Annotated in this window: 202 protein-coding genes and 3 pseudogenes (2 of these 205 running past the window's edge); 87 read left to right on the forward strand and 118 right to left on the reverse strand. The window is 71.7% G+C overall.

Features of this window, described 5'->3' with window-relative positions:
* The 3 genes from BJ982_RS29430 to BJ982_RS29440 form a co-directional block, all read left to right on the forward strand.
* Positions 1-204, forward strand: the end of a protein-coding gene (locus BJ982_RS29430) for a glycoside hydrolase family 113 protein (protein ID WP_184885398.1). Its footprint begins 822 nt before the window's first position; only the last 204 of its 1,026 coding nucleotides appear in the window; its start codon lies beyond the left edge, outside the window; it ends in the stop codon at positions 202-204.
* A gap of 80 nt (positions 205-284) precedes the next feature.
* Positions 285-782 carry a SigE family RNA polymerase sigma factor gene (locus BJ982_RS29435; protein WP_184885400.1) on the forward strand — a complete coding sequence of 166 codons (498 nt, stop codon included), beginning with the start codon at positions 285-287 and terminating at the stop codon, positions 780-782.
* The gene (locus BJ982_RS29440) at positions 779-1,654 is read left to right on the forward strand and encodes a hypothetical protein (protein ID WP_184885402.1); all 876 of its coding nucleotides are present in this window, start codon (positions 779-781) and stop codon (positions 1,652-1,654) included. The genes BJ982_RS29435 and BJ982_RS29440 overlap by 4 nt, the downstream gene beginning before the upstream one ends.
* A 64-nt stretch (positions 1,655-1,718) precedes the next feature.
* Here the strand turns inward: BJ982_RS29440 and BJ982_RS29445 are convergent, their stop codons facing one another.
* Positions 1,719-2,372, reverse strand: coding sequence for a response regulator (locus BJ982_RS29445; RefSeq protein ID WP_184885404.1), 654 nt, complete (start codon positions 2,370-2,372; stop codon positions 1,719-1,721).
* The gene (locus tag BJ982_RS29450) at positions 2,369-3,592 is read right to left on the reverse strand and encodes a sensor histidine kinase (protein ID WP_184885406.1); all 1,224 of its coding nucleotides are present in this window, start codon (positions 3,590-3,592) and stop codon (positions 2,369-2,371) included. The genes BJ982_RS29445 and BJ982_RS29450 overlap by 4 nt, the downstream gene beginning before the upstream one ends.
* A 230-nt stretch (positions 3,593-3,822) precedes the next feature.
* Here BJ982_RS29450 and BJ982_RS29455 point away from each other — a divergent pair, with 230 nt between their 5' ends.
* The 5 genes from BJ982_RS29455 to BJ982_RS29475 all read left to right on the forward strand — a co-directional run bounded on the left by BJ982_RS29455 (position 3,823) and on the right by BJ982_RS29475 (position 14,907).
* Positions 3,823-5,331 carry a serine hydrolase domain-containing protein gene (locus tag BJ982_RS29455; protein ID WP_239122992.1) on the forward strand — a complete coding sequence of 503 codons (1,509 nt, stop codon included), beginning with the start codon at positions 3,823-3,825 and terminating at the stop codon, positions 5,329-5,331.
* 268 nt (positions 5,332-5,599) lie between these two features.
* Positions 5,600-7,024, forward strand: a complete 1,425-nt coding sequence (locus BJ982_RS29460) for an aminobutyraldehyde dehydrogenase (RefSeq protein ID WP_184885410.1) — start codon at positions 5,600-5,602, stop codon at positions 7,022-7,024.
* A gap of 91 nt (positions 7,025-7,115) precedes the next feature.
* On the forward strand, positions 7,116-7,508 hold the full coding sequence (locus tag BJ982_RS29465; RefSeq protein WP_184885412.1) for a nuclear transport factor 2 family protein: 393 nt from the start codon (positions 7,116-7,118) through the stop codon (positions 7,506-7,508).
* Positions 7,509-7,898: 390 nt separating this feature from the next.
* Complete coding sequence (locus BJ982_RS29470) at positions 7,899-14,375, forward strand: RHS repeat-associated core domain-containing protein (RefSeq protein WP_184885414.1); 6,477 nt, start codon at positions 7,899-7,901, stop codon at positions 14,373-14,375.
* 52 nt (positions 14,376-14,427) lie between these two features.
* Positions 14,428-14,907, forward strand: coding sequence for a hypothetical protein (locus BJ982_RS29475; RefSeq protein WP_184885416.1), 480 nt, complete (start codon positions 14,428-14,430; stop codon positions 14,905-14,907).
* Here the strand turns inward: BJ982_RS29475 and BJ982_RS41010 are convergent.
* Positions 14,876-15,472 carry an MmyB family transcriptional regulator gene (locus BJ982_RS41010; RefSeq protein ID WP_376697709.1) on the reverse strand — a complete coding sequence of 199 codons (597 nt, stop codon included), beginning with the start codon at positions 15,470-15,472 and terminating at the stop codon, positions 14,876-14,878. The genes BJ982_RS29475 and BJ982_RS41010 overlap by 32 nt on opposite strands.
* Here BJ982_RS41010 and BJ982_RS39855 point away from each other — a divergent pair.
* Positions 15,354-15,818: pseudogene (locus BJ982_RS39855) on the forward strand (nuclear transport factor 2 family protein); the annotation flags it as partial. The gene BJ982_RS41010 and the pseudogene BJ982_RS39855 overlap by 119 nt on opposite strands.
* A gap of 80 nt (positions 15,819-15,898) precedes the next feature.
* On the opposite strand, the gene BJ982_RS39860 reads toward BJ982_RS39855, so the two are convergent.
* The 7 genes from BJ982_RS39860 to BJ982_RS29520 form a co-directional block, all read right to left on the reverse strand.
* Positions 15,899-17,410 carry an alpha/beta hydrolase gene (locus BJ982_RS39860; protein WP_184885419.1) on the reverse strand — a complete coding sequence of 504 codons (1,512 nt, stop codon included), beginning with the start codon at positions 17,408-17,410 and terminating at the stop codon, positions 15,899-15,901.
* A 27-nt stretch (positions 17,411-17,437) separates the two neighbouring features.
* Positions 17,438-18,157, reverse strand: coding sequence for an SRPBCC domain-containing protein (locus tag BJ982_RS29495; protein ID WP_184885420.1), 720 nt, complete (start codon positions 18,155-18,157; stop codon positions 17,438-17,440).
* A 13-nt stretch (positions 18,158-18,170) separates the two neighbouring features.
* A complete protein-coding gene (locus tag BJ982_RS29500) occupies positions 18,171-19,463 on the reverse strand; it encodes an MFS transporter (RefSeq protein ID WP_184885421.1) in 1,293 nt (430 codons plus the stop codon).
* Entirely contained in the window at positions 19,460-20,791 is a 1,332-nt protein-coding gene (locus BJ982_RS29505; protein WP_184885422.1) for a JmjC domain-containing protein, read from the reverse strand. The genes BJ982_RS29500 and BJ982_RS29505 overlap by 4 nt, the downstream gene beginning before the upstream one ends.
* Positions 20,792-20,793: 2 nt before the next feature.
* The gene (locus BJ982_RS29510; RefSeq protein ID WP_184885423.1) at positions 20,794-22,029 is read right to left on the reverse strand and encodes a hypothetical protein; all 1,236 of its coding nucleotides are present in this window, start codon (positions 22,027-22,029) and stop codon (positions 20,794-20,796) included.
* Between the two features lie 9 nt (positions 22,030-22,038).
* Complete coding sequence (locus BJ982_RS29515; protein WP_184885424.1) at positions 22,039-23,079, reverse strand: YcaO-like family protein; 1,041 nt, start codon at positions 23,077-23,079, stop codon at positions 22,039-22,041.
* Positions 23,080-23,525: 446 nt separating this feature from the next.
* Positions 23,526-24,368, reverse strand: coding sequence for a helix-turn-helix transcriptional regulator (locus tag BJ982_RS29520; RefSeq protein WP_184885426.1), 843 nt, complete (start codon positions 24,366-24,368; stop codon positions 23,526-23,528).
* A gap of 102 nt (positions 24,369-24,470) precedes the next feature.
* Between BJ982_RS29520 and BJ982_RS41120 the strand changes: the two genes are divergently transcribed.
* Positions 24,471-24,800 carry a putative antibiotic biosynthesis monooxygenase gene (locus tag BJ982_RS41120; protein ID WP_507763464.1) on the forward strand — a complete coding sequence of 110 codons (330 nt, stop codon included), beginning with the start codon at positions 24,471-24,473 and terminating at the stop codon, positions 24,798-24,800.
* Positions 24,801-24,907: 107 nt separating this feature from the next.
* Here BJ982_RS41120 and BJ982_RS29530 read toward each other — a convergent pair whose 3' ends face one another.
* Positions 24,908-25,276, reverse strand: a complete 369-nt coding sequence (locus BJ982_RS29530) for a VOC family protein (protein ID WP_184612472.1) — start codon at positions 25,274-25,276, stop codon at positions 24,908-24,910.
* 63 nt (positions 25,277-25,339) lie between these two features.
* Here BJ982_RS29530 and BJ982_RS29535 point away from each other — a divergent pair, with 63 nt between their 5' ends.
* The 4 genes from BJ982_RS29535 to BJ982_RS29545 all read left to right on the forward strand — a co-directional run bounded on the left by BJ982_RS29535 (position 25,340) and on the right by BJ982_RS29545 (position 29,414).
* On the forward strand, positions 25,340-25,798 hold the full coding sequence (locus tag BJ982_RS29535) for a MarR family winged helix-turn-helix transcriptional regulator (protein ID WP_184885430.1): 459 nt from the start codon (positions 25,340-25,342) through the stop codon (positions 25,796-25,798).
* 429 nt (positions 25,799-26,227) lie between these two features.
* On the forward strand, positions 26,228-27,349 hold the full coding sequence (locus BJ982_RS29540) for an ABC transporter transmembrane domain-containing protein (RefSeq protein ID WP_239122978.1): 1,122 nt from the start codon (positions 26,228-26,230) through the stop codon (positions 27,347-27,349).
* On the forward strand, positions 27,346-27,663 hold the full coding sequence (locus tag BJ982_RS39865) for an ATP-binding cassette domain-containing protein (RefSeq protein ID WP_239122977.1): 318 nt from the start codon (positions 27,346-27,348) through the stop codon (positions 27,661-27,663). The genes BJ982_RS29540 and BJ982_RS39865 overlap by 4 nt, the downstream gene beginning before the upstream one ends.
* On the forward strand, positions 27,660-29,414 hold the full coding sequence (locus tag BJ982_RS29545; protein ID WP_184885432.1) for an ABC transporter ATP-binding protein: 1,755 nt from the start codon (positions 27,660-27,662) through the stop codon (positions 29,412-29,414). Before BJ982_RS39865 ends, BJ982_RS29545 begins: the two co-directional genes overlap by 4 nt.
* 839 nt (positions 29,415-30,253) lie before the next feature.
* Here BJ982_RS29545 and BJ982_RS29550 read toward each other — a convergent pair.
* Genes BJ982_RS29550 through BJ982_RS29560 form a run of 3 tightly spaced genes read right to left on the reverse strand, consistent with a single transcriptional unit; the run spans position 30,254 to position 33,481 of the window.
* Positions 30,254-31,099 (reverse strand): fumarylacetoacetate hydrolase family protein, encoded by an 846-nt coding sequence (locus BJ982_RS29550; RefSeq protein WP_184885434.1) that lies wholly within the window; start codon positions 31,097-31,099, stop codon positions 30,254-30,256.
* A gap of 37 nt (positions 31,100-31,136) precedes the next feature.
* On the reverse strand, positions 31,137-32,045 hold the full coding sequence (locus tag BJ982_RS29555; RefSeq protein ID WP_184885436.1) for a DODA-type extradiol aromatic ring-opening family dioxygenase: 909 nt from the start codon (positions 32,043-32,045) through the stop codon (positions 31,137-31,139).
* Positions 32,033-33,481: an aldehyde dehydrogenase gene (locus BJ982_RS29560; RefSeq protein WP_184885438.1), complete on the reverse strand. Its 1,449-nt coding sequence runs from the start codon at positions 33,479-33,481 to the stop codon at positions 32,033-32,035. The genes BJ982_RS29555 and BJ982_RS29560 overlap by 13 nt, the downstream gene beginning before the upstream one ends.
* Before the next feature lie 130 nt (positions 33,482-33,611).
* Between BJ982_RS29560 and BJ982_RS29565 the strand changes: the two genes are divergently transcribed.
* Positions 33,612-34,307 carry a gamma-glutamyl-gamma-aminobutyrate hydrolase family protein gene (locus tag BJ982_RS29565; protein ID WP_184885440.1) on the forward strand — a complete coding sequence of 232 codons (696 nt, stop codon included), beginning with the start codon at positions 33,612-33,614 and terminating at the stop codon, positions 34,305-34,307.
* A gap of 7 nt (positions 34,308-34,314) precedes the next feature.
* Here the strand turns inward: BJ982_RS29565 and BJ982_RS29570 are convergent, their stop codons facing one another.
* The 3 genes from BJ982_RS29570 to BJ982_RS29580 all read right to left on the reverse strand — a co-directional run bounded on the left by BJ982_RS29570 (position 34,315) and on the right by BJ982_RS29580 (position 38,934).
* Positions 34,315-34,887, reverse strand: coding sequence for a MarR family winged helix-turn-helix transcriptional regulator (locus tag BJ982_RS29570; protein WP_184885441.1), 573 nt, complete (start codon positions 34,885-34,887; stop codon positions 34,315-34,317).
* Positions 34,888-35,059: 172 nt separating this feature from the next.
* On the reverse strand, positions 35,060-37,963 hold the full coding sequence (locus tag BJ982_RS29575; protein ID WP_184885442.1) for a CHAT domain-containing protein: 2,904 nt from the start codon (positions 37,961-37,963) through the stop codon (positions 35,060-35,062).
* A 167-nt stretch (positions 37,964-38,130) separates the two neighbouring features.
* Positions 38,131-38,934: an acetoacetate decarboxylase family protein gene (locus BJ982_RS29580; protein ID WP_184885443.1), complete on the reverse strand. Its 804-nt coding sequence runs from the start codon at positions 38,932-38,934 to the stop codon at positions 38,131-38,133.
* A gap of 164 nt (positions 38,935-39,098) precedes the next feature.
* Between BJ982_RS29580 and BJ982_RS29585 the strand changes: the two genes are divergently transcribed.
* Positions 39,099-40,436: a glutamine synthetase family protein gene (locus tag BJ982_RS29585; RefSeq protein WP_184885444.1), complete on the forward strand. Its 1,338-nt coding sequence runs from the start codon at positions 39,099-39,101 to the stop codon at positions 40,434-40,436.
* A gap of 69 nt (positions 40,437-40,505) precedes the next feature.
* Here the strand turns inward: BJ982_RS29585 and BJ982_RS29590 are convergent, their stop codons facing one another.
* Both BJ982_RS29590 and BJ982_RS29595 read right to left on the reverse strand, forming a co-directional pair.
* The gene (locus BJ982_RS29590; RefSeq protein WP_239122976.1) at positions 40,506-41,327 is read right to left on the reverse strand and encodes an SAM-dependent methyltransferase; all 822 of its coding nucleotides are present in this window, start codon (positions 41,325-41,327) and stop codon (positions 40,506-40,508) included.
* A gap of 97 nt (positions 41,328-41,424) precedes the next feature.
* Complete coding sequence (locus tag BJ982_RS29595) at positions 41,425-42,561, reverse strand: aminotransferase class V-fold PLP-dependent enzyme (protein WP_203959070.1); 1,137 nt, start codon at positions 42,559-42,561, stop codon at positions 41,425-41,427.
* A gap of 551 nt (positions 42,562-43,112) precedes the next feature.
* On the opposite strand from BJ982_RS29595, the gene BJ982_RS29600 reads away from it, so the two are divergent.
* Genes BJ982_RS29600 through BJ982_RS29615 form a run of 4 tightly spaced genes read left to right on the forward strand, consistent with a single transcriptional unit; the run spans position 43,113 to position 48,137 of the window.
* Positions 43,113-44,669: an ABC transporter substrate-binding protein gene (locus BJ982_RS29600; RefSeq protein WP_184885447.1), complete on the forward strand. Its 1,557-nt coding sequence runs from the start codon at positions 43,113-43,115 to the stop codon at positions 44,667-44,669.
* A 10-nt stretch (positions 44,670-44,679) separates the two neighbouring features.
* Positions 44,680-45,636, forward strand: coding sequence for an ABC transporter permease (locus tag BJ982_RS29605; protein ID WP_203959069.1), 957 nt, complete (start codon positions 44,680-44,682; stop codon positions 45,634-45,636).
* An 18-nt stretch (positions 45,637-45,654) separates the two neighbouring features.
* Complete coding sequence (locus BJ982_RS29610; RefSeq protein WP_184885448.1) at positions 45,655-47,361, forward strand: dipeptide/oligopeptide/nickel ABC transporter permease/ATP-binding protein; 1,707 nt, start codon at positions 45,655-45,657, stop codon at positions 47,359-47,361.
* Positions 47,355-48,137 carry an ABC transporter ATP-binding protein gene (locus BJ982_RS29615; RefSeq protein ID WP_184885450.1) on the forward strand — a complete coding sequence of 261 codons (783 nt, stop codon included), beginning with the start codon at positions 47,355-47,357 and terminating at the stop codon, positions 48,135-48,137. The genes BJ982_RS29610 and BJ982_RS29615 overlap by 7 nt, the downstream gene beginning before the upstream one ends.
* A gap of 19 nt (positions 48,138-48,156) precedes the next feature.
* Here BJ982_RS29615 and BJ982_RS29620 read toward each other — a convergent pair whose 3' ends face one another.
* The 3 genes from BJ982_RS29620 to BJ982_RS29630 all read right to left on the reverse strand — a co-directional run bounded on the left by BJ982_RS29620 (position 48,157) and on the right by BJ982_RS29630 (position 51,790).
* Positions 48,157-49,404: a cytochrome P450 gene (locus BJ982_RS29620; protein ID WP_184885451.1), complete on the reverse strand. Its 1,248-nt coding sequence runs from the start codon at positions 49,402-49,404 to the stop codon at positions 48,157-48,159.
* Positions 49,405-49,520: 116 nt separating this feature from the next.
* Positions 49,521-50,432: a phosphotransferase enzyme family protein gene (locus tag BJ982_RS29625; RefSeq protein WP_184885452.1), complete on the reverse strand. Its 912-nt coding sequence runs from the start codon at positions 50,430-50,432 to the stop codon at positions 49,521-49,523.
* Positions 50,429-51,790: a helix-turn-helix domain-containing protein gene (locus BJ982_RS29630; RefSeq protein ID WP_203959068.1), complete on the reverse strand. Its 1,362-nt coding sequence runs from the start codon at positions 51,788-51,790 to the stop codon at positions 50,429-50,431. Before BJ982_RS29630 ends, BJ982_RS29625 begins: the two co-directional genes overlap by 4 nt.
* A gap of 258 nt (positions 51,791-52,048) precedes the next feature.
* On the opposite strand from BJ982_RS29630, the gene BJ982_RS29635 reads away from it, so the two are divergent.
* Complete coding sequence (locus tag BJ982_RS29635; RefSeq protein WP_184885453.1) at positions 52,049-52,726, forward strand: ATP-binding protein; 678 nt, start codon at positions 52,049-52,051, stop codon at positions 52,724-52,726.
* Here BJ982_RS29635 and BJ982_RS29640 read toward each other — a convergent pair.
* The 5 genes from BJ982_RS29640 to BJ982_RS29660 form a co-directional block, all read right to left on the reverse strand.
* Complete coding sequence (locus tag BJ982_RS29640) at positions 52,645-54,093, reverse strand: FG-GAP-like repeat-containing protein (protein ID WP_184885454.1); 1,449 nt, start codon at positions 54,091-54,093, stop codon at positions 52,645-52,647. The genes BJ982_RS29635 and BJ982_RS29640 overlap by 82 nt on opposite strands.
* 29 nt (positions 54,094-54,122) lie before the next feature.
* Positions 54,123-55,712 (reverse strand): alkaline phosphatase D family protein, encoded by a 1,590-nt coding sequence (locus BJ982_RS29645; protein WP_184885455.1) that lies wholly within the window; start codon positions 55,710-55,712, stop codon positions 54,123-54,125.
* Between the two features lie 184 nt (positions 55,713-55,896).
* Positions 55,897-56,175 (reverse strand): GlsB/YeaQ/YmgE family stress response membrane protein, encoded by a 279-nt coding sequence (locus BJ982_RS29650; RefSeq protein ID WP_184885457.1) that lies wholly within the window; start codon positions 56,173-56,175, stop codon positions 55,897-55,899.
* An 88-nt stretch (positions 56,176-56,263) separates the two neighbouring features.
* On the reverse strand, positions 56,264-56,869 hold the full coding sequence (locus BJ982_RS29655; RefSeq protein WP_184885459.1) for an HAD family hydrolase: 606 nt from the start codon (positions 56,867-56,869) through the stop codon (positions 56,264-56,266).
* A 20-nt stretch (positions 56,870-56,889) separates the two neighbouring features.
* Entirely contained in the window at positions 56,890-57,741 is an 852-nt protein-coding gene (locus tag BJ982_RS29660; protein ID WP_184885461.1) for a hypothetical protein, read from the reverse strand.
* A 410-nt stretch (positions 57,742-58,151) separates the two neighbouring features.
* On the opposite strand from BJ982_RS29660, the gene arfB reads away from it, so the two are divergent.
* Positions 58,152-58,577 (forward strand): alternative ribosome rescue aminoacyl-tRNA hydrolase ArfB, encoded by a 426-nt coding sequence (gene arfB / locus BJ982_RS29665; RefSeq protein ID WP_184885463.1) that lies wholly within the window; start codon positions 58,152-58,154, stop codon positions 58,575-58,577.
* Positions 58,578-58,607: 30 nt separating this feature from the next.
* Here the strand turns inward: arfB and BJ982_RS29670 are convergent, their stop codons facing one another.
* Positions 58,608-59,246: a hypothetical protein gene (locus BJ982_RS29670; RefSeq protein WP_184885465.1), complete on the reverse strand. Its 639-nt coding sequence runs from the start codon at positions 59,244-59,246 to the stop codon at positions 58,608-58,610.
* Positions 59,247-59,307: 61 nt separating this feature from the next.
* On the reverse strand, positions 59,308-60,090 hold the full coding sequence (locus BJ982_RS29675; RefSeq protein ID WP_239122974.1) for an HAD-IIA family hydrolase: 783 nt from the start codon (positions 60,088-60,090) through the stop codon (positions 59,308-59,310).
* A 141-nt stretch (positions 60,091-60,231) separates the two neighbouring features.
* Here BJ982_RS29675 and BJ982_RS29680 point away from each other — a divergent pair, with 141 nt between their 5' ends.
* Positions 60,232-60,939 carry a hypothetical protein gene (locus tag BJ982_RS29680; RefSeq protein WP_184885467.1) on the forward strand — a complete coding sequence of 236 codons (708 nt, stop codon included), beginning with the start codon at positions 60,232-60,234 and terminating at the stop codon, positions 60,937-60,939.
* 79 nt (positions 60,940-61,018) lie between these two features.
* Entirely contained in the window at positions 61,019-61,804 is a 786-nt protein-coding gene (locus BJ982_RS29685; protein WP_184885469.1) for an aminotransferase class IV, read from the forward strand.
* Between the two features lie 679 nt (positions 61,805-62,483).
* Here the strand turns inward: BJ982_RS29685 and BJ982_RS29690 are convergent.
* The 3 genes from BJ982_RS29690 to BJ982_RS29700 form a co-directional block, all read right to left on the reverse strand.
* A complete protein-coding gene (locus tag BJ982_RS29690) occupies positions 62,484-63,404 on the reverse strand; it encodes an aminoglycoside phosphotransferase/kinase family protein (protein WP_184885471.1) in 921 nt (306 codons plus the stop codon).
* A gap of 187 nt (positions 63,405-63,591) precedes the next feature.
* Positions 63,592-64,404 carry an aminoglycoside 3'-phosphotransferase gene (locus tag BJ982_RS29695; protein WP_184885473.1) on the reverse strand — a complete coding sequence of 271 codons (813 nt, stop codon included), beginning with the start codon at positions 64,402-64,404 and terminating at the stop codon, positions 63,592-63,594.
* 75 nt (positions 64,405-64,479) lie between these two features.
* Positions 64,480-65,757 carry an NsdA family TPR-like regulatory protein gene (locus BJ982_RS29700; protein WP_184885475.1) on the reverse strand — a complete coding sequence of 426 codons (1,278 nt, stop codon included), beginning with the start codon at positions 65,755-65,757 and terminating at the stop codon, positions 64,480-64,482.
* 173 nt (positions 65,758-65,930) lie between these two features.
* Between BJ982_RS29700 and BJ982_RS29705 the strand changes: the two genes are divergently transcribed.
* Positions 65,931-66,395 (forward strand): ATP-binding protein, encoded by a 465-nt coding sequence (locus tag BJ982_RS29705; RefSeq protein ID WP_184885477.1) that lies wholly within the window; start codon positions 65,931-65,933, stop codon positions 66,393-66,395.
* 499 nt (positions 66,396-66,894) lie between these two features.
* Here the strand turns inward: BJ982_RS29705 and BJ982_RS29710 are convergent, their stop codons facing one another.
* Positions 66,895-67,710: a class I SAM-dependent methyltransferase gene (locus BJ982_RS29710; RefSeq protein WP_184885479.1), complete on the reverse strand. Its 816-nt coding sequence runs from the start codon at positions 67,708-67,710 to the stop codon at positions 66,895-66,897.
* A gap of 73 nt (positions 67,711-67,783) precedes the next feature.
* Between BJ982_RS29710 and BJ982_RS29715 the strand changes: the two genes are divergently transcribed.
* The gene (locus BJ982_RS29715) at positions 67,784-68,371 is read left to right on the forward strand and encodes a TetR/AcrR family transcriptional regulator (protein ID WP_184885481.1); all 588 of its coding nucleotides are present in this window, start codon (positions 67,784-67,786) and stop codon (positions 68,369-68,371) included.
* 71 nt (positions 68,372-68,442) lie between these two features.
* Here BJ982_RS29715 and BJ982_RS29720 read toward each other — a convergent pair whose 3' ends face one another.
* Positions 68,443-69,360: a TIGR03619 family F420-dependent LLM class oxidoreductase gene (locus BJ982_RS29720; protein ID WP_311772290.1), complete on the reverse strand. Its 918-nt coding sequence runs from the start codon at positions 69,358-69,360 to the stop codon at positions 68,443-68,445.
* A 24-nt stretch (positions 69,361-69,384) separates the two neighbouring features.
* On the opposite strand from BJ982_RS29720, the gene BJ982_RS29725 reads away from it, so the two are divergent.
* Together BJ982_RS29725 and BJ982_RS29730 are read left to right on the forward strand one after the other, a co-directional pair.
* Complete coding sequence (locus BJ982_RS29725; protein ID WP_239122972.1) at positions 69,385-70,410, forward strand: aminoglycoside phosphotransferase/kinase family protein; 1,026 nt, start codon at positions 69,385-69,387, stop codon at positions 70,408-70,410.
* A gap of 35 nt (positions 70,411-70,445) precedes the next feature.
* Positions 70,446-70,715: a TFIIB-type zinc ribbon-containing protein gene (locus BJ982_RS29730; RefSeq protein ID WP_184885486.1), complete on the forward strand. Its 270-nt coding sequence runs from the start codon at positions 70,446-70,448 to the stop codon at positions 70,713-70,715.
* Between the two features lie 149 nt (positions 70,716-70,864).
* Here BJ982_RS29730 and BJ982_RS29735 read toward each other — a convergent pair whose 3' ends face one another.
* The 9 genes from BJ982_RS29735 to BJ982_RS40685 all read right to left on the reverse strand — a co-directional run bounded on the left by BJ982_RS29735 (position 70,865) and on the right by BJ982_RS40685 (position 80,736).
* Entirely contained in the window at positions 70,865-71,812 is a 948-nt protein-coding gene (locus BJ982_RS29735) for a hypothetical protein (RefSeq protein WP_184885488.1), read from the reverse strand.
* Between the two features lie 84 nt (positions 71,813-71,896).
* On the reverse strand, positions 71,897-73,402 hold the full coding sequence (locus tag BJ982_RS29740; RefSeq protein ID WP_184885489.1) for a bifunctional phosphatase PAP2/diacylglycerol kinase family protein: 1,506 nt from the start codon (positions 73,400-73,402) through the stop codon (positions 71,897-71,899).
* Positions 73,403-73,483: 81 nt separating this feature from the next.
* Positions 73,484-73,849: a DUF2203 domain-containing protein gene (locus tag BJ982_RS29745; protein ID WP_307784632.1), complete on the reverse strand. Its 366-nt coding sequence runs from the start codon at positions 73,847-73,849 to the stop codon at positions 73,484-73,486.
* A complete protein-coding gene (locus BJ982_RS29750) occupies positions 73,843-74,292 on the reverse strand; it encodes a MarR family winged helix-turn-helix transcriptional regulator (RefSeq protein ID WP_203959066.1) in 450 nt (149 codons plus the stop codon). The genes BJ982_RS29745 and BJ982_RS29750 overlap by 7 nt, the downstream gene beginning before the upstream one ends.
* 56 nt (positions 74,293-74,348) lie before the next feature.
* The gene (locus tag BJ982_RS29755; RefSeq protein ID WP_184885490.1) at positions 74,349-74,699 is read right to left on the reverse strand and encodes a hypothetical protein; all 351 of its coding nucleotides are present in this window, start codon (positions 74,697-74,699) and stop codon (positions 74,349-74,351) included.
* Positions 74,700-74,887: 188 nt separating this feature from the next.
* Positions 74,888-75,883 carry a methylmalonyl Co-A mutase-associated GTPase MeaB gene (gene meaB / locus BJ982_RS29760; RefSeq protein WP_184885491.1) on the reverse strand — a complete coding sequence of 332 codons (996 nt, stop codon included), beginning with the start codon at positions 75,881-75,883 and terminating at the stop codon, positions 74,888-74,890.
* Positions 75,870-78,053 carry a methylmalonyl-CoA mutase gene (gene scpA / locus BJ982_RS29765; protein ID WP_184885492.1) on the reverse strand — a complete coding sequence of 728 codons (2,184 nt, stop codon included), beginning with the start codon at positions 78,051-78,053 and terminating at the stop codon, positions 75,870-75,872. The genes meaB and scpA overlap by 14 nt, the downstream gene beginning before the upstream one ends.
* Positions 78,050-79,900 carry a methylmalonyl-CoA mutase family protein gene (locus BJ982_RS29770; RefSeq protein WP_184885493.1) on the reverse strand — a complete coding sequence of 617 codons (1,851 nt, stop codon included), beginning with the start codon at positions 79,898-79,900 and terminating at the stop codon, positions 78,050-78,052. The genes scpA and BJ982_RS29770 overlap by 4 nt, the downstream gene beginning before the upstream one ends.
* Before the next feature lie 56 nt (positions 79,901-79,956).
* Positions 79,957-80,736 (reverse strand): peptidoglycan recognition protein family protein, encoded by a 780-nt coding sequence (locus BJ982_RS40685; protein ID WP_184885495.1) that lies wholly within the window; start codon positions 80,734-80,736, stop codon positions 79,957-79,959.
* A 242-nt stretch (positions 80,737-80,978) separates the two neighbouring features.
* Here BJ982_RS40685 and BJ982_RS29780 point away from each other — a divergent pair, with 242 nt between their 5' ends.
* Complete coding sequence (locus BJ982_RS29780; RefSeq protein ID WP_221482395.1) at positions 80,979-82,088, forward strand: DUF5925 domain-containing protein; 1,110 nt, start codon at positions 80,979-80,981, stop codon at positions 82,086-82,088.
* Between the two features lie 9 nt (positions 82,089-82,097).
* Here the strand turns inward: BJ982_RS29780 and merB are convergent, their stop codons facing one another.
* Positions 82,098-82,874 carry an organomercurial lyase gene (gene merB, locus BJ982_RS29785; protein WP_184885497.1) on the reverse strand — a complete coding sequence of 259 codons (777 nt, stop codon included), beginning with the start codon at positions 82,872-82,874 and terminating at the stop codon, positions 82,098-82,100.
* Positions 82,875-83,030: 156 nt separating this feature from the next.
* On the opposite strand from merB, the gene BJ982_RS29790 reads away from it, so the two are divergent.
* The 3 genes from BJ982_RS29790 to BJ982_RS39880 are packed head-to-tail and all read left to right on the forward strand — an operon-like array spanning position 83,031 to position 87,354.
* Positions 83,031-84,155 (forward strand): C39 family peptidase, encoded by a 1,125-nt coding sequence (locus BJ982_RS29790; protein ID WP_239123111.1) that lies wholly within the window; start codon positions 83,031-83,033, stop codon positions 84,153-84,155.
* Entirely contained in the window at positions 84,152-86,032 is a 1,881-nt protein-coding gene (locus BJ982_RS39875) for a S9 family peptidase (protein ID WP_307784646.1), read from the forward strand. Before BJ982_RS29790 ends, BJ982_RS39875 begins: the two co-directional genes overlap by 4 nt.
* Positions 86,029-87,354, forward strand: coding sequence for a M20/M25/M40 family metallo-hydrolase (locus BJ982_RS39880; RefSeq protein ID WP_239123115.1), 1,326 nt, complete (start codon positions 86,029-86,031; stop codon positions 87,352-87,354). The genes BJ982_RS39875 and BJ982_RS39880 overlap by 4 nt, the downstream gene beginning before the upstream one ends.
* Positions 87,355-87,427: 73 nt before the next feature.
* On the opposite strand, the gene BJ982_RS29800 is transcribed toward BJ982_RS39880, so the two are convergent.
* Positions 87,428-89,116: a hypothetical protein gene (locus BJ982_RS29800; protein ID WP_184885499.1), complete on the reverse strand. Its 1,689-nt coding sequence runs from the start codon at positions 89,114-89,116 to the stop codon at positions 87,428-87,430.
* A gap of 145 nt (positions 89,117-89,261) precedes the next feature.
* Between BJ982_RS29800 and BJ982_RS29805 the strand changes: the two genes are divergently transcribed.
* The 4 genes from BJ982_RS29805 (at position 89,262) to BJ982_RS29820 (ending at position 95,198) form a co-directional block, all read left to right on the forward strand.
* The gene (locus tag BJ982_RS29805) at positions 89,262-89,573 is read left to right on the forward strand and encodes a trypco2 family protein (RefSeq protein WP_184885501.1); all 312 of its coding nucleotides are present in this window, start codon (positions 89,262-89,264) and stop codon (positions 89,571-89,573) included.
* Positions 89,574-89,599: 26 nt separating this feature from the next.
* Entirely contained in the window at positions 89,600-93,871 is a 4,272-nt protein-coding gene (locus tag BJ982_RS29810) for a serine protease (RefSeq protein ID WP_184885503.1), read from the forward strand.
* Positions 93,872-94,033: 162 nt separating this feature from the next.
* On the forward strand, positions 94,034-94,972 hold the full coding sequence (locus BJ982_RS29815; protein WP_260413876.1) for a Clp protease N-terminal domain-containing protein: 939 nt from the start codon (positions 94,034-94,036) through the stop codon (positions 94,970-94,972).
* A 25-nt stretch (positions 94,973-94,997) separates the two neighbouring features.
* Positions 94,998-95,198 carry a hypothetical protein gene (locus BJ982_RS29820; RefSeq protein ID WP_184885505.1) on the forward strand — a complete coding sequence of 67 codons (201 nt, stop codon included), beginning with the start codon at positions 94,998-95,000 and terminating at the stop codon, positions 95,196-95,198.
* Positions 95,199-95,329: 131 nt separating this feature from the next.
* Here the strand turns inward: BJ982_RS29820 and BJ982_RS29825 are convergent, their stop codons facing one another.
* A complete protein-coding gene (locus tag BJ982_RS29825) occupies positions 95,330-95,773 on the reverse strand; it encodes a fasciclin domain-containing protein (protein WP_184885507.1) in 444 nt (147 codons plus the stop codon).
* Between the two features lie 640 nt (positions 95,774-96,413).
* Here BJ982_RS29825 and BJ982_RS29830 point away from each other — a divergent pair.
* Positions 96,414-97,145 (forward strand): DUF899 domain-containing protein, encoded by a 732-nt coding sequence (locus BJ982_RS29830; protein WP_203959194.1) that lies wholly within the window; start codon positions 96,414-96,416, stop codon positions 97,143-97,145.
* A 60-nt stretch (positions 97,146-97,205) separates the two neighbouring features.
* On the opposite strand, the gene BJ982_RS29835 is transcribed toward BJ982_RS29830, so the two are convergent.
* Both BJ982_RS29835 and BJ982_RS29840 read right to left on the reverse strand, forming a co-directional pair.
* Positions 97,206-97,820: a fasciclin domain-containing protein gene (locus BJ982_RS29835; RefSeq protein WP_184885511.1), complete on the reverse strand. Its 615-nt coding sequence runs from the start codon at positions 97,818-97,820 to the stop codon at positions 97,206-97,208.
* A 204-nt stretch (positions 97,821-98,024) separates the two neighbouring features.
* Positions 98,025-98,600, reverse strand: a complete 576-nt coding sequence (locus BJ982_RS29840; RefSeq protein WP_184885513.1) for a DUF4166 domain-containing protein — start codon at positions 98,598-98,600, stop codon at positions 98,025-98,027.
* A 103-nt stretch (positions 98,601-98,703) separates the two neighbouring features.
* Between BJ982_RS29840 and BJ982_RS29845 the strand changes: the two genes are divergently transcribed.
* Positions 98,704-100,077 (forward strand): acyltransferase family protein, encoded by a 1,374-nt coding sequence (locus BJ982_RS29845; protein ID WP_184885514.1) that lies wholly within the window; start codon positions 98,704-98,706, stop codon positions 100,075-100,077.
* 17 nt (positions 100,078-100,094) lie between these two features.
* Here the strand turns inward: BJ982_RS29845 and BJ982_RS29850 are convergent, their stop codons facing one another.
* From BJ982_RS29850 to BJ982_RS29860, 3 genes are all read right to left on the reverse strand, one after another.
* On the reverse strand, positions 100,095-101,012 hold the full coding sequence (locus BJ982_RS29850; protein ID WP_239123117.1) for an ABC transporter permease: 918 nt from the start codon (positions 101,010-101,012) through the stop codon (positions 100,095-100,097).
* Positions 101,005-101,931 (reverse strand): ABC transporter permease, encoded by a 927-nt coding sequence (locus tag BJ982_RS29855; protein WP_184885516.1) that lies wholly within the window; start codon positions 101,929-101,931, stop codon positions 101,005-101,007. Before BJ982_RS29855 ends, BJ982_RS29850 begins: the two co-directional genes overlap by 8 nt.
* 222 nt (positions 101,932-102,153) lie before the next feature.
* On the reverse strand, positions 102,154-103,758 hold the full coding sequence (locus BJ982_RS29860; protein WP_184885519.1) for a peptide ABC transporter substrate-binding protein: 1,605 nt from the start codon (positions 103,756-103,758) through the stop codon (positions 102,154-102,156).
* Positions 103,759-103,886: 128 nt separating this feature from the next.
* Between BJ982_RS29860 and BJ982_RS29865 the strand changes: the two genes are divergently transcribed.
* Positions 103,887-104,867 carry a helix-turn-helix transcriptional regulator gene (locus tag BJ982_RS29865; protein ID WP_184885521.1) on the forward strand — a complete coding sequence of 327 codons (981 nt, stop codon included), beginning with the start codon at positions 103,887-103,889 and terminating at the stop codon, positions 104,865-104,867.
* Between the two features lie 26 nt (positions 104,868-104,893).
* Here BJ982_RS29865 and BJ982_RS29870 read toward each other — a convergent pair whose 3' ends face one another.
* The 5 genes from BJ982_RS29870 to BJ982_RS29890 all read right to left on the reverse strand — a co-directional run bounded on the left by BJ982_RS29870 (position 104,894) and on the right by BJ982_RS29890 (position 109,306).
* Complete coding sequence (locus tag BJ982_RS29870) at positions 104,894-105,325, reverse strand: ATP-binding protein (protein ID WP_239123119.1); 432 nt, start codon at positions 105,323-105,325, stop codon at positions 104,894-104,896.
* Between the two features lie 218 nt (positions 105,326-105,543).
* Complete coding sequence (gene ppk2, locus BJ982_RS29875; protein ID WP_184885525.1) at positions 105,544-106,497, reverse strand: polyphosphate kinase 2; 954 nt, start codon at positions 106,495-106,497, stop codon at positions 105,544-105,546.
* Positions 106,498-106,589: 92 nt separating this feature from the next.
* Positions 106,590-107,333 (reverse strand): metallophosphoesterase family protein, encoded by a 744-nt coding sequence (locus BJ982_RS29880; protein ID WP_184889519.1) that lies wholly within the window; start codon positions 107,331-107,333, stop codon positions 106,590-106,592.
* Positions 107,284-108,477: a YVTN family beta-propeller repeat protein gene (locus BJ982_RS29885; RefSeq protein ID WP_184885527.1), complete on the reverse strand. Its 1,194-nt coding sequence runs from the start codon at positions 108,475-108,477 to the stop codon at positions 107,284-107,286. The genes BJ982_RS29880 and BJ982_RS29885 overlap by 50 nt, the downstream gene beginning before the upstream one ends.
* A gap of 115 nt (positions 108,478-108,592) precedes the next feature.
* Positions 108,593-109,306, reverse strand: coding sequence for a YqjF family protein (locus tag BJ982_RS29890; RefSeq protein ID WP_203959195.1), 714 nt, complete (start codon positions 109,304-109,306; stop codon positions 108,593-108,595).
* Positions 109,307-109,456: 150 nt separating this feature from the next.
* Here BJ982_RS29890 and BJ982_RS29895 point away from each other — a divergent pair, with 150 nt between their 5' ends.
* Positions 109,457-110,431 carry a lytic transglycosylase domain-containing protein gene (locus BJ982_RS29895; RefSeq protein ID WP_184885529.1) on the forward strand — a complete coding sequence of 325 codons (975 nt, stop codon included), beginning with the start codon at positions 109,457-109,459 and terminating at the stop codon, positions 110,429-110,431.
* Here BJ982_RS29895 and BJ982_RS29900 read toward each other — a convergent pair.
* Complete coding sequence (locus BJ982_RS29900) at positions 110,418-110,798, reverse strand: hypothetical protein (RefSeq protein WP_184885531.1); 381 nt, start codon at positions 110,796-110,798, stop codon at positions 110,418-110,420. The two genes, BJ982_RS29895 and BJ982_RS29900, sit on opposite strands and share 14 nt — an antisense overlap.
* On the opposite strand from BJ982_RS29900, the gene BJ982_RS29905 reads away from it, so the two are divergent.
* On the forward strand, positions 110,769-111,209 hold the full coding sequence (locus BJ982_RS29905; protein ID WP_184885533.1) for an ATP-binding cassette domain-containing protein: 441 nt from the start codon (positions 110,769-110,771) through the stop codon (positions 111,207-111,209). The genes BJ982_RS29900 and BJ982_RS29905 overlap by 30 nt on opposite strands.
* Positions 111,206-112,180: pseudogene (locus BJ982_RS29910) on the forward strand (PLP-dependent cysteine synthase family protein); the annotation flags it as partial. The gene BJ982_RS29905 and the pseudogene BJ982_RS29910, both read left to right, overlap by 4 nt.
* Positions 112,181-112,328: 148 nt before the next feature.
* On the opposite strand, the gene BJ982_RS29915 reads toward BJ982_RS29910, so the two are convergent.
* Both BJ982_RS29915 and BJ982_RS29920 read right to left on the reverse strand, forming a co-directional pair.
* The gene (locus BJ982_RS29915; RefSeq protein ID WP_184885537.1) at positions 112,329-113,165 is read right to left on the reverse strand and encodes a class I SAM-dependent methyltransferase; all 837 of its coding nucleotides are present in this window, start codon (positions 113,163-113,165) and stop codon (positions 112,329-112,331) included.
* Positions 113,162-113,653 carry a GbsR/MarR family transcriptional regulator gene (locus tag BJ982_RS29920; protein WP_203959196.1) on the reverse strand — a complete coding sequence of 164 codons (492 nt, stop codon included), beginning with the start codon at positions 113,651-113,653 and terminating at the stop codon, positions 113,162-113,164. Before BJ982_RS29920 ends, BJ982_RS29915 begins: the two co-directional genes overlap by 4 nt.
* Positions 113,654-113,792: 139 nt before the next feature.
* Between BJ982_RS29920 and BJ982_RS29925 the strand changes: the two genes are divergently transcribed.
* On the forward strand, positions 113,793-114,560 hold the full coding sequence (locus BJ982_RS29925; protein ID WP_184885539.1) for a hypothetical protein: 768 nt from the start codon (positions 113,793-113,795) through the stop codon (positions 114,558-114,560).
* Positions 114,561-114,614: 54 nt separating this feature from the next.
* Here BJ982_RS29925 and BJ982_RS29930 read toward each other — a convergent pair whose 3' ends face one another.
* The gene (locus BJ982_RS29930; RefSeq protein WP_184885541.1) at positions 114,615-115,988 is read right to left on the reverse strand and encodes a hypothetical protein; all 1,374 of its coding nucleotides are present in this window, start codon (positions 115,986-115,988) and stop codon (positions 114,615-114,617) included.
* A gap of 533 nt (positions 115,989-116,521) precedes the next feature.
* Between BJ982_RS29930 and BJ982_RS29935 the strand changes: the two genes are divergently transcribed.
* Positions 116,522-118,411 carry a Xaa-Pro dipeptidyl-peptidase gene (locus tag BJ982_RS29935; protein WP_184885543.1) on the forward strand — a complete coding sequence of 630 codons (1,890 nt, stop codon included), beginning with the start codon at positions 116,522-116,524 and terminating at the stop codon, positions 118,409-118,411.
* 67 nt (positions 118,412-118,478) lie between these two features.
* Here BJ982_RS29935 and BJ982_RS29940 read toward each other — a convergent pair whose 3' ends face one another.
* From BJ982_RS29940 to BJ982_RS29970, 7 genes are all read right to left on the reverse strand, one after another.
* Positions 118,479-119,522, reverse strand: a complete 1,044-nt coding sequence (locus BJ982_RS29940) for a nitrilase-related carbon-nitrogen hydrolase (protein WP_184885545.1) — start codon at positions 119,520-119,522, stop codon at positions 118,479-118,481.
* Positions 119,523-119,560: 38 nt separating this feature from the next.
* Positions 119,561-120,502, reverse strand: a complete 942-nt coding sequence (locus tag BJ982_RS29945) for an oligopeptide/dipeptide ABC transporter ATP-binding protein (RefSeq protein ID WP_184885547.1) — start codon at positions 120,500-120,502, stop codon at positions 119,561-119,563.
* Positions 120,499-121,479: an ABC transporter ATP-binding protein gene (locus BJ982_RS29950; protein ID WP_184885549.1), complete on the reverse strand. Its 981-nt coding sequence runs from the start codon at positions 121,477-121,479 to the stop codon at positions 120,499-120,501. Before BJ982_RS29950 ends, BJ982_RS29945 begins: the two co-directional genes overlap by 4 nt.
* Positions 121,479-123,098: an ABC transporter substrate-binding protein gene (locus BJ982_RS29955; RefSeq protein WP_184885551.1), complete on the reverse strand. Its 1,620-nt coding sequence runs from the start codon at positions 123,096-123,098 to the stop codon at positions 121,479-121,481. Before BJ982_RS29955 ends, BJ982_RS29950 begins: the two co-directional genes overlap by 1 nt.
* A 37-nt stretch (positions 123,099-123,135) precedes the next feature.
* Positions 123,136-123,972, reverse strand: a complete 837-nt coding sequence (locus BJ982_RS29960) for an ABC transporter permease (protein ID WP_184885553.1) — start codon at positions 123,970-123,972, stop codon at positions 123,136-123,138.
* A 47-nt stretch (positions 123,973-124,019) separates the two neighbouring features.
* Complete coding sequence (locus tag BJ982_RS29965; RefSeq protein WP_184885555.1) at positions 124,020-124,988, reverse strand: ABC transporter permease; 969 nt, start codon at positions 124,986-124,988, stop codon at positions 124,020-124,022.
* A 169-nt stretch (positions 124,989-125,157) separates the two neighbouring features.
* Complete coding sequence (locus tag BJ982_RS29970) at positions 125,158-125,607, reverse strand: DUF3598 family protein (RefSeq protein ID WP_184885557.1); 450 nt, start codon at positions 125,605-125,607, stop codon at positions 125,158-125,160.
* A 149-nt stretch (positions 125,608-125,756) separates the two neighbouring features.
* On the opposite strand from BJ982_RS29970, the gene BJ982_RS29975 reads away from it, so the two are divergent.
* From BJ982_RS29975 to BJ982_RS29990, 4 genes are all read left to right on the forward strand, one after another.
* A complete protein-coding gene (locus BJ982_RS29975; RefSeq protein ID WP_184885559.1) occupies positions 125,757-126,728 on the forward strand; it encodes a VOC family protein in 972 nt (323 codons plus the stop codon).
* A gap of 66 nt (positions 126,729-126,794) precedes the next feature.
* On the forward strand, positions 126,795-128,345 hold the full coding sequence (locus tag BJ982_RS29980) for a class I adenylate-forming enzyme family protein (RefSeq protein ID WP_184885561.1): 1,551 nt from the start codon (positions 126,795-126,797) through the stop codon (positions 128,343-128,345).
* Between the two features lie 98 nt (positions 128,346-128,443).
* Positions 128,444-129,709 (forward strand): DUF4437 domain-containing protein, encoded by a 1,266-nt coding sequence (locus BJ982_RS29985; protein WP_184885563.1) that lies wholly within the window; start codon positions 128,444-128,446, stop codon positions 129,707-129,709.
* Positions 129,710-129,804: 95 nt separating this feature from the next.
* Complete coding sequence (locus BJ982_RS29990; RefSeq protein ID WP_184885565.1) at positions 129,805-130,539, forward strand: hypothetical protein; 735 nt, start codon at positions 129,805-129,807, stop codon at positions 130,537-130,539.
* Between the two features lie 81 nt (positions 130,540-130,620).
* On the opposite strand, the gene BJ982_RS29995 is transcribed toward BJ982_RS29990, so the two are convergent.
* From BJ982_RS29995 to BJ982_RS30020, 6 genes are all read right to left on the reverse strand, one after another.
* Positions 130,621-131,358, reverse strand: a complete 738-nt coding sequence (locus tag BJ982_RS29995; protein WP_203959197.1) for an ABC transporter ATP-binding protein — start codon at positions 131,356-131,358, stop codon at positions 130,621-130,623.
* Positions 131,355-133,238, reverse strand: coding sequence for a branched-chain amino acid ABC transporter ATP-binding protein/permease (locus BJ982_RS30000; protein WP_184885567.1), 1,884 nt, complete (start codon positions 133,236-133,238; stop codon positions 131,355-131,357). Before BJ982_RS30000 ends, BJ982_RS29995 begins: the two co-directional genes overlap by 4 nt.
* Positions 133,238-134,107: a branched-chain amino acid ABC transporter permease gene (locus BJ982_RS30005; protein WP_184885569.1), complete on the reverse strand. Its 870-nt coding sequence runs from the start codon at positions 134,105-134,107 to the stop codon at positions 133,238-133,240. Before BJ982_RS30005 ends, BJ982_RS30000 begins: the two co-directional genes overlap by 1 nt.
* A 126-nt stretch (positions 134,108-134,233) precedes the next feature.
* Positions 134,234-135,673: a dihydroorotase gene (locus BJ982_RS30010; protein ID WP_184885571.1), complete on the reverse strand. Its 1,440-nt coding sequence runs from the start codon at positions 135,671-135,673 to the stop codon at positions 134,234-134,236.
* 30 nt (positions 135,674-135,703) lie between these two features.
* Entirely contained in the window at positions 135,704-136,531 is an 828-nt protein-coding gene (locus BJ982_RS30015) for an IclR family transcriptional regulator (protein WP_184885573.1), read from the reverse strand.
* A gap of 33 nt (positions 136,532-136,564) precedes the next feature.
* Complete coding sequence (locus BJ982_RS30020) at positions 136,565-136,912, reverse strand: hypothetical protein (protein ID WP_184885575.1); 348 nt, start codon at positions 136,910-136,912, stop codon at positions 136,565-136,567.
* Positions 136,913-137,166: 254 nt separating this feature from the next.
* On the opposite strand from BJ982_RS30020, the gene BJ982_RS30025 reads away from it, so the two are divergent.
* The 5 genes from BJ982_RS30025 to BJ982_RS30040 all read left to right on the forward strand — a co-directional run bounded on the left by BJ982_RS30025 (position 137,167) and on the right by BJ982_RS30040 (position 142,507).
* Positions 137,167-138,339 carry a CaiB/BaiF CoA transferase family protein gene (locus BJ982_RS30025; protein ID WP_239123121.1) on the forward strand — a complete coding sequence of 391 codons (1,173 nt, stop codon included), beginning with the start codon at positions 137,167-137,169 and terminating at the stop codon, positions 138,337-138,339.
* A complete protein-coding gene (locus BJ982_RS30030; protein ID WP_184885579.1) occupies positions 138,339-139,142 on the forward strand; it encodes a cyclase family protein in 804 nt (267 codons plus the stop codon). The genes BJ982_RS30025 and BJ982_RS30030 overlap by 1 nt, the downstream gene beginning before the upstream one ends.
* Positions 139,139-140,554, forward strand: a complete 1,416-nt coding sequence (locus tag BJ982_RS30035; protein WP_184885581.1) for an MmgE/PrpD family protein — start codon at positions 139,139-139,141, stop codon at positions 140,552-140,554. The genes BJ982_RS30030 and BJ982_RS30035 overlap by 4 nt, the downstream gene beginning before the upstream one ends.
* A gap of 125 nt (positions 140,555-140,679) precedes the next feature.
* On the forward strand, positions 140,680-140,787 hold the full coding sequence (locus BJ982_RS41015) for a putative leader peptide (protein ID WP_373869660.1): 108 nt from the start codon (positions 140,680-140,682) through the stop codon (positions 140,785-140,787).
* A 232-nt stretch (positions 140,788-141,019) separates the two neighbouring features.
* Positions 141,020-142,507, forward strand: a complete 1,488-nt coding sequence (locus tag BJ982_RS30040) for a sulfatase family protein (protein WP_184885582.1) — start codon at positions 141,020-141,022, stop codon at positions 142,505-142,507.
* Between the two features lie 18 nt (positions 142,508-142,525).
* Here BJ982_RS30040 and BJ982_RS30045 read toward each other — a convergent pair whose 3' ends face one another.
* The 14 genes from BJ982_RS30045 to BJ982_RS30110 form a co-directional block, all read right to left on the reverse strand.
* A complete protein-coding gene (locus BJ982_RS30045; RefSeq protein WP_184885584.1) occupies positions 142,526-143,158 on the reverse strand; it encodes a cupin domain-containing protein in 633 nt (210 codons plus the stop codon).
* A gap of 76 nt (positions 143,159-143,234) precedes the next feature.
* Positions 143,235-143,693, reverse strand: a complete 459-nt coding sequence (locus BJ982_RS30050) for a DUF3598 family protein (RefSeq protein WP_184885586.1) — start codon at positions 143,691-143,693, stop codon at positions 143,235-143,237.
* Entirely contained in the window at positions 143,690-144,517 is an 828-nt protein-coding gene (locus BJ982_RS30055; protein ID WP_184885589.1) for an HpcH/HpaI aldolase/citrate lyase family protein, read from the reverse strand. Before BJ982_RS30055 ends, BJ982_RS30050 begins: the two co-directional genes overlap by 4 nt.
* On the reverse strand, positions 144,514-145,683 hold the full coding sequence (locus BJ982_RS30060) for an acyl-CoA dehydrogenase family protein (protein WP_184885591.1): 1,170 nt from the start codon (positions 145,681-145,683) through the stop codon (positions 144,514-144,516). The genes BJ982_RS30055 and BJ982_RS30060 overlap by 4 nt, the downstream gene beginning before the upstream one ends.
* A 4-nt stretch (positions 145,684-145,687) precedes the next feature.
* On the reverse strand, positions 145,688-146,104 hold the full coding sequence (locus tag BJ982_RS30065) for a Zn-ribbon domain-containing OB-fold protein (RefSeq protein ID WP_221482397.1): 417 nt from the start codon (positions 146,102-146,104) through the stop codon (positions 145,688-145,690).
* Positions 146,101-147,249 (reverse strand): acetyl-CoA acetyltransferase, encoded by a 1,149-nt coding sequence (locus BJ982_RS30070; RefSeq protein WP_184885594.1) that lies wholly within the window; start codon positions 147,247-147,249, stop codon positions 146,101-146,103. The genes BJ982_RS30065 and BJ982_RS30070 overlap by 4 nt, the downstream gene beginning before the upstream one ends.
* Positions 147,246-147,692 (reverse strand): MaoC/PaaZ C-terminal domain-containing protein, encoded by a 447-nt coding sequence (locus BJ982_RS30075; RefSeq protein ID WP_239123123.1) that lies wholly within the window; start codon positions 147,690-147,692, stop codon positions 147,246-147,248. The genes BJ982_RS30070 and BJ982_RS30075 overlap by 4 nt, the downstream gene beginning before the upstream one ends.
* A complete protein-coding gene (locus BJ982_RS30080) occupies positions 147,689-148,189 on the reverse strand; it encodes an FAS1-like dehydratase domain-containing protein (RefSeq protein WP_239123126.1) in 501 nt (166 codons plus the stop codon). Before BJ982_RS30080 ends, BJ982_RS30075 begins: the two co-directional genes overlap by 4 nt.
* The gene (locus BJ982_RS30085) at positions 148,186-149,352 is read right to left on the reverse strand and encodes a RidA family protein (RefSeq protein WP_184885596.1); all 1,167 of its coding nucleotides are present in this window, start codon (positions 149,350-149,352) and stop codon (positions 148,186-148,188) included. The genes BJ982_RS30080 and BJ982_RS30085 overlap by 4 nt, the downstream gene beginning before the upstream one ends.
* Positions 149,349-150,746 (reverse strand): MmgE/PrpD family protein, encoded by a 1,398-nt coding sequence (locus BJ982_RS30090; protein ID WP_184885598.1) that lies wholly within the window; start codon positions 150,744-150,746, stop codon positions 149,349-149,351. Before BJ982_RS30090 ends, BJ982_RS30085 begins: the two co-directional genes overlap by 4 nt.
* Complete coding sequence (locus BJ982_RS30095; protein ID WP_184885600.1) at positions 150,743-151,960, reverse strand: CaiB/BaiF CoA transferase family protein; 1,218 nt, start codon at positions 151,958-151,960, stop codon at positions 150,743-150,745. The genes BJ982_RS30090 and BJ982_RS30095 overlap by 4 nt, the downstream gene beginning before the upstream one ends.
* Positions 151,957-152,991 carry an LLM class flavin-dependent oxidoreductase gene (locus tag BJ982_RS30100; RefSeq protein WP_184885602.1) on the reverse strand — a complete coding sequence of 345 codons (1,035 nt, stop codon included), beginning with the start codon at positions 152,989-152,991 and terminating at the stop codon, positions 151,957-151,959. The genes BJ982_RS30095 and BJ982_RS30100 overlap by 4 nt, the downstream gene beginning before the upstream one ends.
* Positions 152,991-153,512: a MaoC family dehydratase gene (locus tag BJ982_RS30105; RefSeq protein ID WP_184885604.1), complete on the reverse strand. Its 522-nt coding sequence runs from the start codon at positions 153,510-153,512 to the stop codon at positions 152,991-152,993. Before BJ982_RS30105 ends, BJ982_RS30100 begins: the two co-directional genes overlap by 1 nt.
* A 121-nt stretch (positions 153,513-153,633) precedes the next feature.
* Entirely contained in the window at positions 153,634-154,350 is a 717-nt protein-coding gene (locus BJ982_RS30110) for a FadR/GntR family transcriptional regulator (protein ID WP_184885606.1), read from the reverse strand.
* 138 nt (positions 154,351-154,488) lie between these two features.
* On the opposite strand from BJ982_RS30110, the gene BJ982_RS30115 reads away from it, so the two are divergent.
* From BJ982_RS30115 to BJ982_RS30135, 5 genes are all read left to right on the forward strand, one after another.
* Positions 154,489-154,944, forward strand: coding sequence for a DUF3598 family protein (locus tag BJ982_RS30115; RefSeq protein WP_184885608.1), 456 nt, complete (start codon positions 154,489-154,491; stop codon positions 154,942-154,944).
* Positions 154,941-155,960 carry an MDR family NADP-dependent oxidoreductase gene (locus BJ982_RS30120; protein ID WP_184885610.1) on the forward strand — a complete coding sequence of 340 codons (1,020 nt, stop codon included), beginning with the start codon at positions 154,941-154,943 and terminating at the stop codon, positions 155,958-155,960. Before BJ982_RS30115 ends, BJ982_RS30120 begins: the two co-directional genes overlap by 4 nt.
* Before the next feature lie 73 nt (positions 155,961-156,033).
* The gene (locus BJ982_RS30125) at positions 156,034-156,483 is read left to right on the forward strand and encodes a YybH family protein (RefSeq protein ID WP_184885612.1); all 450 of its coding nucleotides are present in this window, start codon (positions 156,034-156,036) and stop codon (positions 156,481-156,483) included.
* A gap of 59 nt (positions 156,484-156,542) precedes the next feature.
* A complete protein-coding gene (locus BJ982_RS30130; protein WP_184885614.1) occupies positions 156,543-157,475 on the forward strand; it encodes a VOC family protein in 933 nt (310 codons plus the stop codon).
* A 91-nt stretch (positions 157,476-157,566) separates the two neighbouring features.
* On the forward strand, positions 157,567-158,277 hold the full coding sequence (locus BJ982_RS30135; RefSeq protein ID WP_184885616.1) for an SDR family oxidoreductase: 711 nt from the start codon (positions 157,567-157,569) through the stop codon (positions 158,275-158,277).
* Between the two features lie 122 nt (positions 158,278-158,399).
* Here BJ982_RS30135 and BJ982_RS30140 read toward each other — a convergent pair whose 3' ends face one another.
* On the reverse strand, positions 158,400-159,332 hold the full coding sequence (locus BJ982_RS30140; protein WP_184885618.1) for a helix-turn-helix transcriptional regulator: 933 nt from the start codon (positions 159,330-159,332) through the stop codon (positions 158,400-158,402).
* Positions 159,333-159,661: 329 nt separating this feature from the next.
* Here BJ982_RS30140 and BJ982_RS30145 point away from each other — a divergent pair, with 329 nt between their 5' ends.
* The gene (locus BJ982_RS30145; protein WP_184885620.1) at positions 159,662-162,901 is read left to right on the forward strand and encodes a GDSL-type esterase/lipase family protein; all 3,240 of its coding nucleotides are present in this window, start codon (positions 159,662-159,664) and stop codon (positions 162,899-162,901) included.
* Positions 162,902-163,138: 237 nt separating this feature from the next.
* Here the strand turns inward: BJ982_RS30145 and BJ982_RS30150 are convergent, their stop codons facing one another.
* The 6 genes from BJ982_RS30150 to BJ982_RS30175 all read right to left on the reverse strand — a co-directional run bounded on the left by BJ982_RS30150 (position 163,139) and on the right by BJ982_RS30175 (position 170,692).
* Positions 163,139-164,731, reverse strand: coding sequence for an alpha/beta hydrolase (locus BJ982_RS30150; protein ID WP_184885622.1), 1,593 nt, complete (start codon positions 164,729-164,731; stop codon positions 163,139-163,141).
* A 48-nt stretch (positions 164,732-164,779) separates the two neighbouring features.
* Positions 164,780-166,009 (reverse strand): ABC transporter substrate-binding protein, encoded by a 1,230-nt coding sequence (locus tag BJ982_RS30155; RefSeq protein ID WP_184885624.1) that lies wholly within the window; start codon positions 166,007-166,009, stop codon positions 164,780-164,782.
* 34 nt (positions 166,010-166,043) lie between these two features.
* Positions 166,044-167,279 carry an ABC transporter substrate-binding protein gene (locus tag BJ982_RS30160; RefSeq protein ID WP_184885626.1) on the reverse strand — a complete coding sequence of 412 codons (1,236 nt, stop codon included), beginning with the start codon at positions 167,277-167,279 and terminating at the stop codon, positions 166,044-166,046.
* A gap of 91 nt (positions 167,280-167,370) precedes the next feature.
* Positions 167,371-168,381 carry a VOC family protein gene (locus BJ982_RS30165; RefSeq protein WP_184885628.1) on the reverse strand — a complete coding sequence of 337 codons (1,011 nt, stop codon included), beginning with the start codon at positions 168,379-168,381 and terminating at the stop codon, positions 167,371-167,373.
* Complete coding sequence (locus BJ982_RS30170) at positions 168,378-169,853, reverse strand: FAD-dependent oxidoreductase (RefSeq protein WP_184885630.1); 1,476 nt, start codon at positions 169,851-169,853, stop codon at positions 168,378-168,380. The genes BJ982_RS30165 and BJ982_RS30170 overlap by 4 nt, the downstream gene beginning before the upstream one ends.
* A complete protein-coding gene (locus BJ982_RS30175; protein WP_184885631.1) occupies positions 169,850-170,692 on the reverse strand; it encodes a VOC family protein in 843 nt (280 codons plus the stop codon). The genes BJ982_RS30170 and BJ982_RS30175 overlap by 4 nt, the downstream gene beginning before the upstream one ends.
* Positions 170,693-170,858: 166 nt before the next feature.
* Here BJ982_RS30175 and BJ982_RS30180 point away from each other — a divergent pair, with 166 nt between their 5' ends.
* From BJ982_RS30180 to BJ982_RS30195, 4 genes are read left to right on the forward strand one after another with little or no spacing between them, the layout of a single operon-like run.
* Positions 170,859-171,908, forward strand: coding sequence for a nitrilase-related carbon-nitrogen hydrolase (locus BJ982_RS30180; protein ID WP_203959199.1), 1,050 nt, complete (start codon positions 170,859-170,861; stop codon positions 171,906-171,908).
* 12 nt (positions 171,909-171,920) lie between these two features.
* A complete protein-coding gene (locus BJ982_RS30185; protein ID WP_184885632.1) occupies positions 171,921-173,363 on the forward strand; it encodes an aldehyde dehydrogenase family protein in 1,443 nt (480 codons plus the stop codon).
* Positions 173,360-173,818, forward strand: coding sequence for a DUF3598 family protein (locus BJ982_RS30190; RefSeq protein ID WP_184885633.1), 459 nt, complete (start codon positions 173,360-173,362; stop codon positions 173,816-173,818). The genes BJ982_RS30185 and BJ982_RS30190 overlap by 4 nt, the downstream gene beginning before the upstream one ends.
* A gap of 52 nt (positions 173,819-173,870) precedes the next feature.
* A complete protein-coding gene (locus tag BJ982_RS30195; RefSeq protein WP_184885634.1) occupies positions 173,871-175,304 on the forward strand; it encodes an FAD-dependent oxidoreductase in 1,434 nt (477 codons plus the stop codon).
* A gap of 75 nt (positions 175,305-175,379) precedes the next feature.
* Here the strand turns inward: BJ982_RS30195 and BJ982_RS30200 are convergent, their stop codons facing one another.
* Positions 175,380-177,203, reverse strand: a complete 1,824-nt coding sequence (locus tag BJ982_RS30200; RefSeq protein WP_184885635.1) for an alpha/beta hydrolase — start codon at positions 177,201-177,203, stop codon at positions 175,380-175,382.
* Between the two features lie 107 nt (positions 177,204-177,310).
* On the reverse strand, positions 177,311-177,874 hold the full coding sequence (locus tag BJ982_RS30205; protein ID WP_184885637.1) for a TetR/AcrR family transcriptional regulator: 564 nt from the start codon (positions 177,872-177,874) through the stop codon (positions 177,311-177,313).
* A gap of 62 nt (positions 177,875-177,936) precedes the next feature.
* On the opposite strand from BJ982_RS30205, the gene BJ982_RS30210 reads away from it, so the two are divergent.
* The 3 genes from BJ982_RS30210 to BJ982_RS30220 all read left to right on the forward strand — a co-directional run bounded on the left by BJ982_RS30210 (position 177,937) and on the right by BJ982_RS30220 (position 181,735).
* Positions 177,937-178,350 carry a nuclear transport factor 2 family protein gene (locus tag BJ982_RS30210; RefSeq protein WP_184885639.1) on the forward strand — a complete coding sequence of 138 codons (414 nt, stop codon included), beginning with the start codon at positions 177,937-177,939 and terminating at the stop codon, positions 178,348-178,350.
* Positions 178,351-178,461: 111 nt separating this feature from the next.
* A complete protein-coding gene (locus BJ982_RS30215; protein WP_184885641.1) occupies positions 178,462-180,435 on the forward strand; it encodes a sensor histidine kinase in 1,974 nt (657 codons plus the stop codon).
* A gap of 250 nt (positions 180,436-180,685) precedes the next feature.
* Complete coding sequence (locus BJ982_RS30220) at positions 180,686-181,735, forward strand: fatty acid desaturase family protein (protein ID WP_239123127.1); 1,050 nt, start codon at positions 180,686-180,688, stop codon at positions 181,733-181,735.
* Here the strand turns inward: BJ982_RS30220 and BJ982_RS30225 are convergent.
* Positions 181,723-183,075: a hypothetical protein gene (locus BJ982_RS30225; RefSeq protein ID WP_184885645.1), complete on the reverse strand. Its 1,353-nt coding sequence runs from the start codon at positions 183,073-183,075 to the stop codon at positions 181,723-181,725. The genes BJ982_RS30220 and BJ982_RS30225 overlap by 13 nt on opposite strands.
* Positions 183,076-183,264: 189 nt before the next feature.
* Positions 183,265-184,122, reverse strand: a complete 858-nt coding sequence (locus BJ982_RS30230; protein ID WP_184885647.1) for an alpha/beta fold hydrolase — start codon at positions 184,120-184,122, stop codon at positions 183,265-183,267.
* 82 nt (positions 184,123-184,204) lie between these two features.
* Here BJ982_RS30230 and BJ982_RS30235 point away from each other — a divergent pair, with 82 nt between their 5' ends.
* Entirely contained in the window at positions 184,205-185,086 is an 882-nt protein-coding gene (locus BJ982_RS30235) for an AraC family transcriptional regulator (protein ID WP_239123174.1), read from the forward strand.
* On the opposite strand, the gene BJ982_RS30240 is transcribed toward BJ982_RS30235, so the two are convergent.
* Positions 185,071-185,541 (reverse strand): lamin tail domain-containing protein, encoded by a 471-nt coding sequence (locus BJ982_RS30240; protein ID WP_203959200.1) that lies wholly within the window; start codon positions 185,539-185,541, stop codon positions 185,071-185,073. The two genes, BJ982_RS30235 and BJ982_RS30240, sit on opposite strands and share 16 nt — an antisense overlap.
* A gap of 322 nt (positions 185,542-185,863) precedes the next feature.
* Between BJ982_RS30240 and BJ982_RS30245 the strand changes: the two genes are divergently transcribed.
* On the forward strand, positions 185,864-187,681 hold the full coding sequence (locus BJ982_RS30245) for an ABC transporter ATP-binding protein (RefSeq protein WP_184885651.1): 1,818 nt from the start codon (positions 185,864-185,866) through the stop codon (positions 187,679-187,681).
* 27 nt (positions 187,682-187,708) lie between these two features.
* On the opposite strand, the gene BJ982_RS30250 is transcribed toward BJ982_RS30245, so the two are convergent.
* Positions 187,709-189,832 carry a (Fe-S)-binding protein gene (locus BJ982_RS30250; protein ID WP_184885654.1) on the reverse strand — a complete coding sequence of 708 codons (2,124 nt, stop codon included), beginning with the start codon at positions 189,830-189,832 and terminating at the stop codon, positions 187,709-187,711.
* Between the two features lie 144 nt (positions 189,833-189,976).
* Here BJ982_RS30250 and BJ982_RS30255 point away from each other — a divergent pair, with 144 nt between their 5' ends.
* Entirely contained in the window at positions 189,977-190,684 is a 708-nt protein-coding gene (locus tag BJ982_RS30255; RefSeq protein WP_203959202.1) for a TetR family transcriptional regulator, read from the forward strand.
* Between the two features lie 49 nt (positions 190,685-190,733).
* Here BJ982_RS30255 and BJ982_RS30260 read toward each other — a convergent pair whose 3' ends face one another.
* Positions 190,734-193,139: a M4 family metallopeptidase gene (locus BJ982_RS30260; protein ID WP_184885656.1), complete on the reverse strand. Its 2,406-nt coding sequence runs from the start codon at positions 193,137-193,139 to the stop codon at positions 190,734-190,736.
* A 506-nt stretch (positions 193,140-193,645) separates the two neighbouring features.
* On the opposite strand from BJ982_RS30260, the gene BJ982_RS30265 reads away from it, so the two are divergent.
* Complete coding sequence (locus tag BJ982_RS30265; RefSeq protein ID WP_184885658.1) at positions 193,646-194,953, forward strand: FAD-dependent oxidoreductase; 1,308 nt, start codon at positions 193,646-193,648, stop codon at positions 194,951-194,953.
* 10 nt (positions 194,954-194,963) lie between these two features.
* On the opposite strand, the gene BJ982_RS30270 is transcribed toward BJ982_RS30265, so the two are convergent.
* Positions 194,964-195,503, reverse strand: coding sequence for a hypothetical protein (locus BJ982_RS30270; RefSeq protein WP_184885660.1), 540 nt, complete (start codon positions 195,501-195,503; stop codon positions 194,964-194,966).
* Positions 195,504-195,905: 402 nt separating this feature from the next.
* Between BJ982_RS30270 and BJ982_RS30275 the strand changes: the two genes are divergently transcribed.
* The 4 genes from BJ982_RS30275 (at position 195,906) to BJ982_RS30290 (ending at position 200,811) form a co-directional block, all read left to right on the forward strand.
* Positions 195,906-197,198, forward strand: a complete 1,293-nt coding sequence (locus tag BJ982_RS30275; RefSeq protein ID WP_184885662.1) for an ABC transporter substrate-binding protein — start codon at positions 195,906-195,908, stop codon at positions 197,196-197,198.
* Between the two features lie 4 nt (positions 197,199-197,202).
* Entirely contained in the window at positions 197,203-199,158 is a 1,956-nt protein-coding gene (locus BJ982_RS30280) for an ABC transporter permease (protein ID WP_184885664.1), read from the forward strand.
* Positions 199,155-199,862 (forward strand): ABC transporter ATP-binding protein, encoded by a 708-nt coding sequence (locus BJ982_RS30285; protein ID WP_184885666.1) that lies wholly within the window; start codon positions 199,155-199,157, stop codon positions 199,860-199,862. Before BJ982_RS30280 ends, BJ982_RS30285 begins: the two co-directional genes overlap by 4 nt.
* 67 nt (positions 199,863-199,929) lie before the next feature.
* A complete protein-coding gene (locus BJ982_RS30290; RefSeq protein WP_184889539.1) occupies positions 199,930-200,811 on the forward strand; it encodes an ABC transporter ATP-binding protein in 882 nt (293 codons plus the stop codon).
* Positions 200,812-201,270: 459 nt separating this feature from the next.
* Here the strand turns inward: BJ982_RS30290 and BJ982_RS30295 are convergent, their stop codons facing one another.
* The 3 genes from BJ982_RS30295 to BJ982_RS30305 form a co-directional block, all read right to left on the reverse strand.
* Positions 201,271-201,825, reverse strand: coding sequence for a hypothetical protein (locus BJ982_RS30295; protein ID WP_184885668.1), 555 nt, complete (start codon positions 201,823-201,825; stop codon positions 201,271-201,273).
* Between the two features lie 184 nt (positions 201,826-202,009).
* A complete protein-coding gene (locus BJ982_RS30300) occupies positions 202,010-203,743 on the reverse strand; it encodes an amidase (RefSeq protein ID WP_203959204.1) in 1,734 nt (577 codons plus the stop codon).
* A 749-nt stretch (positions 203,744-204,492) separates the two neighbouring features.
* Positions 204,493-205,215: a lytic polysaccharide monooxygenase gene (locus BJ982_RS30305; RefSeq protein WP_184885670.1), complete on the reverse strand. Its 723-nt coding sequence runs from the start codon at positions 205,213-205,215 to the stop codon at positions 204,493-204,495.
* A gap of 505 nt (positions 205,216-205,720) precedes the next feature.
* Between BJ982_RS30305 and BJ982_RS30310 the strand changes: the two genes are divergently transcribed.
* The 4 genes from BJ982_RS30310 (at position 205,721) to BJ982_RS30325 (ending at position 209,155) form a co-directional block, all read left to right on the forward strand.
* The gene (locus BJ982_RS30310) at positions 205,721-206,086 is read left to right on the forward strand and encodes a hypothetical protein (protein ID WP_184885672.1); all 366 of its coding nucleotides are present in this window, start codon (positions 205,721-205,723) and stop codon (positions 206,084-206,086) included.
* A gap of 220 nt (positions 206,087-206,306) precedes the next feature.
* On the forward strand, positions 206,307-206,906 hold the full coding sequence (locus tag BJ982_RS30315; protein WP_184885674.1) for a carbonic anhydrase: 600 nt from the start codon (positions 206,307-206,309) through the stop codon (positions 206,904-206,906).
* On the forward strand, positions 206,903-208,459 hold the full coding sequence (locus BJ982_RS30320; protein WP_184885676.1) for a SulP family inorganic anion transporter: 1,557 nt from the start codon (positions 206,903-206,905) through the stop codon (positions 208,457-208,459). Before BJ982_RS30315 ends, BJ982_RS30320 begins: the two co-directional genes overlap by 4 nt.
* Before the next feature lie 399 nt (positions 208,460-208,858).
* Positions 208,859-209,155: an RNHCP domain-containing protein gene (locus BJ982_RS30325; protein WP_373869663.1), complete on the forward strand. Its 297-nt coding sequence runs from the start codon at positions 208,859-208,861 to the stop codon at positions 209,153-209,155.
* 149 nt (positions 209,156-209,304) lie between these two features.
* Here the strand turns inward: BJ982_RS30325 and BJ982_RS30330 are convergent, their stop codons facing one another.
* Together BJ982_RS30330 and BJ982_RS30335 are read right to left on the reverse strand one after the other, a co-directional pair.
* Positions 209,305-209,628, reverse strand: a complete 324-nt coding sequence (locus BJ982_RS30330) for a hypothetical protein (RefSeq protein WP_184885679.1) — start codon at positions 209,626-209,628, stop codon at positions 209,305-209,307.
* Between the two features lie 306 nt (positions 209,629-209,934).
* Entirely contained in the window at positions 209,935-210,522 is a 588-nt protein-coding gene (locus BJ982_RS30335) for a hypothetical protein (RefSeq protein ID WP_184885681.1), read from the reverse strand.
* Positions 210,523-211,170: 648 nt separating this feature from the next.
* Here BJ982_RS30335 and BJ982_RS30340 point away from each other — a divergent pair.
* Both BJ982_RS30340 and BJ982_RS30345 read left to right on the forward strand, forming a co-directional pair.
* Positions 211,171-211,656 (forward strand): hypothetical protein, encoded by a 486-nt coding sequence (locus BJ982_RS30340; protein ID WP_184885683.1) that lies wholly within the window; start codon positions 211,171-211,173, stop codon positions 211,654-211,656.
* A gap of 304 nt (positions 211,657-211,960) precedes the next feature.
* Positions 211,961-213,043: a lipocalin-like domain-containing protein gene (locus BJ982_RS30345; protein ID WP_184885685.1), complete on the forward strand. Its 1,083-nt coding sequence runs from the start codon at positions 211,961-211,963 to the stop codon at positions 213,041-213,043.
* 129 nt (positions 213,044-213,172) lie between these two features.
* Here BJ982_RS30345 and BJ982_RS30350 read toward each other — a convergent pair whose 3' ends face one another.
* The 3 genes from BJ982_RS30350 to BJ982_RS30360 form a co-directional block, all read right to left on the reverse strand.
* On the reverse strand, positions 213,173-213,919 hold the full coding sequence (locus tag BJ982_RS30350) for a helix-turn-helix transcriptional regulator (protein WP_239123129.1): 747 nt from the start codon (positions 213,917-213,919) through the stop codon (positions 213,173-213,175).
* A 30-nt stretch (positions 213,920-213,949) separates the two neighbouring features.
* Positions 213,950-214,363, reverse strand: coding sequence for a MarR family winged helix-turn-helix transcriptional regulator (locus BJ982_RS30355; RefSeq protein WP_184885687.1), 414 nt, complete (start codon positions 214,361-214,363; stop codon positions 213,950-213,952).
* 181 nt (positions 214,364-214,544) lie between these two features.
* A complete protein-coding gene (locus tag BJ982_RS30360; RefSeq protein WP_184885690.1) occupies positions 214,545-215,552 on the reverse strand; it encodes a helix-turn-helix transcriptional regulator in 1,008 nt (335 codons plus the stop codon).
* 111 nt (positions 215,553-215,663) lie between these two features.
* Between BJ982_RS30360 and BJ982_RS30365 the strand changes: the two genes are divergently transcribed.
* The 3 genes from BJ982_RS30365 (at position 215,664) to BJ982_RS30375 (ending at position 218,296) form a co-directional block, all read left to right on the forward strand.
* Complete coding sequence (locus BJ982_RS30365; protein WP_184885692.1) at positions 215,664-216,086, forward strand: VOC family protein; 423 nt, start codon at positions 215,664-215,666, stop codon at positions 216,084-216,086.
* 79 nt (positions 216,087-216,165) lie between these two features.
* Positions 216,166-217,194, forward strand: coding sequence for an aldo/keto reductase (locus BJ982_RS30370; RefSeq protein ID WP_184885694.1), 1,029 nt, complete (start codon positions 216,166-216,168; stop codon positions 217,192-217,194).
* A 4-nt stretch (positions 217,195-217,198) separates the two neighbouring features.
* Positions 217,199-218,296 (forward strand): winged helix DNA-binding domain-containing protein, encoded by a 1,098-nt coding sequence (locus tag BJ982_RS30375; protein ID WP_184885695.1) that lies wholly within the window; start codon positions 217,199-217,201, stop codon positions 218,294-218,296.
* Positions 218,297-218,480: 184 nt separating this feature from the next.
* Here BJ982_RS30375 and BJ982_RS41020 read toward each other — a convergent pair whose 3' ends face one another.
* The 3 genes and pseudogenes from BJ982_RS41020 to BJ982_RS30385 all read right to left on the reverse strand — a co-directional run bounded on the left by BJ982_RS41020 (position 218,481) and on the right by BJ982_RS30385 (position 220,855).
* Entirely contained in the window at positions 218,481-218,840 is a 360-nt protein-coding gene (locus BJ982_RS41020) for an aromatic-ring hydroxylase C-terminal domain-containing protein (protein WP_373869664.1), read from the reverse strand.
* Positions 218,841-218,854: 14 nt separating this feature from the next.
* Positions 218,855-219,853 (reverse strand): annotated as a pseudogene (locus BJ982_RS30380) (FAD-dependent oxidoreductase); the annotation flags it as partial.
* 390 nt (positions 219,854-220,243) lie between these two features.
* Positions 220,244-220,855, reverse strand: coding sequence for a DUF6461 domain-containing protein (locus BJ982_RS30385; protein ID WP_184885697.1), 612 nt, complete (start codon positions 220,853-220,855; stop codon positions 220,244-220,246).
* A 429-nt stretch (positions 220,856-221,284) separates the two neighbouring features.
* Between BJ982_RS30385 and BJ982_RS30390 the strand changes: the two genes are divergently transcribed.
* From BJ982_RS30390 to BJ982_RS30400, 3 genes are all read left to right on the forward strand, one after another.
* On the forward strand, positions 221,285-221,986 hold the full coding sequence (locus BJ982_RS30390; protein WP_184885699.1) for a TetR/AcrR family transcriptional regulator: 702 nt from the start codon (positions 221,285-221,287) through the stop codon (positions 221,984-221,986).
* A 203-nt stretch (positions 221,987-222,189) separates the two neighbouring features.
* Positions 222,190-223,800 carry a class I adenylate-forming enzyme family protein gene (locus tag BJ982_RS30395; protein ID WP_184885701.1) on the forward strand — a complete coding sequence of 537 codons (1,611 nt, stop codon included), beginning with the start codon at positions 222,190-222,192 and terminating at the stop codon, positions 223,798-223,800.
* Entirely contained in the window at positions 223,797-224,567 is a 771-nt protein-coding gene (locus BJ982_RS30400; protein WP_184885703.1) for an enoyl-CoA hydratase/isomerase family protein, read from the forward strand. The genes BJ982_RS30395 and BJ982_RS30400 overlap by 4 nt, the downstream gene beginning before the upstream one ends.
* Positions 224,568-224,824: 257 nt before the next feature.
* Here BJ982_RS30400 and BJ982_RS39885 read toward each other — a convergent pair whose 3' ends face one another.
* Positions 224,825-225,160, reverse strand: a complete 336-nt coding sequence (locus tag BJ982_RS39885) for a hypothetical protein (RefSeq protein WP_203959232.1) — start codon at positions 225,158-225,160, stop codon at positions 224,825-224,827.
* Here BJ982_RS39885 and BJ982_RS41025 point away from each other — a divergent pair.
* Positions 225,047-225,289 carry a tyrosine-type recombinase/integrase gene (locus BJ982_RS41025; protein WP_203959207.1) on the forward strand — a complete coding sequence of 81 codons (243 nt, stop codon included), beginning with the start codon at positions 225,047-225,049 and terminating at the stop codon, positions 225,287-225,289. The two genes, BJ982_RS39885 and BJ982_RS41025, sit on opposite strands and share 114 nt — an antisense overlap.
* Before the next feature lie 632 nt (positions 225,290-225,921).
* Here BJ982_RS41025 and BJ982_RS30410 read toward each other — a convergent pair.
* From BJ982_RS30410 to BJ982_RS30425, 4 genes are all read right to left on the reverse strand, one after another.
* The gene (locus BJ982_RS30410; RefSeq protein ID WP_184885705.1) at positions 225,922-226,638 is read right to left on the reverse strand and encodes an MOSC domain-containing protein; all 717 of its coding nucleotides are present in this window, start codon (positions 226,636-226,638) and stop codon (positions 225,922-225,924) included.
* A 10-nt stretch (positions 226,639-226,648) separates the two neighbouring features.
* Complete coding sequence (locus tag BJ982_RS30415; protein ID WP_184885707.1) at positions 226,649-227,512, reverse strand: hypothetical protein; 864 nt, start codon at positions 227,510-227,512, stop codon at positions 226,649-226,651.
* A gap of 56 nt (positions 227,513-227,568) precedes the next feature.
* On the reverse strand, positions 227,569-228,048 hold the full coding sequence (locus tag BJ982_RS30420) for a GNAT family N-acetyltransferase (protein WP_184885709.1): 480 nt from the start codon (positions 228,046-228,048) through the stop codon (positions 227,569-227,571).
* A 74-nt stretch (positions 228,049-228,122) separates the two neighbouring features.
* On the reverse strand, positions 228,123-229,287 hold the 3' portion of the coding sequence (locus BJ982_RS30425; RefSeq protein ID WP_260413879.1) for a helix-turn-helix domain-containing protein. Its footprint extends 155 nt past the window's final position; only the last 1,165 of its 1,320 coding nucleotides appear in the window; its start codon lies beyond the right edge, outside the window — the gene reads right to left on this strand; the stop codon is at positions 228,123-228,125.

Genomic DNA, 229,287 nt, shown 5'->3' on the forward strand with positions numbered 1-229,287 from the left:
GGGATCGACGGCGCCTTCGTGTTCACCTTCGCGCTCCACGACCACCCGCATCGCCCGGACGGCGACCCCCGTGAGGATCTGGACCTGGCGAGTTACGGCATCGTCAAGGTCTACGAGGACCGCCTCGGCGTCGCCTACCCCGATATGCCGTGGGAGCCGAAGGCCGCTTTCGCCGCCGTCGCCGGCCATTACCGGCAGCATTGAGACCACGGCCGGTGTCAACCTTTCGGGGCCCCTGAGGCGTATCTCCCGGGGAGCCGTTCGAGCGTCGGGAAGGCGGGGGCATGTCTGAGGGGTTCGCCGAGTACGTCGCAGCCAGACACGAGCGGTTATGCCGCATGGCGTACCTGCTCAGCCACAACTGGATGACGGCCGAGGACCTCACCCAGACCGCGCTCGTCCGCGCGTGGGGAGCCTGGCACCGGATCGACGGCGACCCGGACCCGTACGTGTACCGCATCATCATCAACACCTACACGTCCTGGTCCCGCCGGCACTGGAAGAAGGAGATCCCGCAGGAGGTGATGCCCGAGCGGCCGGAGCCCTCGGACTTCTCCCAGCGGATCGCCGACAGTGACGTCATCTGGGCGGCCCTGCGCGGTCTCTCGCCGGGCCAGCGGGCCGTGGTCGTGCTGTACTACTTCGAGGAATTCACCTTGCAGCAGATCGCCCACACGCTGGACTGCTCCCTGGGAACCGTGAAGTCGCAGATGAACAGGGCCCTGAAGCGGCTGCGCGTCAACCCGGCCATCGAAGAGATGAAGGTGAAGGTCGCCCAGTGACGGACTTCAGCGAGAAAGATCTGCGCGACGTCCTCGCCGACCGCAGTTCCCGATCCGGGGGACGCTCCGTGCCGGTGGACGACATCGTTCGTGCAGGTGCGCGGCTCCGGCGCAGGCGGCGTCTGACGGTGGCGGCGGCCTTCGCCGCCGTCTCGGTGTCGATCGGAGGCGTCGTGGCCGTCGCCCCGGGCGTCGCCGTGCTTCCCGAGTCTCCCGTGGCGGGCCGTCCCGCCTTCGCGCCCGCCTGGGACGCGGGACTGCCGGACCGGTGGACCACCGAGACCGGGGCGAAGCCACTGATCCACAGCGAACGAGCCACGGTGCCGGGCGGGCGGGTCGTCCGGTTCGTCCCCACCAGCACGGAGACGGTGCTGGTCATGCATTGTTCCGACCCCCGGGCGTGGGTGATGACCGCGACCACGCGGTACGCGTGGACCGAGGAGGAGCTCCGGGCGCTCGGACGCGGGACCGCGTCGCCCGCGCCCCTGGAGCGGGACGGGAAGACGGGCAGCCGGGCGGAGCGGGGCGCCTCGCTGGAGATCGGCCGCTGCGGCGGGCCGCAGGGCGACTACGTCGAATGGCGGTACGACGTGTTGTCGGCGGGGTTGGACTGGAAGGGGAAGGAGCAGTCCGTCCAGGTGTGGGTGTTCCCCTCCGAGATCTCGATCAGGGCCGTGGAGTCCGGCTCCTCCGTCGGAGGGAAATGCTCGGGGGCCGGATCGCCGCCGCGCGCCTGCGACGGCAGCTATCTGATCGACGTCGGCTCGCCGGGACGTTCGGCGGACAGCCTGGTCGACGAGCTGGGCCCGTCCACCGAGACGTGGCTGGTCGGCGTGTACGACGGCAAGGCGCCCGCCATGTCCGCGGGCTAGGCCGCCGCGGCGCCCGGCCGGTGAGGTCAGGCGTTCAGGCGGTCGTGGAGCGAGTCGCGGGCGGTCAGTCCGCGATGCTGTTGCGGTAGGCCCAGGCGGCGATTTCCACCCGGTTGCGCACCCCGAGCTTTATCTGGACGCTGGCCAGGTGTTTTTTGACCGTGCCCACTGACACATACAGGCTCTGCGCGATCTCCGTGTTGGTCATCCCCAGGGCCACGGCTCGCACAGTGTCGTGCTCGCGCGGGGTGAGTCCGTGATCAGCGCCGGCCTGCGACCGCACCGCAGATGAACGGATGAAGTGTTCGAGGAGCCGTACGGTGATCTGAGGGGAGACCATGGCGTCACCGCGGGCGGCGGCACGTACCGCTTCGACCAGCATGGCCGGTCCCGCGTCCTTGAGCAGGAATCCGACGGCACCGCCGTGAAGGGCTTCGTTGACGTATTCGTCCAGGTCGAACGTGGTGACCACGACCACGCGCAGCGGATCGGCGATGCCAGGCCCCGCCAGGCGGCGGGTGACTTCCAGCCCTCCGATGCCAGGCATGCGAATGTCCAGCAGGCTCACGTCCGGCCGCTCCCGCTGGGCGAGGTGGAGGGCTTCGATACCGTCCCCGGCTTCGGCGACGACCTCGATGTCGGGCTCGGCCTCCAGGATGCGACGGAATCCGGAGCGGACCATGCGCTGATCGTCGGCCAGAAGGACACGGATGCTCATCCGGCATGCCCGCCCGTTGGCAGGAACGTGCTTTTCGTGTCGCCGGGGGGTGCGCAGGCCGGAAGGCGCGCGGTGACCTGCCAGCCGGTCCCGTCAGGGCCGGGCCCCGCGTGGAAGGAGCCGCCCAGGAGGCCGGCGCGCTCGGCCATGCCCACCAGACCGTAACCACCGCCGGTGAAGCCGCCGGCGGCGCCCTGCCCGTCGTCGCTCACCTGTAGGCGAACCTGCCCGTCGCCGACGCTGACCTGGACGGTGATTCTGGTCGCGGCGCGGGCGTGACGGTCGGCGTTGGCCACCGCCTCCTGCGCCATGCGGACCACCGCGGCGGCGGTCTCCGGGGACAGCCGGTCAGGGTCGGCCTCCAGAGTCACGCGCACGGCGGCATGAGGGCCGTCGGGGCGCTCCAGATCGCGCAGGGCCTGGGCGGGGGTGAGGTTGCCGGTGCGGGGCTTTTCGCCTTCACGCAGGGCGGTGACCAGGAGCCGCATCGCCGTCAACGCGTTGCTTCCCGCCTCCTCGATGTCCACGAGGGCGGCGCGAAGGGCCAGAGGGTCACGTTGTGCGACGTGCTGCAGCGACTGGACCTGCACCACGATGCCGGTGACCTGGTGGGCCACCACGTCGTGCAGGTCACGGGCGAGCGCGGCCCGCTCGCTGCGGCGGACTCGTTCGATGTGCCAGGCATGTTGCTGCGCGCGCCAGCGCGCGTAGAGCCCGGGGGTCAGCAAGAGCAGGACGAGCAGAGCGTTGTCGGTGTCCATCGGACGGCCATCACGTAGCGAGGCCGACAGCAACGCGGTGAGAGCGAGCCCGGCGACGGCGACCATGAGCAGGGGACGGCAACGGTAGGCGACCAGCGGAACGACCACTGCGGTGACAGCGGCCTCGGTCAGGCCGATCGACGAGTGCGGGGTCCCGGCCAGCCAAGCTCCCACGGACACCCCCTGTGCCGTGAGCAGGGCCAGGGCCGCGCCCGACGCCGTCGCGGCGGGCGAGGTTCCCGACCGCAGAATCCACAGCGCCAGTGCGGCCATCACGACACCCGACACCAGATACAGAGCACTCCCGGCGGAAGCCGCAGCGGACAGGTAGCGATCCATGTCGCCCAGCCAGGCCGCCAGCAGCGCCACGGTGATGACGCCGGCCAGCAACCGCGCCGGAGGAAAACCGGGCACGCCCGCGAGGCCGATACCAGGCCATCTGGTCGGTGGGTTGTGCATACCAGCACAGTACGGGCCTCGCCCCGATGCCGCGGTAGCCGATCGGCCACCCCTGCGGCCAGGACATACGGGCCGTCTGGCCGCCGCGGCACCATGGCGACCTGGACGAGTCTGAGGGCTCCGCATCCACGGCCGTCTGAGCGGCCTCAAAGGAGTCTTGCATGTCTTCACCCCATGATCGCCCTGTGCGCACCGACCACCGAGGGCGCGCCCGAGGTCTGCGGCCGGTGATGTTCGCAGTCGCGATAGCCGCCCTCCTGGCCGCCTTCTTCGCCGCCCCGAGCAGCCTGCCGGCGACCGCCGTCTCCACCGGCGATCACCAGCTCGCCCAGCGCGTCGCGGCTCTGCTTCCCGACAGCGGTCTGGCGGGCGGCTCCGTGGGCCTGTCCGTCGCTGTGATCGAGCACGGAAAGGTGCGCAAAGCAGGATTGGGCACGACCGACGGATCCACACCGGTGCAGCCCGAAACGGTCTTCGAGACCGGCTCGGCGCAGAAGGTACTGACCGCGACCCTGCTCGCCGACCTGGTGGAGACCCAGGACATCAAGCTCACCGACACCCTGGCCGAGCTGTGGCCGGATACCCGCTTCGCCGACCCCGCCGTCGCCGGCATCACGGTGGAGCAGCTCGCCACCCACACCGCGGGCCTGCCCTCCATCCCGACGCGGGATGACCCTGGCTTCCCCAGGGCGCTGGCCGGATACCTGCTCGCAGACAACGCCTACGCCTCGCTCAACGATCCTGTCCGCACCCTGGCGACGATGACCGGCGTCCATCCCGGCACGGACTACTCCTACTCCAACCTCGGCTACGCCGCACTCGGCCAGACCCTCGCCAAGGCCGATGGCCGCGACTACGCCACCGCCCTGCGCGAACGGGTGCTGGCCCCGCTCGGCATGCACCACACCACCACTCGCACCACCCCGGGCGTCCCAGCCGACGCGGCCCTTCCCCACGGCACCGCGGGCGTCGCAGCGGTCCCGTGGATGAATCCGGCCTGGGCAGCGGTGGGTACCGGCACCTGGACCACCGGCTCCGACCTCGCCGCGTTCCTCATCGCCACCATGCGCGACGACGCGCCGAAGCCGCTCACCCTCACCCACCGGCCTCGTGCGAAGGTGAGCGACTTCTCCGCCTACGACGGGCGGGTGGGCCTCGGCTGGCAATTGTGGAAGGCGAACGGCACCCGCGTCAGCTGGCACAACGGCCTGACCAACGGCTCACGAAGCTTCATCGCCCACACCGGCGACGACCGCGCGGTCATCGTCTTGGCCAACTCCACCCGAACCCCGGTCGAGAAGATCGGATTCCAGCTGCTCAAGCTCAGCATCCCGGAGTTCGACGAGGAGCAGAGCCCTCACCCCGCCCTCCTCGCGCTCACCGTCCTGCTCGCCCTCGGCGCTCCCGCCCTCACCCTGCTCGGAGTCGCGCGGCCCCGCCGCAGCCGCCTGTCCCGCCCGCTGGACCGGCTCAAAGTCATCTCCCTGCTGACCGCCGGCACCGCGCTGTGGCTCCTGGCGCTGCGTGTCGGCGAATGGGGCCACACACCGCGCCTGGTTTGGGCCCTCGGCTGCGTTCTGCTCACCAACAGCGTCGTGCTGGCCGCATGGCGCTGGCGCCGCCTGCCCACGACCCGCGGCCGATACCTCTGGCTTCGCTGGCTCACCTTCAGCGTGCCCACCCTGATCTTCGGCGCCCTGCTCTACGCCGACGTCATGGTGCTCATCCATCTCCCTTGACCCGCCGCCCTTCAACAGCAGCGCGAACCCGGGCGACGTGTCACGGTGCTCGACCCCGACCAGCCTCAACCCCATGACGGATCACCTATGTGGCGGCGGGTGTCATCGTTCTTACCGGCACCCATCGACGATCAGGACGTCCCCGTCGAGGAGCATGAGGTCTGCTGGGTTGGCCATCTCCGGTCTCCGATGCGCTGGTCTGGGGTAAGAATGTATGGGCCCAAACGATTCCCCGTCACGAAGACCCCGCCCCCGCTGAGGAGCCCCCATGGACGTGCTGCGCAACGTGATCGACGGCCAGAGCCGCCTGCCCGTCTCCGGCGAGTGGACCGACCTGGTCGACCCCGCCACCGAGAAGACCTACGGCAGGGCGCCGCGCTCGGGGGACGCGGACGTCGCCGCCGCCGTCGAGGCCGCCAGGGCCGCGGCGCCGGGCTGGCGGCGCGCCACCCCGGCCGCCCGTCAGCGCCTGCTGCTGGAGCTGGCGGCGCTCATGGAGGGCGAGACGGCGGCGCTGGCCGAGGAGGAGGTCCGCTCCACCGGCAAGCCCCGCGGCACGGCGCACCGCGTGGACGTGGGCGGCGCCATCGACGCGATCCGCTTCTTCGCCGGGGCGGCGCGGGTGCTGGAGGGCCTCGGCGCCACCGAGTACGCCGAGGGCCGCACCTCGTTCGTCCGGCGTGAGCCCATCGGCGTGGTGGCGCAGATCACGCCGTGGAACTACCCGCTGATGATGGCCGCCTGGAAGATCGGCCCGGCGCTGGCGGCGGGCAACACCCTGGTGCTCAAGCCCGCCGAGACCACCCCGGGGTCGGCGGTGCTGCTCGGTGAGCTGTGCGCGCAGGTGCTGCCGCCGGGCGTGGTCAACGTCGTCTGCGGCGAGCGCGACACCGGCCGCGCGCTCGCCTCCCACCCGCACGTCGAGATGGTGGCCATCACCGGCTCCACGCGCGCCGGGTCGGAGGTCATGCGGACGGCCGCGGACGACATCAAGGACGTCCACCTGGAGCTCGGCGGCAAGGCCCCGGCCGTGGTGTTCGCCGACGCGCCGGTCGAGGCCACCGCGCGGGCCATCGCCGAGGCCGCGTTCTTCAACGCCGGGCAGGACTGCACCGCCGTCACCCGCGTCCTGGTCGAGGCGTCCGTCTACGAGGAGGTGACCGCCGCGCTCGCCGAGGCGGCGTCCGGGCTCACCGCGGGCGGCCCGGACGAGGAGGGGGTCTTCCTCGGGCCGGTGAACAACGCCGCCCAGGCCGCCCGGGTGGAGAGCTTCCTGCGGGGGCTGCCCGCCCACGCCCGCCTGGTCGCCGGCGGCGCGCGCCTGGACCGGCCCGGCTACTTCTTCTCCCCCGCCGTGGTCGCGGACGTGCGGCAGGACGACGAGATCGTCCAGCAGGAGGTGTTCGGGCCGGTGGTGACGGTCCAGCCCTTCGGCGACGAGGAGGAGGCGCTGGCGCTGGCCAACGGCGTCGACTACGGCCTCGCGTCCAGCGTGTGGACCCGCGACACCGGGCGGGCCATGCGCCTGAGCGCGGGGATCGACGCCGGGGCGGTCTGGGTCAACTGCCACCAGGTGATCGTGCCGGACCTGCCGCACGGCGGGTTCAAGCAGTCGGGCATCGGCAAGGATCTCTCCCGGTACGGCTTGGACGCCTACACGCGGATCAAGCACGTCATGATCGACCACTCCTGATCGAAACCCCTCCGGAGACGCGAACGGGGGCTGACCATCGTCGATGATGTCCTATACGATTCTGCTCCGACCGGGATCCCGAGGAGGAAACGTGAGCAAGAACCTCGACGCCGTCCGCGGCTCGTACGAGGCGTCGGCGGCCGGGGACGTGGACGGCCTGCTGCGCCTGCTGGCACCCGACGCCCGCTGGACCGAGATGGCCGGGTTCCCCTACGGCGGCACCTACGTGGGCCCGGACGGCGTGAAGTCCGGGGTCTTCGCGCGGCTGGGCTCGGAGTGGGAGGACTACCAGGCGGTGCCCGAGCGGTACGTGGACGGCGGTGACGTGATCGTCGTCATCGGCAACTACCGCGGCACCTACCGCGCCACCGGCAAGTACATGGACGTCCGCTTCGTCCACGTCTGGCACTGCGAGGACGGCGTCGCCAAGCGCTTCGAACAGTTCACCGACACCGCCCTCGTCCAGGAGGCCCTGCGCTCCTGACCCCGGACACCGGGGAGGCCCGCCCGACGCCCCGGGCGCGCCTCCCCGGCCGGGCCGACATGTGTCATGGGACGAGCCGGGAAATCGTTGATTTCGACGGCTTTAACCATGGCTCTCGCATAGCCGTAACAACAGGTCTTGTCAGTGAGTTCTGGTCGTCTGTAGAAACGCACCACGGCCGATCCGGCCCGATGCGCGAATGCTACTCACCGTGACACCCGGACCGCGAAAATTGCATTGACTGACGATGTGCCGCTGGTGATCCTTGGTCCGTTTGCTTTATTTATCTGGACTTTACGGGGGCCCTGATCGCGGCAGCTCTGCCCCGCATGGGCGTCGAAGGGATGTCGCGTGCGGCTTCAGCGTGCTCGTATGTGCTTACGGACCACCGTGTCGGCTGCCTTACTCATCGCGAGCGTCGGCGTCGCCGCCGGACCGGCGGCCCCGTCGTCCGCCGCCGAATCGCCGGAACGGTCGGTGACGGGACGGCCGGTGACCAAGGTCTCCGATTTCCACGGCGTGGAGGATTCTCCGCCACGGATTCCCAAGGCCGTCCCGCCGAAGTGGCCGGCCGCCGGAGTGGCCGAGATCGGCATCGGCGCCGGTCCGGCTGCTGTGCCGGGAATCCCGGTGGCGCTCGGACGCGCGGCCGGCGGGTCGGCGCCGGCGAAAGTACGGGTGGAGAGCATCGGAGCCGACGCGGCCGAACGGCTGGGCGGCCTTGGTCTGGGTGTACGGGTCGCCCGCGCGGACGGCGTGGCCACCGCCGCACGGGTGCGGGTCCGCGTCGACTACTCCGGCTTCGCCGGTACCCTGTCGCGGGAAGCCGCGTCGCGGCTCGGTCTCATCGAGATGCCCGTATGCGTGCTCGCGGCGCGTCCGGACGCCTCGTGCGCGAAGGCGGCGGAGAAGGCACGCGTCGTGCCCTCGCGCAACGAGCCGGCCGCGCAGGGGGTCGTCGCCGAGATCGAGGCCGCGGGTTCCCCGGCGAGCGGCAGCGTCTACGTGGTGGCCCCGGCCGCCGCGGCGGGGGATCCCGGGTCGCAGACCGGCAATTTCACGGCCACCGATCTGAAGCCGGCCGGAACGTGGCAGGTAGGGCTGTCCGGCGGGGGCTTCTCCTACTCCTATCCGATCCCGCTCCCGCCGGCGGTGTCCGGCAAGACCCCTGAGCTGGCACTGTCGTACTCGTCGTCGGCGATCGACTCCTTGACGAACTACACCAACAACCAGGCATCGGTCGCCGGGATGGGCTGGGACGTCGGCACCGGGTTCGTCGAGCGCCGCTACCGGTCGTGCGCCGACGACACGGTCGAGTCGACCAAGAATCCCGACCAGCGCAACTGGAAGCACCTGTGCTGGGAGTCGCCCGATGAGAACGACGGCGATCCGGCGACGACCGACTCCACCACCTCCCACCTGAGCCTGTCGGTCGACGGCAAATCATCCGCGATCGTCAAGGACCGCACCAGCGGCGGGTGGAAGGCGGTCGAGGACTACGGCTGGAAGATCGAGTATTCGACCTCCAGTCAGACCGGGCAGTCGTTCTGGACGGTGAACACCGCCGACGGCACGATCTACCGGTTCGGGTACCACCGCGACTCGATGTGGCAGACCGCCTATGTCGGCGACGACACCGGCGAGCCGTGCAGGGACCAGTACTCCAAGACCGGTACGCCCGGCCTGTGCACGGCTCCGTGGCGCTGGAACCTCGACCAGCGCATCGACGCCGGCGGCAACGTCGTGGACTACACCTACGCCCGCGAGGGCAACTGGTACTGCAAGGTCGTCGGCGCGCTGTGCCAGCCCGGTCCGCTGGGCGACGGGCGGGCGTTCCGGGTGGCCTACGACCGCGGGGGCTACCTCGCCCAGGTGGCCTACGGCCGCAACGTCAACGTCGCGGGGTCGGCGCACGTCGCCAAGGTGGTGTTCAACACGGTCGATCGCGGCACCCCGCCTTCTTCGGGCGCGCCATGGGACGACGACACCCCCAAGGACCTGGACTGCCCCTCCGGGCCGGGTGACGTGATCGTCGCCTGTGACACCCCTGGTCCGGCCTTCTACATATCCAAACGCCTGGACACGGTCGTGACCGTGGTCTTCAACCCCGCGACCTCGAACTGGGACCAGGTGTGGCGGCTGGAAGCCGGCTACAAGTGGGTGTACACCCAGATCCTGCAAGGTCTGCCTCCAGCGGGGCCGGTGCTGTGGCTGGACACTCTTCGCCCCGTCGGTCTGGCCGGTGACGGACCAGACGTGGCGATGCCCCCGGTCGACTTCGAGGCAACGTTGCTGGACAACCGCGCGGACTACGACGAGGCCCAGGGCAAGAGCCGGCTGCGCTTCCCCCGGATCGGTTCGATCTACAACGGTCTCGGCGGTCGTACCGACGTCTCCTACGGGCAGGCCAACCCGTGTCCCTACCCTTCGGCGTATCCGACGACCGGTTGGGACGTCAACGCGCGCGACTGCTACCTGGCCACGCTGGGAACCTGGTACGACGGCGGCGGCATCTCGCGCACCAGTCGCGCGGTGTACCTGAAGTGGCTGGTCACCCAGACGGTCGACAAGGACCTGGTGGGCGGCTCCCCCGACATGCCCACCCGATACGCGTACCTGGGCACGCCCGCCTGGGCACGGCCCTTCGACTACCTGGGGGCCACCACCCTGTCCGGTGTGGTGTGCAGTCCGCCGGTCAGTGGATACTGCAAGACGTTGAGCGAGGACTGGGACGAGTTCCGCGGCTACCAGACCGTGCGCACCGTCAAGGGAAGCGGCACGACCCCCGACGACTTCGCCGTGACGACGACATCGTTCTTCCGCGGCATGTACGACGACGTACGCGGCGACGGGACGGCCAAGGGAACCCAGGTCACCGACTTCGACGGCAACTCCTATCAGGACCGGCGCGTCCTCGCGGGCCGCATTCTGCAGGAGCAGACCTGGCGCGCCACCACCCTCACCGCCTCCGCCGCGCAGGCGCCCCGCGGCGCCCGGGTGATCACCGCCGCGCGAGCCCCCGTGCGCGCGCTGGCGCGCGGCCTGCGGAGCCTGTTCGGGAGAACTACGCTGACCTGCTCCTATCCGAACTGGCAGAGGTTCGCGTCGTACTCCAAGGGTGATCGGGTCACCTGGGTCGACCACCACTGGGAAGCCCTCCAGGGCACCGCCGGGTCCGAGCCAGGGAAGATCACCAACGCCTGGAAGGACCTGGGCGACTGCACCGCCGGACGCACAACCACACCGACGCCCACCCCGACGGACCCGGGTGGTCCCGCGACGGGCGGATACACAGAAATCCGGTCCACTCGGTACGAGTACGCCACCGCGTCCACGGGTGACGGCCCCGGCATCTACGACCCGCTGCGCGTCAACGCCACCCGCCGGGTCACTCGGGAGGCCGTCACGAGCGGATTCCGCTACACAGACCAGCGGACGTCCTATGACGCGCTCGGACTGCCCGTCAAGGTCAACGACTATGGCGACACCTCCGTGGCCTCCGACAACACCTGCGTGACCACGACATACGCGCGCAACACCGACAGCGGCATGTGGATCACCGCGCTCCGTTCCGTCGTGGAGACGCGCAAGGGGGACGACTGCTCCGCCGGTGCGGTCGTCGGCCGGGTCGTGACGCTGTACGACGGGCAGACCGACCCGGCGACCAACAAGCCTGTACGCGGGAACACGACCGAGGTGCGGACCTGGCTGGACGGCTCCCATGTCGCGAGCGAGAAAACGTCGCCCGACGGGTACGGCCGGCCGGTTTCCGTCACCGACGTCCGCGGGAAGACCACCTCGATCCGTTACCTTCCCGCCGTCGGCTTTCCTGTCGACGGGACGATACGCACGAACCCGCTGGGATACGAGCAGAAGGTCTGGAATGCGCCCGCTCACGATGGAGTGGTCGCCCTGCGCGATGCGAACGGCCGCGTGACGGACATCGACTACGACGCCTTGGGACGTACGACCGCGCTGTGGACCCCTGGCCAGCCCAAGAACGGCGGCACCCCCGCTACGAAGATCACCTATAACGTCTCGTGGAACGGAAGTCTCGGCCAGCCGACCGCACCCCCGAAGGTCACCACGGCCAAGGTCTTCTCCGGCGCCGGCGCCTCGGCCAAGTGGCTGACCTCAGTCGCCTTCGAAGACGGTCTCGGAAGGCTGCGAGAGGAGCAGATGCCCTCACCGGCCGGCGGGCGGATGGTCAAGGTCACCGCCTACGACGCGCGCGGCCTGGAGATCGTCCGTTCCGCTCCCCTGCACAACACCGAACCGGCGGGAAGCAACCTGCTGAATCCCGCACCGGCCGACATTCCTTCCTGGACCAGGACGGTCTTCGACGGGGCCGGCCGGGAGATCGCGAAGATCCAGTACGGCGGCGCGACTGAGGTACGCCGATCGACGATCGCCTACGCGGGAGCGGACGAGCACACCGTGACGCCGCCCCTCGGCGGCAAGACGACCTACAAGGCCGACGCCGCAGGAAAGATCACCAGTATCGCGGAGCAGTCGGGCGGCCAGTGGTCCACCAGCACGCGCGAATACGACGTGTCCGGCGATCTCACCAAGATGGTCGACGCCAACGGAAACGTGCGCACCTTCACCTACGACTGGGCTCGGCGGCGCGTGGCCGCGACCGATCCCGACTCCGGCGCCACCACGACCGTCTACGACGCCGCGGGCAACCCGACCGCGGAGACGGACGCCAGAGGCGTGACCGTCTCCCACCTGTACGACGACCTCGGCCGCCGGGTGGAGCAATGGGCGGGCGACCCCGGCACCGGCACCAAGCTGGCGGAATGGGTCTATGACACCCTGCTCAAGGGGCAGGTGACCTCGGCCACCCGGTGGACCCGCGGCCGCCCGTACACCGACACCGTGACCGGCTATGACGCCGACTACCGACGCCTCGGCACATCGCTCACCATCCCGGCCGGCGAAGGCCTGCTCGCGGGGACCTACACCTTCGCGGTCGGCTACGACAAGGCCGGGCGGGAGAACTCGCTCACCTTCCCCGCAGCCGGTGGCCTTTCCTCGGAGACGACCGTCTCGACCAGCGACGACGTCGGTCTGCCGAAGGGTCTGTCGTCCGACTTCGGCGGCGGCTTCACCTACGTCAAGGACACCGGGTACTCCCTCACGGGCAGGCTGTCCTCCCGCAGCCTCGGAAGCACGGCCGGGCTGGTGCGGACCCTGACCTGGGACCCCGCGACGAACGCGCTCACCTCCCTCAAGACCGTCTCCACCATCGGCGCTACGACCCCGGCGACCGTCCAGGAGGATCAGTTCTCCTACGACACGGCCGGATCACCGATCTCGATCCTCGACAAGGCCGCCCCTTCGGGCGGGTCGTCCACTCCCCAGCGGGAGTGTTTCGGCTACGACGCGCGCCGTCGCCTCGCCTCGGCCTTCACCACGACGGATACGTGCGCCGCCGGGCCGAACGGGGCCGGACCGGACCCGTACGAGCTCGCCTACACCTACGACGCGGTGGGCAACATCCGGTCGGCCACGCAATCGGGTCTTACCGCGACGTACACCTACCCGGCCGCCGGCGCCGGCGCGGTCCGGCCGAACGCCGTGCGGTCGATCACGCGGACGTCGGGCACCGACACCTACGGGTACGACGCGCGAGGCCAGCTGGAATCCCAGACCGTGGGCGGCACCACATCCACCTTCGAGTGGAATGAACTTGGGCGACCGGCCAAGGTGACGATCGGCGCGAACGTCTCCGAAGAGGTGTACGACGCCGGCGGCAAGCGGCTGATCCGGCGCGAGCCCGGCAAGACGGTTCTCTATCTCGGCGTCATGGAGCTGGAACTCGCCAACGGGCAGGTCACCGCGAAGCGGTACTACCAGGCGCCGGACGGCGGCATCGTGGCCATGCGGACCAGCGGCCGACCCGATGTCACCTGGCTCCTGGCCGGTCCGGCGGGCAGCGAGGAACTCGCCGTCGACGGCGGCACGGGCACGCTGGACCGGCAGAAGTACCTGCCGTTCGGGGCGCGGCGCGGGGGACGCGACGCCCTCACGACCACCGACCGCGGCTTCCTCGGAAAGGTCGAGGACGACACGACCGGGCTCGTCGAGCTCGGGGAGCGTTACTATTCCCCGGCCATCGGCAAGTTCATCAGCACTGATCCGCGGCCGGTCGACGACGGCGCCGAGCCCGCACTCCTCAACCCGTACTCCTACGCCGCCAACGACCCGCTCAGGTTGTCCGACCCGACGGGCCTGTTCCCCCAGGCGTCCGGCGGCTCCGTCTCCTGTCTTCCCGGGGAGCCGCTGTGCCCGGTGGTCCTGGAACCCCCGGTGGACGACGTGGAGGAGCGCGCCGCTCTGCAGAGGGAGCGGCAGGAATCCAGCGCGTTGCTGACCGAGTTGAGCACCGGCGGCGCCACCCAGCGTGCCTCGGCGGGGAAGACGGCCGGGCTCAAGGAGTGCCAGGGCCTCTCCGACGAGATCTGTCGCATCTTCGTCTACGTGTCGGCGTGGGCCATGAATCTCACCGGCTCCAGCTACAGCAAAGCCGACGGATGCCCGAAGAAGGGGCGATGCTGGAAGAACGCGATGCGACACTGCATCCAGCAGGTGGCATTGACGGACATATGCGGACCCAAGGTCGCTCAGCAGCTCGCCGAGAACCACGAAAAAGGCAACGACATGTCCAAGCCCAAGGTACGGAAGGACACGAAGATCGACCGGCACAACAACGCCGTCGCCCAGAAAGCGGCTATGGAGCACCTCGATGAGCTGAGAGCCATCCGCCTCGGTCCCGGTACACGGGACCAGAAGGAAGGCAGATACTGGGCGTACGTGAAGAACCTCTGCCAGTCTCTGTGGGACTCCAAAGAGCTGCGTTGAGGCCGTGCACGGACCACCAGCAGACTCACCGATCCTCGAGACAGGCGGCAAGATGCGCACACGAACGGTGAGCACCATCGTCGCGACGGCATTCCTGGTGGTGGCCGCGCTCGCCGTCTTCGCCTTCCTGCGGGCGAGGACGTTCCTGGACTACGCCTTCCAGAGGCCGGACCCGGCATGCGTCGCGCGAGCGGCCGCGGACAACGAGAGATTGGCCGAGGTCATCGCGCCGCGCCTGCCTTCGGTTCGTCCTGACGCCATCGAAGGCGGGCACGGTTGTGAGCCTCCGGAAAGGGGTGCGTGGGTGGAGGTCGAACTGCGCGGCACGTCGATCGAGAAGGCTCTGGGCGGGTTCGCCTCTCCGGCGTGGACGCCCTTGCCCGACGCGAAGATCCGCGAGCAGGCGGAGCCCAGCCAGGACGCCGCGGCGGTCTCGGGGAAGGTCGACGGTCGCGAGGTGGACGTGTACGCGATCCGAGAACGTTCCGGTGAGGGGCCCGTCACGATCCTGGCGTGGTTCGCGGACGAGTGACGTCGAAGGCGCCGCGGGTCCTCCTCGGAGGGCCCGCCCGCGTCCCGCGCGCTTCCCCGGCCGGGCGGGTCACGTTCGTGGGTGGGTGTCCAGGCTGAGGGCGAGCAGGGCGGTCTGGTCCGCGTGGGCCGGTTCGGGCTGGTAGAGGCTCAGACGAGTGGGCGAGTCGTCTAGATACCACAACCTGGTGTCGCATTCTCAGGTCGCCGACCGCGAGATGGTGGAAGACCTTGTGGCTGGAGCGGCGCGGGCGGACGGGGTGGCCGTCCCACAGGCGGCGGAAGTCGGCGCTGGCCGCCGCGAGTTCCTCCCGCACCCGGCGCAGGTCGGGGCCGTCCGGATCGGTGCCGGCCCAATGCTGGAGGTTGGCCACGCCGGTGGTCGCCGCGCCCTCCCAGTCCTCCAGCACCGAGCGCGCGGCCGAGTGCAGGAAGACGTAGCGGACCGTGTTGCGGCGCCGTGCCGGCCACTCGCTCAGCCCCGCGTACAGGGCCAGGCCCTCCGGCGTTCCCAGGTCGATTTCGCCGACCCCAACTACCTGGCCCGGCCCTACGACCGGTGGCAGGCCTACGGGCAGTCCAAGACCGCCAACGCGCTGTTCGCCCTGGGCCTGCGCCTCAGGTACGGGGCTCGCGGGAGACTCGCGCAATCATCGCCAACGCGGTCATGCCCGGCGCGGTCGCCACGGGACTCCAGCGGCACCTCGACACCGCTACGGCGGCACCTACGTGGGCCCGGACGGCGTGAAGTCCGGGGTCTTCGCGCGGCTGGGCTCGGAGTGGGAGGACTACCAGGCGGTGCCCGAGCGGTACGTGGACGGCGGTGACGTGATCGTCGTCATCGGCAACTACCGCGGCACCTACCGCGCCACCGGCAAGTACATGGACGTCCGCTTCGTCCACGTCTGGCACTGCGAGGACGGCGTCGCCAAGCGGCGTCGGGCGGGCCTCCCCGGTGTCCGGGTGTCCCGCCGTAGACGTGGACGCCGGACTCAGCCGAGACGGTCCAGCCATGAGAAGAAGCGGGGGAAGACCCTCCGGGCCGCGTGGTCGGAGAGCATGCCGTGGCCCTCGCCCTCGATGGCGACCCATTCCGATCCGGACGGCAGGTCGTCCAGGTGGGTGCGGACCGCCTCGGCGGGAATGCGCGGGTCCAGCTCCCCGTGCGCGACGAAGTGCGGCACGGCGGCGAACGGGACATGGTCCGCGAAGCGGCCGGCCGCCGTCCGCAGGAAGGCCTCGACCTGCGGATGCCCGGACCCGTCGAGATCCGAGGGCCGCAGGAAACCGCCGAGCAGGAACACGCCCCGCACCTCGGGCGCGATCCGGGCGACACGGCTCGCCAGGTAGCCCCCGTAGCTCATCCCGCCGACCACGACCGGGCCGATCGCGGTCCGGCGCAGCACGGTCAACGCGTCGTCCGCGTCGTCCACCCCGTAGCGTCCGGGCAGCGGAGCGCGGACCACGGGATCGATGAGCCCGCTGCCGCGCAGGTTGGGCTGGACGACGCGCCAGCCGGCCAATGCCAGGGACTCGGCGAACGGCGACCAGGTCGCCAGGTTCACCCCGTTCGGGCCGCCGTGCAGCAGCAGCACGGTGCCACGCGCCTGGCCCGGTGGGTCGCGGACCAGGGTGGGCAGGGGGCAGTGCGCCCCCTCGACGACGGTGCAGACGGCGGAGGGCAGGCCGTCGGCGCCCGGCGGGGCGGGGCTCAGCCGGACCTGTTCCCCGGCGGCCAGCCGCCCCGCCTCGACCAGTTCGAGCCGGCGCGGCTGCCCGGCGGAGGTCCAGCTCAGGCCGACGAGGTCGCCGTCGGCCCGCACGTCGTCCACCACGATCCCGGCGGGCTCCACCAGGCGGCGCAGCGCCCCGGAGCGTACGTCCCAGGCGTGCGGGACGCGTCCCGGCCACGTCTCCAGGACCACGACGACCTCGTGCCCGGACAGCCACGGCCCGGCCGAGATCACCGGGCCGTCCCGGTGCGAGACGCCGTCGCGGTCCACGCACACGACCCGGCGAGCCCTGCCCTGGCGGAGCAGCAGGGCGATCCGGTCGTGTCCGGGGAACGCGGGCACGACGCACTCGGCCGTCGCTCCGGGCGGCAGCCGCACCTCCCCGGCGACGGGGTGCGCGACGGCCCGCCCGTCGGGGGTCAGGACCGCGGCGGGCGCGGCGTGCTCCGGTACCGCGCGGACGCCGGCCAGCGGTATCGGCCGGCTGCTCGCCCGCTCGGCGGCGAGGTCCTGGAACACCTCCGCGACCAGGCGCCCCCCGGTCCACTCCGGGCGGGTGTGCCATCGGGACCCGCTGGTGAGCCTGGTCCAGCGGCCGTCCGCGAGCAGCGCGAGGTGGCGATCGGACCAGGCGTCGGTGCTGACCACCGGGCCGGCGGGGGTGAGCGCGAACGCCGGCCGCGCGGCGTCGAGCTGTGCCCGCCGGAACGGGGCGGGCAGCGGCCCGGTGATCTCCGGCGATCGGTCGGGCAGGGGAACGACGTCCGGCATCGTTGCCTTCCTCCACGTGCGTCGCGGTCAGGACGGCGTGTACTGCTTCGCCCGCAGCACCACCGGCACGAGACGGTCCCCGACCAGCAGTTCCACCCGTTCCCCCGGCCGGTGGCTCTCGACCCACGCGTCCAGGTCGTCCAGGCTGCCGAACAGGAAGTCGCCGCAGGAGCGGATGACGTCGCCCGCGCGGACCCCGGCCAGGTCGGCGGGCGCGCCGACGGCCACGTCCTGCACGAGCATGCCCTCGCCGCGGACGGCTCCGACGGGGATCACCCCCAGCTCGGTGTTGTGCATGGTGTGGTAGTTCTTCGGCGTTCCGTCCAGGTAGTCGCCGAGCAGCTCCAGGAAGTGGTCCCAGTGGTGCAGGAAGCCGTCGCGCTCGAACCTGCCGTTGCCGTCCGCGGGGAAGCCGTCCTGCCGCAGCTTCAGGCGGGTGTGCGTCTCCCCCGAATCCGCCGGCACGTCCGTCAGCTCGAACGTCATGCGGATCTCGGCGTCGCAGGCGATGAGGCGGATCACCAGCTCCAGGCGGCGGAACCGGTCCAGGACCTCGATCCGCCCGCTGTAGGTGGTCGGCATGCGCGCTCCGGCGTCGTACAGCCAGCACATCGCCGCCCCTTCGCGCTCGGGCATGACACTGGCCACCGTGCCCAGCCAGTGCTCGGCCGCCCCCGGGTCGAAGATGGTCCGCCAGACCCTCTCCCGGGGGTGCCGCAGCAGGCGCTCCAGGCTGTTGCTCACCATCGTGTCCTCCTTCTCATGCTGACTGACCGTCGGCCGGGGGCGGCGTCAGCTCCGCGACCCGGGACCGCGTGATGGCGACACTGGCGAACACGGCGAGCGCGAACATGATCGCGCCGGCGACCACGAACGACGTGCGCAGCCCGGACAGCGAGGCGAGGACGCCGCCGAGCAGCGCGCCGAACGGCATCGCCCCGTAGGTGACCAACCGGTGCACGCCGGTGACCCTGCCGAGCAGGTGGTCCGGTGTGCCGGACTGCCGCAGGGACATCTGGTTGACGTTCCAGATCGCGGCGCCGAGCCCGGCGAGGATCTCACCGGCCGCCGCGAACCACGGGTTCGGCGCCGCGGCGGTGACCAGGCACGAGACCCCCGACACGGCCAGCGCCAGCCGGAGGCTGACCGCCGTGCCGACCCACCTGTTGAGCCGCCCGGCCTGCGCCGCGCCGAACAGGGCGCCGAGAGAGCCCGCCGCGAGCAGCAGGCTGAAGCCGAGGGCGCCGAGGCCGAAGAGCTGCTGGGCGAAGAGCACGAAGATGGCGTTCTGCGCGAGGGACGCCACGTTGAACAGGCCGGCGATGCCGGTGATCGCCCTCAGCACCGGCTGCCGCCACAGCCAGGAGAAGCCCTCGCCGACGGCCCGCCGCATGCCGCCCTCGCCGAGGGCGTTTCTGGCCACGTGGTAGTCGCCGCGCATCCTGCGCAGCAGGACGGCGCTGACCAGGAAGGACAGCGCGTCGCCCAGGAAGGGCAGCGCCCGCGACATGGTGAACAGCAGGCCGCCGAGGGGCGGCCCGACGAAGGACTCCACCGTGTTCCGCGATCCGACCAGCCACGAGTTGGCCCGCTGGATCCGCTCGGGGTCGTTCGCCACCACCTTGGGCAGCACGGCGGTGCTGGAGCTGTCGAACACGGTGTCGGCGATGGCGATGAGGAAGCCCACCACCATCAGCAGGGCGATGCCGGCGGACCCCGTCGCCACGGCCACCGCGAGCCCCGCGGTCAGTCCGGCGCGGACCAGATCGCTGATCCACATGGCGCGTTTGCGGTCCCACCGGTCGGCCATGACGCCCGCGGGCAGGGCGAACAGCAGCCAGGGCAGCCTGCCGACGACGACCACCGACGACACCACGATCGGGTCGCTGGACAGCGAGGCCGCCAGCAGGGGCAGCGCCGCGGAGGAGATGCCGTTGCCCAGGAGCGAGACGGTCGTCGCCCCCCACAGCATGGGGAAGTCGGGGGCGAGCGCGGACAGGCCGAACCGGCTCGGCCGGCGCGGACCCGTGTCGCGCAGGGTGTCCGCCATCATCGGTCCTTTCTGTCGGGCGCACCGGCCGGGAAGGGTCCGGGCGCGAGGTCGAGTCGCAGCAGGCCGTGCCGGAGCAACTCGGCCACCAGTTCGCGGCCCTCGCCGGCGGACGGCCCGCCTTCGCCGGAGGCCGCGCGGACCAGTTCGTCCACCCGCCATGGGGTACGGGCGAGCAGCCGCCGCACCAGGGGGGCGCAGACGGCGTCGAAGTCGTAGCGCTTGCCGGCGGACACCAGGACGCACCGGCGGCCGTCCTCCTGGAGGGCCACCGGCCGGGGCGCGGCCAGCACCACGACGGCGTCCGGCGGGCAGTCGCCGGCCTGCCCGGCCGCCGCGTACGGCAGCGCGTGCCGGGGCCTGGCCTGCGCCCGCCCGTCCCGTTCCGCGACGTACCGGCGCAGCCCGTCCTCGGTGAGCAGGGCGCCGATCTCCTCCCGCAGCACCGACAGCCGGCCCGCCGTTTCGTCGTCCCACCCGGTGAGGGGCAGGTCGGAGCGCGCCTCCGGGAGGCGGCGCTGCCGTTCGACCACCCACTTCAGGAAGTCCTCGACCACCGGCCGCCGGAAACCGACGGTGAGGTGGACGGTGGTGCCGCCGACCGGCCGGACGGCGTGCCAGTGGCCGCGCGGCACGTACAACGCCTCGCCCTCGCACAGCTCGAACTGCCGCAGGGGGGCCGGGGGGCATTGGTTGAGGGGCTCGTCGCCGGGGAGCGGCACGGGACGGCCGGCGCCGAACAGCTGCCATTCCTTGCGGCCGTAGATCTGCAGGATGAGCCCGTCATGGTCGTCCCAGTGCGGGTCGAAGGCGCCGACCTCCCCCCACGAGGCGTAGAGGTTGACGAACACCTCCGCGCGCAGGTCGTGTTCGAGGGCTTCGGCGAGGTCCCGTACCGCCGGGACGGCCTCGTCGACCGAGCCGAAGACCAGCGTCGCGCCTTCGCGCAGCCGGGCGTGCAGTTTCGTGCTGCTGACCCGGAGCGCGGGTTCCCTGCCGACGCCGCGGCCCGGGATCGGCTCGACGTAGGACGACGGAGGCAGCGACTTGTTCGCCTTGGCCACCTGCATGCGCAGCGGCCAGGCCCGGTGGCCGTCGAGCAGCCGGTTGAGCTCGTCCCAGGGCAGCAGGTGGTGGAAGCGGTCCGGCTCGCCGGTGTCGTGGTAGCAGTCCCTCCCCCAGTACCGGTCGAGGAACCGTTCACCGGTCACGGTGGCGAGAACGCGGTCCAGCGCGTGGCCGTCCGCGCCGGTGTCGCCGGGGTTCGGCCCCGTCAGGTCGGACAGGGGGTCCAGCTCCCCGACCGTGAGCAGCCTGCGTTTCTCTGCCATGATCACCCCCGAGGTCGGGCGTCGGCCCGGTCGACCGGCAGGCGCGCCGCCGGATCCAGGTCCAGCAGGAGGCGGCGGGCGCGCTCGGCCTCGTCCGGCCGCCCCAGCCGCTCCGCGCACACGGCCGCCGCGTTCGCCGCCGACGCCCCGCGCAGCGTGCCGGAGCCCGCGGCCCGCAGGAACGTCTCCAGCGCGGCCTCCCAGTCGCCGCGCCCGGCGAGGTAGGCGCCGATCGCGTAGAGCGGCTCGGGGTCGACGGGGTCGAGGGACAGCAGTTGCCCGACGGCGTCGCCGGGCGCGCTCGCCGTGCCGGTCAGGGTGTCCAGCTTGAGGTGGGCCTCCAGCACCAGCCCCCGGTTCTCCCGCTGGTAGTGGGCCTGCACCGGGTTCTCGGCCGACCGCGCCAGGGCGTCGTCGTGTTCCAGGGCGGCGCGCATGTGCGCGACCACCGGGTCCCGGTCGCGGCCGGACAGCTCGTGCAGCGCGGCGGCGCGGTGGTAGCGGCTGGTCACCAGGTGCGCCAGCCAGTCCGGCTCCGCGCCGAGACCGGTGAGCGACGCCTTCGCGTCGGCGAGCCATCGGGCCGCCTCCTCCCGATCGCTGCCACGGGCGCGGGTGGAGACCAGTTGCAGGGCCGCGAGGGTGCGCAGAGCCGGGCGGACGGCGTTGCCGGCCAGCCAGCCGAAGATCTCGTACGGGATGGGGGACTTCCTGTTGAGCTGGTAGGCCGCGCGGGACACCTCGTAGACCAGCTGCTGGCGCAGCGGGTCGGCGTCGATCGCGAACGTGCCGACCAGGCGTACGGCGTGGCGGTGGAAGCCGAGTTGCGTGAGCAGGGCGACGACGACGACCCGGCGCGCCGTCGGCAGGTCGTCCCAGTGCTCCAGCGCCTCGACGAGGGCCTGCCAGCGCGGCGAGCGCACCTCTTCCGGAAGCGCCCCGGGCTGTTCGCACAGGTGCCGGTGGCTTCTGGCCTGCACGACGACCTGGTAGCGGGAACTCGTCACCGACACCGTGCTGAACCAGTTCGGCACGACCGCCTCCTCCTCGCCGGTGAGCATCCGGGCGAGGTGCACGGCGTGCCGGGAGCGCAGCGGGACCGGGCTGTCGGCATCGCGCAGGTCGAGCCACCCGGCCCAGCGCCGAGCCAGTTCGGCCGTATCGAGCGCGTCCGCCGCCGGGAACCACAGCTCGCCGAATGAGCGGGAATCGTCGCGCTGATAGGCGAAGGAAGGCACGTGGGGCTCCTAAACCACTGGGCAGGGCAGGTGGGAAGGCGGGGTGAGCGGTTCGAAGACCTCCGAGCCGTGGCACACGACGCGGTGCACCACGTGGTCGTCGACGGAGGGCAGCCGCACCTCGACCGGCTGGCGCCCGAACAGGGCGTCCGCCGCGTCCAGCAGTGCCGCCGAGCCGGCCGGGGCCCGCCGGAGGGCGCCGCGCCCCGCGATCCGGCTCTCGACGAAGTCCAGGTGCGCCGGGCCGGCCGCGGCCACGGCGTGTCCACGGTCCCGGTCCCGGCTCTGCAGGCTGCTCGACGGGCGCGCGCCCAGGGCGAGCCTCGCCGCCACCGCCTCGTAGACCGCGTGCCGTACGGCGTCGGCGGTATCGCCTCTCGCCGCGGCGCCGCAGGTGAGGGCGGCGCCGCCGGTTCGGTGCAGCAGGGCGAGCACGATGTCGGGGTAGGGCCGGACCACGCGGACGGTGCGCAGGCGGACCTTGTGATCACGCAGGCCGGCGAGCAGTGCCGCGGGCAGTACGGAGTCGTGCAGGTGGTCCAGGTCCTCGAAGCGGATGTCACCGGTGCGCCAGCCGTGGGCCAGCACGTGCCGCTCGATCACTTCCAGCAGCGCCGACGTCCGTGCCCGCCCCCGGTCCGTGCCCGCGCCGGTGCCGGCCGACGTCTGCACGCACCACCGCTCCTCGGGCGGCGGCGGGTCCCACCCGAGGAAGACCGCCTGGGCCGGCACCGCCGTCTCGGCGCCGTCGCGCATGCCGGTCCCGGCCACCCAGTGGCAGGGCGGAGAACCGGCTTCCAGCAACGCGGCGGGTTCGACGCGGGGAAGCGCGCCCGGATCCGCCAGCAGCGGCAGCACACCGGCCGCCGACACGTGGCTCACGTGCTGGACGTACTCGCCGAGCGCGCGCCGCGCCGCCCGGCCGGGGTCGTCGTCGCAGGCGCCGCCGCTGATTCCCGACTCGTCGCTCATCCAGGCGACGTGGACGGCGCCGTTGATCAGAGGGCGCACCGTGGGCCCGGCGGCCCGCACCGCTCCCCGGTGGCTCATCGTCACTCCTCGGCGAACTTCGACCGTCACTCCAGGTGCGGACGCGGCGGGGTGCGTGCGCAGGCGACCCACCCCACCACGTCCTTCCGACCGGCCGCTCCCAGGTCACGGGCGCGCGGACGACCTACATGTCAGTAAGACTTGTTGCCGAGAACGTCGAACTCCGCGGCTTCCTCGTCGACCTGACCCAGGTCCCAGCTGATCTCCATGAATCTTCACCTCCTCCTGTGGTGCGTGGAATCTAGGCGGGGTCGGAGCTCTGGCGCATCTCGCAGATTGCTCAACTGGTTCACGTGCTGTCGGCATCGGTGTTATCGGCCCGCCCCATTCGGCGAACCACGGTGAGCATGAGGGCGGCTCCGGTCCGGTCATCGTCACGACCGCGGCGCCTGGAACTCGCGCCACGGTGTGGCCGAGGTCATGGATGCCTCCCAGGCCAGGCCGCGTTACGTTCGCGGGTGGGTGTCCAGGCTGAGGGCGAGCAGGGCGACTTGGTCGATATGGGCTGGTTCGGGCTGGTAGAGGCTCAGGCGGGTGGACGAGTGGTCCAGGTACCACACCTGGTGCTCCATCCTCAGGTCGCCAACCGCCGGATGGTGGAAGACCTTGTGGCTGGACCGGCGCGGCCGGACGTGGTGCCGGTCCCACAGCCGCCGGAAGTCGGCGCTGGCCGCGGCGAGTTCCTCGCGCACCTGGCGCAGGTCGGCCGCGTCCGGGTCGGCGCTCGTCCAATGGTGCAGGTTCGCCACGCCCATGGCCGCCGCCCCCTCCCAGTCCCCCAGCACCGAGCGCGCGGCCGGGTGGAGAAAGGTGTAGCGCACCGTGTTGCGGCGCCGCGCCGGCCACTCGCCCAGGCCCGCGTGCAGGGCGAGGCCCTCCGGGTTGGCGGCGAGCACGTCGCCGTTACGCGCCAGCAGCAGCGCGGGCCAGGGACGGACCCGCTCCAGCAGGTCGAGCGCGGGACGTGACGCCGACGGCGCCGGTTGCGGCCGTGTGGTGCGGCGGCCCGCCGCGTAGTCGGTGAGCCGGCCGAGATGGTCGCGTTCGTCCGGATCCAGCCGCAGCGCGGCGGCCAGTGCCTCGACGACGGCCGGGCCGGGGTTGCGCTCGCGGCCCTGCTCCAGCCGCGTGTAGTAGTCGACGCTGAGCCCGGCCAGCGCGGCGAGTTCCTCCCGGCACAGCCCCGGCGTGCGCCGCCGTCCGACGGTGGCGGGCAGACCGGCCTGCGCGGGGCTCACGCGCGCACGCCGGGCGCGCAGGAACTCCCCCAAGGGGTTGGACTGCGGCATCCGCCCATTCTGGCAGCCATCCGCCGCCTTCAGCCTGGCCGTGTCACTGCCAGGTACCACGCGGCCTGGTGCGCCCCGGTGGGCCCGATCAAGGGTGGACCTATGAGGGAAGTCCCACAACCGGTACAACCGGTACAACCGGCACAAACGGCAGGATCGGCACCACAGGCACGATCGGGGCGATCAACAGGCTCGGCACGGTCCGCGGGATCGGCGCCATCGGCACGGCCGGCCCGGTGGAAGCTGTGGCTGCTGGTAGTCGTCACGCTGTACCCGATCATCACCATCAGCGTGGCGCTCGCCGCGCCCCTGCTGGATCGGTTGCCGCCGGCCGCCCGGTTCGCGATCATCGTGCCGGTCATGGTGGCACTCATGCTGTGGGTCGTCGTGCCCCTGCTGCACCGGGTCTTCGGCTCCTGGCTGGCGCGGTGATCGACCGGGTGGCCGGGTGGACGCCACCGCGCTGGAGGTCGTCGCCGACGTGAAGCCGGCCCGCAAGAACGCCGATCGTCACCGGTGGGCTAACGGCGGCCGGCCTATCAGGCGCGGTCGTGGAGAGTGACTTGGTAGCCGTCGGGGTCGGCGAAGGTGAAGGTCCGGCCGAAGGGGCCGTCGATCGGTGCGGAGACGATGGTGTGACCGTCGGCGACGAGAGCATCGTGGATGGCCTGGACGTCGGTGGCGTGGAGCCAGATCGCGGCACCGATGCCGGGCTGGGCGACGGACGCGAGATCGGTGCCGGGAACGACGTCGCGGAGGGCGAACGCGATCGGCTTCGTCTCGAAGACGACGGCGTGCGGAGGTCCGGCCTGCGAGCGGACGAGGCCGAGGTACCGCTCGTAGAACGCCTGCGAAGCGTCGAGGTCGCGTGCCTGGAGCGAGATGAAGTCGGGGCCGGTGGCGGGCATGGTGATGCTCCTTCTCTTCGTGTCAGATTTCTGACACAGACCAACGTATGTCAGAATCCTGACATGAGTCAAAACGGTGCCGGCGTCGACCTGGACAAATCACTGGGCTACCTGCTGAAAGAGGCGTCGAGCGCCCTGCGCGCAGCCATGGAGGAGGTGCTGCGGCCACTCGGGATGAGCGTGACGCACTACTCCTGCCTCGAGCTGCTGGCTCAACGGCCGGGCTTGTCGAACTCCGAGCTCGCGCGTGGCGCGTTCGTGACACGGCAGTCGATGAACGTGCTGCTCCAGGCCCTGGAACGAGACGGCTACGTGACCAGGCCCGCGGAGGCACCCGTCGGGAAGGTCCTCCCCGCGCGGCTCACGCCTCGCGGCCGACGGAGCCTGGAGAAGGCGTCCGCAGCGGTCCGGTCCGTCGAGGTCAGAATGCTGGGCGGCATGACCGAGGCCGAGCAGTCAGACGCGTTCCGGATCCTGCAGAGCATGATCCATTCCCTGCGCGACGGCGACGACGATGCATAGCTCGTTCCCCGGCGCACGTCTCGTGGCATCCGGACAGCAGTGCGGCCGAGCACGGAGAACCGCGCAGGCGACCTCGAACCCCTACAGCCCCCGACTACGCCCTCTTCCGCGATGAGCCTGCCAATGGCACCTCCACGCGTCTACCGGCCACCTGGTGTCTGTCGGCGGTCTGGTCGTGCGTACTTGTGGGTGGGCTAACGGCGGCCGACCACGACGGACCCGCACGGGTGGGCTCTCAGACCTCTTCCAGTCCGAAGCCGGACACGTCCGGGCCCGCCGTCTACAAGCGGCGCTCACGGGTGGGTAAAGAGGCCGTCAAAGCGATGCTTTAGCGTGATCGCTATGAAGGCGGCGGCTCGGTATCTGTGCTGGCTGGCCTGGGCTCAGAAGGGTCGGGTCGGGCTGGGGGCGGCGCTGGGGACCCTCTGGATGGTGGGTCTGACGCTCCCGCCGTACCTGTTGTCGAGGGCGATCGACGACGAACTGGCGCCCGGCTGGGTGCCGGCGCTGCTCGGGGCGGGCCTGGTCAACGCCTGGCTGGCGATGTCGCGGCACCGTACGATGACCAAGATCCGGATGGACGCCAACTTCCGCACCGTGCGCGCCCTGGTCGAGCAGATCAACAAGCTGGGCGCCGACCTGCCCAAGCGCGCTTCGGCGGGCGACGTGGTGACGATCGCCATCGGCGACGTCATCGCCATCGCCGCCTCGCTGACGGTGACCGGCCCCGGCGTGGGCGCGGTGATCAGCTACGGCGTGGTGGCGGCGCTGCTGCTGCGGGTCTCCGTGGTGCTGGCCGTGGTGGTGCTGCTGGGCGTCCCGCTGCTGGCGATCCTGCTCGGCCCGTTGCTCGGGCGGCTGATGAAGGTGCAGAACGGCTACCGCGAGGCGCAGGGCACGCTGACCACCCGCCTGGTCGACCTGATCGAGGGGCTGCGGGTGCTCAACGCCTTCGGCGGCAAGGGCGCCTACGCCGCGCGGTACCGCGCCGACTCGGCGAGCCTGCGCGAGCAGGGCTACCGGGTGGCGTCGCTGACGAGCTGGGTCGGCGCGCTGGGCGCCGGACTGCCCGCGCTGTTCCTGGCCGCCGTCACCTGGCTGGGCGCCCGGCTGGCCGCCGAGGGGGCGATCACGGTGGGCGAACTGGTCGGGGTGTACGGGTACATCGCCATGCTGGTGGTGCCGGTCTCCTTCTTCATCGAGGGCAGCTTCCAGATCAGCCACGGCCTGGTCGCCGCCCGCCAGGTCACCCGCTTCCTCGCGCTGCGCGCCGGGGAGCGGCCCCGCCCCGCCGGGCCGGACATCGCGCCGGGGACCCTGGTGGGGCTGGTCAGCGCCCGGCCCGAGGAGAGCGTGGCGCTGCTCGAAGGGCTGGGCGGGTTCGACGGCACATCTCTGATCGCCGACCACGACGCCGCCCTGTTCGCGGGCACCTGCGCGAGGTCCTCCAGGGCCGGGGCGAGGCGGACGACGAAGCCGTCCACCGGGCCGTGCGCGTCGCCGCGGCGCAGGACGTCGTCGCGGGGCTACGCCACGGGCTCGACTCGATGATCGAACCCGGCGGCCGCAACCTGTCGGGCGGCCAGCGTCAGCGCGTGCGCCTGGCCCGGGCACTGCTCGCCGAGCCCGAGGTGCTGCTGGCCGTGGAGCCCACCTCCGCGCTGGACGCGCACACCGAGTCCCTCCTCGCGGGGCGGCTCCGTACGGCACGCGCCGGCCGTACGACCGTCGTGGCCACCACCTCGCCGCTGCTGCTCGCCCAGGCCGACCAGGTGCTGTTCGTCGAGGACGGGCGGGTGGTCGCCTCCGGCACCCACCGCGAGCTGATGGAGTCCACCCCCGCCTACCGATCGGTGCTCGCATGAACCGCGACCTGCCCATCGCCGACCGGCGGCAGGTACGGCGGGCCGCCCTGCGCCTGGTCAGGCGCGACGTGCCGGGCTTCGTCGCGACGCTGCTGCTCAACAGCCTGGCGGCGTCCGCGGCGCTGGTCAGCCCGTGGCTGCTGGGCCGCATCATCGACTCCATCAGCGCCGGAGGCACGGTCGACCTGCTCGCCGCGATCGCCGTGGGCGCGGCGCTGGCCCAGCTCGTCCTGTCCAGGTACGCCGAGAAGATCGGCACCCGTTTCAGCGAGCGCGTCCAGGAACACATCCGCGGCGAACTCCTGGACCGCGTGCTGGCCCTGCCCGCCGCCACGGTCGAGCACATCCGCACCGGCGACCTGACCGCCCGCGGAACCACCGACGTGGCCGTCGTCGGCCGCACTCTACGCGACGCCGCCCCCGCGATCCTCGTATCCGGCCTGCAGGCGCTCTTCCTGATCGTCGCCGTCTTCCTGGTCGACCCGGTCCTGGGCGCCTGCGGCCTGCTCGCGCCGGCCGGCATCGTGGCCGCCTCCCGCTGGTACCTTCGCCGCGCCCGCCCCGCCTACCTGGAGGAGGGCGCCGCCCGCTCGGAGCTGGCCGAGCACCTGGCCGCCAACGCCGCGGGCGCCCGCACCATCGAGGCACTGGGCCTTCAGGCCAAGCGCACGCGGGCGGCGGAACGGGTGATCGAGCGCGCCCGGGCCGCACAACTGCGGACCCTCTTCCTGCGCAGCGTGCTCTGGCCCTCGGTGGAGGTCTCCTCGCTGCTGCCGCCCGTGCTGGTACTGCTGCTCGGCGGGGTGCTCCTGGGCCGTGGCCAGGTCACGCTGGGCGCGGTCGTCACCTGCGTGCTCTACCTGCGCCAGCTCGGCCAGCCGATCGAGACGATCCTGATCTGGCTGGAGCAGCTGCAGAGCAGCGGCGCCTCCTTCGCCAGGGTCGAGGGCCTCGCGACACCGGCACGGGAGGAGGCCGCCGCCGCGGCGCCGCAGGGCGACCGCATCGAGGCGCGCGGCGTGCACTTCGCCTACGAAGGCGGCGACGACGTGGTGACCGGCGTCGACCTGACCGTACGGCCCGGCGAGCGCCTGGCCGTCGTCGGCCCCTCGGGAGCCGGCAAGTCCACCCTGGGCAAGCTGCTGGCCGGCATCGACCGTCCCCGCCTGGGCACGGTCACCGTCGGCTCGGTGCCCGTCGCCGACCTCTCCCCCGCCCAACTCCGCGAGCACGTCGTCCTGGTCACCCAAGAACAGCACCTGTTCCTCGGCACCGTCCGCGACAACCTTCTGCTGGCCGATCCGACGGCCGGCGACGACCGCCTGGGCAAAGCGCTGGCGGCGGTCGGCGCCGACTGGGTCGCCTCGCTCGACGACGAGCTGGAGCCCCGGTCGTCCGGCTCCCCCCTCGGCCCGGACCGGGTCCAGCAGCTCGCCCTGGCCAGGGTCATCCTGGCCGACCCGCACACCGTCATCCTCGACGAGGCCACCGCCATGCTCGACCCCCACGCGGCCAGGCGCGCCGAACGCTCGCTCGCCGCCGTCCTGGAGGGGCGGACCGTCATCGCGATCGCCCACCGCCTGCACACGGCCCGCGACGCCGACCGGGTGGTGGTCATGGACAACGGCCAGGTGGTGGAGGTCGGAGCCCACGAGGAGCTGGTCACGGCCGGCGGGGTGTACGAGGCGCTGTGGAGGTCGTGGCACGGCTCGCGGAATGTCGGCGCCGAAGACGATTCTCCTCAACACTGACCGGTGAAGCCGGGAGACGATTCCGGCCGAGAGTATCCACGCGAAGAGCCCGAGATCACTCTCCAGGTCCCTCACGCAGCACACGGACACGCGGGCCGTTGAGGGGTGGCATGGCTGAGGTGTGTTGAGCCCACCCGTGCAGGTCCGTCGTGGTTACTCGCCGTTAGCCCACCCCAGAACTACGCAACCACCGAGCGAAGCAATACGGAACCGCGCGGAACAAGCGGAACAAATCTCGCCTCCCCGCGCCTGCCGACCACCCGTCAGCGTCTTACGTCTTCCAACGTCCAAACCGGCGCCTTCGCCCATCGGCGACCCAACAGCACCCCGCGCCTAATAGAGCCCACCCGTGCAGGTCCGTCATGGTTGCTCACCGTGAGCCCACCCCAGAACTACGCAACCACCGAGCGAAGCAACGCGGAACCGCGCGGAACAAGCGGAACAAATCTCGCCTCCGCGCCTGTCGGCCTGCCGTCAGGGTCTTGCGTCCCGACGTTCAAACCGGCGCCTTCGCCCATCGGCGTTCCATCAGTGCCTCGTGCCTATGGGCGTTCCGTCGGCGCATCGTGTCTATCGGCGTTCCATCAGCGTCTTGCGGCCACCGACTTCTAGCGGTCACCTCGTGTCTGTCGGCGTTCCATTGGTGCGTACTTCTGGGTGGGCTTACGGCGGCCGGCCACGACGGACTCGCACGGGTGGGCTCTCAGACCTCTTCCTGTCCCAAGCCGCCAAGCCCAGAGCCACGATCAGGGGGGAACAGCCCTGGATGCCCCCATACGGCCCGGAGGCCCGATCCCCCCTGCAGGGATCGGGCCTCCGGGTGTTCGGGGTGGGGTGGGTCAGCGGCGGGGGGCGCGGATGCCGCGGAATTCCCAGTCGCCGCCGAAGGCGGTGGAGAGGACTTCCTCCGAGGTGGTGGGCTGGGCGCCGCAGTCGTCGCGGATGGGGGTGGGGCCGGGCACGATGTGGTTGGAGAGTTTGCCGAGGCCTTCGGCCTCGACCTCGACCACGTCGCCGGGCTTGACGGGGCGCGAGCCGGCGGGGGTGCCGGACAGCAGGACGTCCCCGGGGAACAGGGTGATGGTGCGGGCGATGTCGGCGACGAGGTAGTGCATGTCCCACTCCATCTCGTCGGTGGAGCCCTCCTGCGCGACGTGGCCGTTGACGTAGGTGCGCAGGGCCTTGCCACGGAAGTCCCAGCCGGTGACGAGGCCGGGGCCGAGGGGGCACAGCGTGTCGGAGCCCTTGACGCGCAGCATCGAGCCGGCGTCGGTGTCGCGGAAGTCGTGCAGGCCGTAGTCGTTGGCGATGGTGTACCCGGCGATGTGGTCGCCGGCCTCGGCGGGCGAGACGTTGCGCGTCGTGCGGCCGATGACGATCGCGATCTCGCCCTCGTAGTTGAGGTATTCGCACCGTTCTGGCCGGACGACCGCGCCCTTGTGGGCGTTGAGCGCCGAGGTCGGCTTGTGGAAGTACGTCGGCGCGGGCGGCAGCGTGGTCATGAACTCGGTCACCCGGCTGCGGTGGTTCAGGTGCACGGCGATGATCTTCGTCGGCTCGCACGGCGGCAGGTGGACGGCGTCCTCCACGCCGACCACGCGGCCGTCGGCGCTCACCAGCTCGTCCCCTTCGCGGCGCACCTGGGTGACGGCGCCGTCCAGCAGGATCCTGCGGTACTCGGGCATCAGGGACCTTTCACAACGGCGGGGCCGGAATTCCGGCTCACGAGGAGGCGGCGGGGACGGTGGGGCGCGGGGCGGGGAAGCCGCCTTCGGGCCGGTCGAACCACAGCAGCGCCTGGCCGGTGCCGACGGAGTTCTCGTACTCGCCGTACTGCCGCGCGGCGGCGGTGCAGTCACCCTCCCCCAGGGCGCCGGCCAGCATCAGGTAGTGGCGGAAGCCGGCCTCGGGCTTGTACCGGGCGAACTCCGGCATCGTGTCCAGCACGCGGGCGTGGTCGCCGGCCTTGAACCAGGCGATCCGCTCCAGGTCGGCCCGCCTGGCCCCGTCGGAGAAGATGTGGGCGGGGTCGGACGACTCGTGGTCGCGCAGCTCGCGCAGCGGCCAGAAAGTGTGCGACAGGGCTCCGGAGGCGATGAGCAGCACCTTGCGGTCGGATTCGCGGATCGCCTCGCCGAGCGCCCGGCCGAGCCGCAGGTGGTCCTCCATGTCCCCGGTCTGGCAGACGCCGATGGACAGCCACGGCTTCTCCGGCAGCCCGAGGTAGGTCCACAGGTTGATCGTCGCGTAGTAGATCGGCAGGTAGGGGTCGTCGATCGCGGTGATCCAGGTGTGGTGCTCGCCGGCCTTGGCGGCGATGGCGCGGGCGAGTTCCTGGTCGCCGGGGAAGTCGTAGGGCATGCGGCACATGCCCCGCGGCAGTTCCTCGGAGGTGAACAGCCCGGCCCTGTGCTGCTGGGCGGTGACGACGAACTCCACCGTCGTGGCCCAGTGCGAGTCCAGGACGATGACCGCGTCGTGCTCGACGGTGTCGAAGACCTCCTGGCGGAGCTGCCGCAGGCCGGTGACCAGGGTGATCTCCTTGCCCTCGTTCAGCTCGCGCCGGGTGGCCTCGGGCAGCACGATGGTCGGCACGTGGGCCAGCAGGCCCGCTCCGGCTACCTCGCCCATGGCGCGGTCACCGTGTTCTTGACGTCGCAGTAGAAGTCGAAGCTCCAGTCGCCGCCCTCGCGGCCGACGCCGGAGTGGCGGGCGCCGCCGAAGGGGGCCCGCAGGTCGCGGACGAAGAAGCAGTTCACCCAGACGGTGCCGGCGACCAGGCGGGACGAGACGCGCTCGGCGCGCTCGGGCGAGCCGGTGACCAGGGTGGCGGCGAGACCGAAGCGCGTGCCGTTGGCCTCGTCGACGGCCTCGTCCTCGGTGCGGAAGGTCTGCAGGGTGAGGACGGGCCCGAAGACCTCCTCGGTGAGGATCTCGCTGCCGGGCGCGGCGCCGGTGAGCAGCGTGGGCCGGTAGTAGAGGCCGCCGAGGTCGGTGTTGGGGCCGCCGCCGATGAGCGGCTTGGCCCCGGCGTCCAGGGCCCTGCGGACGAACCCGTCGACGCGGGCGACGTGCTTGCGGTGGATGTTGGGGCCGACGTCGGTGGCCTGGTCGCGCGGGTCGCCCTGGACGAGCGTGCCCGCCTTGGCGACGAACCGGGCGGTGAACTCCTCGGCGATCGACTCCTCGACCAGCAGCCGGGTGCCGGCCAGGCACACCTGCCCGGCGTTGTCGTACTGCTCCACGGCCAGGTCGACGGCGAGGTCCAGGTCGGCGTCGGCGAAGACGACGAGCGGGGACTTGCCGCCGAGCTCCAGCGACATCGGGGTCAGGTTGGGCGCGACGGCGGCGGCGATCCGCTGGGCGGTGGGCACCGAGCCGGTGAAGCTGACCCGCTTGACCCGCGGGTCGGCGACGAGGGCGGCGCCGGCCTCCTCGCCGTACCCCTGGACGACGTTGAAGACGCCGTCGGGCAGGCCGGCCTCGACGGTGATGCCGGCCAGCAGAGAGGCGGTGAGCGGGGTCCACTCGGCGGGCTTGAGCACCACCGTGTTGCCGGCGGCGAGCGCCGGGGCGATCTTCCAGGTGGCGAGCATGAGCGGCGCGTTCCACGGGGTGATCAGCGCGCACACCCCGGCCGGGTCCCAGCTCACGTGGTTGCGGTGGCCCCGGGTCTCGAAGTCGTCGTGGCCCAGGGTGAGCAGGTGGTCGGCGAAGAACCGGAAGTTGTGCGCCACGCGGGGCATCACGCCGCGCAGGTGGGAGCGCAGCAGCGCTCCGTTGTCGGTGGTCTCGACGATCGCGAGTTGCTCCAGCCGCCGCTCCACGCCGTCGGCGATCGCGTGCAGCAGCCGGGCGCGCTCCTCGCGTGTGGTGCGCGCCCAGGCGGGGAAGGCGGCGTGCGCCGCGCGCACGGCTTCTGCGGCCTCGTCCGCGCCTCCCCGGGCGATCTCGGCGATCACCTGCTCGTCGATGGGCGAGACGTCCTCGAAGGTGCGGGTGGAGGAGACGCGTTCGCCTCCGATCCAGTGCCTGCCTTCGACCTCGACTCCGGCGACAGTGGGCATGCATGCCTCCCAATCGTTTGTACCCAAACAAAATTAGGACGTACGTCGCGATCCGGTCAAGGCACCCGTACCTCCCACTCGGCGTCAGGATATCGTTTGGCCTCAAACAAGCATCTGTGAGGAGGCCGGGATGCCCCGCCGACCGATCATCGCGATCCCTTCCCGCTTCGCCGCCCAGACCACGGCGCTGCGGTACGCGGCCGTCGTCACCGCGCGCGCCCTCGCCGACGCCGTGCTGCGCGCGGGCGCGGAGCCGTTCCTCATGCACCCCGGCGACGCCGCGGAGGCCGCGTCCCGGCTGTGGCTCGCCGACGGGGTGCTGCTGCCCGGCGGCGGCGACCTCGCCCCCACGACGTACGGGGAGGGCGTCGCGCACGACACCGTCTACGACGTGGACGACGCCCAGGACGCCTTCGACCTCGCCGTGGCCCGGCACGCGCTGGAGACGGGCCTGCCCCTCCTCGCCGTCTGCCGCGGGCTGCAGGTGGTGAACGTCGCGCTCGGCGGGCGGCTGCGCCAGCACATGGAGCCCGCGCACCGCCACCTGGTCCACCCGGTCGCCGTCCGGCCGGGCTCGCTGCTGGCCGAGGTCACCGGCACCGGGAAGATCGATGCGTCCTGCTTCCACCACCAGTGCGTCTCCGTCCCCGGCGCCGGGCTGGTCGCCTCGGCCCACGCCGCCGACGGCACCGCCGAGGCGTACGAACTGGCCGAGCCGCGCGGCTGGTTCCTCGGCGTCCAGTGGCACCCCGAGGACACCGCCGGCGAGGACCCCGCCAACCAGCGCCTGTTCGACGCCCTGACCCACGCCGCCGCGCGCCGCTGAGCCCGGCTCAGGTGGCGCGCCGCCTGCCGCCCCTGCGCGGCGGGACGGGCGTCTTGGCGCGCAGGTGGGCGCGGCGCTGCTCGCCGTGCGTCTCCAGGTGCGTGACGATGCGGCGCAGCGTGTCGGCCAGGCGCGTGGACTCCTCGCCGTCCAGGGCCTCCACCACGAACGCCTCCTCCTCGTTGAAGGCGGGGAAGAGGTGCTCCATCAGCGCGAGGCCCTCCGGCGTCAGGCGCAGCAGCGCCAGGCGGCCGTCGTCGGGGTGCTGGAGGCGCTGGACCAGGCCCCGCGACTCCAGCGTCTTGATGATGCCGGTCAGCGTCCCCTTGGAGATTCCCGCCTCGGCGGCGACGTGCCGGGTCTCGATCTCCTCCCATATCCACACCACCCACAGGACGACGAACCCGCTCCAGGTGAGGGAGGCCCCCCGCAGGGCGGAGTTCTCCAGATGCTGCCGGACGATGGCGGCCGCCCGGTGCAGGTTGGACACGGCGACCAGTGCCTCGCGGCTGATCGGCATCGAGCCGAGCCTGCGGGTGACCGCCTGCTCGGTCTCGGTCAACGAGAAGTGCGCGGGCACGCGTGCTCCTTCTGGTGTCGGACACGCGACGGCGCGCCCTGCTTTCGTGAAGAGTCTCCGGACGCCGGCGCGCCCGGCCGTGTGGACTCGCCCCCCATTTGTACACGCACCACCCCGGCGGGGGAGAACGCCCATCGGGTACGGGCGTGCTTTAGGGGTCGATCACCGCATTTCAGTCGCCGTAAAGGACGAAACCCGCCCATAACCGGGGATCCGGATGGTCCACCCGGATCCGGTGCTGGGCGGCGCGCAGGGCGGCGAGCGGCGACGCCCCGGCCGTCAGGTGCTCGTGGAAGACGCGCATGAGCCGGGCGGCGAGGTGGTCGTTGACCGCCCACAGGCTCAGCAGGACGTGGCGCGCCCCGGCGGTCGCGAAGGCGTGCGCGAGCCCGAGAATGCCGTCGCCCGCGTGCGCCTCTCCCCTGCCGGTGTCGCAGGCCGACAGCACGACCAGCTCCGTCGCCCTGAGGTCGAGCGCGAGGATGTCCTCGCCGGTGACGAACCCCGGAGGGTCGGGGGTGTTGGCCCCGGCCAGGGCCACGCCGCAGCGCAGCAGGGGACGCGGGGCGGCGTACCAGGGCACGCGGCGGCGCGGCACGCCCTCGGGCGCGGGCTCGGCGTCCCACATCGCCCACAGCCCCGAGGACGCGCCGCCGGGGGCGTCCAGGAAGAAGCCGTGGGTGGCCAGGTGCAGGACGCGGGGGGACCGTGCTCCGAGCACCGCCGCCCGGGTCGCCTCGGCTCCCAGCAGCGGGCTCACGCCCAGCAGCCGCGCCACCGCCTTGGCCTCCCGCACCGTCCCCGGCAAGGCCGCGAACGCGATCCCCGCCACCCGCGCCACCCCGTCCGTCGCGTCGTCCGGCACGTCGTCCGGCACGTCGTCCGTCGCGTCGTCCGGCGGGGCGTGGCCGAAGTCGGGGCCGCCGATGACGAGAGGGTCTCCGGGCGGGCCCGTGCGGGGGCCGCCGCCGAGCAGCGTGCGCGCCGCGGTGAGGTAGCTCAGCGACAGCCGGTCCACCAGCGGCACGCCGTCGGGGCCGGTGAGGATCTCCCAGGGCACCAGCCCGAGCGCGCCGTCGGGCGCGACGTACAGGCGGCGGACGTCCACGCCGTCCAACGCCGCCAGCAGCGGCCCGGCCAGCATCCCGGACAACTCCCCGAGCACATCGGACACCCCGGACGCGCCCCCGGAAGCCGCGGCCACGATTCCTGAGGACACGGACACGTCCCCGGGCGCGGCCACGACTCCTGGAGACCCGGGCACGTCCCGGGGAGGCGCGGGCACGTCTGGGGCAGGCGCGTGGTTCCAGTGGCGGATCGCGGTGTCGATGGGGGCGGCGGGGCCGAAGCGGATCAGCCGTGCCTCGCCGGCCGCCAGCAGGTAGCCCAGGTACTCGGCGTGCTCGGGGCCCCGGCTCACCCCGGCGCGCAGGTCGAAGGGCACCCACCGGAACAGCTCCAGCAGCGCCGCGCCGGCGGGCAGCGCGCCGAGGACCGCGGCGGGGGTGGCGTGCCGGGCGCGGGCGCGCAGCGCCTCCTCGGGGACGCCGTCGGCCAGGCGCGCCTCCAGTTCCTCCTGCCGCTCGTACAGCGCGGCGAGCTCGGACACGAGCGCGCCCTCGGGGTGCCCGGTGGTCGCGGCGAGGATGCGCCCGCTGACCTCCCGAAGCTCCTCCCAGCTCTCCCGGGCGCGGGAGGTGTGGAGCACGGCGAACGCCTCGCGCAGGCCGCCCTTGCGGCGGAGCACGGCGGCGAGCCCGGTCGCGGTGGCCCGGGGGTCGTGGCCCTCGGCGGCGAGCGCGACCGTCAGCTCGACGTGCAGCGAGGCGGCCAGCCTGTCCATGATCGCGCCGTGCACGTCCCTGCCGCCCGCGCCGAAGGACGTCCACTGGATGCGCGCCTCGGCGGCGGTGGCCCGCGTGACGAGGTCGAGCGCGCGGCCGTGCTCTCCGGTGGCGGAGCTCAGCGCCGCCGCCAGGACGAGGGTCTGCGCGGTCTGCAGGTGGCCGGGCCCGAACGCGGCGGCCGACTCCTGTTCCAGGCGTTCCAGCCGCCGGGACGCCTCGGCCAGGTCGCCCGCCATGTACGCCGTGAGGGCGAGGCCGTGCCCGGCGACGACGGCCGGTCCCCCGGACACCACGCCGTCGAGGCCGGCGAGCACGCGGTGCGCCTCGGCGGGGTCGCCGCGGTCGGCGGCGATGGCGGCCCGCACGATCGTGGCCGCGACCCGCTCGGACTGGTGTCCCGGCACGCCGCTCCAGAAGTCCTCCACCTGCCCGATCAGGTGTTCGGCGGCCTCCAGGTCGCCGGTCCCGCGCTTGATGAGCGCGGCGGTGACGCGCATCCGCGCGAGCGCGGCGCCGTGGACGGCGGGCACGGCCGCGGCGGCGGCCATCGCCTCGTCGGCCAGGGAGCCGGCGCGGTACCGGTCGCCGAGGTCGCGATGAATGAGGGCGATGTCGATCAGTATCTGGGGTTCCAGCACCGCCGCGTCGTCCCGGGCGGCCCGGACGACGGCGAGGGCGGTGCGGTAGGAGCGCAGGGCGTCGCGCGGGAGCCCGGCCTCGGCCTCGGCGGCGCCGAGCCCCGCGTGGAGCAGCGCCGCCGCGAAGGGCGGCACGCCCGGGGCGGAAGTGACGAGGTCCCCGTGGAGCAGCGCCGCCGCGAAGGGCGGCGCGCCGGGGGCGGAGGTGATGAGGGCGACGGCGGCGCGCATGTCCTCCAGCGCCGCGGTGTGCCGTCCGGCGATGCCCTGGACGGCCGCGTGCTGGCCGAGCAGCAGCGCCCGCGCGTGCGGCTCGGCGTCCGGCAGCCCGTCCAGAACGCGCCGCGCCGCGGAGATCCGCTCCGCCGCCGCGTCGAGGTCGCCCTCGGCGATGTCGACGGAGGCGAGCGCCGCCAGGACGAAGGCGGTGCGCTCGTCGTCGGGCCCGAACGTGTCCGTGGCGGCCCGGAGCGCGAGCAGCGCGGTGAACCGCGCCTTGCGGAAGTCTCCGGCGAGCATGTGCTCCTGGGCCGTCATCAGCGTCTTCCGGTAGGCGTGGAAGACGACGGCCCCGCCCAGGCGGCGGAGCATCCGGCGTAACATGCGCCTCCTCGGGGCCCGGCACGCGCCGCGGGTCTCGCATGCTTCATCGGCCCTCCGGCCGGATCCGCTACACGGCCCGCCCGGCGGTCACCGCACGGCCGCCCGGACCGCGTCCCCACCCCGGCCGCCCCGACCGTACGGCAGGAGCGGCGGCGTCAGGCAGAGGTGCCGCGTTCGAGCAGGGTGCCGCCGTTCCAGACGACGCCCACCTGGCGGTAGTAGCCGCCGATGATCTCGTCCACGGTGAGGCCGGCCAGTTCCTCGGTGGGAGCGTCGAACAGCTCCAGTTCGGCGTCCCCGGCCCAGGCCTGGCCGCCCTCGAACTCCGCCGCCCCGCTGCTGATGAGCTCGTCCAGGGCGGGGGCCGCGCCCGGCTCGATGGAGGGCAGCCAGCGGTTGTGGGCCATGGGGTGGCCGTTGACGAACCCGGCGGACGGGCTGGGCTCGCGCAGGCGGACGACGGCCTGCGCGAGGCGACGGTCGGCGGCGGCGAGGGTGGCGCCGAAGCGGCCTCCGGCGCCGATGCGCGGGGCCGCCTGGCCGAAGGGGTGGGGGCGGGTCATGTGGATGGAGCCGAGCTTCTTGGGGTAGCCCTGGTGCAGGCCGCGGGCGATGGCGAAGTCCTTGTCGACCCAGATGTAGACGCAGCGCGAGTAGGTGCGGCCCTGGTAGGAGCAGCGCACGACCACGAAGCACTCCTTGTACTGGGAGCGGACGGGGTCGAGCAGTTCCTCCCCTCCCTCGGAGCAGGACTGCCAGTCGGCCCAGATGACGGCGACCGCCCCGGGGTCCTCCTCGGCGAGCGAGAGGGGGTCGGGCAGCAGCTCGGCGACCTTGGCGGGGTCGGTGCGGTATTCGACGGTGAGCAGGTCCCCGGAGTAGTACCACGGCGGGGCCGGGACCAGCGAGGAGCGGCCGGTCGCCGTCCGTGGGGTGAAAAAGCCGCGTACCGTGGACATGGCGCCTCCCGACCTCGGAACCCTCGACTGTTTGGGCCCATACGATTTCCTACACGATAGGGCGCGGACGGTCCCTCTGTCACCAGGGGCCACCTTGTGGCTCCGAGGACGCGACGCGTATTGTTCGCACCCAAACGACATTGTCCAGGACAGCGGGAGGCCATGTGAGCGCCGAATCGGTGGAGGCGATCGTCGAGCGGCTCGCGCGCGACGGCGTCGACGTCGTCCGGATCGGCTACCCCGACCTCATCGGCACCGAGCGGGGCAAGGACGTCCTGCTGGAGCAGTTGCCCGAGGTCGCCGAGCGCGGGGTGGCGTTCTGCCGGGCCGTGTACTACACCTCCCCGCGCGGCGACACGGTGCCCGTGCCGGGCGGCCTGGACCGCGGCCTGCCGGACATCACCATCAAGCCGGACCTGTCCACGCTGGTGAACCTCCCCTGGGAGCCGGGCGTGGCGCACTGCCTGGGCGACGCGTTCCTCCCCGAGACCGGCGAGCCCTTCACCGAGTCCCCGCGCGCCGTGCTGGGCTCGGTCGCCGCGCGGCTCGGCGAGCTCGGCCTCACCGGCGTGGCCGGCCCCGAGCTGGAGTACTTCCTGCTGGAGCCGGACGGCCCCGGCTGGCGGCGGTACGACGACGCGACCGGCAACGTGTACGTGACGGGGCGCAAGGGCGACCGCGGCTCCCACCTGCTGCGCAGCCTGCGCCTGCTGCGCGACCTCGGCATCGGCGCGACCATGGGCAACCACGAGTTCTCCGGCGGCCAGTTCGAGATCAACCTGCGCCACTCCGAGGCCCCCGACGCCGCCGACCGCGCGTTCCGCTTCAAGTCCGCGATCAAGGAGCTGGCGCGGCAGGACGGCCTCATGGCGACGTTCATGGCGCGGCCGTTCACCGACGAGGGCGGGTCCGGCTTCCACGTGCACATCTCCTGCGTGGACGGCGACGGCCGCAACGTCTTCGACGACCCGGGCTCCTCCTACGGGCTCTCCTCCACCGCCCTGCACGCGATCGGCGGCATCCTCGCGCACGCGCCCGCCCTGGCCGCGCTGCTCACCCCGACGATCAACTCCTACAAGCGGCTCGGCCCCGACTCGCTGGCCCCCTGGCTGGCCGACTGGGGGCTGGACAACCGCAGCGCCATGGTGCGCGTGCCGCCCGAGCGCGGTCCGGGCAGCCGCGTCGAAGTCCGGCTCGGCGACGCCTCGGCCAACCCCTACCTCGGGATCGCGGGGCTGCTCGCCGCCGTGTACCTGGGCATCCGCGACCGCGTCGAGCCGCCGGGCCCGCTGTCGGGGTACGGCTACGACCCGGCCAAGGCGCCGGTGCTGCCCGAGTCGCTACCGGAGGCGCTGGACGCCTTCGAGGCCGATGCGGCGCTGCTGGAGGTGCTCGGCAAGGAGTTCGCCACGGCCTACGTCGCCTACAGGCGCCACGAGGTCCACCGGTTCTCCCGGCACGTCACCGACTGGGAGTTCCAGGAGTACGCCTACCACCTGTAGGCGGCGCCGGGACGGGGGCCCGGGGTCAGTCCTTCCACCTGTAGGCGGCGCCGGGACGGGGGCCCGGGGTCAGTCCTTGCGGCCGACCCCGCCCACGACCCACACCGACTCGGCGCCGTGGATGATCGGGCCGTCCGGGCGCCACCAGGGGATGTACACCAGGCCGGGCTCGACGAGCGCGAGCCCGTCCATGTAGCGGTCCACCTCGGCCTTGGTGCGGAGGCCGCCCGCCCGGGTCGGCCCCTCGACCGCGCCCCTGTCCTCGAACATGACGGCCATCTCGGTGGTCGACTCGGGCATCAGGTCGGACACGGGGTGCGAGATCGCCAGGTAGCTGCCCGGCGGGACGGCCTCACGCAGCCCCTCGACCATGCGCGCGGCCACGGCGTCGTCGGTGATGTCCTGGAGGATGCCGAACAGCAGGACCGCCACGGGCTGGTCGAGGTCGATGATGTCGGTCAGCGCCGGGTGGGCCAGCAGCTTCTCGGGGTCGCGCGCGTCGGCCTCGATCACGGCGGTGATGCCGTCGTCCTGCAGGATGGCCTGGCCGTGCACCACGACCATGGGGTCGTTGTCGATGTAAGCCACCCGGGCGCCGGGGGCCACCGACTGCGCGATCTCGTGCACGTTGCCCTGGGTGGGCAGGCCGCAGCCGATGTCGATGAACTGCCGGATGCCGGCCTCGCCCGCGAGGTACCGCACCGCGCGGCCGAGGAAGCGACGTCCCTCGTGCCACAGCAGGGAGAGGTTGGGGATGATCGCCATCGCGGCCTCGGCCGCCTCGCGGTCGACCGCGAAGTTGTCCTTGCCGCCGAGGATGTAGTCGGCGACCCGGCCCATGTTCGGCGAGGTGGTGTCGAGCTTCGGCCGCGCCGGAGTTGACGATGGCACCGCGTCCTCCATGGAGCTGATCCCCCTTTTCGCTGGAGATTATCGGCTTTCCGAATCATCCGCCACGCAACTGGCCGGTATGTCCGTGAGTCGCGTCTTACGAGAAGATGCTGCGCAAACCGGCCGCGAGGCGCTCGAAGTCGCTTTCCCTGTTGTAGACCTGCGCCGACACCCGCAACAGGCCCGCGTCAGGCCACGCTTTCACCCCGGCCCGGCAGCCGCATGTGTGGAAGATCTCATTGCTCAACGCCTCCGCCGCGTCATAGGTCACCGCGACGCCGCGCGGCAGGCGCAGGACGCGCATGGACAGCTCCGCGTCGCCCCGCCACGCCGCCAGCCCGGTGGCCTCCGCGACGATCCGCTGGCCGCGCAGGGCGAGCGCGGCGTTGCGCTCCCGGGTCTCGGCGGCGCCGAGCTCCTCCAGCACCCGCAGTCCGTACGGCGCGGCGAGCCAGGCAGTGTGGTCGCGGGTGCCCTGGAACTCCACGCTGGAGGGGAAGCCCTCTTCGAGGGCGAAGGAGGCGATGACCGGCTCCACACGCGCGCGCCAGGCCGGCGCCACCGCCAGCACCCCGCACGGCCGGGGCGCGAACGCCCACTTGTGCAGGTTGCCCGTCCAGAAGTCCGCGCCGATCGCGCCGAGGTCGACCTCCAGCATGCCGGGCGCGTGCGCGGCGTCCACGACGGTGACCACGCCGAGCGCGCGAAGCCCTTCGACGAGGCGGCGCACGGGCAGCAGCCGCGCGGTGCTGGAGGTGACGTGGTCGAAGATCGCGACCTTCGTGCGCGGGGTCACGGCCGCGAGGAAGGCCGCGGCGGCGTCCTCCGCCGACCACTCGCCGTCCGAGCGGCCCGGCAGGGTGACCGTGTCCACCTCCGCGCCGGCACGGCCGGCCCTGCGGCGCGCGGCGATGCCGACGGCCCCGTAGGCGTGGTCGCAGACGAGGATCCGGTCGCCGGGCGCGAGCGGCACCGAGTCGAGCGCGACGGCGACGCCCTCGGTGACGTTCTCCACGAACGCCAGCCCGCCGGGGTCGGCGCCGAGGAACGCGGCCACCTCCTCCCTGGCCTTGGCCACGCGCTCCCCCAGGGTCGCGTGGTAGGCGTCGGGGTCCCGGTCGGCCTCGGCGCGGAACTCGTCCTGGCGCCGCCGCACGACCGCGGGCACCGCGCCGAACGAGCCGTGGTTGAGGTGGGCGACGGACGGATCCAGACGGAAATCCTCGGCGTTCACACAACGGACCCTAACTCCTCGCCCGCGCCCGGAGCCGCCGGCGCGGGCGTCCGGCGACACGGCCGCATCGCCCGCACGCATCAATAACGCTACCTCTCATTCAACAAAGGGAATTCGGGAAAAGTGACACCGAATGCCCGCCTTGCTCTGCCGGGATTCACCGTTTACCATCACATTGTCATAGATCAGATAATCCGGTGTCACACCGATTCCGTCCCCGGCAGATCCGGTCGCACCGATAAACGAATATGCGTAACGCGTCTGCCTGACGCGACGACCCGCGGAACCGACCGACATATCGGGCGACTCCTCGCAGGTAGTAGCGGGATTCGCAGCCGGCCGGCCGCCGTCGGCGCCCTTCGCGAGCCCGCCATCAGCCGTCGCAGGCCCCCCATTCCGACCGGTTCCCATACCACTGATAAACCGCCGTGCCATTTTCCCTGATTTCGCCGCCCGGCGTCCGCGACGCCATCGGACGCGACACCGGCCCGGCGACCTCCAGGCGAGCGCGCCGCGCATAGCAGGAACGAAGCGGGAACCAAGGAGATCGCATGACGCCGAAAAGACGCACGGCCATGGTCGCCGCGCTGCTTCTGCTGCCCGCCTGCTCCGGGGCGACCAGAGGTGGCGACGGAGGCGACGAGGGCGGGTCCGGGCGCCAGGTGCTGCGCGTCCTGACGGTCAACATGCCACGCTCGCTGGACCCGGTGGACATCGACGCCCAGCGCATGCCGGAGAACGGCCTGGCCGACACGCTCGTCGTGCAGAACGACGACGCCACCCTGCGGCCGGGGCTGGCGACCCGGTGGCGACTGCTCAAGCCCACGCTGTGGGAGTTCGACATCCGGCCGGGCGTGAGGTTCTGGAGCGGGGCGCCCGCCGACGCCGCCGCCGTCAAGGCGTCGTTCGAACGGCACCAGAGGAGGAACACCCGCGTGAAGTCCCTGCTGAGCGGCCTGGAGTTCGTCGCGGCCGGCCCCACGACCCTCCGCGTCCGCACCGGCAAGCCCGTCCCGGGCCTGCCTTTCCAGCTGTCCTTCTTCGCGCTGGGCGTGCACAACGCCGCCGAGGCGGAGCGGCGGGGCGAGGACTTCAAGCGGCACCCGGACCTGACCGGTTTCATGAAGCCCGTACGGTTCGTCCCCGGCGAGACGCTGGTGGCCGAGGCCAACCCCCACTACTGGGGCCTCCCGCCGGGCGGGTCTCGTCTCAAGGGCATCGAGGCACGTCTCGGCGCGGACTCCCAAGGCCGGACGCTCGCGCTGCGCGCCGGCGACGCCGACGCGGACTACAACATGGAGATCGACCAGCAGGCGCAGTACGAACGGGCCAGGCCGGCCTTCCAGGTGTACGCGACCGTGCCCACCACGCGGAACATCTGGCTCAACCTCGGGAAGGCACCCGCGCTGCGGGACCGGGCGGTCCGGACGGCGCTCGACCTGGCCGCCGACAGGAGGGCGCTCATCGACGGCCTCAACCACGGGTACGCCCGGCCGGCCACGGGGCACTTCCCCGCCGGGCTGCCGTACGCGATCACCACCGGCACGCGCACCGACGTCGAGAAGGCGAAGTCCGTGCTGGACGCGGCCGGCTGGGTGCCCGGCCCCGACGGCGTCCGGGCCAGAGGCGGCACACGGCTGCACTTCAGGATCCTCACCTACGCGGTGTTCCAGCCCCTCGCCATCGCGCTGCAGAGCCAGTGGCGGCGCATCGGCGTCGGCACCGAACTGGCCCCGGTGGAGACCACCGCGTCCAACCAGATGATGCTCGACGGCGACTTCGAGATCGCCACGTACTGCTCCTGCGGCAGCGCCACCGGGGACATCGCCGGGCAGCTCCGCGCCTTCTACCGCACCGGCGTGGTGACGAACTACGGCGGCTACTCCAACCCCGACGCGGACCGGCTGATCGACGAGCTGGGCACGGAGTTCGACCAGGGGCGTCAGTACGCACTGGCCAAGAGGATCCAGGAGATCGTGCGCGGGGACGTGGCGCTGCTCTACCTGTACGCCTCGACACAGTGGGGGGCGGCCTACACCGGCCGGGTGCGCGGGGTCGATCCGAAGCTCTCCAAGCGGGTCGTGCCCGGCATGTGGATCGCAGGGTAGGGGCGCCGCCGTGCCGCGGTACGTCGCGCTGCGCCTGGCCGCCACCATGCCCGTCCTCGCCGGCGTGTCGATCGTGTTGTTCGCGTTGATCCGGTTGATCCCCGGCGACCCGAGCCACGCGATCCTGATGTCCATGGCCGACCCCGGCGCCGACATGAGCCGGCTGCGGGAGGACCTCAGGACGCTGCGGGCCGAGCTCGGGCTGGACCGGCCGTACGCGACGCAGTATCTTTCCTGGCTCGGCGGCATCCTGTCGGGCGACCTCGGCACGTCCATGCGCAGCGGCGAGCCGGTCCTTCGGGAGATCCTGGCCCGGGCCCCCGCCACCGCGGAGCTGGCCGGCGCCGCGCTCGTCGTGATGGTCGTGGTCGCGGCGCCGACCGCGATCGCCGGAGCGGTACGGCACGGAGGCCTGGCCGACCGCGTAGGCCGCGTCGTCGCCCTCGCCGGGGTCTGCGTCCCCGGTTTCCTGTCCGGGATGCTGTTCGTCTACGCGTTCGCGGTCGGGCCCGGGTGGCTGCCCACGTCCGGCAGGGGCGGTCTCGCGCACCTGGTCCTGCCCGGCCTGACCCTCGGGCTGGCGCTGGCGGGCGGCACGTCCCGGCTGCTGCGGGCCGGCCTGCTCGACGCGCTCTCGCAGACCTACATCGTCACCGCCGAGGCCAAGGGCCTGCCGTGGCGGGTGATCGTCCTGCGGCACGCGCTGCGCAACGCGCTGCCGCCGGTGCTCACCAACTCCGGCCTGCTCGCCGGCGGCCTGCTCGGCGGCTCGGTGATCGTGGAGACGGTGTTCTCCTGGCCGGGGGTCGGCCGGTACATCGTCGACGCGATCGGCGGCCGCGACTATCCCGTGATCCAGGGGTTCACGCTGGTCATGACCCTGACCTACGTCGCGGTCAACCTCCTGACCGACATCGGCTACCGCGTCCTGGACCCGCGGGTGCGGGTCGAGGGCACGCGGCCCTGACCGGAGAGGAACGACGTCATGGACGCCCGTGCCAGGCGGCGGCTGCTGCGGATCCCCCGCCGCGACCCCGTCGCCGGACTGCTGCTGGCCGGGCTGCTGCTCGCCGTCCTGGTGATGGCCGCGGCCCCGCTGCTCATCGGCGCCGACCCGCTCGCGGTGGACTACGGGCAGGCGGGGTCGCCGCCGTCGGCCGCGCATCCCCTCGGCACCGACAGCTTCGGCAGGGACGTGCTGGCCCGGGTCGTCCACGGGGGTCGGGCCTCCCTGTCCACGGCCGGGCTGGTGGTCCTGATCACGGTGACGACGGGGGCGGTCGTCGGGGCCGTCGGCGGCTATCTCGGCGGCTGGGCCGATCTGGTCATCACCCGGATCATTGACGTGTTCCTCGCGTTCCCCCGGCTCGTGCTGGCGATCGCCGTCGCCGCGCTGGTCGACGGGGGGCTCGGCGGGCTGGTCCTCGCCCTGTGCGCCGTGTCCTGGCCCGGCCACGCCCGCGTCGTGCGGGGTTACGCCATGCGGTTGCGCGACGAGGGGTACGTGGTCGCGGCCAGGTGCGCGGGCGCCTCCCACTGGCGGATCCTGTGGTCGCACGTGCTCGGCACCGTGCTCGGGCCGGTGGTGATCCTCGCGATGGTGGACGTCGGCGAGGTCATCATCGGCGTCGCCGGGCTGTCCTTCCTCGGCCTCGGCGTGCGGCCGCCATCGCCGGAGTGGGGCGGCATGCTGAACGAGGCGCGCGCGTTCATGGAGGACCAGCCATGGACGTTCCTCGGTCCCGGCGCGGCCATCTGTTTCGTCGTGCTCGCCGTCACCTACGTCGGCGACGCGATCCGCGACGGCCTCGACCCGCGCAGGCCGCGGCTGCCGGAGCGCCGCCGCCGGGCCGCCGCGCCGCCGAGGGAGGAGGCCCCGCCATCCGGCGCCGGGCACACCGTCCCGGTGCTCGCGCGCGTGCGCGACCTGGCCGTCACCGCCGGCGGCGACCGGATCCTGTCCGGCGCGTCCCTGGAGATCCGCGCGGGTGAGTGCGTCGGCCTGATCGGCGCGAGCGGGTCGGGCAAGTCGACGCTCGCCCACGTGCTGATGGGCCTGCAGCGGCCCCCGCTGGCGGTCGAGGCGGGCGCCGTGGAGCTGTTCGGCCAGGACACCGGCGGATGGGGCCGGGAGGACTGGAGGCGGGTGCGCGGCCGGCACGTCGGGCTGGTCACGCAGGACCCGCTCAACGCGCTCAACCCCGTGCTCACCGTCGGGGCCCAGCTCACCGAGGCCGTACGCGCCCATCACCGGGCGTCCAGGGCGCGGGCCCGCGCGGTGGCGCTGGAGACGCTCGCCCTGGTACGGCTGCCCGGCCCGCTGGAGCGCGCCTATCCGCACCAGCTCAGCGGCGGCATGCGGCAGCGCGTCGCGATCGCCATGGCCCTGGTCAACCGGCCACGCCTGCTGATCTGCGACGAGCCGACGACCGCGCTGGACGTCAGCACGCAGGCGCGCATCCTGGAGGAGCTCGCCGCGCTGCGCGCGACCCTCGGCATCGGCATGCTGTTCATCTCCCACGACCTGCGGCTCGTCACCCAGGTCGCCGAACGCGTCGCCGTGCTCCACGAAGGGCGGGTCGTCGAGTACGGCGAGGTCGGGACGGTCGTCGGATCGCCACGGCATCCCTGCACCAGGCGGCTCGTCGCGGCGGTCCCGGGCACGGGCGTCGCGGGGAGCCCGCGGTGCTGACGGTCGGCGGCCTCGGCAAGACCTACGGGCGGGTGGCGGTGCTCCACGACGTCGGCCTGGAGGTCGGCCCCGGTGAGGCCGTCGGCCTGATCGGCGTGTCCGGCGCGGGCAAGACCACCCTCGCGCGGTGCGTCGTCGGCCAGGAGTCGCCGACGCGCGGCGAGGTCCGCTGGGACGGCGCGCTCGTCCGGCGGTCGCTGTGGCGGTCCCGCGGGGAACGAGCCTGGCGGCGGCACATCCAGATGGTGTTCCAGGATCCGCGCGCCGCCCTCGACCCGCGGTGGACGGTCGCGCGCAGCCTCATGGAACCGATGCGCAACCTGCGGCCGGACCTGGCACGCGGCGACGAGGCGCTGGCGGACCTGCTCGGGCAGGTGGGGCTGGACGCCGGTCACCTGCGCCGTTATCCGCACGAGCTGAGCACCGGGCAGTGTCAGCGGGTGTGCGTCGCCAGGGCACTCGCCCCCGAGCCGCGGCTTCTCGTCCTCGACGAGCCGTTGTCCGCGCTGGACCTTCCCGTCCAGGCGCAGATCGTCGGCCTGCTGAAGGGCCTCGCCCGGCGGCGCGGGCTGAGCTACCTGTTCATCTCCCACGACATCGCCGCCGTCGGCGAACTCTGCCGGCGCGTCCTCGTCCTGGAGGCCGGACGGGTGGTGGAGGAGGGAAGGGCCCGCGATGTGCTCACCCGGCCCGCGCACCCGTACACCCGGGCCCTGGTGACCGACACGCCGGTGCTGCGCGCCACCCCGCGACCGCCGGCCGGGCCGGGCCGCTGATCGCCTCGGTGGGGAGCGGCTAGAACGTGAAGCCTTGGAAGCGGACGCTGTTGTCGAAGTTGGACAGCAGCAGGTCGGGCTCGCCGACCGTCCTGATGCCGGGCAGGCGGGTGAACAGCTCGCGGTACATGATCTTGATCTCCTGGCGGGCCAGGTTGGCGCCCAGGCAGAAGTGCGGCCCGGGGCCGCCGAACCCGACGTGCGGGTTGGGCTTGCGCGTGATGTCGAAGCGCCCGGCGTCGGGGAAGACCTCTTCGTCGCGGTTGGCCGAGCCGTAGAACAGCACCACCTTGTCGCCGGGCGACAGGCGCACCCCGCGCATCTCGTACGGCTCGGTGACCGTGCGGCGGAACTGCATGATGGGCGAGACGTACCGGACGGTCTCCTCGATGAAGCCGCCGATGTGCCCCTCGAAGTCGCCGGCGAGGCGCTCGCGCTCGCCGGGGTTGCCGGTGAGCAGCTTGAGGCCGTGGGCCATCGTGTTGCGCGCCGTCTCGTTGCCCGCGACCAGCAGCAGCGTGAAGAACGACCCGAGCTCGCGCGGGGTCAGCCGCTCGCCGTCCACGTTGGCGGTCACCAGGGCCGAGACGAGATCGTCCCCCGGCTCGCGCTCGCGCTCCCGGCCGAGCCGGATGACCAGCCGCTGCAGGGCGAACAGGGCGGCCATGTTGCGCCCGGCCATCGCGACCGTGCGCGGCAGGCTCATGCGCACCCCGGTGTAGGCCGTGGACGCGTCCACGTGCGCGTGCACCTTGGCCCGGATGTCGCCGGGGATGCCCATCATGTCGCAGATGACGGTGATGGGGAGCCGGGCGGCGACCTGGGCGACGAAGTCGCGCGGCCCCTGCGCCACCACGTCGTCCACGATGCGCGCGGCGGCCTCGGCGATGCCCGAGTCCAGGCGGGCGAGCATCTTGGGGGAGAACGCGCGCGAGACGATCCTGCGCAGGCGGGCGTGCCGGGGGTCGTCCAGGTTGACCATCGAGTCGCCGAAGACGTGCTTCACCCAGCCCGGCGGCTCGGGGTTGGTGACGGCGGGCTCGCTGGAGAACACCTTGGCGTTGCGGCTCGCCTCCACGACGTCGGCGTGCCGTACGAGCGCGTGGAAACCGGCGCCCGAGCGCAGCAGCGGCACCCGGCGCTCGGGGAAGAACACCGGGTGCGCAAGCGCGCGCAGCCGCGCGAAGTCGCGCTCGCGCTCGTGCGGGGGCCTGCGCCAGAACGCCAGGTCCGCCAGATCGATGCCCGTCTCCACCGCCGTCGTCACGGTCCAATCCTGGCACGGGCATGACCTGCCCCAGGCAGAGGCGGGGAACAGGCTGGGCACCGGCGGGGCACGGGTGCGAGGCACGCCCCTGGTGCGGAGGGGGCCGCCCCGGCCCTTCACTGGTACGGCTGCCACCTCGTGGTCAGGTCGCCGGCCTTGTAGGTGCGCATGCGGTGCTCCCACTGGGCGCGCACGGCCGGGTTGCTGCGCAGGATGGGCAGCACGCTGGTGACGAGCTTCAGCTCCCGCAGGCGGCGCAGCACGGGGAAGCCCTCCCAGCCCATCACGTCGAGGCCGTACCGCCTGGCCAGCGGGGCGTGGTCGTCGCCCGGGTAGTCCAGGCGCAGGCGGCCCACCGCCACCGGCGTCAGGTCCCACTCGCGCGGGCCGACGCTCGTGCTGTCGAAGTCGCACAGCACGGGGCCGCGCCGCCCGGCGATGAGGTTGCCGAGGAACGCGTCGCCGTGGATGACGCCGGGCGGCAGCACGAACCGCAGCCCGGCCAGCGACGCCTCGACCTCGTCGCACTCGCGCAGCAGGAACGCGTGGTCCTCCGCCGACAGTTCCTCCGGCTCCGCCAGGCGCCTGCGCACCTCGTCCATCGGCGACCAGGGCGGCAGCCCGCCGGGCGGAGGCGGCAGGCGGTGCAGGCGGCGCAGCAGACCCGCGAGCTGGGCGCCGTCCGGGCGCGGCCCGTTGTCCTGCACCCGCTCCCACAGCGTGATCACCTGGCCGTCCAGCCGGATGGGCTGCTCGACGCCCGCGAGCAGCCGCACCGCGGGAAAGCGGTGGCGCTCCAGCCAGCACGCGACCCGCACGACCGTGTCCACGCGCTCGCGCGCGGCGGTGGACCCGGCGATGCGGACGACCACCGGGTCCGCGGCGAGCCGGAAGACGGCGTTGTTGGTGAACTTGATCAGCTCGGCGTGGGCCGGGTCCAGGCCGGTGCCGGCGCAGACGGCGGCCAGCAGCGAGCGAAGGTTGTCGCGGGTGAGGCCCCCCGAGGGGTCGACCGTGGTGAGGCTCATAGGGCGCGCACGTCGGCGATGCGCCGGCCCAGCTCCCGCACCTCGGGGTCGTGCGGCAGCTCCGCCGCCGCGGCCTGCAGCGGCTTGAGCCGGTCCACCGTCCTGACCGACCTGATCTGGGTGACCAGGGTGACGGCCTCGTTCCCGTTGTCCACGCCGTTCTCGACGTCGCGGAGCATGAGCTGCGCGGTCGCGAGCGCGATCAGCTCGAACACCTTGCTGCGCACGTAGGTGTCGCCGCGCTGGCGCACGCTGCCCGACAGGCAGTCCGCCGCCTTCTCCAGATGTCCGGGATAGTGGTACGACAGCGCGGAATGCGTCATGCCCTCGGCGGCCTTGAGGTCGGCCTGGCCGAAGAACCTGACCCATTCGGGGGCCCCCAGGGAGTCGGAGCGCATGAACTCGTCACGGGCCCGGTGCATCGACTTCAGCGCCAGCCTGCGGTCCCCGAGCAGTCCGTAGGCCCACGCCTCGTTGGCGCACAGCATGGCGACGGTCAGCTCGCAGCTCGCGTCCTGGGCGCAGATCTGGCCGAGCTGGAAGAACCGCAGGGCGTCCTCGACGCGGCCGATGTGCAGGAAGACGCGGCCCATCCGGTAGAGGGCGTTGGCCGCGAGGGAGGCGTCGCCCGCGTGCTTGGCCTGTTCCAGCGCGCGCGCCAGGTGCCGGCGGGCGTGGACGTGCAGGCCGACGTCGAAGGACGTCCACCCGGCGAGGTTGTGCTGGTCGGCCAGCGCACGGTGCAGGCGGATCTCGACCTCCTCCGAGCAGGATGCGCCCAGCAGGCGCTGGGACCAGGAGAGCTGCGCCACGATCGAGTCCCGGCAGATGCCGCCGCCGTAGCGGTAGTCGAGATGGCGCAGGGCCTTGGTGATCGACTCGACCTGGTCCACCTCGGTGTCGCCGATCCTGCACGGGACCGGGGTGTCGACGCGGTTCACCGGCAGGCTCCAGTCGTCGAGATCGGCCACGCTCGCCCCGATGGCGACCTGGGCGGCGTGGGCCAGCAGGCGGCGCGCCCTCTCGTCCTCGTCGGCGTCGTCCCCGGGGAGCGCCGGCGCGAGCGCGGGCATGGCGGTGTCGTCGTAGGCCAGGCCCATGTACCCGCGCGGGACGCCGAGGCCGTCCGCGATGCGCGCGAGCACGTCGTAGGCCATGACCTGACGCCCGTTCATGATCTCGGAGATCTCGGACTGTGACTGGCCGGTGAGCGCGGCGATGCGGCGCTGGGAGACGCCGATGCGTTGGAGGAGGAGATAAACGGTGGCGATGTCACGGGCCGAGAGGGCCTGCCGCATTTGCGGTCTCTCCCAGACGGTGAAGCTGATGGTCTGCTCGCTCGCATGAGTGACGTTCATGCCGACCTTTCGAAAAGCCAAGTGAGCTGACCTCCCAATTAACCAGGTGACAAGAGGTCGCGGAGGGGGGAACGGGAGGAGCGATCGCCCGGGCTGATCGGTTCGGCCGATCAGAGGCAGATCCGGGATGGCTATCGGTGGTACTGCTTCCCACCGGGTGCAAACTTCCCCCACCATCGGGTTCACACCCCGGAGGAATCACCGCGCGCTTCCTCCGTCCGTCACCGAGGTCGATAGATCACAAGGAGTGATCGACTGATGCGCGCCGAGCAGCCCGTCACCAAGGCTCTCCATCGCACCGGGGTCACGGCGCAGGAGCGGCCCGCCCGCGACGGCCTGCGGATCCCCCGGAGCTCCACGCGGCTGACGGTGCTCGTCACCGCCCTGTCCCCCGGGTCGGCGTCCCGCGTCGCCCGCCTGGTCGTGCGCGGCGCGCTGGCGTGGGCGGGGGTGAACGAAGACGCGATCGGCGACGCCGAGATCACCGTGGCCGAGCTCGCCGCCAACTCCGAGCGGCACGCCGGCGGGCCCTACGAGCTGCGCGTCCACCATCTGGACGGCGTCCCGGTCTGGTGCGAGATGGTGGACGGCGGCGAGCTCGGCGAGGTCCCCGCCATCCTCCGCCGCCTGGCCACCGCGCCCGTGACGGGCCCCATGTTCGCCGAGAGCGGGCGCGGGCTGCTGCTGGCCCACCGGCTCTCGCACGGCCGCTGCTACGCCTATCCGACCACGCTGTCCTCCGGCGGCGGACCGGCCAAGGCCGTCGCCTTCCGCCTCCCCGCGCCCGCCTCCGTCCGGGACCACACCGTCCGGGACCACACCGCTCGGGACGGCGCCGTTCACGACCGCAGCGCTCAGGAGGACACCGCGAAGCCGAACAGGCCGCCGGCCGCGCCGGTCAGGGCGCGGGCGTCGGAGGTGCGCAGGCCCGTGTAGGAGCCCTTCCTGACCCGGGCGGGGATCACGGTGACCCTGCCCGCGCCGGGGGCGCCCACGACCAGCCCGGAGCCGGTGATGGCGACGGACGACCCGAACTGGTCGCCCGGCCGTCCCGCCCGGCCGCCGACCACCACGTGGTGGTGGGCGGTGAGCCCGCCGGTACGGGTGCCCGCCAGCACGAGCACCTCGCCGGCGCCGGGCAGGCCCACGGCGAGCTCGGCGTCGCCGTCCCCGTTGAGGTCCCCGGCCGCGAGCGCGGAGCCGAGCCTGTCGGTGTTGAGGCTCTTGCCGGTGACACCCTTGGTCTTGCGCGACCAGAACTCGCTGCCCGCCGCGGTCAGCCCGTCCGCCGTCCCGTACAGGACGTGCACGGCGCCGTTGCCGTACATCGGGCCGTCCTGGTAGGCGTCCAGCCCCTCGCCGGGCACGCCGATGGCCAGGTCGTCGCGCCCGTCGCGGTCGAAGTCGCCGGAGGCCAGCGCGGCGCCCAGGTTGTCCCACTTCTCGGCCTCCCCCGGCATGCCGGGGCTGTTCTGGGTGTAGACGCCCGCCTGCCTGTGGCGCGGGTCGGCGATCGTGACCGCGCCGACGCCGGAGGTGGCGCCCACGTTGGCCCCCGGCGCGCCGATGGCCAGCTCGGCTTTGCCGTCCCCGTCGAAGTCGCCGGCCGCGACCGCCGCGCCGAACAGGTCGGTCTCGGTGTGCTCCTGGGCGATCCACGGCGTGGCCTCGGTCAGCAGCGTGCCCTTCCCCCGCACCGGGCGTCCGCCCAGGCCGAACAGGCCGACGCCGCCGCCCTCCTCCAGGCCGGGGACGCCGGCGATCAGCTCGTCGTCGCCGTCGCCGTCCAGGTCGGCCGCGGTCAGCGCCGCGCCGAAGCGGTCGGTGTCGCGGGAGCGGCCGAGGCGGGTCACGTCGAGCGTGCCGTCCGCGACGAGGCCGCGTGCGGTGCCGCGCAGCAGGTGGACGACGCCGTTGCCGTCGGCGCCGTCGGGGACCGGCGTGCCCGCGAACTCCTCCGAGGCGCCGATCGCCAGGTCCGCGCACCCGTCCCCGTCGAAGTCGCCGGAGGCCACCGCCGCGCCGAAGGAGTCGCCGCGCTCGGGCGCGTCCCCGAGCCCGGCCGTGCCCTGCGCGAGCACCGCGGCCTTCTTCCCGCCCCGGTAGAGCGTGACCGTGCCGGCCCGCGCCTGGTCGTCCACGGTGTCGTACGGCGCCGCCACGGCCAGGTACGGCCCCGCGCATCCGGCCGTGGCCGCGGTCTCATGGGCGGGGACGGCGGCCAGGGCGGGCGCCTGAACGGCCGTGAGGGCGAGCGCCAGGGACGTGGTGGCGAGGACGCGCGGCGCGCGCCAGGGGGTCATGTCCGGGATCTCCTCGGGTGGGGCGGCGCTCAGGTGAGGGTGCGCTCGCCGGCGGGGACGGTGAAGGTGGCGGCGGTCCTGGCCGGGGCGCCCTTGCGGCTGATGTGGTCCAGCGTCCTGAAGTCGGCGGTGAGCGCGTCCGGGCCCGCGGTGCACATGATGTAGCCGCGGCGCTCGTTGACGAACCTCAGGGCCGGGTTCTCCGCCAGCAGCGCCGCGTCCCTGGCCGGGTCGTGGTACCCGTCGCCGTCGCTGGAGATGGAGGTGCTGACGAGCTCCACGCCGACCCGCCGGGCGTCGGGGTCGTCGAAGTCGGCCGTGAGGTCGGAGGCGGAGGCCACGTGGGCGTCGCCGGTGAGCACCACCGGGTTGCCGGCGTTCGAGGAGCTCAGGGCGCGCAGCAGGCGGTCCCGGTCGGCCGGGTAGCCGTCCCAGGCGTCGACGTTGAGCTCGCGGCCCGGGCCGAGGCGGTAGTCGCGCTGTCCCACGACGACCTGCTGGGCGACCAGGTTCCAGGTGGCGGGCGAGGCCCCGAGGCCGGCGGCGAGCCACGTCATCTGATCCTCGCCGAGCATCACCCGCTCCTGGCCGAGCCGCTCGTCGCAGCCGGACCGCATGCCGTCGCCGCAGGGCTGGTCGTCGCGGAACTGGCGGGTGTCCAGCAGGTGGAACGTGGCCAGCGCGCCCCAGTCCACCCGCCTGTTGATCTTCACGTGCCGTCCGCGCGCGACGGCCGAGGCGCGCAGCGGCATGTTCTCGTAGTACGCCTGGAACCCCGCCGCCTTGCGCGCCTCGAAGGCCGGGGCCTGCGTGCCGGGCACGTCGGCCGCCCAGTTGTTCTCCACCTCGTGGTCGTCGAAGATGACCAGCCACGGGCTGGTGCGGTGCGCGAGCTGAAGGTCGGGGTCGGTCTTGTACTGGGCGTGCCGCAGGCGGTAGTCGGCGAGCGTCTGCAGCTTGCCGCCCACGTGGCGGCGCACGTTGCCCTGCGCGGCGGTGTAGACGCCGCCGGAGTACTCGTAGATGTAGTCGCCGAGGTGGACCACCAGGTCGGGGTGCTGCTCGGCCATCCGGCGGTAGGCGGTGTAGAACCCGTGCTCGTACTGGGCGCAGGAGACGGCCGCGAACGTGAACGCGCCGGTCGCGGTGGACGCCGCCGGCGCGGTGCGGGTGCGGCCGGTCTCCGAGACGTGGCCGCCGGCGCGGAACCGGTAGAAGTACTCGCGGCCGGGCGCCAGCCCGTGCACCTCGACGTGCACGGCGTGCGCCGAGCCCGGCCGCGCGGTCGCGGTCCCGGCGCGCACGACCTGGCGGAAGCCCTCGTCGGCCGCCACCTGCCAGGCGACGTCGGCGTCACGGGACGGCATGCCGCCGCGGCCGTCGGGGGCCAGCGGGTCGGGGGCGAGCCGCGTCCACAGGACGAAACCGTCCGGCGCCGGGTCCCCGGAGGCGATGCCGAGCGTGAACGGGTCCGGCGCGAGGCGGCCGGCTCGTGTGGAGGCGGCCCGCGAGCCGGCCGGAGGCGGTCCGGAGGCGGCGGCGGAGCCGGGGACGAGGAGTCCTCCGGCCCCCGCCGCGGTGGCGATCAGGAATACTCTTCGTGACGGCTTCTGCTCCACACCATCAGTGCAGACTCCCCGGCCGACCTGCGGGCGATTCCCGGATGTCGGCCACGTGAACAGCTGCGGGACAGGCGCCCGCGCTACCCACGGTGATTGAACGTCCGTCTACGCCGAGGCGTACTCTTCCGGGACACCGGGCGAAGTTCCCTGATCGCCGCCTCCGCGCCGCCACCGCCCCGCGCTAAGTGACCTTGCTGCGATTCTTGCCGTACAGGCTGGCCGCGATGATCACGCCGATGACGGCGAGGACGATCTGGAGTACCAGTTCCAGCCAGTCGATGCCCCGGGTGGCGGCGACCCCGAGCGCCCCGGCGATGGCGGTGCCGATGAGCGCGGCCACGATGCCGATCACGATCGTGAGCCAGATGGGAATGCTCTGCCGCCCAGGTATGACGAGCCGCGCGATCACGCCGATCACCAGACCGACGATGATCGCGCTGAAGATTCCGGTTATGTGCATCGCTTTCACGCCTCCCTATTTCGGTTGCCCTCCATATGCCCCAAAATTGGAGGACCGATACGCGTCGGCGCAGGTCAACAGGGGTGTGTTACCGCGTCGCCGGGCCGTCCAGGACCGCCTTGAGACCGTCCCGCAGCGTGTCGGCGCCACGGAAGTGGACGGCCGCCATGCCGGCGGACTCGGCGCCGGAGACGTTCACGAGCCGGTCGTCGATGAACACGCACTCGGACGGGCGGGCGCTCAGCTCGGCGGCCACCCGCAGGTAGATCTCGGCGTCGGGTTTCACCAGGCCCAGGTGTCCGCTGTAGAAGCGGGCGTTCATGGTGGTGATCCACGGCAGGCGTTCGATGCCGTCCGCCACGCACACCGGCGCGTTGGACAGCAGCGCCACCCGCCTGCCGGACGCGCGGACCTCCTCCAGGACGGCGACGGCGCCCTCGTTGGCGTGGGTCCAGCTCGCGATGTCCAGCCGCACCAGAAGCTCGACCTCCGCGTCGCGCACCCGGCGGCCGAGGACCTCCGACCAGTACGCGGCCGGGGTGAGCGTGCCGCGGTCGAACTCCAGCCGATGCTCCCAGTACCCCCGCCAGAAGAGGTCGGGGTCGATGCCCGACGCCTCCGCCATGCGCGTGCGGTCGGCCTCCGGCTGAGACAGGCTCAGCACTTCCCCGTAGTCGAAGAGCACCCATTTCATGATCGCGATATTACCGAACGTCAGACTTTGAGGAACGGCTCCACATGCTCGTTGACGGCCCCGCAGGCGAGGTAGTTCCGCACGGTGTGGAAGTCGGCCCAGTTGATGTTCACTTTCTCGTCGAGCGCGACGCCGTCGAACAAGCCCCTCAGCGCGCCCGGGATGGCGGCGATGTCGTCCTTGTCGGCGATGTTCACCCAGCGGCGGACCCCGCGCGGGCACCGGCCCCGCCCGGCCTGCGGCAGCGGCTGGAGGCGTTCGAAGATCACACCGCGCATGCCCAGAGGGCTGCCGAGGGTGATCAGCAGGTCCACCGACAGGTCCGGATGCGCCCACAGCGCCTCGTAGGTCACCACGCTGCCCAGCGAGTGCGCGATGACGACCGCGGGCCGGTGGCGGCGGATCGTCGCGGCGACGGCGTCACGGGCGCGCACCCGCGCGGCCGCGTCCGCGCTCGCCAGGTAGGCGGCGACCTCCGGGCAGAAGTCCTCGGCGAAGTCCTTGGCGTGCGGGCCGAGCCGCAGCAGCAGCCACTCGGCGAGCCGGTGGATCAGCCCGGTGAGCCGCTCCCCCGCGAAGTCGCCGACCTCGCCGAGCTGGCGCATCCACCCGGTCAGCACGAACTGGGACTCGGCGTCCATCTTGCGCAGATCGGTCTTGAGCGCCGCGGGGGTGCCGGCGCGCAGCAGGTGCGCGTAGTAGGCGATGTCGGTGATGTAGGACTGCCCCGTGTAGGGCGCGCCGCCGGTCAGGCCGGCGTGCAGGTAACGGTCCCACTTGGCGCGCATGGTGCCCGCCGCGCCCTCGGCCGTCCCGGCCGCCTGGAAATAGCGGTACTTCCCGATGCCGTGCACGCCCACGATCGCCGCCACCGTACGGCCCTCCCACAGTCGCCCCGCCCACCGCCGGGCACGACCGGCGCTCAACGACAAGCACACTGTGCCGGACCAGCTAGATCCCCACAACCCGATCGCCAACATAGGCAAGCCACAATCCCCAGCCCCAAACCCCTCCCCTCCCCCTTCACACCCCCAGCCCCTGCATCACCCTCCTCACACCATCCACCCGGCTTCACCTCCCTAGGACTATCCGCCCCGCATCGCCCTCCTCGGACCATCCGCCCGGCTTCACCTCCACGCCCTCACGGCGCACGCCGTCAGCCTGTGGCCTCACTCCATATGGCGCTGTATGGCTTGGCGCGGAGCTCTGTCGCGCCGGGCTGGGCAGTATTCCCGTACAAATGGCTTGATCGGTGACGGGAGGGTCCGGTTACGCTGGTGCCATGCCTGGTCCGCTGCTCGTCGGAGGCTCGGTCGTCATCCCGGACGCCGAGCTCGCCTGGCGTTTCTCCCGCTCGTCCGGGCCTGGCGGTCAGGGCGTCAACACCACCGACAGCCGTGTGGAGCTGAGCTTCGACCTCGCCGCCACCACGGCCCTGTCCCCGCCGCTGAAGGCCCGCGCCCTGGAACGGCTCGCGCCGCGGCTCACCGACGGCGTGCTCACCATCGCCGCCTCCGAATACCGCTCCCAGCTCCGCAACCGGGAGGCCGCCCGCGCGCGCCTGGCACATGCGATCGCCCAGGCCATCGCTCCCCCGCCCAAGAGCCGCAGGGCCACCAAGCCGTCCCGCCGCGTGGCCGAACGCCGCCTCGCCGCCAAGCGCCACCGCTCCGAACTGAAGCGCCTCCGCCGCGCCGACGACGCCTGATCCGCGCCGCCCTTTCCCCACGCCGCCGGGTCAGTCGCGGCGGTCTTCCATCTCCCACAGGTGATCGATCACGTGCCAGGCCATCCGGCGGGCGGTGTAGCGCGGGGGCCAGCCTCCCGGGGCCGGCGGTGAGCCGTCGGACGGCACGCCCAGGACGGCGGTGATCTCTTGGCGCATCGCGTCCCGGGCCGCCAGGTCCCCCAATGGGAAGGGCCGGTGCCGGACGCCGATCTTGCGGGCGTAGGCGCGCTCGGCCTCCACCACGTGGGAGGTCATCTTGTCGCGGTCCCTGCCACCGCCGCGCGGCCCCTTGCGCAGTTCCTCCGGGGACCCCGCGACGACCTCGCCGAAGATCTCCCAGGCGGCGCGCAGCAGCGCGACATCGCGCTCGGCCGTCGCGGCGTCCACGGGGCGGGAGTCCAGTTCGGGGATCGCCTCGATGGCCCCGAAGTCGGTGGTCGTACCGCCCCGGGCCCGCTCCACCACCGCGAAGGCGTCCGGATCGAACGGCAGCCCCGCCCGTTCGGCGATCACCCGGTAGCGGGGGACGTATCGGGCCAGGTTCTCCAGGGCGTCCTCCTCGCCCTTTCCGATACGGCACCACCCCGGCCAGTCATGGGCGCACGCGAAGACCTTCTTGGGGCCGATCTCCAGATACACATCAGTCATAACCCCATAGTTCCCCGTATAGCTGTCATAACCTGACAGGTTTCCCATCGTGAAACGCCGGCTACTCCACCAGGTCGATCAGGTCGGCCACGGAGTCGACCACCCGCGAAGGACGGAACGGATACCGCTCGATCTGGTCCTTGGACGTGACCCCCGTCAGCACGAGGATCGTGTGCAGCCCCGCCTCCATGCCCGCCACGATGTCGGTGTCCATGCGGTCGCCGATCATCGCCGTCGTCTCGCTGTGCCCGTCGATGGCGTTCAGCGCGCTGCGCATCATCATCGGGTTCGGCTTGCCCACGAAGTACGGCTCGACGCCCGTCGCCTTGGTGATCATCGCGGCGACCGCGCCGCAGGCCGGCAGCGACCCCTCGGCGGACGGCCCGATCGGGTCGGGGTTGGTCGCGATGAACCGCGCGCCCGCGTCGATCAGCCGGATCGCCCGCGTGATCGCCGTGAAGCTGTAGGTGCGGGTCTCGCCGAGCACCACGTAGTCCGGAGCGATGTCGGTGAGGATGTAACCGACCTCGTGCAGGGCTGTGGTCAGCCCCGCCTCCCCGATCACGTACGCCGAGCCGCCCGGCCGCTGGTCGCCCAGGAACTTGGCGGTCGCCAGCGCCGAGGTCCAGATCGACTCCGGCGGCACCTCCAGCCCGACGCCGCGCAGCCGCACCGAAAGGTCGCGCGGCGTGTAGATGGAGTTGTTCGTCAACACCAGGAATCGTTTACCCGAATCGCGAAGCCGGCGTATGAACTCCGCGGCCCCCGGCACGGGGTTTCCCTCGTGCACCAGGACGCCGTCCATGTCGGACAGCCAGCATTCGATCGGCTTGCGCTCGTTCACCGTTCTCCCGGATGTGCGTACCACCCTGCGACGCAACAAGAATGCCAGGCCGCCTCACCCCACCCGCACGTCCGGGTCTTCCCGAGCGACTCGGCCAAGGCGGACGCGCCGCGTCGCTCGTGGCTTGGTAGCCTCACGCCCGTGGATCATGGAGCTGGGCTCGTCGAGCGGGTCATCGAGTCGGTCACGGCCGGCCCGGGTCGGCTGTTCGCCGAACACGACCGATGGCTGGGACCGTGGATCGAGGGTGAACCCGAGCCGATGGCGGCCGGGTCGCTGGAGAAGCTGACGCTGCCGAGTGGCCGACCACTCCCACCCGGCCTGCGCACGTGGCTGGGCTTCGACACCAGCCTGTTGCGCCGGTTCGACTGGTTCGCCGACAAGGACACCGATCAGCTCACCCCGGTGACGCTGACGGACTTCGTCCGTGCGATCGAGATACGAGGGTATGAGGACGCTGACCTCGACGAGCCCGACGAGGACGGCGTGGCCTGGAACGACATCTGGGGACGCGAATCGCTTCGGCCCCTGGCCCGGTTCGACGAATGCCTGCCGCTGCCCAGCCCGGGACGAAGCGTGGGCCTGCATCTCGCCCTCGTCACCGGCGAGCCGGACGAGTTCGGCGAGCACCCGGTCTTCTACTACGCAGACCTCGCTCGCGACGTGCCGGAATTCGGCGTGCAGTACCCCGGTTTCGACGTGTACCTCGCGCACATGGCCGGCGTGCTGGACATCGATTTCTCCCGCGGAATCACCGCCCTGAACACCCATCCGGACTATGGCCCCCGAATGCGTCACCACGCCTGGCACTGCTTCAACGGCGAACTGAGCGGGTTTCCCTTCTCGTAACGCGACGCTCCCACCCGTCCGCTCCGGTTCCCCGGGGTCACTGCCCATTTCGACGGCTGTGCGGCTAGAGTCCGGGAAGGTGGAGCGAATCGAGATCGACGGGCGCCCCGCCACCGTGGACGACCTGCGCCACCCCGCCCTGCGCAACTACGGGCACTTCACGGCCATGCAGGTCCGCGACCGCAGGGTCAGAGGGCTCAGTCTGCACCTGGAACGCCTGGACTCCGCGACCAGAGAGCTGTTCGGCCGCGACCTCGACGGCGAAGTGGTCCGCGCCCGCATTCGGCACGCCCTCGCCGGCGACGTCCACGACGCCTCCGTCCGGGTGTACATCTTCGGCCGCGACCTGCCCACCTGGGGCGAGGTCGAGCCAAGCGTCATGGTCACCGTCCGTCCGCCCGTGGACCCTCCGAACCCGCCGCGCAACGTCTGGCCCGCCCCCTACCAGCGCCCGGCCGCCCACATCAAGCACGTCGGCGGCTTCGGCCAGGAGTACTTCCTGCGCATGGCCGAACGGGCCGGCTACGACGAAGCCCTGCTCGTCGCCCCCGACGGCACCATCGCCGAAGGCGCCGTCACCAACATCGGCTTCTCCGACGGAGAGTCCATCGTCTGGCCGGAAGCCCCCATGCTGCGCGGCATCACCCTGGCCCTGGTGGAACGAGGACTCGCCGAGATGGGCATCCCGGCCCGCCGCCAAGTCATCCGCCTGGCGGACCTGCCCTCCCTGCGCGCCGCCTTCCTCACCAACTCCCGCGGCATCATGTCCGTCCAGAGAATCGGCTCCCGCCGCTTCCCCGTCGACTACCCCTTGATGAAAACCCTCCAAGACGCCTACGAACGCAACCCCTGGCACCTGCTCTGACCTCGGCGGCAACGGTGAGCAACGACAACAGGCCGGCCCGGAGGGGCTGCCCGGACACCGGACTCCTCAAGACCCGACAATGAGGCGATTTCACCGGCTGAGGTGTGTTGAGCCCACCCGCGCACCGCCTTCGTAGCCGATCACCGCGATCCCACCCCACAGCGCGCGTAACCCAGGCCCCTGAACGCGTACGGATCAAACGCCCGACAACGACGGCCGCCCACTCAACAACCACGCCGCCCTTGCCTGTAGCAGCAATGGGTGGGCTTGCAGTGAGCAACCACAACGGACCGGCACGGGTGGGCCGCGCAGCCTACAAAACTCGGAAGGGTCGGAACCAAGGGGATTCACCGGCTGGGGTGTGTTGAGCCCACCCGTGCACCACCATTGTGGCTGATCACCGCGATCCCACCCCACAACGCGCGTAACCCAGGCGCCCGAACACGCGCAGATCAAATCGCCCGATAGCGCCAGCGACTCACCCACCAATCACGCCTCGCACCTGCGCACTGAAGGGTGGGCTCACGGTGAGCAACCACAACAGACCTGCACGGGCGGGCCGCGCAGTTCACAAGCTTGAGATGCCTCAGAGCGATCTTTGTCAGATTGGACGGTCTCCCGCGACGGCCACCTGATGCCCGGCCGTCCGGCGTCTCGGTCGCCGGGTTCGCCGCCGGTGCTAGGCGTTCGCTCGGCGGAGGCGTTCGGCTGCTTGTGCCCTGAGCGCATCGCCGGACACCGGGATGTCACCGTGCAGTGCTTCCCATCGGGCATTGTGCGCCGCCGGCCACAAGCCGGCCGCCCACGCGATCTCCTGCTCCTGGGCCGTGAACGAGCGCTCCCGAATGTCCTGATAAGCGGCTAGGAACGCCTCGGAGCTTTCGATCGGCGCCAGCGTGGGCGGCCCGGCGCTGGCGAACGCGCCACTCGCCGCTCCCACCAGCGCCGCCTCCGGTTGCCACGCCAGGCTGTCCCAGTCGTGCACCGCCCACACCTCCCGGCCGTGCCATCGGAGGTTCTGCGCCTCGAAGTCGGCGTGACCGAGCACGCACGGCAGGTCGGCGGCCAGCATCCGCCTGCGGACCCGGTCGGCCGTCTCGATGACGTACGCGGGCACGGCGCTCTGGTCCCGGTCATCGAGGAACTCGATCGCCGGCCACACCCCGTGATCCGTGTGGTCCCAACGCACCCAGCGCGGATTCGGCAGCGGCGGCGCGACGGTCACGTCGATCAGCTCGGCCATCAACCAGGCGAACACCTCTGCGTAGCGCACGGCCACGTCCGGCGAGTCCCCGTGCAACACCTCACCGCCGGGCCGGAACTCCTCGGCGTGCACGGCCAGCGCGCCGACACCGACCGCCGGCGTCAGTGGCCGCGCACAGGGAAAACCGCGTTCGGCCAACCGGGCCTGCGCCGCGACGCATGACACGGCCCGACCGTCATCAGCGCGCGCCTTGACCGCGACGTCCCTACCATCGGCCAACCGGAGACCGAACACCATCGACGTCTGTCGTAGCTGGAACAGCACGTCGGCGGGTTCACACCCCAGATGGTCCAGACACCAAGCCGGCAACCAGCCCCGCAGATCGCCCACCAGCACACTGAGGACTGTGCCATGTCCACCGAACGCAATGGAAGCGATGGCCGTGCGCGTGCGCCGCGTCCCGCAGGATCGCCGCGCCCGTGTCACAGGCACCGGAGCCGGCTCCGCCCCGCTGGGCACCGCTACTTCTCGCTGACATCCCATGCCGTACCAGCAAGATCACTATGGGATCGAGAACATCCGCTCAGGCCATGTCCCAGAGCAGCCGGTAGTACGCGATGCGTTCCGGGTCCGGGGCGATGCCGTACGCCTCGTACACGATGCCGTCGTACCCCGGGCCGTGGTTCCACTCGGTGCTCCAGGCGGCGACCGCGAGGTCGGCCCACCGGTCGGCGACGCCGAGGGAGCCCAGGTCGACGTGCGCGGCGAACGTGCCGTCGTCGTGGAGCAGCGTGTTGGGGGCGCACGCGTCGCCGTGGCAGACGACCAGGCGATCGATGGGGGGCGGCGCGCCGAGGCGCGCCCGGGACTCGGCGAGATCGAGGTGCCGGTGCTCGGGGAACCGGTCGGCCGGGCCTTCACCGTCGGCGATGCGCTCGTCGGCGCGGGCGAGCCGCCGCTCGACGCTCCACTCGAACGGGCACTGCTCCACGGGCAGGGCGTCGTGCAGCACGCGCAGCCCTCGCCCGATGGCGGCCGCCGCGGCCGCCGGGTCGGCGATCCACCGCGGGTCCACCGCCGAGCGGCCGTGGACCGCCGCCGTGACCAGCCACGCGCCGTCGGCGTCCGTGCCGTGCTCGATGACGGGCGGGACGGTCACCCATCTCTGCGCCCAGGCCAGGCGGGCGGCTTCGCCAGGAAGGTCGATCTCCGGCGTGCCGGCCGCCACCCACTTGACGTACCTGACGCCGCCGCGCCCGTCCTCAAGGCGGAACGTCAGGCCGCCGAGTTCGTTGCGCCACACCGGAGTGACCGTGTCGTCGCCGGCGAGCGCCGCGACGACGGCGGGGATGGCGACCGGACCGGTCGGGATCTCTGCTACGACGTGACCGCTCATAAGGACGTGATCGTCCCAAGAGGGCGGCCCGAGCGGCAAACGGTTTACCGGGCACCGGGCCCGCCGAAGGGGCCGTCAGGCGAGGTGGTGTGTCAGGGCTTCGGCGGAAGTGTGGGCGTTCGGGGTGTCGGCCAAGGCCAGCCCGTCGCGGACCTTGGCGGCCTGGCGCAGGACCCGGCGCGAGGAGACCTCTCGGAGGCCGCCGGTGCTCGCGGCGGCGATGGCGGCGGCCTCGTCCACCTCGCCCGCCCGGAGGAGGACGTCGGCGAGGTTGAGCTGCGCGGCCGTGCGGTTGCGGACATAGGAGCCGCCGGTGTGGGCGACCGAGGCCCGGAAGTACGGCACCGCCGACTTGTGCTTACCGGCGTTCGCGTACAGGTGTGCCTGGGTGGCCTCCAGTTCGGCACGGCCGAAGAACGACGTCCAAGCCGGGGCGGGGCGTCCTCGCGCGGGCCGTTCCATGAGGCGCATGGCGGCGGCCAGTCGGGCGCCCGCGGCGGCATGCTCGGTCATGAGCGACAACGCGCGGGTCTCACGGCTGGCGATCACCGCCATCAAGATCGGGCATTCGAGGGGTTTGGCGTGGTGGGTCGCCGCGGTGAGCAGGTCACGGGCGTGCCGGGGCCGCCCCTCGTAGATGGCCTGGAGGCCGAGCATCGACAGGGATTGGACTTTGAGCTCGGTGCTGTCCAACGTCGTGCCGATGGTCAGCCCCTCGTTCCAGTAATGGCGCGCCGTTTCGTGCTCACAGGCGTCGAAGTACACGTAAGCGCAGAAGTTCGAGGTCTCCCCGGCCAGGAGACGGAGCTGGCCGCCCACCGAGTCGGGGTAGGAACCGGTCTCGATGATCCGGCGGATGCGGTGCAGGTGCCGGACGACCAGCGTGGCGACCTCGGTGCCGCCGTGGGCGTTGCCCAGAGTACGGAGGGCGTGAAGTCCAGCGCGCAACTCCTGGACCTGCTGCGCGCCGACCGGTTCCGGAGCTGTGAAAGTGCCCACGGCCATGGCCGCCGTTGTTCCCATTGCAGTCGTCACGAATGTACGACGGTCCACGTCCGATTCCTCTATTTCGTCCGTTATTAGGAACCTACGTGGGTTTATTTCACCGTACGGCGCGGGCGGGAAACCAAGGTCGGCCGGATTAACCCCGAACATGGCGTACAGTACCCGCCACGCTCGTCGGCGAGGCTGGGGCGGATCGGGCATGCACCAGCGGCGGAACTGGCGGTCGGTCAGCTCGGAAGGTTCGCCGATCATGTACGCCGCCTGCGTGAACGCCGCCAGGAAGGTCGCGGGCCGGTTCCAGCCGCGCTCCTCGCACGCCTGCTCGAACAACGTCTTCTGCCGTCCCATACCTACCTCCAGTGACGGTCGCACTGCGGAGCGTAATGGAAAGTCCAGAAAAGCAAAGCCCTGTGAGCGAGAAAAGTTGGAGCGGCGGTCGCCGAGAAGATCGTTCGTTTGCCGTGCGCCGCCGGTTGTCTTGGAGGCCGGAATTCCCCCCTGTGGAAGGACACCCCGGGCCGATGAGAATCTATTCTTACGATGGACGGCAGGAAAGCGCGGTTTTCCCTGGTAGAGAAGTATCGGCCGGGGAGGCCCGGCGCTGGCTGCGCAAGATCCTCGCCGACCACCCGCGTCGCGACGACGCCGTGCTCCTGTTCTCGGAGATCTTCACCAACGCGGTGGCCCATACGGCGTCCCCGCGGATCCCGGTCACCGTCCTCGTCGAATGGGACGGAACCGTGCAGGTCAAGGTCACCGACCAGGGAGGAGCCACTGCGCCGTGCCCCTGCCGCGCCGCCCCCGACGCTCTGACCGAGCACGGGCGCGGCATCACCCTCGTCCGCGCCCTCTCCAGGCGCTGGGGCTTCATCAAGGACACCACCGGCTGCACGGTCTGGTTCACACTCGCCCCACAGTCCCCACCCCTGGACGGCGACCGTCCTCCCTGCGCACACGACCGGCGCGCCACCTACCAGGAGGCCTGACCGCGCGATTCACCACCGCACATCCGGTCGCCGCGCAGGTTTGGGTGGGCTCACGGCGATCGGCCACGACGGTGCCGCACGGGTGGGCTCGATCACTTCGATGACTCTGCGAGTCGTCTGGATGGCCGGCTGTACGGCGAGGTCAAGGTGAAGGGTGGTTTGTGGTGGTTGAGGTGTGTTGAGCCCACCCGTGCGGCACCATCGTGGCCGGGCGCCGCGAGCCCACCCCATAACTGCACGCGGGCGAGCCGCCGAGCCAGCGACTTCCGTGCCGTTCGACAAGAGAACCGCAGGCTGCGCGAATGTCGATCACTGCCGGGTCGGGGGTTGCGCGCTCGTGGATGGGCTTACGGTGATCGGCCACGACCGCACGGGTGGGCTCGATCACTTCGTATCGTTCTACGCAGTCGTCTAGATGACCCGCTTCACGGCCATAACCGCGCGCCGGCGAGCCGCGGAGCTCGGAGAACCGCGTGCCGTGGGGCATCGCGCGGTGGGGTCAGGCGGCGGTGCGGGCCGTGGTGAGGGCCAGGGTGGTGTAGCGCATGGTGAAGCCGCCGCCGACCGCGTCTATGGCCGCCCCGGTGGCGGTGAGGAGTTCCTGGAGCAGGTCCGGCGGGAGCCGGGTGTGGAAGCCGTGGGTGGGGAGGACGTCGAGCCACTCGTCGCGCGTGTAGTGCAGCTCCCAGGGGAACCGCCACTCCTCCGGCTCGCCGAACGCGCCCGCCTGCCGTATCCCGTCCGCCGCCTTGGCGGCCATCACCCCGTAGCCCTCCATGGGGGACGTCGCCGCGCCGTTGACCGGCAGGTCGGGCAGTACGCGCCGATAGATCTCGGCGGACCGCTCCGCCAGGTCGGCGGGCAGCTCGGCGACGTTCCAGAACACCGCCAGCCGGCCGCCGGGGCGCAGCACGCGCGCCGCCTTGGCCGCGCCCGCGACCGCGTCCACCCAGTGCCACGCCTGTCCGGCGATGACCGCGTCGAACTCCCGCCCGGCGGGGTCCCACGCCTCGAACGTCGCCACCTCGACCTCCAGCCCGTCGCGCCGGGCCGGTTCGGCCATCCGCGCGTCGGCGTCGACGCCGAGCACCCGGCACCCGGCCGCCCGGAACAGCCGGGACGCTATGCCGGTGCCGCAGCCGACGTCCAGGACGTCGGGTCCGGGACTGGCGGCGACGATCCGGGCCACCATGGCGTCGGGGTAGCCGGGGCGGGCCCGGTCGTAGCGTTCGGCGTCCGCGCCGAAGGACTCCGCGACCTGCCGCAACCGGTGGAGCTGCTGGGGAGGCTCTTCCTGCGAAGGTATGGTGGGCATGCGCCCACCATAGTGGGCACATGCCCACTCGACAACCGCGTGGGCCGCACGACGAGGGAGTGAGGGATCCACCATGCCGACGGGCGTGGCCATCCGCGACGTCAGGGAGCAACTCTTCGACGCGGCGGAACGCGTGCTGCTGCGCGACGGGCCGAGCGCGCTGACCAGCCGGGCCGTCACCACGGAGGCGGGCTGCGCCAAGGGCGTCCTGCACCGGCACTTCGACGACTTCGACGGCTTCCTCGCCGAGTTCGTGCTCGACCGCGCCGCCCGCATGGCCCCTCAGGCGGTCGCCGTGCTGGAGACGGCGGGAACCGGCACCGTCGCCGGCAACCTCACCGGCGTGCTCACGGACCTGTTCGACTCGGTCGCCGTGGCCATCGTGCCCCTGATCATCTTCCGGGACGAGCTGCGCGCCCGCCTGCGCCGCACCTGGCCCTCCGGCATCCCCATCCTGGCCGAGGGCGCCGCGATGATCACCTCCTACCTCACCGCCGAACGCGCTCTCGGCCGCCTCGCCCCCGACGCCGACGTCGAGACCCTGGCCCCCACCCTGATCGGCGCCACCCACCACCTGTTCGCCGACCGCACCGGCACCCCGCCGCGGACCGAGACCGTCCTCAGGACGGTGAACACGATCATCGCCAAAGCCCTCCCCTGACCACGGCCCCGGCCGGGCCGCGGCGGGCACACCGTGCGGGCCCGCCGCGGTCACGACGGGCCCGCACGGCGTCAGGACGGGGCCAGGGCCGTGAGCGCCTCCTCGGCGCGGCGCATGGACTCGGCGGCGTCGGTGCCCGGGGCGACCATCTCGGGGTCGAAGTTGAGGTCGTGGAACAGCTCGGTCAGACCAGTGGTGGAGAGGCGTTCGACGTCGGCGCGGATCTCGTCGAGCGAGCCGGTGAGCATGGGACGGCCGGGCAGGCCGGCCTCGCGCACCTTGGTGGAGCCCCGGCAGATGAAGCGCAGCGACTCCGGATCGCGGCCCGCCGCCCGGGCAGCGTCCTTGATGATGCGGATCTGGTCCTGGATGGCGGACAGGTCGGTGCGGCTGGAGCTGATCCAGCCGTCGGCCAGCTCGCCCGCGCGGCGCAGCGCCGGCTCGGCGGTCCCGCCGAGCAGCACGGGCGGCGGGCCCGGCCGGGGCTTGGGGTCCAGGTGCGCGGGCGGCACCTCGTAGAACTCGCCCTTGTGCGAGACGAGGTCCTCGGTCCACAGCCGCCGCAGCACCTGCAGGTACTCCACCGCCCGGCGGCCGCGCGCGGCCATGGGGACGCCCGAGGCGGTGAACTCCTCCGCCAGCCACCCGAGGCCGAGCCCCGCGTCCAGGCGCCCGCCCGAGACGTCCTGCAGCGTGGCGAGCTGCTTGGCGAGCAGCGCCGGGGAGTAGAAGGGCAGGTTCACGATCGCGAGGCCGAGCCGGATGTCCTCGGTGACGCCCGCGAGGAACGACAGCGTGACGATCGGGTCCTGCACCGATCGGTAGACCGGGCCCATCGGGTGACCCACCGGATACAGAAGCCGCTGGAACGCCCACAGCGACGCGTAGCCGAGCTCCTGCGCCCGCCGCGCGACACGGACCATGTTCGCGGGCGTCGCCCACGGACCCGAAACCGGTACCCCGAAGCCAATTTTCATGGTCACCACCATATGACCGCGGCGTAGATTGGACCGGTGACCGGCGAAGGCGCGTTGACCTCCCCTCCCCTGGCCGAGTCCCTCGCGGCCCTCGTCGGCGGGGGCCCGTGGACGGTGCTCAAGGACACCAAGGTGACCGTGGTGCGCTCCGGCGACCTGGTCGTCAAGGCGCACCCGCCGGACACCGACGAGACGGCGCTGGCCGCCCGGCTGCGCATGGCCGCGGCGCTGCCCGGCGTGCTGCTGCCCCCGGCCTCGCCGCGCGTCGGGCACGTCGCCGGCCGGCCCGTCACCGTCTGGCCGGCGGGCGAGCCGGTCGATCCGGGCGACCCGGACGCCGCGCCGTGGGAGGCGGCGGCCGTGCTGCTGGCCCGCCTGCACGCCACACCCCTGGACACTCCCCTGGACGGCTCGGCCGCGAGCCCCGTGGACGGCGCACAGGCCACACCACCGGACGGTGTGCCCCTGTCGCGCGCGCTGCCGCCGGCCGGTGGTCCGGCGCGCGTCGCCCGCGCTGTCGCATTGCTGGACGCACTGGACGGGCAGGCATCGGAAGGGCGGAACGGGCCGGGCGGGGCGTACGCGGCGCCCGTGGCCGTCATCCGCGCCGCCTTCGCCACGCTGCCGCGCGAGGCCCGCGCCGCCGCGTCCGGCCTCGTGCCCGCGGCGCGGGCGGAAGGGCCGCACGCGGTGACGCACGGCGACTGGCACCTCGGGCAGATCGTGCGCCATCGCGGCGCGTGGGCGCTCATCGACGTGGACGACCTCGGCGTGGGCGTGGCCGCCTGGGACCTGGCGCGCCCCGCCGCGTGGTACGCCACCGGACTGCTGTCCCCGGACCTGTGGGAACGGTTCCTCTGCGCCTACCTCGGCGCGGGCGGATCCGCCGTCCCCGCAGGGGATCCGTGGCGGGAACTGGACGTGCCGGCCCGCGCGTTGACGGTGCAGTTGGCGGCCACGGCGGTGGCGGCGGCGGGCGCGGAGGGCAGGCCTCTCGACGAGGTCGAGCGGACCCTCGTCTCCTCCTGCGGGAGGATCACCCAAGCCGCCGCCACGCGGTAGGGTCGCCTGAGTCCAGCCTGAAGGAGAACGACTCGATGCGTTGCCCCAAGTGCAGCGGTACCATGCGGACCTTCGATCGCAACGGCGTCCACATCGAGCAGTGCGACAACTGCCGCGGCATCTTCCTGGACTACGGAGAGCTGGAGACGCTGTCCAGGATCGAGAACCAGTGGGCGCAGCAGACCTACTCCGCGCCTCCGCCGCCGCCCGCGGCCCACGGCGGCCCGGCGTGGGGGACCCCCCACCACGGACACCACCGGGGCCACCACCAGCGCAGCTGGGTGGGCATGCTCTTCTCGAGCTGACGCGCGGCCGGGACACGGCGCACGCACCGGCGCTCTCGCGGCGCCGGTGCCGAGCCTCCGGCGGTGTCTCCCTCGTGTCCCGCTCGTGTCCCGCTCCGGCGGGGTGACCGCTCCCGTGCGCCCGCTCCGCCGAGCGGGCGGGCGCCGGGTCAGCCGGGGAAGTCCTCCGGGTCCACCTCGACGCTGCGCACGTTGCCCCCGATGACGGGGCGCAGCGTGATGGTCCAGGACATGGGCCTGATGTACGTGGCGGTCCGCTGGGTCCTGAACGCCAGGTCCTTGCCGAACTTCTTGAACAGGCAGTCGCGCGTGAAGGCGCGCGTGCGCCGGTCCCAGTCGGATCCGCTGGTGTAGTAGACCTTGTAGGTGCCGTCCGGCACGCCGGTGACCGTGACGTTCTTGCCCTTGCGGATGTAGAAGCGGGTGACGGCCCTCTTGCCGCGCACCACGCTGATCACGGTGTCGGACGTCGCGCCGTTCTTGACGATCAGGTGCCCGAGCCCGCCGCGGGGTCCCCGGCGGATGAACGCCCCGTTGGACAGCCGCCGGGACTGCTCCTTGGGCGTCTTCAGCCGGGCGACGTCGGCCGGGTAGTCGCCCTTGGCCGCGAGCTCGCCGCCCGCGTCCTTGACCGCGCCGTACCCGTCCGTCCCGCCGAGCCGGGCGAGGACGGCCGACGGCGCGCACAGCTCGTGCCCGGCGACGGCGTCGCGCAGCGTGCCGAGGTCGCCGTCGAGGCCGCGCAGCGCGGCGAGGTAGTCGGAGTGCTCGGCGCCGATCTCGGCCGGCGGGCTGGCGGCGACGAGGCGTTCCACGGCGTCGCCCGCCGCGCTCTGGGCGCGTTCGAGCCGCTGGTCCAGCGACTTCAGCGTGCGCGCCTTGGGCAGGCCGTCGAGGGCGGACCCGAGCGGGCCGGCCGCGGACCTGAGGGTCTCGCGGTAGGCGCCGGCGAGGTCCGGCGTGGGGCTGGCGGCGGGCGCGGAGTCCACGGGGCCGCGGACGGGCGCGGAGGGCTCGCCGGAGGTGCAGGCGGCCAGGGCCGTCGCCAGGGAGAGGGTCACGGCAAGCGCGGCGGGAGACCGCCGGTGGGCGCTCATCCGGACATGATCGACGAGCTTCACCGATGCGTCAAGTTCGTATGTCACCCTTGTATGCCGTTGTATCTGACCAAAACCGGCAGGTCACTCGATAGGGCGGAAAACCAGGAGAGATCTCGGCCGTTTGCTGAAGACGAGCGGCCCCGTCGCGGAGAAGGTCTCCCCGTCGCGGGCGAGCCGCAGTTCCTCCTCCGCCGCCGCCGCGCCCCGCGCGCGGGCCCGCCGCTCCGCCGAGGCGAGGGGCGCGACGTGGAGGGTGTCGGCGCGCCACTGGACGTAGTGGCGCGACAGCCCGGTGCCGCCGAGCACCGTGCTCGCCAGGGCCCGCAGCCGGGGCAGCCGCGAGGCGGCGGTGAGCAGCCTGAGGTCCAGGACGCCGTCCTCCAGGCGGTTCCTGCGCGTGGGCGCGACCCCGCGCGACTCGTAGGCGCAGTTGCCCGCGAACAGCAGCCACACGCGGCGCCGCACGCCGTCCACGAGCATCTCCTGGGGACGGCGGTCGTGCATCAGCACGTCGGCCATGGCCAGCACCAGCGCCGGCCACTTGCCGATGCGCTTCTCCCAGTGCTCGCGGCGGTCCACGAGCAGCGGGTAGATGCCGAGGCTCGCGGTGTTGAGGAACACCTTCCCCGCCACCTCGCCGACGTCCACCGCGACCACGTGCCCGGCGCGGTAGGCGGCGACGGCCTCCTGGATGGTCTCCAGGCCGAGGGTGCGGGCGAAGTGGTCGAAGGTGCCCGCGGGGATGGGCAGCAGCGGGAGGCCGTGCTCGATGGCGACCTGCGCCCCGCAGTTCATCGTGCCGTCGCCGCCCGCCACGGCCAGCACGCGCGCCCGGCCCGCGGCCTCGCGCAGCCGGTCCATCAGGTCCTCGCCGGGCTGGACCTCGATGACCTCCGCCTTGGGGAGCACCTTGGCGACGGCGGACGCGGTGCCGGGGTCGCGTCCCGCGGCGTCGTTGACGACGGCCACCACGCCCTCGCCGTCGGGGTCGAGGTCGATGAGCGGCGCGGTCGCCGCGACCCGGGCGTCGCCGTCCACGGTCTGGCCGGGCCACAGGCGCGTGGTGACGACCGCGGCGGTCAGGCCCAGCGCGACGCCGGCGAGCACGTCCCCGGGGTAGTGGACGCCGGTGTAGACGCGGGAGAAGCAGACGGCCCCGGCGGTGACCGCGACGGGCACGGCGACCCGCGCGGGGGCCTCCATCGCCACGGCCGCGGCGAACGCGGCGGCGGACGCCGAGTGGCCGGAGGGGAAGGAGTGGGACGAGGGAATCCTGCCGAGCCGCGCCAGCGGGAAGTCCACGATGGAGGGGCGGCTGCGCGCGAACGCCTGTTTGCCGAGCAGGTTGACCACGGGGCTGGCGAGGCTGATGGCCAGCAGGCCGCGGGTGGCCGCGCGGCGCATCCGGCGGCGCCCGGTGAGCGCCATGGCGCCCGCGACCCCCGCCCACAGCAGGGAGTTGTCGGCCGCGCGCGACAGGCGGGGCAGCACGCGGTCGAAGCCGGGCAGGTGCGCGTCGGCGACCGATCGGAACAGGCGCCGGTCCACGGCGCCGAGCCTCTTCCTGATCGGCGTGCGCTCGGTCATGACCCTCCACATGCCCTGGTTAGTGCCCACATGGGCCACAGGCAGTCACACGAGCCGCTCCGATTCACGTCCGGCTCCGGGTCAGGGCAGGGGACGGCGGCCGGGGAAGCCGAGGTCGCTGCGGTGGTACCAGCCGAGCGCGGTCTCGCCCTCGATCCAGCACAGGCGGACCGACGCGCCGGACAGCACGGCGGGGAAGTCGGCCAGCAGCGGCGCGACGCCCTTGACCTCGATGCCCTGCTCGTCGAACCAGCCGAGGATTTCGGCGACGCGCGCCTCCATCGCCTTGGCCTCGGGGATGCCCCCGAGGTGGGAGAGCCCCGTGGCGGCGAGGTCGTGGCCGAGCTCGGCCAGGTCGGCGCGCATGGCTATCAGCAGGGCGGCGCGCCGCAGCAGCTCGGGCATGAGGTCGCGCGCCTCCTCGACCGTGAAGACCTTGTTCACCACGGCCGGGAACCGCCCTTCTCGTTGATCGCCTTGGAGCAGCGCGCCAGCAGGGAGCGCAGCGTGTCGCGCTCCTCGGGGGTGAACTCCTCGGCGATGCGCCGCTCGATCGCCGCGGCGCGCTCGTCGGCCAGCCGCAGCGCGCGCCACCCCGCCTCGGTGAGGTGGGTCTCCAGGACGTTGCGCTGCCAGCGGTTCGGCGTGCGCCGGACGAGGCCGCGCTGCTCCAGATTCCTGATCACGACGGTCATGGCCTGGGGCGTGACACGGCAGGCGCGGCCGAGCGCGGCCGAGGAGACGCCCGGATTGTCGGCCAGGGCGAGAAGGGCCGCGTACTGCGGCGCCGTCAGGCGGGCGGGCCTGACCGCCGCGCTCCTGGCCGCCATGAGCTCCTGCTCGACGCGCTTGATGTCGAACCCCAGCCGTTCTCCGGCGGGCATGCTCATGGCCGCCATCCTATATGACCTTGGACGGGACCTCGGGGACCGCTCCCCCGGGGAGGTCAGGAGGCCGCCGGGGCCGCGGGCACGGGCACGGGGCCGCCGGAGGGCCGCGGCGGCTCGGGCTCCTCGCCCAGCGCGTCGCGCAGCACCTCGTCGGCGTCGACTTCGAGGACCCGGGCGCGCTGCTCGCCGCCCTCCCCGCAGCCCACCGCGATCTCGCCGTGCTCCCAGGGCCGCGCACGGCTGAAGGCGGCCCGGAAGAACCTCTCCTCCCCGGCCGTGCCGCACAGACCGATGAGCCGCGCGTACGCGGAGAGCGCCTCGGGGGCGCCGCCGCGGCGTCCGGCGGGCGGCGCGTCGTCCCCGGCCGCTCGCGTCGCGGCGTCCGGCCGCGTCGGATCCTGGCTCATGCGCACCTCCGTCACAGAGTGTGTCGCCATAGTGACACCGCCGTGTCGATCAGATGGCCCGGCGGTCGCCCCCGGGGGACGTTTCTCCTCCCGCGAGTGACCGCCGTACCCACGCGAGTAACCGCCGCGCCGCCGGACGGCCCGTGCGCTTCTGTACCGATAGGACCCGCGCCGGTCGTCCGTGCCTCCTAGAAGGCGGGCGGCTCGGGCTCCAGGCCGAAGGCGGCGAGCAGGCGGTCGGCGGCCAGGGACGGGGTCAGTGTGCCCTCCAGGACCTCGCGCTCGACCTCCGCGCCGAGCGCGGCGACCTCCGGGTGGTCGAGCAGCCGGGCGAGGAGACGTTCGCGGACCAGCGTCCAGGTCCAGCCGACCTGCTGGCGGCGCCGCTTGTCGGCCAGGGCGCCCGAGGCCTCCAGCCGGTCCTGGTGGCGCACGATCGTGTCCCACAGCTCGGGCAGCCCGGCGCCCTCCATCCCGCTGCAGGTCAGCACGGGGATGTCCCACCCGCCGCCCCCGGCGCGCAGCAGCCGCAGCGCGCCGGCCAGCTCCCTGGCGGCCTTGCGCGCGTCCATCTCGTGCGGGCCGTCGGCCTTGTTGACCGCGATGACGTCGGCCAGCTCCAGCACGCCCTTCTTGATGCCCTGGAGCTGGTCGCCGGTGCGGGCGAGCGTGAGCAGCAGAAAGGTGTCCACCATGTCGGCGACGGCGGTCTCGGACTGCCCGACCCCGACGGTCTCGACCAGGACGACGTCGAAGCCGGCCGCCTCGACCACGACCATGGCCTCGCGCGTGGCCTTGGTGACGCCGCCGAGCGTGCCGGAGGTGGGCGAGGGGCGGATGAACGCGTCCGGGTCGGCGGCCAGGCGGGCCATGCGGGTCTTGTCGCCGAGGATGCTGCCGCCGGTGCGCGTCGAGGAGGGGTCCACGGCCAGGACGGCGACGCGCAGGCCCTGCCCGGTGAGGTGGACGCCGAGGGCGTCGATGAAGGTCGACTTGCCCACGCCGGGCACGCCGGTGATCCCGATCCTGCGGGCCTTGCCGGACAGGGGGGTCAGCTCGACCAGGAGCCGCTGGGCGAGCGCCCGGTGGTCGGCGCGGGTGGACTCCACCAGCGTGATCGCCCGCGCGATCCAGCCGACGGACCCCTCGCGGACCCCCTGGACGTAGGACTCAAGCGCCGGCATGGCCCAGCCGGGCGGAGAGGTCGCGCAGGAGGTCCAGCGCGGCGTCGGCGATGACCGTGCCGGGCGGGAAGATGGCGGCGGCGCCGGCCTCGCGCAGCGCGGTGAAGTCGCCCGGCGGGATCACCCCGCCCACGACGATCATGATGTCGTCGCGCCCGAGCGCGGCCAGTTCGTCGCGGAGGGCGGGCACCAGCGTCAGGTGCCCGGCGGCCAGCGAGGAGACCCCGACGATGTGCGCGTCGGCTTCGACGGCCTGGCGGGCGACCTCGGCGGGGGTCTGGAACAGCGGGCCCACGTCCACGTCGAAGCCGAGGTCGGCGAAGGCGGTGGCGATCACCTTCTGGCCCCGGTCGTGCCCGTCCTGGCCGACCTTGGCGACCAGGATGCGCGGGCGTCGCCCCTCGTCCCTGGCGAACGCCGCGCAGGCGGCCCTGACCTTCTCGACTCCGGCGGCGTCGCCGGCCTCCTCGCGGTACACCCCGCTGATCGTACGGACCTGCCCGGCGTGCCGTCCGAAGACCTTCTCCAGGGCGTCGGAGATCTCGCCGACGGTGGCCTTGGCGCGGGCGGCCTCCACGGCCAGGGCCAGCAGGTTGGCGTCCCCCGCGGCGCCGCGGGTGAGGGCCTCCAGCGCGTCCCGGCACGCCCCCTCGTCCCGTTCCTCGCGCAGGCGGCGCAGCTTGTCCAGTTGCCGGGCGCGCACGGCCGAGTTGTCGACCTTGAGCACCTCGATGTCCTCGTCGGAGCCGGCGCGGTACTTGTTGACGCCGATCACCGGCTGCCTGCCGGAGTCGATGCGCGCCTGGGTGCGCGCGGCGGCCTCCTCGATGCGCAGCTTGGGCAGGCCCGCCTCGATGGCCTTGGCCATGCCGCCCGCCGCCTCGACCTCCTGGATGTGGCCGTGGGCGCGGCGGGCCAGCTCGTAGGTCAGCCGCTCGACGTAGGCGCTGCCGCCCCAGGGGTCGATGACGCGGGTCGTGCCGGACTCCTGCTGCAACAGGAGCTGGGTGTTGCGGGCGATGCGGGCGGAGAAGTCGGTGGGCAGGGCGAGCGCCTCGTCCAGGGCGTTGGTGTGCAGCGACTGGGTGTGCCCCTGGGTGGCGGCCATCGCCTCGACGCAGGTGCGCACCACGTTGTTGAACACGTCCTGCGCGGTCAGCGACCAGCCGGAGGTCTGGCAGTGGGTGCGCAGCGACAGCGACTTGGGGTTCTTGGCGCCGAAGCCCTGGACGAGGCCGGCCCACAGCAGGCGGGCGGCGCGCAGCTTGGCGACCTCCATGAAGAAGTTCATGCCGACGCACCAGAAGAACGACAGCCGCGGCGCGAAGACGTCCACGTCCAGCCCGGCCGCCACCCCCGCCCGCAGGTACTCGACCCCGTCGGCCAGGGTGTAGGCCAGTTCCAGGTCGCAGGTGGCCCCGGCCTCCTGGATGTGGTAGCCGGAGATGGAGATCGAGTTGAACTTCGGCATCCGCCGGGAGGTGTAGGCGAAGATGTCGGAGATGATCCGCATCGACGGCGCCGGCGGATAGATGTAGGTGTTGCGGACCATGAACTCCTTGAGGATGTCGTTCTGGATGGTCCCGGTCAGCTCCTCCGGCCGCACCCCCTGCTCCTCGGCCGCCACGATGTACAGGGCCAGGATCGGCAGCACGGCGCCGTTCATGGTCATCGACACCGACATCTCGCCCAGCGGGATGCCGTCGAACAACCGCCGCATGTCGTAGATCGAGTCGATCGCCACCCCCGCCATGCCCACGTCCCCCGCCACCCGCGGATGGTCGGAGTCGTAGCCGCGGTGCGTGGCCAGGTCGAACGCCACCGACAGCCCCTTCTGCCCGGCCGCCAGGTTGCGCCGGTAGAAGGCGTTGGACTCCTCGGCGGTGGAGAACCCCGCGTACTGACGGATCGTCCACGGCTGGGTGACGTACATCGTCGGGTAGGGGCCGCGCAGGAAGGGCGCCACGCCGGGGTAGGTGGACAGGAACCCCAGCCCGTCCAGGTCCTCGGCGGTGTAGAGCGGCTTCACGGCGATGCCTTCGGGGGTGTCCCAGACCAGGTCGGCGGGGCTCTTGCCGGTCTGCTCCTGCACGGCGGACGCCCAGGCGTCCACGCCCGCGGGGGCCGGCTCGCCGCCGGTGAGCGCGACCTCGGTGAAGTCGGGGATCATGGGGCCACTCCCAGGTCGTCGAAGGTGGCGTGCAGCACGTCCAGCGCGTCGCACCCGGCGTGCAGCACCGCGTCCACTCCCTCGTACTCGCCCTTTCCCGCCAGCCAGACACGCGTGGCGCCCGCCCGGCGCAGCGCGGCGGCCACCGGAGCGGCGTGCTCGGCGTACAGGCGGTCGCTGGAGCACAGGCACGCGACGGCCGAGCCGCTGCGGCGGAACTCCTCGGCGATCTCGGCCGGGTCGGTGCGCGGGCCGCAGGCGACGGTGGCCAGGCCGCCGGCCTCGAAGAGGTTGGCGGCGAAGGACGCCCGCGCGGTGTGGGCGGCCACCGGGCCGATCGTCGCCAGGAAGACCCGCGGCCGGGGCTCGGCGCGGTCGGCGCGGTCGGCGCGGTCGGCGCGGTCGGCGCGGTCGCGCAGGTCCTCGAACGCCCCGGCGTAGCGCACGCGGGGCAGGCCGCCCCCCGCGGGCTCGGGCGCCGCGGGCCTGGCCGGGCGCTTCTCGCCGAGGTTCGGGAACTCGCTGACGCCGGTGACGGGGAAGATCCTGCGGGCGATGTCGCGGGACCTGTGTGCCCAGGTGGCGGCCAGCCGCTCGGGGATCAGCCGCTCCAGCGCCGCCCCGGCTCCCCCGGCGCGTTCGATGTCCTGGAACCAGTCCCAGGCCACGGCGGCCAGGTCGGCGGTGAGCCGCTCGACGTACCAGGAGCCGCCGGCCGGGTCCGCGACGTGGGCGACACCGGCCTCCTCGACCAGCAGGGCGTGGGTGTTGCGGGCGATCCGCCGCGCGAAGGCGTCGGGCAGGCCGAGGCGGGCGTCGAAGGGCTGGACGGTGACGGCCCGCGCGCCGCCCGCGCCGGCGCCGAAGCAGGCCAGGGTGGTGCGCAGCATGTTCACCCACGGGTCGCGGGCGGTCATCATGGCCGAGGAGGTCACCGCGTGCTGGGCCTGCCCGCCGTGGCCGGGCGCGCCGCACGCCTCGGCGACGCGCGCCCACAGCACGCGGGCCGCGCGGAACTTGGCGATCGTGAGGAACTGGTCGGCCGTGGCGGCGTAGCGGAACTCGATCTGCGCGAGGGCCTCCTCGACGGTGAGGCCGGCGTCGGTGAGCGCGCGCAGGTAGGCGACACCGGTGGCGATCGAGCAGCCCAGCTCCTCGGCGTCGGAGCCGCCCGCGTCGTGGTAGGGCGTGGCGTCCACGGTGACGGCCCGCAGCCCGGGGAACTCGGCGGCGCGGCGGGCGAGCCCGGCCAGGTCGAGGGAGACCCGGGCGCCGGTGCGCGCCTGAAGGCCGAGCGGGTCGGCGCCGAGGTTGCCGCCCGCGGGGGTGACGCCGCGACCGGCGGCCAGCCGCAGGTAGGCGTCGGCGGCGGCGGCCGTACCGGCTCCGGCGTCCAGCACGACGGGCGCGAGGTCGAGGTAGACGCCCTCCAGCGCCCGGGGCAGGTGCGCCGGGTCCAGGCCGCCCTCGCCGAGGACCAGCCACAGCGAGGTGACGCCGTTCTCCAGGTCGGCGAGCACGGCCTCGCGCGTCGTGTCCGGGTCGGGGTGGGCATGGCGCTGGCGGACGTCCCACGCGCCGCCCACTGCCCGGGCGCCTCGGACGTAGGGCGCGAAGCCGGGCGGCCCTGAGCCGGCGGGAAGATCTGCGGCGTCGTACAAGGGAGCCACCGTCACGCCGTCGTAGGTCGTGAAGGCCAGGGAGGAGAGGGCGGCCAGGGCCTCCTGCGGCGCGTCGGGCTCGACGCCCGATCTGCGCAGTACGCCCAGGGCGAGCCGGGCCCAGTCGTCCCGCGAGGCGGGCGGGAACCCGGCGGCCGGGTCGAACTGCTCTGGCTGCACCCTCATGTCCCGGATGGTAAGCCGTGTGCTCACCGGACGTGACGGCGGGACCCCCGCGCGGCTCAGGAGACGGGGGCCTCCCAGGCGGCGTCCCAGGTGAGCCTGCCGACGACTCCGTCGGCGTCGAGGCCCTGCTCGCGCTGGAAGTCGAGACAGACCTCGCGGGAGGCGGGACCGTAGGCGCCGTCCACGTCGACGGCCGCGCCGCGCTTCTTCATCTGGGCCTGCCAGGTGCGGACGTCCTCGCCGCGGGTGATCGGCGGGTACTTCAGCAGCCGGCCGGGGAACTTCGGGTGCTCCTGCGGATCCGGGTCGGGCGGCGTCTCACCGTCGCCGGGGCGCGGGGCGCCCTTCTTCACCCAGGCGTACAGCGCGTCGCCGGGGCAGTCGGTGGAGTAGCCGTCGCGGTGGCCCTTGATCTGGCTCCCGGCGCCGCCGCGCTCGCGCAGGTAGTCGATGGCGTCGAGGACACCGAGCAGCATCTCGTCGTTGGGCTGGACGAGGCCGGAGTTGCCGACCAGGGCCAGGACGGCGTAGTGGTCGGTGTTGAGCCCGGCGCCGTTGGCGGCGCAGACGTGCCCGGGGCCGCGGCCGACGAAGACCTTGCGGTGCGGGCAGGCGACCATGCTGTATCCGATGTCGATCCAGCCGTTGCCGTCCATGTGGAAGTTCTGGATGGATTTCACCATGGCGACGCAGCGGGCGTGGTCGTCCACGATCGACGGCTCGACCCGGCCGCCGGTGTAGTGCACCTTGACGCCTTTGTTACGGGACAGCGAGGAATAGGAGCCTCGTGGGGCACGGGCTCCCCAGTCTTTGCGCGACACGATGTCGATGGCCACGGACATCTCCAGGGGGACTGGGGCTTTCCTGACTACGGCGGACCCCTGTCCTCACCCCCCTGGCTCAAACCCCCGGCGCCTCCGAGCCCGTGGCGAGCGGAATCCGCATCTCGCCAACCCTATCCGCATGCCGATGCCGCCACGCGAAGTTCGCGGATGTCGGTTTGGCGATGCCACCAACTTTCGCAGATTTGAGAGAAAATGCTTGGACTTCCCCCGCAATCAGCATGAATCATGAATATATGTCCATTGTGGAGGAGGTTCGTTTCCCCGCCGCCGAAGCCCTGCCCATGCGGGTGTGGCTCGACGACGGCGACTCGCCGATCGATGTCATCGACGCGCTCGCGCTGTCCCCGTTCGCCAACGGGAACCAGCCCTACGCGCGCACCGCCAGCCTGGAGCGGGTGCGGCCCGACGCCGCGCTGATGCCCGCCCGTGCCCGGCTGACCCGCGCGGCGCGCGAGCAGGACGGCCGCGACTCGCGCCTGGCGTGCGGGGAGGGCTGGACGCTGCGGGTCGTCAGGTTCAGCAACCGCGCCGCCGTCGTGACCGTGACCGCCGTCAGCGACGAGCTCGCCCGCTCGGTGCTGGAGGAGTGCACCAAGGACGCGGTCGAGCCGCCGCCGCACGACCAGGGCCACGTCGACATGGGCTTCTGGTGGACCGGAGCCCGCGGGCCGCGGCGCACCGAGCGGCCGATCAGCGCTCCGCTGTGGCCGACGATCCGCGAGAACTACTCCACCGCCGCGCGCGGCGTCCTGGAGAACGTCATGCGGGTGACGCCCGCGGCCGTGGACGGGCGGCTGCTGCTCCTGCACGGGCCCCCGGGCACCGGCAAGACCACCGCGATGCGCGCCCTGGCCCGCGAGTGGGCCGACTGGTGCCAGGTGGACTGCGTGCTCGACCCCGAGCGCCTGTTCGCCGACCCCGGCTACCTGATGGAGGTCGCCGTCGGGTACGACTCCGACGACGACGGCCACCGCTGGCGCCTGCTGGTGCTGGAGGACTGCGACGAGCTGATCCGCGCCGAGGCCAAGGAGGCCACAGGCCAGGGCCTGTCGCGGCTGCTCAACCTGACCGACGGGCTGCTCGGCCAGGGCAGGGACGTGCTGGTCGCGGTGACCACCAACGAGGAGCTGGCCCGGCTGCACCCGGCGGTCGTGCGCCCGGGGCGCTGCCTGGCCCAGATCGAGGCCGGACGCCTGTCCCACGAGGAGGCGGCGGCGTGGCTCGGCACCTCCGAGGGGATCGGCGCGGCCGGGGCGTCGCTGGCGGAGCTGTTCGCCCTGCGCTCGGGGCGGGGGCCCGCCGTGCCGCCCGCGCCGCCCGAGACTACGGGGCTCTACCTCTGAACCCCGCGGCTACCTCTCCGGCCGGCGACCGGCCGGAGAGGTAGCCGCGGGCCCGCACCTGACCAGCAGAGCGGGCTCGGTGCGCGGCAGCCCGCCCGTCGCGGCGGCGGGCCGCTCGCGCGGGGCGTCGTCGCCCCAGAACGGCCCGGACAGGCCCAGCTCCTGGAACAGCGCCCGCGCCTCGTCCGGGGTGCGCCTGCGGTAGTCGCGGGTGAGGCGGCCCTCGTACCAGCGCGTCGCCAGCAGCCAGAGGGTGCGCGGGTCCAGCAGCACGCCCCGGGGGTTGCGCGTCTCACGCAGCCAGCGGCCGACGTGCTCCTCGGCGCAGAACAGCGACTGGTGCCCGCAGGCGAACATCACGTCGTCCCACATGCGCGGGATCGGCACCAGGAAGTGGGCCACCATGTCGGTGGTGGGCGGTTCGTCGGGGCAGACGTCCAGCGCCAGCGCCCTGCCGCAGCCGGGGCAGTGGGTGGCGACCAGGCACGGCTCGCCGACCAGGGCCGGGATCGCGAAGGAGTCCCAGGCGCAGCCACCCCACCACTTCATCCGCTCCCCCGCGACGACGAAGCCGAGCGGCACCGCCGACCAGGGGTGGGCCATGACGATCCGCCGGCGGTCGGCGTCGAGCACGAGGAAGTGGGCGTCGTGCAGGGCGCGCAGCGCCTGGAGGGCCTCGTCCGCGCCGATGCCGAACTCGGCGGCGACCTCCTCGGTGACCGGCGGGCCGCCCCGTTCGGCGAAGGACCGGTAGACGAAGACCCGCACGTCTGCCAGATCGTGCATGAGTCTGACGATACCCTCCTGACCTGGGTCGATGCCATATGCTCCGGCGTGTCCCCCCATGGGGCGGGGACGGCGGGGAAGGGGCGCGGGCGCGTGGATCATCGATACGTAAACCATCCGATGCGCCCCGGCGACCCCCGAACCACAATCGGCAAGGTGGTCACCCCGTCGCCCGCCGGTCCCAGCCGTGTCGTCCTCCACCGATGGACCTCCATGGTCCCCGCGGAGAGCGGCGTGGCCGGGTTCCTGGACCCGTTCGGCGGCGAGGCCACGACCTGGCCCTACACGCGGTGGACCTCCGAGGAGCGTGAGATCGGATTCCCCGCCGCCGAGCTGGTGCCGTCCTGGACGGCCTCGGCGCCCAAGGGGTCGTGGCTGCGGGTGGAGCTGCGGGCCCGCACGGTGACCGGCGGGCTGACCAAGTGGTACGACATGGGCCGCTGGGCGGAGGGCGAGGAGGACATCCACCGCTCGTCGCTGCCCGGCCAGGGCGACCAGGACGGCGACGTCGCCGTGGACACCTTCGTGGCCGCCCGTCCCGTCGTGGCCTACCGGCTGCGGATCACCCTGCACGGCACGGGGGCCAGGGTGCGAGCGGCCTGCGTGATGGCCTCGGCGCCGCCCGCGCGCGGCGGCGGGGCCGTGAGCCTGCCGGGCGAGGCGCGTGGGGTGGCGCTGGACGTGCCGTCCCGCTCGCAGCGCGTCCACTCCGGCCACCACCCGCAGTGGGGCGGCGGCGGCGACTCCTGGTGCAGCCCCGCCTCGGTGACCATGGTGCTGCAGTACTGGGGCGCGGGGCCCGGCCCCGCCGAGCTGTCCTTCGTCGACCCCGCAGACCCGTGCCCGGCCGTGGACCACGCGGCCCGCGACATGTACGACCACAGCTACCAGGGCACGGGCAACTGGCCGTTCGCCGTCGCCTACGCCGGGCGGTACGGCATGGAGGGCTTCGTGACCCGGCTGCGCTCGCTGGCCGAGCTGGAACGCTTCATCCGCGCCGGCATCCCGGTGATCACCTCGCAGGCGTTCCGGGAGCGCGAGCTGCCCGGCTCGGGGTACTCCACCGGCGGCCACCTGATGGTCGTCACCGGGTTCACCCCGGACGGCGACGTGATCGCCAACGATCCGGCGGCGCCCACCGACGGCACGGTCAAGAGAATCTATCCCCGGGCCGCATTCGAGAACGTGTGGTTACGCACGACCGGTAGCGGGGGAATCGTCCATGTCATCCACCCGCGCGACGTCCCGCTTCCCGTCCCGACCGCAGAGGGCAACTGGTGATCGAGTCCGCTGTCACTGCCGCCGACGTCGCCCGCGTGGGCGACCGCCCCACCTGGGCCGACATCGTGCCCGCGCCGGACGGCGAGGAGGTCTGGTGGGACGAGCCGCGCCCCGCCGAGGGCGGCAGGCGCTGCGTGGTCCGGCGCACCCCGGACGGCCGGGTGCACGACGTGCTGCCGCCGGGCTGGAACGCGCGCAACCGGGTCATCGAGTACGGCGGGCGCTCCTGGCGCGCGCTGCCGGACGGCGGGCTGGTGTTCACCAACTGGGCCGACCAGCGGCTCTACCGCCTGGACCGGCTCGACCCCGGCACCCAGCCCCAGCCGATCAGCCCGCCAGGCCCGTCCCGGTACGCCGACCTGATCCTGCACGGCGACGAGGTGTGGTGCGTGCGCGAGACCGGCGTGCGGCGCGACCTGGTCGCGGTGCCGCTGACCGGGGGCGAGCCGCGGGTGGTGGCCACGGCCCAGCACTTCCTGATGAACCCCCGCGTCTCCCCCGACGGACGGCAGGTCGCCTGGATCGGCTGGGACCACCCCAACATGCCGTGGGACGGCACCGAGCTGTGCGTGGCGCCGCTGCGCGAGGACGGCACCGCCGGCCCGTACCGGGTGGTGGCCGGCGGCCCGGAGGAGTCCGTGGCGCAGGCCGAGTGGCGCGACGACGGCGCGCTGTACGCCGTCACCGATTCCACGGGCTGGTGGAACATCCATCTGGTGCCCGTGGACGGCGGCCCGGCCGAGAACCTGACGCCGATGCCGGAGGAGTTCGGCGACGCCGTCTGGAAGCTCGGCTCGTGCTGGTTCGCCCTGGCCGGCGACAGGATCGCCGCCGTCCACGGCACGGCCGGCGTCAAGCGGCTGAGCGTGCTCGACCCCGCCACCGGCGCGCTCACCGACGTCGGCGGCGACTACAGCTGGTGGGCCGCCACCCTGTCGGCCTCGCCGGACGGGCGGCGCGTGGTGGGCGTGGCCACGACGACGCACCGGCCGTTCGAGGTGGTCCGGGTGGACCTGGACACCGGCGCCCAGGAGGTGCTCTCCTCGGCCAAGGACCTGCCCGACCCGGCGCTGCTGCCCACGCCCGAGGCCATGGTCTTCGACGGCGTGCACGCCCACGTCTACCCGCCGCGCGGCGCGCGCGAGGGCGTGCCGTCGCCGTACGTGATGTTCGTGCACGGCGGGCCGACCGGGTCCAGCCCGCTGGTGTTCGACCTGTCGATCGCCTACTTCACCAGCAGGGGCATCGGCGTGGCCGAGGTCAACTACGGCGGCTCCACCGGGTACGGCCGGGCCTACCGGGAGCGGCTGCGGCACAACTGGGGCGTCGTGGACGTGCGCGACAGCGAGACCGTCGCCCGGGGCCTGGCCGCCGCGGGGCTGGCCGACCCCGATCGCCTCGCCATCCGGGGCGGCAGCGCGGGCGGCTGGACGGCGGTCGCCGCGCTCGTGCACAGCGACGCCTTCCGGGGCTGCGTCGCGCACTACGCGATCACCGACCCCGAGGGGTGGGCCCGGGAGACCCACGATTTCGAGTCCCGCTACCTGGACGGGCTGATCGGCCCGCTGCCCGAGACCCGGCAGCGCTACCTGGACCGCTCCCCCACGCTGCACGCCCACCAGGCGTCCGGGCCCGCGCTGCTGCTGCACGGCCTGGAGGACGCCATCGTCGACCCGGGCCAGGCCGAGCGGTTCGTCACGGCCCTGGACGCGCACGGCGGCCGGTGGGCCTATTTGACCTTTCCCGGGGAACAGCACGGCTGGAGACGCGAGGAGACGATCATCGCGGCACTGGAGGCCGAGCTCGCCTTCTACGGGCTCATCTTCGGCCTCCCCACCCCCGAGGTGCCGCCGTTGACGCTGAAAGGACCGAAGTGACAGAGGTGGCGGGCATCTGCTCGGACCTGCTCAGGATCGACACGACCAACGACGGCACGCCGGACGGCTCGGGCGAGCGCGCGGCGGCCGAGTACGTCGCGGGGCTGCTCGCCGAGGCGGGCATCGAACCCATGGTGTTCGAGTCGGCGCCCCGCCGCACCAGCGTGGTGGCGCGCGTCCCCGGGGACGACCCCGAGGCGCTGCTGATCCACGGGCACCTGGACGTCGTGCCCGCCGACCCCGCGGAGTGGCGGCTGCACCCGTTCTCCGGCGAGATCGAGGGCGGGTGCGTCAACGGGCGCGGCGCGGTGGACATGAAGGGCACGCTGTCCATGACGCTGGCACTGGTGCGCGAGTGGGCGCGCACCGGGCGGCGTCCGCGGCGCGACCTCGTACTGGCGTTCCTCGCCGACGAGGAGGCCACCGGCGAGTACGGCGCCGGGTACGCGGTCACCCGCCACCGCGACCTGTTCGAGGGCTGCACCGAGGCGATCAGCGAGTCGGGCGGCTTCAGCGTCCAGGCGGGCGGGGACGGGGCCCGTGTGTACCCGGTGGCGGTGGGCGAGCGGGGCACGGCGTGGATGAAGCTCACCGCGCACGGGGTGGCCGGGCACGGCTCCAAGCCGCCGGTGGACAACCCGGTCGCCGAGCTGTGCCGGGCGCTGGCGCGCCTGGCCGACCACCGCTGGCCCGTGCGGCTCACGCCCGCCGTGGCGCGGCTCATCGACGGCCTCGGCCGCGCGCTCGGGACCACGATCGACCTGGACCGGCTGGACGAGGAGGCCGAGCGGCTCGGCCGGGCGGGGACGCTGTTCAAGGGCGTGATCCGCAACTCGGCCAACCCGACCATGCTGGAGGCCGGATACAAGGTCAACGTCATCCCCGGCACGGCCGAGGCGCACGTGGACGGCCGGTTCCTGCCCGGGTTCCGCGACGAGTTCCTGGAGACGGTCGACCGGCTGCTCGGCCCGAAGATCACACGGGAGTTCGTCAGCTTCGAGGACGGCGTGGCCTCCCCGACCGAGGGCCTGTTCGACGACCTGTGCGCGGCGCTGCTGGCCGAGGACCCGGCGGGCCGCCCGGTGCCGTACGTCATGACCGGCGGCACCGACGCCAAGTCCTTCGCCAGGCTCGGCATCCGGGGGTACGGGTTCGCGCCGCTGCTGCTGGACCCGTCGCTGGACTACTTCGGCATGTTCCACGGCGTGGACGAGCGCGTGCCGGTCGCGGGCCTGGAGTTCGGCGTCCGCGTCCTGGACCGCCTGCTCACCTCCCCGGCCACGCCCCGGCCCGCCGCGCCGTCCGACGCGATGGGGGTCTAGGAAGCAGTACTTCAGCACGGCCGCCGCCGGCGCGTTCGAACTCGCGGTGGCCGGAATGGGTTCAGTGACCCCGTCAGGCGGTCCTGCGGCGACGTCTGCGGTCCTGCAAGTCGCTCATGGCGACCTCCAGGTCGGTACCCGCGGCGACCGCTTCGACGTACAGGCCGGTCAGCTTGCCCGCCAGCTCCGCGTTGACACCCCCCTGCCCGACGCCGCTCGGCACCTGCAGCGGCGGCACGGCGACGATCGCATTGTCACCTCGGATGAGCACCTCGACGGCCACGGCAGGGTGCATGGCGTTCACGAGGTACTGATGCCGGTCACTGGAGTAGACGATGATCTGCAGGTGCTCGCGGCCCCTGGGCTTGTTGATGAGACGCCGCGCGGCCTCGCAGCGGATGCCATCGCCACTCGTGCACGCGCCCCTCGCGTCCAGGTGCTCCACGGTCGGGGCCACCACCAGTTTGGTGCAGGCTCCCATGACCCGCGCGACCTGCTTGACGACGATCCTGCCATCGATGATCTCCGAGACCTGCGACGCCATCGCCCGGACGGCCAGCATGGGATCGGTGATCGAAAGCTGCCAGTAGCCCCTCTTGCCGGGAGCGGCCCGATGGAACTCGGCGGTGAGTGCGGTGACCACGTCACCCCGCCGGAGCTGTAGCGGGACGACCCCACTCGGCAGGTTGGCGGTATCAGGGCGCCAGATGACCGCTTCTCGCCGGTATCCGACCCCCGCGTCGTAGATCTCGCAGTCGAACCTGTCCGGCTTGCTCGCGATGACGCGGGCGGTGACGAGGGTGCCGGGGGGCGGTGGGGCGACCAGCTCGGGGCGAGGGTACCCGCGAGAGGGACGATCGATGCTGCACTTGAGGTCGACGATGAAGGCGGCGGCCTCGTCGGGCGTGATCTCCAACGTGTCCGCGACGAGCTGGGCCGGGGTCAGAGGCTCCTTGTCGCAGACGTGGCACCCGGCCTTGTTGTCGCGGATCCGCAGGGTGGGACGCGGATTCCTCTCCTTGTGCCTGTCCGGCCGGGGACAGGCCCAGACAGGAGGACCGTCGGTGGTGGCGGAGCTCCCCAGTCGAAGGAGGACGGAGTCGATCGGCGTGACGTTCGCGTCGGCCAGTTTCCGATAGTCCTCCCGCCCGGTTTCGGCCTCGACGATTTCGTAATCGTCTCGCACCCGGCGCCGCCGGTTCATGCTGATCCGCTGCCAGAGTTTCTCCAGATCGATCCCCTGGCCGGAGGTGTTCTTGTTCTTCGGTTCCGGTTCGAGGCCGGTCGAGAGAACGGGCCAATGATGGCCCTTGGTCTCCCGGATCCCGGCGACGAGCGCGAAACACTCAAGAGCGGGCTTCACGCGACGTGGCGGGACCATGCGCAGCCGGGAGGCCCAGCGGATCATTGACACGGCCTCCGGGCTCAGCGGTGTTCCAGGCTCGAAGGCCACATGTGGCATGTGGCGAGGATCCTCCCCGCCGACCTGGGCCCACTTCGGCGGAGGCGACGACCGGCCTGCGTCGCTCAACCCGCGCCCTTCCTCGTAGATCTGCGGCATGTCCAATGCCACGCCCTTGACCTGGACGTCGACCCATCGATTGGCCAGGCCGCAGAGGACGGCGTAGTAGGCGATCACGTCGGGACCCTCGCCCGCCACGAACATCATCTTGGAGCGCCGATCGGAGATCTCCAGGCCCTTGCCGGTCCACGCCTCCAGAACCGCCGCGACGTGGTCCTCGACGCCGGCGGGGAGGGTCACGGTGACGGTGTTCCTCCGCGAGGAGGACGTCCGCTCCGGCCAGCCGACGATTACCTGACTATCCCGGCCTGACATAACGCGCCACGTCATGTATAGATTATGCAATAAATTTTCTACGGGACCCATCTGTGTTACAGGAGCCACCGTGCTTGAGCTTTCGACCGTCATCAAGGAATTGCGCACCGAGTTGACGAAGGCGATGAAGTCCGCCGACGGTGAGCAGTTGCAGTTCGGGGTGGGGCCCATCGAACTGGAGGTGACGATGGCGGTCACCCGTGAGGCCTCGCTGAACGGCAAGGTCAAGTTCTGGGTGCTGGAGACCGGCGCCGACGCCAAGATGAGCGACGCGCAGACCCACCGGGTGAAGCTCACGCTCACGCCCGAGGTGAAGGGGTCGACCAAGGAGGAGGACAGGTCACCGTACATCTCAGGGCTCGGGCAGGAGGGCGAGCGCTGAGCAAGAACCGCGCCGGGCAGATCATCGTGGATCTGCCGGATGGGAAGATGAAGCTCGGCTCCGGCTACCGGGTGACCGCAGACGTGGTCCTGACCGCCTCCCACGTGGTCGAAGGCGCGCGGAAAGTCCAGGCGCGTTTCACCGCCGACCTTGACCACAAGGTGCCCGCCGAGATGCTGTGGACGGTCGGCGAAGTGACAGCACTCCGCGTCCCGCCGGAAAAAGGTCTCTCGCCTGTCCGCTACGGACTCGTGGAGCGCCACGCCACCGAGATACCGTGCGAGGCTGTCGGTTTCCCGCTGTGGAAGTGGCGGGAGGACGTGCGGGACAGCGCCCAGGTCAAGGGCTCTATCCTGCCCCTGTCGAACCGCTACACGAACACCCTTCACGTAGGCGTCGATCGTCCCCCGGCCGAGAACCCAGAAAGTTCCCCCTGGAAAGGGATGTCGGGCGCCGCGCTCTTCGTCCGAGACCGGCTCGTCGGAATCATCCAGGAAAATCACCATCCAGAGGGAGCCGCACACCTGACGGCCAAGCCCGTCGATTGGGAGCGGCTGACGCCGGAGCAGCGCGCGCAGATCGGCTACGCGGGCGAGCCCCCCAGCGTGAACCCGCTTCCCGGGCGGAATGGCCACGGCTACCAGGCCGGCGCGGAAGAACTGCGCCCCGCGGGGGGGCTCCGGGACCGCGATCGCGAACTCGCGGAACTCGCCGAATTCTGCGCCGGCGATGAGCCGTATCTCTGGCTGCAGGGACCCGCCTGGGCGGGCAAGAGCGCGCTGGTCTCCTCCTTCGTCCTCAACCCGCCGGACGGGGTCAGGGTGGCTGCCTTCTTCGTCCACCACTCCCGAGCCGACGCGGGCGCCTTCCTCCAGGACATGGGCGGGCAACTGGCGGACATCGCGGGCATCCCTGGCGGCGCGCCCCGGCCGGACGGCGTCCTGACGGACGTCCTGACGAAAGCGGCAGAGCGGTGCCTGGCCGGGGGCAAGCGCCTCTTACTGGTCGTGGACGGGCTGGACGAGGACACGAACCCGTATTCCAGCATCGCCTCCCTGCTTCCCCTCCATCCGCCGGAGGGCGTCCGCGTGCTCGTCACCGGCCGGCCCCACCCGGGGATACCCACCGACGTGCGCGATGATCATCCGCTGCGCCGCTGCCGTGTCTGGTCGTTGCAGCCGAGCGCGCACGCCGCGGTCATGCAGAGCAAGGCCGGCCTTCAGTTCGAGACATCGAGCCAGGAGCCGGGCGATAAGAGGCTACTGGGCGCCGTCGCCGCGGCCCAGGGCGCGCTCACACTGGACGACCTCGCCAAGCTGACAAAGCTGGAGCGAAACGAGGTCCGCGGCCGGCTCTGGAACCCGATCTTCACCCGGACCGCCGACGGATACGTGTACGCCCACGAGACGCTGCACAGGAGAGCCGAGGAGGAGCTCGTCGAGCAGGTGGAACTGCACAGGGGGCGGATCCACGAATGGGCCGACTCCTACCGCGAACAGGGCTGGCCGCCAGGCACGCCCGCGTACCTCCTCCGCTCGTACGGCCGGCTCCTGACCGACCGGGCGCGCCTGCTGGACTACGCGCTCGACCGTGCCCGCCACGAGCGGATGCGCGAACTCGTGGGTGGCGAGTCGGCCGCCCTCGGGGAGCTCACGGCCGCCCAGCAGAGGCTCGGCGGTGAGGCCGACCCCGATCTGGTCACCCTGGCGCGCCTGGCCGTCGCCCGCGAACAGCTCAGCAAGGCCACCGCACCGCCACCTGTCGAGCTGCCCGCTCTCTGGGCCAGGCTCGGCGACCACGAGCGGGCGGAGAGGCTGGCCGACTCCATCGTCGACGCGGACGCGCGCCCCGCGGCTCTGTCGGCTGTCGCGAGGGCGATGGCGGAGGCGGGCGACCTGCGCAGGGCGGAATCCGTGGCGTGCTCCATCGACGACATGGAGCAGAGAGGCTCGGCCATGGGAGCCGTCGTGCAGGCGATGGCGGACCGGAGAGAGGCGAGCGCCGCGGAGAGGCTGGCCCGCTCCATCGAGGAGACCGCGCAGCGGGTCCGGGCCCTGGCCGCGGTGGCGGAGGCGAGCCGGTCCGCCGACCTCCTCGACGAGACTGAGCAGCTCGTCCGGTCGGTCGTCGACCTGGACGACCAGGCCCGGGCCATGACCGCCGTGGTGAAGGCGGCCGCCGTATGCGGGGACGTGGCGCGGGCGGAGGCCCTGGTCGACCGGATCCCGCTGATGAGGCAGCGGGTGTGGGCACTGAGCCACATCATGAGGGCGCTCGCCGGCGGCGACCGGGACCGGATCCCGGCTGTCACGGAGCGCGCCGTGGCGACGGTCGAGACGATCGCCGGCGAGCTCGGTCACGACCGGGCCCTCGGTGCGCTGGTGACGGCCGTCGCCTACTGCGGTGACGTGGAACGGGCTGCGGACCTGGCGGTCAAGCCAGGGCGTAATTCCTACGCCTGTGCGCACGCCCTGACCGCGCTGGCCGCTACGGTCAGCGCGGCCGGCAATCTGGATCTTGCCGTGGAACTGGCCGAAGCCGTCCCCATCCCCGCCATGCGTACGAACGCGCTCTGTATCGTGGCAAGGGAGATCGCCAAACAGGGCGACCGGCCGTGGGCGCTCGACCTGGCCGGGCAGGCGAAGGCACTGGCCTGCCACGTGAAGGACAAAAGGCGGCGTGCGCGGGCGATGGTCGCCGTGGCCGGGGTGCTCGGCGCCTGCGCGGATCCCGAAGCCGACACGGTGATCGACTCGATAGAGAGCCCCTACCAAAGGGTTCAGGCGCTTGTCGCGGTGGCGGGGACGGTACCGGATCGCGATCTAGCGCGCGCCCTGGCCATGAGGGCGGAGGAACTGGCGCGCCCGCAGGCACGGGTCTGGCCGCCGCAGGTGCTCGTGCCCGTCGCGAGAGCGGTCGCCGCGGCCGGGGACCTGGACCGCGCCGAGGCGCTGGCCTGCGTCATCCGCGACAGGGACGTCCAGACGAGCGTGCTCAGCGACCTGGTGCGGCTGATCGCCGGCCAGGACCCCGCTCGGGCCGAGTCCGTGGTCCTCGGCCGGATCCGGGGCGCGCAGAACCAGGCCAGAGCGATGGTGTGGGTCGCCAAGGGGCTCGCCGCCCACGGAGAGCTCGACCGTGCCGAGAAGCTTGCTCTGTCGTTGCCCGACCTGGAACCACGGGCGAGGGCGCTGGCCATGGTGGTGGAAGTGGAGAAGATCCCCGACACGGACCGGGCCCTCAATCTGGCGCGAAAGATCCCGCACGCCGATCGGCGGGACAAGGTCCATACCGACCTGATCCGGCTCATGGCCGCCAGAGGGTCGCTCCCACGGGCCGAGAAGCTGGCGCGCAAGCTGCCGGCGGACCACCGCGTGAACGCGCTGCTCGCCGTGGCCGCGGCGAGCGATCCAGCGCCCCGGCGCACGCTGCTGGAGGAAGCCGGGAAGCTGGTCGAGCAGGTGCGGGATGAGGGCAGGAAAGCGAGGCTGGTGACCGCCTTGGCGAAGGCGCTCGTCGGTGCGGGCCGGCTGCGCGAGGCCAAGCGGCTGGCCCGTGGCATCCCGTTTCCTGATCTGTCGGCCGACGCGCTGGCCGACGTGGCGGTCGCGTGCGCCTCTCTCGGGCACGTGGGAGATGCCCTCACCCTGGTCAGGAAGATCGAAGCGACGGCCGTCCGAGCACGCGCGTACGTCGCGGTCGTGACGGCGCTCGTCGACCGTCGCGAGGTGCCCGCCGCACTCCGCATCGCCGTGAAAGAGATTCCGACCGCCGACCACATGGCTCAGGCGCTCGCCGTGCTGGTCAGGGCCGCCCCTGGCGGAAAGGACACGGTGGCGGAGGCGGCGCGGCGCGCGGAGTCGCTGCTGGTCCCCCAGCGCATCACTCATCCCGATTCGCAGCTCAGGGCCTTCGTCGACCTGCTGCGGGCCATCGTGGACAGTGCTGGGCCGTCCGCCGCCCGCGACCTGGCGGACCGGATCGAGAAACTGGCCGCCGAGATCGAGGACGCGGACCGGCAGGCGCAGATCCTGGTGGCCCTGTCCAGGATCGTCGAGCCGGCCCGGGGTCGGCGGCTGCTGGCGCGCGTGCTGAGTGGACCGGCCTGGACGGCGGCCCTGGACACACTGCACGCGACGGAACCGCGGGCGCTCCCGCTGATCGCCGACGAGCTGCTCGCCGGTGGCGGCAACCGGGCCCGCCCGCCCGGAGAGGCGGGCGGGCGGCCTGCTCAGGCCGCGGGACAGACCTCCAGCCCCCACAGCGTCGGGAAGCGCGAGCTCTCCTGGGAGGGCTGAGGGATCTCAGGCAGCCTCCCAACGATGACCGCGTCCTGGACTGCCTGCTCGCGTCCCGGCCATGCCCCCACCCGCCGCACCGTCCGACGCGATGGGGGTATAGAGACTGGAATCTCTAACCCCAATGGGTGTATAAGTATGAGGTAACCCCATCATGACCCCATGCTCGGGATCAGGAGCCTCCTCATGCCCAAGATCAACGTGTACGTGCCCGACGAGCTCGCCGAGGCGGTCAAGGACGCCGGCGTGCCCGTCTCCGCGGTCTGCCAGCGGGCCCTGGAGCAGGCGGTGCGCCGGGTCACCGCCATCCGGCAGACCGCGCTCGGCGAGCTGTCGGCCGACGACCTGAGCGACCGGCTGCCGCACTTCACCCCCCGCACCCACGCCGTGCTCAAGCTGGCCATCGACCGGGCGAGCGCCGCCGGCCGGCCGTCCGTCGGCACCGGCGACCTGCTCGCCGGCATGGTCGACGAGGGCACCAACCTGGCGCTCCACGTCCTGCGCGCCATCGACATCGACCCCGCCGCCGTCCGGCGCGCCCTGGAGCGCCGGCCCGACGCCGAACCGGACGCCCCCGCCGGAACGGCCCGCTCCGCCACGCCCGCCGCGGGCGAGGATGCGTCGCGGGCCTTCGGCGCGACCGGCGGTTCGGAGGGCGGGGCGTCACGGCACTTCAGCGCGGCGGCGGCCGGCGCGCTGGAACTCGCGGTCACCGAGGCCACCTCGTTCGGCCACAACTACGTCGGCTGCGAGCACCTGCTGCTCGGCCTGGTCGCCGAGCCCGAAGGAACCGCCGGGCAGGTGCTGCGGGAACTCGGCGCGGAGCCACGGCTGACGCGCCGGGCCGTCACGGCGGCCCTGGCGGGCTACGTCCACCTGCGGGCCCAGACATTCGGCGCGGGACCGACCCCCTCCGCGCAACCCGCCGCCCAGTCCGCGACCGGAACCCCGGCCCGGCCGGGCGAGGCGTCCGCCGCGGGTGCGGAAAGCACGGCGAATCCGGCAGAGCTGATCGCCACGGTGGTGCGGGAGCAGGTACGCCCGCTCGTCGAGCGCGTCGAGCGCCTGGAGCGCACCCTCGGCGCGCCAAGCCCGGAATGAGTCCGCGAGGAACCGAGAAGTCCCGATGGGGCACGACCCTCAGGGGAACCGGCCGAGCGAGCGCCGGATGAGCGCGGGGGTGCGCGTGCCCGCTCGTGCCGGGGACGCCGGGAGCCGGCCTCCGGGGCGCTCCCCCGGACCCGCCGCCCGGGTCGCGCTCACCGCGGCGGCCATCGGGACCTTCTGGCTGCTCGCCCTCCTCCCCGTCCTCCTCCTCACCCGCTGACATGCCGGCGAGGTGCGTCGCCGAAGCATGAAAGCCTTCGGGTCCGGTGTGGATGTCGCCGGCCACACCGGACCCGAAGGCCCGCACTTCTCCGCAGAATCATCGTGATCGCGTCGTCCCGTACCAGACGACTAGCCGCCCGGCTGGAGGACCGAGTCGATCATGTAGATGGTCGCGTTGCGGGTCTGGATGTTGCCGCAGACGACCTTGGCGCCGTCGACGGTGTAGGTGCCGTTGGACTCGCCGGTCTTCAGCCTGCCGCTGTCCAGGGTCACGAGGCTGCCGCTCTTCAGGTCGGCGGGCGTCTTGCGGCCTTCGACGATGTGGTGGGCGAGCAGCCGGGCGAGCCGCTGCTTGTCCTGTTCGAGCCGGTTCAACGTGTCCTTGGGGATCTTGGCGAAGGCGTCGTTGGTGGGCGCGAACACCGTGATGTCGGTGGCCGAGTTGGCGGCGTCCTCCAGGCCCGCCTTCTTCACCGCGGCGACCATGCTGGACAGCTGCGGGATGTGCGAGGCCGCGGTGACCAGCGGTTCCCCGGCGAGCTGGGCCAGGCTGCCCGGGCCGGACTTCGGCAACGTCCCGCACCCCGTGCCCACGGGCGAGGATGTCGGAGAGGGCGACGGAGAGCCCGTCGGAGACCCCGTCGGGGACCCGGTGGGAGACCCCGTGGGAGATCCGGTCGGAGACCCCGTGGGAGACCCGGTCGGAGAACCCGTGGGAGACCCGGTCGGGGACCCTGTCGGAGACGCCGTCGGAGACGGTTGCCGTCCGGACGACTGCGTGCCGTAGGCGGCGGCCGTGAGCGACAGCGTGGCCGCGATCGGAAGGGCGAGAAGACGGGTTTTCATGGAGTTGCCCCCTTGTGCCAGGGCCCTCCCCCAGGGCGGCCCGGCCGAAAAGGTCCGCACGTGGGGCGGGCGCCTCCGCGCGCGGCGACCCTTCTCATTATCGCCGAGCCCTCGCGGCCGCTCCCCATGCCGCGGAAGACATGCGACAAACGTCCCCCATGGACGCCGGGCCGGCGGGCATGGGCGGACAGGGGCACGGAGATCCGTCCGCGCCTACCAGAGGTCCCGCCCCACGTACACCCCAGAACCGCCCCGCGCGCCCCTGAGCGGCTTGGCGCGGTCCGTGCGCGTGCGCGAGCATGGCGTAGGCCGGTACGCGCCGGGGGCCGTCCGCGTCGGATCATGCTTCGGACCATTAGGAGGACCGGTGGAGACACCGTCGATCGTGTCGCGCGCGGAGTGGCTCGCCGCTCGCCGGGAGCTGCTGGCCCAGGAGAAGGAGCTGACGCGCGCCAGGGACGCCGTCACCGTCCGGCGCCGCGCGCTGCCCATGGTCGAGGTCGACAAGGACTACGTGTTCGACGGCCCGGACGGCAAGGCCCGCCTCATCGACATGTTCGAAGGCCGTCGCCAGCTCCTGACCTACCACTTCATGTGGATGCACGACAGCGACCTCGGCTGCACCAGTTGCTCGTTCCTGGTCGACAACGTCGGCGACATCCGCCACCTGCACAGCTGCGACACCACGCTCGCGCTGGTGTCCCGGGCCCCGCTCGCGAACATCGAGCGGTTCCGTGCGCGCATGGGCTGGACGCTGCCGTGGTACTCCTCCCACGCCAACGACTTCAACTACGACTTCCACGTCACCGCCGACGAGGACGTCGCCCCCGCCGAGTACAACTACATGGACAAGGAGACGCTGGAGGGCAAGGGCATCGGCTTCTTCGTCGCCAAGGGCCAGGACGCGCACGGCATCAGCGTCTTCCTGCGCGACGGCGACCGCGTCTTCCACACCTACTCGACCTACGGCCGCGGCCCGGACCTGCTGCTGACGACCTACAACTACCTGGACCTGACGCCCCTCGGCCGGCAAAGGTACGTCAACGAGTTCCCCCACCACGACACCTACGACGCCCCCGCCCCGCACGCCTGCCACTGACCCCGCGGCCCTCCGGCGGCGTCCACGTCCGAGACGGCGTGCCGCCGCCCGGGGGGCCGGTCAGCGCTTGGGCGTGAGGAGCCCGTCGATGACGTAAAGGTTGGCGTTGCGGGTCCGGATGTTCCCGCAGGCGACCTTGGCCTTGTTGACCTTGATCTTGTCACCGGACCCCTTCGTGGTGATCTTGTCGCCTTCGAGCGTGGTGAACTCGGCCTTCTTGAGATCACCGGGTGTCTTGCGGCCCTGGACCACGTGGTAGGCGAGGAACCTGGTCAGCGCGTTCCTGTCGGCGAGCAGCTTGTCGAGCTTGCGCCTGCCGAGCTTCTTGAACGCCTCGTCGGTGGGCGCGAACACGGTGATGTCCTTGGCGGTGTTCAGCTTGTGCGTCAGGCCCGCCGCCTGGATCGCCTGGTTGAGCGTCGACAGGTCGGGAGAGTGCGCGATGGCCGTGTCGACCCGCAGCCTGCCCAGCTCCGTGACGCTGCCCCTGCCGGACGGCGGCAGCGTCTTGCATGCGGGCCCCACGGGCGCGGACGCCACCAGGGCCGCCGCGACGGCGTGCCACCCGTCGGACGTGGAAGATCCGCCGGCCATCGGGTACGCGCCGGACACGGGATGCGCGGCGGGCAGCGACAGAGCCGCCGCGATCGGAAGCGCCAGAAGACCAGGTTTCATCCGCCTGTCCCCCTTTTCTTCCTGCTTTTGCTGCGCCGAGGGGCGGCTCTCTGGCATGACTCGCCACATGGCCGACCTATTGAGTTGTTTCCGCGCAGGCGTCTTCGTCGCACACCACCGGGGCGACATATCGCCAAATATCCCTATATCGAGATAACAGTCGGATTCAAACCCGTGCCGGGTGCGGAAGCACACAAAAGCACGTCAGGAATCCGCCACGTCGTCCTCACCGGCGGCCCGGCCGGACTCCTCCGCCAGATGCCCCCGGTAGGTCAGCACGCGGCCGGCGACCGGCAGCGTGACCCGCACCTCGACGTGGAAGCGCGGCGGACGCCGGGCGCGGTCCTCCGGCTCGACCCACGCCCGCGCCGCCACCCGGGGAGCCAGCCGGTCCGGCACCCGCAGCCGGAGGCGGCCCGCGCGCAGCACCGCCTCCTCCTGCACGACCTCGACCCCCTGGCCCGAGAGGGTGGTGCGCGTGCGGATCTCCAGCGGCCCGTGCCGCTCCCAGGCCCGCTCACCGGCCCGGGTCTGCACGCTGACCAGCGCGCGGCCCTCGATCCGGCGCACCCACCGCTCCTTCAGGCCACCTGCCGAGCCACTGCGGACCACCCGGACCCGCGCCGGCGCCGCCGCGCGGGTGCGGGGCAGGCGCAGCAGAACGCAGACGAGCCTGCCGAGCGGTCCGGGACCGCGGCGCACCTCCAGCACGCCGGTTCCGCCGACGCTCTCCTCCCCCAGGTGGAACCGCCGCATCCACTTCTGCGCCTCGTCCTCCACGCCCCACCCCGTTCGCCGGAATCTCTCCCCGAGTGTGCATTCCCTCCCCCGTCCGTGGCCGGCGGGGTTGATTCGGCGGGGCCGGAGCGGGGACGCCCTCAGCATGGCGGAGGGGCGCGTCCTGAGGTTCCTTCCGGTCCGGCTGGCGCGGCGGATGCGGCTGCTGGCGGAGCGCACGCCCGCGCGGCGGGACCGGTACGTCGACCTGCTGCGGGCCGTGGCGATCACGCTGGTCGTCGCCGGGCACTGGCTGGTGGTCTCGGTGACCCACGGCCCGTCCGGGTTCGCCGGCGGCAGCGTGCTGGAGACGGTGCCGTGGACGAGGCCGCTGACCTGGGTGTTCCAGGTCATGCCGCTGTTCTTCCTGGTCGGCGGGTACGCCAACGCCGCGTCCCTCACCGCGCACCTGCGGCGCGGCGGCGACCTCACCGGGTGGCTGCTCGGCAGGACCGCCCGGCTGGTCCGGCCGACCACGGCGCTGCTGTGCGCGCTCGCGGTCGCGGCGGGCGTCGCGACGCTCGCGGGCGTGGCGCCGTCCTTGGTCGGGCTGGCCGTCTGGCTGGCGATGATCCCGCTGTGGTTCCTGGTGGTCTACATCGTGGTGGTCGTCCTCACCCCGCCCATGCACGCGCTGCACCGCCGGGCGGGCCTCGCCGTGCCGGTGGTGCTCGTGGTGCTGGCCGGCGCCGTCGACCTGGCGCGGCTGGGGTTCGGCGTCCCGTACGTCGGGTACGCGAACTACCTGCTGGTGTGGCTGGCCGTCCACCAGGTGGGTTTCGCCTGGCAGGACGGGAGCCTGCCCGCGCGGGCCGCGGGGCCGATGGCCGTGCTCGGCGCCGCCGCGCTGGTGGCGCTGACGGTCGCCGGGCCGTACCCGGTCAGCATGGTCGGGTTCGCCGGGCAGGAGGTGGACAACACCGCGCCGCCCACCCTGGCGCTGCTCGCCCTGGCGGCCACGCACGCCGGGATCGCGCTGTGGCTGCACGACCGCGGGAACCGGTGGCTGCGACGTCCCGGCCCGTGGACGCTGGTCGTCACCGTCAACTCGGTGATCATGACGTTGTTCCTGTGGCACATGACGGCCCTGATCATCGGTGCCCTCGCCCTGCACGGCACGGACCTGATGCCCCAGCCCGCGCCGGGCTCGCTTCCGTGGGTGCTGCTGCGGATCCCGTGGCTGATCTGCCTGGCGGTGATCCTCGCCGTGCTGGTCGCGGTGTTCGGCGGCGTGGAGCGCCGCACCCGCCCCGGCCCGCCCGTCGTGCGGGGGACGGCGCCCGCGCTGCTGACCGTCGGCAGCGCGACCGCGATGGTGGCGGCGCTGCTCGCGATCGCGGCGGCGGGCCCGGTGCCCCGCGGCCTGACCGGCCTCCATCTGGCCGCGTTCGCCGCCTACCTGACCGGCGCGGCCCTCCTGGCCCTGCTCCGCACGCGGTACCGTCCCTCGCTCCCCCCGCCCGGCGGGCGCCACGGCTGACGACGGGGACGGCGGCGTCAGCGGAGTTTGGGGTCGAGGGCGTCGCGGACGACGTCGCCGAGCATGAGGAAGCTGAGGACGGTGGCGGTGAGGAGCAGGGCGGGGAAGACCAGCAGGTGGGGGTGTTCGGAGAAGAAGGTCTGGGCGACGTTGAGCTGGAGGCCCCAGGAGACGTCGGGGTACTGGAGGCCGACGCCCAGGTAGTCGAGGGTGGCCTCGCCCGAGATGACGTTGCCGATGTTCAGCATCGCCACCACGAACACCGGGGCGACGGCGTTCGGGAGGATGTGCTTGACCATGATGCGGCGGTCGCTCGCGCCGAGGGCGCGGGCGGCCTGCACGTAGTCGGAGTCGCGTACGGCGATCACCTGGGCGCGCATCAGCCGTGTCATCGTCGTCCAGCCGAGCAGGACCAGCACGAGGGTCATCGCCCAGATGCCGTGCCCGGGGAACGCGACGAGCACCACGGTCGCGCCGAGGACGAACGGGATGCCGAAGAACACGTCGGTCACCCGGGAGATGAGGGCGTCGAGCACGCCGCCGTAGTAGCCGCCGACCAGGCCGAGGACGATCGCGATGAGCAGCGCGAAGACGGTGACGGCCAGGCCGATGAGCACCGAGGCGCGGGTGCCGTGCACGATCTGCGACCAGTAGTCGCAGCCCTGCAGGTCGTACCCGAACAGGGCGTCCGGGCCCGGGCCCTTCTTGGACATGCCCAGGTCGCAGTGCTCGTTCGGGCCGAGCCGGGCGAACAGGGCGGGGAAGGCCGACATCGCGCAGGCGAGCAGCAGGATGGCGGCCGAGATCCAGAAGACGACGCGGCGGCGCAGGTCGAGCCAGGCGTCGTGCCAGAGCGAGCCCCGCACCTCGCGCGGCGGCCTGCGCCCGAGCGCGGCGGCGTCGGGGGCGTCGGGGGTGGCCTTCAGGTCAGCCACGGCGGATCCTCGGGTCGAGCACGCCGTACAGGAGGTCGACGAGCAGGTTGGCCAGGATGAAGATCATCACCAGGAGGGTGGTGACGCCCACCACGACGGGCCCTTCCTGGAGCTGGATGGACTGGAACACCTGCTGGCCGATGCCGGGCAGGTTAAAGATGCCCTCGGTGACGACCGCGCCCGCCATGAGGTTGCCGAAGTCGACGCCCAGGTAGGTGACGACCGGGATCAGCGAGTTGCGCAGGGCGTGCCTGCCGATGACCCGGGACCGGCGCATGCCCTTGGCGGTGGCGGTGCGCACGTAGTCGGCGCGCAGGTTCTCCACGACGCTGGTCCTGGTCAGCCGGGCGACGTAGGCGAGGCCGAACGAGCCGAGCACCATGCCGGGCAGCAGGTAGCTGCCCGGCCAGCCCTGGTCGGTGCCCGCGGTGGGGAACAGGCCCAGGTTCAGGCCGAGGACGATCTGGGCGGTGTAGCCGACGACGAAGACCGGGACGGCGATGACGAACGTCGTCCCGGCCAGCACCGCCGTGTCGGCCAGCCGGCCCCGGCGCAGGCCCGCGACCACGCCGAGGGCGACGCCGACGACCAGCTCGAAGACCCAGGCGGTGAGCGCGAGCTGCGCGGTCACCGCCCAGCGGTCCTGGAGCAGCTCGCCGACCGGCTGCCCGGTGAACGTCTCGCCGAGGTCGCCGCGCAGGAACACCCCGGCCATGTAGAGGCCGTACTGGACGATCAGTGGCTCGTCGAGGTGGTAGTGCTCGCGCAGGGAGCGCAGGACGTTCTCGGGCAGCGGCTTGTCCCCGGCCAGGGCGACGATCGGGTCGCCCGGCAGCGACCACACCATGAAGTAGATCAGGAAGGTGGTGGCCACGAAGACCGGGACGGCCTGGAGGAGCCGGGTGACGGCGTACCTCACGGCCGCTCCCTCGTGACCAGGACGTCCGGCGATCGCTCCCCGGACCGGCGAATGGACGGAGCAGGAAGGCCATCCCCCGGAACATTCCGTGCGGGCGCGCCGGTGCTCTGGAGGAGGAGGGCGCAAGGGTGAGGAACGAGCCCTTGCGCCCGACGACGGAAGAGCGCCGGCTCAAGGGCGCCCGCACGCCGCGCGAACGAAGAGAGCGCCATAGACACAGCCCTATTTGACCGTGATCGTGTCGAGGTTAGGGCTGTAGGCGTCGATGTGGACGTCGGAGATCTTGCTGGAGTAGCCGGCCTGGTCCTGCCAGTTCCACAGCGGGATCATCGGCATCTCGCGCAGGGCGATGTCCTCGGCCCGCTGGTAGAGCGGGATGCTGGCCTCCATGCTCGGGGCCGCGTTGGCCTGGGCGATCAGGTCGCGGAACTCCTTGCTGTCCCAGCCCATGCGGTTGCCGTCGCCCCACATGTTCTGCAGGTAGTTCTGCGGGCTGGGGTAGTCCATGACCCAGTTGTTGCGGTACGGCCCGTCTTCCTTCTTCTCGCGCAGCGTGGACAGGTAGTCGGCGGCCGGGATCTTGCGGAACCGGACGTCGGCGACGCCGAGGTTCTCCTTGAGCTGGTTGGCCACGGCCTGCATCCACTGCTCGTAGCTGGGGTCGGCGTTGGAGAAGTACAGGTTGAGCGTGCCGGAGAACCCGCCCGCCGCGTCGTACAGCGCCTTGGCCTTGGCCTTGTCGAAGAGGCACGCCTCGCCGCAGGCGTTCTCGCGGTAGCCGGGGACGAGCGGGGCGACGAGCGAGGCCATCGGCTTGAACGCGCCGTCGTAGACGGCGTTCACGATGGCCTGGCGGTCGATCGCCATCGAGAACGCCTTGCGCAGGTCGGCGCTCTGGAAGCGCTTGTCGAACACCGGGAAGCCGAGGTAGTCCATGGTTCCGCTGGCCGTGGGCACGAAACGGTCGCCGAGGAGCTTCTTGGCCTCGCCCGCGCTGGCGGGCGGGATGGTCTGCAGCAGGTCGACGTTGCCGGCGCGCAGGTCGGTGTAGGCGGTGTCACGGCTGGCGTAGATCTTGAACTGGACGGCGTCGGACTTGGCGGGGCGCGGCCCGGCGTACCCGGCGTACTTCTTCAGCTTGATCTGCTTGTTGTGCTCCCAGGCGCCGTCGAGGGCGAAGGGGCCGTTGCCGATCGGCGCCTGGTCGTAGGCCTTGAGATCCTGGAACGCCGCCTTGGGCATCGGCGCGAACCCGGTGTAGGCGAGGGTGATCGGGAACTGGCTGAAGGGCTCCTTGAGGCGGACCTCCAGCGTGGCGGGGTCGACGACCTTCAGGCCGGTCAGCTTGTCGGCGGAGGGCTTGGCGCCCTCTTCCTCGGGGTTGAGTGCGTCGTAGCCCTCGAACTCGGTGAAGTAGTAGTTGTTGGTCCAGGCGTTGGGGCCGTAGGCGGTGGCGTTCCAGGCGTCGGCGAAGCTCTCGGCGGTGACCGGCTCCCCGTTGTGGAACTTCTGCCCGGACCTGATCTTGATGGTCCAGGTCTTCTGGTCCTTGGTGGTGACCGACTCGGCGGCGCGCATCTGGGGCTTGCCGGCCGTGTCGATGACGACGAGCGTGTCGAACAGCGCCTGCAGCACGGTGATCGAATAGCTGCTGGAGGTGTTGCCGGGCATCAGGTGGTCCGGCTCGTTGAGGGCGACGGAGAACGCCTTCGCTCCGCCTTGCGCCCCCTGACCGCCGGACTTGCCATCGGAACCACCGCAGGCGCTCAGCGCGAGCGCCGCCGCGAGGAGGACGGCCGCACCCCGCGCCGTGTTCAGGACCGTCACTGTTCCTCTGCCTCTCCGTCGCTCCGGCGTGATGCCGGAGAGGCTAAATAGCGGGGCAAAGCTCTACATCGGAAGGTTTACGTATTCCACCGGCGATCTCGGTCCGGCAAGCTGATCGCGGAGGATCCATGGACAGCATCACCCTGACCGCACGCCACCTCCAGGCGTTCGCCGAGGTGGGGTTCCAGGTTGCCGGCGGATCCGGGGCGCACGGCGCGATGACCGCGCTGCGCGAGATCATTCCCGTGGAGGCGTACGAGTTCGTCGCCTACGACCCGGCGACCGGGCGGCACCGCAGCCTGGTGTCCTCGGGGTACGCCCGGGTGGACGACGACGCGGCCGAGGAGTACGCGCGCCTGGACTCCTACCGCCGCGCCATGGCCTCGCGCGTGCCGCTGCCGATGGGCGCGCCGGGCACCGAGCTCTACTACCGCAGGCACCTGGAGCCGTACGGCTGGCGCTCGGGCCTGACCGCGCCGCTGTTCGTGGGCGGCGCCGACGACCGCTACACCGGCCTGCTGCACGTGAGCTCCCGCCGCGCGCTGCCGCCGGAGGCGGGCACGGTGATCGGCGCGGTCGCGGGCACGCTGGCGCACGTCACCGACCTGACCCGGTGCGTGATCGACCCGCTCGGCCTGCCCGCGGGGTTCCACGCGATCGCCTTCGAGCGCGGCGGGCGGCGCAGGGCGGTGGCCGGGTGGCCGCCGTCGGAGGCGATCGGGCGCGAGCCCGCCATGGCGGAGCTGGCCAGGGACTTCATCGACTCGCGCGAGCTGTCGCGGCGCGGGCTCTGGCCGGACTCCCGGGGGCAGTGGCGGGAGGTGCGGATCCACCGGGCGGGCGTGGGGTTCCGGGGCGCGATCCAGGGAGCGGTGATCGCCGAGCGGCCGTGCTCGCTGCCCTACGAGCTGACGGCCCGGGAGGTCGAGGTGCTGACCCGGGTCGCCCTCGGCGACTCCAACCCGCAGATCGCCGCGGCGCTGGTGCTCAGCGTCCGCACGGTCACCACGCACCTGGAGCACATCTTCGCCAAGCTCGGCTGCGACAGCCGCACCCGGCTGACGACCAAGGTGCTGGCCGAGGGCCTGTGCCGCGTGGACGTGCCGTAGCCGGCGGGGTGGTCCCCGAGGGCGCCCTAGCGGGCGACCCTCAGGGACTTCTGGTCGCCGCGCGGAGCCACGGGCGCGGCCTCCAGCAGATCGGCGTGCATCTCGAACCAGACGTTGTTGGTGCCGGCCTCGCGGATGAAGCCCCAGCGGTGCGCGAGGGCCTCCAGCAGGAGCAGTCCCCTGCCCCCGGTGTCCAGGGGCGAGGTGGGACGCCAGCCGAAGGGCGGGTCGAGCGATCCCGCGTCCTGGACGGCTATGCGCACCCACTCCGCCGAGTAGGACACGCTCAGCGTGAACGTGCCACCGTCCCCCGAGTCGGAGTGGACCACGGCGTTGGTGGCGATCTCGCTGGTCAGCAGCACGCAGTCGTCGTGCAGCGGGTGCCCGGAGCCCAGGGCGGAGGACACCAGCCGCCTGGCCCTAGCGACCGCGTCGGGGTCCCCCGCGAGGTGGAGCACCCGGTCACTGTCCGATCCCGCCCTGCCGTACGGTGATGAAGTCATGCGACCCCCGGTGAGTGATCTGCTCGCACCGTTGTAAGGACGCCGGGATCACCGTAGAAGATGTCGCCAAAAGGTAGGAACCTGGTCGCCACGGGGAGGCTCTGCCTCACCTGACGGGGTGCTCACGTACCCCGGGGAAACAGTTTTCTCACCCCGGACGGGCGCGGGCGGTCTCACGACGACGAGGGCGGCGGCAGCGTGAGGTCCTGGTCCTCCATGGCGTCGGAGACGTCCTCCTCGACGATGTCCGACGCCGAGCGCACGATCAGCGGGTCGGGCGTGCCGACCACCTCGTGGTCCTTGTTCTCGTAGTCGAACAGGCTGAGGACGTGCCGCATGGCCTCGATCCGGCCGCGCTTCTTGTCGTTGCTCTTGATGACCGTCCAGGGCGCGTCCTCGGTGTCGGTGTTGAGGAACATGTCCTCTTTCGCCTGCGTGTACTCGTTCCACTTGTCGAGGGACTGCAGGTCCATCGGCGACAGCTTCCACTGCCGCACGGGGTCGACCTGGCGGATGATGAACCGGGTGCGCTGCTCGCGCCTGGTGACCGAGAACCAAAGCTTGACCAGCCGGATGCCGTCGCGGACGAGCATGCGCTCGAACAGCGGCGTCTGCAGCATGAACTCGTCGTACTCCTCGGGCGTGCAGAAGCCCATCACCCGCTCGACCCCGGCGCGGTTGTACCACGACCGGTCGAACAGGGAGATCTCCCCGGCCGCGGGCAGGTGGGCGATGTACCGCTGGAAGTACCACTGCGTGCGCTCGCGCTCGTTGGGCTTCTCCAGCGCCACGACCGAGGCGCCGCGCGGGTTCAGGTGCTCCATGAACCGCTTGATCGTGCCGCCCTTGCCGGCGGCGTCGCGGCCCTCGAACAGGATCACCAGGCGGCCCCCGGTGTCCTTGATCCAGTACTGCAGCTTCAGCAGCTCGATCTGGAGGAGCCGCTTGGTCTGGTCGTATTCGGGGCGCGACATGCGCCCGGTGTAGGGGTAGTGCTCACGCCAGGTGTCCACCGGGCGGCCGTCGGCGTAGTAGAGGACGGGATCGTCGTCGTCGCCCGCGTCGACCCACAGGCCAGGGGTCCTGTCGAGCAGATCACTGGTCGCCGCCAGGCGTTTGGCATGCATGCCGTCAAAGTGCCCCGGATCCATAACACCAGCATTTCATGATATAGGACATTTATCGAAACGCACTGTGAACAGTCCGGATCACGCAGTGGTCAGACGCACCGCCCGCCGCCCGAGTCCAGGACTCGCCCCCCGCTGCCCACGAAGCGCCAGTCGTAACCTCCGGGACGCAGGACCAGCCGCAGCACGCCGAAATGCGCGGCGTCGCGGAACTCGCTGCCCGTGACGGGCGGGCCGAACGGATAGCGGCCGGCCCCGCCGGTGCCGACGACGAACTGGCGGAGGCCGTCCCCGGCCGGCTCCCCGTCCGGGCGCAGCACGGCGAAACGCTCGTAGTTGTGCTCGTGACCGGCCAGCACGACGTCCGCGCGCGCCGCGTACAGCGCCTTCCAGAACGTGCCCACGCTCGGGTCGCCGCCGTGGGCCCGGCCGGAGGAGAAACGCGGGTGGTGCCAGTAGGCCAGCACGCATCGCCGGGGGTGCGCGGCCAGCTCGGACTCCAGCCACACCGCCTGCGCCGAGCCGGGGCCGTGCGGGGCCGTGGAGTCCAGGGAGATCAGCCGCCAGGCGCCGGCGTCGAAGCCGTACCAGCTCGTGCCCCGGGGGCGGGCGGCGCTCCCCCAGTACCGGAAGTAGCCCTTCGCGCCCGGGGTCCGGTACTCGTGGTTGCCGGGCGCGCGGAGACCGGCCCGGCGCAGGCGGCGACCAGCGCGGCCACGGCCGCGAGCGCCGAGTACCGGCGGGCACGGCCGGACGACGGCCCGGCGCGCCGGGAGCGGCCGGAGGTCACCGGAAGACGCCGGTGTGACCCAGGGAGTGCAGGCCGGGCTGCGGATAGACGGCCAGGCCGTGCGGACCCGCGCCGACCTTGATCTTGCGGACGACGTGCCCGTCCTCGGTGTCGAAGACGTAGACCTCGCCGTGGTAGCGCCCCGCCAGCCACAGCAGGCGCCCGTCCGCCGACACCCCGCCCATGTCGGGGGAACCGCCGCCGGGGATGCGCCACGTGGCGACCGGCCTGCCCGTGGCGAACGACACCACCGACACCGACCCGGCGCCCCGGTTGGAGACGTAGAGGTTCTTGGAGTCGCGGCTGACGTACAGGCCGTGCGCGCCCGCTCCCGTCCTGACGAACCGCCGGACGCGGAACTTGTCCGCGTCGACCAGCCAGACTCCTCCCATGGCCATGTCGGCGACGTAGAAGGTGCGCCCGTCGGGGGACAGCTTCACGTCCTGCGGCATGCTGTGGTGCGCGCCGTGCACGGGCAGGCGCACGACCTCGGTCACCTTGCGCCCGGCCAGGTCCACGGCGACGAGATGGCCGGAGAACTCGCAGCTCGCCAGGAAGGTCGCGCCGTCGGCGGTGAAGTCGGCGTGGTTGATGCCCCGGCACGGCATCGCCAGGGAGCCGCGCGATCTGAAGGTGCGGGGGTCGCGGAAGTCCAGGCGGTTGAGCCGCTCGGCCATCACCAGCGCCGTGGTCCCGTCCGGGGTGAAGTACAGGTTGTAGGGGTCCTCGACCGCGACGGGCGTGCCCGGCTTCCCGGTGACCGGGTCGATCGGGGTCAGCGTGTCCCCTTCGTTGTTGTTCACCCAGAGGGTCTTCAGGTCCCAGGACGGCACCACATGCTGGGGGCGGCGGCCGACCGGGAACGTCCTGATCACCTTGTAGGTGCGGGGGTCGATCACGCTGACCGTCCCGGCGTCGCTGTTCGGCACGTACACCCGGGAGGGGAACCGCGCCACCACGGGGCTGAGCATGCCGGGCCTGTCGTTGGCGTAGACGTCGGCGACCCGGTCCTTGCCCGCCTCCTCCTTCGCGCCGGCCGCTTCCCGGGGGGCGGCGGCGGGGGGTTCGGCGGCGGTGACGGCCTGCCGCGCGTCGCCGCCCGAGCAGCCCGCCGCGGCGAGGGCGAGCGCGGCCGCCGCCAGGATGCGCGCGCGCCGCGCCGTGTCCTCCGACGTTGTTCGCCGCCGCATGACCTGCCCTTTCGCCGTCCGCTCCGGCTCGGTGCCGGCTACGGAAACGTTAAGATCACGATGGTCAGCGGACGCTCAATTGAGGGTTAGCGCCGGGTTCGCCTTTGCCCGTCCCCTACACCAGGCTCCACATCCCGATGCGGGCGCGGACGCCCGGCGAGGCGTGCGCGACCGGCTCGCCCCCGGGCGCGGGCAGGCCGCCCGCCTGGAGCAGGTCCTGGTCGAGACGGACCGGCCGGGCGTGGCGCAGCGGCCAGGGCCGGTGGTCCACCTCGGCCGTGGCGAGCCGTCCCGCGACGACGGTGAACAGCCGGTACCGCTCGGTCAGGAAGCGCGCGAGCCCGTCCGCCTCGTCCATGGACGGGCCGAGCTCGACCTCGGCGTGGCAGCGCGCGCCCTCCCGGCCCGGCCAGCGGCGGCGGGAACGGTACACGGCCCGCTCGCCGGCGACGCGCACCGACATGCCCGCCCAGTAGTAGGGCAGCGCGTAGACGGCGCGCGCGGCGAGCACGGCGGGCAGCAGGCCGGCGTCCAGCGACAGGAACCACAGGCCGTCGCGTCCCCGCCCGTCGCGGACGTAGGTGCGCACGTTCGTCTCGGGGAAGCGCGACATGCCCGGCAGTGGCGGCAGGGCGCGCGGGCGCACGTCCTTCATGAGGAACGGCGTGAGGCCCACCCACGCGGAGCCGTCGAACTCCTCGGCCGTGAGCCCGGGAGGCAGCAGCTCCTGGATGAGGGCCGCGGGGTAGCGCCAGTGCAGGAAGGTCATGTCCGCCCAGGTCTGGTACATGACCGGCTGGGCCACCCGCGGCGCGCGCGTCGTCTCCACGAGGTCGGCCTACCCCCGCGCGGCCCCGAGTAGCCGCGAGCCGCGCGGAACCCGGATCGCCGTGCGCGGCGGCGAGGGTCCGGGCTTCCCGCCCCCGGGGCGCGGTATCGTCGGGCGGGTCGGCAGGGCGGGCGATACGGGGAGGCGTCGATGGGACGGCGGTGGATCGGCGGGCTGGCCCTCGCGGTCCTGGTCTCCGGGTGCGGGGCGACGACGGCAGCGCCGCGTGAATCGGCGCCACCGGCGGCGTCCCCCGCCCCCTCGGCGAGCGCCGCCCAGCGGCAGGGCGACGCCGGTTCGGGGGCATCCTCCGGGACGGCGACCTCGCCCCGGCCGTCCACGAGCACGAAACCGCTGGACGCGCCCCCCACAGCGGACGCCGCGATCCCCACCTCCCCCGACCGGCTGGCCAAGGCCGTGGTCACCACCGAGACGGCGCTCGGGCGCGCGATCGACGCGTGGCTCGGCGACGATGGCAAGGCCGGCGGCGAGCCACCCGAGGCGGTCCTGCTGTGGTCGCTGCACCAGCAGCGCCTGTACCGCCTGCTCGGGCACGACGCCGGGCTGACCCGCCGCACGCTCGCGCGACTTCCGGCCGCCCTGGCCGACCGGGCGCGCGACAACGCCGAGGCGGCGCGCGCCCTGTTCGACCTCACCCGCCCGACCTCCACGCCCGGGAAGTTCCGCACGCAGGAGCCGCCCCGCGCCGAGGACCTGCGCGGGTACATGCGCCGGGCCGAGCGCAGGTTCGGCGTGGACTGGGAGGTCCTCGCCGCCGTGATGCTCGTGGAGACCAAGTTCGGCCGGCTGCGCTCGCCCAGCTCGGCGGGCGCCCAGGGGCCGATGCAGTTCATGCCCGCGACGTGGAAGGCGTACGGCCTCGGCGGGGACGTGCACGACCCGCGCGACGCCGTGCTGGGCGCGGCCAACTACCTGCGCGCGTCGGGCGCGCCGGGCGACTACCGGCGGGCGCTGTACGCCTACAACCACGACCGCCGCTACGTCGACGCCGTGCAGCGGTACGCCCGCCAGATCAGGCGGGACGCGCGCGCCTACTACGCGTACTACAACTGGCAGGTCTTCGTCCTCACCACCAAGGGCGACCTCCGCCTCACCGGCCCGTGACCCGCGGGGCCTCCCGGGCGCGGAACGCGACGATGTCGGCGCGGGCCCAGAGTTCGCCCGCGGCGAGGGTGTAGCGGGGTTCGGGGAAGCCGGGGCGGCCGGCGAGCCGGAGCACGTCCGCGGGGGCGACGCCGAGGATCTCCCCGGCCTCGGCGGCTCCGACGAGGTCACGGCGGGCCGGGTCGCGGCGGGTGAGCTCGGCGAGCGCGGCGAGCAACAGGTCGGCGGTGGGCCAGTCGCGCCGGCCGTCGCCGGCCAGGTCGACGGCCAGCTCGGTGACCTCGGCCGCGGTGTATCCGAGCGCCCGCGCGACGCGCCTGGCGGTGACGAGCGCCTCGTGGTCGCGCCGGGCCGACGTGCCTTCCATCCCTGCACCGTCTCAAAACCGGTCAAGCACCGCAAGAACGACGCACCGCCGGACCTGGGGCCGTACAAGCCTCGGCGAGAGGCCCGCTGGGCGACGAGAGGCTGCGCGTGCTGGGGGCGTGACGCTCACGGTCGAGCCGGGCGCGTTCCGTCCTGGAAACACCAGCGCCCGCCCGGCCTGTTCCCGTGGCGCACGGTCCGGCGTAACGTCGAGATCGGGCCGCGGTCGCGCGGCGTGCTGCGGGAGCGGCAGGAGGAGGTCGCCGGGGTGCTGGAGCTGGTGGGGCTCACCGCCTTCGCCGACGCCTACCCGAGCCGGCTCTCCGGCGGCATGGCGCAGCGGGCCGCCCTCTCCCGCGCGCAGGTCAACCGGCCGGAGGTCCTGCTGCTGGACCGGGTGGTGGTGCGGTGAGCGTCCACGCCACGGCGGCCGGGGCGGCCGGGGGGACGCCGCTGGTGCGGCTGGGGAAGGTGACGCGGGGCCTGTCCTGCCCGGTGTACGCCAAGCTGGAGTACCTGAACCCGGGCGGCAGTGTGAAGGACCGCGTCGCGGCCGCGATGGTGGACGACGCCGAGCAGCGCGGCCTGCTGCGCCCGGGCGGCACGATCGTGGAGGCCACCTCCGGCAACACGGGCATCGGCCTGGCGATGGTCGCGGCGCGGCGCGGGTACGCGTGCGTGTTCGCCATGTCCGACAAGAGCAGCGCCGAGAAGGTGGCGACGCTGCGCGCGCTCGGGGCCCGGGTGCTGGTGTGCCCGGCCGGGCTGCCGCCGCAGGACCCCGGGCACGTGCGGCAGGTCGCCCGGCGGGTGGCCGCCGAGACGCCGGGCGCGTGGCTGGCCGACCAGTACAACAACGCGGCCAACCCGCTGGCCCACTACCGGAGCACGGGCCCGGAGATCTGGCGGCAGACCGGCGGCGCGGTGACGCACCTGGTGGCCGGGGTGGGGACGGGCGGCACGATCACCGGGACGGGACGGTTCCTGAAGGAGGCGGGCGCGGTGACCGTCGTCGGGGCCGACCCCGAGCGGTCGCTGTACTCGGGCGGGGACGGCGGGCCGTACCTGGTCGAGAGCATCGGCCACTTCCGCCACCCGGACGCCGACGAGGACCTGTGGCCGACCGCCTACGACCCGGCGGTGGTGGACCGGTTCGAACGGGTCTCGGACCGGGAGTCGTTCCACATGGCGCGCCGCCTGGCCCGCGAGGAGGGCCTGTTCGCCGGCGGTTCCTCGGGCACGGCGGTGACCGGCGCGCTACGCGTGGCCGCGAAACTCGGCCCCGGCGACCTGGTGGTGGTGATCCTGCCCGACTCCGGACGCCTCTACCTGTCCAAGCTGTTCGACGACGGATGGATGCGCGAACACGGGATGCTCGGCGCCCCGGACTCCTGACGCCCCTCGGACCGTCCGCGCCGGTCGGGATTCACCGTGCCCGGCTCGACCGCGATCCACCGCTTCCTAGTGTCGATCAACGCCTCATGGTCGCCGCAATGATGGCACGACAGGACGAATGGCAGGCGCTGTTCACTCACGCCGGCCAGGTGAAGCGAAAGTTCTGCGACATGGTCCGCCAAAAGGGAATCCTGTCGCCCAGCCGGTAGAGGGTGCGGTAGCGGCGTGAGGGGATCAGGGTCGCGTGGGTGGTGAAGGGCACCTGGGCCAGGCATTTCAGGTGCGGGTTCCAGCGTTCTATTTCACGGGCGTCGCGGATCCCCCAGCGGAACGGTTTGCCCAGGCGGGCGAGCCAGGGGGCCAGGGCGTCGAAGATGAGCTCGCCTGTGGTGAAGTGGCCGGTCAGGCGTTGGAGGAGGCGGCGGACCTCGTCGGGGGCGAGGTACGGCAGCAGGCCCTCGGCGACGATCAGGGTGGCGCGGTCGGCGGGCACCTGATCCAGCCAGCCGGAGTCGGTGACCGAGGCGGCGATCAGCCGGTAGCCGTCATGCTCCGGGTAGAGCCGGCGGCGCACGGCGATGACGTCGGGCATGTCCAGGTCGAACCAGCGCACACCCGGCGGCGGGGCGAGACGGAGCATGCGGCTGTCGAGGCCGCAGCCGAGCTGCAGGACGGTCGCGTCCGGGTGCCGGGCGAGGAAGGCCGCGCCCCAGTCGTCCAGCCCCCGGGCGCGCAGGGCCACGAGGTACTGGTTGCTCCGCGGCCTCAGCCGCCGCTCGAACGCCGAGAAGTCGTGGTCGATCCTTGCGAGCGCCTCGGCCGCGTAGTGGTCGGACAGGATCGACCGCGGAGCGCGGCTCTCCCAGGCGCGCAGGTACAGCGTGCCGAGCAGCGTCCAGGTCACCTCGCCGTCGAGCAGGCCGGCGACGTCGAGCTTCTCCTCGCCCGCCCCTTCGTTCGTCCTTTCGGTCATCCCGGGCTCCTCTCGTCGGCTCCGCGGTCTCTCGTGCGGTACTCCTCCCAGCGCCGGATGAGCGCGTCGGTGTCGAACTCGCCGAAGAGGAAGAACTCCCGCGAGTCCTCCAGCCGGGTCCGCCGCTCGGGGCGGTCGCCGACGATCGACAGGCCGAACTCGATGGTCTCCAGGCCCGTGCGCACCCCTTCGAGTTGGATCCGCAGCACCTGCGTCCACCCTCCGGATGTGATCCGGTACCGGTGCTCGCGGTCGCGGGCGGGGACGCGCTCGATCATCCCGGCGGTCTGGAGCTGCCGGGCGATCGTGCTCACCGACGCCTTGCTGACCTCCAGCGCCGCCGCCAGCTCGGTGAGGGACTGGTGGGGCGGATCGCAGATCATCAGCCACCCGTAGAGGCGTCCCATGGTCCGCCCGCCCCCGACCCGCTCCATGAACAGCCCCATCCGGTCGACGAACTCCGCCTCCCCGTCGCTCATCCCCGCCATGCACCCACCTTAAGGATCGTTCAGAACATTCTGAACGTACTGCACGATTTGGGCGCGGACAAGACCTCGGATGCGCCGACGCCGGGGCGGGGTGATTTGATCGTGGCGGTGGCGAGCGGGTGTCGCGGAAGGGGTTCGTGTGGTCGTGTCTGGCCGGGGCGTGGAGGGGCACGTACGGCGGGGGCCGGGGGCGGAGCTGGATTACTACCTGGTGGGGATGGGCGGCGGCGCCGTGGCGGGGGTGGTCGTGGAGGAGTTCGTGTTGACCGGCGACCACACGGCGGCGGGGGTGGACAGCGCCGGGTGGAGCGCGGAGGACGGGGCGTGGTGGAGCTCGGCCGCGTTCTGCCGGGCCATGCGGGTGGACGCGGAGCTGCGGGCGCGCGTCGTCCCGGCGGGCCGCGCCGAGGCCGCGGACGCCTACCGGCGGCTCGGCGGCGGCGAGCTGCCCGACGAGGGGACGCTGCGGACGTACTTCCGGGACCGGGCGGCGCTGCCCTGTTCCGCTCCCCTGCTCTTCGACACGCCCCTCGTCCCCGACGGGTTCCGCGAGCTGCGCGTCTACCGGGTCCTGTTCGCCAAGGAGCTGGGACGGGAGGGGCTGGCGCGCCTGCGGGCGGCGTGGCGGATGGACGCGTCCGGCCCGGGGAACCCGCACGGGCGGATGGACGCGTTCGGTCCGGGGGACCCGCACGGGCGGGTGGCCGGCACGGCGCGGCTGCGCGCCGGGAGCGACCTGTTCACGTGGGAGCTGCGCAGCATCGGGCCCGGGGTGGCCTGGTGCCTGGACCTGACGGCGTGCCTGGGCGGCGAGTCGGCGGGGGCCGTCGGCCCGCTGCTGCGGGAGCTGACGGCCGGCGTGCGCCGCGAGGGTCTGATCCCCGTCACGGTCGAACGCCTCACCTGACGCCACGCCGCCCGCCCGGCGCCGAGGCGGCCGGGCGGGCGCGGGTCACCGAGGTCAGCCGTTGAGGCGGCAGCCGTCGGTGGTCTGGCCGTTGTTGCAGTGGTTGAGCTGGAGGCTGTCCACCAGGTAGGCGAAGGACTGGCCCGAGGGGCTGACCACGGAGAGCTGCACCGTGGCCGCGCCGGTCGGCGCGAGCGCCGAGACGTTGTACTCCTGCCAGCCCGTCGTCAGCGCGAACGTCGAGCTGTTGGTCGTCGAGAGCAGGGTGTTGGAGGAGTTGTACCAGGACAGGCGGAGCTTGACGTTGCCGGAGGTGCCGGTCGTCAGGCGGGTGAAGAACTTGTACCGCTGCCCGGCGGTGACCGCCGGCTTCCGGGTCACCGACAGGACGCCGTCGGCCCAGGACTGCACGTTCACCTTCAGCGAGCGGCGGCCGTCGTAGTACCGCGCCGACACCGCGCTGTCGGAGCCGGCCGGGGTGACCTGGATCCATCCGCCGCCGGAGAAGCCGAAGCCCGCCGGCGTCCCCGACGGCGCCTGCGCCTCGATCGTGCGCTCCTGCGCGGTCAGGAGGTCGTTGCTGTACCCCACGTCACAGCAGGTCGGCGCGGTGAACACCGAATAGTTGGCGAGGTTCACCAGGCGGGTGTCGGGATAGCTGGAGGTGTAGAACGTCGCCGTGGTCTCGCTCGGGTCGTAGTAGGTGTTGAACTCCTGGTCGATCTGCCAGTCGTTGTACTGGCTGATCATGACGTCGTTGAGCGAGAACGTGTCGGGGACCTCGCTCACCTTGGCGTGGTCCACGTCGTACAGGTGGATCAGCTCGTGCATCATCGTGCCGCTGTCCCAGTCGTCCGTGGTGGCCACGCAGACCCCGTCGCACCAGGCGGTCGCCGTGCCGTTGAAGTCCTCGAACACCACGTACTTGCGGTTGGCGTTGTCGTAGCCCGCCGCCTCCAGGTCGTCGGCGATGGTGAAGGGCGTGGTCTCGCCGGAGATGTCGGCGGCCTCGATCTTCTCCGGCACGACCAGCGCCTGGGCGTAGCCGGAATAGGTGCTGGTGTCGTACCCCGTCCGACAGCTCAGGTTGACGTGCTGGTCGTAGTTCGTGGACTCGTCCAGCAGCCAGTCCATCCGGTCGACGATCTTGGCGATCTTCTCGACGTAGGTGGCGTAGTTGTTCCCGTTCCCCTCGTGCCAGGCGTAGATGACCTGGACGGCCGGGATGCTGCCGGTGGCGTTCTTGGGGTCCGACAGCGTCGTCGCGCACCCGCGCTTGGGGACGTTGGCGTCCACCGGCTGGGCGTAGGGGGCGACGGGCTCGGTGCCGATGGGGTCGAACGTGGCGTGCGCCGGGCCCGCCAGCGTCAGGACCGCGAGACCCGCGGCCGCCATCGCGCACACGAAACGGTTAAGCCGTAATGACAACGGTGCTCCTCCCGTAGGTAACCGTGCCGCGATTTTAACCACGAAGTATGACGATATTTCGGCTCAAATCTGAATATTCCGCAATGCAACATATAAGAGATAGAGATTCGCCCATTCAACCCATATCTCGGCATTTACCACTTCGCATCTCATTCACCCCGCAACTACCGACCGCCCCTGAAAGCGCCCCATCGCCACACGTGACCCCATAGGGCTTACTTCCTCACTTCCAGCCCGGACGTCGTCAATTTCCGCGAACGCCACCAGTGACCCAAGAAGCCGCTCCACCGCCGAAACCCCGCCCGACCGGACGCCACGACGGGCCGGCCCGCACCGTCCGTGCCGGAGCGGGCCGCCTGGCCCCGCGAGCAGTTAGACGTTTGTCGCAAACATCGCAATCAAGAAAGAGCACTTGTCTAGCGACATTCGGCGCATTTCCCCATATCATCGGGCGGTCCCGCCTTTACGGTCCCTTTACTCGCCCGATGGCCGCTCCTCCGCCGCGGGCCACGCATCGTTGAGGAAGGTCACCGATGTCCCTACCGAACGTGGCACGGAACGCCGTCCGTGGTCCGGGATCGGCACGTCGCGGCGCCGTGGCGCTCGGCCTCGCCGTGATGCTCACCGGCGTGGCCGTCCCGGCCGCCGCCGACCCCCCGGCCGGGCCGGTCTTCAAGGACGGCCTCGCCCAGCCGGTGTTCTCCGCGAACCGGGACGACTGGATCCGCGAGGAGATCTGGGTCGAGGCCCCGGTCGACAGCGACGGCGACGGGCGTGACGATCGCGTGCACGCCGAGGTCACCCGGCTCCGCGAGACCGAGACCGCCGGGCTGCGGTCCCCGGTCGTGTACGAGGCCAGCCCCTACTATGCGGGCGGCAACCCGATCACCAACCACGACGTCGACCACGAGCTCCACGAGCCGCGCCGCCCGGGCAAGGGCCGCGGCGGCGACGTACTGGACCCGGCGGCCGACGAGCGGCTGCGGCTGGCGGGCGGCGACTCCGGGGCGAGGCTGAACGGCGTCCCGGTCATCAGCACCCGGTACGAGGCGGACTGGCTGCCGCGCGGCTTCGCGGTCGTGCACGCCGAGTCGCTCGGCAGCGGGAAGTCCGACGGCTGCCCCACCAGCGGCGGGCGCAACGAGACCATCGGCGCGAAGGCCGTGGTCGACTGGCTGAACGGCCGCGCGAAAGCCTTCGACGCCACGGGCGCCGAGGTGAAGGCCACGTGGACCACCGGCAAGGTCGGCATGATCGGCACGTCGTACAACGGCACGCTGCCCAACGCGGTCGCGAGCACGGGTGTGCGCGGCCTGGAGGCCATCGTGCCGATCTCGGCGATATCGAGCTGGTACGACTACTACCGCGCGAACGGCGCCGTCGTCGCCCCCGGCGGCTACCAGGGCGAGGACACCGACGTGCTGGCGGAGTACGTCTACACCCGCGCCGACCGGCGGATCTGCCGGCCGGTCATCGACGCCCTGGCCGCGGCGCAGGACCGGGTGACCGGCGACTACAACGCCTTCTGGAACGAGCGGAACTACCTGAACGGCGCGCGGCACGTCCGCGCCGCAGTGCTGGTCGCGCACGGGCTCAACGACTGGAACGTCAAGACCGGGCAGGCCGCGCGGTGGTACGAGGCGCTGAAGGCGCGCGGCGTGCCGCACAAGATCTACCTCCACCAGGGCGGGCACGGCGGCCCGCCGCCCCTGGACGTGCTGAACCGCTGGTTCACCCGCTACCTGTGGGGGCACCCCAACGGCGTGGAGCAGGACCCGCGCGCGCTGGTGCAGCGCGAGGACAGGACGCTGGTGCCGTACGCCGAGTGGCCGGAGCCCGCCGCGGCGGACACCGCGCTGCGCCTGGTCCCGGGCATCGGCGGCGCCGCCGGCGACCTCACCCGGGACAGGATCCGCCCGGGCCGGCCCGTGACGGAGACGATCGTGGACGACGCGGCCCAGACCGCCCAGGCGCTCGCCGACGCCGCGGCCTCCCCGAACCGTCTGGTCTACCGGTCGGGGACGCTGACCGGCCCGGTGCGGCTGAGCGGCGCGCCGCGGGTGTCGCTGCGGCTCTCCTTCAGCCGGCCGTCGGCCAACGTCACGGCGCTGCTCGTGGACTACGACCAGAACGGCAAGGCGAAGATCGTCACCCGGGGCTGGACCGACCCGCAGAACCGCGGGTCGCTCTGGCGGACCGAGCCGATCCGGCCCGGCACGCCGTACCGCCTGGACTTCGGCATGCAGCCGCACGACTACGTGTTCGCGCCCGGCCACCGGCTCGGTGTCGTGCTGCTGTCCAGCGACCGCGACTACACCATCCGGCCCGCCCCCGGCAGGGTCCTGACCCTGGACACGACACGGAGCGGCGTGACACTGCCCCTGGTGGGCGCCGCCGACGTGCCCCCGCCGGCCTCGGACTGAACCGGCCGGGCGGGGCCGCCACCGGCGCCCCGCCCGCGCCCGTCCGCGGGGACCGGGTGGCGGGCGGTCAGCGCCAGCGGGACCTGCCGTTGAGGTAGGCCCCCGCGTCCTCCAGGCTCTCCGGCTGGTAGGGCGTGTACAGGTTCGGCGCGAAGCGGCTGCGGTAGCCGTCGAAGACCGGCCGGTACAGGTCCCAGTGGATGTCGGGCTGGCGGTGCCGGGCGCGGAACGCGGCGATGGGGATGCGCCCGAGGACCAGCTTCTCGAACTTGCTGTCCGCCGCCGCGACGGCCTCGCCGTCCGGGCCGTAGATCGCCGACCCGCCGGCGCCGGTGTCCTCGAAGTAGTTGCCCTCGGCCGCGAGCACGGAGTTGTTGACGATCGCGCAGTACGCCCGGTTGTGCAGGGCCGTGGACCGCACGTCGACCTCGCTGAACCCGCCCGTCGCGGTGCGCAGGAAGATCTCCGCGCCCTTGATCGCGGCGGTGCGGAACAGCTCCGGCTCCAGTTGCGTCGAGGACATGGAGATGTTGCCGAGCGGCGTGCGCGCCACGGGCACCACCGCGTCGGCGCCGTACTTCTCCACGTACTCGTCCAGGACGTCGTACACGGTCGTGGTGAACAGCTCGAAGCCGCTGAAGACGCCCTTGACGTTGCGCGACTTCCAGTGCTTGGCCACGATCTCGCCGTCCGGGCCGATCAGGGTGGTGACGCTGAGCACGTGGCCGGGCCAGTCGGGGTCGCGGACGTAGGCGCCGAAGGCGATGTGGCAGCCGTACCGCCGGGCCTTGGCGGCGATCAGCTCGGTCTCCTCGCCGGGGATCTCGATGCAGCGCCGCTCGGTCTCGGCCTTGGTCCACCGGTCCCAGCCGCTGATCGGGAACTCGTGGAAGAACAGCAGGTCCGGATCGGCGCCGAAGCCGACGCGGAAGGCGTTGTCGACCAGGTGGAGCATGTGGTCGAGGTTGGCCTTCATGCCGGCCCGGTCCTGCGCGGCGTTGACCCGCGACTGGACGACGCCGAGCATCCAGGCGTCCTTGGCCAGGGGGACGGTGGCGTACCCGCCGTCGGCGTCCTGGGTGAGGGCCGCGTCCGGGGTGGGGAGCGACATGCGATTCGTCTCCGTTTCAGCAGAGGTTCGGCAGGGGGTCAGCAGGGGGTCGTGGTGAGCTCGTCCCGCCGGTGGCAGGCCACCCGGCGGCCGTCCGGGCCGGGGTCGAGGGCGGGCTCGGCGCGCCGGCACAGGTCGAGGGCCAGCGGGCACCGGGTGTGGAAGCGGCAGCCGGGCGGCGGCGCGACCGCGGACGGCACCTCTCCCGCGGGCGCGTCGGGCCGGCGGTGGTCCAGGCCGGGCACGGCGGCCAGCAGGGCGCGGGTATAGGGGTGGCGGGGGTCGGCGAACACCTGCTCGGCGTCGCCGGTCTCGACGAACCGGCCGAGGTACATGACCGCGACCCGGTCGGCCAGGTGCCGCGCGATGTCGATCTCGTGGGTGATGAGCACGTAGCCGAGCCCGAGCCGCCGCCGCAGGTCCAGGAGCAGGTTGACCAACAGGGCCTTGACGCTGACGTCGAGGCTGGCGGTCGGCTCGTCCAGGACGAGCGCCCGCGGCTCGACGGCGAGGGCGCGGGCGACCGTGACGCGCTGCAACTCGCCACCGCTCACGCCGCCGGGGCGGCGGCCGAGGTACTCCTCGCCGAGGCCGACCAGCTCCAGCAGCTCGCGCACCCGGGCGGCGCGCGCGGCCCCGCGCGGGTACAGGCCGTGGACGGCGAGGGGCTGTTCCAGGGCGTGGCGGATGCTCTTGCGCCGGTTCAGCGCCGACCAGGGGTTCTGCGAGACGAGCTGCACGGCGCGCCGGTCGGCGTGGTTCCGGCCGTGGACGAGGACGCGGCCCTCGGTCGGCTCGGTGAGCCGGACCAGCATGCGGGCGATCGTGGACTTGCCGCAGCCGGACTCGCCGACGATGGCGAGCGTCGTGCCCTCCTCCAGGGTGAAGGACACGTCGTCGACGGCGTGCACGACCCGTCCCCCGCCGCCGGACCTGAGCCGGTAGTGCTTGGTCAGCCGTTCGGCCTCGATGACGCTCACAGGTCCTCCCCCGCTCGATGGCAGCGCACCAGCGACGTCCCGAGCTCGCGCGGCGCCGGGCTTTCCGTACGGCACACGTCGGCCACCGCGGGGCAGCGCGGGGCGAACGGGCAGCCGGGCAGGCGGTTGGCCCCGGTCACCGTGCCGGGGATCGTGCGCAGCGGCGTGCCGCGCGCGTGCCGGCCGGGGATCGCCTCCATCAGCGCCCGCGTGTAGGGGTGCCGGGGGGTGGCGAACAGGTCCCCGACCGGGGCGACCTCGACGAGCCTGCCCGCGTACATGACGCCGACGCGGTCGCTGACCTGGGAGACCACGGCGAGGTCGTGGGTGACGAACACCATCGCCGAGCCGACCCGGTCGCGCAGGTCCAGCAGCAGCCGCAGCACCTGGGCCTGGACGGTGGCGTCCAGGGTCGTGGTCGGCTCGTCGGCGAGCAGCAGGTCGGGCTGTTTGCCGAGCGCGGCGACCGCGATGAGCAGGCGCTGGAGCTGACCGCCGGAGAACTCGAACGGGTAGCCGTCCAGCCGGTCCAGCAGGGCGTCCAGCCCGACCCCGCCGAGCAGCTCTTTCAGGCGGTGGCCGTCGAGCCCGTCGAGGTGCCAGCGGAGCTGGCGGCCGACGGTGGTGGCGGGCGACAGCGAGGTCATCGGCCGCTGCGGGATGAGGCCGATGCGGTCGCCGCGCAGCCGCCGCATCGCCGGCTCGCGCAGCGCCAGCAGGTCGGCGTCGCCGAAGCGGACCGTTCCCGCGGTGACCCGGGCGTTGCGGGCGAGCATGCGCGTCAGCGCGGTGAGCACCGTGCTCTTGCCCGAGCCCGACTCGCCCACCAGCCCGAGGATCTCGCCGCGGGCGAGGTCGAAGGAGACCTCGCGCACGGCGGGCACCTCGCCGCCGCGGGTGCGGAACACCACCGCGAGGTCCCGGACGGACAGCAGGGGGGACCCCGCCGGGGCGCGCGCGGCCGTCGTGGCGTCCATCAGGCGGAACGCAGCGGGGGCAGCGCGACGCGGCTGACGCTCATGAGGGTCTCGTCGAGGGCGGACAGGTCGGCGCGCTGGGCGACGATCATCTTGGGGTACACCGGCGGCAGCAGGATCGCGTCGTCGGCGAGGAGCTTGCCGATCTTCTTGCACGCTTCGGCGCGGGCGGCCTCGTCGGTGGCGGCCCACGCCTCGCCGAGCAGCCGGTCCACCTCGGCGTTCTTGTAACCGAAGTTGAGCGGGTTGCGGGAGCTCATCTGGCCGAGCAGCGTGAACGCGGTGCGGCCCGAGCCGAAGCCGCTCTCGAAGCCGGTCATGGCCATCTGGTACTCGCCGCTCGCCCACTTCTTGACCCAGGGGCCGATGTCGAGGACCTCCAGGGTGCAGGTGATCCCGGCCTGCTTCCAGCCCTCGGCGAGCACCTGGCCGATGTTCTTCATCACCGGGTCGTTGGTGATCGTCAGAGTGAAGGAGAGGGAGGAGACGCCGGCCTCGGCGAGCAGCGCCTTGGCCTTGGCGGCGTCGGGGGTCTCGGCGTAGAGCCGGATCGACGGGTCGTGTCCCTCGGTGGCGGGGCCGATCGGGCCCTGGGCGATCGAGGCGGTGCCGGCGTAGACGACGTCGCGCACGCCCTTGCGGTCCATGGCGTGGCCGAGCGCCTGCCGCACCTTGGCGTCGGTGAAGGGTCCCTTGGCGGCCTGGAAGTAGGTGACGATGTCGCTCGGGGCGTCGATCTCGTGGACGCGGATCTTGTCGTCCTGCTTGAGCAGGCCGGCGCTCTCCGGGGAGACGCCGGTCATGATCTGGATCTTGCCTTCGCGCAGGTTGACCAGCCGGGTGGCGGGGTCGGGGACGGCCTGGAAGGCGACCCCGCGCAGCGTGGGCTTGGTGCCGTGGTAGGCGTCGTGGCCGGTCAGCGTCACCTGCTGTCCCTGGGTGACCTTGTCCACCTTGAACGGGCCGGTGCCGAGGGTGGTGTCGGTCCGCTTCACGAAGTCCTTGTGGACGATCGGCAGGTTGGTCAGGTGGGAGCGGAGCACGCCGAAGGGGGTGGTCAGCTTGATCTTCACGGTGTGGTCGCCGGGCGCGGTGACCTTGGCGACGTAGCCGACGAAGTAGGCGGTCCAGTCGCTGGTGCTCTTGGGGTCGGTCACGAACGCGAGCGTGGCCGCGACGTGCTCGGCGGTGAACGGGTCGCCGTTGTGGAAGGTGACGCCCTTCTTGAGCTTCACCGTCCAGGTGAGCCCGTCCTCGGAGATCTCGGGTTCGCCGTCGGCGAGCAGCGGGACGGACTTCAGCGACGCGTCGTAGGTGTAGAGCGGCTCCACGACGGGGTCGGTGATCCAGTGCACGCGGCTGGAGGTGGTGCTGAGGGGGTTGAGGTAGTCGGAGATGGACGCGACGCCGAAGGCGAGCGTGTCGAGGGCCTTCGCGCCGCCGGTGCTCGGGGCGCCGCTCGCGCTCGTACCGCCAGGCTCGCCGCCGCAGGCGGCCAGGGGGAACGCTCCCGCGGTGAGCACGCCGCTCGCCGCCAGGAAGCGCCGCCGGCTGAACGTGGGGCCGGAGACGGGCGCGGGAACGGTCCCGGGGACGGGAGTGGTGTGTCGGTCGGTCATGACCTTCCTCAGGGTGGGGGGTGGATCGGTGTGGGGGTCAGCGGTGGCCCTGCGCGTCGAGGGCGTCGCCGAGGCCGTCGCCGGCGAGGTTGAACCCGACCGTGGCGACGAGGATGACCAGGCCCGGGATGATCGAGTACCACCAGGCGCCTAGCAGCATGTAGCCGGTGGCGTCGCCGAGGATGTTGCCCAGGCTGGGCCGGGGCGGCTGGATGCCGAGGCCGAGGAAGCTGAGCGCGCTCTCGGCGAAGATCGCGACCCCCAGCCACAGGAAGGCCTGGACCAGGACCGGGGGGAGCACGTTGACCAGCACCTCGCCGGCGATGATCCGGCGGCGCGGCACGCCGATCACGCGCAGCGCGTCGACGTAGTCCTCCTGCACCTCCACGAGCGCGGCCGAGCGGGCGACCCGGGCGAAGTAGGGGATGAAGCCGACGCCGAGCAGGATGACGACCTTGGCGGTCGCGCTGAAGGGCACCGGGCCGATGTGGGAGTCGCCGGTGCCGGTCACGCCGATGACGAACAGGGCGAAGACGAACAGCGGGAGCGCCTGGAGGGCCTCCAGCACCCGCATGATCAGGTCGTCGATCCTGCGCCCGCCGAAGTACCCGGCCACGAGCCCGGCCGGCACGGCGACGAGAAGGCCGAACGCGACGGCGGCGACCGCGACGAGCAGCGAGACCCTGGCGCCCTCCGCGGTGCGGGCGAACAGGTCGCGCTGCAGGTGGTCGGTGCCGAACAGGTGCTCGGCGCTCGGCGCGGCGAGCGTCCGCCCGGTCCGGGCGTCGGGGGCGCCGGCGAGGAGGGGGCCGAGCACGGCGAGCAGCACGAACAGCAGCAGGAGCACCACGCCGGTCCAGGTAAGCGCGGACATCCGCGGCAGCCGGGGGCGGGCGGGTAAGAGCCGGGTCATCACCATGTCTAGCGGGCCGTCCCGTTCAGGAACCCGGCGCGTATCCGGGGGTTGAGCACGAAGTAGAGGAGGTCGACGGCCAGGTTGGCGACCAGGAACACCGAGGCGGTGATCAGGGTGCAGGCGATGGCCAGCGGGTAGTCGTGGCGGGTGAAGGCGCCGACGATGGTCTGGCCGATGCCCGGGATGTTGAAGACGTTCTCGATGAGCACGGTGCCGCTCACGAACACGCCGAGCATGAGCCCGATGACCGTGGCGGTCGGGACGATGGCGTTGCGCAGGGTGATCCGCCGCAGGATGCGCCGTTCCGACAGGCCCATGGCGCGGGCGAAGGAGACGTAGTCGGTCTGGGCCGTCTCGATCATGGAGGCGCGCAGCGTCCTGGCGATGACCGCGCCGGAGCCGATGCCGAGCGCGAAGGCGGGCAGCACGGCGCCGCGCAGGTTGCCGAGCGGGTCGTCGGCGAACGGCGTCCAGCCGCTGGACGGCAGCACGCCCTTGACGTACAGGCCGAAGACGACGACGAGCACGAGCGCCAGCCAGAAGCTCGGGATCGAGAGCGCGACGACGCTGACGACGCGGACGAACCCGTCGGCGAACGAGTCGCGCCTGCGGGCGGCCACGGCGCCGGCGACCAGGCCGACGGCGACCCAGAACAGGAAGGCGATGAGGCTGAGCTCCAGGGTGACCGGCAGCCGTTCGCCGATGATGGCGCTCACCGGGCGGTCGCTGAACAGCGAGTTTCCGAGGTTCCCCGAGGCGAGGTTGCCGACGAACTTCGCGTACTGCACCCAGAGCGGCTGGTCGAGGCCGAAGCGGTGTTCTACCTCGGCGCGTTTCTCGGGGGTGGGGTTCATTCCGAGGTAGGCGTCGACCGGGCCGCCCGGGGCGGCCCTGAGCATGAAGAAGACCAGGGTGAGGACGATGAGCAGGACCAGGGCGAGTCCGGCGACCCGGCGACCGACGTACCGCAGCATTTCCGGGTCCTCTTCTATGGGACGGGGGCATCCGGTTCCACAGATCGGAATGCCGTTTCTGTAGCCGGAATAGTAGCCCTGGAAGGGCGGGCAGAGAAGGGACGACAGGCGAATTTGAAACACTGTTCCGAACCCTGTCAGGCGTCCCCGGGAACGCCTGGGACCCGGCTCAGCCGACCTTGGTCTCGCTGATGATCGTGCGCTTGACCAGGCGGTCGCCGTCCATCCAGTGCCAGGTCCTGCACTTGTGCCGCCCGTCGCGCGACAACTGGATCAGCTCATAGAGGTAGTTGTCGGGGTCGTCCTTGTAGGACCAGGTCAGCACGATCGTCTGCTCGTCCACCTGGCTCATCTCGCCCCGGATGCGGGCGGTGTCGAAGTGGCACACGCCGTCGGCGTCGAGCCGGCCGCCGAAGTCGAACGACTCCTCCCGGCCGTCGGCCCAGGTGTAGGTGTTGGTCTGCAGGATGTCGTAGGACCCGTCCTCAGGGACGCGGCAGTACAGGTGCGACGCGTGGCGATCGACGATGTTGCCCTCCGCGTCGACGTGGACGTACTCCCCACGCCATTCGCCGAGATGGGCGCCGATGATGGGCATCCCCTGGATCGCTGCGCGCATGGTTTCTCCCTGCTCACACGTGTTCGGACCCCGACGGCGAGGCCGGCCGGGAGGCCCGTTGACAGGCCGTCGGCGGGGAGCCTAGCGTGATCTGAGCCAGATTGGAACAGCGTTCCGATAATAGGAACAACACCCGGTGAGGGGTTCACGTGACACAGGAAGAACGACGGCCGCTGGTCGAGGGCATCACGGCCGCGATGGTGGGCGTCACCGAGTTCGGCCCCCACCTGGACTTCCTCCGCGGCGACCTCGGCTTCGAGGTCGCCGCGGAGGGCGTCGTCCCCGGCGCGGTCGCCGACGCGCTGTGGGGCTCGGGCCCCGCCGACGTCGAGGTGATCGCGCTGGCGGCGGCCGGCGCCGGGACCGGGCGGGTGCACCTGCTGCGCGTGCCGGAGCCGATCGCGCCGGCCGAGGCGCCGCACAACCTCGACGACGGCCTCATCGGGATCGACCTGTACGCCCGGGACATCGAGGCCGCGCACGCCGGGCTGGCGGGGGCGGACCGCCCCTGGGCCACTCCCCCGACGACCTACGGCGTCGCGGTGGGCGAGCGGGAGGTGCAGGTCACCCAGGGCGTGTGCCCGGGCCCGGACGGGACGGTCGTGGTGTTCGTCCAGCCCGCGGCGGTGCGCGGCACCGAGGCGTGGGCGGCCGACCCCGGCCGCCCGTTCACCGAGCTGACCTCGGTGGTCTGCCACGTGCCCGACGCCGACGGCGAGGTCGCGTTCTGGGGCCCGGACGGCCTCGGCATGGCGGTCTGGTACGACGTCGTCTTCTCCTCCCCCGGCTTCGACACGGTGGCCGGGCTGCCCCCGGGCACGAAGATGCGGCTGGCGTTCCTCGCCGGGGAGAAGACCGCGCGGATCGAGGTCACCTCGGCCGCCGGCCCGCACCGCGCCGACCGCCGCGCGACGCAGCGGCCCGCCCGCTCGCTCGGCCACAGCGGCTGGTCGGTCCGCACCCGGGACCTGGACGCCGCGCTCGCCGTCGTGCGCGACACCGGCGGGCGGGTGCTCGGCGAGCCCGTCGAGACCGACGACCCGCTGCACGGCCGGGCCGTCGCCGCCTCGGCCGACACCCCGGGCGGCATCGCGGTCACGCTCTGGCAGCCGCACGGCTGACCTCCCAGGGGATGAAAACGACATATAAGCATAAACTGCGCACCATCTTCTCCTGGAGGAAGTGACATGACCGTCCACCGTGGCGGGGCTCCCCTGTCGATCGCGGGCGGCGTTCGCGAGTTCGCCCGCGCCACCCCCCGCGCCACCGCGGTGATCGACGGCGACCGCGCGCTGACCTACGCCGCACTCCACGAACGCTCCAACCGCCTGGCCTGCGCGCTTCTCGCGCGCGGGCTCACGGCGGGCCAGCGCGTCGCGGTACTGCTCGGCAACCGGCTTGAGTACCCGGAGATCGCGGCCGGCCTCGCCAAGGCGGGCCTGGTGATGGTGCCGCTCAACCCGCGGCTCACCCCGGGCGAGGCCCGGTTCATCCTGGAGCACTCCGGCGCCCGCGCGATCGTCCTGGACGACGCGCTCGCCCCGGTCGCCGGGGACGCCACCGAGGAGATGGGCCTCACCGCCCTGTCCATCGACGGCGCCGGGACCGGCGTGCCGTACGAGGAGGCGCTGGCCGCGGCGCGGGCCGTGGACCCGGCCGCCCGGATCGACGAGCTGGACCCGTTCTGCATCACTTACACCTCCGGGACGACCGGGCGGCCCAAGGGCGTGCTGATCAGCCACCGGAGCCGGTCGCTCACCTTCTACTGCTCCGCGCTGGAGTGGGGACTCGGCACGGGCCGGGTGTCGGCGGCGGTCGCGCCCATGTACCACGGCGCCGGGTTCGCCTTCGGCTACGCGCCGGTCCACACCGGCGGCACGGTCACGATGCTGCGCAAGTGGGACCCTGAGGCGCTGCTGCGCCTGGTCGAGCGCGACCGCGTCCGCTCGGCGTTCCTGGTGCCGACGCACGCGCAGATGCTGCGCGCCCTGGAGGGCAAGGCTCTGACCGCGCACGACCTGAGCAGCCTCGACACGCTCTACTTCAACGCCGCCGCGCTGCCCTGGCCGCTCAAGCGGTGGGTCATGGAGACGTTCCCCGCGTGCGGGGTCCACGAGCTGTACGGGTCCACCGAGGCGGGCATCGTGACCGACCTGCGCCCGGCCGACCAGCACCGCAAGCCCGGCTCGGTCGGGCACGCCTGGTACATGACCGAGCTGCGGGTGCTGAACGCCGACGGGGAGCCGGCCGAGCCCGGCGAGCCGGGCGAGCTGTTCAGCCGCTCCCCGTTCCTGATGAACGGCTACCACGACGACCCGGCGGCCACCGCCGAGTGCACGACCGACGACGGCTTCCTGACCTGCGGTGACATCGTGGTCCTCGACGACGAGGGCTACGTGCACATCGTCGACAGGAAGAAGGACATGATCATCTCGGGCGGGGTGAACGTCTACCCCCGCGAGGTGGAGGACGTGCTGCACGCGCACGAGGCGGTCGCGGAGGCCGCGGTGGTCGGCGTGCCGTCCGACACCTGGGGCGAGGAGGTCATGGCCTACGTCGTGCTGCGCGGCGGCGCGTCGCCCGGCGGGGACGCCATCGACCGGCTGGAGGCGCACTGCCGCGGCGGCCTGGCGGGCTACAAGGTGCCGAAGCGCTGGGAGGTCGTCGCGGCGCTGCCCCGCAACGCCGCCGGAAAGGTGCTGAAACGCGACCTGAAACCCCTGCGGGGCGGGGCCTGACCCTTGACCCCAAAACCTCAGACAATTAGTCTCAGAGAGATAGAAACGGCGTTCCACTCAGCGGAACACGGAGTGTCAAATCTGCGGAAGGACATACAGTGCGCCCCCACGTCGAACTGATCCAGGAAGACGACTACGTATGGCACGGCGCCGAACTCGTCAACGGTGAAGGCCGGGCCAGCGAACGGCGCCTGTCCGTCGACGAGGAGGACGGATCCTCCTCGCTCCGGATCGACTTCCACACCGATTGGGGCCGCGGCCCGGGCATCCACCACGCCGACACCGAGTACTACGTCGTCGACGGGTCGATGACCTACGGCGGCCGGACGATCGGCAAGGGCGGCTACGTCTACGCGCCCAAGGGCGTGCCCACCGACGCGATCACCTTCGCCGAGGGGACCCGCATCCTGCACTACCGCGAGTACGGCGACGCGGGCTTCGACCCGGTCGACTCCCTCGCCCACCCGCGCTGGGACGGCGCCCGCGAGGACGTCATCGTCATCGACAGCGAGGCCATGCGGTGGGACGCGGTGCCGAACCCCGGCCCCATGCCCGGCCTGTTCATCAAGTACCTGCACGTCGACCCGGTCACCGGCTTCTACACCCGCCTGGTGCACTCGCAGGAGGGCTGGGCCGACCACCGGCTGGCCCACCACCCCTGCTACGAGGAGGCGTACACGCTCCAGGGCCACATGGAGTACAACTTCGGCACCCTGGACATCGGCACGTACTTCTTCCGCCCGGCGCGCATCAAGCACGGACACTTCACGACGATGGAGGGCGGCACGACCTGGCTGCTGCGCTCCGACGGCGAGCTGCAGAACTGGTACACCCAGAACGAGTGGCTGCGCTGGGGCGGCGAGGCCGTCAACTACGGCCCCGAGGGTGGCCGGATGCGCTGGTCGCAGTCCACGCACGACCTCGGCTCCGGCCCCACCTCGCGCAGCGAGAAGGACATCGCCGACCTCACCGCCGCGTGGCAGTACCAGCGCGACCAGGGCGAGCCCGACGAGAAGTACGTGCAGCACGGTCAGGGGCGGGACAAGAGCGTGATCGCGATCCTCAAGGCGCTGGACGCCGCCCGCCTGCAGGGCGGCCACGGCGACGACGACGGTCACTCGCACGACCACGATCACGACCACGGGGACGGCCACGGGCACGACCATGAGCACGGTCACGACGCGCTCGACTGGGGCGCCGACCCGGCCTCCCTGGAGCACGCCGACGAGCGCACCGACGAGGGCGCGCACAACTGGGCGCACGGCCGTCCCTGGAAGCAGGGCGACCCGATCCCGGCGCCGGTCCTGTCCACCCTCCCCGTGCGCAGCCGGTCCCGCGGCCGGTGGGACGGCGACGGCATGTAGGACGTCCCCGCGGGGACGCCGACAGACCCATTGAAAGGACCACGTGGCCGGGCCCCTCGGGGCCCGGCCACGCTCACATCTACGGAGCCTCTCCCATGACCCCCACCCCGGACGTCGGGCCCGTGCACGGGCTCAACGCCTACAGCCTGGCGATCTTTCTGCACATCGTCCTGTTCGTCTACTGGCTCGGCAGCGACGTCGGCGTCTACTACTCCAGCCGCTACGTGCTCCGCGCCGACCTGACGCCCGCGGCCCGCTCGGTGGCCGCGAAGATCATGCATGTCGTGGACATGGCGCCGCGCGTCTGCCTGGTGCTGTTCCTGCCGAGCGGTGTCACCCTCATGGCGCTGAGCCCGTTCGGCGAAGGCTACTTCCCCGGCTGGCTGGTGGCGCTGGCCTGGGTCGGCGCGCTGTGCTGGCTGGCCCTGGTCGTCTACGACTACACCCGCGGCGCCACCCCGCTCGGCCGCGTGGTGCAGCGGCTGGACCTCCTGGTCAGGTACGCCATGGTCGCGGTCCTGGTCGTCATCGGGCTGTACATGATCGTCGCCGCGGAGCCGTTCGGCGTGCAGACCAACCCCAAGTGGCTGGGCGGCAAGCTCACCGTCTACGGCGTGTGCGTCCTCGGCGGCGTGCTGATCCGGTGGCGGCTGAGCCCGTTCGGCCCGGCCTTCGGCCGGCTCATGACAGAGGGCTCCTCCCCCGAGGTCGAGCGGGAGATCACCCGGTCGGTCCGCTCCTGCCTGCCGTACGTCTACCTGATCTGGGTGATGGTGCTGACGGCGGCCTTCCTGGGCGTGGTCAAGCCGGGCACCACCGCCTTCGGCTGACGGCGGCACGGCCCCGAGACGAAGAAGTCCCCGCCGGATGTCCGGCGGGGACTTCTTCGTGCGGGAGAGGATCGGCCGGCGTCAGGCGGTGCTCTGGCGCAGCTTGCCGAGGTAGGCGGCCTGCACGCGGGGGTCGTCGCGCAGCTCCGCGCCCGTGCCCTCCACGGCGACCCGGCCGCGCTCCAGGACGTAGCCCCGGTCGGCGAGCTTGAGCGCGGTACCGGCCTGCTGCTCCACCAGCAGGACGGCCAGGCCGTGCTCCTCGTGCAGCCGCTTGAGGTAGCCGAACAGCTCCGCCACCTTGAGCGGGGCCAGGCCGAGCGACGGCTCGTCCAGCATGAGCAGCCGCGGCCCGGCCATGAGGGCGCGGGCGATGGCGAGCATCTGTGCCTCGCCGCCCGACAGCGTCCCGGCGAGCTGGGAAGCGCGCTCGGCCAGCCGGGGGAAGATGTCGAGCACCTCGGCCCGCCGCCGCTCGGCGGCGGACCGGTCGCGCCGGACGGGGAAGGCTCCGAGGTGCAGGTTCTCGATGACGGTGTGGTCGGGGAAGATCTGCCGTCCCTCCGGCACCTGGCACAGGCCGAGGGCGGGGCGCTTCCAGCCGGCCACCCCGGCCAGGTCGGAGCCGGCGAAGCGCACGCGCCCGGACACCGGCTTCAACAGCCCGGACACGGTCTTCATGGTCGTGGTCTTCCCCGACCCGTTGGGGCCGAGAAGGACGACGAACTCGCCCTCCTCGACGCGCAGGTCCAGCCCGTCGAGGGCGCGCACTCCCCCGTAGGCCGCGACGAGCCCGGAGATCTCCAGCAACGCGCTCACGCTGTCTCCTCGATGAGTTCGGGACGGCCCAGGTACGCCTCCAGCACCGCCGGGGAGCTCTGGACCCGTTCGGGGTCGCCCCGCTCGATCACCTTTCCGCTCTCCACGACGGTGATCTCGTCGCACAACCCCATGACGAAGTCGACGTTGTGCTCGATGAGGACGACCGCGAGCCCGCGCTCGCGCAGCACCCGGCACAGCCGGGCCAGGGCGTCGAGCTCGGAGGAGGTCAGCCCGGTGGCGGGCTCGTCCAGGATGAGCACCTTGGGGCGGGTCGCCACCGCGCGCACGACCTCCAGCAGCCGCTTCTGGCCGTGGGAGAGGGACGAGGCGAGCCAGTCGGCGCGGGAGGCGAGGCCGGCGAAGGCCAGCAGCTCGCGGGCCTCGGCTCGTTCGGCCCGGTCCTGCCTGCGGTAGCCGGGCGAGCGGACCGTGGCGCCGATCCAGGTGTAGGACTCGCGCATCCGCATGCCGGTGAGCACGTTGTCCAGCACGCTGACCCGCTCGAACAGGTGCGGCACCTGGAAGACGCGGGTCACCCCGGCCTCGGCGACCCGGTGCGGGGCGTGGGCGGCCTCCTCACCGAAGATCGTCACCGTGCCCGCGTCCACCCGGTGGTAGCGGGTCAGGCAGGAGACCAGGGTGGACTTGCCCGACCCGTTGGGCCCGATGATCCCGTGCACGGTGCCCGGCATGATCTTGATGTCCACCCCGTCGACGGCGTGGACGCCGCCGAAGTGCTTGACCAGGCCCACGCCCTCCAGCGCGGGCACCCCCGGCGCGGCGTCGCGGACCTCGGGCACGACGTCGGGGACCTGTTCGGGCAGCGCTTCGTCGGACGCCTCCGGCACCCGGTCGCGCCCGGCCCGCGACGCCTTCCACGTGCCGACGATCCCGCGCGGGATCAGCATCATGGCGAGCAGCAGCAGGACGCCGAGGACGAGCGTGGTGTACCGGGCCTGGTCCTTGATCAGCTCGACGAGCACGGCGATGAAGCCGACCCCGATCACGGGGCCGATCAGCGTCGAGATGCCGCCGAGGAAAAGGCCGACGAAGAAGATGATGCCGTTGTCGAGCAGGCCGACGTCGGGGTTGATGAACCCGAGCTGCAGCGCGTAGAGCGCGCCGGACAGCCCGGCGATGCCGCCGCAGACGCCGAAGAGCAGCAGCTTGGCGCGGGCGGGCGAGATGCCCATGGCCGAGGCGGTGTCGGAGGACTCGCGCACGGCCATCGCGGCCCGTCCCACGCCGCTGCGCACGATGTTGCGCTGCACGATGTAGGCGAGGACGAGGAAGCCGAGGACCACGTAGTAGAAGGCCTGCTTGGAGATCGGCGCGTCGCCCATCTTGGGGGCGATACCGCTGATGCCGACGATGCCGCCGGTGACCGCCTCCCACTCGCGTCCGGCCTCGATGACGATGAGGTTGGCCGCGAGGGTGATCATGCCGAAGTAGAGGTAGGTCGCGCGCAGGCTGACCAGCAGGACCAGCACCGCGAAGAGGGCTCCGACCGCCGTCGAGGCCGCCAGGCCGATGATCCACGAGCCGGTCGCCTTCACCACGACGTAGGCGGTGCCGTAGCCGCCGGCGAGCTGGAGGCCGCTGTGCATCATCGACAGCATCCCGCCGTACCCCATGGAGAGGTTGAGGGAGATGGTGAGGATCGCGCTGATCGCGGCGGAGGCGACGATGCCGTTGTAGTACGAGGCGTTGTAGCTGTAGTAGTCGGTGATGGCCGGCCACATGAGCAGCACCGCCGCGGCGACGACCACGAGAGCGCCGAGCACCACGGTCCGGATGCGGTGATAGAGCGGCGTGTCGAACACCGAGTTGGACACGGAGCCGGCCCGTGCCGCGGGAGCGGGGTCCGCCGTTGCCATCAGTGTGCCTCCATGGGCTTGCCGAACAGTCCGGACGGGAAGACGATGAGGATCACCGCGAGGGCCGCGAAGACCGCGAAGTTGCCGACCGTCCCGCCGACCACGCTGCGGACCACGGTGTCCAGCAGGCCGACGATCATCCCGCCGATGAGCGCGCCGCGCGGCGAGCCGACGCCGCCGATCACCGCGGCGGTGAAGCCCTTGATGGTGAAGGTCAGGCCCACTGCGGGCGCGATGAAGATGACCGGCGCGGCGAGCAGGCCCGCGACCGCGGTGATGACCGCGGCGATCACGAACGAGAGCACGATGATGCGCTGCACGGGGATGCCCATGAGCACCGAGGTGTCGGAGCTGTGCGCGGTGGCCCGGATCGCGCGCCCGTAGGTCGAGCGCCGCAGGAACACGTCGTAGCCGGCCATCACGGCGAGCGCCACGACGATGGTCAGCAGCTCCTGCCATTCCACCGAGACGCCGGCGATCTCGAAGCCGCCCGCGATGACGGGGTCGGGGCGCAGCGCGTCCACGTCGACGTATCCGAGGTTGAACAGGGATTGGAAGATCAGGGCCGCGGCGAGGGTGGCGATGATCCACGCGTAGCGCGAGCCCGAGATGCGGACCGGCAGCATGATCATGCGTTCCATGAGCACGCCCATGAGGGCGGCCACGGCGATCGTCACGACGAGGGCGAGCGCCCAGTTCATCTTCAGCAGCGCCACGATCTGGTAGGAGACCGCGGCGCCGAGGATCAGGGCCTCGCCCTGGGCGAAGTTCATGATCCTCGTCGGCTGGAAGACGATGGCCAGGGCGAGCGCGACCAGAGCGTAGACGGAACCGGCGAACAGTCCGTCGATGATCGCCTCAGGGCTCATCTGGAACGCTCCTGGAGTGTATTGCGAGGGGTGGCCCACCCTGTTCCGGGGCGCGGAACAGGGTTCTGAAAAAGTAGGGGCGACATCGATCGACTGTCAATAGGTCTGACGTTTCAAACGGGCCGGTCAGGCACGGTGCGCGTAACGCCCCGCGGGCTCGCCCACGACGTCGCCGTCCCGGAACCGCACCTGGCCGCCGACGACGGTCGTGACCGGCCAGCCGGTCAGGTCGACGCCCTCGAAGGGGCAGTGGTCCTGGCCCGACAGGCAGCGCTCGGTCGTCACCGTCTGGGTCAGGCCGGGATCGACGACGGTCAGGTCGGCGTCGAAGCCGACGGCGAGGCTGCCCTTGCGGCCCCACAGGTTGTAGGCCCGCGCCGGGTTGGCCGAGGCCAGCTCGGCGACCCGGGTGAGGGAGAGCCCCCGGCGGAGATGCCCCTCGGAGAACAGGACGGGGTAGAGCAGCGCGGTGCCGCCGAAGCCGGGGCGCGCGGGCCACAGCTCCTCGCCCTTCTCTGCCTCCATGCAGCAGGCGTGGTCGGAGGCCACCCAGTCGACGGTGCCGTCGGCGACCCGCCGCCACAGCGCCTCGTTGTCGGCCTTGGTGCGGATCGGCGGGTTGACCTTCCCGCCGAGCCCGCCCCGCGCGTCCAGCGTGTCGTGGTCCAGGCACAGGTGGTGCAGCGTGGTCTCGGCGCGCATGTCGGCCCCGCCGTAGGAGCCGCGGGCCTGGACGACGGCCTCGATCGCCTCCTGGCTGGACAGGTGCAGCAGGTTGACGTTGGTGCCGGTGTGGCTCGCCAGCGTGGTGGCCTCGCCGATGGCGACGCGCTCGGTCAACGGCGGCCGGCCCTCGTGGTAGGCGCGCAGCGTCTGCGGATCGCCCTGGGCGCGCACCCGGTCGATGAACACGCGCATCAGCTCGGACTGCTCGCAGTGCAGCGACAGCGACAGCCGCAGGTCAGGGCGCGCCTTCTGCACGGCGGCCACCTGCTCCAGGATGAGGTACAGGTGGCCGAGGTCGTACTCGTCGCCCATCGTGAAGGCGCGGGCGTCGCGGCTGTTGGCGGCCAGGTCGAAGCCCTTGTAGAACATGTAGTACTTGAACGAGGTGACCCCGTGCTCCTCGACCAGGAACGGGATCTCCGAGATCTGCTCCACGGTCATCGGCGCGAGGTGGAAGCCGTAGTCGGTCCAGGCCCGGCCCGCCACCCGGTCGAGCACCTCGGGGAAGATCTCCTTGTAGGGCCCCGTGCGCTCCAGGTAGTGCGAGCCGGTGCGGAAGTAGGACAGGACGGTGGTGGCGCCGCCCACGAGGGACGAGCGCGTCTCCTCGTAGGCGTCCAGGGCCAGGTCGCGGTAGATGCCGAGGTGGAAGTGGGCGTCGACGGCGCCGGGAAGAACGACCTTCCCGGCCGCGTCGACGACCTCGCCGGCCTCGGAGGCGGCGATGTCGTCGGCGAGGGCGGCGACCTTGCCGTCACGGACGGCCAGGTCGGCGCGGACCTCTCCGTGATAGGGAAGGACGACGGTGCCGCCCTTGATGAGCAGATCGTATCGGGACATGCGCGCGACGGCCGGCCGGACGGCCGGCCGTCACCTCCTTTCTTTGTCTGTCCACCCCATCTGGCCGGACAGTCGTGCGGTGGATTCGAGCAGCACCTCGACGCACGCCTCCACCTCGTCGCGGAACCGCTCCTGCGGGCCGCAGACGCTGATGACGGCGACCGGCCGCCCGTGGTGGTCGAACACCGGCGCGGCCACGGACGCGGCGCCCGGCATGCGCTCGCCGAACGACCGCGCCCACCCGCGCTCGCGGATGGCCGCGAGCTCGTCGCGCAGCTTCGGGACGTCGGCGATGGTCTCGCCGGTGAGCGGCTGGAGCGGACGCTGCGTCAGGTAGGTCTCGATCTCCTCGTCCGTTAAGAAGGCGAGGAACGCCTTGGACGAGCCGCCCGCGTGCAGCGGGTACGGCACGCCGAGGGAGACGCTCATGATGACCTCGCGGGCCGGGGTGACCTGGTCGACGTAGATGCGGGTCCAGCCGGTGCGGGTCGACAGGGTCGCGGTCTCGTCGGTGCGCTGGGACAGCGCCACCAGCTCGGGCGCGGCGATGCGCCGCACGTCCAGGCGGTCCAGGTAGGCCAGGCCGAGGCGCATGGCGCCGACGCCGAGGGAGTAGCGGCGGCTCGCCATGTCCAGCTCGATCAGGCCGCGGACGCGCAGCGAGGCGAGGATCCGGTGCACGGCCGCCTTCGACATGCCGAGGGCCTCGGCGATCTCGGTGACGCCGAGGGTCGGCGCGGGGGTCTCGGCGAAGTGCATCAGCACCTCGACGGCCCGCTCGACCGTCGCGATGGCCTGTCCGGTGTTCTCACGCGGCGGCACGTCGGCCTCCGCCACGGCGCGGCTCTTGGGCGGCATGTCTTCCTCCAGGAAATCGGCTGAGTCTGATCGTCAATCCTGGCGTCGAATGCCGACCCGCACCGGGAGATCGGTGACAATTCGCGTGTCGAGGAACTCCCACCAGTCGTCCTGGCTCACCCGCTGGGTCTCCCAGTCGCCGTCCGACTTGAGGCCCGCGAGCGCGGCGCGGTACGCGCCCCACCCCGCCTCGTCGTCGAACGCCGCCCAGTTCTCGATGACGTACACGTCGCCGATGGCGCTGTAGTACCAGCGCACCTCGCGGACCATCGGGAGGTCGCGGTAGAACCAGCTCTCCCGGTCCTCCAGCCACTGCCAGAACCCCCGCATGTCGCGACGCGCTCGCGGGCCGAGCTTCATCCGGTAGACGAGGTAGATCATCTCGGCGGTGTCCCCTTCTGCGGTGCGACAGCTACAGTGGGCTTGTTCCGCACACAGTAACGCTGTTTCAATAGCTTGGGAAGCCCCGGGGCGTGAGTGCCCGTCTGGTGGCATTCGAGGCATTTGTCCCAGGCAGAGCACACATCGAGGAGGCCCATTCCGTGGATGGAGAACGGACAGATCCACAGGGTCCGCAGGAGCGAACGGCGCGAACCGGGCGCCGAACCGCACCCGCGGGGCCGCTGGCCGGCCTCGTGGTCGTCGACGCGGCCACGCTGTTCGCCGGGCCGCTCGCGGCGACGATCCTCGGAGACTACGGCGCCGACGTCGTCAAGGTGGAGCACCCCAGACGCGGCGACCCGTCGCGCACCCACGGCGCGAGCAAGGACGGGATCGGCCTGTGGTGGAAGATGCTCGGCAGGAACAAGCGCGCCGTGACCGCCGACCTCGGCAGTCCCGAGGGCTCCGGCCTGCTCAAACGGCTGCTCGCCGGCGCCGACGTCCTCATCGAGAACTTCCGGCCCGGGACGCTGGAGCGCTGGGGCCTGTCCCCTGAGACGCTGCACGAGCTGAATCCGCGCCTCGTCATCGCGCGGGTCACCGGCTTCGGGCAGTACGGCCCGTACGCGCGCCGCCCCGGGTTCGGCACGCTGGCCGAGTCGATGAGCGGCTTCGCCGCCGTCACCGGCGAGCCGGACGGCCCCCCGACCCTGCCGCCCTTCGGGCTGGCCGACGGGGTCTCCGCGCTCACCTGCGTGAACGCGGTCATGATGGCGCTGCGTCACCGCGACAGGCCGGGCGGCGACGGGCACGGCCAGGTGATCGACCTGGCCATCATCGAGCCCCTGGTCACGCTCCTCGGCCCGCAGCCGCTCGTGTGGGACCAGCTCGGCCAGGTGCAGCCGCGCACCGGCAACCGCTCGGTCAACAACGCCCCGCGCAACACCTACCGCACCCGCGACGGCCGGTGGGTGGCGATCTCCACCTCCGCCGACTCGATCGCCCAGCGGGTGATGCGGCTCGTCGGGCACCCGGAGGTGATCGACGAACCGTGGTTCGCCGCCGGCGCGACCCGTGCCGAGCACGCCGACCTGCTGGACGGGTACGTCGGAGGCTGGATCGCCGAGCGCGACCTGGACACCGTCGTGGCCGAGTTCGAGCGCGTCGAGGCGGCGGTCGCGCCGATCTACGACGTCCGGGACGTGTTCGAGGACCCGCAGTACCGGGCGCTCGACACGATCACCACCGTCCCGGACGACGACCTCGGGCCGCTGCGTATGCAGAACGTGCTCTTCCGGCTGTCGGAGACGCCCGGCTCGATCCGCTGGACCGGCCGGGAGCGCGGCGCCGACAACGCAGACGTATGGGGCGGCCTCGGCGTGAGCGCCGACGAGCTCGCCGCCCTGCGAGAAAAGGGAGTGGTCTGATGTCCTTGTGGCGGCATCTCGGCGACGCGAAGGTCGTCGACCTCGCGCAGCCGATGCGCACGGGCATGCCCCAGTCGCCGAACCACCCGCGGTTCAGGATGGTCATCGAGCGCCGGCACGGCGACATGGTCCGCGAGGACGGCGGCTCGGCCGCCAACGAGGTCATCCTCACCGGCGGCCACGTCGGCACCCACGTCGACGCCCTCGGGCACGTCTCCCAGGACGGCTACGTGCACGGCGGCATCGAGGCCTCGGGCATCCAGTCGCACCTCGGCCTGTCCCGGCACGGCATCGAGACGTTCCCACCGTACGTCGGGCGGGCCGTGCTGCTCGACGTGACCGCCGTGCACGGGGTGGACGTGCTGCCCCCCGGCTACGAGGTCACCCCCGGCGACCTGGAGGCGGCCCGGCGCAGGGCCGGCGTGGAGCTGCGCGGCGGCGAGGCCGTGCTCATCGGCACCGGCTGGTCCCGCGAGTGGGACCGTCCCGCCCGGTTCACCGGCGAGGAGGGCGGCGTGCCCGGGCCCGGCCCGGACGCGGCGCGCTGGCTGGTCGGGCACGGCGCCGCCGTGGTCGGCGGCGAGACGATCGCCTTCGAGCACATCCCCGCGGGCCGCGGCCACGCCACGCTGCCCGTCCACCGGATCCTGCTGGTGGAGGCGGGCGTGAACATCGTGGAGACGATGCGCCTGACCGAGCTGATCGCCCTCGGCGTCCCCGAGTTCCTGCTGGTGCTGAACCCGCTGCCCGTCGTGGGCGCCACCGGCGCGCCCGTGCGGCCTCTCGCGGTGCTGGCGGCATGACCGTCGTCCGCGTCCTCGCCGAGTTCGCCGCCGCCGCCCGCGCCGGCCTGCCCGAGCCGATCACCGCCGACGTGACCGGGCGCGTGCTCGACACCCTCGGGAACTGCCTCGCCGCGCAGGAGCTCACCGGCCCCGCCGAACCGCACGAGGCCGTGCTGCGGATGGCGGGCGGCTGGGGAGGCACGGGCGAGTCGTCGGTCATCGGCCGCGCGCTGCCCCTTCCCGCGCCCTCGGCGGCGCTGGTCAACGGCACCTTCGCGCACGCGCTCGACTTCGACGACACCCACCTGCCCTCGGTGCTCCACCCCTCGGCCTCCGTCGTGCCCGCCGCGCTGGCCGTGGCCGAGTCGGTGGGTGCCTCGGGCGCCGAGCTGTGCCGGGCGGTGGCCGTGGGCGACGAGATCACCAACCGGCTGGGGATGGCGTCCTACCTCCCGGAGCTGCGCAACTCCCTGTTCTTCGAGAAGGGCTGGCACGCCACGTCGATCTGCGGGACCATCGGCGCCGCCGCCGGGGCCGCCCTGCTGATGGGCCTGGACGCCGAGGGCATCGCCCACGCGATGGGCATCGCGGCCAGCATGGGCGCCGGCGTCATCGAGGCCAACCGCACCGGCGGCACCGTGAAGCGGGTCCACTGCGGCTGGGCCGCCCACGCCGGCGTGGTCGCGGCGGCGATGGCGGCGGAGGGCGTGACCGGGCCGCCCACCGTCTTCGAGGGCCGGTTCGGCTTCTTCACCGCGTTCCTCGACGGCCGCTACGACCAGGCCGCCATCACCGCCGGGCTCGGCGAGCGGTGGGAGCTGCTCAGGACCGTCTACAAGCCCTACCCCTCCAACCACTTCACCCACCCGGGCATCGACGCCGCCCTCGCCCTGCGCGCCGAGGGGCTGCGCCCCGAGGACGTCGCGGAGGCCGAGCTCGGCGTGGCCGCCGCCCCGCTGCGGACCATCGGCGAGCCCTACGAGGAGAAGGTGCGCCCGCGCACGCCCTACCACGCGAAGTTCTCCGGCCCCTACACCGTGGCCAGCGCCCTCATCGGAGGCGGCGGCCTCGGGCTGCACCTCGACGACTTCACCGAGGCGGCCTTCCGCGACGAGCGGCGGCTCGCGCTGGCCGCCAAGGTGCGCGTGGTCCCCGACGCGGAGTGCACCGAGGAGTTCCCCCGCGCCTTCTCCGCGGTACTGCGGGTCCGCACCATCGACGGGCGCCGCCTTGAGCATCGGGTCCACTCCTCACGCGGCGGGCCAGAACACCCGCTGACGCTGGACGAGCTGCAGAGGAAGTACGAGCTCAACGCCGCGCGCGTGCTGCCCGCCGGGGCCGTGGCAGCGCTGGCGGAGCAGGTACGCGGCCTGCCGGCCCGCGCCAAGGTCGCCGGCCTGCTGGACGCCACGCTGATCGGCACCCCATGAGAACGGCGGCGGCCCGCACCCCTGTGGGGGACGGGCCGCCGCCGCGTCTTTCGTGCTCCTGGTGCCGCATCATGCAATGTAATTACCCACTTGACCGATAGGGATAATTCGGATTCGATGTGGTCATGACATCGACCGCCTGGAGTGGGCACGGCTTCCACGCCACTGTGCGGCGTCACATCGACTTGGCGCGCGTGAGCAGCGCCTTGTGTCGCCCGGTTCGCCACCGCTGATTCTCCCGCCTCCCATTCGGGCGCCACCTTCTGTGCCCGCAGCCGTTCGCACGCCTGGATGGACTTCACCCTGTTCGAGACTCGAATGTCTCGGCACGTATTCATCGACATCAAGCGATGGACCATGTATCCCGAGAAAGGGTGCGGTATGAACGCCCACAAGCCACATCGTCGCCGATCGAAACTCTTGGGGGCCCTGCTCATCGCATCCGCGAGCATCACCTACGCGGGTGTGAAACTCGACAGTTCGCCGGCGTCGGCGGCGACGACCCAGCCCAACATCGTCTTCATCCTCACCGATGACCTCAACGAGGACGTCTTCGGCAAGGACGCCGGACTCCAGACACTCCTGACCAGTCAGGGAACCACATTCAACAAGCAGTTCGTCGAACTGTCGCTGTGCTGCCCATCGCGGGTGTCCACGCTGCGCGGGCAGTTCGCACACAACACGGGCATCTACACCAACGATGCCGCCTCCGGCGGAGGATTCCAGTCCTTCTACGGCAAAGGACTGGAGAACTCGACCGTCGCCACCTGGCTGCAAAGCGCCGGGTACCGCACCGGGTTCTTCGGTAAATACCTCAACGGGTACCCCAACGGAGCGCCCAGCAGGACCTACATTCCGCCTGGGTGGACGCGCTGGTTCAGCCCCAACGGCGGAAGCCCGTATTCGGAGTACGACTACGACGTCAACGACAATGGCACGACAGTCCACTTCGGCGGCGCACCGTCGGACTACGGCGTTGACGTGATCTCTCGCAAGCTGACCACCTTCATCAAGAACACCACCACCAACTACCCGGACAAGCCCTTCTTCACCTACGTCGCCCCCCACGTCCCCCACGGACCGGCCACACCGCCGCCGCGCTACGACGGCATCTACCCCAACGCCAAGGCTCCCCGCACCCCGTCTTTCAACGAGGACGACGTCAGCGACAAGCCGGCCTGGATCCGCAACAAGCCCAAGCTCACCGCCGCCCAGATCAACAACATCGACGCCTTCTACCAGAAGCGCAGAGAATCCTTGCGCGCGGTCACCGACCTCGTCCAGGACACGATCGACACTCTGCGGGCGCAAGGCGTACTCGACAACACCTACATCGTCTTCACCTCGGACAACGGCTTCCACCAGGGCCAGCACCGCCTGAACTCCGGCAAGAACACGGCCTACGAGGAAGATCTCAACGTCCCGCTGGTCATCCGCGGACCCGGCGTCCCCGCCGGGGCGGTCGTCAACGCCTTCACCCTCAACGTCGACCTCGCCCCCACTTTCGCCGAACTGGCCGGAGCAACCGCGCCCGCCTTCGTCGACGGCCGCTCACTCGTGCCGTTCCTGCGCGGCACCACACCATCGCGGTGGCGCCTGGCGTTCCTCAACGAGCATGCCGGACCCAGCACCCTGAACACCAACACCCTGAACAACCTGCTGGAACCCCAAGATCCCGGCGACGCACAAGCGCTCGCCTCCGGAGGCGCCCCCATCTACGTCGGCCTGCGGGCCAAACCCAACACGCTCGGCGTGAACGCGGCGTTGAACTACGTCGCCTACAACACCGGCGAACATGAGCTGTACGACCTGTCCGCCGATCCCTACCAGCTCGACAACTCCTACAACAGCGCCGCCCCCGCGCTCAAACAGAGGCTCGACACCTGGGTCTCCAGACTCAAGAACGCCTCTGGGCAGACATTGCGAGACGCGGAAGAGAACCCGCCACAGTAGAGGCGGCTCGGCGACGGTTCAGGCGTCGCCGGACGGCCAGCTGCGGACCAGCACGCGGCCGGGCGACGCGGGCGCGGGCTCGCCGGGTGCCACGTACGCCCACCGCCAGGCGTCCACGAAGAGCAGGTCGACGCCCTCGGTGCGCGCGCCGGGCAGGTCCGCGACCGAGGAGAGCAGCGCGGAACCTCCGGGAACCTCCGGCCGGGGCGCGCGCGGCGAGCCGAGGTCGCCTTGGACGGCGGCGTGGACCGGGTCGTGGCCGGGAGGTTCGGAGGCGGGCCCGTCCTGCCAGAGGGGCGGGCCGGAGAACCAGGCGACCGCCAGGCAGCCGTCGTCCGCGGCGGCGCCGGCCGTCCGCGTGGCCCTCGGCGGCATGTAGGCGTACGTGCCCGCCTCGGCGCGGGCGCCACTGACAGTGATGGCGCCGTGGAGGACGTAGAACTCCTCGGCGCAGGTGTAGTGGCCGGTTCCGGGCCGGGTCCACCCCGGCGGGAAGTGGACCAGCGACACCGAGGCGCGGGTCCGCGGGTCGGCGTGCAGCCGGGCCAGCCGGACGGGGCCCGAGCCCCCCGGCATGGAGACGTCGCTCCACGGCAGGTCCGCGCCGCGCAGGTCCACGCCGTCCCCGGCCGCCGGTCCGCTCAGTGTCATGTCCTGTCTCCCTCTCCCCCGGCGCGGCGCCGCCCGGCGGCGGGCGCCGTGGCTCCGCGTGCGCTATTCCTGGTGATCAGTGCCATATCTCGGGTTCCTCGCCGGGCACGCGGTGTTCCTCGATGACGGTGACCTGTTCCAGGCGGCCGTCGCGGAGCCGTTTCCACAGCCGGGACTTGTAGTCGTCACCGGAGAAGGTGACCAGCTCGACGACCTCGACGCCCGGCTCGGCGGACCAGCGGTAGGGGAACAGCAGGAAGCGCCCGTCCACGAGCCGGGCGCCGCCCTCGAATTCGGCCGCGTCGAAGACCAGGTCGTCGCCCTCGAATCGGGCGCGGAAGTCGAGCACCTCAGGGGCCGCGCCGTCGCGCAGGTAGATGATCCGCTCGTACCACCGGTCGCCGTCGAGGCGGGTCTCCTGCCGGGAGCGGTAGGTCTCCAGGACGGCGCCGGCCGGGGTGAGGTGGGTGTAGGAGCCTTCCCAGACCCCGGCCACCGACGCCAGCCGCTCCCGTAGTCCGCGCGTACCGCTCATGACGCCCTCGCGAGGACGCGCCGCGCCTGGCGCACGACCGCCTCGTCCACCATGCGCCCGGCGGCGTCGAGCAGCACGCCCGAGCCCGCCGCCTCGAAGCGGGTCACGATGTCCGTGGCCCACCTGACCTCGTCCTCGGCGGGGGTGAACACCTCGTTGACCACCGCGATCTGCGCCGGGTGGATGCAGGCGCGGCCGACGTAGCCGAGCCGCGCCAGCGCGCGCGTCGAGGCGCGCAGCGCGTCCAGGTCGCGGAAGTCGGTGGAGACGGGGGCGACCGGCGGGTCGATACCGGCGGCGGCAGAGGCGAGGACCACCTGCGAGCGCACCCAGAGCAGTTCCCGCTCGTCGTCGCCGGGGGTGATGCCGGTGTCGGCCCGCAGGTCGGCCTCGCCGACCTGGATGCGCGCCACCCGGGGCGCCGCCGCGATCTCCTGTGCGCGCAGCACGGCGGCGGCCGACTCCAGCAGCGGCACCACCGGCAGGTCCCCGGCGCCGATCCCGGTCAGCAGGGCGTCGACCCCGGTGAGCTCCCCGGCCGTCTCGACCTTCGCCAGGACGAGGCCGGCGACCTTCGGCGACCCGGCCACGGCGCGCACGTCGGCCTCGCGCGTCTCCCCGGCGTTGACGCGGATCCAGATCTCCACGGGACCGGGGTCCGCCGTCTCCAGCCAGCCGCGCACCGCGGCCCGCGCCGCGTCCTTGCCGGCCGCGGGGACGGCGTCCTCCAGGTCGACGATCAGGGCGTCGGCTCCCCTGCCGAGCGCCTTGCCCAGCTTGCCGGGGGCGTCGCCGGGGACGTACAGGTAGGAGCGCGCGGTCATCCGCCCCACCCCACCTTCGCGTCGCCGCGGGTCAGGGACTTGGCGACGACGGTGCGCAGCACGTCGTTGGTGCCCTCACCGATGCTCATCAGCACCGCGTCGCGGTAGAGCCGCTCCACCTCGTACTCGGTCGAGTACCCGTACCCGCCGTGCACCTTGAGCGCGTCGATGGCGGCCTGGAGCGCGACCTCCGAGCAGAAGATCTTGGCCATGCCCGTCTGGGCGTCGGCCCGGCCCTGCCGCACCCGGTCGGCGGCCCAGTACGCCATCAGGCGGGCGGCCTGCAAAGTCGTCGCCAGCGAGGCGAGCTGGAGCTGGACGGCCTGGAAGTCGGCGATGGCCCTGCCGAACGCCTTGCGCTGCTTGGCGTAGGCGAGGGCCTCGTCGTAGGCGCGCTGGGCGATGCCGACGGAGCGGGCCGCGATGTTGACCCGGCCCCATTCCAGCGCGGACAGCGCCTGCTGCATGCCGCGGCCCTCGACGCCGCCGAGCAGGTTCGCGGCCGGGACGCGGGCGCCGTCCAGCACGACCTCGCACGACTCGGTGCCCTTGTAGCCGAGCTTGGGGATGTCCTTGGTCACCGTGAACCCCGGGGTGTCGGCGTCCACGAGCAGGACGCTCATCCCGCGGTGCGCGGGCCTGGCGTCCTTGTCGGTCTTGACCAGCACCGGCAGCGGGTCGGCGTGCCGGGCGTTGGTGATCCAGGTCTTGGTGCCGGTCACCACGTAGTGGTCGCCGTCGCGGCGCGCGACCGTGCGGATGCCCTGGAGGTCGGTGCCCGCGTCGGGTTCGGTGAGGCCGATGCCGGTGCGCCGCTCGCCGGTGGCCAGGCCCGGCAGGTAGCGCCGCTTCTGGTCCTCGGTGCCGTGCGTGGCGATCATCCGGCAGGCCAGGGAGTGGCTGCCGAGGATCCCGGCGACGCCCATCCAGCCGCGCGAGATCTCCTCGAAGACCAGGGCGAAGGACACCGGGTCCAGGTCGAGGCCGCCGTACTCCTCGGGCACGGTGAGGCCGAACAGGCCGAGCGAGCGGAAGCCGGCCACGATCTCGGAGGGGTACCGGCCGGAGTGCTCCCAGTCGCGCGCGACGGGCACGATCTCCTTGTCGACGAACTCGCGCAGCAGCGCGCGGAACTCGCGCTGGTCGTCGTTCAGGTCGAAGTCCACAGGGTCACCTCTCGGAAGGGACGAAGACCGGCAGCGCGCGCCCGTCGGGCAGCGGCCGCCAGTCGAGGCGGAGCGCGTCGCCGACGCCCACGTCGTGCGGACGCTCGGTGACCACGTTGCTGAGCAGCAGCACGCCCTCGGCGAGGCGCACGCGGGCCACGACGTAGGGGGGCTGGAAGCCGGGCATCGCCCGTTCGACGACCGTGCAGGCGTCCACCTCGCCGTCGCCGGACGCCTCCGACCAGCCGAGGTCGCGCAGTGACCCGCACGCCGTGCACAGGGCGCGCGGCGGGTGCTGGGCGTGCCCGCAGGCCGCGCAGCGCTGGACGAGCAGGACGCGCCGCCGGGTGGCCTCCCACCAGGGCGCGGTCACCTCGTCGGGCTCGGGCGCCTCGTACTCCGTTCCTGCCCCGGGGCTCATCGGTCCACCCCCAGCAGCACCGTGGCGTGGGTGGACAGGATGCCGCCCGTGCCGTGGGCGAGGGCCACGCGCGCGCCGGGCACCTGCCGGTCGCCGCACTCCCCGCGGAGCTGCCGGACGGCCTCGACCAGCAGCAGCACGCCGTACTGGCCGGGGTGGCAGTAGGAAAGGCCGCCGCCGGAGGTGTCCAGCGGGAAGGCGCCGCCGGGCCGGATGCGCCCGCCGGCGATCCAGTCGAGCGCCTCGCCGCGGCCGCAGAACCCGAGCGCCTCCAGCGTGAGCACGACGGTGATGGTGAAGGAGTCGTAGACCTGGGCGACGTCCACGTCGGCGGGGGTGAGCCCGGCGCGGGCGAAGGCGTCGCGCCCGGACTCCACGGCCCCGGTGACGGTGAGGTCGTCGACGGCGGTCATCGAGGTGTTGGTGGCGCGCTCGCCGTACCCGAGCACCCGGACCGGGGGTCTGCGCAGGTCGCGGGCCCGGTCGAGCGAGGTGAGCACGACCGCGCCGCCGCCGTCGGTGACCAGGCAGCAGTCGGCCGTGGTCAGCGGGGTGGACACCATGGGCGCGCCGAGCACATCGTCCACGCTCAGCGGGCCCGCCCCGTACCGGTAGGCGGCCGGGTTGAGCAGCGCCCACGCGCGGGCGGCGACGGCGACCTCGGCGAGCTTCTCGCGCGTCCCGCCATAGCGGTGCAGGTACCGCTGGGCGGCCATCGCGTAGTAGGAGATGGGGTAGAGCGGGCCGTAGGGGGTCTCGAACTGCGCCTCGGGCGTGTGCGCCTCGACCACGCCGGCCAGCGACCGGGAGCGGGCCGACCGCTGGTTGGAGCCGTAGGAGATGACGACGGTCGAGCACTGGCCGGCCTCGATGGCCTGGGCGGCGCGGGCGACGTACATCTCGAACGCCGAGCCGCCGGCGAAGGTGGAGTCGGTCCAGGAGGGGCGCAGGCCGAGGTAGTCGGCGACCTGGGTCGCCGAGAAGCGGGACACCCCGGCCGTGGCCAGGCCGTCGACGTCGGCGAGGGTGAGCCCGGCGTCCTCCAGGGCCCGGCCGATGGCCTGGGCCTGCAACCCCAGGATGGATCTGCCGGTGACGCCGAGATCGCTCTCGGCCGCGCCGGCGATGGCGACCCGCGTGCTCACGGCGTCCCCTCCGGGGCGCGGCGCAGCAGGATCTCGGCCCCAGCGGGCGCCACGGCGACGCGTTCCGGCTCGTCACCGTCGACGATCATGACGCGCTGCTCGACGCGGATCAGGTCGCCCTCGACGGCGACGACGCGCCCGGTGCAGCGGACGGTGTCGCCCGCGAAGACGAGGTTCTTGAACCGGAAGTGCAGGCGGCGCACGAAGGCGCGGGGGCCGAGCCAGTCCTGGAGCTGCTCGGCGAGCAGCGCGCCGAAGATCTGGCCGTCCACCACCGGGGCGGGCAGCCGCTTGGCCTGCAGATACTCGTAGTCGTAGTGCAGCCGGTGCCAGTCCCAGGTGGCGCCCGCGTAGGCGATCATGTCGCGCAGGCCGATGGCGCGTTCCAGCGGGGCGACCTCCGCACCGACCTCGATCAGGGGCTCTCGCGCCGGCCCTGTCACGGCTCCTCCTTGATCGCGACGAAGATGATGGTCTCCTCGTTGGTGACGAGCGGCCCGCCGCGCTGGTCGGTGTAGGTGGCGACCGAGGTGACGACGAGCATCTCCTGGCCGCCGGAGGTGCGGCGCTCGGTGACGTCGGCCAGGCGCCAGGTCGCGGTGACGACGTCGTCCGGGCGGACGGGCCGGTGGAAGGTGTAGGTGTTGCCGCCGCGCACCTTGCGGGCGCCGGGGATGTCGATGTGCCAGTCGTGCCCGGCGTAGCCGTCGGCGTCGGCCGGCAGGTCGGCGTACTGGTTGGTCTCGCAGATCAGGGTGGGCGGGGCGATGACGCCGTCGTATCCGTGGGCGCGGGCGTAGGCGTCGTCGGTGTAGAGCGGGTTGTCGTCGCCGACGGCGCGCGCGAAGTACCGGATGGACGCCCTGCCGAGCTCCTCGGGCGCGGTGTAGGAGACCTCGCGCCCGACCATCGCGCGGATCTCGTCGGTGAGCAGGCTCACGGGAGCACCGCCGCGGGGAAGACCTCGATGAGGAACTCCGGGCGCAGCAGCCCCGCGCAGATCGCGCCGGTGGAGGCGGGCCACGGCTCGCGGAGCAGGCGTTTGCGCACCTCGGCGACGCCGCGGTAGTCCCGCAACCCCTCGGGGCACACGAACTCGATCGTGGAGATCAGGTGTTCGGGGCCGGCGCCCGCGGCCTCCAGGACCCGCAGGATCGCCTCGTAGGTGACCTCGGCCTGCGCCACCACGTCGCCGGGGTGGACGGCCCGCTGGGTGTCCATGTCCAGGGCCGCGAACCCGCTCATCCACAGCATGCCGCCTGACTTGACGCCGGGGGTGTAGGTGAGGGTGTCGTAGCGGGACCAGCCGGGGTTGACCGCTTCGAGGGGGTGGCGGGAGGCGGTGACGTCCAGCGCGACGAGCACGCCCGGGCGGTGCAGGCGGCTCATCAGGATGCCGCCCGCGCCGGGGTAGACGCCGGCGCCGCCGAGCCGCTCCTTGCGGACCTCGTGCGTGCGGCGGTAGACGTCCCGCGTGGCGGGAGTGGTGTGGTCGTAGGTGGTGACGGCGGCGTCCAGGGACAGTCCCGCGCCGCGCAGCAGGCGGTCGGCGCGGTCCAGGCAGTAGGCGTACTGGCCGGTCAGGTCGCCTTCGCACACCACCTCGCCCCGCTCGTCGACCGGCAGCACCGTGGGCAGGAAGACCGTGCCGTCCGGGGCCTCGGCCACGCCGCCGGGCGAGGATGCGACGGGCCCGCCCTTGCCGGCGTGCACCTCGATCTCGATGAGCGCCGCCGGGCGCAGCAGACGGTCCACGACCACCGTGCTCACGGCCGGGCGGTGCCCGGCGAAGATCTCCTCGCGCACGACCGCGGCCTCGGCGTAGGAGTCGATGCCCGCGACCGTGACGTTCTCGGTGACGCGGGTGACGTCGGCGAAGGTCAGCCCGGCCGCGCCGAGGATCGCCTCGATCTTGGCGTACGCCGTGCGGGTCTGGCCGGTCATGCCGCCGCGCACGACGATGCGCCCGGACTCGGCGTCGTACTCGCTCGCCGAGTGCCCGGACAGCCAGGCGTCGCCGCCGTGGGTCAGGCCGAGCGAGAAGGAGTAGCCGTCGTAGCGGAACCAGGGGAAACGGCTCGGACGGATGGCGTGCAGGGTCATGTCGGTTCCTCCGGCGCCGGCCGGGCGAGCCGGTCGGCGAGTGCGGCGATGGTGGAAAGGCCGGGCTCGGCGGCGAGGCCGCGCACCCGGCGCGCCAGCTCGGCCGCCTCGGCCGCCTCGGGCGCGCCCGCCGCGTTCGCGGTGAACTTGGCGTCCAGCTCGGCGTCGCCGAGCGGGCGGCCGGGCCCGCCGACGCTGCGCGGCACCCGGCCCTCCAGGACGCGCCCGCCGGCGAGCCGCACGCGGACATGGCCGGGCGCGTCGGCGGCGACGTCGCCGGACGGGGTGATGACCGTGCGCACGCGGGCGGCGAGCTCGGCGACCTCCGGGCGGGCGATGGACTCGGGCGCGTAGGTGGCGAGCGTGACCTCGCCGTCGATCAGCAGCGCCGCCACGCTCCACGGCAGGGAGAACTTGGCGTCGTACGGGGTGCGCGGGCGGATCTTGCGCTCGGCGGGCTCGCACACGATGGCCGCGCTGTCGGGGTGCACGTCCGCGACCACCTCGGCGACCTCGGACGCGCGCACGTCCCGCCCGCGCACGGCCTGCGCGACCGCGTCCAGGGTGACGTGCATGAGCTGGCAGGCCGGGTAGGGCTTGACGGTGATCCGGGTGGTCTCCCACCTCTCCCCCAGCCCCTCGGTGACCGCGGCGGCGTCCACCTCCCGCCCGGCCAGCGCTTTGTACAGACCGTGCGGCCCTTCCAGGACGGTGTCGGGCCCGCTGGCCCCCGCGGCGGCCAACCGGGCGGCGAGGATGCCGGAGGCGGAGGCGAGCCCGGGGTGGAGCTGCTTGGTGGAGGCGCCGGTGGTGAGGAATTCGAGCAGCCCGCCCGCCTGGCTGCCCGCGACGCCGAGCGCGTTCACCGCCTGGTCGGCGTCGAGCCGCATCAGCCGGGCGGCCACGATCGCGGCCGCCATGACGCCGCAGCTCATCGTCGCGTGCAGCCCGCGGGCGTGGAAGGCGTGCGGCGCGGCGGCGGCGATCCGGCACACCGTCTCGTAGCCCGCCACGGCCGCGGCGAGCACCTCGGCGCCGGAGGCCCCGGTCTGCTCGCCGACCGCGAGCGCGGCGGGCAGCACGACCGCGGTGGCGTGGACGAGCCCTCCGGCGTGGGTGTCGTCGAAGTCGAGGGCGTGCACCAGCGTGCCGGTGGCCAGCGCCGCCGCCACGGCCGAGCCGCGCGCGCCGGTGCCGGGCAGCGTGGCCTCGGGCGGGCCGCCGAGTCCCCGCGCCACGGTGACGGCGGGAGCGGCGATCCCGGCGCGGCCGGCGGCGATGGCCGTGCCGAGCCCGTCGAGCAGGTGGCGGCAGGCCGCGCGCCGCGCCTGTTCGGGCGCGGCGGCGGGGCCCGGGCCGAGCGCCCACGCGGCGAGCGTACGGGCGGCGGTCACGACGCCTCTTCGCGGGCGGGCGGCCCGAAGGCGCCCGCCTCGGCCAGCGCGGCTACCTTCCCGTCGTCGTATCCGAGCAGGTCGCGCACGACGTGGCCGAAGTCCTCGTTGCGCGCGGGGGCGCGCCGGTGCTCGGCGCGGTGCGTGCCGACCCGGACCGGGGAGGCGACCTGGCGCACGGTGCCCCAGCGCGGGTGCTCGGTCTCCACGAGCAGGCCGCGGGCGGCGGTGTGGTCGTCGGTCAGCGCGGTGGCGACGTCGTTGATCGGGCCGCACGGGATGGAGGCGGCGTAGAGCGGCTCCAGCCACTCGGCGACCGTGCGGCGGCGGAAGATGTCCTCCAGCAGGGGCAGCAGGACATCCTTGTTGCGGCGGCGGTCGGCGAAGGTGGCGAACCGCGCGTCCCGCGCCCATTCGGGGTGGCCGACGACCACGGCGAGCCGCTGCCAGAACTTCTCCTTGGCGCAGCCGACGACGAGCCAGCCGTCCTTGGCCTCGAACGCCTGGAACGGCACCAGGGAGGGGTGCGCGGAGTGGCGGGTGCGCTCGGGGACGAAGCCCTCGTTGAGGTGCCAGGCGGCCGGGTAGGTCAGCAGGCCGATCGCGGTGTCGTAGAGGCTGACGTCGCAGTCCATGCCGACGCCGTCCCTGCGGGCCGCGTGCAGGCCGGCGAGCAGCGAGATCGCCGCGACCAGGCCGCCGGAGTAGTCGACCATCGACAGGCCGGACTTGGCAGGCGGGCCCTCGGGTTCGCCGGTGACGTGCATCCACCCGGCCAGGCCCTGCAGGACGTAGTCGTAGCCGGGCTCCTTGCGCCGCGGGCCGGTCATGCCGAACCCGGTGAGCGAGCAGCACACGATGGCCGGGTTGAGGTGTTTCAGGTCGTCGTAGGTGATGCCGATCTTGGCGGGCACGTCGCCGCGCAGGTTGCTGTAGACGACGTCGCTGACCCGGACGAGGTCCTCGAAGACGGCGCGGCCCTCGCGGCTCGACAGGTCCAGCGAGAGGCTGCGCTTGTTGCGGTTGAACGCCTCGAAGAACAGCGAGTCCTCGCCCTCGGCGTACGGCGGCACGTACCGGCCGACGTCGCCGCCCACGCGCGGGTCCTCGATCTTGATGACCTCGGCCCCGAGGTCGGCCAGGTGCACGCTGCCGAACGGACCGGCGCCGTACTGCTCGACGGCGACGATACGGACGTCCTCAAGCGGTCTCACGCCCGCCCTCCTGTGATCTCGGCGATGAGCTGGATGACGGCCTTCTGGGCGGCCCGGGTCTCCTCGGCGGGCAGGCCGTGCGTCGGCGGCGTCAGCTTGACGGTGTCGGCCAGGCCCTCGTAGGCGGCGAGCCGGGCGCGCACCTCGTCGGGGGCGCCGGCGAGCGTGACCGCCTCGACCATGCGGTCGGGCACGACGTCGCCGAGGTGGTCGGCGCCGCGGCCGGAGCGGAACGCCTCGACCACGGCGGCCTGCTCGGTGGCGAAGCCGTGGAAGGTGAAGAAGTCGGCGTAGCTGCGCACGCTGGCGTAGAAGCCGACCAGGCCCGCGGCGCGGCGCCGCGCGGCGGCCGGGTCGGGGTCGACCGAGCAGCATGCGGAGACGACCAGGTCGAGGTCCTCGCGTTTCTTTCCGGGGGCCTTGGCGAGCCCGGCGTCCACCTCGGGCAGGATCCGGCCGGCGAGGTAGGACGGGGAGCACAACTCGTGCGAGATCCAGCCGTCGCCGATCTCGGCGGCCAGCCGGGTCATGGCGGGCCCGACCGCGGCCAGGTAGACGGGGATCCGGGTGCGGGCGACCGGGAACGGCCGCCGGTAGCCGCGGACGCGCATCGGCGCGTGCTCGCCGTCCAGGACCATCGGCTCGCCGGTCGCGCAGTTCGCCCAGAAGTGGCGGATGTCGCGGACGGTCTCGCGCAGCCGGGCGACGGGCTTGCCCCAGGTCACGTTGTGCCAGTCCTCGTTGAGGCGCTGCACGCCGGTGCCGAGCCCGAGGATGAACCGGCCGCCGGACATCTCGTCGACGTCGAGCGCCTCCAGGGCGGTCACCATGGGGCTGCGGGTGAAGGCGAGCGCGATGGCGGTGCCGATCCCGGCGGTCTCGGTGGCGCCGGACAGGGCCGCGGCCTGCACGATCGCGCTGCGGTGCATCTCGGGGACCCAGACCACCTCGGCACCCGCCCGCTCGGCCGCGCGCGCCGCCTCCGTCAGTTCCGCGAGGGTCTCCCCCCACGGGCCGTAGGTGACGCGCATCAGTCCTCCACCGTGAGGGGGCGCTCGCCCTCGGGGAACACGCCTTCGATCTGCTCGGCCCCGCAGCGGTAGACGTAGAAGGTCCGTTTGAAGGAGCAGACCTCCTTGCCGTCCTGGTTGAGGGTGCGGGTGCGGACGGTGACGATGCCCGCGTGCGGCCGGCTGGCCGACTCGCGCTTGTCGAGAACGATGGACTCGCTCCACAGCGTGTCGCCGGCGAACACCGGGTGGGTCATGCGGATGTCGTCCCAGCCGAGGTTGGCGAACGCGTTCTGGGTGAGGTCGGTGACGCTCTGCCCGACCGCGATCGCCACCGTGAAGGTGGACACGACGATGGGACGGCCGAACTCCGAGCGCTCCGCGTACTGCGCGTTGAAGTGCATCTGGTTCGTGTTCATCGTCAGGAGCGTGAACCAGGTGTTGTCCGCCTCCGACACCGTCCTTCCGAGGGGATGCCGGTAGACGTCGCCTACCTCGAAATCCTCGAAGAACCTGCCTTGCCAGCCCGGCTTGACATCCATGACGCCCCTCACTCGGCCCTGTCGTCTCGGGGTCCGAGCCTAAACGTCAGACTATTTGAGGGTCAAGGGTTTGTTCCGCTGTGCATAACGGCGTTCCATTTCCTTGACCCTCTCCTGGATGTCAGCCGCCGGCCGGGCGCTCCTTGCCGATCCGCCGGTACACGCTGCGCAGATGCTCCAGGTGCTCCCGCTGGGCGCGCTCGGCGCCATGGGAGTCCCCGGCCTCGACGTACGCGAGGATCTCCCGGTGGTCCTTGTCGACCCGATCCCAGAAGCCGTCGGCCACGTCGTCCCTGACGAAGTCGTTCTCCAGCACGCCGAACACCGGCGCCGTCACCGCGTCGAGCAGAGGGTTGTTCGCCGCCTCCAGCAGCGCCTTGTGGAAGCGGCGGTTGGCGGCGTAGAGGCGCTCGCGCTCGATCGCGCGGGGGTCGAAGAGCGCCCCCCGGAGCGCCTCAAGCTGCTCGGGCGTGCGGCGGACGGCGGCCAGCCCGGCGGTGGGCACCTCCAGCAGGACGCGGACCTCCAGCAGGTTGGCGACCGAGCCGGCGTCGCGGAACAGCGCCAGGCTGGACTGCAGGTAGCTGCTGATGTGCTCGGGTTCGGGGCGGGTGACGAAGCTGCCGCCCGCGACGCCGCGGCGGGTGACGAGCAGCCGTTCGCTGGACAGCACCCGCAGCGCCTCGCGCACGGTGCTCCGGCTCACGCCGTACATCGTGCACAGGTCGGGTTCCACGGGAAGGCGATCGCCCGGCTTGAGGTCGCCGGCGAGGATCTGCTCGCGCAGCCGATCGGCCAGGTCCTGATAGGCGGGCGCCGCAACACGGTCGGTGGACACGGCGACAGCCTAGCTCGCGGCAGGCGCCCATGGGGTCTCATGTTCCCTCTAGCGAAACGGCGTTTCAGTGTGCCAGCCTGAAACCTCCCGCGCCGGAACCCGTCCAGGACGGCGCGCGCCGGAGAAAGAGAGTCACGCATGGCCATCCGCGAAGGGCTTCCGCTGCTCGCCAAGCACGAGGGCGAGTGGGAGGGCACCTACACCCACGTGGACGCCGACGGGAACGTCGTCGACCGTCACGCCTCCCACCTGAGCTGCCTGCTCTCGCCCGAGGACCCGGACAGGTACGTGCAGGTCAACCGCTACCGCTGGGAGGACGGCCGGTCGGAGGAGTACACCTTCCCCGGCGTCTACGACGGCCACGGCCGCCTGTACTTCGACACCGAGCGGATCAAGGGCGTCACCTGGGCGCTGGACGAGAACGCCATGTTCCTCACCTGGCGCTTCAAGGCCTCCGACCCCTCCGCCGACCAACGGCTCTTCGAGATGATCGTGCTGAGCGACGACGGCGCGAGCCGCAGCCGCACCTGGCAGTGGCTGGAGCACGGCGTCTGCGTGCGCCGCACCCTGATCCAGGAGACCAGGGTCGGATGACGCCCCCGGCCACGCACACCAGGATCGTCCTGGCCCGGCGCCCGCGCGGCGTGCCCGAAGAGGACGACTTCCGTGCCGAGAAGACGGCCATTCCGGCGCCCGGACCCGGCGAGGTCCTGGTCCGCACCGTCCACCTGTCCCTCGACCCGTACGTACGGGGCACGCTGACCGGGCGCGACCTCGGCCACGCCCCCGTGGCGCCGGGCGATCTGGTGCCGGGCCGGGCCGTGGCCCAGGTCGTGGACACCGGCGCGTGGGTGCTGGCCGAGACCGGGTGGCAGGAGTACGCCGCGGTGCCGGCCTCCTCGCTGCGCCCGGTGGAAGTGCCGCCCGGTGTGCCGCGCACCGCGGCGCTCGGCGCGCTCGGCATGCCCGGGCTCACCGCCTACGCCGCCGTCACCCGGCTGCTGCGCCCCGAGCCCGGCGACACCGTCGTGGTGTCCGCGGCGGCCGGCGCGGTCGGCGGCACGGCCGGGCAGCTCGCGGCGCTGGCGGGCGCCCGCACGGTGGCGATCGCCGGGGGGCCGGACAAGTGCCGGGTGGCGGTCGAGCGACTCGGCTACGCGGCGGCCGTCGACCGGCACGCCCCGGACTGGACCGAGGCGCTGGCCGACGCCTGCCCGGACGGCGTGGACGGCTACCTGCACATGGCGGGCGGCGCGGTGCTCGAAGGCGTGCTGGACCGGCTCGCGCCGGGCGGCCGGGTCGTGCTGTGCGGCCTGCCCGACCACGCCAACGAGACCGGGCACACCGTGCTGCCCGCCGGGGCGGTGATGCGGGCCCGCGCCACCGTGCACGGCCTGGTCGTCTACGACCACCAGGACCTCGCGCCGCGATTCGCCGAACGGGTGGGACGGCTCGTCGCCGAGGGACGCCTGCGCCTTCTGGAGGACGCGCACGAGGGGCTGACCTCCGCGCCCGCGGCCTTCCGCCGCCTGATGACCGGCGCCAACGTGGGCAAGTCCATCGTCCACGTCGCGCCGGAACCCGCGCCGCGGCGGCGCCGCCGCCCTTGACCCTCTATACATCAGACGATTAATTTTAGCGAAACACTGTTCCACAATGTGGAATACACGGAAGGGCGTGCCCATGACCGTGCCCACGACCACACCGCTCGGCACCGCGGAGGCGATGCTCACCGCCGTCGTCGAACGGCGGCTGGACGGCGTGCTGGAGACCTTCTCCCCCGCCGACGACGCGTACGTCTTCGTCGAGGGACCGCGCTGGACCACCCACGGCGGCGACCGGATCAAGGCCGGGTGGGAGGCCTACTTCAAGACGTCGATCCGCATCAACGGGTTCCGCTGGGTCGAGGGCCCGTTCACCTGGGAGAGCGACACGCTGGCCCAGGTCGTCGGCGTCGTCGACTACGACATCATGGGCGACGGCAAGGCCGGGCGGCTGCGCATGCGCATGACCTGGCTCGTGCGCCGCGAGGAGGGCCGCTGGCGCATCGTCCACGAGCACGGCTCCCAGCCGCTGGCGGACCCCTACGGCGCGGGCGACTGGTGGCCCGAAGGCGCCACCCCGCTCGCGTGACCGGCGCGACCCCGGCCGCGCACGGCACCGCGGTTCCGGCACCACGAAAGGAACGTCCTTTGATCAGCGAGCTTCGCGTGGCGACGGTGGCCGTCGCGGACCTGGAGCGGTCCTGCGCCTTCTACGCGGACACGTTCGGATACGTCCGCCTCGGCGAGGGGACGGTCGGCGGCCCCGCGGCCGAGCGCGCCTGGCAGATGCCGCCCGGCCTCACCGGGCGCGCGGTCGTGATGGGACCGGAGGGCGCGACCACCGGGCTGCTGCGCCTGGTCGGCTTCGACGCCCCCGGCGAGCCCTACTGGGGCGACTACTCCCGCGCCCAGGACTACGGGCACTACGCGCTCAACATCCGGGTGCCCGAGATCCGCACGGCGATCGCCCGGCTGCGCGGCGCGGGCGGCCGGTCCAAGTCCGAGCCGACCCACTGGACGGTGATGCCGGACCTGTCGGCGTGGGACTCGCTGTCCTACGACCCCGACGGGGTGATCCTCGACGTCTTCGAGCTGGAACCCGGCGAGGCCTCGCTCCTGGCCGGCTACGACGGGCGGCCGAGCGAGCTGCAGACGGTCGCGATGCACGTGAGCGACGCCCGCGCGTCCGCGGCCTTCTACCAGGGGCTGGGATACGCCGAGCTGTACGAGAAGCTGATCGAGAGGATGGAGTCCTTCTTCCGGCTCCCGCCGGAGACGGGGCTGCACAACATCAACCTGTACATGCCCGGCGACACCCTCACCGGCCGCGTGGAGATCGCGCAGTACGTCGGATTCCCCGGACGTGACCAGCGGGACCGCGCCGTACCACCCCGCCTCGGGATCCTGTCGGTGTCCATGGAGACCGACGACCTGGACGCCACGTCGGCGCTGGTGACGAAGCTCGGCGGCGAGCCGGTCTGCGAGCCCGTCGAGCTGGACCTGCCGCCGTACGGGCCGGCCCGCGTCCGGACGTTCTTCGGCCCGGACGGCGAGGTCCTGGAGTTCTACCAGTGCGGGTGAGACGGGCCGCGGGCATACCGGTGCCGGTAAGGCGGATCACGGGCACATCGGTGCTGGTGACGCGGGTCGCGGGCATGCCGGGGAGGCGCGGATGAGCGGCGGAGTCGCACTGGTGACCGGCGCGGGCAGCGGGATCGGGCAGGCCGTCGCCGACTCCCTGGCGGCGGCCGGGTACACGGTGGTGTGCGCCGGACGGCGGCTCGCCCGGGTCGCGGAGACGGCCGAGGCGATCCGCGCCCGCGGCGGCGCCGCGACCGCCGTCGCCCTCGACGTCACCGTGGCCGAGCGCGTGGACGCCGTCATCGGCGACGTCGCCGCCGAGCACGGCCGGCTCGACGTGCTCGTCAACAACGCCGGGGTGTTCCGCAAGGGCGAGGTCCTGGAGTTGTCCGAGGACGCGTGGCGGGAGACCATCGAGGCCAACCTCACCGGCGCGTTCCTCTGCGCCCGCGCCGCCGCCCGCCTGATGACCGCGCAGGAGCCCGTCGCGGGCAAACGCGGCCAGATCGTCAACGTGAACTCCGGCGCGGGCCTGCGCGGCTACCCCACCGGAGCCGCCTACTCGGCCTCGAAGTTCGGCCTGCTCGGCCTCTCCGACACGCTGCGCGCCGAACTCGCCGGCCACCTGGTGAAGGTCACCGACCTGGTGGTCGCGGCCATGGTCGAAAGCGAACTGTCCACCCGCCGCGACGTCACACGACTCCCCGCCACGGTGGTCGGCGACCTGGTCCGGAACCTGCTCGCCCTGGAGGGCCCCGCCGTGGTCACCCGGCTGGACCTGGGTCAGCTCCCACTCCGGTGAGCGTCACCGACCCTCCTTCCGGTTCGGGCCGTCGGCCGGCGCGTCACCGCCCACCCCGGTGTCGAGGGGGACGGCCTCCCGCCGTCGCGCTTGACATCCTCCACGGCCGAACCGCCTTGTGCTCAGCCGGTAGAAGGGCCGTCCAGGAAGGCTTCGCCGCCGCGGTCCCCCAGGTGCCGTGGGCTCGCGGACTCCGAGTCCTGCTGTCCGATCGTGGCGGACCAGCTGGCGAGGAGCCTCAGCCCGTCCTCGGTGGTGGTTCCAGGTGGCGCGCTGTAGACGACCACGCTCAGGCCGCTCTCATCCGGCAGGCGCATGGGCTCCTGGTCGAGTTCCAGGCCGCCGACGAGCGGATGGGTCAGGCGTTTGATGGTCTGGCGGAAAGCCTGCACGTCGTGGGATCCCCACAGCACGCGGAAGGCGTCGCTGCGGGTGCACAGTTCACCGATCAGGTTGGACAGTTCCGGATCGGAGGAGTCCCTGCCCGCCTCGACGCGTAGCGCGCCCACGGCGAAGCGGGCCATGCGTTCCCAGTCGGTGTAGAAGCGCCTGGCCACGGGGTTGAGGAACGCGAACCGGGCGACGTTCGCGCCACAGGCCGGGTCGGCGTACATGTCCGAGTACAGGGCCCGGCCCAGCGGGTTCGCGGCCAGCACGTCGAGACGGTTGTTCATCACGTAAGCCGGCAGCTCCGGTATGCCTTCGACGATCCGCGTCACGCTCGGCCGCACCGCCGGCCGCACCTCCCGCTGCCGCGCCCGCGCGCCGGGCGCCGGTCCCGCGGCGCGGGCGAGGTCGTACAGGTACATGCGCTCGGTGTCGTCGAGCCGCAGTGCTCGGGCGAGGGCGTCCAGCACGCTGTCGGACACTCCCTTGAGATCGCCGCGCTCCAGGCGCGTGTAGTACTCGACGCTCACCCCGGCGAGCGTGGCGACCTCCCCCCTGCGCAGTCCGGGCACCCGCCGCTGACCGTAGCTCGCCAGCCCCGCCTGCTCGGGAGTGATCCTGTCGCGTCGGGAACGGAGAAACGCGCTGACCGCGTCCCGGTTGTCCATGGGGACAGGCTAGGCGAACCGTGCGGCGCGTGGAGGGCCCTGCCGGTACCCCTCACGACAAGGACTCCCCCGCCATGGCCGTCCGCCGTTCCATGGTGCGGACGGCGTCCCCCGCACGATCGACGTCTGCACCGAGAACGGCCACCTTCTATCGACCGCCAAGTCCATCTTCTTTCAGAACCTTTGTGTCACCGCAGCGGAATTAGAAACACCGAGTTTCGGAGGGTTCCTTGAGAAAATCGTCATATATCGTGCCGGGATTACGCGGCCGTTCCCCCGATTCACCGGCGCGCTTACGTCGCCGGGGGTGGGCGCTTCTCGTAGTGGTGATGTTCACCGCACTCACCGCGACGGTGATCGTCACCGATCCGGCCATTCCGGCCGCGCAGGCCGCGCCGTTGTCACAGACACCGATCATCTCCAACAACATGCAGGGCTCGGATCAGAGGAACGCCGGCGCCAAATGGACGACAACGGTCAGGGATTACGCGCGGTCCAGCGCTGTGGTGCTGCTGCAGGAGGCCGGTCCCACCCCGCCGGGTAACAGCGATTTCGTGGAGAACATCGAATGGGACCCGCAGCGTCCGGGCCGGGCGGGCTATGTGCAGCATCACACCTGGCAGCTCGACAGCGACCGCAATGACCCGAACGTGTACCACGTCTACTTCCTCCAAACAGACCCGATGAACGGCAGATGGGAGGGCGGGCGGGTCAACCTCGCGATCGTCACCCGCCATCAGGCCGAAGAGGTCCAGGTGCTGCGCAACTTCCATGCCGCCCCTGACGCCCGGCCGACCCTGGGCGTACGGTTCGGGAACACCTGGTACTACACCTTCCACGCCCTCTCAGGCGGGGGCGCCGACGCCGCGTCCATGGTGCGGGACGTGGCGGCGACGGCCACGAACGCGGGAGAGCACTTCGTGATGGGCGGTGACTTCAACACCGACCCCGACGTGCTGCAGACCAGGGTCAACTACCCGAGAGGACAGGTGCGGCGCTTCACCACCGGCCTGGCCACTCACCAGAACGGCGAGGAGTACGACTACTTCATCGGCGACAACGGCACCTTCGCCCAGCAACGGGCTCAGCGGTTCAACGGCGCGTCCCCCGACCACTACGCGGTCGGGATCGGGCCGTTCCGCTCCCAGCAAACCCAGACGCGGATCGACCTGATGCCGACGGGTGACGCGATGACCCGGGGCGGGAACGGCAGTGTCTTCTACAACTACCGGCGGCCCCTGTACGAGGAGATGGAGAAATACAACTACATACACGTACAGCGCTCGCGCGGCCGTCAGATGAGCGCGGCGGTGGCCGCGGCGGACGACGAAATGGTCCGGCTCGCGCCGTCGCTGGACATGGTGGGCACGCAGCGCGACGGTGACATGCCCGACCCCGACCACGAGGGATACCCGGAGCACGAGATCGACCAGATCGCCGAGCGGGTGGACGACACGGTCGCCCAGTTGCGGCCGAACGTGGTGACCTTGCTGGCCGGCACCGAGGACGTGGCGCATGACGTCGACGCGGCCGGGGCGCCCGGCCGGCTGGGGCGTCTGATCGACCAGATCATCGAGGACGCCCCCGACGCCACGGTCCTGGTGGCCACCCTGCCCCCGGCCGCCCACCCCGCCATCCAGGCCCGGATCGAGGAGTTCAACCAGCGTGTCCCGGAGGTGGTGGCCCAGCGGCGGGCGGCGGGCGAGCACGTCTCGCTGGTGCTGATGAGCCACCTGTCCACCGACGACCTGTCCGACGACGGCCTGTACCCCAATGAGACCGGTCAGCGGAAGATGGCATCCGCCTTCGTCGACGGCATCGTCGACGCGTTCCTGGCCGGCTGGATAACCACGGACTCCGGCACCGAAACCGAGGAGACCGCGGATACCCTGCGCCCGATGGGGCTGGGGTCGTCCAGCACCTATGGCGAGGGCAGCTCGGACGGCAATGGCTACCGCGACAGCGCCGACCAGGGATTCAGCCAGCTGGCCGACCGCAACGCGGAGAAAACCGGCCGGTCCGGCGGATCCTCGCTCGCCGGCAAGAGGGCCGCGAGTGCCGTCGACGACACCCCGCGCGTGGACTGGGTCGGTTCCGTACGGGTGGGGAAGATGGCCGACCGGGAGGTCGAGGGCTGGCGGGGGCTCCGGATCCACGAAATCGCCAACAAGGCGACATGCGCCGTCAAGACCTACCAGCCCAACCTGATCACCCTCATCGCCGGCGGCAACGACGTCATGCAGAAATACCAGCTGGACGGCGCGATCGGGCGGCTGGAGTCCCTGATCGAGCAGGTCGCCTTCGATGATCCGGGGGTGGCCGTCCTGGTGGCCGGCATGCAGCCCTTCCGTGATCCGGCCGACGATCCCGGCAGGAACGCGCGGGGGCAGGCGTTCACCGCGCAGATCCCCGCGATGGTGGACCGGCTCGTGGGGCGTGGCCTGCGCGTGGTGTACGCCGACACGACCGCGCTGACCCTGTCCGATATCGGCCATGATGGCATTCACCCCACCGACGGGGGATACGACAAGATCGCCGCGGCGTTCGTGAAGGCGGCGGGTCAGGCCAACGATCGAGGATGGCTCCGCAGGGCGCGCCCGCAGGCGCCGGACGCGGGGTCCGATCCCTGCGGGATGCGGGACGACGGCGACGGCATAGGGACCGGGGGAAGCGACCCGAACAAGCTGGGGCAGGGCTGGGAGGACCGCGGCGTCATCCAGGCCCGGCAGTACCCTTCCTCCTCGCGCTTCTGGATGGTCGACATCAACAAGGACCGCAAGGCCGAGTTCGTCGCGGTGGACAAGGACCAGAACTTCCGGTTCTGGTGGAACAGCGGACCCTCCGGCAAGGACTGGACCCCCTTCGTCGAAGGACAGAACTCCTACAAACCCAAGGCCGGGGCGGTAGGCAACATGCTGCGTTTCGGTGACGTCGATGGTGACGGGTTCCCCGACTGCATGGTGGTCTGGCTCACCGGCACGGTGGAGGTCTCCACTTGGAAGGCCGACAACCCCTCCGGTTCCCGCATGTGCATGAACAAATACGGCGGCGAGGCCAGCGTCTTCGACGAGGGGTCACGCGGTGAGATCCTGTACACCGATCCGAGCACGAAGATCCGGTTCGCCGACGTCACCGGGGGCGGCCGGGACGACTACCTGCTGATCAAGCCGGACGGCACGACGACCGCCTGGTACAACCGCGATTTCCAGACCAAGGACGGCCGCAAGTGGCTGGACTGGGCCCCTCCGGCGAAGATCGGCGGCGCTCTGGCCAACCCCCGGGAGATCCGCTACGCCGACATCAACGGCGACAAGCGGGCCGACCGGATCCTGATCACGGCCAAGGGTGGCGCCCGCGCCTGGATCAACGACGGGGCCACGGGGGCGGGCGGCGCTTATCGCGACATCGGCAGGATCGCCGGTGACGCCGACGTGCCCCCCAAGGACGTCCAGTTCGCCGACGTGGACGGCGACGGCAAGGCCGACTTCCTGCGGATCGGCTGGACCGGCGTGACCCACGCCTGGCTGAACAAGCTCCCGGCGAACTACTTCGGCACCTTCCACCCGTAGGCCCGACCCGCGGTTGCCCCGCGGCGCCGCCTGGTCCCCCCCGGTGACCAGGCGGCGCTCTCGTCGGCTCGCCTCGCGCCCCAGACCGGCGATCTCGGAGCGACCGGGGGTCGTCCGGGCAGCCGGCCCACGCGGCCGTGCCGGGCATGCCCCGAACGCCAGGGCCAGACCACGACGCCCGTCAGGCAACGCCGGCCCGCATCTCCCGCACCGGTCCACCCCGCGCCGACCGGCTCCTCACACAGTGAGCTCGTCCAACGCGGCGAGGAGTCTGGCAGCGCCGCCCCTGCCATCGTGGTGGAACGGCGGCGAGGCGGTCTCGCCGGAGGCCAGGAACGGGTCTCCGGGCGGATCGGCGACGACGACCGGGGTCCGGAGCTCGGCGGGCCACGGGCCGCCGAGCGCTGCCCGGAAGGCGGTCCCGTAGCAGGGCCACGCCTTGACGATGTCGAGGACCCTCATGTGCAGGTCGTCCGGGTCGAAGACGCGGGCGGCCGCGCGCAGGGCGCCGTCGCGGACCAGGTGCCAGGCGCGCAGCAGGTGGACGCCGTGGTCGTCCGGCACGAGGCCGGGAGTGCGCCGCGCCGCGAGGTCCGGGGTCACGACGCGGGGGTCCGGGGGCGCGGCGAGCGCCAGCGCGTGGACGCGGTCCGGGTGCCGGGCGGCCACGGCGGCGGCGATCACGGCGCCCGCGCCGCCACCGTACAGGTCCACCGTGTTTAGACCGAGCCCGTCGAGGACGTCCACGACCGCCCCGGCCAGCTCGTCCAGATCCGTGGTGAAGGGATGGCGCGGCTCGGAGTCGCCGGTGCCCGGCAGGTCGACGGCGACGACCGGGCGGCTCGCGGCGGCCCCCTCCAGCAGCCTCCGCACGGCCCGCCCGGAGGCGGGGGCCGGGGGCAGGACCACCAGCGGTCTGGCCCCGGACGGCGGCGCGGCCCACCTGACCAGCGACGCGCCGGTCCGCGCCGGGACGTAGCGCCGGGCCGGCGTGCCGGTGACGGACGGCGCGGGCGACCCCGGCGGCTCGGTCATCCCCCCGGAGCGCACGGCCGCGTGCTCGCCGACCAGGACCGCCAGACGCGCGGGGTCGCCGCCGGAGGGCTCGGTGCGGGACCGGGTGGTGGGGATCCTGGACAGGTGGGCGTGCAGGGGGTCGTCGGGTGAGGCCAGAATCAGGGTCGGGACGGTGAGCCGTGCGAGCAGGGGAACCGGGTCGCAGATGAACGCGGCCCGGTAGGCCAGCGGGTACGCGTCGCCGGCTTCGAGCAGGCCGGTCGTCACCTCGTGCAGCCGCTCGGGGGACGGCATCGCGGCGGCGGGCAGCCGGGCGGCGGGCTCCTCGCGGTACCACGGCCAGTACAGGTACATGTTGCGCACCTGGTGCCAGGCCGAAACCAGGTGGGCGCCGTCGCCGCGCGGGCGGACCGGCGGCAGGTAGTTGGCGAGCTGGTCGGCCCGCTCCTCGGGCGTCGAGACGCCGAGGCCGTCCAGCACGAGGGAGGCGACCCGGCCGGGGTGTCCGACGGCGAACGTGAGCGCGATCTTGGCGCCGGTGTGCGTGCCGTAGAGGTGGACGCGGTCCAGGCCGAGCGCGTCGAGCGTACGCCCGAGCGCGGCGGCGTAGTCGGTCATGTCCGGGTCGGCGACGGGGAGCCGGTCGGAGCCGCCGTGGCCGGGCGTGTCGAGCGCGTACACCGTGAACCGGCGGGCCAACTCCCCGGCGAGGCCGCGTAGGGGACGGTGGTCGCCGGGCGAGGCGTGCAGCAGCACGATCGGCGCGCCCCGCCCGGCCCTCGCGTAGTGGACCTGTAGCCCACCCGCCGTCACGAAGTGCCGCTCCATCCCTGGATCGCCTCACTCACCACAGCCGCCGTGTCACTTGCCGGCCTCGACGGTGGTCCAGCCCTTGTCGTCCTTCTTCCACTCGTAGACGTGGATGTCGTCCATGCCGAAGAACTCGTGCTTCTCGGGGGAGATGGAGTTGCCGGACGGGGTCTCCTGGTCGGAGATCTCCAGCTTGTCGAGCGCCGCCGCGACCGCGTCGGGGTCGAGGGAGCGGGCCTGCTCGGCGGCCTTGGTGTAGGCGAGCACGCAGTCGGCGGCGATCTCGGCGGCCTTGGGCGACTCGGCGCCGGTCTTGGGGCCGGCGTTCTTGCCGAAGCGCTTCTCGGTCTCCTCGATGTGCCGCCGGTAGCCGGGCTTCCAGGTGTCGCGGGCGTCGCGGCTCGGATAGGGGTAGTAGGTGGCGCTGAAGAGCGCGCCGTCGGCGGCGTCGCCGGCCGCCTCGACGAACGAGATGTTGCGGGCTCCGGAGCCGCCGACGATGAGGCCCTTGTAGCCGGCCTCGCTGGCGGCGGCCATGGTCTTGGCGCCGCTGGAGGAGTTGGAGATCCAGATCGCCCCGGCGTCCTTGAGCTTGTCGATGTACGCCCGGTGCGACTGGTCGTCGGGCCGGGTGGCCTCGAAGCCCTTCCAGGCCAGCCCGGCGGCCTCCGCCTGCGCCTTGACCTCGTCGGCCGTGCCCTTGCCCGCGTCGTCCCCCTCGTAGACGACGCCGATGGAGTTCACGCCCTCGGCCTTGACGTGGGCGATCATCTTGGCGACGTCGAGGCTGACGGGGTCCTGGGCGCGGAAGCCGTACTTGAGCGCGCCGAAGTCGCCGGTGGCGACCATGGGCTGGCAGTTGACCTTCCTGCCGGACTCGAACGTGCCCTTGGCCGCGTTGTAGAACGCCGACAGGGCGGGCCCCACCACCAGCCCCATGGAGTCGTCGCCGGTGAACTCGTTCGCGGCCTGCACGGCCTTGGCCGGGTCGAGCCCGGAGTCGCGGACGACGAGTTCGAGCTTGGCCCCGCCGAGGCCGCCCTTGGCGTTGATCCTGTCGACCTCCACCTTGAGCGAGTTCTCCAGCGAGACGCCCGCGACGGCGAACGGGCCGGTCATGGGGCCGATGAGGCCGACCTTCACCACCGGGCGGCCGGCGCTCCAGCCGCCGCCGGAGGTGTTCTGGGCGACTCCGGCGCGCTCTTCCTTGCCCGCGCAGGCGGTGAGCGACAACGCCGCGCCGAGGAGCGCGGTCAGCTTGCGACCGGTGGTGAAGGCCATGGGGAACCTTTCGGGGGCGAAGATCAGGACGTGATCAGGACTTCGAGGTGACGTCGGTGATGAACCAGCCGTTCGCGTCCTTGTCCCAGCGGTAGATGTGGATGTCGTCCACGTGGTAGAACTCGTGGTCCGCCGGCTTGATCGCGTTGCCGGACGGCGTCTCGGTGTCGGGGATGTTCAGCCCCGCCACGGCCTGGGCGAGCTTGTCGGGGTCGAGCGACTTGGCGGTCTCGGCGGCCTTCGCGAACGCGGTGACGCAGTCGGCGGCGATGGCCGTGCCCTTCGGCATCTTCGCGCCCGACTTCGGCCCCTCGACCAGCCCGAAGCGCTTCTCGATGGCCTCGACGTGGGTGCGGTAGCCGGCCTTCCACGTGGCGCGGTCGCGGATGTTGAACTGCAGGTTGCCCGCGGCGAAGACCGCGCCGATCGCGAGGTCCTGGGCCGCGTCGAGGAAGCTGACGTTCTGCAGGCCGGAGGTGCCGGCCATCAGGCCCTTGTACTTGGCCTCGTCGGCCGCGGCCATGGTCTTGGCGCCGCTGGCGTTGCTGGAGACCATGATGGCCCCCGCGTCCTTGAGCTTGTCGATGTAGGGCCGGTGCGACTGGTCGTCGGGGCGGGTCTGCTGGTAACCCATGTAGGTGATGCCGTACTTGGGCGCGTACTCCTTGAGGTACCCGTCCATCGCCTTGCCGGTGTCGTCGGCCTCGTAGACGAGCCCGACCGACTTGATGTCCTTGCTCTTGAGGTACTGCATCATCTTGTCGACCCCGATGTCGTTGGGGTCCTGCGAGCGGAAGCCGTACTTCAGGACACTGAAGTCGCCGGTGCCGACGCCCGGCTGGCAGTTGAGCATGCGATTCTGCTCGTAGATGCCCTTGGAGGCGTTGTAGAACGCCGACAGCGAGGGGCCGACCACCATCTTGACCTGGCTGTCGCCTACCATCTCGTTGGCCGCCTGCACGGCCTTGCCGGGGTCGAGCGCGGAGTCGCGGATGACCAGCTCCAGCTTGGCCCCGCCGATACCGCCCGCCTGGTTGATCCGGTCCATCTCCACCCGGATCGAGTTCTCCTGAAGGATCCCGAGGATCGAGTAGGCGCCGGTCATGGGGCTGATGAGCCCGACCTTGACAGTGCCGGCACCCGCGTTCCAGCCCGAGCCGCCGCCCGTCTGGCCCGACTCGGCGGCGCGCTCCTCCTTGCCTGCGCATCCGGAGAGCACCAGTGCGCCGACGGCCGCGGCCGCCACCCATCGCATTCCTGGTCCGCGCACGTGCCACCTCCTGTTCTCTTGACCCCGAGACTTCGAATTCCGCTGAGCGGAACAGCGTTACGGGGAGCCTAGGAATTCGGCCACCCCGATGTCAATGAATTGGTCTGATGTTTAATCCAGTCGCAACAGGCGCGGTCACCGCGCACTGCCACAGCTCCACGTGGATCCCGTTCGGTGTGGCCACCGCCGCGAGCCGGGCGGCCCCGTGCAGCGGCGTCACGGCCTCGAACGGCGGGCGGACCACCCGGCCGCCCGCGTGCCCGGCCCGGGACAGCGCCGCGTCCAGGTCCCCGGTGCGCACCGACCACGCGGTGTGCCCGAGCGCACGGCCCGGCCGTTGCGCGGCCCGGCGGTCCACCCCGCGGGCGGGGCCGGGGACGGTGACGAGCTCGATGCGCGTCGTCCCTCCCCCGGCGCCGGCGACGAGGGCGAGCCGGACCTCGGTGCCCGGCGGCAGGCCGGCAAGCTCCTCCAGCCCCGGCGAGGAGAACGTCACGTCGTACCAGGCCGACAGCCCCAGGCCGTCCCAGAACCGCAGCTCCGCGTCCAGGTCGGGGACGTGGGCGACGACGGAGGTCAGCTCCGTGTGCGGGCGGCCGGGGTCGACGGCCCAGGCGGCGGTGCCGCGGGCGTTCCCCGGCTGGACGAAGACGATGTCGAGGCCGTCGGGCCCGAGGCAGAACCCCTCGGTGACCCGCACGGACCGCTCCCCCAGCGGCACCTCGTACGTCGAGGGCCCGCCGCTCCACCGGTGGCCGAGCCCGGCCGTGCGGGCGTGGGAGGCGTGGATGTCGCGGGTGTAGAGGTCGACGCCGGCCAGGCCGAGGTCGAGCGTGTGGGGGTGCTCGGCGCCCGCCGCCGGCGCGGGCACCTTGAGTAAGTGGAGGCGGCCCGTGTCCGCGCCCGCCGCGGTGAGCAGCCGGGTCTCCACGTCGCCGAGCCCCTCGCCCCACAGCCGCGCCGCGTCGGCCGCCGCCACGACGCCCGCGGCGGCCACCTCGTACCCGAGCGCGCCGCAGAACAGCTCCAGGTGCGGCTCGAACGCGGCGACCCCGACGACGGCCGCCGTGACGCCTTCCACCAACGGCGGGCCGGACGTCACGGCAGGTCTCCCGCGGCGGCGCGGGCCGCGAGCCGCGCGCCGAGCAGGCGGCCGAGCGTCATCGCGGGCGTCACGCTCATACCGCCGACGTAGTTGTCCCCGGCGAAGACGTTGTTGCCCAGTACCTCGCCCACGGCGTGCAGCCCGGGGATGGGGACGCCCTCGCGGTCCAGCACGGCCAGGTCGCCGTCCACCCGCAGGCCGTCCCGGCTGAGCAGGGACGCGGCGACCGAGGTGATCCCGTAGAACGGCGGGGTCTCTATCGGCGTGGGCAGCTTGGCGCGGCCGTGGTCGGGGTCGTGCCCGGCGCGGACGGCGGCGTTGTAGCGGCGCACGGTCCCGGTGAGACCGGCGGCGTCCACGCCGAGCAGCCCGGCGAGCTCCTCCAGGGTGCCGGCGGCGGCGATCCACCGGCCGCGCGCGCACTCGGCGGCCATCCGCTCGCGGGTCCAGTCGCCCGCGCCGTTGCGGATCAGCGGCTCGGCGGTCTCGGCGATCGCCCGGTCCCAGACGACGTGCATGGCGAGGCCCGGCTGGCGCAGCAGCGCCCGCTCGCGGCGCTCGGGGCCGGTCACGTCCTCGGCGACGAACCGTTCACCGTCGCGGTTGACCCAGATCTCGTGCGGGGTCCGGTAGGCGGGGGCGAACTCCAGGAACGCCTCGCGGTAGTCGACCGCGAACCCCGGCCGGCCGGGGTCGGGGATCAGCCCCATGACCGGGATGAAATGGCCGTCGCGGCTGACGTCCGCGCCGATCTCGGTGGCCATGACCAGGCCGTCGCCGGTGGCGTGGCCGAGGCAGGCGACGAGCGCGTCCTCGCAGCCGGGGGGAAGGAAGCGGTTGCGCAGCGCGGGGTCGGCGTCGTACCCGCCGGTGGCGAGCACGACCGCGCCGCCCCGGGCGACCACCTCCCGGCCGCCGGGGCCGGTCCCGGCGACGCCGGTCACCCGGCCGTCCTCCACCAGGAGGCGGCGGATCCGCGTGCCGAGCAGCGGCAGGACCGCGCAGGATCGGACGGCCTCGTCGAGGCGGCGGCGCAGCACCCGCAGCACCGACCTGCCGAGCTCCACGCCCCAGTAGGTGCGGGGCGTCGCGTAGACCTCGTGGCCGTGGACCAGGCCGGGGGTGGCGGGGTCGAAGTCGAACCCCAGGTCCTCCAGCCAGTCGACCGTGTCTCCCTGCGCCCGGACCGTCCGCCAGACCAGGTCGCGGTCGGCCTTGCCGTGAGAGAGGCGCATCACGTCGTCGAAGTGGCGTTCCGGGGTGTCCTCGATGCCGCGGGCGGCCTGGCGGCGGCTGCCGGCGCCGCTGAACTCGCCGTTGGCGATGTGCAGCATGCCACCCATGCCGGGCAGCTTGTCCAGCAGCAGGACGCGCGCACCCGCGGCGGCGGCCTCGATGGCCGCGCACATGCCACCCGTGCCGGCCCCCACGATGACGACGTCGAAGCGCCCGAGGTCCTCGGCGGTCACCGCGCTGTTCCCGGGGGTTCGCGCAGCTCCACCTCCAGGCCGGCGGGCCCGTGCACCAGGCGTTCGCCGAGGCGCACACCGCCGTGGGCCACCAGCCGTTCGGCCATGGCGGCGGGGTCGCCGGTCGCGAACACCACGCGGCGCAGGCCGAGCGGCCGGTCCGACAGGTCCGCCGCCTCGACCCCGGTGAACGACATGATCTCGAAACGGGCGGGGGCCTGGTCGGCGGAGAGCAGGAAGGTCAGCCGCAGGCTCGCCCCTGACGGCATGCCGACCATGCGCTCGAACGTCTCGCCGTTCATCTCGCCGTCGAACAGGACGGACAGGCCGCCGCCGTCGGTGAAGAACCGCAGGGCCTGCTCGTGGTCGTCGGGCACGATGACGGCGGTGTGCAGCTCGCCGTGCAGGCGGTCCGGGTCGCCCTCCAGCGCGGGGCTGGGGCGGTGCGCGGCGCCGGCCTGCGGGAGCGTCCACCAGACGCCGTCGGAGCCGAGCGCGACGCATTCGCTCATCGTGCCCGAGCCGTAGGGATAGGTCGCGACGGGCAGGGACCGGCCGCCGGCCTCGTCGATCATGCGGGTGGTCCGCGCGAGGTCGCGGGAGTACATGCCGAGAAGGCGGGGGCCGATGTCCCAGACGCGCGGGTCCTCGACGGCCTCCGCGCCGGCGGGGGCGGGGACGAGCCTCAGGCGGCCGGTCGCGCCCGCGCCGACCCCGAGAAGCGCCTCTTCCTCATTGCGTTCGATCACGTCGAGGCCGAACGCCCGGGTGTGGAAGGCGACCGACGCCTCGACGTCCCGGCATGCGACGACGGCCTCGACGACCGCTCCGAGCGACAAACCACGTCTCCGTTCTGTCGTGCCATGTTCCGCATTGCGGAACGCCGTTTCACGCTAGAACGGCGGGCCTGGCCATGTCAATAAAGCGCCGGGGCTTCCGAAACCAGGACGGTCTTCCCTATAGTCCGAACAGAAACAGCGTTTCGGTTAGTGGAACGGAGCCCCTGTGAGTGGAGATGTGGCGGGAGAGCCGGTGACCGCCTACCGCGCGGTCGCGCTGCAGAGCGCGTGCCATGCCGTCAACCGGGCCGCGGACGCCGCGGCGAGCCGCGACATGATCCGCGCGGCCATCGACCGCGTCCACGACCAGGTCACGGCGACGAAGCGCTTCGTCGGGCCGGGCCTGCGCCTCGTGGTGCTCCCCGAGTACCTCCTGACCGGCCACCCCATCGGCGAGCCCCTCGAAGAGTGGTGCGAGCGGGGCGCCCTCGCCGCCGAGGGCCCCGAGTACGCGCGGCTCGCCGAGATCGCCCGCGACGCCGGGGTGTTCCTGTGCGTGAACGGCTACGAGCTCGACGAGCACTTCCCCGGCGTCTACTTCCAGGCGTCGGTGGTGTTCGGCCCGGCCGGCGAGACCGTGCTGCGGTACCGGCGGCTCAACTCCATGTTCGCCGTCACCCCGCACGACATCCTCACCCGGTACCTGGAGGTCTACGGGGAGGACGCCCTGTTCCCGGTCGCCAGGACCGAGATCGGCACGCTGGCCGCCATCGCCTCGGAGGAGATCCTCTTCCCCGAGGTGGCCCGCTGCCTCGCCATGCGCGGCGCCGAGGTGTTCCTGCACAGCTCCTCCGAGGTGGCCAGCGCGCTGCTGTCCCCCAAGAACGTCGCCAAGCTCGCCCGCGCCGTCGAGAACGGCGCCTACGTCGTCTCCGCCAACACCGCCGGCGTGCACGGCACCGGCCTGCCCGCGGAGTCCGGCGACGGCGCCAGCCAGATCGTGGACCACCGCGGCATCGTCCTCGCCAAGGCCGGCCAGGGCGAGTCGATGGCCGCCAACGCCGAGATCGACCTCGCCGCGCTGCGCCGCGCGCGCCGGACGCCGGAGATGATGAACCTCCTGCCCCGCCAGCGCTTCGAGCTGTACGCGCCGAGCTACGCCGGCACCTCTTTCTACCCGCCCGACAGCGTGCGGCCGGGCGAGACCGCGCGCGGGCACTTCGCCGCGACGCAGCGCCGGGTCATCGAGCGGCTGTCCGGCGACGGCCTGATCTGAGAAGCGGTCCCCATGACGAAGAAGATCTCCGTGCGCAACCCCCGCACGGGCGAGACCGACCACATCATCACCGCCGCGGACGCCGGCGAGATCGCGGACGCGGCGCGACGGCTGCGCGACGGCCAGCAGGAATGGGCGGCGAGCCCGGTCGAGGCGCGCGTCGCCGTCCTGCGCGCGTTCAAGGAGGCCGTCCTACGGCGGCGCGCGGACATCGTCGCCCTGCTGGAGGCCGACACCGGCCGGCGGTGGGCCTCCGAGATAGAGGTGGACGCGGTCGCCTCCGGCATCGACCGGGCCTGCGAGTTCGCCGAGGACACCTTCGCGCCCGCCCCGCCCGCCGCCACCCCCGACCCCGAGGTCACGGCCTCCGCCGACCTGGTGGCCTACCCGCTGGTCGCGGTCATCTCCCCGTGGAACTTCCCGTTCCAGCTCGCGCTCATCGACGCCGTCCCCGCGCTGCTCGCCGGATCGGCGGTGCTGCTCAAGCCCAGCGAGATGACGCCCCGGTTCATCCCCGCGCTGCGCGCCTGCGTCGAGGACGTCCCCGGCCTGTCCGGCGTGCTCGCGGTGGTCGAGGGCGACGGCGCGACCGGCGCGGCGATGATCGACGTCGCCGACGCGGTCTGCTTCACCGGCAGCGTGGGGACCGGCCGCGCCATCGCCGCCGCGGCCGCCGCCCGGTTCATCCCCGCTTTCCTGGAGCTCGGCGGGAAGGACCCGGCCGTCGTCACGGCCTCCGCCGACCTCGGCACCGCCGCCTCCGCGATCCTTTGGGGTTCGACCATCAACTCCGGCCACTCCTGCATGTCCCTGGAGCGCGTCTACGTGGACCGGCGCGTCGCCGACGCGTTCGTCGAGACGCTGGCCGCCAAGGCCGGGCGCGTACGGCTCGCCTACCCCGGCATCGGCGACGGCGAGATCGGCCCGATCATCACGGCCGCGCAGGCCGGCGCCATCCGCGCGCACCTGGAGGACGCCGTCGCCAAGGGCGCCCGCGTGGTGACCGGCGGCACGGTCGAGGAACTCGGCGGCGGCGCCTACCTGCGGCCCACCGTGCTCACCGGCGTCGACCACACCATGCGCGTGATGCGCGAGGAGACCTTCGGCCCCATCGTCCCGGTCATGGCCTACGACGGCGAGGACGAGGCCGTCGCGCTCGCCAACGACACCGACTTCGGGCTCAGCGCCGCCGTCTTCGCCGGCACCGCCGAGGAGGCGCTCGCGGTCGCCCACCGCCTTGAGGTCGGCGCGGTCAGCGTCAACGACGCCTGCCTCACCGGCATGGTGCCCGCCGTCGAGAAGAACTCCTTCAAGCTCTCCGGACTCGGCGCCTCGCGGATGGGCCCGCCCTCCGTACGGCGCTTCCTGCGGCGGCGCGCCCTGCTCGTGCGCGGCGCGGCCGGCCCCAGGCCCTGGTACTACGACGGCTCTTCCAGCCAGACGGAGGAACGATGACCATCGCCGACATCCTGCGCGACATGAGCGGCGTCTGGGAGGGCACCTACACCGTGCTCGACCCCCACGGCGCCCTGGTGGAACGCTTCGCCAGCCGCCAGGAGGGCCTCATGGAAGGCACCGACTGGACCGAGAAGGTCGTCTACCTGCGCGAAGGCCAGGAACCCGCCGCCCGGCACTACCGCGCCGTCGTGGACGGCGACGACGTCCGGTTCATCGACGACGAGATGTGGGGCACCACCGGCCGCGCGGGCGACCAGGCCATCGTCTTCACCTTCGGCTGGAACGCGCGCCCGCAGGAACGCATCGTCGAGATGTCCATGCCGCAGGGCGACTACCGCACCCGCCTGTGGCAGCACTTCGAGGACGGCGAGCTGTCCCGGCTGACGCTCATCGAGGAGCGCCGCGTCCCCGGCGCCGCCCCCGAGCGGTGGTACGTGCCGTCCTCCGGGTGAGCCGGGACGGGCAGGGCAGGCGGCCAAGGCAAGCACTACAGGAGACCCACCAGTGGAATTGACCTACGACCTCGTCGTGGTCGGCGCGGGCACCGCCGGCATCCCCTGCGCGGCGGAGGCGGCGCTCGGCGGCGCCCGCGTGCTCCTCGTGGAGAAGGACCACCAGATCGGCGGCACGCTGCACGTGTCCGGCGGCCACATGGCGGCGGCGGGCACCCGCAGGCAGGCCGAGCGCGGCATCGCCGACTCCGTCGAGGCGCACCTGGCCGACATCCGCCGGATCAGCGCCGGCACCGCCCGCGAGGACCTGGTCCGCATCACCGCCGAGAACGCCGCCGAGACCGTCGACTGGCTGGACGGCCGCGGCTTCCGCTTCGCCTCGGAGACGCCGCGCATCATCTACGGCCACGAGCCGTACGGCACGCCGCGCACGTACTACGGGGTCGACGAGGCGATGTCGATCCTGGAGGTGTACGAGGGCCTGCTGGAGGAGGCCCTCGCCACGGGCCGCCTGGAACTGTGGAAGAACTCTCCCGTGATCGGGCTCATCCCCCGGGAGGACGGCGACGGCGTCGCCGGGGTCACGGTCCTGCGCGGCAGCGGGGACGTGGACGTGCGGGCCGGGCACGTCGTGCTCGCCACCGGCGGGTTCGCGGCCGACCCGGAGCTGTTCCTCGAACTGGAGGGCGCGCCGCTGGTGTCGGCGGCGCACCCGACCTCCACCGGCGACGGGATCATCATGGCCAGGGAGCTCGGCGCCGCCGTCACCGGCACCGGGTCCTACCTGCCCACCTTCGGCGGGCTGCCCCACCCGACCTCGCCGGGGAAGGCCAACTGGTCCGACCGTCAGCTCCTCATCACCGCCGAGCGCCCGCCCGTCGAGATCTACGTCGACAAGCACGGCAACCGCTGGGTCGCCGAGGACGAGCCGTCCATCGACGAGAAGGAACGCGCGCTCACCCGCATCGACGACATGACGTTCTGGACCGTGTTCGACGACGCGATGCTGGAGTCCACCCGGTCCGGCCGTCCGCTCGTGGTCGGCTGGAGCCCCGAGGACCTCCGCGCCCGCGCCGGCCACCGCACGGGCGTGCACGTGGCGGCGACGCTGGAGGAGCTGGCGGCCGAGGCGGGGATCGACCCCGCGGGCCTGGCCGCGACCGCCGCCCGCTACAACGAGGCGGTGGCCTCCGGCGCCGACCCCGACTTCGGGCGCGCCCACCTGCCGCTCCCCCTGACACGTCCACCCTTCTACGCGATACGCAACCACGCCATCTCGCTGGTCACGTTCGCGGGCGCCGACATCGACGCCGGCTTCCGCGTCCGGCGGGCCGACGGCTCGTCCATCCCCAACCTGTACGCCATCGGCGAGATCATCGGCGCGGCGGCCACGTGCGGCCAGAGCTTCTGCTCCGGCATGCTCGTCACCCCGGCCATCACCTTCGGCCGCCTCCTCGGCCGCCGCCTCGCCTCCCGACAGCACTGACCCGTTCTGACCTCCTGACACGGACCGTCCCTGGTCACCAGGGGCGGTCCGTGCGCGCCTCACGCCGCGGCCGAGTCAGGAGATCTCATCCAGATAGCGGGCGATCAGGGCCGCGTTGGCCTCGGGAGAACCGAGGGCGCCGAGCGGCGCGAAGGTGGTCTCGGCGACGTTCCCGGCGTCGCCCAGCAGCCGCAGCGCGACCGGGGTCATCGGCGCGAGCGGGTCGGTGCGCGTGCTGCCCACCAGCACGGGCCGCCTCACCAGCGGCAGCCGCGCCGAGCACGGCCACTGCCAGGCGGCGCGGTAGTAGCGGTGGTAGTGCGGCGCGGACCGCAGCATGTCGAGCACGACCCGCTGAAGGAACTCGGGCCGGTACGCGTCGACGTCCCGGATCCCGGCCGGGGTGTGCTCGAACCAGGGCCACCACAGCGCCATGTCGGCGCTGGCCCCCCAGGCGCGGCGCAGGTGCGAGCCGTGCGTGTCGGGGGTCAGGTCCACGAAGTAGTTCGCCATGACGGACGCGACCAGCTCAGGCCGGTCGTCGAACAGCGGCACCCCGTCGAGGACGAGCGCCCCCACACGCTCCGGCGCCGCGACCGCCAACTCCACAGCCAGCCCGGCACCGGTATGCGTCCCGTACACGTCACACCGGTCGATCCCGAGCGCATCGAGCATCACCACCAATACCGGCACATACGCCCCCGCGAGAGTCACCTCCCCATCCACCACCGGCGCCCCGGCGCCCCCCTCCCCGGACAGCGTCCCGTCCACCGCCGACACGCCGGCGCCGCCGGCCCCTGCCGGCATCCCGTCCGCCACCGGCAGCGGGGTGGAGCGGCCGTGGCCCGGGGTGTCCCAAACGATGGCCGGGCGGGTCTCGCCCAGCGCCCGGGCCAGCGGCTCAAGCCCGGCCCCCGAGCCGGGGTTCGCATGCAGCAGCAATACCGGCCGCCGCCCGGACGACCGCCCCCCGAACCGGCGCACGTGAACGACCCCCGCGCCGACCGGAACATAGCCACGCTCACCCCCTGACGGCCGCCCCGCCGTCTCCCCCAGTGACGGTTCCTCAGCGCCGGCCGCCATCTCACCCGCTGACGGCTGCCCGGCACCGGCCGTCGCCTCGCCCTCCGGCAGGGCCAGGATGTCCGCGGCCGGGTCGTCCCCCGCCACGGCCATGTCACAGGCCGCCACCAGGCGCGGCCAGGCCCGGGCCGCGCTCGCCACGAGCCGCCGGTGCGCGTCGCCGTGCGCGGCCGTGTCCAGGAACAGGGCGTGCAGCACCTCGGGAGAGGGCAGACCACGACGCCGCCGATTCCCCGCCACCGGCCGCCACCAGGGACTGAAGACAAGACTGTCCCGTACTTCGTCGAACAGCCGCACCAGATGCCCCCCGCTCGCATCCATCACGAACGGCTCCCCGCCCTTGCCCCCCGGCGTGAACGGCTCCGTACCACCGCTCCCCTCCCCACGCCCGCTCTGCGCCCCCCCATCCTCCGAGGGCGAAGCCTCAGGCGCATCCTCGCCGCTGTAAGGGGCGTGCAGTGTCAGGACGACGCTGACCAGGTCGGGGTGACGCTGGGCGAGCCGGGCGGCGACGGCGGCGCCGGCGCCCTCGCCCGCCACCGGAACGCGCCGCACCCCGAGCACGGCCATGGCGGCGGCCAGCGCGTCGGCCTGGGCGCCCAGATCGCCCGCGTCCGCGTCGTCCAGCGTCGTGCCGCCGAACCCGATGAGATCCGGCGCGATGACCCACCGCCGCCCGGCCACCGCGTCGACCAGCGCGGGGTCCCAGCCGGCCGAGGAGCCGGGAGCGTCGTGGATCAGCAGCACGGGCGTCCCCGTTCCGGCCTGACGAAGGTGCACCTGTCCCGACGGCAGCGTGACGTATCCCGGTCGCATCTTGTTCCTCTATTTAGAACGCTGTTTCGTTCAGGAACCTATTGACGCCTCCTCCCCCCTGTCAACGCCGTTCCGCGACCACAGAAGACGTCCTGTGGCAGGCCGTGTCACGGCGGCGGCAGGACGGCCTGGCAGGTGGCGAGGACGAGGTCGTCCACCAGGGGTGGTGGTGGGCGCCGGGCGAGCAGGTGGCGGCGGACGGCGCCGTAGGGGACGTCGACGAGCGCGAAGACCAGCCGTTCGCGGTCGAGGCCGGGGCGTTCGGCGGCGAAGGCGTCGAGCGCGGCGCGGACGCGGGTGTCGGCGCCGGCCACCTCCGCGCCCAGTTCGGCGGGCCACCGGGCGGTGAGGTCCTCCCGGCGGTGCAGGAGCAGGACGGCCGCCTCTGCGGGATGGTCGCGGCACCAGCGAGGGGTGTGCAGCGCCGCCGCGTACGGGTCTCCGGCCGCCAGCGCCGCGACGAACCCGTCCTGGAACCGGTGGACGCCGCGCAGCCACAGGGCGGCGATCAGCAGGTCGCGCGAGCCGAACCGGTGGTAGAGGGAGCCGGTCGGCGCGCCGAGGCGGGCGGCGATGGCGGCCATGGTCGCGGCGCCGGGACCGTCCTCGGCGACGATCGCCAGCGCGCCGTCCAGGATCTGGTCACGGCCGAACTTGGGCGGTCTTCCCACCGCGGGCACCTCCTGATATTAGTGGATCGATTCTAGAACTAAACCTCTAATTGGGGGAACACATGAACACGGCTCTCGACGTCGTCCAAGGCTTCTACGCCGCGGCCCAGGCCGCCGACGGCGTGGCGATCGCGCGTCTGCTGCACCCGGACTTCGAGGCCCGCACCGCGCCCGGCATGCCCTGCGGCGCCGGCGGCGCATTTCACGGACCACAGGAGGCGCTCCTGCGCGTCTGGGGCGCGGTCTACGCCGACTTCGACACCGCGCCTTACGCCGAGACCTGGGCACAGACCACGGACGGGACCGTCGTGGTCACCGGCCACTACCGGGGCACGGCACGGGCCACCGGCCGCGGCTACGAGGCCGAGTTCGTCCACCTGTGGCGGGTCACCGACGGAAGACTCTCCTGGCTGCACCAGTACACCGACACCGCCCACTGGCACAGGGCACTCACCCCCGCCCTCGGCAGCGGATGATCCCGCCCATCGGCCGACGACGGAAGAGCCTCCGACGACGCGGCGCCGGAAAACCTCCAACGGGCGGCAGGCGAGGACGGTAAGCCAGGAAACGGCATAATCACCTCCATCATGGACAGCAGACGCACCCTCGTGGCCGACGCGGTCGCGATCGCCGCCGCGGCCGCCGTCGTCGTGGGCGTCGTGCTGCAGGTCATGCTGCCGCCCGCGTGGGCGCCGCGGCCCGCCGTCACCCCCGACTACCCCGCCGGCCTGGCGTTCCCCGTCGTCGGCGCGCTGATCGTCCGCCGCCGTCCCGGGCTCGTCCTCGGCCCGCTGATGAGCGCCGGGGGCCTGCTCGCCGCCGTCGCCGTGCTGTCCCAGTCGCTGATGCTGCACCTGGCCGCGTCCGGCGCGCTGACCGCCGCGGGAGTGCTGCGCTGGGTCAGCGTCGCCACCTGGGCGCTCGGCGGCGGCCTCATGGCCATGGTGCTGCCGGTGTACGCGCCCACGGGCAGGCCGCCGTCGCCGCGCTGGCGCGTCGTGGCGATCGCGGGCATGCTCGTCACGGGCGCGCAGGCCCTGAACGGGGTGGTGCGCCCCGACCCGTCGTACGCGGGGTACGCCTTCCCCACGATCATCCCCAACCCGCTGGCGATCCCCGGGTACACCGCCTACCCCGTGGTCCGCGACCTGCTGGTCTGGCCGGTGTACGTCTGCGTGGTGGCCGCGCTGGTCTCCCTGGCGCTGCGCCTGCGCGACGCCGACCCCGTCACCCGCCGCCAGATCGCCTGGCCGCTGGCCGCCTTCGCGGTGTACGTCGTCTTCCTGCTGCTCGGGGAGGACTTCGTGCTCGGCGCGACCATATGGACGGCGCTGGTCCCCGTGGCCATCATGTTCTCGGTGCTGCGGTACCGGCTGTTCGGCATCGACACCGTGGTCAGCCGCACCATGCTCGCCGCCGGGCTGCTCGCCGTCGTCAGCGTCGTCTACGTCGGCGCGGGCGCGCTGTCGAGCCTGGTCGTGTCCGAGTACCACCAGGTCGCCGGGCTGGTGGCGGCGCTGTTCGCCGGGACGTTCTTCCAGCCGCTGCGGCGCGTGCTGCAACGGGCCATCGACCGCGTCATGTACGGGCCCGTCGGCGACCCCGTGCTGCTGGCGCAGCGGCTCACGCAGGAGGTGCGCAGGGCCGACCCCGCCGACGCGCTCGCGGCCGTGGTCTCGGTCGTGCGCGACGGCCTCGCCGTCGGCGGCGTGGCCGTGCACGTCCCCGACGGGATGCCGCCGCGGGTGCGGAGCGGCGAGGTGGGGCCGGACGCGCGGGTCATCCCGCTCATCTGGCACGGCGAGCCCGTGGGCAGCCTGGCCATCGGCCGGCCCGGCGCGCGCAGGTTCGCCGCCGCCCACGACGACCGGGTCGTCCAGACGCTGCTACCGTACGTGGCCGACGTCGCGCACGCCGTGCGGATGGCCGCCGACCTGCAGCGCTCCCGCGAACGCATCCTCGCGACCCGCGAGGAGGAACGCCGCAGGCTGCGCCGCGACCTGCACGACGGGCTCGGGCAGACGCTGTCCGGGCTGGCCATGACGCTGCACATCGCCCGCGCCAGCCTGCGCCGCTCCCCCGGCGACGCCGAGGTGCTGCTCGCCGACCTGGGCGTCGGCATGGACGCGGTCACCGGAGACCTGAAGCAGCTCGTGTACGGCCTGCGCCCCCCGGCCCTCGACGACCTCGGCCTCGCCGGCGCCATCAGCGGCCTGGCCGGGCCGGACCCGGCGGTCACGGTCACCGCCGAGGGCGAGTTGGACGACCTGCCCGCGGCGGTCGAGGTGGCCGCCTACCGGATCGTCCAGGAAGCCCTCACCAACGCGCGCCGGCACGCGGACGCCACGTCCATCCGCATCGGCCTGACCCGCGACCAGGACCTGCGCGTGACCATCACCGACGACGGCCGCGGCATTCCAGCCGGGCGCCGCGCCGGCGTCGGCCTCGCCTCGATGCGCGAACGCGCCACCGAACTCGGCGGCACCTGCGTACTCACCTCGACCTCCGAAGGCACCACCGTCGAAGCCCGCCTCCCCACCAGCGCCCCCGCACCCCGCTGACGCACCCGGCCCCGCACCCACTGACGCGGGGTATCCGTAGAGGCCGCCCGTGGTGTGGACCGCCCACTGGGGTGCCGGCCGTACCCGCCAGGGTAGGGGCAGCACTACCGTCGACCCGCCTGCCACCGGGATGTCGCCGACCATGGGCACCCCGACAGGGTTGAACGGCGTAAATCGGCCCGATTCTCGCCGGGTGCGGTGGCCGCACCGCGTCGCGACGGGGCCGATCCGTCACCACGTCAGGAGATCCGTGACCGACACCTCCACCATCGACGCCCCCGGACGCGCGGCGCGCGGCAGCGATTTCGCGCGGCTGTCGCGGCGCGTGGCCGACGCCGGACTGCTGGACAGGCGCCCCGGTTACTACGCCCTGCGGATCGCGCTCGTCGTGGCGCTGCTCGCGGGCGGCTGGGCCGCGTTCCTCGCGCTCGGCGACTCGTGGGCCCAACTGCTCGTGGCGGCGTACCTGGCGGTGGTCTTCGCCCAGGTGGCGCTGCTGGCCCACGACCTGGCGCACCGGCAGGTCTTCCGGTCCAGGCGGTACTCCCAGGTGGCCGGGTGGCTGGCGGGCAACCTGGTCATCGGCATGAGCTACGGCTGGTGGATGGACAAGCACACCCGCCACCACGCCAACCCCAACCACGAGGACCACGACCCCGACGTCTCCCCCGAGGTCCTGATCTGGTCGCGCCGGCAGGCCGCGGCGAGCCGGGGCGTGGCGAGGATCATCGGCCGGTGGCAGGCGTACCTGTTCTTCCCCCTGCTGACCCTGGAGGGCCTCAACCTGCACGTGTCGAGCTTCCGCGCGCTCCGGCGTCCGCACCTCAAGCACCGCGCGGTGGAGGCGGTCCTGCTGGTCGCCCACGTCGCGGCCTACCTCGCGACGGTGTTCGCCGTTCTCCCTCTGGGCAAGGGCCTGCTGTTCGTCGCCGTCCACCAGGCGATCTTCGGGGTGTACCTCGGCTGCACGTTCGCCCCGAACCACAAGGGCATGCCCATGCTGACCGCCGAGGACCGGCTGGACTTCCTGCGACGCCAGGTGCTGACCTCCCGCGACGTCCGCGGCGGCCTGGTGGTGGACGTCGCCCTAGGCGGGCTCAACTACCAGATCGAACACCACCTGTTCCCCAGCATGCCGACCCCCAACCTGCGCCACGCCCAACCCCTCGTCCGCGCCTACTGCGCCGAACTCGGCATCCCCTACCACGAGACGGGCCTCCTCGACTCCTACACCCAGGCCCTCCGCCACATGCACGACGCCGGCACCCCGATCCGCGCCCGCGCGTCTCACAATCCGTAGCCGCGCCCGGACGTGGTGCTCGTGCAGGACTTGAGGTCGTCCCGGGCCGTCGCCTCGGCGAGATAGTCCTGCACCTCGCCATGCCGGAACTGGTAGATCGGCCCCACGGCCCGCAGCAGGCCGACCCTGTGCATGTCCTCGAGGAAGGGGATCAGCTTCTTCGGCAGGCGGGAAGAGGGCTCGGTCACCAGGGTGGCCTTGCAGACCAGCCACCCGTGATGGCATCCGGAGATGATCCCGCACGCGACGCCGCCGATGAGCGCGGTGAATACTCCCCATTGCAGAGCGACCGGCCAGACATGCGTGAAGGAGGCTCGCGCTATGAACCCGAAGGCGAACACCGCGATGACGGCCAAGAGCGCGAGCATGCGCCCTGCCGCGACGATGCGTGCGACGGTGAGATTCCGATCAGCCCTCCATGTCGAGGAGGCAGTAGTCGCGGAAGTGAGCGGGGTCGGGTGCTCCACCCACTTGACGTGCACCGCGAACACGATGACGCCATCGACGATGGCGCATGTCATGAGCAGGAGGAACCCCAGTACGCCTACCAGGCGTGGTTCGGCGAAGAAAACGACGAGGGAAATGGCGACCAGCGTAACGACGCCGAGAAGTATGGGCATCACCAGAAAGAAGATGGCGAACTGCCGCAGGTGTCTACGAGTGAGGTAGGCGCGGCTGAACGTGAGAGCCAACATGAGCCGCAAATCTGCAGATCCCGGAACCTCGGCGAACCACCCCCTGGCCTTGAACACGATCACCGCCGAGACGACGAGCCCGAACACGATTCCCGTCCAGATAAGGGCATAGGAGTACTCGGAAGGAAAGTTCAAGGTCACGGCCACCAGGACCCCGGCCGCGACTCCGGCCATGACCCCGGCCACGAGTCCGCCTACCACGCACAGAAGCCACCTTCTCCCGGTCGTAGTGGCGTAACGTGCGACGTCCCACCAGGCCAGGTCCCGGGTGCCGTTACGGGTCAGCAACGTGGCCAGGTGGCTCAGCCACAGACGTACCTGGCCGGCGTTCCACGCCCGGCGGGGGCGGAACGGCTCAGAGACGAGTTCAGGGCCCACCTCACCGGGATGACGACCGCCGTGCGCCTGTCCGGGGACCGGCGGCCGGGCGGCGAGCAGCGCGTCGATGAGGTGGTCGAGCAGGTGACGGCGCAGCGTTCCGCCGTCGCGGAAGTCGTGGAGCAGCGGCCCGGGGTCGGCGTTGGGCACGACGTACACCATGCGGATCAGCCACAGTCCCAGCGGGTTCGCGGCGACCGAGGCGAGCGCCGGGGCGGACCCGGCGCGCAGGGCGTCCAGCGTTTCCGACCAGTCGTGACGAGGCACGGGCGGCAAGGCCCGGAGCCAGGGCCAGGCCGACCTCGCCTCCCCTCCAAGCCTCCCGCAGTGTCATACGAAATGCTTCCGCGGCAACCCTGGTCCTTGTCGTTTTTGCGGAAAGATCGACCACCCGGGGTCACATGGCCGCAGAACACGAGTCACGCCGCCTTTGAGGAGCTCCGGCCCGGCGAGATTTCAGGGCGACGGCGCGGCGTGGTTCGTGGTGAAGGTCAGCAGGGAGGTGGCGGTTCGCGGTGGGTCCTCCAGTATGGGCGTGTGGCCGAGGCCGGGTAGCAGCTCGATTTTCGCGCCCGGGACGGCGCGGTAGTCGGCGGCGGACGAGGAGCGCCATCTGCGGTCGTCCTCGCCGAAGATCACCAGCAGTGGCTTGCCGAGGAGCTTCAGCCGGTCCGGAAGCGCCTGCTGCTCCAGGTAGTCGCGGGTGGCCCGCATCGTCGTGGTGAACGTGTGGTAGGTCATCATGCGCACCTCGTCCAGGAGTTCTCGTGGCACCTGGTAGCCCGCGCGGCTGAAACCGGATTCGGCCAGCCGCCGGATCTGCTCGTCGGCCGGCGGCCATTGCGAGGGTGCGATCGCGGCGGTGTCCGGTGCGATGAAGGCGTCCAGGGCGGGGCCGGTGTTGATGAGCACGAGCGCGGTCACGAGGTCGGGCCGCTGCTCGGCCAGAGCGGTGGCGACCGCGCCGCCGCTGGAATGACCGGCCACGATCGCGTGCCGGACGCCGAGCCGGTCCAGTGCCGCGCCGGCCCGGCGTGCCTGGTCCGGGAGCGCGTAGCTCGGGCCGGCCGGTTTGGCGGACCGGCCGTGCCCGAGCAGGTCGATCCGGATGACGCGGTGGGATCCGGTCAGCGCCGGAACCAGCGCCTCCCACGAGCGGGCGGAGGAGGCGGACCCGTGGATGAGCAGGAGTGCCGGGGCGTCGCGGGGGCCGTCCTGGCGCACGTGGATGTCGCCGTCGTCGAGGTGCAGGGTCGAACTCTCGGTGGTCTCGGCGCCGCGTTCCGCGTGCCGCCTGCCGTCGGAAGCAGTCATGCGCCCACTGTCGCCGCCGGGGCGTACCGGTGTCTTGGACGAATGTTCCCTCGGCCGGCGCGCGTAGCATGGGGCCGTGCCGATGTTCGTGCACGGTGAGGCCGCGTGGGACGTCGCCTCGCCGCGGCGGCCCAGCCGGGTGGCCGGTGTCACCATGGCCGGGTTCGGCGTCCGTGCCCTGGACGCGCTCCGCATGGTCCCGCATCCGGCCGTGACGCTGCTCCTGGAGTTCGGCGCCGGTTCGCCCGTCGTGGACTATGCCGCCGGGCGGCGGCAGCGGGGAAGCGTCGCCGCCGGGCCCGGGATGGGGTCAGGCGGCGCGGTCTGGGCGCGGGGTGAGAACGTCGAGTGCGTGCAGGTACGCCTGTCCCCGGTCATCGCACGCGCGATCCTGGGCGCCTCCCCCGCCGACCTCGGCGGCGCCGTCGTGGCCCTCGACGACCTGTGGGGCCGGGAGGCGTCACGGATCCGTGAGCGGCTGGGCGATCTGTCCTCCTGGGAGGATCGCTTCGCGCTGACGGACGCGCTGCTCGCCCGCCGGCACGAGGCGGGGTCGCCGGTGGACCCGGAGGTGACCTGGGCCTGGCGCCGGATCGTCGGCGGCCGCGGTCTGGTCCGGGTCGACCGGCTGGCGGCCGAGGTCGGGTGGAGCCGTAAGCGCCTGTGGTCCCGCTTCCACGCTCAGGTCGGACTGCCGCCCAAGCGCGCCGCGAAGCTGGTCCGCTTCGACCATGCCGCCCACCGTCTGGTCACGGGTGAGTGCGCGGCCGCGGTCGCGGTGGACGCCGGTTACGCCGACCAGTCCCACCTGCATCGGGACGTCATGGCTTTCACCGGGACGACCCCGGCGAACGTTGCCGGTGAGCCGTTCCTGGCTGTCGACGACATCGCGTGGCCGCGTCGCGAAACTCCCGCCAGGCCTCCGAACCTCGTGGCGCGCGGCGGGGGTCAGCAGATCTTGTAGTCGGCCCGGGACGAGTTGTAGGAGCAGGTGTCGACCAGGGCGCCGGAGGCGTTGCGCAGGTAGGCGGTGTCCTTGTCCTGGTTCCAGATATAGGCGAAGGTGCCTCCGCTCCGGCCCCAGTAGAGGGTGGTGGCGGTGTTCTTGCCCTTGCCGGTGCGCAGGGTGACGGTCTTGCCGGCTCCGAGGGTGAACGCGCCGAACGTGTAGACGTGACCGGTCTGTCGGGTCGTGTCGCGGACGGTCCAGCCCGCGAGGCTGACGGCCTTCCTGGCGGAGTTCCTGATCTGCACGTACTCGCCGTTCAGGCTGCTGTTCGCGCCGTTGTCGGGCGAGCCGGGCGAGTCATAGTAGATCTTGGTGATCTGGACGGCCGGGGCCGCCGCGTGGGCGGGCTGAGAGACGACGAGCACGCCGGCGGCCAGGACGGCGGCCGTCAGCACAGAGCGGATACGCACAGAGTTACTCCTGAATACGGAACATGACCGGAATCCATAGTATTGAGGGCGTTCATCGGGGATTCAGCAATCCCATATCGGTTCGGCATCCACACCGGCCCGTACTCCCAAAGGCCCTGGAACAGCACGTCAGCCTCACATTCAGATAGGCATCCGGACATGATGCGCAACGGGCCTCGTTCCGCCGGGCCGGGGAAAAATCGTTGGCTCCTTCTCGCGCCCTGCGTCAACATGGCCATGGCGGCGTGTTTTCGGAGGGGCGGGGGCTGTGCTCGGATTACTCGATTCCTCCAAGAGGAAACCGTCCACGCGAAGGTCGGCCGTGCTGCTGACGCTTCAGTACTACGGCGGCGAACTGCGCAGGCAGTGGCGTACCGCGGCGCCCGCGCTGGTCCTGCCCGCGGTCGGGAACATCTGCCTGTTCTACCTGGCGCCGCTGGCCGTCGGCGGGATCGTCGGCCACCTGTCCGCGGGCAGGGAGGGCACCGTCGCCGCCCTCATGCCGTACGTGCTCGGCTTCGGCGCCATGCTGCTCACCGGTGAGGTGGTGTGGCGGCTGGCCCTGCACTTCGTGAACCGCACGGAGGCCCGGGGCATCGAGGGGCTCGCCGCGACGGGCATGCGCGAGCTGCTGGACAAGGACTCCGCGTTCTTCCACGACAACTTCGCCGGCTCGCTGACCAAACGGGTGCTGAGCTTCTCCAGCGGGTTCGAGGGGTTCACGGACACGCTCACGTTCGCGGTCATCGCCAAGGTGGTGCCGCTGGGGTTCGCCTCGGTGGTGCTGTGGCGGTACCACCCGCTGCTGGTCTTCGTGCTCGTGGGGCTCATCGTCGTCACCGGCTTCCTCGTCGCCCCGCTCATCCGCCGCCGCCAGAGGCTCGTGGACGAGCGCGAGGCCGCCAAGGTGAGGGTGTCCGGGCACGTCGCCGACGTGCTGGCCAACATGGACACGGTCCGCGCGTTCGCCGCGGAGGACCGTGAGGAGGTCGAGCACCGCGCCCGGCTCGCCGAGCAGCGCAGGCTGTCGCTCCGCTCCTGGGACTACGGCAACCTGCGCGTGGACACGGTCGTCGCGCCGTTGTCGGTGCTCACCAGCACCATCGGCCTGCTCCTCGCCGTCGCGCTGCGCGGCGGCCTGGGTGTGGAGGCGATCGTGGTGACGTTCACCTACTACTCGAACGCGATCGGCATCATGTTCGAGTTCAACCAGATCTACCGCCGCCTGGAGAGCGTGCTCACCGAGTCGGCCCAGTTCGCCGAGCTCCTCCTCACGCCGCCGAACGTGGTCGACCCCGACGACCCGCAACCGCTGCGGCCCGCCGACACCAGCGTCCACTTCGAGCGGGTGTCGTTCGCGCACGCCGGTCATCCGCCCCTGTTCGACGGCCTGAACCTGTCCATCCCCGCCGGCACCAAGATCGGCCTGGTCGGCCGGTCCGGGGGCGGCAAGACCACCCTCACCCGGTTACTGCTCCGCCTCATGGACATCCAGGGCGGCCGCATTCTCGTCGGCGGCCAGGACATCTCCCGGCTCCGCCAGGCCGACCTGCGCAGCCTGATCGCGTACGTCCCCCAGGAGCCCGCCATGTTCCACCGGTCGCTGCGCGACAACATCGCCTTCGCCCGGCCGGGCGCCACCGAGGCCGAGATCCTCCAGGCCGCGCGGGCGGCGCACGTCACGGAGTTCGCCGAGGCCCTGCCGGAGGGCTTCGACACGCTGGTCGGGGAACGCGGCGTCAAGCTCTCCGGCGGCCAGCGGCAGCGCGTCGCCCTGGCCCGCGCGATCCTGCGCGACGCGCCGATCCTCCTGCTGGACGAGGCCACCAGCGCGCTGGACTCCGAGAGCGAGATCCTCGTCCAGGAGGCGCTGTGGGCCCTGATGCGCGACCGCACCGCGCTCGTGGTCGCCCACCGGCTGAGCACCGTCGTCCGCATGGACCGCCTGGTCGTGCTCGACCAGGGCCGCATCGTGGAGCAGGGCGACCACCGGGAGCTCCTCCGGGCCCAGGGGGCGTACGCCCGCCTGTGGCACCACCAGTCCGGCGGCTTCCTGACGGAGGAGTCCACCGACGAGGCGTCCGAGGACCATACCCGGGGCTATGCCTCGGACGCCCTCCGGGCCGACGCGCGCGGGTGACCCGGAGCCCCGCGCGCGGCGGGGCGATCAGGGGGTGGGCGCCGGCTCGCCCTTGACGGACTTGATCAGGAGCTGGGCGACGTCGACGACTTCCAGGGTTTCCTTGGCCTGGCCGGTGTTCTTCTTCTCGTTGATCGCGTCCCCGAGCATCACCAGGCAGAACGGGCACGCGGTGGACACGGTGTCGGGATCGGTGGTCAGCGCCTCGTCCACCCGCTCGGTGTTGATCCGCTTGCCGATCCGCTCCTCCATCCACATCCGCGCCCCACCCGCACCACAACAGAACCCCCGCTCCTTGCACCGGTGCATCTCCTGCGTGCGCACCCCCGGCACCGTGGCCATGATGTCGCGCGGCTGCGCGTACACCTTGTTGTGCCGCCCCAGGAAACACGGATCGTGGTAGGTGATCTTCTCCTCGATCGGCGTGACAGGGGTCAGCCTGCCCTGCTCCACCAGGTGCGCCAGCAACTGGGTGTGGTGGACGACCTCGTAGTGGCCGCCGAGCTGGGGGTACTCGTTGGCCAGGGTGTTGAAGCAGTGCGGGCAGGTCGCCACGATCTTCTTGACGCCCGCGTCGTTCAACGTCTCGATGTTCTGCTGCGCCAGCATGGCGAACAGGAACTCCATGCCGAGGCGACGAGCCGGGTCGCCGGTGCAGGCCTCCATCGGGCCGAGCACGCCGAACTTCACCCCGGCGATGTGCAGCAGTTCGGCCACCGCCTTGGTGGTCTTCTTGGCCCGGTCCTCCAGCGCACCGGCGCACCCCACCCAGAACAGGTACTCGACGTCCTCGGGCATCTTCTCGTCGACGATCGTGACCTCGAAGTCGAGCTCCTCGATCCAGTCGGCGCGCTTGGTCTCGGGCAGGCCCCACGGGTTGCCCTTGTTCTCCAGGTTCTTCAGCATCACCCCCGCCTCCGACGGGAACGACGACTCGATCATGACCTGGTAGCGGCGCATGTCGAGGATGTGATCGATGTGCTCGATGTCCACCGGGCACTGCTCCACACACGCGCCACAGTTGGTGCACGACCACAGCACATCCGGGTGGATGACCCCGTCCTCGCCTACCAGCGGCTTGTCCAGCAGCGCGAGCACGTCCTGCGGGAGGTTCTCGCGCTCGGCGTCGCCCGCCAGCAGGTACGGGGCGACCGCGAGGGCGTGGTCACGCTGGTCCAGGATCAGCATCTTGGGCGACAGCGGCTTGTCGGTGTTCCACGCCGGGCACTGCGACTGGCACCGCCCGCACTCGGTGCACGTGTAGAAGTCCAGGAACCCCTTCCAGGTGGTGTCCTGGATCTTCCCGCGGCCGAAGACGTCGGTCTCCGGGTCGGCCTCCTCGAAGTCGAGCACCTTGCCGTCGCTGCGCATCGGCTGGGCCGCGCCGAGACCGTCCGGACGTCGGGAGAACAGCACGTTCAGCGGCGCGGTGAAGATGTGCAGGTGCTTGGAGTTCACCACGAGCACCAGGAAGACGAGCATGACGCCGATGTGCAGCAGCAGGCCCACGGCCTCCAGCGCCTCGCTCCGGGGCAGGACCTTGGCGACGAGGTCCGAGGCGAAGGCGCCGGACCTGTACGGGAAGTTGCCGGTGTTGACGGCCGCGCCGCGGAACAGGAACATCGTCCAGATCACGTTGAAGATCATGAACAGCGTGAGCCAGGCGCCGCCGAGGTGCGAGCCGGAGAACCGGGAGCCGCGGCCGAGCTTCTTCGGCGAGTTCCTGACGCGGATGGCGGTGAAGGCGATCAGGCCGCACAGCGCCGCGACCGCGATGAAGTCCTGCAGAAAGCCCAGCACGGGCCAGGTCCCGATCAGGGGGATGTGGAAGCCGGGCGTGCCGGTGACCGCGCCCTGGATGAGCGCGCCGTACGCCTCCAGGTAGACGCTGGCGAGGATGAAGAACGCCCACATCACGAAGAAGTGCGCCGTGCCGGACGGCGTCCACTTCAGCAGCTTGCGCTGCCCGAAGACCTCGACGAGCTGGGCCTTCACCTCCGCGCCGACGTGCGTCCTCGCGTACTCGATCCGCTCGGGGGCGGGCTGGCCGCTGGTGGCGAGGCGGTGGAGGAACAGCACGCGGCGGCCCGCCATGACGGCCGCGAGGGCGGTGGCGGCGAGACCGGCGATCGCCACCGCTATCCAGAGCACTGGTCTCTCCAGTCTCGCCGCGCTGATCGACCGGGCAGGCCCATGTGCTACGTCCCCTCTATCCAGTAATGCACTGAGTGCCTTAGATTAAGGCATTAAGTGCCATAGCGAAAAGAGCGGATGGGTCACCACGGGAGGAACCGGATGCGGCCGAAGCGGGACGTACGCCGGGAGCTGATGTCGGCGGCGATCGGCCTCTCCCTCGCCACCGGGTTCGACGAGACGACCGTGGACGAGATCGCCAAGGCCGCCGGAGTCGCCAGGCGCACCTTCTTCCGGTACTTCCGCAGCAAGGAAGACGCCATCCTGCCCGACCACACCGCGTGCCTGGGGCACGTGGTCGAGTTCCTGGAGGGCGCCTCTCCCCTGCGCTCACCGCTCCAGGTGATCGCCGAGGCGGCGCAGATCGTGCTGGACATGTACGCCGAGGACCCGGAGACGGCGGTACGGCGCTACGAGCTGACCCGCCGGGTCCCCGCGCTGCGGCAGTGGGAGATCGCCGCCACCAGCGGCTACCAGCGGGCCTTCTCCGAGTACCTGGACGCCCGCCGCCCGGAGGAGGACCGGGAGGCGTTCCGGCTCCGCCACGAGATCGCCGCCGCCGCCGTCGTGGCCGCGCACAACCACGTGCTGCGCGGCTGGCTGCGCGCGGGCGGCGACGGCGACGCCCGCGCACTGCTCACCGCCGCGATGGCCGAGGTGACGCGGGGTCTGCGCACCTGGATGGACGGCGGGGCGACCGGGGACGACGAGCCCCCCGACGAGGTGCTCGTCGTGGTCACCTCCCGGCGTACGCCCCTGTGGCGCGTCGCCGAGCAGATCGAGGCGGCCACCCGCCGCCCGCGGTCCTGAACGGACGCGCCTGGCGGGCGCGCCCGTTCAGCACCAACAGGTCAGGTCATCACACGCGGGCCCACAACGCCGGCGTCCTCGGCGGCGTCCAACCGGGCTGGGAGACATGGGTCCGGAGGCAGCGGTACACGTGCCCGCCGTAGGTGACGCGGTCGCCGACCTGGTAGCGGGTGTACGGCCGCCAGACCTGCGGGCGCGGCTCCGGGACCTGGACCGTCAGCGCCGCCGTCGCCGTCACCGGCCCGGACGCCGTCAGCGTCACCTGGTACGTCCCCGGCGGGGTGCTCCGCGTCGCCGCGATCGCGATGGCGGAGCTCTGTCCCGAAGTGATCTCGGCCGGCGTGAAGCCGACCGTCAGCCCGGCCGGAGTCCCGGACGCCGACAGCCGCAGGGGGATCGGAGTACCGCCGGACGGACCCGACAGCAGCGTCGCCGAGCCCTTCAACTCCTTGTCGAGGACCACCGTGTGCGGATCGACCGTGATCAGGATCTTCGGCAGCGTGGTCACCGTCAGGTCGAAAGGAACGCCCTTGGTGAGAGGACCCGCTCTTCCGATCACCTGGAACCGGTAGACGCCGGGTCGCACGTCCGGCCGCGTCGTGATCGTCACCTGCGCGGCGGCGCCCGCGGTGACCTGCTCCGGGGCGATGCTCACCGTGACCCCGTCGGGAACTCCCGCGGACGACAGCGCGACCTGCGCGGGCGGCCCTTGCAGGCTGCGGGTCTGGACGACGGTCCTGGCCGACGACTGACCGGCCACGACCGTCCCCTGAGCGGGGGAAAGGCTCAGGTCGAACGTGTCCGGCCAGCACTCCACGATGAGCTCGCCCGGCTGGGTGGGCACGCCCACTGCCGACCAGGCCGCCTTGACCGCGTTCATCTCCACGCACGAGTTGGGGAACAGCGCGTACGCGGCGTGGACCGTCGCCAGCCGGGCGGCGCCCGGACTCCAGGAGGCGGTCTTGAGCTGGAGGGCGTTCACGAAGATCCGCCCGGCCTTCTGGATCCCGATGCCGGTCACCCGGCTCCCGTCGCAGGTCGGGCTGGCCGGGTTGCCGTTGGTGGGAAGAGAGCCCTCGGCGAGCAGGTAGAACCAGTGGTTCTGCGGGCCCGCGCCCGGGTGGGCGTCCGGCGCCGTCGTGGTGAAGCAGTTCGGGTGGTTGTCGATCTGCGCCGGGTTGTACATGTTGCGGATCGCCCCGGTGCCGAACAGGTCCATCTCCTCGCCGACCAGGTAGTCGGGCTCGTCGAGGGCCTCCGGGTGCCCGACGTAGTGCTCCAGCATGGCGCCCAGGATGTCGCCGGTGGACTCGTTCATCGCGGCCGTCCACCCGCTGCCGCCGGCCCCGCCGGACCCGGAGAACTGGAAGACCCCGTGCCCGTACTCGTGGCCGACCACGTCGAGGGAGGTCGTCTGCTTGGTGCCGGACACGTTCCGGCCCATGTTCACGTCGGAGCCGGACCAGGTGGCGTTGGGCATGTTGAAGCCCACGATGGCGGGGAATCCGCGTCCCTGGCCGTCGATGCCGTTGCGGCCGGTCCACTCGCGCAGCATGTCCCACTCGCGCTGGACGCCGAACAACGTGTCCACGCAGGCGGTCTCCAGGTCGGTGGCCGCGCCGTTGCCCCAGTCGTCGTCCGTGCCGTCGAACGTCTTGCCGACGGCGCTGCACTCGATCCCGGGACGTAACGGGTCACGCAGCGAGTACCCGGTCTCGCCCGCGGTGGTGTCGATGCGCACGGGGTCCCCGTTGAAGTACGCGTGCCCGACCCCGTGCCTGACCGCGTCCCAGCTCTCCACGACCTCGCCGCTGCCCGCGTCGACGAACACGTGCGGCTCGGTCTTGACGCCGTCCCGGGTCCTGCCCTGCGCGACGACCTCCCAGGCCGTCCGAGGGGTCGCCCCGGTCGCGTGCACCACCAGGCGCGTCGACCGGACCGTGCTCCCCGGGCCCGCCACGGTACGGGCGGCCTCCGCCGCCCGGGCCGCGTCGACGCGGGGCGTGACATCGACGTCGATCTCGGCCCGCTGCGCGGAGGTGGCGTAGTGCAGCGTCCCGCCATCTCGGCTGATCATGAAGTTGACGTCGCCCCCGTACACCGGCAGACCCCGGTGGGTGCGGGGGAACGACAGGAACTGCACCCCGCCGGCGCCGAAGACGGCCCGGGGCGTCCCGAAGCGGTCGTCGGACGACCGTTCGATCAAGGCCGACCCACCGGCCAGCGTCCGCGTGGCCAGGGCCACGGCCCGGGCCTTCGCCTGGTCGTCCGGTGGCGCGGACAACGCCGCGGATCCGGCGGGCGCGGTCGGCTTGACCGGCTTGGCCGCCGACGCCGCGGAGCCCGGTTTCACCGTGGGTGTCGCCGCGGCGGCGCTCGGTGCCGCCACAAGGCCGGAGACCATGGCGGCGCCTGCCAGGACGGATACGATCCCCCTGCTCGTCGTGCGTTTCACTGTGCGATGACTCCTCTCACGGGGTCCTCATCGAGGACCGAGGGGAGCCTGGCCGGCCGGGCTTCACTCAACGTGGCATCGGTCGTGAAACCGCGCCACCCTCCGCCTTTCCATAACTTCGATCTATGACCGCGCACCGCCCACGACAACGCCGCCCAATCCACCAAAGGGCCGTCCCGGGTTACCGGTGTCGGGTTTCTCGGAAAGAGCAGATCCGAAGCCGAGGTTGGCTGTCACGCGGAATGCGGCACCGCATCACACCGCCGCATATATCCCGTTATCGCGCCCAACGTCGGACTTGATTGATTCCGTTTATCCAAGGCGTTCAGACCTCCGGCGGACGCATTACCACGCGGAGCCGTTTCGGCGTCCTCCACACATTGACGACCAAGGGTAATCACCCGACTATGGACGGTGAAGCGCGTACGCGGTACATGGTTTCGTCGCGATGGACGGAGGCCGATGGGCCACCGTTCACGTCCGCTCGCGGGTGGGTGAGGTGGCGCGTGTCGGCACGGGAGGCCAAGGCCCGGGCGGTGGTCATCGGCGGCGGTATCGGAGGACTGCTGGCGGCGGTCGCCCTGTCGGACGCCTTCGATGAGACGATCGTGGTCGAACGGGACACGCTGGTCGACGGGCAGGGCTTCCGGCGCGGCGTCCCGCAGTCCCCGCACCCGCACGCGCTGCTGTCGGCCGGGGCCGAGGCGATGGAGTCGTTGCTGCCCGGGCTCGCCAAGGAACTGCACGCGGACGGAGCCCCCACCAACGACCTGGGCGACGTCCTGATGTGCGCGGGCCCCCGGCAGAGCCCGCGTCTCCACCTGGGGACGAGAATCCAGACCTTCACCCGCACCTTCCTGGAGGAACACCTGCGCGCCCGGGTCCGCGCGCACCCACGGGTGCGGATCTGTGACGGCACATCGGCCGCCGGCCTGATCCAGGACACCGCGGCGGACGGAGTCGCCGGCGTCCAGGTCCAGGACGCCGAGGGGGTACGGCGGTGGGAGGCCGGTCTGGTCGTGGACGCCGGCGGCCGCGGCTCCCCGCTCCGCCAGTGGCTCCCCGGCCTGCGCCGGGCCGGGGCGATCGACCAGGTCGTCGAGGGCCGGGTCGCCTACAGCACGGTCTGGCTGGACTACGACGGGCCGCTCCGCCGTGACCGCCCGGGCATCTACGAGGTGGGCAGCGCCGCGCGCTACGGGCGTGGCGCCGGGGTGGTCTTCTGCGAACGGGACCGTGCCCTGATCATGCTGTACGGGCGGGGCGGCGACATGCTCGCCCGGTCCGCGGCCGAGTTCGCCGACGCGGCCCGCACTCTGCGCAATCCGGCCATCGACGAGTTGGTCGGACGGCTCACGCCCGGCCACCGGGTGTACCGGTACACCAGGCTGCCCAACCTGCGTCATCGCTACGACCGGGTCCGCGCCTGGCCGGCCGGGCTGCTCGTGGTGGGGGACGCGTTGTGCGTCTTCAATCCCGTCTACGGCCAAGGTATGACCGTGGCCGCCCTGCAGGCGACCGAGCTGCGGCGTCACGCGGCCGCCCTGTGCTCCGACCCCGCCACGGCCCGGAGCGTCCAGCGGCGCCTGTTCGCCCGCACCGGCGTGCCCTGGCGTCTCGCGGTGTCCGCCGACACCCCGTGGGTGGCCGCGCCGCCCCTGCACGCTCCCCTGCTCAAAGCCGCTCTCGGCCGGGTCAACGACCGCGCGGTCGACGACCCCGCCGTGCGGGCCGCGTTCTTGAAGACCATGCAGATGAGCGACCCGCTGGCGCTGCTGAGACCACGCGCGCTGACACACCTGCTGCGCCCGTGACCGCCCGCCGCTATGAACCGGCGTACGGCTCCCGGTGATGCCCCTCCAGGCGTTCCACGACGTTGTCCGTGACGCGCAGCGTCCAGCGGTCGTCGAATTCTTCGCCCTGCGCGAGTATCTCCCCGTTCAGAACGTGATCGCATGTGAAGAACGCGAACTCCGGCGCGTACCAGCCCCCTCCGTCGGCGGCGGGAACGCGGGCCACCATTTCCTGCTGGACGGTGGCGCCGGGCCTCAGAAACGTGTCGATCAGGTAGGCCATCCATTCGACCGGGTCGTAGAACTTCTCCGCGCCGTTCCACTCCAGCGCGTGGCCGTCCTCGGTGGGCGTCCACTGGCACCACAGGCTCGGCTGGCCGGCCGGCGGGCGGCTGTAGTCGACGATGTCCGGTTCGTGGTCCTGTCCGGCGAATCCGGTCCCGCAGTAATAGGGCCCGTTGCGGCGGTTCATGCGGCGGGTGCTCGCGAACCGCGTCAGATAGTGAATCTCGTGCGAATTGAGCGGCGGGCCGACCCTGACGCGCCCCTTGAACTCGGTGGTGTATCCCACGTCCCTCCTCGGCCGATCTTTTGGTTCGCCGCCCGTCCGCGAGCAGCACACGCGAAACCGAAGACGAGCAGGACTCTGCCGGACTTCACCCGGACCGACTTGGTTTGTGCGACCCTTGGGACGGCGACTACTTCGACCTGAGCCGGGCGCCATGCCGGCCCAATGCCGCCGCGAGCAGCGAACCTGAGCACGTGCTTCGTGACGTGCCGCGATGGGCTTTCGTTGCTCTTCGAGAGCAAGAGCGCCATCGTGGTCGTGTCGTCGATCGCGGTGACGTCCGGCGTGTCCCGCAAGCTATAGACAAAGATATCTGAGGTCATACATGATTTGCGGCACGCTGGACACTCGGGGGGCTCCGCTGGCGAGCGTCTGACCATTGAACGTAGATGAGGAGACCCGCCCATGCTCCGTGCTACACGACTCGCCATGCTGACGGCCGGGCTGTTGCTCGCCGTCACCGCCTGTGGGGGTGGCGCCGGCAAGTCCGAATCGCCGCCGGTGGCCAAGGACCAGGTCAAGTGCGGCCTCGGCAACGGCCAGAAGGCGACGGGCAAGCCGATCACCGTGGGCGCGATCGTGACCGCGAGCGGGGGCATCGACTTCAGCTCGGCGCCCAAGGCCGCCCGCGCGTACTTCGACTGCGTCAACGCCAACGGCGGCGTCAACGGCCGCCCGATCAACTACCTCGTCGAGGACGACGGCCTCAACCCGCAGAAGGCCTCCGAGCTGGCGACCAAGCTCGCCGGCAACGCCGACCTGGTCGGCATCGTCGGCGGCTCCAGCTTCGTGGCCTGCGGCGTCTCCGGACCGATCTGGGAGAAGAACGGCCTGTACGACCTGCTCGCGACCGGCGTGCCGAGGCCCTGCTTCGAATCCCCCCGCATCGCCCCCGTCAACGCGGGCCCGCGCATCAGCGCCATCGGCTCCGTCCAGTACGCGGTCGAGGTCTTCGGCGCCAAGAAGGTCGCCCAGATCAGCAACTCGGTGCCCGGCACCGGCGACTGGACCCAGGCCGGCGTCGACGCCTACCTCAAGAGCAAGGGCCTCACCACCGCGGGCAACGTCCTGCACGACCCGGGCATCAAGGACGCGCCCGCCGTCCTGCTCCAGGCCATGCGCGGCGAGCCCGACACGATCGTCATGGAGGACCCCGCGCCCGACAACGCGGCCATCATGAAGGCGGCCCAGGCGCAGGGACTCAAGGACAAGGTCCACTTCGTCTGCCTGACCCCCTGCTACGACACCACCTTCCCCAAGCAGGTCGGCGACTACTGGGACGGGTTCGTGTCCAACTCCGAGTTCACGATGCTCGACGCCAACACGCCGGACAACCAGCTCTGGCGCAAGGTGATGGACGCCTACGGCGACCCCAAGGACCCGCGCGACTCCTTCTCCCAGGGCGGGTTCCTGTCCGCGAAGATCTTCGTGGACACGGTCATGAAGCTCAAGGGCGACCTCACCCGTGCGGAGGTCAGCAAGGCCGTCGTCGGCATCAAGGGCTACAAGAGCGACATCCTGTGCGCGCCGTGGTACTTCGGCGAGGCCCCGCGCCACAACGCCAACCACGTCACCAGGCAGGTGAAGATGCAGGGCGACGGCTACGCCCTGGTCCGCGACTGCGCCGACACCCAGGACCCCGACCTCGACCCGATCCGCGCCGCGGAGAAGGCCCAGGGCCTGCTGACCAGCGACTGATCCGATGCTGCTCCCCTTCGTCATCAGCGGGCTCGCCCTCGGGTCCGTGTACGCGCTGTCCGGTGTCGGCATCGTCGTGCTGTTCCGCGCGACGGGCGTGCTGAACCTCGCGTACGGCGCGATCGGCGCGCTCAGCGCCCTGGTGGCCTGGCAGCTCATCGAGGACGGCCAGAGCCCGGGGCTCGCCTACGCGGTGGCCCCGGCTCTGGCCGCCGTCCTCTCCGGCCTGTACGGCCGCCTGCTCTCGCCCCTCGTCGCGCGGCGCGACCCCCTCGTCAAGGCCGTGTGCACGCTCGGGTTCGCGCTCGTGCTGCTCGGCTTCTGCTTCTGGTACTGGTCGGACGACCCGCGCACGCTCAGCCTCCCGACCGACGAGTTCGGCTGGGACGTCGGCTCGGCGCGCGTCACCGGCACGCAGGCGTTCGCGTTCCTGCTGGCGGTCGGCCTCACGGTGGCCGCCGCCATCCTGCTGCGCCGCAGCAGGATGGGCACCCAGATGCGCGCCCTCGCGGGCGACCGCGAGATCAGCGCGCTGCTCGGCGTGCGGATCCTGCGCGTCGAGACCGTCGCGTGGGTGGTGAGCGGCGCCGTCGCCGGGATCACCGGCCTCGTCCTCGCCGACCTCACCCGCCTGGAGGCGGGCACGCTCACGTTCCTCGTGATCGCGTCACTGGCGGCGGGCGTCGTCGGGCGGTTCCGCTCGATCGGCGTCACGCTGGCGGGCGGGCTCGCGGTCGGGCTCCTTGAGGGCATCGGCGGCGCGTTCACGACCGTCGCGCCGTACCGGGCCGTAGCGCCGTTCGCGGTGGCGGTCCTCGTCATCCTCTGGCTCCAGCGGCGCAGCGCGCGGGCCCGCAGGGGCAGCACGGTCGAGATCCGCTCGGCGGAGAGCGCCGCGACCGCGACCGCGCACCCTCAGCCGCCGGGCGACTGGCGGCGGGTGCTGTGGGTGGCGCTCGCGCTGCTCGCGGGCACCGCCGTGCTCGCGGTCGTGGTGCCGATGGTGGCCGACGGCTACTGGGTGCGGGTGATCACCTCGGCGGCCATCTTCGCCGTCCCCTCGGCGGGCATCGGCCTGCTGTACGGCAGGCTCGGCCTCGTCTCGCTCGGCCAGGTCGCGCTGCTCGGCGTCGGCGGCTGGGTCGCGCTGCGCCTGTCGTTCGCGACCGAGCTGCCGTTCCCGCTCGTCGTGCTGCTGGCCGGGGCGGCGACGTGCCTGGTCGGCATCGTGTACGGCCTGCCCGCGCTGCGGCTGTCCGGCATCGACCTGGCGCTCGTCACGCTGATGGCGGGCGGCGCGTTCCAGGTGGCGTTCAACGCGGCCGGGTTCCCCGACGGCGGCGGCGGGTTCCTCGGCCGGGTCGCCGGCGAGGTGCAGCGCTCGATGCCGCGCCCGTCGTTCGCCGCGTCGGACTCGGCGTACTTCCGGCTCACGATCGTGTGCGCGGTGCTCGCGCTGATCCTCGTCCTGGTGCACCAGCGGCGGCGGGCCGGACGCGCGTGGGCGGCGATCAGAGAGAGCGAGGCGGGCGCGCTCGCGACCGGCATCGCCATCACCAGGTACAAGCTGTGGGCCTTCGCCCTCGCGGCGTTCATCACCGGCGTGGCCGGGGCCTTCCTCGCGGCCAACTCCGGGCGGCTCGACCCGATCGCGTTCCGCGCGTCCGACTCGGTGCTGCTCTTCGCGGTGGTCCTGATCGGCGGCGCGTACGGCCTGACCGGCGCGATCGTGGCCGGGGTGATGGGCCAGATCCTGCCCGCCGTCCTCGACTCGGTCGGGATCAACGGCAACCTCATCCTCGTCGTCTTCGGGATCGGCCTCATGCACGCCCTGATCACCGCGCCGCGTGGCATCGGCGGGCAGTTGGAGGGCCTCGCCGCGCTGCTGCGGCCGAAACGGCGGGACCCGGATCCCGTGCCCGAGGCCGAGCCGGAGACGGAAGCGGTGGGCGCGAAGTGAAGCTTGAGATCTCGGATCTGACGGTGCGGTTCGGCGGCGTCAAGCCGCTGGACGGCGTGACCCTGACCTTCGAGTCCGGACTGTGCGGTCTGATCGGCCCCAACGGCGCCGGAAAGACAACGCTGTTCAATGTCCTGTCCGGATTCGTGCGACCGAGCTCCGGCGCCGCCCACGTGAACGGCACCGACCTGCTCGCCCTGCCCGCCCACCGCAGGGCGCGCTGGGGGCTGCGCCGCACCTTCCAGCAGGAGCAGCTCGTCGCCGAGCTCAGCGTGGGCGCCAACCTGCTGCTCGCCCGCGACCACCTCGCCGCCGGCACCGCCGGGGCCAACGCCGCCGAGCTGCTGGAGTTCGTCGGCCTGGCCGGGCCGGACCGCCCGGTGGGCGGGCTCACGCTGTTCGAACGCAGGAAGCTGGAGCTGGCCAGGTCCCTCGCCGGCACCCCGAAGATCGTGCTGCTCGACGAGCCGAGCGCGGGCCTGTCGGAGGCCGAGTCGATGGAACTGGCGGGCGCCATGCGGGCCGTGCCCGAACGGTTCGGCGCCCTCGTCGTCCTGATCGAGCACGACATGGGCCTGGTCGGCGAGATCTGCGGGACCACCGCCGTACTCGACTTCGGCCGCCTGGTCACCTCGGGACCGACCGCCGAGGTCCTGAACGACGACCGCGTCCGCGCCGCCTACCTCGGCGAGCCCGTCGCATGACCCGGCGGCACCGCATCGGCCGCGCGCCGACCTGGCGTCACACAAGGAAGGAGCCGCGGTGGACGACATGAACGAGGAACCACAGACCACGGCGTCCCCACCAAGGGACGCACGGCCCGAAACCGCGGCGAACAACGCAGCACAGTCCACAGAGCAGGGCACAGCACGGCCCACTGGTCAGCCGGCGGAGGACGGCGCGGCACCGTCGGCGGGCCAACCCGCCGAGGACCTGCGCGTCGAGGGGCTCAAGGTGACGCGTGGCGGGCGGGCCGTCCTGCACGGCGTCGACCTCGCCGTCCCCCGTGGCAAGGTGACCGCCCTGCTCGGCGCGAACGGCGCGGGCAAGAGCAGCCTCGTGCTCACCGTCGCCGGCCTCCTGCGCCCGACCGCGGGTACCGTCGTCGCCGGCGGCGACGACCTGACCGGGCTGCGGCCCGAACGCGTCCGGGCCGCGGGCGTCGCCGCCGTTCCCGAGGGCCACCGTGTCCTCGCCGACCTGTCCGTCGCCGACAACCTGCGCGTCGCCGGCGCCGGACTGCCCAAACGCGAGGTCCCGGCGGCGGTCGCCGCGGCGGTCGAGGTCTTCCCCGAGCTACACGACCTGACCGACCGGCCGGCCGGCACCCTGTCCGGCGGCCAGCAGCAGATGCTCGCCCTCGCCCAAGCCCTGGTCGCCCGCCCCCGCTACCTGCTCGTCGACGAACTGTCCCTCGGCCTCGCCCCCGTCGTCGTCGCCCGTCTCGTACCGGTCCTCGCCGACCTGGCCGCACGGGGAATCGGCGTCCTCCTCATCGAACAGTTCATGGGAGTCGCCCTCAAGCTCGCCGAGCGCGTCTACGTACTCGACCGCGGCCGCATCACCTACGAGGGCACATCGCAACAACTCCGCGACTCCCCCGACCTCCTGCACACCGCCTACCTGGGGGCGGCGTCGAACAGCAACGCCTGAAACTCCAACCCGTCAACATCACGAGGCCAGAGCGCTCCGAGACGCCGGAGCACTCTGGCCTCCGTCTTGAAGACACCATGTCGTGCCCCCTGTCCGAGAGCGCCGACGTACGTGCGAGCCTCACACCGTCCGCGTCCTGTCGCTCCCGGACCTCGACCAGCACACCTGGGATCAGAGCGACGGGCAGGAGAACTGGTTCACCGCCGCAGTGGACCGGCGCGCGATCGCGCGGGTCATGCCACGCCTCCTGCGGAAGCCGACACGCACAATAGCGACTGTTCCGCCAATCCGAAAGAGGCCGTCGTCCAGGCACGGGGCCGTGACCGCCGCGACAGTGTGAGCGAACTCGGGCAGAAGACGCCCGCCGCCCTCCGTTCCCGCTGGACTACTTCGCCCAACTCTGAGACGACCCCCAATGACGCACGCGAGCCGGCCGCGTTCATCGCGGCTTGGACATGTTCAAGAAGAACGCGGAGCCGGCGAACTATCAAGAACGGGAGTTGGAGTTGGAGAACTCGGCGTCACCACCGAAGGAGGTTTGACGGGCTCGACCTCGATGACAGAAAAGGTGCCCCAGAGTGGAAGCCAGCTTGTGGTGACCGCGAGCGCGAAGAAGATCTTCAACATGCCGGTGTCCGGGGAAACCGTGAACATTATCCTTCCCACGGCGATGGCGAGCAGAAGGATGCTGTTGGCGATCGAGAGCTTGAGCGACAACGTGTCCGGGAACGCGATGGTGCGGATCGGTATCGTGATCGAGTGGAGGAAGATGAGAAATACCAGCCACTCGTAGCGCCTGAATGCCGCCGGCATCAAGTCCTGAAACGAAGACGCGGCACGCCCGGAAGGTTTCCCCCGGCGGCTCTTGTCCTTAGAGGTTTGCTGGTCTCTACTCAGTTGCGTCTCACGGCCGCGTAATCGTGTTTCGCTCCACAAAAGGGTGAGGCCGAGCAAGGGATTAAGCTGGAGAAGAGCCGCCGCAAGACTGCGTGCTGCATCTGGAGACATCGACACGGCTCGGCATCCTACACAGGTGCCTAGCAATAGGGATGCATTATGTGAATAGTGCCAATCGTCCCCCTGCGTTCGCCGGGGATACCGTAGGTCTGGTCATCGAGGTTCCTCGACCGACGACTGTGCGCCCATGAAGTGTCCAAGGTGCCGCTGTGTGCCCAGGGATGCGTTCGCGGCGGCAGGGTCAGTTCAGGGGCGGGGTGCTTGCCGGTGGCCGGCGGTGATGAGTGGCTCGCTCGTAGTCGAACCCGAGCCCGAGCAGTGTCGGTTCGCTGAACGGCCGTCCCAGTAGTTCGACTCCCACCGGCATGCCGTCGGGTGTGAAGCCGGCCGGGATCGTCAGGGCGGGGAACCCGGTGTTGGCGGCAAGGGCGCAGACTCTGAGCCCCTCCTGAGGCTGCCCGATCGGCGCGGCCTGCTGCGTGACCGCCGGGTAGACCAGTGCGTCCAGGTCGTTGTCCTCGAACAGCTTGTGGAGCAGCTGTTGTGCCTGCGTGCGCCGGGCCAGCCGTTGGCGGTAGGCGTCCTGCGGGCCGGTCGAGGTGCCCAGCCGGTCCTTGAGTCGCTTCAGGACCGTGGGCGTGACCTGGCCGGAGGTGACGATGTCGGCCAGGGTCACGATGCCGGCCGGTGGCTCCAGCCGAGCCAGCGAGCGTGGGAATCGTGAGCCTGGCGCCGCCAGATAGCGATTGAGGTCGCGTTCGGTCTCGTCGGCGAACACGCTGGAGGCGTCCACCGCCGACATCAGCGCGGGTTGGGCCGGCAGATCGACGATGGTGGCGCCCTGCGAGGCCATGTCCTCGGCGGCCGCCCGGATCAGCGCCGTCGTCGCCTGCGCGGGCCCCGCCGCGCTCAGGTAGTCGGTGAGTACGCCGATGCGTGCGTTGACCAGAGCGGCGTCGTCCAGTGCAGTGGTGTAGGTGCGGGGGATCCGTCCGATGGACGCTTCGGTGGACGGGTCGTCCGGGTCGTATCCGGCAGTGGCGTCCAGGATCAGTGCGATGTCACTGACCGACTTGGCGATGGGGCCGCCGGCGTCCTGGGTGTCGGAGAGAGGCGCGATGCCGTCGCGGCTGGACAGGCCCTGGCTCGGCCGCAACCCGACCAGGCTGTTATGCGCCGCCGGGCTGCGGATGGAGCCGCAGGTGTCTGAGCCCAGGCCGGCCGCGCCGAAGCCGGCGGCGACGCCGGCACCCGTCCCGCCGCTGGAGCCGCCCGGGTTGCGGGTCTGATCGTAGGGGTTGCGGGTTTGTCCACCAAGCGAGCTGATGGTCTCGACGCCGGAGGCGAACTCGTGCAGGTTGGTCTTGGCGACGATGATCGCGCCGGCCGCGCGCAGCCGCGCGACCTGCTCGGCGTCATCGGCAGTGCGCCAGTGCTCCAGCGCCAGCGAGCCGTTGGATGTGGGCAGGTCTTCGGTATCGTAGTTGTCCTTGATCAGGAGTGGGATGCCGTGCAGCGGACCGCGGACGCGCCCCTGCCGGCGTTCGGCGTCGAGCCTGGCGGCATCGGCGATTGCCGTCGGGTCCCTGCGAATGACCGCATTGACACCAGGCTGGTCGGCATACGCTTCCTCGTAGGCATCGATGCGCGCCTGGTATGCCTTGACCAATCGGACCGAGGTGACCTGGCCGCTCGCCAGTAGCTCGCGCAACGTGGTGGCGTCCATGTCCACCACCCACTCGGCGATCTCGGCCGGTGTCGCCCGGTTGCCTGCGTCGCCAAGCGCGGCGCCATTACCCGGTGCCGCACCGGCTGTGACTACAGGCGCCGTCAGGACAACAATGCCGGCCGCTAAGGCCGCTGCTCGGGTGTGCCGGTTCCGCCTTCGTCTTGCCACATCGGCCTCCTCGTCACCGATTGGCGCCTCGACATACAGCACGAAAGATGTGCGTTCGGCTCTGCTGACCGTGAACAACCGCTGACTGTGCCGCCTAGATTATGGCGCATCACGCACGAAGGCCAGCGTCGTTTCACTCTCGGCGGCGACGCCCAGCGATAACCGGTTCATGCGCTATCCAGACCAGGGCGCAGTGCCACGAAGGTAAGTGACTGACTGCGCGACAATGGCGGCGGACGAATGCAGCCGGCGGCGGACCGCGAGGATCATCAGCGCAGCTCAGAGGCCGATATCCGTGCCGGCCCGGACCCTTCCTGGGTTGTCTGGGGGGCAAGGGGGCGAGGTTAGAATCCTGCCGCCCCGACAGTAGGCCGGAGACCGTTTCCCTCAGGAATACGGCCTCCTTAGTTCCACCGGATGTCCAATTCTAAGAGCAGTCTGGGAGCGGGCCTCGATCGACGGGTTTTCTGTAGCCGCCCTGACCGCGCATCCTCCAGGCGAGGAAGCGACCGCAGCGGCTCCGATGACTGGTTCACGATCTCGACCGTGGACCGGCGCGGATGCGGTCCCAGAAACCGGGGCGCGCCCACGCCGGGCGGGCGCAGCAGCGCCTGGCCCGGCGCGGGTGCGCCAAGCGGCATAACTTTGATGAATCGAAACTATTCGATCTTGATGGTGGGAGGTTTCATGAGCGCTCCCCGCTTCACCGACACCCGGGCGCACGGTTCCGTCTGAGCAGGGCGCGGCCTGCTCGCAGCACGGCCTCTATGCGGGGCCGCCGATCTGCGCGCCGCTCCCTTCGTACCGCACGCTCAGAAAGCGGCCGTTCAGGCGGTCGCCCACAGAGCCGGGACGTTCGGGGGCTCCCAGCCCTGGATGGCGGTGTGCGGCTGCGTGCAGCGGTAGGTCACACCGTTGTAGGTGACCGTGTCACCGGCCCGGTAGGCCGTGCCGGCCTTCCACGTGCCGCTCGGGTTGCTCGTGGGAGTCGGGGTGGGGGTGTTCGAGCGGGTGGGGGTCGGAGTCGGGGTGGTGGGGCCACCGCCGCCGATCTGCAGGTCGACGCAGGCGTAGAACGCGTTCGCCGTGTCGGCGATGTTCCAGATGGCGAGGACCTTCTGGCGTCCGCTGTAGCCGGACAGGTTGACGTTGTGCGTCACGGTCGCGCCGGGCTGCTTGCCGCCGTCGTTGAACAGGGCCACGCGGGTGCCACCGATGTAGTACTCCCACGTGCTGGTGGCGTGGCGGGCGGTGAGCACCCAGTTGAAGTTGACCGAGCTGCCGACCGAGGTCGCCGGCCAGTTACGGCTCTCGTCGTTCAGCGCGGTGAAACCGCCACCGCCGTTGCACTGCCGCGAGCCCTTGGGAGCCTCCACGCTCTGGGGCTCGTACTCCACGCCACCACAGTTGGTCACGACCCGCTGGGCGCAGAAGGCCTGGCGGCTCGGCGGCTGGGAGATGTAACCGTGAGCTGACGCGGGAGTGGCGGAGAACACCGTGATGCCGGCGGCGACCAAGGCGGTGCCGCCATACATGATCTTTTTCCGCATGCCATGCTCCTTTGCTGGGGGGATGCCAGGAATATAAAGGAAACTTTCCTAAGAGTAAATAGCGGTCAGCCCAAGTCGGGCCCCAGCGTCAAGACCACATCTCCGTATCGGCCACGCACCCCAGCAGCCCCGCGCCCCCTGTCCGTTCCCGACGTCTGACGCGAGCAGCCGGTAGACGATCTTCGTCGGGACGCGGAGGAGATGAGATCTTGAAGTCGCGGATGCATGACATCAGGTCGACCTGAACGCGCGCGGCGGACCGGCCCGCGATCGCGTGGAGCAGGGCACGCCTCCCGCGCCATAGGGCAGCGACACTTACTTCCGCGGAGTCGGCACTCTCGCCCTTTTCACTTGACTTTATACGCGGACTGCTATGCTATTGACAACGAGTATCGTCTGGCGTGGGTATGATTCAGTCAAGGTCCGCGCCATGGGATGGACTGTAATCCGCTGTGCGGTCGTAGGTGTCCATCGGCACATACCACAGAGATAGGGGAACGAGTCCGTGACGAGGCCCGTCCGCGATGCCTTAACGGCGCTGGCGGCCACTCTGTTCGCACTCCTGGTCCTATCGAACGGATTTTTGTTCTCCTCGGAGCAGAAGCAGCAGCTTGCCGTCATCGAGGAAGCCGGCACGCACAATAACGACGGTTCAGCCAATCCGAAAGAGGCCGTCGTCCAGGCACGGGGCCGCGATCGCCGTGACAGTGTGAGCGACCTGGGGCGGAAGACGCCCGCCAGGACCACGGCGACGGCCACCATCGCGGCCACGACGCCCGGCTACGCACGTGGCGCGGTCTCCCCGCCCTATGGTCTGCGCAGACAACGCAGTGGGGCGGTACCGGCGGTATTGCAAGTATTCCGGTGCTGATCCAGTCAACCGGACCGAATCGGCGTTTCGGCAGCAATATCGCTATTACCATGATTTCGCTCGTCTGAGCGTCAGCAAGTTCCCTGTCCCACTCGGCTGCCTTCAGGACGTGGATCCCGAAAGCCACCGGGTCGTTCTCCGCTGCCTGCCATTCGCTCCGCATCGCTTCTGCCCAGCCCGCTTGATTGTGCCGTCACATGCGTACAGGAGACGTTGAGATATGCAGGCTCTCATCGACCATGCCCGGAAATTCCCCGCAATCGCCGCCGAGCTCGGAATCGAGTTGGGCCGCCTGGCGGCCGGGCAGGCGCCGCAGGCGCTGTTCATCACCTGCTCCGATTCCCGTGTGCTTCCGTCCCTGATCACCGGCGCCGCGCCGGGCGAACTGTTCGAGCTGCGCACGGCGGGCAACATCATCCCTCCCCACCATGCCCACCGATCGTCCAGTGAGGCCGCGACGATCGAGTACGCGGTGGAGGTGCTCGGCGTCTCGGACGTCGTGATATGCGGACACTCCCACTGCGGAGCGGTCGGCGCGCTGGTGCGCGGAGACGACCTCACCTCCGTCCCCGACGCACAGGCGTGGTTCACGAACGAGAAACCACACCTCACGCCGTCCGCCCCGGCCACCGGGGCCGGGCCCGACATCGCCGAGGCCGTGCAGCTCCATGTGCTGACCCAACTGCAGCGCCTCCACGGCTACCCGTCCATCGCCAGAAGACTCAGCGGCGAACTGCGGTTACACGGCTGGTACTACGAGATCCACACCGGTTCCGTGTCGGCGTACCGCCCGGCCACCGGAAGGTTCCTCCCGCTGTGAACGCCTCCCCCTCCTTCCAGCACGATTCAGGCCCGCCACCGAAGAACCAGACGGCCTCCCGGAATCCCGCTGAGACGCATCCCGCCAAGACCGGACGGTCCCTCAGACCCCACCTGCGAGCGGACCTGACGGCCTCGCTGGTCGTCTTCCTCGTGGCCCTGCCGCTGTGTGTCGGTATCGCGGTGGCCTCCGGAGCGCCGCCCGAACTCGGCCTGATCACGGGCATCGTCGGTGGCCTCGTGACCGGGCTGCTCCCTGGAAGCAGCCTTCAGGTGAGTGGACCTGCCGCCGGACTGACCGTCCTCGTCTACGAAGCGGTACGCGAGTACGGCCTCGCCACCCTCGGCGTGATCGTCCTCGCCGCGGGGCTGATCCAGGTGACGCTCGGCGCGCTGCGGCTCGGACGGTGGTTCCGCGCGATCTCCGTGGCGGTCGTGGAAGGCATGCTGGCGGGCATCGGCCTGGTCATCATCGCCGGCCAGCTGTACTCCATGGCCGACCGGCAGGCGCCCGCGAGCGGACTCGAAAAGATCATCGCACTGCCGGGGACGCTCGTCGGCGCCGCCGGCTCCGCGCAGGCCCTCGCCTCGCTCGCCGTCGGAGCAGGCGTGATCGTGGTCATGGCCTGCTGGCGGTTCCTGCCCTCGAAGGTGAGGGTGGTGCCCGGCGCGTTGGCCGCCGTGCTGCTGGCCATCGCGGCCACCGCGCTGCTGGACCTGCCGATCGACAGGATCCAGGTCACCGGGCTGCTCGACGCCATCAGCCTTCTCGGCGCCGAGGACCTCGGGCGGCTCGCCGATGTGGGCGTCATGGGCACGGTGGTGGCGTTCACGCTCATCGCCTCCGCCGAGAGCCTGTTCAGCGCCGCGGCCGTGGACCGGCTGCACACCGGCCCGGGCACCGACTACGACAAGGAGTTGATGGCCCAAGGAGCGGGGAACACGGTCTGCGGGCTGCTCGGCGCGCTGCCGCTGACGGCGGTGATCGTGCGAAGCGCGACCAACGTGTACGCGGGCGCCAAGACCAAGGCTTCGCGCGTCTGGCACGGCGTGTGGCTGTTGCTGTTCACCGCCCTGCTCCCCGGCGCGCTCGGCGTCATCCCGATCGCGGCGCTCGCCGGCGTGCTGGTCTACTCGGGGTGGAAGCTCCTCCCGATCAGGCAACTGGCGCCGTTGTGGCGCGACCACCGCGGGGAGGCCCTGATCCTCCTGGTCACCGCGGTCGCCATCGTGACGGTGAGCATGTTCGAGGGAGTCCTCATCGGGATCGCCCTGTCGATCTGCAAGACCGCGTGGGAGACCTCGCACCTGCACGTCAGCGTCAGCGACGCTGACAGGGGGTCGGTCCGCGTGGCGCTCACCGGCAACGCGACCTTCCTCCGGCTGCCGAAGATGCTGGAAGCGCTGGAGGCGCTGCCGAAGAACCGGCCCATCGAGCTCGACCTCAGCGGGCTGCGCCATCTCGACCACGCCTGCCGCACCGCGCTCACCAGCTGGGCCGAGCGACACAACCACAACGACGTCGCACCGGTCCGTATCTCCGCGACCGCCTGATCCGAAGCACCGCCGCGGGCCTCGCCCCGCGGCCGCTCCTGTGCCCGCCGTGCCGTCCACCAGACGTAGCCGGCAGGGCGCAGGAGCAGCAGGGCGCCCGAGCCGATCGTTTCCTGCGGTTCGCACGCAGCATCAAACCGGTTGCTTCTGGCGCGCGGGATTGTTTGACTGGCGCCGAGCAGATGAGGGGGGAATGTTGATGCCCGTTGGCACCGAGGACGCCGTCGTGCGCCCTCGAGCGGGTCGACGTCCCCACCGGAGGCTCCAGCGGGGGTGATCCCGCATGGGTCGCGACGGCACGGTCTGGCCGACTCGCCACCTATTTCGACTGGAGCCCCTCCATTGCCACGCCGTCGCGCCCGTATCACTTCTTTCCGCTGTCTCCACTGCCGCCTCGACGTGCCCGCCGACGCGCCGGGCACCGCGCACCGCAACCACTGCCCCACCTGCCTGTGGTCCAGGCACCTGGACGACACCCCGGGTGACGGAGCCGCCGAATGCGCCTCCGGCATGGCGCCGATCGCCATCCACGCGCGCCACGACGGCGAGTGGGCGATCATCCACCGCTGTACGGCCTGCGGCACCCTCAACGCCAACCGCGTCGCCGGTGACGACAACCCACTCACCTTGATGCGCCTGGCCGTCGCCCCCCTGGCCCGCCCCCCGTTCCCACTGGACTACTTCGTCCAACTCTGAACAATCTCCCAAAACCCAGCCGACCACAGGCGGGCCGGTCGGCGCCCTCCGCCCTCCGGCCCGCCTCAACGGTGCCCACCACCTGCTCTCTGTTCCCGGCCGAGCCGTGGCCGACCGCCCGGCGCTCTGCCGGGGGCTGCTCCTCCGAGCTAGGAGGTCAGTTGTGGTACCACGACCTGGTACACACCCGGGATGTTCCGGACGGCCTGTTCAATGGCTTCGACTGCTCGTTCGTCGGAAACCTTGACCTGGTAGGCCTCGCTCACCTCGTTCAGGGCGGGGGGCTCGCCCAGGAGGTATTCGGCCACTCTGCGGGTGTGGCCGGCGTCCTCGAAATAGACCTTGTCGATGTTCGTCGCCGCTCTGTCGTCGCAGGCGTACAGGCCGCCGGTATTACGCAAATGACGGCACCACGGCAAGGGAGAAACCGCGCCGATGAGCCGCCGAGCGGACCTTGCCGGAGTCAAGCTCACCGCGGGGTGGATGGTCTCCCGTGCTGGGGCGTGAAGTCACAGAGCCACCGTTCCTGCGCGGCGTACACCCGGTCAAACTCTTTGTCGCGCGATCCAGACTCCAGACCGAACCCCGCGAAAGTGAGAATCGTCCACACCACGGGAAGCCGTAGATGAGCCCCAGGAGGCTCAACCGTCGCAGGGCGAGACCGACTACGTCTATTACACCGCGGCGGCTTGCACTGGCCGAAGGGACCGGCCGGACCGCAGGTCCGGCCGGTCCCTGGATGTCGGGCTCACCCGTAGTCTTCGGGACGCCGGCGGCCCTTACCGCCCGGTCCGGCCGGAATCCCGGCGAACGTCGGGCTTCTCACGGACGCTCACCTTAGCGTTGTGGCCCTTGCCGTCGCGCGGTTCGACCTTTTCCGGTGTCCGACGGAGCCAGTGGTCCGCCTCCTGGTTGACCGCCTCGAGGGCCTCCTGCTGGCTGTGATATCTACGCAATTGCCGCAAGAGATAGGTGTCGTCGGTGAAATGACGGTTGTGGTGGTGGCCGTGATGCCCCCGATGGTGCCGGTAGCCGCCGCCACCGCCGTGCTCGGACCGGACAGAGACCTGCTCTTGCGGGTGCGGATGGTGGACGAAATACTTGTAGTGCTTTCGCGGCTTTTGGGCGATATGGCGTGTCGGGCGGTGCTGCCGGATTTCTTTTCTGGGCTTCTTCGCGGAGGGAGCCTCTTCTTCGCCCCCACCACCTCCACCGCCGTACGCCGACGGGATCGCGAGGTCGACATGGGCGTCGTGCTTCGCGGTGTCGCCGTGCACGTCGGCCTGTGCGGGCAGCGGCAGCGCCACGAGCGCCCCGACCGTCAAGGCCGCGCCGATGTAGGCGAACGGCAATCGGTCGTTGATCACTCGCGCCAAGGACCGCCTGCCTCTAGATGGATGAATCACCTAAGTCCCCCATTGGTCATTGAAGAGAATTGAGCGCCGTTGGCCATAATGGCGCCACATAGGTGAACTACCCCGACTTGAGGCCGCAACACAGATGATTAATCAGGCAGGCGCGTCAACTACTAATTAATGCCCACAAATGGTATATATCTCCGACGGGTCTCATGTAAGTTATATCGCACGAATGGCTTCATATCTCTATAAACACCGTGCCGCCAAGGTCGTAGGCGGCCTGGTCGGACGGGTGCTCCCGCTCAACGTCACCTTGCCGGCGGAGCTGAGCAGATCGTGGCCACCTACCACGCCCACTGGACGCCGAGCGTGAGCGCCGCCGCGCCGAGGCCGTCTCCCGTGCGACGCCGGCCGAGGCGCTCCCCTCCCCCGAAACGCCATCAGGACGGTGCCCCGTGACAGTCATGGGACATTTCTCATGAGCTCCGGACCGCTTCCTGCCAGCGGCAAGGCATTCTCGAAGAAGCCCGCGCGCACCCCGGAGATGACGATGACAGTGCGGCGGCGAACCGGCACATAGCACGACGCCCGCCGGAAATATCATCCTGATTCGAAAAGGGGTCGCACATGGTCTCGTTCCAGAAGAAAGTGGCATCCGTGGCGGCTTCGGGTGTCCTCGCGGCCTGCCTGGTCGCCGTCACCGCCTCGTCCGCCGCGGCCGGCACCGTGACCAAGTCGTACGTGTGCGGGACATTCGGCCCCCAGTTCCCCACCGTCTTCACCACGACCGTCACGGCCCCCGCCACGGCCAAGCGGGGAACCACGATCTCCGTCACGGTCGCGTTCGACACCGACCTGATCTCCTACAGCGGCAAGGACGCTGGGGAGCAGGTCGGTAACATGACCATCCTGCTCGGCGGCGCGGCCTCGGGCAGCGTGGTCGCCAACGGGCTCACCACCCCGGCCATCCCGCCGGGCGACACCTGGAAGATGAGCGGCGGGACCGCCCAGGTGACGGTCCCGAACGTGGGCGACGTGACGTTCACGCCGGACCGCTACCGTGAGCCCTACCCCACCATCACCATCGTGTGCGTGCCGCAGGGGCCGGTCGGCGTCGCGGCCACGACACACGTCGTCCCCTGAGCCGTTCCCTCGCCGCGCTACGGGACCCGCACGCGCGAGCGATCTTCCCGGCTGTACGTGCGTCAAGAGTTCCTGGCCGCCCGGTCACCACGTGAGTGAAGTGAGCCCGCACCGTGCCGGGTGCGTGATCCGCGAAGCACTTGACATTGTTTGTATTACCAATCATTATGAAGTTGTTGGTAATACAAACCAACGCCCTGGCCAGGGGTGACTCCGCGGTGGCGGTGATCGTGTGCGGCTTCGCCGGTCGGCGCCGACAGGTGAGCGACGATCCCTTCCGCCCTTGACTCAAGGAGGAATCCTCATGCCCGCAATCCGGACTAAGGGCCGGGCGGCAGCCCTGGTCACCACGGCAGCGGCTCTGGCGTTGTGCACGTTCACCGGCTCTTCGGCCCAGGCGGCCGCCCCGTCCGCGACACCGGCCGCCCGCTCCGCCACGTCAGGGATCCCGGCCTTGGTCGATCCCGCGGCCGACCTGGGACGGCACGCGTCCGGACCCCAGCCGACCTGGTTCGACTCGATCTACTTCACCAGTTCGGTGAAGGCGGAGGGGCAGGAGTTCGGCCTTCAGGTCCACACGCGCGTCCTGCCGAACAGGGACGAGGCCGCGTACCGCTGGACGTTCTCGGTGATCAACAAGACCACCGGGTGGTACAAGGACTACGACGCGATGGTCGAGCCGAAGGACTATCGGTGGAGCCAGGGCAAGCTCGACATCAAGGCGCCAGGGCTGAGCTGGACGGGTGACTCCGTCCGCCAGTCGGTGCAGGTGGAGACACCTTGGGGATCTCTCGATGTCCAGCTGGCGCCCACCGGCCCCGCCATGAACTACGCGTCGACCGGCGTTTTCCACCTGGCCGATGGCGTGCCGAACTACGAATTCGCGCTTCCGAAGATGCGGACGTCCGGAACGCTCATCGTCGACGGCAAGAAGCACAAGGTCAGGGGCACCTCCTGGCTGGATAGGCAATGGGGTGAAATGCCCAGGTCGCTGACCCGGTGGACGTGGATGAACCTCGGCATGCCCAATGGTGACAAGGTCGCCATCTGGGACACGGTCGGCGCCGAATCCAAGAACAGTTGGGCGACGGTCCTCCATCCGGACGGTTCCTACGAGGTGGTCGACGTCGAGCCGCTCGTGCGGGGTGCCTCCCGGCAGTGGACCAGTCCGGCCACCGGCCAGAGGTATCCCACTCGCTGGCGCGTCCGCATTCCCGCCCTGCGTACCGAGCTCGACGTGCAGGTCATCGGAAATCCGGACCAGGAGATCGAGACGCCCGACGGGAGCGGCTACCTGGAGGCCGCGGTGACGTTCACCGGTACGTACAACGGTAAGAATGTCCGCGGCGAGAACTACGTCGAGATGACCGGCGAGTGGAACTCCTGACCACCGGCGAGACCGTCCCCGTCTGACGTGGTCCGGCCTCACCCCGGGATCGAACGCCGATCCCGGGGTGAACCATGACGCGAAGACAGCCTTATGACCAATAACAAACGACGGGCTCGACCGGTCGCACTACTGGGAGGAGTGCTTGTTGGCGAGCGCCGAGCGGGTCGCGTGCAATGCTCCCAGGAGCTGCAGCCGGTCCGCGTCGGCGCTGCCCGGCTCGGCGGTGAAGACCAGCATGACCGGTCCGGGGTTGCCGGGCAGCGGATAGGTGTCCCAGTCCAGGACGATGTCGCCGACCTCGGGGACGCGGAAGGTCTTGGTGCCGCTGACCGACGCGCGTACGTCGTGCCGGGCCCACAGCCGCCGGAACTCGACGCTGCGGATGCTCAGCTCACCGACGATCTCGGTGGCGCGCGGATGGGTAGGGTCGGTGGCGACGGCGGCGCGCATCATGCCGATGTGGTCCAGGGCCTGCCGCTCCCAGTCTGGGCAGCTCCGCTCACCGGTCAGTGTGTCGTCGAACATCAGCAGGAGCATGTTGAGCCGGTGGGGAGGGTAAGCGTCCGGGGCGCCGAGCAGCGCCTCCGCCATCGGGTTCCAGGCGAGCAGGTCGAGGTGCCGACCGAGCACGACCGCCGGGGTGTCCATGACCCGCAGCAGCCGCCGGGTGCTGTCCGGCACTCGTTCCGGACCCCGGTCCACCCGGGCGGGTATCGGCCGGCGGGCGGCGCGGGCCAGGGCGAACAGATGCCGGCGTTCCCCGTCGTCGAGGCCGAGCGCCCCGGCGAGCGCGTCCAGGACATCGTCGGACGGGCGCACCTCCCGACCCTGCTCCATCCGCTGGTAGTAGTCGGTGCTCAGCCCGGCCAGCAAGGACGGCCACAGTCATTTCGTTAGGAGCCGTTAGTCGAGGGAGTGCAGGGCGGCGTGCAGCAACTGGACGAGCTGGCCGCGGTCCTGCTCATCGAGTCTCGTTGTCGCGGGTGCCAGTGCGCGCCGGACCTCGTCGTATACCTGCTCCGTCAGTTCCAGGCCGGCGGGGGTGAGGAACACATCGATGACGCGGCGGTCTTGGGGGTTTTTGCCCCTGCTCACCAGCCCGCGGCGTTCGGCGCGGTCGATGAGGCCGGACAGGGTCGATTTGTCCAGGCCAAGGAACGCGGCGAGCTCGGTCATGCGCGGGCGGCGGTCGCGGAGGATGCCGAGGACTCGCAGCTGGGTGAGTGAGAGGTCACGCTCGGCTCCGATGCGGGTGAGCACGCCCGCCACCTGGAAGGTGCTGCGGACGAGGGCCTCCACGAGGGCGTCGGAATCCATGTGCCCACGTTACTCGCCATGTTTTGCATTACGAACTACTAAGGGAAAGGCCGGCTCGCCCTACGCACCGGGCAACACCGCGCCTGTTGCAACGAACGTGCTTTCCCTCGCCGGACGCCCTTGAGCTACCGGTGTGCGGACACTTGCCGGGCTGTGCGACGGGAAGTCCTGTGGCGGATTCTCACGCGGTCAGGGGAGGGCGCGGGCCGGTCGCGGCGGCGTAGCGCCGGGCGAGGTGCTCGAAGGCGTTCTTGAGCTCGAGCGGGCCGACCACCTCGAAGTCGGCGTCGAACCTGCCGATGGTGGCGGCCAGGCTGGGCCAGGACCACGAGCCCAGGACGAGGCGGCAGCGGTTCGGGCCGAGTTCCTCGACGAGTCCGTCGCGGGTGTACCGGGACACGACGGCGGCGGGCAGGTCGAGGATCACCTCGCCGCGGCAGGGCCAGTCGCCGGAGCCGTCAGATTCGCCGGAGCCTCGGAACCTGCCGGTCACGAAGGCGGCCACGTCGCCTCCGGGCAGCTCACGCGGGGTGAAGCGGGGGCCTGCTGGGGTGCGCGGGGTGATCCGGTCGGCGCGGAAGGTGCGCCAGTCCTCGCGGTCGAGGTCCCAGGCGACGAGGTACCAGCGCCCGCCCCGGCTGACGAGGTGATGCGGCTGCACCCGGCGCGGCGGGGTCCACCCGCCGCCGCTGTCCCCCGTCGGCGGCGAGTAGTCGAAGCGCAGCACCTGGCGGGCGTGCACGGCCGCGCTGAGCGCCATGATCACACCGCTGTCGGTTCGCGGGTCCGTCCGGCTCCCCGGCCGCTCGACGGCGGTGATCTGGAGGGTGTCGATCCGGTGGCGCAGCCGAGCGGGCATGACCTGCCGTACGGTGTTCAGCGCCCGTGCCGCAGCCTCCTCGATGCCGGCTCCGGACATGGTGGCGGTCTGCAGCGCGACGGCCAGGGCGACAGCCTGCTCGTCGTCGAACAACAACGGGGGCAGGTCCGCGCCCGCTTGGAGTCTGTAACCGCCGTCGGGACCCTTGGTCGCCACGATGGGGTAACCGAGCTCGCGCAGGCGGTCGACGTCCCGGCGCACGGTACGCGGACTGGTGTCCAGCCGTTCGGCCAGCAGCGCCCCGGGCCAGTCCCGGCGCGCCTGAAGCAGCGAGAGCAACGCCAGCAGTCGCGCGGAGGTCTTCGGCATGACCCAATACTGCCCTGAGAAGCGGCCACACCCTGACCTCTTCCTCTGCGACTGTCGTTCCGCGCCGGACAACGGCGTCCAGAGACGACGATCAATGGTCAGGAGCCGAATATGGCCGTCAAGTCCGTGACTCATCTGAACTTCCGCGGCGACGCCCGCGCGGCGCTCGAGTTCTACCAGTCCGTTTTCGGTGGGGACCTCGCCGCCGTCACCTACAAGGACGCCGGAAGCGTGCAGGACCCCGCCGAGGCGGACCAGGTGATGTGGGGCCAGGTGCTCGCCGACGACGGCTTCCACGTGATGGCCTACGACGTGCCCTCGCGACTGCCCTGGAACCAGGGCGAGAACTCGTTCTTCCTCTCCCTGCGCGGCGAGACCACGCAGGAGGTCACCGCGTACTGGGACAAGCTCTCCGAGGGCGCCACCATCGTGCAGCCGCTGGGGCCCGCGCAGTGGGCCCCGCTCTACGGCATGCTCAGGGACCGCTTCGGCGTCGTCTGGGTCGTGGACGTCGTGAGCGAGTACAACGGCTGAACATCACACGTGGTGCGGGAGCGCGCCTCCCGCACCACGCCCCCCGAGGCCACCGAAGAGACCGAAGGAGACAGCCAGAATGAGGATGCGCCCCCTGGGGCGGACCGGAATACAGGTCAGCCCCTACTGCCTGGGCACCATGATGTTCGGCCGGGTCGGCAACCCCGACCACGACGAATGCGTCCGCATCATCCACCGGGCCCTCGACGCGGGAATCAACTTCATCGACACCGCCGACGTGTACTCCTACAGCGAGACCGAGGAGATCGTCGGCACGGCGCTGAAGGGACGCCGCGACGACGTCATAGTCGCCACCAAGGTGAACGGCCCGATGGGGAAGGACCCCAACCGTGCCGGCAACTCCCGGCGCTGGATCGTCACCGAGGTCGAGCACTCGCTGCGACGCCTCCAGACCGACCACATCGACCTGTACCAGATCCACCACCCTGACCCGCGGACCGACATCGAGGAGACCCTTGCCGCGCTGACCGACCTGATGCGCGACGGCAAGGTGCGCGCCATAGGCACCTCCAACTTCCCGGCCTCGGACATCGTCGAGGCCCAGTGGGTGGCCGAGCGGCGCGCTCTAGCGCGCTTCCGCACCGAGCAGCCGCCGTACTCCCTGCTCAACCGCGGTATCGAACGCGAGGTGCTGCCCGTCTGCGAACGCTACGGCATGGGCACGCTCGTGTGGAGCCCGCTGGGGATGGGCCTGCTCACCGGTCGATACCGCGAGGATCGCAAGGCCTCCGCGAGCCGGATGGCCTGGGTGCCCAGGCATATGACCGACGAGCGTACGCACGACACCGTCGAACGGCTCGCCCTGCTGGCCGAGGAGGCCGGGATCCCGCTGACCCACATGGCGATGGCGTTCGCGGTCGCCCACCCGGGCGTCACCGCGGCGATCATCGGCCCGCGCACCATGGAGCAGCTCGACGATCTGCTGGCCGGTGCCGGAACCGTCCTCGGCGATGACGTCCTCGACAGGATCGACGAGATCGTGCCTCCGGGCAGTGACGTCGGCCTGCTCGACGTGTCCTACGACCCGCCGGCCGTCACCCGGGCCGGGCTGCGCCGGCGGCCGGGCGACGAGCGCGCCGCGGCGTGATCCGATGACCGTTCTCGACACCCGGGCGCTCAACCGCGCGACGCTCGCCCGGCAGTTGCTGCTCGACCACGCCGGCATGCCGGTCCTCGACGCCGTCGCGCATCTGTGCGGCCTGCAGGCGCAGGAACCGCAGGAACCGTTCGTGGGGCTCTGGTCACGGTTGCATGGGTTCGATCCAGCGGCGCTGTCCGACCTGCTGATCCGGCGGAGTGTGGTGCGTACACACCTGATGCGCCGCACCGTTCATCTTCTCACCGCCGAGGACGTCCTGGCCTGGCGGGCGCGCCACGACACCATGCTGCGGCGGCGCGTGCTCGGGACCTACCGTCGTGATCTCGCCGAGGTGGACCTCGACGAGCTCGCGGAGGCGGGCCGTGCCGTGATGGCCGACGGCGAGCCCCGCTCGATGACCGAGCTGGCGCGGGCGCTGGCCGGGCGCTGGCCGGAGCCAGGATCACGGGCGCTGGGCGAGATGCTGGTCGCCGCCCTCGTCCCGATGGCACAGCTGCCCCCGCGCGGCCTGTGGCGCAGAAAGGCGGGGGTGCGCAACGTTCCGCTCTCCGCCTGGCTGGGCCGCGAGATCGACCCGCCCTCCCCGGACGGCTCAGACCCGGTCGGCCAGGCACTGGTACGGCGCTATCTGGCCGCGTTCGGCCCCGCCGCAACGGCCGACCTGCGCGCCTGGTGCGGCCTGGCCGGGCTGCCGGCCGCGGTCGCCGCGATCCGGGACGAACTGGTCGGCTTCCGCGACGAACGGGGTCGGCACCTGCTGGACCTCCCCGACGCGCCGCGCCCCGACCCCGGCACCCCCGCCCCGGTACGGTTCCTACCGGCCTTCGACAACGCCGTCCTCGGCTACCACGACCGCACCCGCATCATCGACGACGCCCACCGCGGCCTGTCGGTCACCGGCGCCCGCTTCGTGCTGGTCGACGGCCGGGTCGCCGCGACCTGGAACGTCGAGGGCGGCGCCGTGCTGGTCAGCCCGCTGCGCCGCTTCTCGCGAGCCGAGCGTGACAGCGTGGCCGAGCAGGGGCAAGCGCTGGCGTCGTTCCTGTCCGGCGGAGACAGCAAGCGCGTAGAGCTCGCCGCCGTTTCTTGAGATCTAGCCCCCTCGAGGTTTCAGCGTGACCTCCTGACCGTTCGCACCCGCACGCGAGGAGGACCACGACGCGCCTGACCACCGGCCTGCCCGCAGACCCGAGGCGCGTACCTGACTCACCAAGGCCTGCCACCCCTCGGAGCCGGCTCGCCCGCCGCGTGCCGGTCGGCGTCGAGGCGTCCTGTCAGGGTGCCGGGTCGCCGAACCAGTGGGTCGCGGCGCGCCGGAACGCCTCGTGATCGGTGTCGGGGGCGTGCTCGTCGGTCCAGGCGACGATGCCGTCGGGCCGGACCAGCAGGGCGCCGAGTCCGGGGTCGTTGCTCACCGGCCCGGCCGCGTAGCGGATCCGGCCTTTCCAGCCCGTCGCCGCGTCGTGCAGGTGCCGGCCGGCGGTGAGGTCGAGTGCGATGCCGTGTCCTTCTTGCAGGAGGTCACCGAGGCGGGTGCCGTCGGCGAGGCGGAAGTCCGGGGCGGTCCGGCCGACGAGTGGATGGTCGCTGCCCAGGTCGTAGCGGTGGAACAGCCCTGAGGTGCTGCGGTACACGTGGGTGGTGCCGTCGCGGGTGCGGTGGCGGCGAGTTTCCAGCCGAGATTCATGGCGTCGCCGATGCCGAGGTTGAGTCCCTGGCCGCCGAGCGGGGAGTGGATGTGGGCGGCGTCGCCGGCGAGCAGGACGCGGCCGTTCCGGTAGGTCGTGGTCTGCATCGCGCGGTCGGTGAAGCTGGAGGCGAGATGGACCTCGGCGAGTGTCGCGTCGGTGCCGGAGACCCGGCGCAGAACCGTCTGGAGGTGCTCGCGCGTCAGCGGCTGCGAGCGGTCGAAGGCGCCGCCGTCGAAGTCCATCATGCCCAGGTGCCCCTCGAAGGGCGTCCGCAGGTACATGCCGGTCGGCGTCAGGTCGAAGCCCAGGTCCAGCTTCTGCGGATCGGCGAAGGTGACGCGGGCGGCGTAGCCGGTGAACAGCGGTTCGGTGCCGGCGAAGTCGAAGCCCGCCAGTTCGCGCACCGTGCTGCGCCCGCCGTCGCATCCCACGAGCCAGCGCGCCCAGTGGTCGCGCCCACCGGCCCGCGCGACGACGGTGTCGCCGTCCTGGGTCACCGCCTCGACGGGAACGCCCCGCAGGATCCGCACGCCGAGGCGGGCCGCCCGCTCGCCCAGTACCGTCTCGACCGCGTCGAGGCTGGTCATGATGCCCTCCATCGCCGGGCCGGGCAGCCGGAACGAGAGAGCGGCGGCGTCGATGTCGGCCGGGTCGAGCCGCATGCCCGCGAAGTGGCTCACCTCACGAGGAGCCGGCGGTTCGTGCGCGTCGGGGTCCGCGCCGATCCGTTCCCCGTCGGCCCCCGAGGCCTTCAGCAGTTCTTCCAGCATCCCGCGGCGGTAGAACGCCTCGACCGATCCGGCGTTCAGGCCCCGCATCCCCAGCGGGAGCGCCTTCCACGGTGAGCTCGGCTCCCGGTCCCGCTCCAGCAGCAGGACGGAGCAGCCCGCCAACCCCAGCTCACCGGCAAGGAACAGACCCACCGGGCCGCCCCCCACGATCACCACGTCGTACACGTCGACTCCCTCAGATCAAGGCCTTTGAGTCCCAGACGAAGTTATGGAGCGTCGCTCCAACATTGGAACAGTACTCCAGGTTGGAACGACGCTCCATTCGGCGGCAGAGTGTCAGACATGGCGGTACGGACACGTCAATCACCGCGCCGCAGGCAGGGGCTCACCCAGGAGCGCATCGTCGAGACCGCTGTCGAGCCGCTCGACGAGACAGGGAAGGACGCCCTGAAAGGCTACGGTCCGGGCGCTGGTTCGGGCACGTTCATGGCATCCGGCCGCGTCAAAAGCCGAAGGGATCCGCGGTTCCGGGGGCTGCTTCCCAGCCTTGCCACCTAGAAGGATTCGGACGCCCAGGCCTGATGAAAGGTGGGTCTCCGCGTAGGGACCCGCCGATCAGTCCTCCAGGGGTTCCGCGCCAAGGAATCGCAGCTCCAACATCTCCGGAGAGAAGGGAAGAGCGGTGATCATGCCGGCCAAGGCGAACGCGCGCTCCATCGGGAAGTCGATGTGCGAGTCGTCGCTGTCACTGTCGAACTCAGGGTCCAGGCCGGCTTCGCGCATCTCCCTGACGAAGCGGTCCGGATCGTCGCCTGACCGCTCGTCCGGACACATCGGGTCGAAGCAGACGATTTCCTGCCCGTCGATGATGTAGGTGAAAGTATCCTCGGCGTAGTCATGACGGCAGACCGACACGGTTTCGGTAGCCCGCGAGACCCGGGCCATGATCTCAGGGTCGACGGCGATCTTCCATCCTCCAGGTTCGATGACCAGGGTCCAGTCACCGATCTTCACGGCGCCAATGTAACCGGCAGCGTCGTCCCTCATGCTCTCCGCCGAGCGCCTGCCCAGCTCGTCGTACGGCACCTCCTCCATGGTGCTCTCGTCCACACCGAACCGGCGGAGGACTTCCTCCGGGGAGAGATCCCGGACGAAGGACACGCAGTAGATCTCATCCAGTGGTTCGTGTTCGGAGAGCCAGGTGAAGTCTTTGGGGGGCTCTGTCATCGCTACTCCTTTGATCAAGTGAACGTCATGATCGCAGTAGCCCCCGACAAGAAGAGTTCGGTCTCTGGCTGGAGTCTGGGGGCAGGGGGCGCAGGGGCAAATCCTGTCGTCCCGACAGGGACCGAAGGCCGCTTTCGATCAAGTCGGTGTCCTGCAGGCCTGCCGGTCCGGCCTGGTGCGGTGACGACGCACTTCTAGTACGGCGTATAAGTGGGAGATGGTGAGGCGGTACAAGTCAAGGAGATGCCTGGTCATGCCGCTTAGCATTCGTGCCGGGAGCCACACGATGCGCTTGTACGGTTGACAAGAGCCGCCCGCTCGCACCGTTCATCGCGACCGGTGCCCGCTATCATGCTGCGTACGGGCCACCCGCCGCGACATCCGGATCTTCGGCACCGAAGCGCCCCTCGAAGCTCATAGGAGACGGGCGTGACCACCCGCAAGGACAAGCAGCCGCCGCGGCAGGCGCTGAGTCGTGAGCAGGTCATCGACGCGGCTTTGGAGCTCATCGACCGCCACGGCGTCGAGGCGCTGACCATGAGGCGGCTCGCCGAGGTCCTCGAGGTGTACCCCGCGACCATCTACTGGCACGCGGGCAACCGGGCTCAGTTGATCGCCCGGGTGTGCCAGCGCGTGTTCGAAGGCATCGAGCTTCCCGACGCCGACTCGGTCCCGTGGACGGAGTGGATCCTGCAACTCGCGCACAGATCGCGCGAGCGGCTGGGCCGGCATCCCAACCTGGCGGTCGACTTCACGTCCACGATCCAGATCTCGGCCTCAAGCCTCACCATGGCCGACCGCCTCCTGGCGGTTCTCGAAGACGCCGGGTTCACCGGTGAACAACTGGTGATGGTCTACAACACGGTTCTCGGCGGCATATTCGGGTGGATCGCCGCGGAGTTCGCCTCGGAGCCCGTGGCCGGCGACAGTGACTGGGTCTCCGAGTACCAGCACGCACTGCGGGAGGGCGGCGGTGCCGATCTCCCGGCGATCCACAGGAACTTCTTCCTCGTCGCCAACCGCGCGTTCATGCTCAGGTGGTCTTCCGGGCGATCGACTCCGATGGAGTCCAGCTTCGACTTCGCGATGCGCACGATGATCGCCGGCCTGGAGCGCATGCGCGACGCCTGACGTTCTGAACCGGCTGAACAGCGGCCTCGCCGCCGATGACTCCGGCGGGCCGTCGTCACCTCCCAACGCCTTCCCTACCAGGCAAAACCATCCTGTCCTGACGCTCTAGTACGTTGTACTATTCATCGCAGCCGTGACCGGTTTCCTGTCCCGGGTCGTCCCAACGAACCGTGCCCCGCGAGATCGAATCACTGAGAGGTCGCGTGAGTAAGACCAGCGAAGCGATCGAGCCGGATCCTGCCGCGGCGGCGGCACCACAGAGCCTGGGCAGGCTACTCCGCCGGGCGGCCGCCCAGTTCGGCAACAAGATCTTCGTCGAGGACGGCGCGGGGCGCGCCATCAGCTTCACCGAAGCCGCCCACCGGGTTCAGGTCGGCGTCGCGAGCCTGCGCGAGGCCGGTCTCGTAGCCGGTGACAGGGTGGGGATCTGCCTGCCGAACGACATCTCGTGGCCGTTGGTCTGGTTGTCCGTCGTGTCCGGCGGCTACGTCGCCGTCCCGATAAACCGCTCCTACCAGGCGGCGGACATCGGCCACATCCTGGACGACGCACAGATCAGCGCCGTCGTGACATCGAGCGATTCGGCGCACAAGTTCACCGATCTCCAGCCGCGCGACGACCAGGTGCGACTGCTCATGGCCGACGAGCTGTTCGAGCCCGCGGCACCGGGCGGCGATACCGAACCGCGCGACCTCGGAGAGCTCGACACGGTCTCTGAGGATTCCGCGCTGGCGAACCTTCAGTTCACCTCCGGCACCTCTGGCCTGCCGAAGGCGTGCATGCTCACGCACTCCTACTGGCTGAAGCTGGGCGTGGCCATGGGACGGTGCTTCGAACTGACCCACAAGGATCGCGTCCTCACGGCCCAGCCGTTCTCCTACATCGATGGTCAGTGGGAAGCGGCGATGTGCCTGGAGTACGGGGCCACGCTCATCGTGCTGCCACGCTTCTCCGCCAGCACCTTCTGGGCCGACGTCCGGCGGTATCGCGCGACGGTTCTCTACGTCCTGGGCAGCATGCCGCAACTGCTGTTCCAGCAACCGGCGACGGAAACCGACCGGGCCAACGACGTGCGGCTCGTTCTGTGCTCGGCGATCCCCGTCGCGCTCCACCACAAGCTCGAATCACGCTGGGACGCGCCATGGCGTGAGGTCTACGGCCTCACCGAGTCCGGCCTGAACATCACCGCGCCGATCGACGACGAGCGGAGCGTCGGCCAAGGCTATATCGGCCTTCCGGCGCCGAACTGTGAGGCGCGGATCGTCGACCCCTCGGGGCGGGACGCCGCCCCGGGTGAACCCGGCGAGCTACTGGTCCGCGGGCCGACACTGATGACGGGGTATTGGCGGCGGCCCGAGGCGACCGCCGCGGCGCTGAAAGACGGCTGGTTTCACACCGGAGACCTCTGCGTCCGCGAGGAGAACGGATGGTTCCGCCTGGTCGGCCGGCTCAAGGACATGGTGCGCAGGGGAGGGGAGAACATCGCCGCCGCCGAGGTGGAAGCGGTGATCTGCGAGCTGCCCTTCGTCCGTGCCTGCGCGGTCGTGGGTGTGGCCGACGAGTTGTTCGGCGAAGAGGTCATGGCGTGTATCGAGGTCGGAGACGCCGAGGCGCTACCGAGCCTGGCGCGCGAAGTCGAGCAGCATACGCGTCAGCAACTCGCCATCTTCAAGGTGCCGCGCTACGTCGAATTCTGGCGGTCATTACCTCGAACCCCCTCCGAACGCATCGCCAAGACGAAGATCGCGGACTATGACCACGGCGAACGGCTCCTGGCCGTGGATTTCGGCCAGCAAGGAAAGAAGGCGCGATGAGCGTCAACGGCGACGACGAGCGGGGCCGAGTCGTCTCCGATGTGGACGACGGCGTGCTCGTACTCCGGCTCGAAAGCCCCCGGACGCTCAACGCCCTGTCGAGCGGCATGCTCACGGACCTGGCCCGGGCGATCCGGGACGCGTCGGACACCCCTGAGATCCGGGGCCTGGTCGTCACCGGTACCGGCGACCGGGCCTTCTCCTCGGGGGACGATCTCCGGGAAACACGCGCCTTTGTCGAGCGACACGGTATCGAAGCACTCTCCGCGTTGTTCGACTCGGTGACCGAGGCCGTGCTCGCCAGCAGCATTCCCTGCGTCGCCGCGATCAACGGTCTCGCCGTGGGCGGCGCGGCCGAGCTCACGCTGTGCTTCGACCGCCGGATCGGCTCGACCCAGGCGGCTTACCGGTTCCCGGAGAGCGCGATGGGATTCACGATCTCCAACGCGTCCTCCGTGCTGCTCCCGGCTCTGGTCGGCCGCTCCGAGGCGCTGGACCTGGTGCTTAGCGGGAGGGACGTCGACGCCCAGGACTGCTCGCGTATCGGGTTGCTCGACGAGGTCGTCGCGGCGAACGCCCTCCTGCTGCGGTGCCGGCAGCTGATCCACACCTGGACACCCGACGGCAACACGGCGCACCTCCACCTGCCCTTGCTTCGGCCGGCCTTGAGCACGGTCCAACCGGCGTTCCGCGCCGAACGCGACGCCGCGCAGCGAGCCTGGCAATCGGGGTCGATGGAATCTCAGATGCGGAGATTCGAAAGGTGACTCCGTACACGTAACGGAGCCATGCACTCCCGGCTGATTCCTACGAGGTTCGACCGGCGCGGCCACCTCGGCTCTCCAGTGGAGCGGACCTTTCTTACTTTCGCCGGGTTGAGTCTGAGAATCTGGATCGCACGACAAAAGGTTTGACTGGATATATCCCGTACAGAGACATCGGTTCGTGTGACTTCACGCTCCGGCACGAGCGAGCACCCACCCTCCGGCGACCTTGACTCGGGCAGGGTTCGCTCGGGGGCTCATCAGCACAGGTCCTCGATCGCCGCTGCGGTGGCCGTCATGTGCGCGACGCTGGCAGTCTGTACGTCGGCGACGACGGACCGACGACCTTCTACAGCCGATCGGTCATCGACCTTCACTGTCCTGCCTCCCTCTGAAGGCCCCTGGCCGCCCACCCGATTCTCCGTCGTGCTCTGCCCGAAGAAGCGGACCGACGGTAGGACGCGACCCATTGGGATGAGGTGGTGACCAAGCCGGGGTTCGAGCATCTTCGGCGCCACGATCTCCGGCACACGGGCCTGACCTGGATGGCGGATGCCGGCGTGCCGGTGCATGTGCTCAGGAAGCTCGCCGGTCATGGATCGCTGAGTACGACGCAGCGCTACCTTCACCCGGATGCGCGCTCGATCTCCGATGCGGGAGAGGCGTTGAGCGCTCATCTCTCGGTGCGCGGGTCCCCAAGTGGTCCCCGGCTGCGGGCGGTCTAGAGACGCCCGACGATCTAGCCGACATTAAGAAAGGTCTGTTGACCTGAGGTTTCCGTCGGATCGACAGACCTTCTCGTCTGTCGGGACGACAGGATTTGACCTGCGCCCCCTTGACCCCCAGGCGGGTTTACCGGATTTCCCGAGCTGCTCAAACGGGAGAATTGGCAGCTCAGCGCAGGTGTAGGGTGCGCTCTCGTGCGCTCCGACACCCTACGGCGCTCCCTCGCCTGCTCCCATTTCGCTCCCAGAATCGGACAGGTCCACCAAGGTCAACAAGGAGCAGCACTTGACCGAAGTTCATCCTCTGTTCACACTTGTCCGTTTAGGGCCTGCTGCCTAGTAACTGCTGGGCCGCAATATGCGAGCGCGGCGGGCCGGAACCGAGGGTTACTCCCGGTGTGGGCCGGACCGCCGCGCTCCTCAGTCTGGCGCAAGCCCATCTGTCCCCGCACTCTTCGTGAGCCCTCGGAAATTCGGTACTCCTGAGGAACTGGCGATGAAGGCCAGCCACCAGGAAACCTCCTCTGACCGGCCCTTCCCGTCGCCGCCACGGCACAGGCTGCCAGTCTCGCCATGGCCGCGCGCCAGGGTCACCACGGATAGACGCCAACCGCCGCTCCAAGGTGGCACCCCTACAACGACGGGCCGCCCCACACCTCAGCCGCCAGAGGGTACGGAACAGGCCCTGAACCGCCCTCTGCCGCCAGGTGAGCCAGCGCCCCGGGCGCCCACGACGGCTCACTCATCTGAGCCGTCAGAACCCGATGCACCGGCCGCCCGGCCTCGCGCGCAGCCGCCAACCACCGCGGCAACGCCCGAAGATACGACCGGCTCGCCCCGATCGCGACCAGGAATGCCAACGACGTCACCGCCCGCCCCGGTGGAATCCGCTCCACAGCCCAGGCCGCCCGCCCCCGAAAATCGGCCGGCGCTCGCTCGAACACCCCGGCCTCGACTTCGACCGGGTCGCCCTCTGCGACCCGCCCCGGGGAGACAACGATCCCCAGGTACCGCTGGATCTGCCGGAACGCGCGCATCGGCACCCCGGCGAGCTGCGCCCCATGCGCGCACGGCTCACATGCGAAGGTGATCCGGATCCGCGCCCCTCCGATGGCCAGCACATCGCCCGACTCGACCTGACCGGCCGCACCGTCCACGATGAGCTGCGACCGCGCCCCCGCCGGCTTCACCCCGTGAGCACGCAGGCTCTCCGCCAGCGCCAGATTCACCTGCCGGGGCTCGGAGCCGCCCAGGACGGCATCCATGTGCGACACCTGCACCATCGGCGCCCCACGCGAGACCTTGTCGTACACGCCGCTCACGCTCGCGATCCCACCGGCTTTCGACATGCGCGGCAGCTTAGCCAGCGAGCACACCCTCCGGCACGGTGAGCGTCGAACGAGCCGCTGACACCTCGTCAGGCTCGCGGCCCAGAATCATGCGGGTACGGCGCAGGGTGCTGGCCCACCGATGCTCCCAACGCTCATCGGACATCTGCAGTGGCACATCCGCCAGATGCGCCACCTCCCGATCAGGGGTGAGCCGATGGAAGATCCACTCCGGTTTCGGCTTCACCCGCACCGCGAGCTCGAAGTACGGCCCGCGACGGGTGGCCGGGAGAAAGTCCAGCGGAGCGAACGCCATCACCCACGCCTGCACTCCGCCACCGATCGGGAACCGCAGATGCAGCCGCAGATGCCCTGCAGTCACCTCGTCGACCTCCAGCCACCACGGGCCGACCGCGACCAGGCCGCGGATCGCGTCGACCGCGGCGGCACCCGTCCGGACATCCGGGAGGAGCACGCTGACGATCTGGCAGGACCGATCCGCTATCGCGTCCTGCACTGCGTTGGAGACCTTCGCCCAGCCGCCCGAGCAGCCCTCAGATGGCGAGGCGTCGGCCACGATGTAGTCCCACCGCACCGAATCCGCGTCCCGCGCGACCAGGCGCGCGAACTGGCATCCCGTCTGCCCGCGCACATGCCAATCCCGCTGCGCCTCCGCCGCCGCTCGCCCCCGCGGCATGTTCCCCCTCCGCGCCGACGCCTCGACCACGGCGTGATAGTCCGCCGGCGTGGGGAAGCGGCGGACGCCGAACACTTGCGCACCTTTGAGACCAGCGAGCTGGGGAATCGTTTCGCTTCCGCCCCATCGAACAACCTCTACGCCGGACACCATGACGCCTCCCTTGACCAGGGGATCCAGCGTCAGGGTGAGCGGCAAACAGCATGATTCCAAGGGACGCGATTTTGCCACAACGTCTTGGCCAAATCAGAAAGTCACGCCCCCGCCGAGGCGCCCTCAACGTGAAGCGGCAGCACCATGACGTCGGCCACTTCGGCATCCGGAGCAGGCTGCACAGTCCCGACCACCTCCCAGCCGAGATGCTCGTACATGGCGTGGGCCGGGGCCGCCGGCAGGGACAGCAGCATCGCCCACTGCTCCGGACGGGCGGCGAGCAGCTCCTCCAGCAGCTTCCTGCCGTACCCCTTGCCCCGGTACTCCTTGCGCAGGTTGAGCTCGATCACGGCGAACTTGTCGACGTCGACCAGCTCGGCGACCGGAGTGGTGTTGCCGCCCCACCATCGGCCGGCAGGCATGCGGAACCCGAACGCGAAACCCGCCAAGGCCCCCGCCCTGTCCCTGGCCGACACCAGAGCGAAACCCTCACTCGCCACCTGCTTGCTCGTGCGATCGGTGTACCGCTGCCGCTGGTAGAGAGGCCCGGCGTTGTATGGCGGTTCAGTCCGGATGTCCATATAGACATCCACGTACTCCGGTCCAGCCGCTTCCACGGCCTGGTCGCCGACAAGGTGCGTGAACGTGATGTCCATCAGGTGACCTCCCTACTCGGTTGCGTCACAAGCTCCCGGTATTCGACCACAGAAGGACGGTTTCGCTCCGCGGCGGGTACAACGTCACCGACCGCGAGCGCGTTATGCCGAACGAAGGTATTGATGGCCTCCTGCGGCATGTTGGTGAACACTCGCGCGGCATGTCCGAGTCCCGAGTCCACGTGCCGCCGCTTCACCTCTGTGTATGCTCGATGCAACTCCACCTGTTCACGCTGCCGACTCCACCCAGGCGGATACGCATCGGCCGCTTCCTGCTGAACGGAATCGACGTCGGGGTGCTCGGTAATGGTGTGGACGAGCGACCGGGAATACAGGACCCGCGTGTCTGGCCATCCCTCGATCGACCGCCGATCGGAGGTGACCTCCGAGGGGAGCTGGTCGAAGACCCGCGCCTGCTCGTCCAGGTCCGCCCGTGCCTGGGCGATGTCCCCGCCGAGCGCATAAGCGTGGGCGCGGGCCCCCAGAGCGGCAGAGGTCGCACGGCAGGGCTTGCCGTCCGTGAGTGCCAGCGCCTTGCTGGCACGAGAAATCACCAACGGCAACGGCCGCCGCTGGTGCAACGCCTGCACCGCCTCGTGGCAGCACACCGACGCCATCAACCCAGCGTCGTCGGTCTGCGCCGCCACCCGTTGCGCCGATCGCCACCAGTGATGAGACTCCCTGCCCTGGCCTGCTGAGCCCAACGCGTAGGCCAGCATCATGCTCATCCGAGCGTTGACCCGCAGCCACCGAGGAATCTCCGCAGCCCTCGCACCGGCCATCGCCTGCTGCAACGCCAGCAGGTCGACCGACAGATCCCGCACCACACCCGGAATGTCGAATGGCACCAGGTTGGAGTATTCCCAGACGGTTTCTTCCCAGTCAGCCACCCCAGAATGGCCGACGCTGTCATCCAGCATCGACCGCAACCGCTCCAGGCCGTCCATCGGTGGGAGGGCGGATGCGGCGCCAGCGACGATTCCGCTCAAGAGCCTACGACGCAACTGGTCCATGCCCTCAGCATCCCACTGCCTTTCAGTGGCGGTGGGTAGAGGCGAGCGGGGAGTGGCCACGACAAACGCGTGCAGGGCCACAAGAAAGCCGTCGGCCTCCATCCCCCCATCAAGGCGCCGCACCGCGTCAGCCGACGGGCGGCGAGTGCCC

This window comes from Sphaerisporangium siamense, assembly GCF_014205275.1.
GTDB classification, from domain to species: domain Bacteria; phylum Actinomycetota; class Actinomycetes; order Streptosporangiales; family Streptosporangiaceae; genus Sphaerisporangium; species Sphaerisporangium siamense.

Excerpts from the sequence above, each read along its gene's own strand:
- BJ982_RS30370 (WP_184885694.1), top strand. The coding sequence starts at position 216,166 with ATGAGGATGCGCCCCCTGGGGCGGACCGGAATACAGGTCAGCCCCTAC.
- BJ982_RS29545 (WP_184885432.1), top strand. The coding sequence starts at position 27,660 with ATGAACCGCGACCTGCCCATCGCCGACCGGCGGCAGGTACGGCGGGCC.
- BJ982_RS29750 (WP_203959066.1), bottom strand. The coding sequence starts at position 74,292 with ATGAGCATGCCCGCCGGAGAACGGCTGGGGTTCGACATCAAGCGCGTC.
- BJ982_RS30135 (WP_184885616.1), top strand. The coding sequence starts at position 157,567 with ATGAGCGGCGGAGTCGCACTGGTGACCGGCGCGGGCAGCGGGATCGGG.
- BJ982_RS29970 (WP_184885557.1), bottom strand. The coding sequence starts at position 125,607 with ATGCGCGCAGCGATCCAGGGGATGCCCATCATCGGCGCCCATCTCGGC.
- BJ982_RS29770 (WP_184885493.1), bottom strand. The coding sequence starts at position 79,900 with ATGAGGGTGCAGCCAGAGCAGTTCGACCCGGCCGCCGGGTTCCCGCCC.
- BJ982_RS29460 (WP_184885410.1), top strand. The coding sequence starts at position 5,600 with ATGGACGTGCTGCGCAACGTGATCGACGGCCAGAGCCGCCTGCCCGTC.
- BJ982_RS29940 (WP_184885545.1), bottom strand. The coding sequence starts at position 119,522 with ATGTCGCTCCCCACCCCGGACGCGGCCCTCACCCAGGACGCCGACGGC.
- BJ982_RS30305 (WP_184885670.1), bottom strand. The coding sequence starts at position 205,215 with ATGCGGAAAAAGATCATGTATGGCGGCACCGCCTTGGTCGCCGCCGGC.
- BJ982_RS41120 (WP_507763464.1), top strand. The coding sequence starts at position 24,471 with ATGAGGGAAGTCCCACAACCGGTACAACCGGTACAACCGGCACAAACG.
- BJ982_RS30215 (WP_184885641.1), top strand. The coding sequence starts at position 178,462 with ATGGACAGCAGACGCACCCTCGTGGCCGACGCGGTCGCGATCGCCGCC.
- BJ982_RS30235 (WP_239123174.1), top strand. The coding sequence starts at position 184,205 with ATGTTCGTGCACGGTGAGGCCGCGTGGGACGTCGCCTCGCCGCGGCGG.
- BJ982_RS29740 (WP_184885489.1), bottom strand. The coding sequence starts at position 73,402 with ATGACCGAGCGCACGCCGATCAGGAAGAGGCTCGGCGCCGTGGACCGG.
- BJ982_RS29715 (WP_184885481.1), top strand. The coding sequence starts at position 67,784 with ATGCCGACGGGCGTGGCCATCCGCGACGTCAGGGAGCAACTCTTCGAC.
- BJ982_RS30230 (WP_184885647.1), bottom strand. The coding sequence starts at position 184,122 with ATGACTGCTTCCGACGGCAGGCGGCACGCGGAACGCGGCGCCGAGACC.
- BJ982_RS29955 (WP_184885551.1), bottom strand. The coding sequence starts at position 123,098 with ATGACCGACCGACACACCACTCCCGTCCCCGGGACCGTTCCCGCGCCC.
- BJ982_RS29625 (WP_184885452.1), bottom strand. The coding sequence starts at position 50,432 with ATGAGCCTCACCACGGTCGACCCCTCGGGGGGCCTCACCCGCGACAAC.
- BJ982_RS30005 (WP_184885569.1), bottom strand. The coding sequence starts at position 134,107 with ATGAGCCCTGAGGCGATCATCGACGGACTGTTCGCCGGTTCCGTCTAC.
- BJ982_RS30365 (WP_184885692.1), top strand. The coding sequence starts at position 215,664 with ATGGCCGTCAAGTCCGTGACTCATCTGAACTTCCGCGGCGACGCCCGC.
- BJ982_RS30125 (WP_184885612.1), top strand. The coding sequence starts at position 156,034 with ATGACCGTGCCCACGACCACACCGCTCGGCACCGCGGAGGCGATGCTC.
- BJ982_RS29960 (WP_184885553.1), bottom strand. The coding sequence starts at position 123,972 with ATGTCCGCGCTTACCTGGACCGGCGTGGTGCTCCTGCTGCTGTTCGTG.
- BJ982_RS30035 (WP_184885581.1), top strand. The coding sequence starts at position 139,139 with ATGACCGTCGTCCGCGTCCTCGCCGAGTTCGCCGCCGCCGCCCGCGCC.
- BJ982_RS30155 (WP_184885624.1), bottom strand. The coding sequence starts at position 166,009 with ATGGCCTTCACCACCGGTCGCAAGCTGACCGCGCTCCTCGGCGCGGCG.
- BJ982_RS30210 (WP_184885639.1), top strand. The coding sequence starts at position 177,937 with ATGAACACGGCTCTCGACGTCGTCCAAGGCTTCTACGCCGCGGCCCAG.
- BJ982_RS29865 (WP_184885521.1), top strand. The coding sequence starts at position 103,887 with ATGGACAGCATCACCCTGACCGCACGCCACCTCCAGGCGTTCGCCGAG.
- BJ982_RS29445 (WP_184885404.1), bottom strand. The coding sequence starts at position 2,372 with ATGAGCATCCGTGTCCTTCTGGCCGACGATCAGCGCATGGTCCGCTCC.
- BJ982_RS30050 (WP_184885586.1), bottom strand. The coding sequence starts at position 143,693 with ATGAGCGGTACGCGCGGACTACGGGAGCGGCTGGCGTCGGTGGCCGGG.
- BJ982_RS29705 (WP_184885477.1), top strand. The coding sequence starts at position 65,931 with ATGAGAATCTATTCTTACGATGGACGGCAGGAAAGCGCGGTTTTCCCT.
- BJ982_RS30020 (WP_184885575.1), bottom strand. The coding sequence starts at position 136,912 with ATGATCTACCTCGTCTACCGGATGAAGCTCGGCCCGCGAGCGCGTCGC.
- BJ982_RS29455 (WP_239122992.1), top strand. The coding sequence starts at position 3,823 with ATGTTCGCAGTCGCGATAGCCGCCCTCCTGGCCGCCTTCTTCGCCGCC.
- BJ982_RS29550 (WP_184885434.1), bottom strand. The coding sequence starts at position 31,099 with ATGCCCGAGTACCGCAGGATCCTGCTGGACGGCGCCGTCACCCAGGTG.
- BJ982_RS30275 (WP_184885662.1), top strand. The coding sequence starts at position 195,906 with ATGCTCCGTGCTACACGACTCGCCATGCTGACGGCCGGGCTGTTGCTC.
- BJ982_RS29495 (WP_184885420.1), bottom strand. The coding sequence starts at position 18,157 with ATGGTGAGCAACAGCCTGGAGCGCCTGCTGCGGCACCCCCGGGAGAGG.
- BJ982_RS29815 (WP_260413876.1), top strand. The coding sequence starts at position 94,034 with ATGCTCGGGATCAGGAGCCTCCTCATGCCCAAGATCAACGTGTACGTG.
- BJ982_RS29670 (WP_184885465.1), bottom strand. The coding sequence starts at position 59,246 with ATGACTGATGTGTATCTGGAGATCGGCCCCAAGAAGGTCTTCGCGTGC.
- BJ982_RS29980 (WP_184885561.1), top strand. The coding sequence starts at position 126,795 with ATGACCGTCCACCGTGGCGGGGCTCCCCTGTCGATCGCGGGCGGCGTT.
- BJ982_RS30145 (WP_184885620.1), top strand. The coding sequence starts at position 159,662 with ATGTTCACCGCACTCACCGCGACGGTGATCGTCACCGATCCGGCCATT.
- BJ982_RS29650 (WP_184885457.1), bottom strand. The coding sequence starts at position 56,175 with ATGCACATAACCGGAATCTTCAGCGCGATCATCGTCGGTCTGGTGATC.
- BJ982_RS30290 (WP_184889539.1), top strand. The coding sequence starts at position 199,930 with ATGAACGAGGAACCACAGACCACGGCGTCCCCACCAAGGGACGCACGG.
- BJ982_RS39865 (WP_239122977.1), top strand. The coding sequence starts at position 27,346 with ATGATCGAACCCGGCGGCCGCAACCTGTCGGGCGGCCAGCGTCAGCGC.
- BJ982_RS29710 (WP_184885479.1), bottom strand. The coding sequence starts at position 67,710 with ATGCCCACCATACCTTCGCAGGAAGAGCCTCCCCAGCAGCTCCACCGG.
- BJ982_RS30030 (WP_184885579.1), top strand. The coding sequence starts at position 138,339 with ATGTCCTTGTGGCGGCATCTCGGCGACGCGAAGGTCGTCGACCTCGCG.
- BJ982_RS30185 (WP_184885632.1), top strand. The coding sequence starts at position 171,921 with ATGACGAAGAAGATCTCCGTGCGCAACCCCCGCACGGGCGAGACCGAC.
- BJ982_RS29835 (WP_184885511.1), bottom strand. The coding sequence starts at position 97,820 with ATGAAACCTGGTCTTCTGGCGCTTCCGATCGCGGCGGCTCTGTCGCTG.
- BJ982_RS39885 (WP_203959232.1), bottom strand. The coding sequence starts at position 225,160 with ATGACCGGCGAGCTTCCTGAGCACATGCACCGGCACGCCGGCATCCGC.
- BJ982_RS29575 (WP_184885442.1), bottom strand. The coding sequence starts at position 37,963 with ATGCTCCGCCGCCTGGGCGGGGCCGTCGTCTTCCACGCCTACCGGAAG.
- BJ982_RS30115 (WP_184885608.1), top strand. The coding sequence starts at position 154,489 with ATGGCCATCCGCGAAGGGCTTCCGCTGCTCGCCAAGCACGAGGGCGAG.
- BJ982_RS29475 (WP_184885416.1), top strand. The coding sequence starts at position 14,428 with ATGCGCACACGAACGGTGAGCACCATCGTCGCGACGGCATTCCTGGTG.
- BJ982_RS29535 (WP_184885430.1), top strand. The coding sequence starts at position 25,340 with ATGAGTCAAAACGGTGCCGGCGTCGACCTGGACAAATCACTGGGCTAC.
- BJ982_RS29915 (WP_184885537.1), bottom strand. The coding sequence starts at position 113,165 with ATGACCGAAAGGACGAACGAAGGGGCGGGCGAGGAGAAGCTCGACGTC.
- BJ982_RS30360 (WP_184885690.1), bottom strand. The coding sequence starts at position 215,552 with ATGCCGAAGACCTCCGCGCGACTGCTGGCGTTGCTCTCGCTGCTTCAG.
- BJ982_RS29695 (WP_184885473.1), bottom strand. The coding sequence starts at position 64,404 with ATGAGCGGTCACGTCGTAGCAGAGATCCCGACCGGTCCGGTCGCCATC.
- BJ982_RS30200 (WP_184885635.1), bottom strand. The coding sequence starts at position 177,203 with ATGCGACCGGGATACGTCACGCTGCCGTCGGGACAGGTGCACCTTCGT.
- BJ982_RS30355 (WP_184885687.1), bottom strand. The coding sequence starts at position 214,363 with ATGGATTCCGACGCCCTCGTGGAGGCCCTCGTCCGCAGCACCTTCCAG.
- BJ982_RS29820 (WP_184885505.1), top strand. The coding sequence starts at position 94,998 with ATGGGGCACGACCCTCAGGGGAACCGGCCGAGCGAGCGCCGGATGAGC.
- BJ982_RS30140 (WP_184885618.1), bottom strand. The coding sequence starts at position 159,332 with ATGGACAACCGGGACGCGGTCAGCGCGTTTCTCCGTTCCCGACGCGAC.
- BJ982_RS41015 (WP_373869660.1), top strand. The coding sequence starts at position 140,680 with ATGACATCGACCGCCTGGAGTGGGCACGGCTTCCACGCCACTGTGCGG.
- BJ982_RS29965 (WP_184885555.1), bottom strand. The coding sequence starts at position 124,988 with ATGCTGCGGTACGTCGGTCGCCGGGTCGCCGGACTCGCCCTGGTCCTG.
- BJ982_RS29950 (WP_184885549.1), bottom strand. The coding sequence starts at position 121,479 with ATGGACGCCACGACGGCCGCGCGCGCCCCGGCGGGGTCCCCCCTGCTG.
- meaB (WP_184885491.1), bottom strand. The coding sequence starts at position 75,883 with ATGCCGGCGCTTGAGTCCTACGTCCAGGGGGTCCGCGAGGGGTCCGTC.
- BJ982_RS30280 (WP_184885664.1), top strand. The coding sequence starts at position 197,203 with ATGCTGCTCCCCTTCGTCATCAGCGGGCTCGCCCTCGGGTCCGTGTAC.
- BJ982_RS30100 (WP_184885602.1), bottom strand. The coding sequence starts at position 152,991 with ATGCGCGTCACCTACGGCCCGTGGGGGGAGACCCTCGCGGAACTGACG.
- BJ982_RS30255 (WP_203959202.1), top strand. The coding sequence starts at position 189,977 with ATGCGGCCGAAGCGGGACGTACGCCGGGAGCTGATGTCGGCGGCGATC.
- BJ982_RS29540 (WP_239122978.1), top strand. The coding sequence starts at position 26,228 with ATGGTGGGTCTGACGCTCCCGCCGTACCTGTTGTCGAGGGCGATCGAC.
- BJ982_RS30045 (WP_184885584.1), bottom strand. The coding sequence starts at position 143,158 with ATGACACTGAGCGGACCGGCGGCCGGGGACGGCGTGGACCTGCGCGGC.
- BJ982_RS30315 (WP_184885674.1), top strand. The coding sequence starts at position 206,307 with ATGCAGGCTCTCATCGACCATGCCCGGAAATTCCCCGCAATCGCCGCC.
- BJ982_RS29435 (WP_184885400.1), top strand. The coding sequence starts at position 285 with ATGTCTGAGGGGTTCGCCGAGTACGTCGCAGCCAGACACGAGCGGTTA.
- BJ982_RS29450 (WP_184885406.1), bottom strand. The coding sequence starts at position 3,592 with ATGCACAACCCACCGACCAGATGGCCTGGTATCGGCCTCGCGGGCGTG.
- BJ982_RS29600 (WP_184885447.1), top strand. The coding sequence starts at position 43,113 with ATGACGCCGAAAAGACGCACGGCCATGGTCGCCGCGCTGCTTCTGCTG.
- BJ982_RS30065 (WP_221482397.1), bottom strand. The coding sequence starts at position 146,104 with ATGAGCCCCGGGGCAGGAACGGAGTACGAGGCGCCCGAGCCCGACGAG.
- BJ982_RS30120 (WP_184885610.1), top strand. The coding sequence starts at position 154,941 with ATGACGCCCCCGGCCACGCACACCAGGATCGTCCTGGCCCGGCGCCCG.
- BJ982_RS29735 (WP_184885488.1), bottom strand. The coding sequence starts at position 71,812 with ATGAGCGCCCACCGGCGGTCTCCCGCCGCGCTTGCCGTGACCCTCTCC.
- BJ982_RS29630 (WP_203959068.1), bottom strand. The coding sequence starts at position 51,790 with ATGAACGTCACTCATGCGAGCGAGCAGACCATCAGCTTCACCGTCTGG.
- BJ982_RS29920 (WP_203959196.1), bottom strand. The coding sequence starts at position 113,653 with ATGGCGGGGATGAGCGACGGGGAGGCGGAGTTCGTCGACCGGATGGGG.
- BJ982_RS29885 (WP_184885527.1), bottom strand. The coding sequence starts at position 108,477 with ATGCGGCGGCGAACAACGTCGGAGGACACGGCGCGGCGCGCGCGCATC.
- scpA (WP_184885492.1), bottom strand. The coding sequence starts at position 78,053 with ATGATCCCCGACTTCACCGAGGTCGCGCTCACCGGCGGCGAGCCGGCC.
- BJ982_RS39860 (WP_184885419.1), bottom strand. The coding sequence starts at position 17,410 with ATGCCGGACGTCGTTCCCCTGCCCGACCGATCGCCGGAGATCACCGGG.
- ppk2 (WP_184885525.1), bottom strand. The coding sequence starts at position 106,497 with ATGCATGCCAAACGCCTGGCGGCGACCAGTGATCTGCTCGACAGGACC.
- BJ982_RS30400 (WP_184885703.1), top strand. The coding sequence starts at position 223,797 with ATGAGCGTCAACGGCGACGACGAGCGGGGCCGAGTCGTCTCCGATGTG.
- BJ982_RS29500 (WP_184885421.1), bottom strand. The coding sequence starts at position 19,463 with ATGATGGCGGACACCCTGCGCGACACGGGTCCGCGCCGGCCGAGCCGG.
- BJ982_RS29730 (WP_184885486.1), top strand. The coding sequence starts at position 70,446 with ATGCGTTGCCCCAAGTGCAGCGGTACCATGCGGACCTTCGATCGCAAC.
- BJ982_RS29610 (WP_184885448.1), top strand. The coding sequence starts at position 45,655 with ATGGACGCCCGTGCCAGGCGGCGGCTGCTGCGGATCCCCCGCCGCGAC.
- BJ982_RS30345 (WP_184885685.1), top strand. The coding sequence starts at position 211,961 with ATGCCCGCAATCCGGACTAAGGGCCGGGCGGCAGCCCTGGTCACCACG.
- BJ982_RS30410 (WP_184885705.1), bottom strand. The coding sequence starts at position 226,638 with ATGTCGAAAGCCGGTGGGATCGCGAGCGTGAGCGGCGTGTACGACAAG.
- BJ982_RS29720 (WP_311772290.1), bottom strand. The coding sequence starts at position 69,360 with ATGGTGGTGACCATGAAAATTGGCTTCGGGGTACCGGTTTCGGGTCCG.
- BJ982_RS30190 (WP_184885633.1), top strand. The coding sequence starts at position 173,360 with ATGACCATCGCCGACATCCTGCGCGACATGAGCGGCGTCTGGGAGGGC.
- BJ982_RS30015 (WP_184885573.1), bottom strand. The coding sequence starts at position 136,531 with ATGCCGCCCAAGAGCCGCGCCGTGGCGGAGGCCGACGTGCCGCCGCGT.
- BJ982_RS29895 (WP_184885529.1), top strand. The coding sequence starts at position 109,457 with ATGGGACGGCGGTGGATCGGCGGGCTGGCCCTCGCGGTCCTGGTCTCC.
- BJ982_RS30385 (WP_184885697.1), bottom strand. The coding sequence starts at position 220,855 with ATGACAGAGCCCCCCAAAGACTTCACCTGGCTCTCCGAACACGAACCA.
- BJ982_RS30420 (WP_184885709.1), bottom strand. The coding sequence starts at position 228,048 with ATGGACATCCGGACTGAACCGCCATACAACGCCGGGCCTCTCTACCAG.
- BJ982_RS29700 (WP_184885475.1), bottom strand. The coding sequence starts at position 65,757 with ATGGGACGGCAGAAGACGTTGTTCGAGCAGGCGTGCGAGGAGCGCGGC.
- BJ982_RS29755 (WP_184885490.1), bottom strand. The coding sequence starts at position 74,699 with ATGAGCCAGGATCCGACGCGGCCGGACGCCGCGACGCGAGCGGCCGGG.
- BJ982_RS30105 (WP_184885604.1), bottom strand. The coding sequence starts at position 153,512 with ATGGATGTCAAGCCGGGCTGGCAAGGCAGGTTCTTCGAGGATTTCGAG.
- BJ982_RS29990 (WP_184885565.1), top strand. The coding sequence starts at position 129,805 with ATGACCCCCACCCCGGACGTCGGGCCCGTGCACGGGCTCAACGCCTAC.
- BJ982_RS29560 (WP_184885438.1), bottom strand. The coding sequence starts at position 33,481 with ATGCCCACTGTCGCCGGAGTCGAGGTCGAAGGCAGGCACTGGATCGGA.
- BJ982_RS30085 (WP_184885596.1), bottom strand. The coding sequence starts at position 149,352 with ATGACCCTGCACGCCATCCGTCCGAGCCGTTTCCCCTGGTTCCGCTAC.
- BJ982_RS29900 (WP_184885531.1), bottom strand. The coding sequence starts at position 110,798 with ATGGAAGGCACGTCGGCCCGGCGCGACCACGAGGCGCTCGTCACCGCC.
- BJ982_RS30000 (WP_184885567.1), bottom strand. The coding sequence starts at position 133,238 with ATGGCAACGGCGGACCCCGCTCCCGCGGCACGGGCCGGCTCCGTGTCC.
- BJ982_RS29635 (WP_184885453.1), top strand. The coding sequence starts at position 52,049 with ATGCGCGCCGAGCAGCCCGTCACCAAGGCTCTCCATCGCACCGGGGTC.
- BJ982_RS29655 (WP_184885459.1), bottom strand. The coding sequence starts at position 56,869 with ATGAAATGGGTGCTCTTCGACTACGGGGAAGTGCTGAGCCTGTCTCAG.
- arfB (WP_184885463.1), top strand. The coding sequence starts at position 58,152 with ATGCCTGGTCCGCTGCTCGTCGGAGGCTCGGTCGTCATCCCGGACGCC.
- BJ982_RS29780 (WP_221482395.1), top strand. The coding sequence starts at position 80,979 with ATGTCCATTGTGGAGGAGGTTCGTTTCCCCGCCGCCGAAGCCCTGCCC.
- BJ982_RS29520 (WP_184885426.1), bottom strand. The coding sequence starts at position 24,368 with ATGCCGCAGTCCAACCCCTTGGGGGAGTTCCTGCGCGCCCGGCGTGCG.
- BJ982_RS30375 (WP_184885695.1), top strand. The coding sequence starts at position 217,199 with ATGACCGTTCTCGACACCCGGGCGCTCAACCGCGCGACGCTCGCCCGG.
- BJ982_RS29580 (WP_184885443.1), bottom strand. The coding sequence starts at position 38,934 with ATGTCCACGGTACGCGGCTTTTTCACCCCACGGACGGCGACCGGCCGC.
- BJ982_RS29505 (WP_184885422.1), bottom strand. The coding sequence starts at position 20,791 with ATGGCAGAGAAACGCAGGCTGCTCACGGTCGGGGAGCTGGACCCCCTG.
- BJ982_RS29935 (WP_184885543.1), top strand. The coding sequence starts at position 116,522 with ATGTCCCTACCGAACGTGGCACGGAACGCCGTCCGTGGTCCGGGATCG.
- BJ982_RS29530 (WP_184612472.1), bottom strand. The coding sequence starts at position 25,276 with ATGCCCGCCACCGGCCCCGACTTCATCTCGCTCCAGGCACGCGACCTC.
- BJ982_RS29555 (WP_184885436.1), bottom strand. The coding sequence starts at position 32,045 with ATGGGCGAGGTAGCCGGAGCGGGCCTGCTGGCCCACGTGCCGACCATC.
- BJ982_RS30055 (WP_184885589.1), bottom strand. The coding sequence starts at position 144,517 with ATGACCGCGCGCTCCTACCTGTACGTCCCCGGCGACGCCCCCGGCAAG.
- BJ982_RS29640 (WP_184885454.1), bottom strand. The coding sequence starts at position 54,093 with ATGACCCCCTGGCGCGCGCCGCGCGTCCTCGCCACCACGTCCCTGGCG.
- BJ982_RS29565 (WP_184885440.1), top strand. The coding sequence starts at position 33,612 with ATGCCCCGCCGACCGATCATCGCGATCCCTTCCCGCTTCGCCGCCCAG.
- BJ982_RS30010 (WP_184885571.1), bottom strand. The coding sequence starts at position 135,673 with ATGTCCCGATACGATCTGCTCATCAAGGGCGGCACCGTCGTCCTTCCC.
- merB (WP_184885497.1), bottom strand. The coding sequence starts at position 82,874 with ATGCACGATCTGGCAGACGTGCGGGTCTTCGTCTACCGGTCCTTCGCC.
- BJ982_RS29515 (WP_184885424.1), bottom strand. The coding sequence starts at position 23,079 with ATGAGCCACCGGGGAGCGGTGCGGGCCGCCGGGCCCACGGTGCGCCCT.
- BJ982_RS29845 (WP_184885514.1), top strand. The coding sequence starts at position 98,704 with ATGGCGGAGGGGCGCGTCCTGAGGTTCCTTCCGGTCCGGCTGGCGCGG.